Here is a 228,725-nt window from a genome sequence, read left to right on the forward strand (position 1 = left end):
CTCCGTCACCTTCAGAAAGCCCTTGGGGTCAGCCACCGGTCACCTCCAGGATGCGGTTCCAGACGGCGTCGCCGTCGGGATCGATGCCGGAGGCCTCCGCCTCCTGGCGCATGGTCTGCACTGCCGCGAAGTCACGAGGCAGCACTTTCACGAACTCTGTTGCGACGGATTCGAAGTCCGCCAGCATCCGTGTCGCGAGCGGTGAATCGGTGCGCTCGACATGCTCGACCAGCAGGCTCCGCAGCACTTCGAGATCGGCCCTGTCCAGTGCCTCCAGGCGCAGCTCTCCGCTCTCCCGGGACTGCTGGTTCACGCTGTCTGTCGACAGCGCGTGGACGTAGGCGATGCCACCGGACATTCCGGCCCCGAGGTTTCGTCCCGTCGTTCCGAGGATCACGGCGAGACCGCCGGTCATGTACTCGAGCGCGTGGTCGCCCACGCCCTCGACTACTGCTGTCGCGCCGGAGTTGCGCACCAGGAACCGCTCGCCGACGACGCCCGAGATGAACATCGAGCCGGACGTCGCCCCGTAGCCGATCACGTTGCCGGCGATGACGTTCTCATGCGGGGCGATGGTGGCAGCGCGCGGGGGGCGCACGACGACGTCGCCTCCGGAGAGGCCCTTGCCGACGTAGTCGTTCGCGTCTCCCTCCAGCCGCAGCATGATGCCGGCCGGCAGGAAGGCGCCGAGCGACTGCCCGGCGGTGCCGTGCAGGATGACGTCGATCGTCTCTCGCGCGAGTCCCTCAGCACCGAAACGGGAGGTGACCTCGTGGCCGAGCATCGTGCCGACCGCGCGTTCGGTGTTGCGGATCGGCAGTTCGATGACCACCGGCGCCCGCTCCTGCAGCGCGTCCTGCGCCATCCGGATGAGCTGCACGTCGAAGTGCTCGTCGAGCTCGTGGTCCTGAGCGCGCGCGTGGCGGCGCGGCTCGGATGCCGGGAACACGGGCCCCTCGAGGATCGGCGTCAGGTCGAGCCCGTGCGCCTTCCAGTGCTCGATGGCGGCATTCGCCTCGATGAGGTCGGCGCGGCCGATGATCTCGTCGAGGGAGCGGAAGCCGAGCTCGGCGAGCAGCTCGCGCACCTCTTCGGCGATGAACTCCATGAAATTGACGACGAACTCCGGCTTGCCGGTGAACCGCTCGCGCAGCGCAGGGTTCTGGGTCGCGACGCCGACGGGGCACGTATCGAGATGGCACACGCGCATCATGATGCAGCCGCTGACGACGAGCGGAGCCGTCGCGAACCCGAATTCCTCAGCACCCAGCAGCGCGCCGATGATGACGTCGCGGCCGGTCTTGAGCTGACCGTCGACCTGCACGACGACGCGATCGCGCATGCCGTTGAGCATGAGAGTCTGCTGCGTCTCGGCCAACCCGAGCTCCCACGGGGTGCCGGCGTGCTTGAGCGAGTTCATCGGGCTCGCGCCGGTGCCGCCGTCGTGACCGGAGACCAGGATGACGTCGCTGAGCGCCTTGGCGACACCAGCGGAGACCGCGCCGATGCCGGACTGGCTGACCAGCTTGGTGTGGATGCGGGCGTTCGGGTTCGCGCGCTTGAGGTCGAAGATGAGCTGCTTGAGGTCTTCGATCGAGTAGATGTCGTGGTGCGGCGGTGGGGAGATGAGCCCGACGCCGGCGGTCGCGTGACGCGTGCGCGCCACCCACGGGTACACCTTGGTCGGCGGCAGCTGACCGCCCTCGCCGGGCTTGGCGCCCTGCGCGAGTTTGATCTGTATGTCGTCGGATTCGGTCAGGTACAGGCTGGTGACCCCGAACCGCCCCGAGGCGACCTGCTTGATGGCACTCCGGCGCTCCGGGTCGAGGAGGCGGTCGACGTCTTCGCCGCCCTCCCCCGTGTTCGACTTGCCGCCGATGCGGTTCATCGCGATCGCCAGCGTCTCGTGCGCCTCGCGCGAGATGGAGCCGTAGCTCATCGCGCCGGTCGAGAAGCGCTTGACGATCGCGCTGACCGGCTCGACCTCGTCGATCGGCACGGGCGGGCGGATGCCGGTGCGCAGGCCGAACAGTCCGCGCAGCGTCTTGAGCTCGGCGGCCTGATCGTCGACGAGCTTGGTGTACTCGCGGAAGATGTCGTAGCGCCGTGTCCGCGTGGAGTGCTGCAGCCGGAACACCGTGTCGGGATTGAACAGGTGCGGAGACCCGTCGCGTCGCCACTGGTACTCGCCGCCGGTCCACAGCCGCTCATGGGCGCGGGCTGCGGCATCCTCGGGGTAGGCGTAGTCGTGTCGCGCCTGGTTCTCGGCGAAGACGTCCTCGATGCCCATGCCGCCGAGCTTCGTCTCGGTGCCGGTGAAGTACGCGTCGACGAACTCCTGGCTGAGGCCGATCGCCTCGAACACCTGAGCGCCCGCATAGGAGGACACGGTCGAGATGCCCATCTTCGACATGATCTTCAGCACGCCCTTGCCGAGCGCGTAGATCAGATTGCGGACGGCTTTCTCCGGAGGGATCCCGGCGATGAAGCCGGTGCGCACCAGGTGCTCGACGGTCTCCATCGCGAGGTACGGGTTGACCGCCGAGGCTCCGTAGCCGATCAGCGTCGCGACGTGGTGCACTTCGCGCACGTCGCCTGCTTCGACCAGCAGACCGACCTTCATGCGGTTCTGACGGCGGATGAGGTGGTGGTGGATCGCCGAGACCATGAGCAGCGACGGGATCGGGACGAGATCCTTGTTCGAGTCGCGGTCGGACAGGATGATGAACTCGGCGCCGCCCTCGATCGCAGCGTCCACCTCGGCGCACATCTCGGTGAGACGCTCCTGCATCGTGTGGTCGCCGGCGTCGAAGTGGTACAGGCCGCTGATCGTGACCGCGGAGCGGCCGGGCAGAGCCCTGTCGATGTAGCGGATCTTGGCGAGCTCGTCATTGTCGATAACCGGGAAGTCGACCGACACCGTGCGGGTGTGCTCCGGGCCCCAGCTGAGCAGATTGCGCTCGGGGCCGAGGGACGAGCGCAGGCTGGTGACGACCTCTTCGCGGATGGAGTCCAGCGGTGGGTTGGTGACCTGGGCGAACTGCTGGGTGAAGTAGTCGAACAGCAGCCGCGGACGCTCGCTGAGAACGGCGATCGGAGTGTCCGATCCCATGGCGCCCAGCGGCTCGGCGCCGGTCTGCCCCATCGGGGTGAGCAGCAGCCGCACCTCCTCTTCGGTGTACCCGAAGGTGCGCTGGCGGCGCGTGATGGATGCCGGCGGATGCACGATGTGCTCGCGCTCGGGAAGATCCGCCAGCCGCACAGCACCCTCATCGAGCCACTGCTGCCACGGGTGCAGAGTCGCGAGCTCGTGCTTGATCTCCTCGTCCTCGACGATCCGGCGCGCGGCCGTGTCGACGAGGAACATCTTGCCCGGCTGCAGGCGGCCGCGCCGCTTGATGCGCTCGGGCTCGAACTCCAGCACACCGGTCTCCGAGCCGATGACGACCAGGCCGTCGGTGGTCTCGGTCCATCGTCCGGGACGCAGTCCGTTGCGGTCGAGCGTCGCGCCGACGTGCGTGCCGTCGGTGAAGATGAGCGCGGCGGGGCCGTCCCACGGCTCCATCTGGTTCGAGTGGTACTCGTAGAACGCGCGCAGCTCGGGTGAGATGTCGGTCTGCTTCTCGTAAGCCTCGGGGACCATCATCATGATCGCGTGCGGCAGGCTGCGACCGGTGAGCGTCAGCAGCTCGAGCACCTCGTCGAAGGACGCCGAATCGCTCGCGCCGGGCGTGCAGATGGGCAGCAGCGGGCGTACGTCGCCGAGCAGCTCGGACTCGAGCTGCGACTGGCGTGCGCGCATCCAGTTGCGGTTGCCGCCGACGGTGTTGATCTCGCCGTTGTGCGCCAGCATGCGCAGGGGCTGCGCGAGCGGCCACGACGGGAACGTGTTGGTCGAGTAGCGGGAGTGCACGACCGCGAGCTCGGAGGCGAAGCGCTCGTCCTGGAGGTCGGGGTAGAACGGCTCGAGCTGCAGCGTGGTGACCATTCCCTTGTAGCCGAGCGTGCGGCTGGACAGCGAGACGAAGTAGGCGCCGAGCTCGTGGCCGGCGCGCTTGCGCAGACGGTAGGCGACGCGGTCGAGCGCGATCCCGGAGAGGCGGCGGTCGGACCCTGCCGGGGACCGCACGAACAACTGCTCGAACGCGGGGCGGGCCTCATCGGCGAGCTTGCCGAGGTTCTCGTTCGCGGTGGGGACGACGCGCCATCCGAGGACCTCCAGGCCCTCCTCGCGGGCGATCTTCTCGACCCCGGCCTTCTGGGTGCGGCGTTCGGTGGCCTGCAGCGGGAGGAAGGCGAGCCCGGCGGCGTACTCGCCGGCATCGGGCAGTTCGAAGTCTGTGACTTCACGCAGGAATGCGTCGGGCATCTGGGTGAGGATGCCGGCCCCGTCACCGGTGCCGGCGTCGGAGCCGATCGCACCGCGGTGCTCGAGGTTGCGCAGCGCTTGAAGCGCCAGCGCGATGATGTCGTGTCCTGCGGTTCCACGCAGGGTGGCGACCATGGCCAGGCCGCAGGCATCCTTTTCGAATGCCGGATTGTACAGCCCCTGCTTCGGGGGGTAGGCGCCGGAGGCACCGTAAGGAGGCTGGAAGTACATCGAATACCGCCCTCAGGTAATCAGGTGACACCGGGGACGTCGTCGGCCCGCTCGTTCAGTGCAATGGATTCCTCACTCGACGAGGAGGTTATCGGGAACTGTCCTCGCTCCTGGGAGCAGTGCTTGTGGCGGTGGCTCCAACGGTGACTTCGGTCGGAGGCTCGCTCACGTCGACGAAGTCATCGAGATCGTTCTGCGATTGTACCCCAGCGTCCGCATCCTCCCGGCCCCGCCCGGGCATGTACGGCGACGGCTCTGTTCCGGGGTGCCGCCGCGTCTGCACGATGAGGATCACGATGCCGACGACGACGCCGATGATCGCTGCCCATACGTTGCTGCGCAGACCCAGGATGATCTCGCTCGGGTCGATGCGGATGGACTCCCACACGATGCGTCCTGCGCTGTACCAGATCAGGTAGATCGCGAACAGCTTGCCCCACTGCAGCCGCAGGCGCTTGCCGATCCAGAGCAGGACGATCACGCCGAGTCCGTTCCAGATGACCTCGTAGAGGAACGTGGGGTGGAACAGCGTGCCCTCGGCGAGGCCGGGAGGGAACGCCACGTTGTCGGATTCGATCTCCAGTCCCCACGGCAGGTCGGTGGGAAGGCCGAACAGCTCGTGGTTGAACCAGTTGCCGAAGCGGCCCATGGCTTGTGCCAGCAGCAGGCCGGGCGCGAGTGCATCAGCGAACGTCCAGAACCGGATGCCCGTCCACCGGCACCCCAGATAGGCGCCGACGGCGCCGCCGATGAGCGCGCCGAAGATGGCGATGCCGCCCTCCCAGATCGCCCAGACCGAGCCCGGCTCGAACGGGTTCCAGGTGTTCTTCCCCTCGCCGAAGTAGAAGTTCGGGTGGGTGAGCACATGGAAGATGCGCGCGCCGATGATCGCGAGCGGCACGGCGAGGATCGCGATGTCGATCACGACCCAGGGCTCCGCTCCGCGCCTGGTGAGGCGGTGATTCGTGAGCAGGGTGGCGGCGATGATTCCCGCGATGATGCACAGCGCGTAGTAGTGGATACGCAGGTTGAAATCGAAGATCGGGATGTCGAAGTAGCTGACCTCGGGGCTCGGGATGCTGGTGAGCACGCCGTTGAGGGCGCTGTGGAACGCGAGGGACATGAGTGCGATTCTAGTTCTCGTGTGAGCGGACTGCAGACGGCGTGCCTGCAGCGAGGTTCCTGGTGACGTCGGCGAGGGCGGGAAGTCCGCCGTCGCCGAGTGCGCGCACCAGAGCGGTGCCGACGATCGCGCCGTCCGCGTAGTCGATGACGCCCGCGATCTGGTCGGCGGTGGAGATGCCGATGCCGACGCAGGCGTTCTGCGCGCCGTGTTCGCGCAGACGCGCCACGAGCGTGCGCGCGGCCTGATCGAGCGAGGCGCGCTCCCCCGTGATGCCCATCGTCGAGACGGTGTAGACGAAGCCGGTCGAGGACTTCACGACCAGCTCGAGACGTTCGTCGGTCGACGACGGTGCCGCGAGGAAGATCCGGTCGAGCCCGGTGCGCTCGCTGGCGGCGATCCACTCCGCCGCGGCATCCGGCGTGATGTCGGGGGTGATGAGACCTGCGCCACCGGCGGCGAGCAGGTCGTCGGCGTAGCGGTCGACGCCGTACTGCATCACCGGGTTCCAGTACGTCATCACGACCACGGGGACGTCGGTGGCGGCGGTGATCTCGCGCACCGCGGTGAACAGGTCGCGCATCCTGAACCCGTTCGCCAGCGCGGCCTGGGTGGCCTGCTGGATGACGAGTCCGTCCATCACAGGGTCGCTGTAGGGCGGGCCCAGCTCGATGATGTCGACGCCGTTCTCGGCGAGCGTGATGGCCGCCTTGATGCTGGTCTCAAGGTCTGGGAAGCCGACGGGGAGATAGCCGATGAAGGCTCCTCGCCCGGCATCCTTGGCCGACTCGATGGCGGCTTCGACGCGGCTCATCGGGTCTCCTCTGCGGCATCCGCGTCGTACAGCTCGAAGTAGCGGGCGGCGGTGTCCATGTCCTTGTCGCCGCGACCGGAGAGGCAAACCGCGATCACGGCGTCCTCGCCCATCGCGTTGCCGAGCCGGATCGCCCCTGCCAGCGCGTGGGCGGACTCGATCGCCGGGATGATGCCCTCCGTGCGGCTGAGCAGCCGCAGCGCCTGCATCGCCTCGTCGTCGGTGGCAGGGATGTACTCTGCGCGGCCGATGTCGGCGAGCCAGGAATGCTCGGGCCCGACGCCCGGATAATCGAGCCCGGCGGAGATCGAGTGCGACTCGATGGTCTGGCCGTCCTCATCCTGGAGCACGTAGGTCTTCGCGCCGTGCAGCACGCCGGGTCGACCGCGCTCGATGGATGCCGCGTGCTTGTCGGTGTCGACACCGTCACCGGCTGCTTCCACACCGTAGAGCTTCACCTCGGCGTCGTCGAGGAACGCATCGAACATGCCGATCGCGTTGGAGCCGCCGCCGACGCAGGCCACGACGGCGTCGGGCAGGCGTCCGATCTCGTCGAAGAGCTGCTGGCGCGCCTCTTCGCCGATGATCTTCTGGAAATCGCGCACCATGGCGGGGAACGGGTGGGGGCCCGCAGCCGTCCCGAAGATGTAGTTGGTCGTCTCGACGCTCGCCACCCAATCACGGTAGGCGTCGTTGATGGCGTCCTTGAGCGTGCGCGATCCGGTGGTCACGGGAACGACCTCGGCGCCCAGCAGACGCATGCGCGCGACGTTGAGCGCCTGGCGCTCGGTGTCGACCTCGCCCATGTAGATCGTGCAGTCCAAGCCGAACAGGGCTGCGGCGGTCGCCGTGGCGACACCGTGCTGGCCCGCGCCGGTCTCGGCGATCACGCGGGTCTTGCCGAGGCGCTTGGTCAGCAGTGCCTGTCCGAGCACGTTGTTGATCTTGTGACTGCCGGTGTGATTGAGGTCTTCGCGCTTGAGGAACACGCGCGCTCCCCCGGCGTGAGCGGCGAAACGCGGCACCTCAGTGAGGGCCGACGGGCGGCCGGCGTAGGAGGCGAGCAGCTGCGCGAGCTCAGCGCGGAACTCGGGGTCGGCGATGGCAGCCTCATAGGCGACCGTGAGCTCGTCGATCGCGGCGATGAGCGATTCGGGCATGTAGCGGCCGCCGAAGTCGCCGAAGAACGGGCCGTGCTGGTCACGCAGGCTCACAGGGATCCCCTCTGCTCATCGTCTCCTGCCGAGAGGAAGCCCTGCAGCGTGGCGACCGGGTCGCCGGTCACGAGCGCCTCGCCGATCAGCACGACGTCGGCGCCGGCTGCGCGGTAGTGCGTCACGTCGCCAGGTTCCAGGACGGCGGACTCGGCGACCTTGATGGTGCCGACGGGAATCCGGTCGACGAGGCGTCCGAACAGGTCGCGGTCCAATTCGAAGGTCGACAGGTTGCGTGCGTTGACGCCGATGAGCGAGGCGCCGAGGTCGATCGCGACCTCGAGCTCCTCCGCCGAGTGCGTCTCGACGAGCGGGGTCATGCCGAGTTCGAGGATCAGCGCATACAGCTCCTGCAGCACCTGCTGCTCGAGACCTGCGACGATTAGCAGCGCGAGATCGGCACCCGCGGCGCGGGCTTCCAGCACCTGATACGGCGTCGCGATGAAGTCCTTGCGCAGGACCGGCAACGACACGCGGGAGGTGACGGCCTCGAGGTCGGCGAGCGAGCCGCCGAAGCGGCGCTCCTCGGTGAGGACGCTGATCGCGGAGGCGCCGCCGGTCTCGTACAGCGACGCCTGGCGGGCGGGATCGGGGATCTCCGCGAGGGCGCCGCGAGAGGGGCTCGCACGCTTGACCTCCGCGATGATCTTGACGCGGGATGCGGGGGCGAGGGCCGCGAGGACGTCACGGGCCGCCGGGCGCGCCAGAGCAGCCTTCTCGACCTCGGCGAGCGGGCGCGTGAGAGCGCGACGCTCGGCGTCTTCGACTGCGCCGGCCGTGAGGTCGGCGAGCACCATCAGTGGCCCTTCGGCGTGTACTTGGGTCCGTTGACGCCGTAGCCGGCCTTGGCGAGGATCCAGCCGAGCAGCAGCCCGATCACGATGATCCCGACGGACACCCATACGAAGACGGGCTGCGCGAGGCAGAACGCGATGGTGCCGGCGAAGAAGCCGAACAGCATGACCACCACGGCGGTCCAGGCCGCAGGCGAGTGTCCGTGGCCGGGGTCGGCGATCGGGTTGGTCATGTTCTCCTCCGAGGCGGTCGTGGGTGTGTGAATCAGTCTATCGGGGTCACCGGGTCGGATCGGTCCCGCGAGACAGGTCGTCCCACGAATTGATCGCGTCGACCGGGCCGTCGTTGTCCGCGTGAGCCGCGGCATCCGTGCGGAAGCGGCGTCCGCCGCTCTTCCAGCGGTGCGCGGTCGCAAGCGCGAATACGGCCGTCACGATGAGCAGCACCCAGCCGATCAGCGCCAGCACGGGCCACGCCGAGGGCTCGATCGACGCGATCATGTCGGCGAGCGTGGTGCTGCCTGCGAGGCCCGTCGCCTGGGTGACGGTCGGTGCGACGGACGAGATCGGGGTGGCGAACAGGATCTCCGCCGTCCACCAGGTCAGCAGACCGCCGGCGAGCAGGGCAAGCGCGGCGAAGATGTACCGCAGCACCCGCCCGACGAGCGCGAGGGCTGCGCCGACCGCGAGGACGGCGAGGCTGAGCGGTGCCAGCAGCGCCATGGCGTCGGCCCCCGCTACCAGGATCGGCTCCCCTGCATCCGCTCTTGTCACGGTCAGCCACGTCTGGGTCGACGAGATGATGCCGACACCGCCGGCGAGCAGCAGCCCGATGACGCTGACGCTGCGACCGCGACGCGTGACGTTCATTCGGTGACACCGTCGACGGCGTCGAGGTCCGCGGCATCGAAGCAGGTGCGGGTACCGGTGTGGCAGGCGGGTCCGGTCTGGTCCACGCAGAGTAGGACGGCGTCGCCGTCGCAGTCCAGGCGCGCCTCCTTGATGCGCTGGATGTTGCCGGACGTGTCGCCCTTGCGCCAGTACTCCTGGCGCGAGCGCGACCAGTAGGTGACCCGACCTGTGGTGAGGGTGCGACGCAGCGCCTCGGCATCGAGCCAGGCGAGCATGAGCACCTCGCGGGTGTCCCACTGCTGCACGATGGCGGGCACGAGCCCATCGGCGTTCCAGGCGACCTGGGCGATTCGCGTCTCGAGATCACTCATCGGACCACGATCCCTTCTGCGCGCATGGCGTCCTTCACGTCTCCCACCGTGAGGGCGCCGGAGTGGAAGACGCTCGCGGCGAGCACAGCATCCGCGCCTGCCGTGATGGCCGGTGCGAAATCCGTCACCGCCCCCGCTCCGCCGGAGGCGATGACCGGGACGGACGAGACCTCGCGCATGAGCCGGACGAGCTCGAGATCGAATCCGTCGCGGGTGCCGTCCGCATCGATCGAGTTCACGAGCAGCTCCCCCGCGCCGCGCTCGATCGCCTCGCGCGCCCAGTCGACGGCATCCAGCGTCGTTGCGGTGCGGCCGCCGTGCGTGGTGACGACGAATCCGGAATGCGTGCCTGAGGCGCGCTTCACATCGAGGGAGAGCACGAGCACCTGTGCGCCGAACCGGTCGGCGATCTCGCCGATCAGGTCGGGACGCGCGATGGCTGCGGAGTTGACTCCGACCTTGTCGGCGCCGACGCCCTGCAGACGTGCGACGTCCTCGACGCTGCGCACTCCCCCGCCGACGGTGAGCGGGACGAACACGTGCTCGGCCGTGCGCTGCACGACGTCATAGGTTGTGGAGCGATCATCGACCGTGGCCGTGACGTCGAGGAACGTGATCTCGTCCGCGCCCTGCGCCGCGTAGTGGGCGGCGAGTTCGACCGGGTCGCCCATGTCGCGCAGGTTCTCGAAGTTCACGCCCTTCACGACGCGTCCTGCGGCGACGTCCAGGCACGGGATGACGCGACTGGTGAGCGTCATCAGAGCCTCGCAGCGTGGATGGCGGTGACCAGCAGGGCGCGCGCGCCGATCGAGTAAAGGTCGTCCATCACCTGGTTGATCCCCTTGCGGGGCAGCATGACGCGCACGGCGACCCACTCGGGGTCCTGCAGCGGCGAGATCGTCGGGGACTCGCGACCTGGCGCGATCGCGGCGGCCTTCTCGACGAGGTTCGCAGGCAGATCGAAGTCGAGCAGCACGTAGCGACGCGCGACGATCACGCCCCGCACGCGTCGCAGCAACCGCTCGGTGCCATCGACGTCACCGGGGCGGCTGATGAGCACGGCTTCGGATTCGATGATCACGGGGCCGAAGATCTCCAGCCCCGCCTGGCGCAGCGTGGTGCCGGTTTCGACCACGTCGGCGATCGCGTCGGCGACTCCGAGCTGCACGGCGGACTCCACAGCGCCGTCGAGGGGCACGAGCGTCGCCTCCACGCCGTTCTCGCGCAGGAACGCGTCGACGAGCCCGGGATAGGCCGATGCGATGCGGACGCCTGCGAGATCCTCGATGCTGTGGAACCGACCGGGAGGCGCGGCGAACCGGAACGTCGAGTGTGCGAAGCCGAGCGCCTCGATCTCACGGGCCTGCTGCGGGACGTCTCGGAGCAGGTCGCGGCCGGTGATGCCGACATCGAGGGCGCCGGATGCCACATAGGTGGCGATGTCGCGCGGGCGGAGGAAGAAGAACTCGACGTCGTTGGGCGCGTCGATGACGTGCAGGGTCTTGGAGTCGCGGCGGCCGGCGTATCCGGCCTCGGCGAGCATCTCGGCGGCGGTCTCGGCGAGCGAGCCCTTGTTGGGAACAGCGATGCGCAGCATGGGGAGCTTTCAGATCAGAGGGACGAGGCGGGGCGCATCAGAGATGTCGGTACACGTCCTCGAGCGTGAGCCCTTTCGCGAGCATCATGACCTGCAGGTGGTAGAGCAGCTGCGAGATCTCCTCTGCGGCCTCGGCATCCGATTCGTATTCGGCGGCCATCCAGACCTCGGCGGCCTCTTCGACGATCTTCTTGCCGATGGTGTGCACGCCGGCGTCGAGCTCGGCGACGGTGCCCGATCCCTCAGGACGGGTCTCGGCCTTGACGCTGAGCTCGGCGAACAGCTCGTCGAAAGTCTTCACGATTCAAGGCTAGCGGCTCGCGCACGGTCTCGAAGCCCGGCGATGGCCGCCTCGATGCTGTTCGCGCCGTACACCGCGGAGCCCGCGACGAATGTGTCGGCACCGGCCTCGGCGGCCTGCGCGATGGTCGCGTCGGAGATGCCGCCGTCGACCTGGAACCAGGGGTTCGAACCGCGCCTGCGCGCCTCGGCGACGAGGGCGCGCAGCTTCGACATCGTCTCGGGCATGAAGCCCTGGCCGCCGAAACCGGGCTCGACCGTCATGACCAGGATCTGATCGAACTCGTCGAGGATGTCGTACAGGCTCTCCCCCGCCGTGCCGGGTTTGATCGCGATTCCGGCGCGGGCGCCGATGTCGCGCAGCCGTCGCGCCAGCGCTGTGGGGTCGGCCGCCGCCTCGAGGTGGAACGTGACGCTGGCGGCTCCCAGCTCTGCGTAGCCGGGCGCCCAGCGGTCGGGATCGTCGATCATGAGGTGGACATCCAGCGGGATCGGGCTCGTCGCCTGGATCCGCTCGACCATCTGCGGACCGAACGTGAGGTTCGGGACGAAGTGATTGTCCATGACGTCCACGTGGGCGAAATCGGCCGTCGCGATGCGGGCCAGATCGGCCTGCATGTTCACGAAGTCGGCCGAGAGGATGCTCGGGTTGATGCGGGGCGCTTCGGGAAGGCTCATCGGTCTGCTTCCTGTGGGGTGCGTTGCAGGAGCGCGAGGAACATGGCATCGGTGCCGTGACGGTGCGGCCACAGCTGCACGCGCCCGGTGCCGTCTCCGGCGAGGTCGATCGGGCTCTCGGAGACGGATGCCATGACGGCTGCGGCGTCGAGCTCGGAGATGTCGTCGCGCGTGCGGAGCACCTCCGCGACGATGGCGGATGTCTCGGCGAGGTGCGGAGAGCAGGTGACGTAGGCGACGATCCCGCCGGGCGCGACGGCGTCGAGCGCGCCGGAAAGGAGCTCGGCCTGGAGCGCGGCGAGCTCGGCCACGTCGGAGGGCGATTTGCGCCAGCGCGCCTCCGGCCGTCGGCGCAAGGCGCCGAGGCCCGTGCACGGCGCGTCGACGAGGATGCGGTCGAAACGGCTGTGGTTGGCGGCCGTGAAGTCGCGGCCGTCCTGCTCGTGCACCGTCACCTCGCCGGGAATCGCCTTCAGCGCGTTCCGGACGAGACGAGCGCGGGTGGGGACGACCTCATTGGCTTCGAGCACGACGTCGTTCTCACGCGCGATCGCGGCGAGCAGGGCCGTCTTGCCACCTGGGCCGGCGCAGAGGTCGAGCCACTTCTCTCCCGCCGCGATGGGGCGGGCGGCCGTCAACGCGAGGGCCACGAGCTGGGAGCCCTCGTCCTGTACGCGCACTGTACCGCCGGACGCCGAGATGACGGCGTGCGGGTCGCCGCCCGGTGATCCGAAGGCGCCGGATGCATAGGGTCTGCGCGGTTCGCCCGGTTCGGCGAGACCCGGGAGTGCCACGAGCGTCACCTCGGGCGAGGCGTTGTCGGCTTCCAGCAGCTCTTCCAGCTCGTCTGCGCGGCCCTCGGCCGTCAGCGCACGGCGCAGGGCGCGGATGATCCATACCGGATGCGCGGTGCGGAGCCCCAGCCTCTCGTCGTCCGACCGGGCACCCGCCTCGATCCGCTCCTGCCACTGGCCGGGGGTGTCGCGCGAGATGCGGCGGAGCACGGCGTTGGCGAAACCGGCGGGCCCTCGTCCGACCTCGGTGGCGACGAGGTTCACGGACTCGTTGACTGCGGCGTGCGAGGCGACGCGGGTCGAGAGCAGCTGGTGGGTCGCCAGACGCAGTGCGTCGAGCACCGCAGCATCGATGTCGGAGATCTCTCGTCCGGCCGCGGACGCGATGATGGCGTCATAGGTGCCGCGACGGCGCAACGCGCCGTAGGTGAGTTCGGTGGCCAGGGCGGCATCCTGCGGGCTGAGGGATGCTTCGGCGATCGCTGACGGCAGCACGAGGTTGGCATAGGCATCCTCCTCGGTGACGGCGCGCAGCACGTCGTAGGCGACGCGCCGAGCCGGTTGCACGCGGCGAGGCTGCGGTGCGCCGCTGCTCGGGCGTCGTACCGGGCGACGCTGCGGGGCGCTCATGATCCGGCTCGCAGGGTGTCATCCGCGCGGAGCCCGCGCCACCAGTCGGCGGCGTTCATCGCCGGCTTTCCGGCCGGCTGCACCCGGGTGACCGACAGCGGCCGGGTGGCCGTGCCGATCAGTACCGCGTTCTTGGCAGCGATGATCTCCCCCGGGGCGAGCGGCTCTGCCCCTGCGGCACGTGCGGCCGCGAGAATCTTCACACGCAGGCCGCCGATCGTCGTGTGCGCACCGGGCTCGGGGGTGACGCCTCGGAACCTCGCGTAGACGGCACCCAGCGGGGTGCTCCAGTCGAGCGCACCGTCCTCGAGCGTGAGCTTGGGCGCCGTGGTCGGCGCGCCCACCTGGGGGTGCGCGACCCCCGTGCCGTCGGCGATGCTCGCGACGACGTCGGCGGTGAGGCGGGCGCCGTCCTCGGCGAGCAGCTCGAGCGCGATGTCAGCGGTGGCGTCGGCCGGGACATCCGCGGTGCGCATCGCGAAGACGTCACCGGCATCCAGCGCCGGCACGAGCTGGAAGACGCTGGCGCCGAGCTCCGCATCGCCGGCGATGAGGGCGCGCTGCACGGGAGCCGCGCCTCGCCACCGGGGCAGCAGGGAGAAGTGCAGGTTGATCCAGCCATGCTCGGGAGTCGACAGCAGCGGCTCGCGGACGAGCCCGCCGTACGCGACGATCACGCCGAGCTCGGGGCGCAGTGCGGCGACCCGGCCCGTGGCGTCCTCGTCGAGTCGTGCGGCCTTGACGATCGGAAGGCCGAGCTGTTCGGCGACCTGTGCCACCGGTGACGGCGTGAGCACGCGCTTGCGACCGAGCGGCGCGTCAGGACGGGTGATGACCGCCGCGACGTCGTGCGATGCGGCGAGCGTGCGCAGTGTCGGAATGGCGGCCGCCGGTGTGCCGGCGAAGACGAGACGCATGAAGGTGCTCCGGATGAATGACAGCTCGGGGATGGATCAAAGCTCAGGATCGAGCATATCGAGGCGCACCGCGAGCGGGATCCGATTGCTCTGGGCCCGGCCGCGGCGACGCTTCACCGCCTCGGCCACGACGGCGGCGCGCAACGTGGTCGACACGATGGCACCGGCGCCGTACTCGAAGCGCACCAGGGCGCGGACTCTGCCGTCATCGCTCTCGATGGGCACAGGACCGAGGACCGCGTCGGCGGGCAGCGGCAGCTCACGCAGCGCATCGATCGCTCGCGCGACGGATGCCGGAACACCCTCGACAAGTGCGACGCGGGTCGACGGCGGCAGATGCAGGGGCGCCCTGCTCTCCAACTCGGAGCGGGCGTAGGCGGGTTGGGTCCAGGTTGCGAGTGCCCGGCCGACCGGGCCGTCCACTCCGACCAGGTGGATAGGGTCGCCCGGTGCGGCGAGAGCGGCGGCGTTCGACCACCAGCGCAGGCACGACTCACCGATCCGCAGGTCGGGTGCCTGGAGCATCCGTGAGCCGTCCAGGAGCAGCACGGCCCGATATCCACCCTCGGCGATCGGCTCGGCGCCGCGTGTCGCGATGACCAGCGCGGGCTTCGCGGGCACGCGCTCGACGGGGTGGGCACCGTCGGCGATGATCACGCGAACACCGGGAAACGCGCGACCGAGTTCGTCGGCGGTGCGCTCACTGCCTGATGCGGCGAGGCGCAGCTTCGTGGAAGAGCACGAGGGGCAGTGCCACGCGCGCGCCGACCTGCCGCACCACCCGCAGACCGGAACCGCTCCGCGGTGGGAGGCGCCGAGCGGACCTCCGCAGTGCGCGCAGCGGGCCGGCGCGCGACAATCCGCGCACACCAGCGTCGGCGAGAAGCCCGGCCGTGCCACCTGCACCAGCACGGGTCCCTCGTCCGCAGCCTTTCGAGCGGCGGCGTACGCGCCCGAGTGCACTCGCCGGCCGGGCTGCTCCATCTCCTGTGGGCTGCTGAGCACGATTCGCGGAGTGACGCGACGCTCCGCACGGACGTCGGTCAGCCAGCCGCGCAGCACGAGACGCTCGACATCGCTCGTGCGGGTGTGCCCCGCGAAGAGCAGCGCCGAGCCTTCCTGCTCCTGACGGACGAGCATCGCGTCCCTGGTGTGCACGTAAGGGGCGAGAGGCTCACTGTAGAGCGGGTCTCCGTCGTCCCAGATGGCCACCAGACCCGCCTGCACAGGTGCGTAGACCGCCGAGCGGTTGCCGACGACGATGCACGGCGCCTCCTCGAGCGTGCGCAGGAATCCGCGGTAGCGTTCGGGGTTCGTCTGCCGCGAGTCGTGACGCACGATCGCCTCCGCCGGTACGAGCGCCTCCAGAGCGGCGAGCAGGCGATCGAGGTCGCGATGGTCGGGTACGGCGATGATCGCTGACGAGCCGGATGCCAGCACCCGCGCGGCGGCGGCGGAAAGAAGCTCCGTCCACGGCAGCACGTCTCCTCGCATGCCGGGGATCGCCTCGACAGCCCCCCGCCCGCGGGCGTTGAGGAGCTCGACGAGCCCGGAGTACTCCGTCAGCACGGCATCCGCCCGCCCGAGCACTTCGCCCGACGGCAGGGCGGCGACGGCGTCCGCCTTCCACGCCTTCTCGACGCGCACCTGGCGCTTGGGGACGACCAGACGCAGGATGTCGGATGCCGAACCTGCAGCACGATCAGCGACGCGACGAGCGAGACGGTACAGGCGCTCGGGCAGCACGGGCACGAGCGAGATGACGCTCTCCACTGTCGAGAGGGCGCGCTCGGAGTCGTCCTCCTCGGTCACCTCGACCACGTACGCGTCGATCATGCGGCCGGCGGTGCGCAGCGGCACGCGCACCCTCGCACCCACCGGGACGTCACCGAGTTCGTCCGGCAGGACGTAGTCGAACAGGCGGTCCAGCTGCGGGAGCGGAGAGTCCAGCAGCACCCGCGCGACGCGCCGGCTCAATGCCGGGCTCCGCGCGTACGCATCACAGCCCCGCGGCGCGGCGCAGCTCGTCGGCGCGCTCGGTGCGCTCCCAGGTGAAGTCCGGCAGCTCGCGGCCGAAGTGACCGTATGCGGCGGTCTGACGATAGATCGGACGCAGCAGGTCGAGCTGCTCGATGATCGCCTGCGGGCGCAGATCGAAGACCTGCCGGATGGCGTTCGTGATCACCTCGTCGGAGACGCGGCCGGTGCCGAATGTCTCGACGTACAGCCCCACGGGGCGTGCGACGCCGATCGCGTAGGCGACCTGGACTTCGAGGCGGTCGGCAAGACCTGCCGCGACCGCGTTCTTGGCGACCCAGCGCATGGCATAGGCGCCGGACCGGTCGACCTTGGACGGGTCCTTGCCGCTGAACGCTCCGCCGCCGTGCCGAGCGGCGCCGCCGTAGGTGTCGATGATGATCTTGCGGCCGGTGAGACCGGCATCGCCCTTCGGTCCGCCCGTCACGAAGGGCCCCGCGGGGTTGATGAAGTAGCGGTCGCCCGACGGCATCTCGAGTCCGGTGTTCTCCAGCACCGGGTCGATGACCAGCCGCCGCACTTGTTCTTTGAGCTCGTCCTGCGACACGTCGGGGTGGTGCTGCGTCGACAGCACGACGGCGTCGATCGTCTTGGGGGTGAAGCCCTCGTAGCCGAGCGTGACCTGCGTCTTGCCGTCGGGGCGCAGGAAGCCGAGCTCGCCGGATCGGCGAACCTCGGTCAGTCGCTCCGCAATCCGGTGGGCGGTGTGTCCGGCCATCGGCATGAGTTCGGGCGTTTCGACGGTGGCGAAGCCGAACATGATGCCCTGGTCGCCGGCGCCGAGGCCGTCCAGCGCGTCGCTGGAGCTGCCGTCGCGGTGCTCCTGTGCGAGGTCGACACCGTGGGCGATATCGCTGGACTGCTCCCCCACCGATACGCTCACGCCGCACGAGTCTCCGTCGAAGCCGGTCTCGCTCGAGGTGTAGCCGATGCCGTTCACGACCTCGCGGACGATGGTCGGGATGTCGACGTACGCCTCGGTGCGGATCTCGCCGGCGACGTGCACGAGACCGGTCGTGACCAGGGTCTCGACCGCGACGCGCGATGCGGGGTCCTTGGCGAGCAGGCCGTCGAGGATGCTGTCCGAGATCTGGTCGCAGATCTTGTCGGGGTGCCCCTCGGTGACGGATTCAGATGTGAAAAGGCGCAGTGCGTTCACCTCGGAGGCAGCCTTCACTCGACGTGGCGAAGGCGGAGCTTGTCCTCGTTGATCTCATGCAGCGCGATGGTCAGCGGCTTGTCCTCGACGGACGAGTCGACCAGCGGTCCGACGTTGTCGAACAGGTTGCCCTCGTGCAGATCTGCGTAGTAGTCGTTGATCTGGCGGGCGCGCTTGGACGCGTAGATGACCAGCTCGTACTTCGACTCGACGCGGTCGAGCAGGTTGTCGATGGGCGGGTCGATGATGCCCTTGGTGTGGTGTCCGGCCATGGTGGGACCTCCAGATCAGGCGACGGGTTCGTCGCGAAGTCGAAACGGCGGGCGCGCGAAAGCATTCAGCGCGCGGTCGCCTCAGACAATTCTACGACCTCGCGCGCCGCCGCGGCGACGTCCTCGTTCACAATGCGGTAATCGAACTCGCTCTGAGCGGCCAGTTCGACCTTGGCGGTGCGCAGGCGACGGGTGCGCTCCTCCTCGTTCTCGGTGCCGCGTCCGACCAATCGGTGCACGAGCTCGTCCCACGATGGCGGCAGTAGGAAGATCAGGGTCGCTGACGGTTCTGCGGCCCTCACCTGCCGTGCGCCCTGCAGGTCGATCTCGAGAAGGACCGTCTTGCCCTCGGCGAGAGCCGCGTCGATCGGCGCGCGCGGCGTGCCGTAGCGGGAGCGGTTGTGGACGACCGCGTACTCGAGCAGCTCGCCGTCGGCGATGAGCCGATCGAACTCGGCGTCGTCGACGAAGTAGTAGTGCACGCCGTCGACCTCGCCGGGACGCGGTGGGCGTGTCGTCGCGGATACCGATAGGTGGATCTCCGGGTGGTGCTCCCGGATGTAGCCGGCGACGGTGCCCTTGCCCACCGCCGTCGGGCCGGCGAGCACGAGGAGCCGGCTGCGTCCGGCGCGGGGCGCGGATGCCGGGAAGCGCTCGTCGAGCCAGTTCGTGAGGCTCACCCGCTGCCGCACACCCAGACCGCCGAGACGCTTGACGGGCGAGATGTCGAGGTCGAGCAGCACGCGGTCGCGCTTGCCGACGCCGATCGCGGGCAGAGCAAGGAGGAAGTCGGTGATGCGCATGGAGCCTGCCACCGATTCCGCGTCGGCGAACGCCTGTGCCGCGACGGACTGCGGGGTGACGACGCGCATGGTCAGATCGCGCTTCAGCGATGCACGGGCGCGACGCCGCTCCACGGCGCGGCGTGCGGCCGCGGCGCGATCCACTTCGGGGACGGTGCGCGTGGAGACGCTGCGCTCAGACATCGAGTGCCTTCCGATAGTGGGCGACGCGGTTGTCGATCGCCGTGACGATGCCGTCCGGGCCGGCGGAGAGGATGCTGCGGCTTTCGGAGGCGATCACCATCGACGCGGATGCCCTGAAGCGCGCATGCAGGTCGGCGGGGCCGGCGCCCTGCGCGCCGAATCCTGGAGCGAGGATGGGGGCGGGAGGGGCGAACGGCGTGAGTCCGGCGTCGGTCCAGTCGACGGTCGCCCCGATCACGAAGCCGAGGCTCCCCCACTCGCCGACCGGGGTGGCCGCGGCGTTGCGGGTGCAGACCTGCGACACGATCTCTGCCGAGACCGCCTGCTCTGCCGCGGTGCGGGCGCGCTGCAGACCTGCGGCCTCGGGATTGCTCGTCGCGGCGAGCACGAACACGCCCTTGCCGTGCCCGTGGGCACGCGCGAAGGTGCTGTCGAGAGCGCCGACGCCGAGGAACGGATTCACCGTCACTGCGTCGGCCTCCAGCGGCGAGCCGGGCGTGAGCCAGGCTTCGGCGTACGCGTCCATGGTCGTTCCGATGTCGCCGCGCTTGGCGTCGGCGATCACGATGAGGCCGGCATCCCGCGCCGCTCGCAGCACGTCTTCGAGCGCCGCGAATCCTGCGGAGCCGAAACGCTCGAAGAACGACACCTGCGGCTTCACGATGCCGACCCGACCCGAGGCGGCATCCACGGTCCGCAGGCCGAACTCGCGCACGCCGGCGGCGGAGTCCTCGAGTCCCCAGGAGCCGAGCAGCGCCGCGTGCGGGTCGATGCCGACGCAGAGCGGACCGCGTGCGGCCAGCGCCGCACGGATCCGCTCGCCGAACCGTCCGGTCACAGGGCCGCCTGACGATCGAGCGCGTACTCCTGCAGGCTTCTGACCTCGAAGCCCTCGTCGGCGGCATCCATCCCGCTGACCGCGGCGCCGAGCACCGCGATCGTCGTGAACAGCGCTTTGTCCGCCGCGACGGCGGCCGCGCGGATCTCGTAGCCGTCGGCGCGCGCCGCACCGCCGGAGGGCGTGTTCACGACGATGTCGATCCGCCCGTCGTTGATGAGGTCGACGATGTTCTCGCCTCCGCCGTCGTGCTGGGTCTCGCTGAACTTCGCGACGACCGTCACCTGGATGCCGTTGCGCGAGAGGATCTCGGCGGTGCCCTCGGTCGCGACCAGGTTGAAGCCGAGCTGCTGCAACCGGTGGGCGGGCAGGATCACCGCGCGCTTGTCGGCGTCAGCGACCGAGATGAAGACGGTGCCCGAGGTGGGCATGCCGCCGTAGGCCGCCGCCTGGCTCTTCGCGAACGCGGTCGGGAAGTCCTTGTCGATTCCCATGACCTCACCGGTCGAGCGCATCTCCGGCCCGAGTACGGAGTCGACGATCTTGCCGTCCTTGGTGCGGAATCGCTTGAAGGGCAGGACCGCCTCCTTGACGGAGACCGGCGACCCGAGCGGAACCCGTGAGCCGTCGGAGGTGGGCAGGAGGCCCTCGTCCTTGAGCTCGGCGATGGTGGTCCCGGCCATGATGCGGCTGGCGGCCTTAGCCATCGGGATGCCGAGCGCCTTGGACACGAACGGCACCGTGCGGCTGGCGCGCGGGTTGGCCTCGATGACGTAGAGCACGCCGGCGCTGATCGCGAACTGCACGTTCAGCAGTCCGCGCACACCCACGCCCTCGGCGATCGCGAGCGTCGCCTCACGGACGCGGTCGACGTCGCTGCGCCCCAGTGAGATCGGCGGGAGCGTGCAGCTCGAGTCGCCGGAGTGGATGCCGGCCTCCTCGAGGTGCTCCATCACGCCGCCGATGTACAGTTCGTGGCCGTCGTACAGCGCGTCGACGTCGAGCTCGATCGCGTCGTCGAGGAACCGGTCGACCAGCAGCGGCGTGCCGGGTCCGACGATGACCTCGCCGGCGGTGCGCACGAAGTAGTCGCGCAGGCTCGGGGTGTCGTAGACGATCTCCATGCCGCGGCCGCCGAGCACGAAGCTCGGGCGCACCAGCACCGGGTAGCCGATGTCCTCGGCGATGGTGACGGCGCCGTCCACATCGATGGCCGTTCCGTGACGCGGGGCGACGAGGTCTGCGGAGGCGAGCAGCTGCGAGAACAGCTCGCGCTCCTCGGCGATGTCGATCGCCTCGGGGCTGGTGCCGAGCACCGTGTAGCCGGCGGCCTGGATGCCCTTGGCGAGGCCCAGTGGTGTCTGCCCGCCGAGCTGGCAGACGACGCCCAGGATCGTGCCGCTGGCGGCTTCGGCGTCGAGCACCTCGAGCACGTCCTCGAGCGTGAGCGGCTCGAAGTACAGGCGGTCGCTAGTGTCGTAGTCGGTCGAGACCGTCTCGGGGTTGCAGTTGACCATCACGGTCTCGTACCCCGCGTCGGACAGCGCGAACGAGGCGTGTACGCACGAGTAGTCGAATTCGACGCCCTGTCCGATGCGGTTCGGGCCCGAACCGATGATGACCACCTTGGTGCGCTCGGACGGCGCGACCTCGGTCTCGAAGTCGTAGCTCGAGTAGTGGTACGGGGTCAGCGCCGGGAACTCGCCCGCGCAGGTGTCTACCGTCTTGTAGACCGGGCGGATACCGAGACCGTGGCGGACGCCCCGGACCTCCGCCTCCGTGGTGTCGCGCAGCTGAGCGATCTGCGCGTCGGAGAAGCCGTGCTCCTTGGCGTAGCGGATCGTTTCGGCGTCCAGCTCGCCGGCGGTGCGGACGTGCTCGGCGACCTCGTTGATCAGCACGATCTGGTCGAGGAACCAGGGGTCGATCGCGGTCGCGTCGAACGCCTGCTCGATCGTCGCGCCCTTGCGCAGCGCCTGCTGCAGCACGACGATCCGGCCGTCGGTCGGGGTCTTCGAGATCTCGAGCAGCTCTTCCATCGAGCGGGTCTCCGCGCCCCAGTGGAAGCTGGATCCACGCTTCTCGAGCGAGCGCAGGGCCTTCTGCAGCGCCGTGGCGTAGTTGCGGCCGATCGCCATGGCCTCGCCGACCGACTTCATGGTGGTGGTGAGCGTGGCATCCGCCGCCGGAAACTTCTCGAACGCGAAGCGGGGCACCTTGACGACGACGTAGTCGAGCGTGGGCTCGAAGCTCGCGGGCGTCACGCCGGTGATGTCGTTCGGGATCTCGTCCAGGCGGTAGCCGAGTGCGAGCTTGGCGGCGAGCTTCGCGATCGGGAACCCGGTCGCCTTGGACGCCAGCGCGCTCGAGCGCGAGACGCGCGGGTTCATCTCGATGACGATGATGCGTCCGGTCTCGGGGTTCACCGCGAACTGGATGTTGCAGCCGCCGGTGTCGACGCCGACGGCGCGGATGATGTCGATGCCGATGTCGCGGAGCTTCTGGTACTCGCGGTCGGTGAGCGTCAGTGCCGGAGCGACAGTGATCGAATCGCCGGTATGCACGCCGACCGGATCGACGTTCTCGATGGAGCAGACGACGACCGTGTTGTCGGCGGTGTCGCGCATGAGCTCGAGCTCGTACTCCTTCCAGCCGAGGATCGATTCCTCCAGCAGCACCTCGTTCGTCGGCGAATCGTGCAGGCCGGCGCCGCCGATCCGGCGGAGGTCCTTCTCGTCGTATGCGAAGCCCGAGCCGAGGCCGCCCATCGTGAAGCTGGGCCGGACGACCAGCGGGTAGCCGAGCTTCTCGGCGCCGGCGATGAGCTCGTCCATGGTGTGGCAGATGACGGATGCCGCGACGTCGGCGCCCGCCTCGAGGACGAGCTCCTTGAAGATCTGGCGATCCTCGCCCTTCTCGATCGCCTCGACCTTGGCGCCGATGAGCTCGACGTCGTACTTGGCGAGGATGCCCTGCTTGTCGAGCGCCATCGCGGCGTTGAGCGCCGTCTGGCCACCCAGGGTCGGGAGGATCGCGTCCGGCTTCTCCTTGGCGATGATCGTCTCGATCACCTCGGGGGTGATCGGCTCGATGTAGGTGGCGTCCGCGAAGTCGGGATCGGTCATGATCGTGGCCGGGTTGGAGTTGACGAGGATGACGCGCACGCCCTCCTCGCGCAGCACGCGGCAGGCCTGGGTTCCGGAGTAGTCGAACTCGCAGGCCTGACCGATGACGATCGGACCGGAGCCGATGACGAGGACGGAGTTGATGTCGTCGCGCTTCGGCATTACTTGGTGTCCTTCTTGTCGTTGTGCGCGATGACCAGGTCGCGGAAGCGGTCGAACAGGTAGTTGGCGTCGTGCGGGCCCGCTGCGGCCTCGGGGTGGTACTGCACGGAGAACGCCGGGATGTCGAGGGCGCGCAGGCCCTCGACCACGTTGTCGTTGAGGCCCACGTGGCTGACCTCGACCTTGCCGTAGCCGTTCGGGCTGTCGAAGGAGCCCTCCAGCGGGGCCTCGACCGCGAACCCGTGGTTGTGGGCGGTGATCTCCACCTTGCCGGTGGACTTGTCGAGCACGGGCTGGTTGATGCCGCGGTGGCCGAAGGGCAGCTTGTAGGTGCCGAGGCCAAGGGCACGCCCGAGCAGCTGATTGCCGAAGCAGATCCCGAAGAAGGGCAGCCCGTCATCGAGCACGGAGCGCAGCAGCTCGACGTGGTCTCCCGAAGCCGCCGGGTCGCCGGGGCCGTTGGAGTAGAACACGGCCACTGGGTCGATGGCGCGGATCTCGGCGATCGTGGCGGTCTGCGGCAGGACGTGCACCTCGAAGCCGCGCGCGGCGAGGTTGTCGATCGTCGCCTGCTTCACGCCGAGGTCGAGGACGGCGAGGTTGCCGATCCGCTCCCCGACGGAGGCAGTGACCGTGGCGACCTCGACGGACACCTGAGCCGAGAGGTTCTGGCCGCTCATCTCGGGCGCCTGCTGCACGAGGCGCAGCTGCTCCTCGCCGTCGAGCGCGGCATCCGCGCCGGAGAAGATGCCGCCGCGCATGGATCCGTCCGAGCGGATGCGGCGGGTGACGGCACGCGTGTCGATGCCGCTGATTCCGACGATGCCGTCGTGGACGAGGACCTCATCGAGTGAGGCGTTCGCACGCCAGTTCGACACGACGCGGGATGGGTCGCGCACGATGTAGCCGGCGACCCAGATGCGGCGGGACTCGGTGTCCTCGTCGTTCATGCCGGTGTTGCCGATGTGCGGCGCGGTCTGCAGGACGATCTGGCCCGCGTAGGACGGATCAGTGAGGGTCTCCTGGTAGCCGGACATGCCGGTGGCGAAGACGACCTCTCCAAGAGTGGTTCCCTCGGCGCCGTAGGCGCGTCCGTGGTATCGGGTGCCGTCTTCCAGCACGAGGACGGCGGCTGCCGGCATCCGGTCGTTCGATGGGTTTGAGCTTGTCAAGACGTGGCTCCTGTGTCGTGTGCGGGGATCAGCCGCTGAAGTTCGGAGATGAGGGTGTCGGGGGCACCCGCCGTAGGGCGCAGGTACGAGTCGACGATGGTGTCGGCATTCACGTTCCATGCGACGCGGACGAGGCCACCCGATTCGACGACGCGGTCGATCGTGACGGTTGCGCGGTCGACGCCGGAGAGCTTGTCCTTGGCGAGGAACACGGTCGGCGCCCCGTCGAGGCAGAGCGCTGCTCCGCGATCGGTGATGGCCAGCTCGCCGCGCGCACGGTACGCGAGTGGTGCGATCGCCAGTCGTTCGAGGGGCTGATCGTGGCGCGTGGTGGAGACGTAGAGGACCTCGTGCCTGCTGAGGACTTCGGCATGCTCCGGCACACCCAGCGGTGCGCTGTACGCCGCGTCGCGCCCCAATCGTCGTCGCCAGGCGAACAGCATCCCGAGCAGCACGAGCACGGCGACGCCAATCGTGATGGCGACGGCGATGTCCCGCGCGCTCACGAGTTCAGCTCCTCGACGACGGTTCCGGCGGCAAGGGTGACGACGCCGTTGTGGATGGTCCACTCCACGCGCCCCGGCAGCTCACGCCCCAGGTACGGGGAGTTCTCGCTGCGCCCGTGCAGGTCGGCGGTGCTGAACGTACGCGCGACGCTGGGATCGTAGAGGGTGATCTGCGCGGGGCGGCCGACCTCGAGCGGTGTGCCGTGGCCGTCGAGCATGCCGATCCGGGCGGGAGCTGCGCTCATGACGCGTGCGACGCCTGCCCAGTCGAGCAGTCCGGTCTGCACCATCGACTGGTGCACGCCGCTCAGGGCGCTCTCCAGGCCCACCATGCCGTTGGCAGCCGCCTGCCACTCGCAGGCCTTGCTCTCGACCGGATGCGGTGCGTGGTCGGTCGCGACGATGTCGATCGTGCCGTCGGCGAGGCCCTCGCGGACCGCGAGGACGTCCTCCTCGCGGCGCAGCGGCGGGTTGACCTTGTACCGGGCGTCGTAGCCGCGCACGAGCTCATCGGTCAGCAGCAGGTGGTGCGGGGTGACTTCGGCGGTCACGTCGATCCCGCGCTTCTTGGCCCAGCGGATGATGTCGACGGACCCCGCGGTGGACAGGTGGCAGACGTGCAGGCGCGAGCCGACGTGCTCGGCGAGGAGCACGTCGCGGGCGATGATCGACTCCTCGGCGACCGCCGGCCAGCCGGCGAGTCCGAGCTCCGCCGACACGACGCCCTCGTTCATCTGGGCGCCCTCGGTGAGACGTGGATCCTGCGCGTGCTGGGCGATGACGCCGCCGAACGCCTTCACGTATTCGAGAGCGCGGCGCATGATGAGGGGGTCGAACACGCAGAAGCCGTCGTCGCTGAAGACTCGGACCTTCGCGCGGGAGTTCGCCATCGCGCCGAGCTCGGCGAGGCGCTCGCCCTTCTGCCCGACGGTGACGGCGCCGATCGGCTGCACGGTGGCATAGCCGGCTGCCTCGCCGAGTGCGAGCTCCTGCTCGACGACGCCGGCCGAATCGGCGACCGGTGACGTGTTCGGCATCGCGAAGACGGCGGTGAAGCCGCCCGCCGCGGCAGCGCGCGTTCCGGTGAGGATCGTCTCGGACGCTTCGTACCCGGGTTCGCGGAGGTGCGTGTGCAGGTCCACGAGGCCCGGCAGTGCTACGAGGCCTTCGGCGTCGATCATGCGCGCGCCGCTGTGGCTGATCCCGGTGCCGATCTCGGCGATGACGCCGTCCTTCACGAGGATGTCGGCGCCGTCCGCGCCCAGCATCCGCGCACCGGTGATCACGAGGGTCTCGGTCACAGGTCTCTCCCTCGTTCGTCGTCTCGTTCTCCTGCAAGCAGCAGGTACAGCACGGCCATCCGCACGGACACCCCGTTGGCGACCTGCTCCAGCACTGTCGAGCGGGGCGAATCGGCTGCCGTGGATGAGATCTCCAGGCCGCGGTTCATGGGACCGGGGTGCATCACAATGCTATCTCCCGGGAGGGCGGCTGCGCGCACGGCGTCGAGCCCCCACGTGCGGGAATACTCCCGCTCACTCGGGAAATACGCGGCGTTCATGCGTTCGAGCTGAATGCGCAGCATCATGACGGCATCCGGACCGTCTGCGAGGGCGGCATCGAGGTCGTACATCACCCGGACCGGCCAGTGCGACATGTTCTGCGGAACCAGCGTCGGCGGGGACACCAGCGTGACCTCCGCGCCGAGCGTCGTGAGCAGCCACACGTTCGACCGCGCCACGCGGGAGTGCAGCACGTCGCCGACGATGACCACGCGGACGCCGACGAGATCGCGACCCCGGCTCTCTGCTCCGAATCGGCGCTTGCGGATGGTGAACGCGTCGAGCAGTGCCTGCGTCGGGTGCTCGTGCGTGCCGTCGCCGGCATTGACGACGCCGGCGGAGATCCAGCCGCTGGTCGCGAGCGTGCGCGGCGCACCGGATGCTGAGTGGCGGATGACGACGGCATCCGCCCCCATGGCCTGCAGGGTCTGCGCGGTGTCCTTGAGACTTTCGCCCTTCGACACGCTGGAGCCCTTCGCAGAGAAGTTGATGACGTCCGCGGAGAGTCGCTTGGCGGCGGCCTCGAACGAGATGCGCGTGCGCGTGGAGTCCTCGAAGAAGAGGTTCACCACGGTCTTGCCGCGCAGCGTCGGGAGCTTCTTGACCTCACGGGACTGGGTGTCGGACATGTCCTCGGCGACGTCGAGGATGCGCAGGGCGGCCTGGCGGTCGAGGGTCTGTGTGTCGAGGAGGTGTCTCATTCGCCGATCGTCACCTCATCGACGCCGTCGTTCTCGCTCAGGCGCACGTTGACGCGCTCGGTACGCGCGGATGGGATGTTCTTGCCCACGAAGTCGGGGCGGATCGGCAGTTCGCGGTGGCCCCGGTCGACGAGGATGGCCAGGCGCACGATGGCGGGCCTGCCGATCGACTGGATCGCGTCGAGGGCTGCGCGGATGCTGCGGCCGGAGAACAGCACGTCGTCGACGAGGACCACGGTCTTCCGCTCGATGCCGCCGGGCGGGATCTCGGTGGGCTGCGGAGAGCGGGTGGGGTGCTTGGCCAGGTCGTCCCGGAACAGGGTGACATCGAGCGATCCGGTGGGAACCGGCTGCTGGGCGATCGACTCGATCACCGTGGCCAGACGCTGGGCGAGCGCCACTCCCCTGGTCGGGATGCCGAGGAGGACGAGGCCGTCCGCGCCACGGTTCGATTCGAGGATCTCGTGCGCGATGCGGGTTAAGGCCCGCGAGATATCGGCTTGCTGCAGCACGGTGCGCGTGCTCATCCGCCGCTCCCTTCTCCGCCTCTCTGGACGGTGTTAAAGGTTGCTGATGAGTCGAGTATATCGTCCCGCCGGTTGAGGACTCCGACCCGTAGCCCGCAGAGGGAAGGGCTCAGGCGCCGAGCCGCAGCGCCTCCTCCGTCACCGGGCATCGCTCGGCGCGGATGTCGTGCCCTGTGGTGGTCAGGCACTTGCCCGTCTTGAGGTCCCACTTCCAGTCGTGCATACTGCACGTCAGGACGCCCTCTTCGTCGACCTTGCCGGTCTTCGTCAGGTCGGCGCGCAGGTGCGGGCAGCGGCGTTGGACGACCCAGTCGCCGATCTCGGCATCCTCGGTCTGGTCGGTCTGCTCGGAGTACCAGTTCTCGACGTACTCGATCCGGTCGACCGACAGGCACTTGAGGAACGTCGTCAGGAACTCGTTGAACTTGCCGCTGCGGCCCACCGAGAACTGCATCGACAGGAATATCGAGTTCGACCAGTCGATCTCCCGATCGCGGATGTTCGTCGAGACGAGGTCGGCCGGGATCGTGTACCAGTAGATGCACTCCTCGCCGGCGTACTCGCGCACCTTCGCCCGCGGGAAGTCGACGACCATGTCCAGGTCGCCGATGCGGAACCGGACGCAGCCGCCGACGCCGAGGCGGATCGTCCGCGACTTCTTCAGCAGCGGCTCCCACCAGGCTTTGATCTCGGCCAGGATCTCCTCGGCGGGAAGCACCTCGGCGCGCTCGGCTTCTTCGGCCCTGATCTCGTCCTGGCGGCTCGCGCGCTGCTCCTCGAGGTAATCCCACTTCTCGTCGAAGATGTGGTCGATCTCGGCCTGCGTGTACAGCGTCTGCTCGATCGAGACGAGCTTGCGGTCCTCCAGCGTCACGACGGTCCCTGGGACGAAGAGCTGCCCGTCGTACTGCGGCGCGAGCTCCTTCATGTGCGCGAGGAACTGCTTCTGGTCGGTGAAGATGGATTCGCCGTTGCGCCCGAATCCGTTGAAGTCGAACAGGTCGTCGCGCAGGAACATCGGCGGACCTGCCATCGGGAACACGTGCGGCGCATCGACCTTCTCGATGTAGTACATCGCGCGCTTGTTCTGCGCTTCGCGCTTGAGCCGGGCGAAGTTCTGCTTGGCGTCCAGCGGCAGGTCGTAGACCATCGGCCACCAGATCGCTCCGGAGACCTGGGTGAAGTACGCGTCGGGCTTGCCGAAGCCCAGCAGCTTCTCGAGGTCGAGCGGGTGCGAGTCGTTCTGATTCAGCACGGAGGCGGTGCCGTCGTCGACGCTCAGCGACGAGTCGCCGATGGGGCCGTCGCTCGGGGCGCGCAGCGGGGTGATCATGATCTTCAGCTCGCCGCGTTCGATGACCTGTCCGGCCGGCGCGTAGGTGATGTTCTCGTAACCGAGCGCGCGGATGTCCTGCTCGAGATCGTCGATCGGATACTCCGGCAGCAGCACCTCGATGTCACGGCGGATGTAGCGCTGCAGCAGCTTCGGGTCGAAGTGGTCGCGGTGCCGATGCGAGATGTACAGGAAGTCGGCTTCGCGCCCGAGCCTCTCCCAGTCCAGACCGCGGTTGTCGGGGAACGGGAACCAGGAGCCGAAGAACGAGGGCCCGAGAACCGGGTCGCAGATGATGTTTCCGCCGGTGGTCTCGATGAACATCCCGGCATGGCCGAGTCCGGTGATCCGCATTGCACTCCTCCAGGTGTGAACCCCTCGAGTCTAACGAGCGGCACCTGTGCGGCACGGGTGCCCGGCCGGGAGAAACCCGGATCCGCGCAGCGTCAGGCGTCGAACAGGCCGCGGATGTCCTCCGCTGTGAGCGACTGCGCGAACAGCGCCTCGTCGTCCATCACCGCGGTGAACAGTCGCGCCTTGCGCTGCTGCAGCGCCAGGACCTTCTCTTCGATGGTGCCGGACGAGATCATGCGGTAGACGAAGACCCGGTTGCGCTGTCCGATCCGGTGCGTCCGGTCGACCGCTTGCGCATCTGCGGCGGGATTCCACCACGGGTCGAGCATGAAGACGTAGTCGGCCTCGGTGAGGGTCAGCCCGAATCCGCCGGACTTCAGGCTGATGAGGAACACCGGCTGCTCCCCCGTGCGGAAGCCGTCGATGACCTCCTTGCGCCTGCGGGTCGAGCCGTCGAGGTAGGCGTACGCGATGCCCGCCTGCTCGAGTCGCTCGGCCGCGAGCTGCAGGAACGAGGTGAACTGGCTGAACACCAGGGCGCGGTGCCCCTCGGCACGAAGCTCGCTCACCCGATCGACGAGCGTGTCGAGCTTGCGCGAACCGATCTTCGCATCGTCCTCGTCGACCAGGCCGGGCGCGAGGCTCAGCATCCGCAGCATCGTCAGCGACCGGAACACGATGAATCTGTTGCGGTCGAGATCCTGCAGCAGCCCGAGCACCTTCTGCCGTTCACGCTGCAGGACGATGTCGTACAGGGCGCGGTGCGCCGGGCTGAGCTCGACGTGCAGCAGCTGCTCCTGCTTCTCGGGCAGGTCCGTGGCCACGAGTTCTTTCGTGCGCCGGAGCATGAGCGGACGGATGCGACGGCGCAGCCGCTCCAGCCTGCGCTGCCGGTACTCCCCGCCCTCCTCGTTCTCGGGGACCTTCCCCTGTTCGATCGGCTGGATGTAGTCCTGCCGGAACTTCCGCGCCGACGCGAAGAGCCCGGGAGCTGTGAGCTTCAGCAGTGCCCACAGATCACCGAGGCTGTTCTCCATCGGGGTGCCCGTGACCGCGAAAGTGACATCGGCGGGGATGGAGGCCACAGCACGGTGCAGTTTGGTCGCAGGGTTCTTCACGAACTGCGCCTCGTCGAGGACGAGCACGGCCCATCGCGCGGCGGCGTACTCCTCGGCCTCCAATCGCGCCAGCGTATACGAGGTGACCACGACGTCGGCGTCGCGCGCGGCATCCGCGATCGACCCGTCACGACGGGTGCGGGTCCCCTCGACGACGCGCACGCGAAGCGAGGGAGCGAAGCGCGCGGCCTCTTCGCTCCAGGTCGACAGCACCGACGTGGGAGCGATCACGAGGAACGGCCGCTGCTCGCCGGTCTCGCGGGCGTGCAGCATGAGCGTGAGCAGCTGGATCGTCTTGCCCAGACCCATGTCGTCGGCGAGGATGCCGCCGAGGCGGTGGCCCCACAGGAAGGCCAGCCAGTCGAACCCGGCCTTCTGATATGGGCGCAGCTCGGCCTGCAGCTCGGCCGGCAGCGGAGCCGTCGGCACGCCGTTCGCCTCCCGCAGCCCCTCCGCCGTGGCGCGCCAGCCCGTTGCAGGCACCGCCTCGTCGGCGAGATCCTCGAATTCCTCCCAGAGGTCGGTCTGGTAGCGGCTGATCCGCGGGCCGGTCTCCCATTCGGCGAGTTCCGTGGCCTCGTCGATGAGCTCGCGAAGCGAGTCCAGCGCGGGGTGCGCGAGTGAGAAGTAGCTGCCGTCGACGAGCAGCAGCTTCGTGCGGCGCATGCTGAGCGCCGTGAACAGCGGGGCGAACGGGATGCTGCGCCCGTCGATCTTGACGATGACGCCGAGGTCGAACCAGTCCGGGTCGGAGCTCTCCACGGTCGACACGGTGATCTCGGGCGCACCGCTGAGCTCCTGGTAGGTTCTGGGCTTCCCGGTCACGACCACCTGGAGGCCCTCGCTCTTGAGTGCGGGCACGATGTGCGTGGCGAATTCTGCGGCGTCGACGTCGTGGAGTGTGCCCGACGCCGCGAACCCCTCCCCTGTCACCGCCTCCCACAACGTCGCCACGTCTTGAAGGGCCTCCTGCTCAGCGCTGTCGTCGCGGACGGCATCAGCGGTCGGGGCCAGCGAGAAGCGTCCGTGATCCCGGTAGGTCCATTCGATCGCGTAGTCGATGCGGTCGCCCGGCCGATGGACGAGCACGAGCGTCGCGACCGGCATCGGCACAGGAGGAAGCTCGACCGCGCCCACCGCCCGCACCAGCGCGCGGCGGGCGAGCGCCGGGTACGCATCGCGCAGGAAGGCGCTCTCCTCCGCTGCGGGCACGGCCAGCGGCCTCCGTGCGCTGATCAGCGCGTGCACGGCGGAGCTCAGCGGCACCTCCGCGAGCGTCACCTGCGCCCTGGCACCGAGAGTTGCCACGGCGTACACGCCGGAGTGACCGATGGTCCACACCGTCTCCGCGTCGACCGGATGCCCGTCGAGCACTACATCGGCGGCCACGGACAGGCCGTCGTCCGTCCGCTCGATCGCGGCGGTGACCTCGCCGGATTCCGCGAACGCGACGGAGAAGCTCTTCTGCGCCGTGATGAGCGGAATCCCTCGCTGTGCGCCGGCCCGCAGATGCGGCCAGAGCAGTCCCGACTCGACGTGATCGAGGATCAGCCAGTCCCCCGCGGTGCCGGAGAGCAGCGAGTCGCGGGCGATGCTCAGCAGTTCGGCGAACCAGCGCAGCTGCTCCGCCGGGAACTGCGTACCGGGACGGCGCACGGCATCCCAGGACGCTGCCCCCTGGATCCACGCCCCCGTGGATTCGCTGCGCATGAGCGGGCGGATCCCGAGGAGCAGTTCGCCGCCGCCTTTGACGACGTCGCGCACAGTCGCCGTGCGCACCGGCCGGGGCGCCCACTGATGCACGCCGCGCGCTGCGCGATGACGCACCTCGACGCCGAGCGCGAGGGGCGCGGTGCTCCCCGCCGCCGGCGGGGAGTCGAGCAGCACCCGCCAGGTCGGCGCCGCCGACGCGGTCGAGGTCTGCGCGGGCGAAGCGACCGGAGACGCATCGACGTCCGCATTGCTGGTGAGGATTGCCGCGACGATGTGCTTGCATCCCAGCCGGACAGGGCAGGTGCAGGTCGTCGAGGTGATCTCAGCGGCTTCGCGACCCCGAGCGACCCGTACGACGCACCGGTAGTCGGCGTCGCCGGAGCCGCGCACATCGGCTGTGAGCATCGTGAAGTCCGCGTTCCATGCTGTGCGGATCACCATGCCGGCGCGGGCATAAGCCCGACCGCGCTCGAGGCTGCCGGCATCCGTCACCCTTCGCAGGATGGCCAGGTCTATGAGCGGAGCGGGCATACCGGCATCCTCCCCGAGACGACCGACGACGGCGATCAGCTGGCGCGGGATACCCGTGCCAGCACGCCGTGCACGAACGCACCGGAGTCGTCGGTGGAGAATTCCTTGGCGAGCTCGACGGCCTCGTCGATCGCGACCGCGGTGGGCACCTGCTCGTTGTACAGGATCTCCCATGCGCCGATGCGCAGCAGAGCGCGGTCGACGGCCGGCATCCGCTCGAGCTTCCAGTCGCGGCTGTGCGTGACGATGCTCTCGTCGATGTCATCCTGGTGATCGATGATCCCGTCGACGATCTCGCGGGCGTACAGCCAGGAGGCCTCGCGGGCCGGCTCGCTGGCCGCGCGCTTGGCTTCCGCCGCGAGCGTGACGGCGAGCTCGTCCCCGCGGACGTCCGAGGAGAAGAGGATGTCGAGTGCGCGCTTGCGCGCCTTCGTCCGGGCGCCCACGCCTTACTTCTCGCGACCGAGGTAATCGCCCGTGCGGGTGTCGACCTTGATCTTGGTGCCGGTCTCGACGAACAGGGGCACCTGCATCTCGTAGCCGGTCTCGACGGTTGCGGGCTTGGTGCCGGCCGACGAGCGGTCGCCCTGCAGGCCCGGCTCCGAATAGGTCACCTCGAGGATGACGGACGCGGGGAGCTCGATGTAGAGCGGGTTGCCGTTGTTGAGCGCGATGGTGACCTGCTGGTTCTCGAGCAGGAAGTTCTTCGCGTCGCCCACGACCGCGGGGCTCAGCGTGATCTGGTCGTAGTCGGTCGCGTCCATGAAGACGAAGCCGTCGCCGTCGTCGTACAGGTATGTGAAGTCGCGGCGGTCGACGCTCTCGATGTCGACCTTGGCGCCGGCGTTGAACGTCTTGTCGTTGGTGCGGCCCGTGACGACGTTCTTCAGCTTGGTGCGGACGAAGGCGCCTCCCTTGCCAGGCTTGACGTGCTGGAACTCCACGACGGTCCAGAGCTGTCCGTCGAGGTTCAGGACGACGCCGTTCTTGATGTCTGCGGTGGATGCCATGCGGGAGAGTTCCGTTCGTCGGGGCGGGGGCCGCGTTCTGTGGAAGCGGCCGACAGTCGATTCTACGGGATGAGCGCCGTGAGCTGTGCGATGGCCGTCGCGTACCCGTTCACGCCCTCGCCGATGACGCGCACCGCGGCGACGTCGTGGAGGTACGAGAAGCGGCGGAACTCCTCACGGGCGTTCACGTCCGAGATGTGGATCTCGGCGAACGGGAGGTTCACTCCGGTCAGTGCGTCGCGCAGCGCGACCGAGGTGTGCGTGAGGCCGCCCGGGTTGATGACGATGCCCTGGCAGTCCTCGCGTGCGGCGTGGATCGCGTCGATCAGCACGCCCTCGTGGTTGCTCTGGATGCTGCGCAGCTCGAAGCCGGCCGCCTCTGCGGCATCGCCTGCGATCCGCTCGACGTCGGCCAGTGTCGCGGTGCCGTAGACGGCCGGGTCGCGGACGCCCAGGAGGTTGAGGTTCGGCCCGTTCACGAGCAGGATGCGGCGCGTCATGCTCCGACCTCCTGGTAGGCGGCGAACAGCAGCGACTCGTCCGGGGCCCGCAGCACCGTGGGCTTGGCGATGTCGTCGAGGACGATGAACCGCAGCATCCCGCCGCGGGACTTCTTGTCGCGCTGCATGGTGGCCAGCAGCTGCGGCCACGCGCCGGCGCGGTACGTGCTGGGCAGCCCGAGCGACTCCAGGATCGAACGGTGCCGGTCGACGGCGGCGTCGGAGAGGCGCCCGGCGAGGCGGGAGAGCTCGGCGGCGTACATCATGCCGATCGAGATCGCGGCGCCGTGGCGCCAGCGGTAGCGCTCGGCGTGCTCGATGGCGTGCCCGAGCGTGTGTCCGTAGTTGAGGATCTCGCGCTGCCCGGCCTCGCGGAAGTCCTCGGAGACGACCCGGGCCTTCATGTCGATCGCGAGCTCGACGGTGCGGCGGAACTCCGCCGTCGACGAGTCGACGGCGCGGGACGGGTCGGCCTCGATAACGTCGAGGATCTCGGGCGCCCAGATGAAGCCCGCCTTGACGACCTCGGCGTACCCGGCTGTCGCCTCGTGCGCGCTGAGGCTGCTCAGCTCGTCGAGGTCCCCGATCACTGCCCTCGGTGCCCAGAACGCGCCGACGAGGTTCTTGCCCTCTGCTGTGTTGACGCCGGTCTTGCCGCCGACGGAGGCGTCGACGAGACCGAGCACCGTGGTGGGGACCTGGACGACCTGGATGCCGCGCAGCCAGGTGGCCGCGACGAATCCCGCGAGGTCGGTGACCGCTCCCCCGCCGTAGCCGATCACGGCGTCGGTTCGGGTGAAGTCGGACTGGCCCATGATCTGCCAGCAGAACGCAGCGACCTCGATGCGCTTGCCCTGCTCGGCGTCGGGCACCTCGGCCAGCAGCACCTCGCGCTGCCCGTTCGCTGTGTCGGCGAGCAGCCGGTCGCGCAGCTCGGCGGCGCGGGCCGCGAGCGTCGGCGGGTGCACGACGAGGACCTTCCTGACCGCGGGATCGAGAGCGGCCGAGGCCTGATCGAGGATGCCCCGGCCGACGGTGACGTCGTAGGAGGCCTGCCCTGTGACGCTGATCGTGGTGGTGCTCATGCCTGTTCTCTCCTCCATGCCACGATCTCCTCGGCGATGCGCTGCATCGGCCGGTGAGAGGTGTCGAAGGTCGCATCCGCGACCTCTTCGTACCAGGCGCGGCGCTGTTCGTAGATCTCGTTCCAGCGGGTGATCGGATCATCGCTGCCGGCGAGCATCGGGCGGCCCCCGCCGCTGATGCGCCTCCGGACGGTCTCCGGCGTGACGGTGAGGAAGACGACCGGATGCCGCCGCAGCAGTTCACGCGTCTGCGTGGAAGCGACCGCACCGCCACCGACCGAGACGACCCCGCCCTCGTTCAGTGCCTCTGCGACCGCGGCGGCCTCCAGCGCCCGGAAGTGCGCTTCGCCGTGCGCGACGAACAGCTCGGGGATCGGGCCGTGCTCGGCGACGATCCGCTTGTCGGTGTCGATGAAGGCGACCGAGAGCTTCTTGGCGACACGACGGCCGACGCTGGTCTTGCCCGCGCCCATCGGGCCGACGAGCACGAGCGTCAGCGGCTCAGAACTGCTCATCGTGAGCGATCAGCGCGGCCTCGGAGGCTGGTGCGGTCCGCAGTTCGGCGGGGATCGCCGCGAGGTAGCCGTCGAGATTGCGCCGCGTCTCGCGGACGCTGTCGCCGCCGAACTTCTCGAGCACCGCGCGTGCGAGCTCCACCGCGACCATGGCCTCGGCCACGACTCCCGCCGCCGGGACGGCGCACACGTCGGAGCGCTGGTGGTGCGCGCTGGCGGCCTCGCCGGTGGCGGTGTCGATCGTGCGCAGCGCGTGCGGGACCGTGGCGATCGGCTTCATCCCCGCGCGGACGCGCAGCACCGTGCCGGTGGACATGCCGCCCTCCGTGCCGCCGGCGCGATCGGAGGCGCGGGTGATGCCGTCATCCGCGATGAACAGTTCGTCGTGCGCGGCCGAGCCGCGGCGGCGGGTGGTCTCGAATCCGTCGCCGACCTCGACGCCCTTGATCGCCTGGATGCTCATGAGCGCCTGTGCGAGGCGAGCGTCGAGGCGCCGGTCCCAGTGCACGTGCGACCCCAGCCCGGGCGGGAGTCCGTAGGCGAGCACCTCGACGATGCCGCCGAGGGTGTCGCCGGCCTTGCGGGCGTCGTCGACCTCGTCGACCATGCGCGCGGAAGTGCCCGCGTCGAAGCAGCGCAGCGGATCGGCGTCGAGAGCTTCGACGTCATCGGGCGTGGGCAGCACGGCGTCCTCCGGAGCGCGGACGGGCCCGATCGACAGGGTGTGGCTCACGAGCCGGATGCCGAGCTCGCCGAGGAACGCGCGTGCGACGGCGCCGAGGGCGACGCGCGCGGCGGTCTCGCGCGCGCTCGCGCGCTCGAGGATGGGGCGGGCCTCATCGAAGTCGTACTTCTGCATGCCGACGAGATCGGCGTGGCCGGGGCGCGGGCGGGTCAGCGGCGCCGACCGGCCGCGGGACTTTTCGGTGATCTCCACCGGCTCGGGGTTCATGACCTCGACCCACTTCGGCCACTCGGTGTTGCCGATGCGCAGTGCGATCGGGCTGCCGAGCGTCTTGCCGTGCCGCACGCCGCCGGAGATCGTGAGCTCATCCTGCTCGAACTTCATCCGGGAGCCGCGGCCGTAGCCGAGCTTGCGGCGCGCCAGATCGGCCTGGATCGCCTCGGAGGAGATCGGGACGCCGGAGGGAAGACCCTCCATGACGGCGATGAGTTCGGGGCCGTGCGATTCGCCGGCGGTGAGCACGCGGAGCATTGCTCTAGTCTCCCATGAGTGCCGATCGCATTTCGTCACGCACCCGGTGCTCGTCGTCGAGCACGTGCTGCGGATCACCGTGCACGAACACGCGCACCTGCCGGATCGCCTGATGCAGCAGCATCGCCAGGCCCGATTTTACCTGTCCGCCCTGCCAGATGCCCGCCAGCGCAGACGGCCACGGAGCGTACGCCGCCTCGAACAGGGCGCCGCCGGCGTCGCTGAGAGGAGCGGCGAGCTCGTCGCCCAGCACAGTGCCGCTCGGCAGCGTGGCCACGGTGAGATCGACAGGTGCGACCGGCGCTTCGAACCCGGTCACCGAGACCGCGATGCCCAGGCGTCCTCCGAGAGAGCGGAAGAGCTCGGCGCGTTCGGGCCTGCGGGCACGGATCTCCACGTAGTCGGCGCCGCCCTCGGCGACAGCGACGAGCGCCGACGCGGCCGTCGCGCCCGCGCCCAGGATGCGGGTGCGCGACATCGTGCGGGTGCCGCTCTCGGCGAGGGCGTCGAGGATGCCGCCGACGTCGGTGTTGAAACCTGCGGGCTCCGCACCGAGCAGGAGCGTGTTGACCGCACCGGTGAGCTGCGCGTGGTGGTCGCGCGACGCGGCCGCGGCGAACGCATGCTCCTTCAGCGGCATCGTCACGGACAACCCGCGCCAGGTGTCGTCGAGTGCGGCGAACGCGCTGGCGAAGCCTGCGGCATCCACCCGTCGGCGGCCGTAATGCCAGTCCAGGCCGAGTGCGCGATAGGCCGCGGCGTGCAGTATCGGCGACCTGCTGTGTGCGATCGGGTCGCCCCAGACTTCGAGGCGGTGTCCTCTCACCGGTTCAGCATCCCTGGTCGGGATTGGCGCGGCACCAGTCGTGCCAGGTCTCGATCGCGGCCTGATGCTCCTCGTAGGTCGTCGAGAACACGGTCTCGCCGCTCTGCGGGTTGATCGTGACGAAGTAGAACCAGGGGCCGTCCACCGGGTGCATGGCGGCGTCGATCGCTGCGTCACTGGGGTTGGCGATCGGCCCGACCGGCAGTCCCTCGTGCACGTAGGTGTTCCAGGGGTTGTCGTCGAACTGCGCCTCTTCGGAGGTGCTGACGACGCCGGCGTGCAGTTCGCCGTAGCCGTACTGCGCTGTCGAGTCCATCTGGAGCATCATGCCGTCGTCGAGCCGGTTCTGGATGACGCGGGAGACCTTGCCGAAGTCGCCCTGCCGTCCTTCCCGCTCGATGATGGAGGCGATGGTGAGAATCCGCTGCTCGTCCGCGGCGGTCACGCCGGCGGCGGCCAGCGACTCGCGGGTGCGATCCACCATGCGCTGGATGACCTGGGTCGCAGTCGCCTCCGGATCGAAGGTGTACACGGCGGGGAACAGCCAGCCCTCCAGGCTGTCGGCATCCACTCCGTACGCACCGGGGTCGTCCACAGCGGCCTCGAGCTCTTCGAGCGGGATGTCGATGCTTTCGCTGATCACGGGGAGAGACGACTCGATCGTGCCGCCCTCCGAGATGCCCACGGTGTTCGCGAGCATGTTCTCGGGATCGCGCAGGACCTCCAGCGCGGCCTCCGCGGTCATCTTCTCCTGCAGGGGATACACGCCGGGGTAGAACGTCACGGCGATGTTCTCATCGACGAGGTAATCGTAGAAGACGTCCTCCGTCCTGGTCACGCCGGCCTCGTGCAGCGCGCTCGAGATCGGGCCGCCGGTGTCGCCCTCGCGGACCGTCACCATGACCTCGCCGGTCGCCATCCCCGGCTCCCAGTCCGCGGGCGGGCCCCAGCCCATCACCTCGTTGATCTTGTCGCCGTAGGTGTTCATCACCCAGAATCCGGCGCCCACCGCGCCGCCGATCAGTGCGAGGACGACGATCAGCGCGATGAGGCAGCCGGTGCGGCGCTTCTTCTTCGCCGCGCGGGTGTGCACGGCTTCTCCGTGATCGGCTTCGAACAGTTCGTCCAACGTGGGTGCGGCCGGCTTCGCGGGTTCGTCCGGGGCCGTCGCCTCCGGGGCCGGTGCGTCTGCTGACGCGGCGTCGGCCGGCGCATCCACCGGGGCATCTCGCCCGGGTGCGGACGCGGGCGCGATCTCGGCCGACGCCTTCTCGGGGACCGGCTCGGTTGCCTGCGCGCCGGACTCAGCGGCTTCGCGGCGAGCCCGACGGGAACCCGGTGCCGGTGGCGTCGAGTCGGCGGCCGGTGCCCGATGCGAGGGCTCGGGCAGCTTCGCGAAGAGCTCGTCGGACAGACTGTGCGAACTCAGCTCTGGGTTCTCACGTGCGGGCATGCTCAGGTGGGCTCCTCGGGTGTCGGCACCACGGAACCGGCCGGGCTGCCGGTGCTCTTCTCCGTGTCGATCGCGTGCTGCAGCAGAACCACTGCGGCGACCTGATCGACAATGCTACGAGAGTTCCGCTGTGTTCTGCCAGAAGATCTCAGCGCGGCATGCGCGGAGACGGTGCTCAGTCGCTCGTCCACCATGCGCACCGGAACGGAGGTGAGGCGCTGCAGGGCTGCGGCGAACTCCCTGGCATCCGATGTCGACGGGGTGTCCGCGCCCTGCATGTTGACCGGCAGGCCGACGACGAACTCAAGCGGCTCGTACTCCGTCGCGATCTCCGCGAGACGCGCGAGTGAGGCATCCGACCGCGGCACGGTCTCGACAGGCACTGCGAGCATCCCATCGGGGTCGCAACGTGCGACGCCGACGCGGGCCTTGCCCACGTCGATGCCGAGCCGCACCCCGCGGCGGAAACCGGTCACGCGGTGCGCAGGTCGGTCGTGATGGCCGCGAAAGCGGCGGAAAGCGCTGCGGCATCCGTGCCGCCGCCCTGCGCCACATCGTCGCGTCCGCCGCCGCCGCCTCCGAGCACCCCGGCTGCGCGCTTCGCGAGCACGCCGGCCTTGGCGCCGGCGGCGCGCGCGGCATCGTTCGTCGCGACGACCACGACAGGCCGCCCGCCGACGATGCCGCCGAGCGCGACCACTGCGGCCTCAGAGCCGAGCCGCTCGCGCACGCTCAGCGCGAGTCCGCGGACGTCGTCACCCGAGACGACCTCTCCCACCGATACGGCGGCGACTCGGAAGGCACCGATGCGCTCGGCGGACTCGGCGATCGCGGGGACCTGCCCCTCGCGCTCCTTCGCCTCGAACCGGGCGATGCGCTTCTCGGCGCTCTTGAGATTCGCGGCGATCTCGGCGATGCGCTCGGGGAGCTGCTCGCGCGGGGTCTTCAGCGCAGACGTCAGCTGCGACACGATCGCGCGCTCCGCGGCCAGTTCGCGGAAGGCGTCCTGACCGACGAGGGCTTCGATGCGGCGGTTGGAGGCGCCGACCGACGACTCGCCGACCACGCTGACCAGACCGATCTCGGCGCTGGTGCTGACGTGCGTGCCCGCGCACAGCTCACGCGACCAGGGCCCGCCGATGTCGACCATGCGCACGACATCGCCGTACTTCTCTCCGAACAGCGCCATGGCGCCGGCATCCTTGGCCTCATCCAGCGAGACGATGCGGGTGGTCACCTCGAGCGAGTCCTGCACGGCGCGGTTGGTGATCTCCTCGATCTCCGTGCGGGTGTCGGTCGACAGCGGCTGCGACCAGGAGAAGTCGAAGCGCATGTAGCCGGCGCGGTTCAGCGACCCCGCCTGCGTCGCACCGGCGCCGAGGGTGTCTCGGAGCGCGGCGTGCACGAGGTGGGTCGCGGAGTGCGCCTGACGGGCGGCGCGGCGGTTCGCGGCATCCACCACGGTCGTGGCGCGGTCGTCGACGGCGACCGTTCCGGTGCCGACCTGCACCGTGTGGCTGATGAGCCCCTGGACGGGCTTCTGCACGTCCAGCACCTCGAGTTCGTACCCGGGGCCGACGATCGCGCCCTTGTCGGCGACCTGGCCGCCCGACTCGGCGTACAGCGTCGTCTCGGCGAGGATGATCTCTGCGACCTGCCCCTCGGTGGCCGAGGCGGCGGGCTGCCCGTCGATGAGGATGCCGAGCACACGCGAGTCGGTCTCCAGATCGGTGTACCCCGCGAAGGAGGTCTCGCCCAGTGCACGCAGGTCGCGGTACACCGAGACGTCCGCGAGCTGACGGCGGCGGCTCTTGGCATCGGCCTTCGCACGGGTGCGCTGTTCGGTCATCAGCTCGTCGAAGGCGCTGCGGTCGACGCTCAGACCCTGCTCCTCGGCGATCTCGAGGGTGAGGTCGATCGGGAAGCCGTAGGTGTCGTGCAGGAGGAACGCCTCCGACCCGGCGAGTGTCTCCTTGCCGGCCTTCTTCGTATCGGCCAGTGACAGGTCGAGGATGGTCGATCCCTGTGCGAGCGTGCGCAGGAAGGTCTCCTCCTCGGCGACCGCGAGACCGGAGATGCGGTCCCAGTCGGTCTCGAGCACCGGGTAGGCCGACTTCATGGCGTCGCGAGAGGTCGTGAACAGCTCGGGGAAGGTCGGGGCGTCCACGCCGAGCAGGCGCATCGAGCGCACGGTCCGGCGCATCAGGCGGCGCAGGATGTAGCCGCGACCGTCGTTGGCCGGCTTGACGCCGTCGGAGAGCAGCATGAGCGATGACCGCACGTGGTCGGCGATGACGCGGAAGCGGACGTCGTCCTCGTGCGAGACGCCGTATTCGCGGCCCGAGATCTCCATCGCCCGGTCCAGCACGGGGCGCACCTGATCGGTCTCGTACATGTTCTCGACGCCCTGCTTGAACATGGCGACGCGCTCGAGGCCCATGCCGGTGTCGATGTTCTTCTTCGGCAGGGGGCCGGCGATGTCGAAGTCGACCTTGGAGCGGACGTCCGAGAGCAGCTCCTGCATGAAGACGAGGTTCCAGATCTCCGTGAACCGGTTGTCGTCGACGAGCGGACCGCCGTCCGGGCCGTATGCGGGGCCGCGGTCGATGTAGATCTCGGAGCAGGGTCCTGCGGGGCCGGGCTGGCCGGTGTGCCAGTAGTTGTCCTCCTTGCCCATCCGCTGGATGCGCTCGGCGGGGAGCCCTGCGATCTTCTGCCAGAGTGCGGCGGCCTCGTCGTCGGTGTCGTAGACGGTGACCCAGATGTCCTTCTCGGCGAATCCGAGTCCGCCGTCGGCCTCGGAGGTCGTCAGCAGCTCCCAGGCGTAGCTGATGGCGCCCTCTTTGAAGTAGTCGCCGAACGACCAGTTGCCGAGCATCTGGAAGAACGTGCCGTGGCGGGCGGTCTTGCCGACCTCTTCGATGTCGTTGGTGCGGATGCACTTCTGGAGGTCGGTCGCGCGCGGATAGGGCGCAGGCAGGAGCCCGGTCAGGTACGGCACGAACGGCACCATGCCGGCGATCGTGAACATGACCGTGGGGTCGTCGCTCACCAGGGACGCGGAGGGCACGACCGTGTGGCCGTTCTTCTCGAAGTAGTTGAGGTAGCGCTGCGCGATTTCCGCGGTTTTCATTGCGTTGGTGCTGTCCTTGTCTGAGACGTGTGAATGCTGCGCGACCGGCATCCTGCGCGGATGATCAGTTCTCGCGGGGGTCCACGAGCCGCGCTTCCTGATCGCGGTACGCATCGCCGAGGATCGCGGTGAACTCGGTGATGCGCGCGTCGACGTCGGCCAGCAGGTCGTGGCCGCGCGGGTCCTTGTTCATGAAGTGAGCGGCGATGAATCCGCCGATCACGCCGATCAGGAACCACAGAAAGGTCTTCATGTCGTCATCCTCGCGATCAGGCCGCAGAGAGCGGCCTTTCCATCGTAGGCGGAAACGGCAGGAGGCGCCGGGATCTCCCCCGACGCCTCCTGATGCGAACTCAGAGAGCTGAGATCAGCGAGCCGCGTAGTACTCGACGACGAGCTGCACTTCACAGGTCACGGGGACCTCGGCGCGCTTCGGACGACGGACCAGGCGTGACTGCAGCTTGTCGAGCTCGACCTCGAGGTAGCCGGGGACGGGAGGCAGGACCTCGGCGTGACCGCCGGCTGCTGCGACCTGGAAGGGCTCGGTGCCCTCGCTCTTGGCCTTGACGTGGATGAGCTGACCCGGCTTCACGCGGAAAGACGGGCGGTCGACGAGCTGACCGTCGACCAGGATGTGGCGGTGCACGACCATCTGGCGGGCCTGTGCGGTGGTACGGGCGAAGCCCGAACGGAGCACGAGGGCGTCCAGACGCATCTCGAGCAGCTCGACCAGGTTCTCACCGGTCAGGCCGTCGACGCGACGCGCCTCGTTGAATGCGATGCGCAGCTGCTTCTCGCGGATGCCGTACTGCTCGCGCAGACGCTGCTTCTCACGCAGACGGACGGCGTAGTCGCTGTCGGCCTTGCGCTTGGTGCGGCCGTGCTCGCCGGGAGCGTAGGGACGCTTCTCGAGGTAGCGGGCGGCCTTCGGGGTGAGTGCCACGCCGAGGGCGCGGGACAGGCGGACCTTGCGGCGGTCCTGGGACTTCGTGACCACGAAGCATTCCTTCCGATGACGTGGACGTGTCTTTCACGTCTCACGGACGTATCTCCCGCGCTCTGCCTGGATCGCGCACGCCGGGGCGCGAAGAAGGTGGGGTGTGAACGAAGAGATGCCCGAAAACTGTGTTTCGAGCCGCTCAAGTCTAACAGACCGGTCAGCCGCGGTTCCTGACCCCTGTGAAGGGTCAGCGATCGTCGAGGATGCGGCGAATGCGCTCGAGCCGCGCCGAGGTGTCGCGCTCGGCACCGAGGCTCTTGGGCGCGTAGTAGCGCTTGCCGACGAGTTCGTCCGGAAGGTACTGCTGGGGCACGATGCCGTGCTCGTTGTCGTGCGGATACCGGTAGCCCTTGCCGTGCCCGAGCCGCTTGGCGCCGGGATAGTGCGCATCGCGCAGGTGCGGCGGCACGCGTCCGAAGCTGCCGGCGCGCACATCGGCGATCGCGGCGTTGATGCCGGCATATGCGGCGTTGGACTTCGCGGTGGTCGCAAGGTACACGGTCGCCTCCGCGAGCGGGATCCGCCCCTCGGGCATGCCGATGAACGCCACGGCGTCCGCCGCGGCCGTGGCGATCACGAGCCCCTGCGGATCGGCGAGCCCGATGTCCTCGGATGCCGAGATCACCAGGCGACGCGCGATGAAGCGCGGGTCCTCCCCCGCCTCGATCATCCGGGCGAGGTAGTGCAGCGCGGCATCCGGATCGGAACCGCGGATGGACTTGATGAAGGCGCTGATCACGTCGTAGTGCTCGTCACCCTGGCGGTCATACCGCAGCAGCGCCCTGTCCACGGCCTGGGCGACGTCGTCGGCCGTGATCGACGGAGCCGAGTCGCCCTCGGCGTGCGAGACGGCGACCGCCGCCGCGGCCTCGAGTCCCGTCAGAGCGCGGCGTCCGTCGCCGGACGCGAGCCGGACAAGCGCGGCGCGCGCGGCATCCTCGATCTCGACGGTCCCGCCCAGTCCGCGCGCATCGGACACCGCCCGGTCGACGAGCAGGGCGATGTCATCGTCGGTGAGAGGCTGCAGTGTCAGCAGGAGCGACCTCGACAGCAGCGGCGAGATGACCGAGAACGAAGGGTTCTCGGTGGTCGCGGCGATCAGGATGACCCAGCCGTTCTCGACGCCGGGCAGCAGGGCGTCCTGCTGCGCCTTGGTGAACCGGTGGATCTCGTCGAGGAACAGGATCGTGGTCTGTCCATACAGGTCGCGCTGGGTGATGGCCTCCTGCATGACCTCGCGGACATCTTTGACACCCGCCGTGATCGCCGACAGTTCGACGAAGCGGCGCCCGGACGAGCGGGCGATGGCCTGCGCCAGCGTGGTCTTGCCGGTGCCCGGAGGCCCCCAGAGGATGATCGAGACCGCTCCGGGCGAGGCGGCGTCGGGATCGGCCAGCGCCACGATCGGGGATCCGGCCCGCAGCAGATGCTGCTGACCCGCGACCTCGTCCAGCGACACGGGGCGCATCCGCACGGCCAGGGGCGTCTGTCCCGAGAGCAGTGGCGCGGATGTCATGCATCCAGGCTAATGCGCACCGCCGACAACCCTCACCGGTAGGCTCGCCTGTGGCGCTGGCGGTGTGCGCCGGAGGAAGGAAGATGATGGCGGGTCGTGGATCCAAGAACGCGGTGCGTACGAAGGCTGCCACCGAGCGCGCGCGCCTGTATGCGGCACGGACGTCGTGGCACGAGGGCCGGATCAGCCGTCGCGTGCGCGACAACACGATGGCGGGGATCATCGGCGGCCTCATCGTCGTCGCCTCGATCGTGAGCCAGTCCGTGCACGCGGCCGTCACGGTGCCGGAGCCCGAGCCGACCGAGACGTCGACGCCCGGGCCGCTGGAGAATCCGTTCGCCGACCTGTTCGCCACGACTCCCGCGGAGTAGCCGACCTCACACTCGCGAGTGCGCGGCTGTGAGCGGTTCGCTCCACACTCGTAACGAACGACGCCTCTACCGGAAACGCCGGTGGGTCACGCTGGGACCGAACCAGCTCGTGTGCTCATCGATTCATCCGTGGAGGTCGCCCGTGTCCTACGTCAAGCCCGCCGAACTCGTCACCCGAATGGTCGACGCCGGCGCCTACAAACTCCAGCTGTCCACCCGTGACACCCTGATCCGCGCGTTCATGGGCGCCGCATTCCTGACCCTCGGCGCCGCGTTCGCCGTCACGGTCACGACCAACACCGGCCAGCCGCTTCTGGGAGCGCTGCTGTTCCCGGTCGGCTTCGTCATCCTCTACCTGTTCGGCTACGACCTGCTCACCGGCGTCTTCACGCTGGGGCCGCTCGCGGTGCTGGACAAGCGTCCCGGCGCCACGCTGGGAGCGATGTTCCGCAACTGGGGCCTGGTGTTCCTCGGCAACTTCGGGGGCGCGTTCTTCATCGCGATCCTGATGGCGATCTACTTCACCTACGGCTTCTCCGCCGAGCCCAGCGCCGTCGGCCAGGCGATCGGCGAGATCGGGCACGGGCGCACGGTGGGCTACGCCGACCACGGCGCGGCCGGAATGCTGACGCTGTTCATCCGCGGCGTGCTGTGCAACTGGCTGGTCTCCACGGGCGTGGTCCTGTCGATGGCGTCCGACAGCGTGGTGGGCAAGGTGCTGGCCATGTGGCTGCCGATCATGCTGTTCTTCTACATGGGCTTCGAGCACTCCATCGTGAACATGTTCCTGTTCCCGTCGGGGCTGCTGCTGGGCGCCGACTTCACGATCATGGACTACCTGATCTGGAACGAGATCCCGACCGTGATCGGCAACCTCGTCGGCGGGCTGCTCTTCGTCGCGCTTCCGCTGTACTTCACACATGGCCGTCCCACCGCGCGCCGCGTCCGCGTGCGGAAGTCCCGCGCCGGCAGGGCGGCGTCGACTGGCGCTCCTGCCTCGACGGCAGTTGATGTCGAGGCCACGGCAGACAGCGACGTGGAGCGCGAGCCGGTCAGCGTCGGCTGACCGGGCATCGCTGAGTCCCGGTGAGACCGAAGCTCACCGGGACTTTCCGTATGTCATCAGCCCGCGTGCCACGCTGTGCGGAAGCGCTCGGCCACGATGGTCGCGATCCGCTCGTCCGGAGCCAGCGGCGCGCTCACGACATCCGCACCAGCGCGAGCGACGAGTCCGGCGAAGAAGCCGGGCGCGAGCACGTGGCTGGCGGCGATCACCCGCTGTGCGCCGACCGCGCGTGCTGCGGCCACCGCGTCGCCGATCCTGGGCGTGGATGCCGAGGCGAAGCCGACGCTCACCGGGACGGGGACGCGGTCGCGCAGTCGCCCGGCCGCGACCTCGACGTCACGGACCGCGTCCGGATTACTGGAGCCTGCGGCGGCGAGCACGACGTGATCGCCCTCGTGCCAGCCGTCCGGCAGTGCACTCGAGAGCCTGTCCGCGAGCACCTCGGTGATCAGCGGGTGGGTGCCGAGAGGTGCGGTCTGCCGCGCGTTCGGGTGCGCTTGTACGGATCGAGAGATGTCGACGGCGGTGTGGTGGCCGACGGAGAGCAGGAGCGGAACCACGATCACGTCGTCCCGCCGGGATTCCGCCGCGGTGACCACGTCGATCTGCGGATGCTCGACATCGACCACGGCGTGGACGACCTTCGCCTCCGGGACGAGGGTGCGCACACTCGCGACGAGCGCCTGCACGGCCTCCCGGCCTGCCGCGTCGGCCGTGCCGTGCGAACATGCGATGAGTGCCGTCATGCGCTCTCCTCCACGGCGAGGCGATAGCCCCGCTTCACGACCGTCTGGACCACCTCGAAGCCGCGGAGGGCCTCGCGCAGTCTCGCCACGGCCATCTCCACGGCGTGGGCGTTCTGTCCAGCCCGGGGCACTGCGGCTGCGATCTCGTCGCGCGAGAGCACGCGCCCGCACACGTCGAACAGGGCGCCGAGCGCGCTCACCGCTGTGCGGGACAGCGGGATGAACTCGCCGCCGATCACGACGCCGCCGCTGCGCATCGACAGCTCACCGGCGCTGGTGACGAGCGAGGGCGCGGCACCGCCTTCGCCGAAGAACCCGATCACGCACCGGGCGAGAGATCCGAGCCGGCCGCGCTCGGCCTGAGTCGTGCGGAGCCCGGCGTCCTCGAGCGGTGATGCCGTGATCGGGCCGACGGCCGCCAGAAGCAGTCGCCCGCGCGCGGCACGCTCGCGGATCGCCGTCAGGGCGCCATGGCGCTCCGCGGAGCGGACCCATTCCGATGCACCGGGCGCGGAGGTGAAGAGCACGGCATCCGCTTCACCGGCCGCGGCCTGCGCGACCGACCGCGCCACGATCGCAGGGTCCGGCGGCGGCCCCCACCGGTACACGGTCAGGGCGACCACGTCCGCGCCGGCGGAGGACAGCAGCGTGTCCAGACCGTCGGCGCCGGACCCGTGATGCTGCACGGCGATGCGCCTGCCCTCGAGCCGCGTGGAGAGCAGGTACTCCCCCACCTCCGCCGCTGTCTCGGATTCGGCGACCCAGTCTGCGACGAAGCCGGCCTGCTGGATGGCGCCGTGCGCCTTCGGGCCTCTCGCGATGAACTGCGTGCGGCAGAGGGCCGCGGTCAGGTCCTCGGCGAGGTCGTTCTCATAGGCGGCGTCCATCCATCCCCGGAACCCCACCCCGGTCGTCACGACCACGATGTCGGGTGGATGGGCGATCAGTTCCCGGGTGCGCTGAAGGAGCTCCTCGTCGTCGGCGCCTCGGACGATGCTCAGCGCGGGCGCGCGGTACACCTTCGCGCCGCGTCGTTCGAGGGCGCTCGCGAGGTCTCCCGCGCGCCGGTCGGCGGCGACCACGATCGTGCAGCCGGCGAGAGCCATGTCCAGCGTGCGCGAACTCACCGCGCGTTCTCCTCCGATCGCAGGTCGCTGGGGATCAGCAGTCCTGCACGTGCCACCTGGCCGAACACGATCACGGCGGGATTGCGCACCCCGACCTCCGCTGCGGCACCGTCGACCTCGCCGAGCGTGCTTCTCGTCGTGCGCTGCCGCGGCGTATGACCGTTCTCCACGATCGCGACGGGGAGGTCGGCGCCGATCCCGTGTTTGCGGGCCGCCGAGACAACCTTCGGCAGAGCGGCGACGCCCATGAGCATCACCGTGGTCACATCGGGGTCCGCGAGAGCGCGAAGGGTGGTCGGCGTCACCTCGCCCCGCCCGTTCACCACGTGCAGGGCGGATGCCGTCCCGCGGTGGGTGACGGGGATCCCCGCAGCCTGCGGCACCGAGATCGCGCTCGATGCTCCCGGTGTCACCTCGACGGGGATGCCGGCGCGCTGGCAGGCGATCACCTCCTCGCCGCCGCGGCCGTACACGAAGGGATCGCCGCCCTTGAGCCGCACGACCCGTCTGCCGGCCGAGGCGTGCTCGACGAGCAGCGCGTTGATCTCCTCCTGCGGCACCGGATGATGGTGCGGGCGCTTCCCGACGTCGATCACGAGCACGTCGGGATCGAGCTCGGCCAGCACGTCGGCCGTGGGTCCGAGGCGGTCGGCGATGACGACGTCGGCTTCGGCGAGCAGCCGCCGGGCCCGCACGGTCATGAGGTCGATCGGCCCGGGCCCGCCGCCGATCAGGTCCACCCGTCCGGCCTGCGTCACCCTCCGCCGGCGCAGGGGGATGCGGCCCGATGCCATCGCGAGGGCGATGGCATCGCGGACACCTGCGGCGCGCCGGGGGTCGACCCCGACGTCGCTGGCGACTCCGACGACGACGTCGCCCGATCGCGTCTGCGCGGTCATCCGCGCGCTGCCGTGAGCGCCGTCCGACGCGTTGACGCAGAACACCCTCTGCCGGTCGCAGGCCGCGGTGACCTCGCGATCCGCCGCAGGATCTCCGGTCGCCGTGTGGACGAGCCAGGCATCGGCGACATCGTCATGCGCGAATGCGCGCTGGTGCCACTCGATGCCGTGCTCGCGCACGAGAGCGTGGGTCTCCGGCGCGAGCGCGGGGGCGACGATGCTGATCAGCGCGCCGTCCGCGACGAACCGGCCCAGACGGCGCGCCGCCACGGCGCCCCCGCCGACGAAGAGCACGCGCCGGCCGGTGAGAGAGAGTCCGAGAATCGCCGTCATGTCAGTCCTCCAGGGTGGGATGACGGGCAGGGGCCGCAGATGGGGGCAGCAGGTGCACGTCCTCGCCGCTGACGATCACCCGCCACACCGGCAGGTGCGCCTCCGGCCTGCCCTGGGACTCCAGGCACTCTCCGGTGCGGAGGTCGAACACCTGCTTGTGCATCGGCGAGGCGACGGTCGGGCTCTCGCCTCTGGTTCCGACGATGCCGCGTGAGATCACGTTGGCACCGCTGAACGGATCGAGGTTCGAGACCGCCTGGATGCTGCCGTCACACAGCAGGAACACGGCGACCTGCTCCGATCCGACGAGCGCGGCTCTGCCCCTCTCGACCTCGAGATCGTCGATCCGGCACACCCGTACGGCCGTCGTGTCGGCGGCGACGACGCTCATCGGAGCACCGCCAGGGTGGTGCCGGCGATCAGCACGCTGCCGTCCTCGCGCTCGGACGGCGACGCCGGGCGCACCTGGCCGCGCGTCGCGACATAGGCGAGCGACGGGTCTGGGGTCTGGGCCGCGTTGACGAACGACTGGAAGCGCGCGAGCTTGTCCGGGTCGCGCAGGGTCGCGGCCCACTCGTCCTCGTAGTCGTCGACGTGCCGGGCCATGGCCGTATCGAGGTCCGCGCAGACGCCGAGGCTGTCGTCCAGGATCACGGACCGGAGCCCGTCCAGGCCGCCCTCGAGGTCTTCGCACCAGGGAGCCGTGCGCTGCAGCCGGTCCGCGGTACGGATGTAGTACATGAAGAACCGGTCGATCGCCTGGATGAGGGCGTCGTCCGAGAGGTCGGATGCGAAGAGCTCGGCGTGGCGCGGCGAGAAGCCGCCGTTGCCGCCGACGTACATGTTCCAGCCGCTCTCCGTGGCTATGATCCCGACGTCCTTCGACCGCGCCTCTGCACATTCGCGCGCGCAGCCGGAGACACCGATCTTCAGCTTGTGCGGCGCGCGCAGGCCCCTGTAGCGCAGCTCGAGCCGGACGGCCATGCCCACCGAGTCCTGCACCCCGTACCGGCACCAGGTCGATCCGACGCATGACTTCACGGTGCGCAGCGACTTGCCATAGGCATGACCGGACTCGAATCCGGCATCCACCAGCCGCCGCCAGATCAGCGGCAGCTGTTCGAGGCGCGCCCCGAACATGTCGATGCGCTGACCGCCGGTGAGCTTCGTGTACAGCCCGAAGTCCTCGGCCACCCGGCCGATGACCATGAGACCAGCGGGCGTCACCTCACCGCCCGGCATCCGCGGCACCACCGAGTACGTGCCGTCCTTCTGCAGGTTCGCCATGACGTGATCGTTTGTGTCCTGCAGGGTGGCGTTCTCGCCGTCCAGCACGTGAGCGCCGACCAGGACCGACAGGATGCTGGCGAGAGCGGGCTTGCAGATGTCGCAGCCCCGTCCTCGCCCGAACCGCTCGATGACGGCGCTGAAGGTGGTGAGCTCGGAGACCCGCACCGCGTCGAAGAGCTGCCTGCGCGACATGGCGAAGTGCTCGCAGAGCGCGTTCGACACGGTCTGGCCGAGCTTGGTGAGTTCCTGCCCGACGACCTTCTTGACCATCAGGACGCAGGAGCCGCAGGTGGCGCCGGCCTTCGTGCACGCCTTGACCTCGCCGGCATCCATGCAGCCCTCGTCATGCACGGCCCCGCGGATCCGGCCGGCGGTCACGTTCGAGCACGAGCAGACGACGGCCTCGTCCGGGAGGTCGCCTCCCGGTGTCTCCACTCCCCCTGCGGGCATCAGATAGGAGACCGGATCGGCGCCGAGCCGCGCGCCGACGAGGGGACGGAGCGAGCCGTACGCGCTCGCGTCGCCCACCAGGATGCCGCCCAGCAGCGTCTGCGCGTCATCGGAGAGCACGAGCTTCTTGTAGACGCCGGCCACGGGATCGGCGTAGACGACGTCCAGGGCGCCGGCGGTTTCGGCGAACGCATCGCCGAAGCTCGCGACGTCCACGCCCGAGAGCTTGAGCTTGGCCGACTCGTCATAGCCGGCGAAGGCGGCGTCCTCGCCGAGCAGACGCGTCGCCGCGACCTCCGCCATCGCATAGCCGGGCGCGACGAGGCCGACACTGCGACCGCCGAAGCTGGCCACCTCCCCGATCGCGAGGATCGCATCGTCGCCGGTCTGACAGCGATCGTCGATGATCACGCCGCCGCGGGGATGCACCGCGAGCTGAGCCGCACGGGCGAGCTCATCGCGCGGGCGCACTCCGACGGTGAACACGACGACATCCGCTCGGTGGATGCTGCCGTCCTGGAACTCCAGCGCCGTGACGCATCCGGATGCATCGGGATCGAGACGCGTGGTGCGCGACTCGGTGCGCACGTCGATGCCGCGTGCCTCGATGAGGCGGCGCAGCATGCTGCCGCCTGCCAGATCGAGCTGCGCCGACATGAGGCGATCGGACGACTGCACCACCGTGCAGTCGACATCCAGGCTCTGGAGCGCGCCCGCGGCTTCCAGCCCTAGCAGCCCGCCGCCGATCACCGCTCCGCGCAGCGGGCGTCCGAGCTCGCCGCTACGGCGCTGCACGAACCTCCTCAGCGCCTGCACATCGTCGAGAGTGCGGTAGACGAAGCATCCAGGCAGATCCGCGCCGTCCACGGCGACGCGGGCGGCATACGACCCCGTCGCGAGCACGAGGCGGCCATACGGCACGACGCGTCCGGAGTGCGTCTTCACGGATCGGCCGGCGCGATCGATGTGCGTCACCCGGTCCCCGGCGATGAATGCGACCCGATCGTCAGCCAGGATCTCGCGTTCCAGCGTCAGTTCGGCGGGAGTGGTCCCGGAGAAGTAGGACGTCAGTCCGACCCGGTCGTACGGATCGCGGTCCTCGTCGCCGATGACTGTGACGCGCACCGCGTGATCGGCTCGGCTGAGCAGGCTGTCCACGAAGCGGTGCGCGACCATTCCCGCTCCGACCACGACGATCTCGGTGACGTTCATCCGGCCTCCTGCATATCGGCGATGACCAGACACTATGCGGGCCGTGTTTCGCGAACCCGACGATGCCTGTTACGCGCATCGAACGATCTCCTCACAAAGCGATAACGATGCTGTGAGATCTCGGAACCGTGAGGCGGCCCCCTGCGTACTAGGCTGAACGAAGTCCTTTCCCACCCTCACGCGGGCTGACCGCGCAAGGAGCACATCGTGTCCGCAGACGAGACCTCGAAGCCGACCCCGCCCGTCCCCGCGCCTCCGCGCGTGCCGATGCCGCCCCGCACGCCGGCCCCGGCTGCGGCGCCCGCCGCGCCGGTATCGCCCGTCGCCGCCGCCGATTCGGCCGACTGGGGGCGCGTCACCGACGACGGCACCGTCGAAGTGCGAGAGGGCGACGATTGGCGCGTCGTCGGCCAGTACCCCGACGGCACGCCCGAAGAAGCGCTCGCCTACTACGTGCGCAAGTTCGACGACCTGGCCTTCAAGGTGCACACGCTCGAGCAGCGTCACCAGACCGGCGGTGCGTCGGCGAGCGACCTGACCGGTCAGGCGCAGAAGCTCGTGACCGAGGTCACCGGCGCCGCCGCCGTAGGCGACCTGGCATCCCTGCACACCCGGCTCACCGCCCTCACCGAGACCCTCGCCGAGGCGCGCGAGGCCGAGGCCAAGGCCGCCAAGGAGCAGGTCGATCAGGCGATCGCCGAACGCACGGTCGTGGTCGAGAGCATCGAGGCCGTCGCCGCGCGCGACCTGAGCAAGGTGCAGTGGAAGCAGGTCACCGAGGAGGTGAACGCCCTGTTCGAGACCTGGCAGTCCCAGCAGCAGAACGGTCCGCGTCTGCCGAAGGGCATCTCGCAGCAACTCTGGAAGCGCTTCCGCGACGCACGCGCCGTCGTCGACAAGGGTCGCAGGGCGTTCTACGCCGAGCTGGATGAGACTCACAAGGCCGCCCGCGATCGCAAGAACGCACTGATCGAGCGGGCAGAGGCCCTCGCGCCGAAGGGCGTCGACGGCATCCCCGCCTATCGCGCCCTGCTCGACGATTGGAAGGCCGCCGGCCGCGCCGGTCGTAAGGCCGACGACGCCCTCTGGGCGCGCTTCAAGGCGGCCGGTGACGCGCTCTACGCGGCCCGCGCAGAGCAGTCCGCTGCCGAGGAGGCCGAGTCGGCACCGAAGATCGAGGCGCGCAAGGCGCTGCTCGAAGAGGCCAAGGCCGTCGCCGATGAATCCAACATCAAGCAGGCGCGTGCGCTGCTGACGAAGATCCAGCGGCAGTGGGATGAAGTCGGCCGGATCTTCCCGCGCGAGCAGGAGCGGGCACTCGACGACAAGCTGCGGACTATCGAGCAGGCGCTGAAGTCTCGCGAAGAGGTCGACTGGAAGCGGAACAATCCCGAGACCAAGGCACGTGCGAACGACATGAGCCAGCAGCTGCTGGATGCGATCGAGAAACTCGAGAGCGAACTCGCCGCGGCCGAGAAGTCCGGTGACAAGAAGGCCGCCAAGGAAGCCGCCGACGCCCTCGAGGCGCGTCGTGCGTGGTTGAACGCGCTCGAAGGCTGACGTTATCCACAGTCGCCCCGGCAAGGGTGGGCAAGCGGTCACACTGAGAGTGTGCATCCGTCACTGCTCTACCTCCCCGGGGCGCCGCTGTCTCTGCCCGAGCTGACCGCGGCGCGTATGGACGGCCTGCTCATCGAGGTGGGCGAAGGCTACATGCCGCCCGACCTCCCCGAGGGGCCCGCGGCGCGCATGGCTTCGCTCGCGCCCATCCTCGCTCCCGGCTACGCGGCCAGCGGCCCGACAGCGGCGTGGGTGCACGGCGTCGGCGACGCGGCGCCCCGGTGCCACCATCTGCAACGGGTGTCAGAGCGTCGCACACGCGTGCGCCCCGTCCGCGACGTCGTGCTGCATGAGCGACGGCTCGATCCCGGCGACCTCGAGGTGATCTCGGGCATACCGGTCACGACCCGCGTGCGCACGCTCTCCGACCTGGTCCTCGGCGCCGGCGACGACCCGGAATCAGAACTCTGGATGCGACGGCTCGCCGCGGCATCGCCGGAACTCGTCGACGAGGTGCGCGGGATCGTCCAGGAGCGCAGACGGATGCCGGGAAAGCGGGCCGCGCTGGCGAGGATCGCCGAGCTGGCCTCCTACGAGGACGTCACACGGTAGACGTCGTACACGGCGTCGATCCGGCGCACCGCGTTCAGAACACGGTCGAGGTGCACCGAGTCGCCCATCTCGAACACGAACCTGCTGATCGCCAGTCGCTCGTCGTTCGTGTTGACCGTCGCCGACAGGATGTTCACGTGATGCTCGCTCAGCACCCGCGTCACGTCGGAGAGCAGGCCGGAGCGATCGAGCGCCTCGACCTGGATCTGCACTCGGAACACGCTCTTGGTGGTCGGAGCCCACTCCACCTCGATGAAGCGCTGCTCCTGATCGCTGAGGGCCTTCACGTTCACGCAGTCCGAGCGGTGCACGGACACCCCGCTGCCGCGCGTCACGAACCCGACGATCGGATCGCCGGGCACCGGCGTGCAGCACTTGGCGAGTTTGACGAGGATGTCGGACGCGCCGCGTACGAGGATTCCAGAGTCGCCTGAGCGCGGCTCGTGGGTGCGCGGGCGCGAAGGCAGGTCGATCGCGCCGGTGCTGGTGTCGTTCGCGGCGACGAGCGCCGTGACCTTCTCGAGCACGGACTGCGTCGAGACGTGTCCTTCTCCGACGGCCGCGTACAGCGCCGAGACATCTTCGTAATGCAGCTGCTGGGCCACGTCGGCGAAGGAGTCCTGGCTCATCATCCGCTGAAGGGGCAGGTTCTGCCGTCGCATCGCGCGGGCGATGGACTCCTTGCCCTGCTCGATCGCCTCTTCGCGCCGCTCCTTCGTGAACCAGCCGCGGATCTTGTTCCGCGCACGAGTGCTCTTGACAAAGCTGAGCCAGTCCTGGCTGGGGCCGGCCTCCGGGTTCTTGGAGGTGAAGACCTCGACGACGTCCCCGGTGCGCACCTCCGTCTCCAGCGGAACGAGGCGGCCGTTGACCTTGGCGCCCATGGTGCGGTGCCCGATCTCGGTGTGCACGGCGTACGCGAAGTCGACGGTGGTCGCGCCGGCGGGCAAGCCGATCACCCGGCCCTTCGGGGTGAAGACGTACACCTCTTTGGCGCCGATCTCGAAGCGCAGCGAGTCGAGGAACTCGCTGGGATCGGCCGTCTCGGCCTGCCAGTCCGAGATGTGCGCGAGCCAGGTCATGTCGGTGTCGCTCGGACCGTCGATGGCCTTGCCGCCGTTCATCCGCTCCTTGTACATCCAGTGCGCCGCCACGCCGAACTCGGCCTGCTGATGCATCTCGTGCGTACGGATCTGGATTTCGACCGTGCGTCCGCTCGGCCCGATCACCGTGGTGTGCAGCGACTGGTACAGGTTGAACTTCGGGGTGGCGATGTAGTCCTTGAAGCGGCCGGGCAGCGGTGTCCAGCGGGCGTGGATCGCGCCGAGCACTGCGTAGCAGTCGCGCACGGAGTTCACGAGGACGCGGATGCCGATCAGGTCGTAGATGTCGTCGAACTCGCGGCCCCGGATAACCATCTTCTGGTAGACGGAGTAGAGCTGCTTCGGCCGGCCGCCGACCTTCCCGCGGATGCGCAGATCGTGCAGATCCTCATTGATCGACTCGATGACCTGCTTGAGGTACTTCTCGCGCTGCGGTGTGCGCTGGGCGATCAGGCTGTTGATCTCGGCGTAGATCTTCGGATGCAGGACGGCGAAGGAGAGGTCCTCGAGCTCGGACTTGATCGTCTGGATGCCGAGACGGTTCGCCAGCGGCGCGTAGATCTCCAGGGTCTCCCTGGCCTTCGGAGCGGCCTTCTCCGGTGGGACGAAACCCCAGGTGCGGGCGTTGTGCAGCCGATCGGCGAGCTTGATCAGCAGCACGCGGATGTCCTTCGACATCGCGACGATCATCTTGCGGACGGTCTCGGCCTGTGCGCTCTCGCCGTACTTGACCTTGTCGAGCTTCGTGACGCCGTCGACGAGCATCGCCACCTCGTCGCCGAACACCTCCGTCAGCTCGGAGAGCGCATAGCCGGTGTCCTCGACGGTGTCGTGCAGCAGCGCCGCCGCGATGGCACGCGGCCCGAGACCCATCTCGGCGAGGATCTGCGCGACGGCGAGCGGATGCGTGATGTACGGCTCGCCGCTGCGGCGCTTCTGCCCCTCGTGCTTCTCCTTGGCGACCTTGTAGGCGCGCTCGATTATCGCGAGGTCGCCCTTGGGATGGTTCACCCGCACCGAGCGGATGAGATTATCGAGGTCGTTGACGCGGGGTGCGCGCGAGAAGATGCGAGGCACCAGCCTTCTCAGGCTCGAACCCTGCGCCTGTGTCGTGGCCTCCGCCATCCATTCACCTCCGGGTCAGATCATCCTACGCGTCCGAAGGGGCACCGGCCCCGGACGTCGAGCGCTCTCAGGCGCCGACGCTGGCGCGCTCTCGGAGCTCGAGAACCCGTCGGTCGCGCTCGACGATCTGCGGCTCCCGCTCCCGGAACAGCGAGTACAGCGGAGCGGCGACGAAGAGCGTGGAGTACGTGGCGACGATGATGCCGACAAAGATCGACAGCGAGATGTCGGTGAGCGTCTCGGCACCCAGCCAGAACGCGCCGATGAACAGGATCGCGCCCACCGGCAGCGCCGCGACGATCGAGGTGTTGATCGAGCGCACCAGGGTCTGGTTGACGGCGAGGTTCACGGATTCGCCGAACGTGCGGGCGGAGTTCTCCCCGTCCTCCGTGGTGTTCTCGCGGATCTTGTCGAATACGACCGTGGTGTCGTAAAGCGAGTACGCGAGGATCGTCAGGAAGCCGATCACCGCCGCGGGCGAGATCTCGAACCCGGCGAGGGCGTATACGCCGACCGTGATCACGAGCACGTCGAGCAGACCGATGATCGCTGCGGCCGACATCTTCCAGGTCCGGAAGTAGATCGCGAGGATGAGGAAGGTCAGCGCGAGGAAGATCGCCAGGCCCCACAGCGACTGACGCGTGACGTTGGCGCCCCACGCCGGACCGATGAATGAAGAGGTGACCTCGGCGGGGTCGACCTCGTAGGCCTCGGCGAGGGCGTTCGCGACGGCGAGGGTCTCGTTCTGCGTCATCTGCGAGGTCTGGACGCGCACATCGGTGCCGCCGACGATCGCGACCTTCGCAGTGGAATCCGGGACGACAGACTGCACGGCATCCGTCGCCTTGGTCTGATCCGTCGACGCCGGTGCAACGACGGTGAACTGCGAGCCTCCGGTGAACTCGATGGAGAACTCCACCGGTCGGAGGAACGGCACGAGCACCGAACCAGCGACCAGTACGATCGCGATGATGAACCACAGCCGCCGCTTGGCGACGAACGGGAACGAGGTCTTCCCGGTGTAGAGGTTGTTGCCGAACTCATTCATGGAGGCCATCAGTGCTCTCCCTCGCTTCCGGCATCGGTTGATCTGTTGCCCGTGAGAGCTTCGGCGCGTTTGCGTTCGGCGATCGTCTGCCTGCGTTCCGCCTCGCCTCGGGAACGGCTGTTCTTGGCGCCACGGCCGGCCTTGGCGGGCGTGACCTCACGGTACTGCGACCGCGTGTGGTAGACCGCGCCGAGCGCGTCGGGGTCTAGCCCGGAGAGCTTGTGCCCCCCGCCGAAGAACTTCGTGCGGGCGAGGATCTGCATCACCGGGTGCGTGAAGATCACGAAGATGAACACGTCGATGATGGTCGTCAGGCCGAGCGTGAACGCGAAGCCCTTCACCGTCGAGTCGGCGAGGATGTACAGAACGACGGCGGCGAGGATGTTGATCGACTTCGAGATGTAGATCGTCCGTTTGGCGCGGCCCCAGCCATCCTCGACTGCTCCCGTGATCGACTTGCCGTCGCGCAACTCGTCGCGGATGCGCTCGAAGTAGACGATGAACGAGTCGGCCGTGAATCCGATCGACACGATCAGGCCCGCGACGCCCGCGAGCGACAGGCGGAAACCGAGGCGCCACGCGAGGATGCACACGATGATGTAGGTCAGCACGCCCATGACGGCGATCGACGCGATGATCACCGTGCCGAGCGCTCGGTAGCTGAACAGCGAGTAGATCGCCACGAGAGCGAGGCCGATGAGGCCCGCGATGAGGCCGATCTGCAGCTGCTGGGTTCCCAGCGTCGCCGAGATCGTGTCAGAGCTCTCGGTCGTGAAACTCAGTGGGAGGGCGCCGTAGCGCAACTGGTCGGCGAGGGCCTGCGCCGACTCCTGTGTGAACGAGCCCGAGATGCTGGGCTTGCCGTTGAGGATCTGCGCGTTCATCTGCGGTGCAGAGATCACGGCGCCGTCGAGCACGAAGGCGAACTGGTCGCGGGGGCTCAGCCCATCGATCTGGTTCTGGTAGAGCCGCTGGCTGATCTTGCCGAAGACCTCGGTGCCGTGCCCGTCCAGGGTCAGGTTGACGGTCCAGGCGGCGGACTGCTGGTCGCGCCCGCTGGTCGCGTCGTCGATTGAGTCGCCGGTTAGCTCGGTGGGACCGAGGATGTACTTGACCGTGCCCGTCTCGTCGCAGGTGATCAGCGGCTGATCGGCCGGAGCGCCGCCCGGATCGTTCTCGGGGTCGGTGCAGTCGTAGACGAGGAACTCGCTCTGGAGCTTCTCGGTGATCCAGGCCATGTCGCTGGCGTCGGTGGGTTCCGGGGTGGGCACGGCGTTCGCGGAGGGATCCGGCGTCGGATACGGCGTGCTGTTGCCGTCCTCACCGATGAACTCCGTCGCCGGGTCGCCCACGTACAGGACGGTCCGGAACTCGAGCTGAGCACTCGCCTCGATGCGCGCGCGAGTCTCCTCGTCGGCCACGCCGGGGATCTGGACGACGATGTTTCGTCCGCCCTCGGTGGTGATGTCGGCCTCGGCGACGCCCGACGCGTCCACGCGCTGCCGGATGATCGCGGCGGCCTGATCCAGCTGCTCCTGCGTCGGGTCCGCACCCTCCTCCGTGACGGCGCTCAGGACGATCTGCGTTCCGCCCTGCAGGTCGAGGGCGAGCTCAGGCGTCCAGGAGCTCTTCTGGAACCCGTATACGCCGAGGGCGTTGATGCCGAACAGTGCAGCCGTCACGAGGAGAAGGCCGAGAAGCACCTTCCACGCATGGCGGACAGGAGAGGATGAAGCCACGTCTATTCAGCTTTCTGCGTATCCGATCGGGACCGGTGAGGACCAGCGAGGAGCTTACTTGCCGTCGGCGTCGCGATCCAGACGGGCGCGGGTCTCCTCGGGGGTCTCCGTCGCGGTCTCCGGAGCGATCTCCTCGATCACGCTGTCGTGAGCGGGAGCGTCGATCTCGGCATCCGTGACGACGTCCTTCGGCTCGACGACGCGCAGGATCGCCTGGCTGTGCACCTCGATGACGGTGCCGGGTGCGATCTCGACGAGCGCCGGCGAGTCGAGGTCTTCAGCGTCGTAGGCGACGATCGTGCCGTAGAGGCCGCCCTGCAGCAGCACCTTCGCGCCGGGGACGGTCTTCGTCGCCTTCTCCTCCTGCTCGGCCTTCATCTGCTTCTGGCGCTTGCGCGTGTTGATGAACATGAAGACGAGAAGAACGGCGAGGAGGCCGAAGAGGATGATTTCCATCAGGCGGAGCCTTTCAAATGCGCACGCCGGAATCGGACGCGCAGCGGGTTCGGGTGAAGTCTTCAGCGATTATAGGTCATCGAACAATGCGGCACCCTCGGCATGCGGCATGCCGAGATGCCGGTAAGCCTCCGGCATCGCCACTCGGCCGCGGGGGGTGCGGCCGAGGAACCCGATCCGCACGAGGTAAGGCTCGACGACGCTCTCCACGGTCTCGGCCTCCTCGCCGACAGCCACAGCGAGGGTGCTGAGCCCGACGGGGCCGCCGCGAAAGCGCCGTACGAGGGTGTCGAGCACGGCCCTGTCGAGGCGGTCCAGCCCGATCGGATCCACGTCGTACAGCTCGAGGGCGGCGTTCACATCCTCGATGGTCGCCGAGCCGTGCTGACCGTGCACGAGCGCATAGTCGCGCACACGGCGCAGCAGCCGGTTCGCGATGCGGGGCGTCCCGCGCGAGCGCTTGGCGATCTCGTGGCGGGCGTCTGCGGGCATCATGACGTCGAGCACGCCGGATGAGCGCTCGATGACCTTCTCGAGGTCGCTGTCCTCGTAGAACTCGAGGTGCCCGGTGAAACCGAAGCGGTCGCGCAGCGGATTGGGCAGCAGGCCCGACCGCGTCGTGGCGCCCACGAGCGTGAACGGGGCGAGATCGAGAGGGATGCTGGTGGCACCGGCGCCCTTGCCGACCATGATGTCGATGCGGAAGTCCTCCATCGCGAGGTACAGCATCTCCTCCGCGGATCGCGCCATGCGGTGGATCTCGTCGATGAAGAGCACTTCGCCGGGAACGAGGCTGGACAGCAGCGCGGCGAGGTCGCCGGCGTGCTGGATGGCGGGACCGCTGGAGAGCCGGAGCGGACGCTCGCTCTCGTGCGCGACGATCATGGCCAGCGTGGTCTTGCCGAGACCGGGAGGACCAGCCAGGAGGATGTGGTCCGGCGGCCGGTGCTGGATGCGAGCGGCGTCGAGCAGCAGTTGCAGCTGGCCGCGCACCTTGGGCTGTCCGACGAACTCGCCGAGGCTGCCGGGGCGCAGCGCGCCCTCGATCGCGAGCTCCGCTTCGTCGATGGGCACCGCAGGGTTCCTGCCGTCGGCGAACTCCTCAGCCACGCGGGCCGCCCGCCTTGGCCGGACCCAACGCCGCAAGCGCCTGACGCAACAGCGCCGGCACCGAGTCGCGGTCGGATTCGCTGGCGCCGTCGGCGGTCTCGGTCGCGACCTCTCCCGCGACCTTCTCGGACCATCCCAGTCCGACGAGCGCGGCGGTGACCTGAGCGACGACGGCGTCCGCTGCGGATGCCGGTCGGCCCGCCGGTGCGGCGGCCGGAGGCTGCAGCTTGCCCGCCAGTTGGACGACGATGAGCTTCGCGGTCTTCGGCCCGATGCCGGACACCCGCCGGAACGGCGCGTCGTCATCGTCGGCGACCGCACCCGCGATCTGGTCGACGGTGAGGTGCCCGAGCACGCCGAGCGCGGACTTCGGCCCGACGCCGGTCACGCTGAGGAGCTGGGTGAAGACCTCGAGTTCGAGGGATTCGGCGAACCCGAACAGCGTGAGAGCGTCCTCGCGGACGATGAGGCTCGTGTGCAGGCGCAGCTGCTCCCCCACCCGGGCGGTGTGCGCGACGTCAGCCGGGACGAATACGAAGAAGCCGACGCCGCCGACCTCGACGACGACGTGATCGGCGCCGGTGGACAGCACCGTGCCGCGCAGGGAGGAGATCATGGCTCCAGCCTATGTCGCGGATCGTATGTATGTTCGAGCGACACGCTCGGCGTCCGCCCATGCGCGCTGCGCGGGCGTGAGCGCGCCCGCCGGATCCGCCGAAGCCGTGCCTCCCCGCCACGCATGGCACAGCGCGATCGCCAGCGCGTCGGCGGCGTCGGCGGGCTGCGGCGGTGCGTCCAGCCGCAGGATGCGGGCGATCATCGCCTGCACCTGCTTCTTGTCCGCGGATCCGTACCCGGTTACGGCCGCCTTCACCTCGCTCGGCGTGTGGGTGGCGGCCGGAAGCCCTGCCTCCGCGGCGATGAGCAGCGCGATGCCGCTGGCCTGCGCCGTCGCCATGACGGTGTGGCTGTTGTGCTGGGCGAAGACCCGCTCCACGGCGACTGCATCGGGGCGATGCTCGCCGAGCACCGAGCGGATGCCGGCCGCGACGGCGGCCAGGCGCTCGCCCACCGGCGCGTCCGGCGAGGTGCGGATCACCCCGACGTGCACGAGCGAGGCGCGGCGGGAGCGATCCACGTCGACGATCCCGACGCCGCAGCGGGTCAGGCCGGGGTCGATGCCGAGAACGCGCAGAGAAGAAGCCGCCACTCCCCCAGGCTAATCCTCGTTCTCGAGCTCGGCCTGGACCTCGGCGGTGAGGTCGAAGTTGCTGAAGACGTTCTGCACGTCCTCGCTGTCCTCGAGCGCGTCGATGAGGCGGAAGACCTTGCGGGCGGTGTCGGCGTCGATCTCGACCTTGAGGTTCGGCACGAACTCGACGTCGGCGGACTCGTACTCGATGCCGGCCTCCACGAGCGCGGAGCGCACGGCCACCAGATCAGAGGCTTCGGTGATGACCTCGAACCCCTCGGCGTGCGGCTCGATCTCCTCGGCGCCGGCTTCCAGCGCCGCCATCATCACGTCGTCCTCCGCGGCGCCCTCGGAGCTGACCACGATGACGCCCTTGCGCTCGAAGTTGTAGGCGACGCTGCCCGGGTCGGCGAGGTTGCCGCCGTTGCGGCTGAGGGCGGTGCGGACCTCTGCGGCCGCGCGGTTCTTGTTGTCGGTCAGACACTCGATCATGAGCGCCACGCCGTTCGGGCCGTAGCCTTCGTACATGATCGAGGTGTACTCGACGGCTTCCCCGCCGATTCCGGCGCCGCGCTTGATCGCGCGATCGATGTTGTCCTTGGGGACGGAGGTCTTCTTGGCCTTCAGGACCGCGTCGTAGAGAGTCGGGTTTCCGGCCAGATCAGCGCCGCCGAGCTTCGCCGCGACCTCGATGTTCTTGATGAGCTTCGCCCACGACTTCGCACGGCGCGCGTCGATGACGGCCTTCTTGTGCTTCGTGGTAGCCCATTTGGAGTGCCCGGACATATGTCTCCGCTCTTATCGCTTTTTAGCGCGGTCCATTCTACGCGGTTCCGCGCGCCCGCTTCCGACGGCCGGGTCAGCCCTCGAGGCTCGAACGCCCTGATCGCTGCCGCGCCGCCGCCACGGCAGCGGTCTCGGGCAGTGGCACCGGTGCATCCATCCCGGTGTCCGGCGACCAGAGCTCCCATGCTTCATCGAGCGGCCACGCTCCGGGGACGATGAACCCGTGGCCGGCGTGGTCTGCGATGGCGCGCACCGCGTCGGCCTGCTCGGCCGTGAACCGTCCCTGTTCGACGACCGCCGCGAGCTCATCGGCGTCCTTGAGCCAGACGTCCTCCGTCCCGGGGTTCTCGGCGCCGATCCAGACGTCCAGCACGAGGTCGCGCGAGAAGATCCCCGGCGCGGCACCGGCGATTCTCCGGTGCGGCAGCTCCAGGTTGACGTACGCGCCGGCCGGTCCGCCATCGGGCCGGCGGAAGAACCACACCGACCAGGGCCGCCCGGTGGGGGCGACGCGCAGGATGCCCGGCCCCGTCCAGGTGGACTCCGCCATGACCCACGGCGTACGGAATCTCTCGCCGAGCGGCACGTCGCGATGCCGCCTGCCATCGGCCGGCACCGGTTCGAGTCGCGCAGACCCCGACGGGATCCAGACCACCAGCCCCCTGGCATCGTCCCGCACCACCCGAGCGGCCTCGATGTACCGGCCGTAACGCCAGAGGATCTCCTGTCCAGATGTGAATCGAGGCGCGTCATCGCCGCCGGAGGGGACGGCGTCCTCGAAGCTCGGATCGAGGTGCGCTCCGTCGTGGCCGCTCGTCTCGAGCAGCGACACCGCACTCGACAGGGACATCTCGTGCGGCGACACATCCTGCCAGCGCTCCCCGCGCCGGCCGATGAGGGTGACCGTTCCGCCGCTCGCACTGACATCCGTGGATCCGATCGGCAGGCGCATGCCGTCACGCTATCGCGTCGAGAACGCCTTGTCCGTCGCCGGGCACGGTGGAAGACTTCGCTCATGGAGGATCGGGAGCGAGCTCTCGACGCCGCGCACCGGCACGCCACGGAGTTCCTGGGGAGCCTCGATGACCGGCCGGTGTGGCCGCGAGCGAGCCTGGAGGACATGGTGACGGCGTTCGGCGGGCCACTCACCGACGAAGGTCTCGACCCTGCCGCGGTGATCGACGAGATCGCTGAGCGGGCCGATCCCGGGCTCGTGGCGATTCCCGGCGGACGCTTCTTCGGGTTCGTGATCGGCGCCACGCATCCGGCGGCTCTCGCCGCCGACTGGCTGGTGTCGGCGTGGGACCAGAACTCCGGGTCGTCGCGGTTGACGCCCGCGACAGTGGCCATGGAGCGCGTCGCCGGCAAGTGGATGCTGGAGCTCTTCGGCCTGCCCTCAGCGGCCAGCGTCGGGTTCGTCACCGGCGGTCAGCTCGCGAACTTCACCTGTCTCGCGACCGCCCGCACGGCGGTCCTGGCACGGGCGGGATGGGATCTCGCCGAGCGCGGCCTGCGTTCGGCACCGCCGATCCGCTTCGTCGTCGGCGCGGACCGCCACGGGTCGGTGGACCGCGCCGCGCGCTTCCTGGGCATCGGGCGCGCGGAGCTGGTGGTCGTCGAGTCCGACGAGCAGGGCAGGATGCGCCCCGATGCCCTCGCACGAGCGCTCGAGTACGGGCGCGGGCCGCTCATCGTGTGCCTTCAGGCCGGCGAAGTGCACACCGGCTCCTTCGACGACTTCGAAGCGCTGATCCCCATCGCCCGGCGGCACGATGCGTGGGTGCACGTGGACGGCGCATTCGGGCTGTGGGCTGCGGCATCCCCGTCGTTGCGCCCGCTGACGGCGGGTGCCGAGGCAGCGGATTCCTGGGCGACCGATGCACACAAGACGCTGAATGTGCCGTACGACTGCGGAATGGCGATCGTGCGCGACCCGCAGGACTCCATCGCGGCGTTCCGCACCGGGGGCGATTATCTGATCTACTCCGGTCTCGATCCCTGGGATGTCACGCCCGAGCTTTCCCGCCGCGCGCGCGGCGTCCCCGCCTGGGCCGCCCTGCGCAGCCTCGGCAGAACCGGCATCGGGGCGCTGCTCGACGGGCTGCATGCGAATGCTGTGGCGATGGCGCGCGGGCTGTCGGCGATCGACGGGGTCGAGGTGCTGAACGACGTCGACTACACCCAGGTGATGTTCCGACTCGGCGACGATGACGCCACTCATGCGCTGGGCGAGGCGATTCTCGATGACGGCACGGCAGCTGTCACCGGCGCGCAGTGGCGCGGCCGCGCTGTGCTCCGCTGCTCGATGTCGTCATGGGCGACCACCGCCGAGGACATCGAGCTGACGATCGCCGCGATCCGCGGCCTCGTCGAGGCCTAGGCCGCGGCTGCCGCCGACGCCGTGACGAGCGTCAGGAAGTGCGCGTGGAAACGGGCATCTCCGCCGACCTCAGGGTGGAAGCTCGTGCCGAGGAGATTCCCCTGCTGCACTGCGACCACCGCACCGTCCGGCAGTGCGGCCAGCACTTCGACGCCGTCGCCGGCACGCTCGACGATCGGCGCACGGATGAACGTCGCGTGCACGGGCTCGTCGCCGAGGACCGGAACCGCGAGCTCCGCCTCGAAGGATTCGGTCTGACGCCCGAAGGCGTTGCGCCGCACGGAGATGTCCATACCGCCGAACGTCTGCTGTCCGTCGATCCCGTCGATCACCGTGTCGGCGAGGAGGATCAGCCCGGCGCACGTGCCGTACACCGGCAGCCCGCCGGCGATGGCCTCGCGCAGCGGCTGCTGCAGCCCGAACTGACGAGAGAGCTTGTCGATCACGGTCGACTCCCCGCCCGGGATCACGAGCCCCTTGACAAGGGCCAGCTCCTCGGCGCGCCGCACGCGCAGCGTGGCGGCGCCGAGTCCCTGCAGGACGTTCTCGTGCTCGCGCACGTCGCCCTGCAGGGCCAGGATGCCGACGCGCGGACTACCAGCCACGCTCGGCGAGCCGGTGCGGTGCGGGCAGGTCGGAGACGTTGATGCCGACCATCGCCTCGCCGAGCCCGCGGGATACCTCCGCGATCACCTTGGCGTCGTCGTGGAACGTGGTGGCCTTCACGATCGCGGCGGCACGCGCGGCGGGGTCACCCGACTTGAAGATGCCGGAGCCGACGAAGACGCCGTCCGCACCGAGCTGCATCATCATGGCGGCGTCCGCCGGAGTGGCCACCCCGCCCGCGACGAACAGGACGACCGGAAGCTTTCCGGTCGCAGCGATCTCGGCGACCAGTTCATACGGCGCCTGCAGCTCCTTGGCCGCGACGTACAGCTCATCCTTGGGCAGGGCGGTGAGCGCGGCGATCTCGCCGCGGATCTTGCGAATGTGCTTCATCGCCTCCGAGACGTCGCCGGTTCCGGCCTCGCCCTTCGAACGGACCATGGCCGCCCCCTCGTTGATGCGCCGCAGCGCCTCGCCGAGGTTCGTCGCGCCGCACACGAACGGCACGGTGAAGTCGTACTTGTCGATGTGGTTGACGTAGTCAGCCGGCGAGAGGACCTCGGACTCGTCGATGTAGTCCACACCGAGCTCCTGCAGCACCTGGGCTTCGACGAAGTGGCCGATGCGAGCCTTCGCCATGACTGGGATCGACACGGCGGCGATGATGCTGTCGATCATGTCGGGGTCGCTCATGCGCGACACCCCGCCCTGCGCGCGGATGTCGGCCGGGACCCGCTCCAGCGCCATGACGGCGACGGCGCCGGCATCCTCGGCGATCTTGGCCTGCTCGGCGGTGACCACATCCATGATCACACCGCCCTTGAGCATCTCGGCGAGACCGCGCTTCACGCGCGCCGATCCGGTGGTGGGCTTCTCGTCTGCGACCATCGTGAATCCTTCCGTGCATCCAAAACTGGTTTTGATCTATGCCAAAAGATAGCACTCCTCGCGCGCACCCTAGACTCGGATCTCGGGAGGCGTCATGAGCGATGAGATCACCGGCCGGACGGCCGCCGAGATCGCCGGCAGCGTGCGGGCGCTGCGCGAGCGCGGAGTACTCGCGCCCGGCGCCCTGCTCCCTCCGGTCAGAGAACTCGCCGCGCGCCTGGGCGTCAATCGCAACACCACCGTCGCCGCCTACCGGCAGCTGTCCCAGGCCGGCCTGGTCATCAGCCGCGGCCGCGCGGGCACGATGCTCGTCGAGCACGACGCCGTCGCGCAGGAGGGATACGCTGCGGACACCGTGCTGCGTGACGTCGGCACGGGCAACCCCGCCCCCGCGCTGATCCCGGATCCGTCCAGCGTCCTGGCGGGCGTCGTCGGGCGGCCGATACTGTACGGGGAGCCCGTGATCGATCCCGCCCTGGATGCCTGGGCGCGAGAATGGATCGCACCCGAGCTCCCGGCATCCGACTTCCGGATCACGATCACGAGCGGTGCGGTGGATGCCGTCGAACGCCTGCTCGCGCAGGCACTGATGCGTGACGACGCCGTGGCGCTGGAGGATCCGTGCTTCCTCGCGAGCATCCACACCGTCCGCCTCGGCGGATACCGCGCCGTCCCGGTCCCGGTCGATGGCGAGGGCATGACCGTCGACGGTCTCCGTGCCGCGCTGGATGCCGGTGTGCGCGCAGTGATCTGCACGCCTCGGGCGCAGAACCCGACCGGGGTGAGCCTCTCCCCCGCACGCGCTGCCGAGCTGCGCGCGCTGCTCGCGGAGCATCCGTACGTCCTCATCATCGAGGATGATCACTTCTCGATGCTCTCCGAGCGCCGATACGAAAGCCTCATCGGCCCAGGGCACCGCCGGTTCGCGATGCTGCGGTCGGTGTCGAAGTTCCTCGGCCCCGACATGTGCCTCGCCGTCGCCGCGACCGATCCGGAGACCGCGGAACGCCTCGCCATGCGGCTGAGCCCCGGAACCACCTGGGTGAGCCATCTGCTGCAGCGGCTGGCGCTGGGCATGCTCACCGACGACCATGCGCGGGCGACGATCCGCGCGGCCGGTGCACACTACGCGGAGCGGAACCGTGCTTTCGCCGATCGGCTGCGCGCGCACGGGATCGACGCCGAGTACGTCGACGGCATGAACCTGTGGGTGCGGCTCCCGCGGCCGGCGCGCGCCGTCTCACAGCAGCTCATGCGGCGCGGCTGGCTCGTGCGCACCGGTGACGAGTTCCTCCTTGATGACAGCGCCGCACCTTCGCACCATGTGCGGTTGACCGTGCACGACCTCGGCGATGAGGATGCCGAGCAGCTCGCCGCGGACATCGGCTCGGCCGTCGGGTGAGAAGATCGAAGGATGAAGATCCTCTCGATCCAGTCCGCCGTCGCCTATGGACACGTCGGCAACTCCGCCGCGGTGTTCCCGCTGCAGCGCATCGGCGTCGACGTGCTGCCGGTCTACACGGTGAACTTCTCGAACCACACCGGCTACGGCGCCTGGCGCGGTCCGCTCATCGACCCGAATGACGTCCGCGACGTCATCACCGGCATCGAGGAGCGCGGGGTGTTCGGACAGGTGGATGCCATCCTCTCCGGCTACCAGGGCGGCGAGGGCATCGGCGACGTGATCATCGACGCCGTCGCGCGCGTGAAGGCCGCCAATCCCGCAGCGCTGTACGCGTGCGACCCGGTCATGGGCAACGCGAAGTCCGGGTGCTTCGTGGCACCGGCGATCCCCGAGCTGCTGCGCGAGCGCGTGGTACCGGTGGCAGACATCATCACGCCGAACCAGTTCGAGCTGGGCTTCCTCACGCGCACCGAGCCGGACACGCTGGAGTCGACGCTCGCCTCGGTCGATCTCGCCATGGCCATGGGCCCGCGCACAGTGCTGGTCACCAGTGTCGAGCGCCCGGATCGGGAGGAGGGCACCATCGAGATGCTCGCCGCCGACGGTGAGGGCGCCTGGATCGTGCAGACCCCGTTCCTGCCGATGAAGGCGAATGGATCCGGCGACGTCACGGCGGCGCTGTTCACCGCGCACTACGTCGAGACCGGCAGCGCGCAGGTCGCTCTCGAGCGCACGGCATCGAGCGTGTTCGACCTGCTGAAGCTGACGCTGGAGTCGGGCGAGCGCGAGCTGCAGCTCGTCGAGGCGCAGGAGTCCTACGCCCACCCGAGGATGCAGTTCAGCGCGCGTCGGGTACGGTGATCGCGCCCGCGCGCACGTACCCTCTCTGATCCCGCGGAGATCGCGCTCAGACACGCCGCGGGTTGCCGACGCCGCGCATTCTCGTTAGCGTCGTGCCCGCATGCTCCCCTTCAACGAAGTACCCCATGCCCCTGTCTCCGAGATATCGAGGACGAGGATCCTCGCCCCTGCCGCATCGCATGGCGCAGGCATGTGGCGGGTCGCCGGAGCATCCGGCGAGCTCGATCTGAACTCCTCGTACATGTACCTGGTCTTCGCGCGAGATTTCGCGGAGACATGTCGCGTCGCGCTGGTCGATGAGGAGGTCGTCGCATTCGTGCTCGGCTACCGGCGTCCAGCGCTCCCCGATCGGCTCTTCGTCTGGCAGGTGGCGGTCGACGAGCGCCACCGCGGTGCCGGCCTCGCCGGCCGTATGCTGGACGATCTCCTCTCAGCATCCGCCAGCGCGGATCCCGCCGTCGCGTATGTCGAGACGACGATCACGGATGACAACACGGCGTCTCAGCGCCTCTTCGCGAGCTTCGCGGAGCGCTGGGACGCCCGGCTCGAGACGAGCGGACTGTTCGAGGCACAGGACTTCCCTGATCGCCACGACGCGGAGCCGCTGCATCGGATCGGCCCGTTTCCCGCGCTCGTGCGCGTCTGACGGACCGATCCAGTCTGGGAATCCTTCCCAGCCTCGGTGTCCGCGACGACGCCGAGCTGCCGCGTATGCCGGAGCGTACGCACGCCTCAGGAGGCAACATGTCCATCAGCACCACCGCATCCACAGACACCGGAATCTTCGACGCCCTGGAATCTCAGGTCAGGAGCTACTCGCGATCCTGGCCGGTCGTCTTCGACCGCGCCGTCGGCAGCACGCTCTACGACGAGGACGGCCGGGGCTACCTCGACTTCTTCGCGGGCGCCGGAGCGCTCAACTACGGCCACAACAACCCGGCGCTGAAGGAGGTGCTGATCCGCTACCTGGCCGACGATCGCATCATCCACTCGCTCGACATGTTCACCACGGCGCGGCGCGAATTCCTGCAGACGTTCTCCGACTGCATCCTCGCGCCTCGCGACCTCGACTATCGCGTGGTCTTCCCCGGGCCCGGAGGAGCAAACGCCGTGGAGGCCGCTCTCAAGCTCGCCCGCAAGGTCACCGGACGCGAGTCGGTCATCAACTTCACGAACGCGTTCCACGGGATGACGCTGGGCGCGCTCTCGGTGACGGGGAACTCCCTCAAGCGCGGGGGCGCCGGTGTGCCGCTCGTGCACGCAACGCCCATGCCGTACGACGACTACTTCAACCAGGACTATCCCGACTTCTTCTACTTCGAACGTCTGCTGACTGACAGCGGCAGCGGGCTGAATCTTCCGGCGGCCGTCATCGTGGAGACCGTCCAGGGCGAGGGCGGCATCAACGCGGCGCGTGCCGAGTGGCTGCGCGGACTGGCCGACCTGTGCCGGCGGCATCAGATCCTGCTGATCGTCGATGACGTGCAGATGGGCTGCGGACGCACCGGCGGGTTCTTCAGCTTCGAAGAGGCGGGCATCGTGCCGGACATGGTCTGCCTCTCGAAGTCGATCAGCGGTTCCGGCCTGCCGATGGCGCTGACCCTGGTGCGTCCGGACCTCGACGTCTGGGAGCCGGGCGAGCACAACGGCACGTTCCGCGGCATCGCACCCGCATTCGCCACGGCCACCGAGGCGATCCGGACCTACTGGCAGGATGATTCGCTCGAGAGGTCGACGATCCTCAAGGGGGCGCGCGTCGAGAGCCGCTTCAACGCCATCGTGTCGAAGTTCGACGAGGCCGGGATCGTGTCGAAGGGTCGTGGACTCGCACGGGGGCTGCAGTTCGCCGACGGAGAGATCGCTGACGCCGTCTGTCACGCGGCGTTCGGAAGAGGTCTGCTGATGGAGACCTCCGGGCCGAGCGGCGAGGTCATGAAGATCCTGCCCGCCCTCACGATCACCGATGTCGAGCTCGATCGCGGGCTCGACATTATCGATGCTTCGGTCGCCGAAGCGCTCACGGTCTGAGCGGCATCGCTCCAGGCTTCCGACAGTTCAGAAGAAGGGCTTCCATGCTGATTCGCACAACCGACGAGATCACCGACACCGACGCAGACATCCAGTCCGAGAACTGGCGCAGCAAACGCATCGTCCTAGCCCGCGAGGGCGTCGGATTCTCGGTGCACGAGACCACGCTGTACGCCGGGACGGAGTCCGAGTTCTGCTACCAGAACCACATCGAAGCGGTCTTCATCGTCGAAGGAGAAGGCGAGATCGAGGACATGGCGACCGGTGAGGTGCACCAGCTCGCCCCGGGCTCGCTGTACCTGCTGAACGACCACGATCGCCATCGGGTGCGTCCGCGCACTCAGATGCGGACCGTGTGCGTGTTCAATCCCCCGGTCACCGGCCGCGAGGTGCACGACGAGAACGGCGTGTACCCGCTGGTGACCGAACGCGTCGGCTGACGCCGACGCCACGACGGCCGCGAGCTCCGCGGCACTCAGAAGAAGAACAGGAGAATGACGATGACGATGGCAGGCACCGAGCAGGACCTGTACCCGACGCGCCTCAGCGAGGCGCGTGCTCCGCTCACCCGGCAGCACCCGACGGTCTGGGGCGACGCCGCCTCAGGGCCGTTCGCCCAGGAGGAGCTCGACGCGCATGAGGCGCGCGGCTACACCGTGCTCGACGACTTCCTCGATGCCGGCGAGGTGGCAGGCTACACGGCTGAGCTGGAGCGGCTCTCGGATGACCCGGAGCTCGCAGACGACCCGCGGGTCATCCGCGAGCGTGGCACCGGCGCCGTGCGCTCGATCTTCGCCGTGCCGGCGCTCAGCGATGCGGTGGATCGGCTCACCCGCGATCCGCGGCTGCTGGATCGCGCGCGCCAGCTGCTCGGCGGCGACGTCTACCTGCACCAGACGCGCATCAACTTCATGCCGGGATTCCGCGGCACCGGGTTCTACTGGCACTCGGACTTCGAGACCTGGCACGCGGAGGACGGCATGCCGATCCCGCGCGCGGTCAGCTGCTCGATCGCCCTCACCGACAACTACCCGTTCAACGGCGGGCTGATGGTGATGCCCGGGTCGCACCGGACCTACATCTCCAGCGTCGGCGAGACACCGGCCGACAACCACACCTCCTCCCTGCAGGCGCAGGAGGTCGGGGTGCCGAGCGAGGATGACATCTCGCTGCTGGCCGCGCGGCACGGGATCGACCAGTTCACCGGTGCCGCAGGCTCCGCACTCTGGTTCGACGCGAACATCATGCACGGTTCGGGGAACAACATCACGCCGTTCCCGCGCTCGAACATCTTCATGGTGTTCAACAGCGTCGACAACGCGCTGGTCGAACCCTATGCGGCGCCGGCGCCCCGGCCGGAGCACATCGCGCACCGCGAGAGCTTCGCCCCGCTGCGCTGAGCTCAGACGCCGCGCGTCAGGCCTTGGGCCAGGCGTGAGCGACGGCCTCCCGCACCTCACCGAGCAGCTGCGGGAGCGCCTTCGTCTTGGCGATGATCGGGAAGAAGTTCGCATCGGACTTCCACCGCGGCACGATGTGCTGGTGCAGGTGCGCGTCGACACCTGCACCGGCCACCGAGCCCTGGTTCATACCGAGGTTGAACCCGTCGCAGCCTGACACGTCGCGCAGCACCCGCATCCCGGTCTGGGTGAGGGCGCCGATCTCGGCGACCTCCTCGGGTGTGGCCTGGTCGTAGGTCGGGATGTGCCGATACGGACACACCAGCAGGTGCCCCGAGTTGTAGGGGAACAGGTTCAGCAGTACGTACGCCGTCTCGCCGCGGGCGACGATGAGCCGTTCGGGGTCAGGATGCTTCGGCGCCTCGCAGAACGGGCACTCCTCGCGCAGCGGCTCGGGCCCCGCCTGGATGTACGCCATCCGGTGCGGGGTCCACAGTCGCTGGAACTCGTCGGGGACGCCGGCGAGGTGCCCGGCATCCTCCACGGCCTCCCCATCCGTCACGCCAGGTCCTCCACCGTGTGCACGAGCGCGTGCGAGTCGATCGCCGCGCGGATGCGGGCGACGGCATCCGCGATCGGCACGCCGTTCTCCTGCGTGCCGTCACGGAACCGGAACGAGACGGTGCCGGCATCCCTGTCCTTCTCCCCAGCGATGAGGATCAGCGGAACCTTGCCGGTGGTGTGGGTGCGGATCTTCTTCTGCATCCGGTCATCCGACGTGTCGAGTTCGGCACGCACGCCGCTCTCACGCAGCGTCGTGACGATCTCGCCGAGGTAGTCGGCGAAGTCCTCGGCGACGGGGATGCCCACGACCTGCACGGGCGAGAGCCACACCGGGAAGTCACCGGCGTAGTGCTCGAGCAGGATCGCGAAGAAGCGCTCGATCGATCCGAACAGCGCTCGGTGGATCATGATCGGCCGCTTCTTCTGGCCGTCCTTGTCCATGAACTCGAGGTCGAAGCGCTCCGGCAGGTTCGGGTCGACCTGCACGGTGGAAAGCTGCCAGGTACGCCCGATGGCGTCGCGCGTCTTCAGGTCGATCTTCGGACCGTAGAAGGCCGCCTCGCCAGGAACCTCGGTGAGCTTGAGGCCTGACGCCACGGCGACCCGTCGCAGCGCATCAGTGGAGCTCTCCCAGAACTCGTCCGATCCGATCCACTTCGACTTCTCGTCATCCTTCATCGACAGTTCGAGCTCGAAGTCGGTGAGGCCGAAGTCGCGGAGCATCGAGAGGATGAACTCGAGGACCTTGCCGACCTCCTCTTCCAGCTGGTCGGGGGTGACGAAGAGGTGCGAGTCGTCCTGAGTGAAGCCGCGCACGCGCGTGAGGCCGTGCAGGGCACCGGAGAGCTCGTTGCGATAGACGGTGCCGTTCTCTGCCAGGCGGAGCGGCAGGTCGCGGTAGCTGCGCGCGCGCTCCTTGTAGATGAGGATGTGCATCGGGCAGTTCATCGGCTTCAGGTAGTAGTCCTGGCCCTGCTTGGTGATCTCGCCGTTCTCGTCGCGCTCCTCGTCCATCACGATGGGCGGGTACATGCCGTCCTTGTAGGTGACGAGGTGGTTAGACGTGAGGAAGAGGTCTTCCTTGGAGATGTGCGGGGTGTACACGTAGGTGTAACCGCCCTCGATGTGGCGCTTGCGCGCGTGCTGCTCCATCTCGCCGCGGACGACACCGCCGCGGGGGTGCCAGACGCTCAGCCCGGAGCCGATCTCCTCCGGGAAGGAGAACAGGTCGAGTTCCTTGCCCAGGCGCCGGTGGTCGCGCTTGGCCGCCTCCTCGAGGCGATGCTGGTAGGCGCGCAGCTCGTCCTTCGACGGCCACGCGGTTCCGTAGATGCGCTGCAGCTGCGGGTTCTTCTCGCTGCCGCGCCAGTAGGCCGCCGCGATGCGGGTGAGATCCCAGCCGTTGCCTATCATGCGGGTGTTCGGGAGGTGCGGACCGCGGCAGAGGTCCTTCCAGACCACCTCGCCGTCGCGCGTCGTGTTGTCGTAGATCGTCAGCTCCCCGGCGCCGACCTCGACGGATGCCCCTTCCGCGGCCTCTTTGCCGCCGCCCTTGAGGCCGATCAGCTCGAGTTTGAAGGGCTCGTCCGCAAGTTCGGCTCGCGCCTCGTCGTCCGTCACGGCACGGCGGACGAATCGCTGGCCCTCGCGGACGATGCGCTGCATCTCCTTCGAGATCGCCTTGATGTCCTCGGGCGTGAACGGGGTCTCAACGCTGAAGTCGTAGTAGAACCCGTCAGTGACCGGCGGGCCGATACCGAGGTTCGCCTGCGGGTTGATCCGCTGCACCGCCTGGGCGAGCACGTGGGCTGTGGAGTGGCGGAGGATCGCGAGGCCGTCCTCGCTGTCGATCGTGACCGGTTCCACCTCGTCGGTCTCGGTCACAGTCGCCGCGAGATCCTTCAGTTCGCCGTTCACGCGCATCGCGACGACGGATCGGTCAGAGAACAGGGCGAAGCCATCGCGTGCGGCGGCGTTCGACTCGTCGATTTCAGGCACAGTCACTCCATCTGGGTCGCCCTCTAGGCTACTCGCCCCACAAGGGTCGGCCGTGCGGCCTCAGGCCGCGATGAAGTCTTCGGATGCCAACACGATTCGGCGTACGCAGACGGCGGCGGCGTACGCATACGCCGCGGTGTATCGAGAATTCGGCGTTGGATGCCGGTTGAGCTCGTCCAGCAGCGCGTCGAGCGCTTCGGCTGCACCAGCGGCCTTCTCCTCCGCACGCTGATCGTCGGTGGCGGCTCCGACGATCTCGGCACACGCATGAACAGCCCGCCCCAGGGCGTGACGGATCGCAGCATCCGGGACGATGCCCTCATCGGCGACCTGCACGAGTGCGGCGGCAAGATCACGCGTGGCGTTCGCGGTGCGCTCCAGAGCCGTCATGCGACGGTCGTTGAGTTCCCTTTCTCCGCGACGGCGTCTGCCGCGCGGATTCGCCCTGCTGCTCTCGTCCGCCTGCTGCACCTCTTCTTCGACGGTGGACAGCATCGTGGGCAGGTCACTCGTGGCGTCCGTGATCCGGCGCGGGTCGATGGGATCCGCCATCACCGCCCCGGCCAGTTCCTCCAACGTCCCGCTGACGCGCTCGCGAAGAGAAGTCAGCTGTTCCGAGGCACGTCGCAGGTAGAGGGGTGGGACGACGATCAGGTTCATCGCCACCCCGACCACGACACCGAACGCCATGGTCAGCAGGTACGAGAGCGTGAACTCGTCTCCGGCGGGGCCGCCGATGAGCAGGACGAACAATCCTGCGATGGCCACCCAGTCCCTGCCTGCGCCCAGTGCGCTGATCCCGCCGAGCGCGATTCCGACGGCGATGACGGCGGCCACGGCGATCACCCCTGGCGCGCCCGTCGAAACGAGCACCAGCCCTCCGAGGCCGAGGGCGATGCCGATCGCGAGCCCCACGAGCGCCTGAAGCCCCGCGCGCACCGAACCCACGACCGTCGGGTACATGCTGACGAGCACGCCGAGCGGTGCGTAGTAGGAGTACTCGCTGTCGGCCCAGGGCACCAGAGGGGCGAGGTACCAGGCGATGGCTGCGGCGACCGCGGTCTTCGCCGCGAGGACGAGGCGGTCGCCGTTGGTCGCCTGGCGGCCCCAGTCGATCATCCGGCGCGTGTGCGATCCGCTACGGGAGATCCTCGATGTCGATCTCATCGGCGTCCGAGTCGTCCTCTTCATTCGCGCGCTCCACTGCGGCGGGGTCTTCGTCGCCGATGTTCATGTCCGGGTCGGTGCCGACGACGGTCGGTCGTTCCTCGTTCTGCTCATCCAAGGGATTCGACATGCTCTCTCCGATCGTGGTGTTCCATGCGACTGTAAGAGACCGGCTCGACATGCACGCGAGGGTGGCACACGCTGCGATAGCGGCGTATGCTCAGCCCTCGCGCGTGCCGGCTGCAAGTGCGTCCTCGAACGGGCGCGGCGCGCGCCCCGCCGGCTGAGCCGGTGCGAGCCCGGAGTCTGCCGGTGCCGGAATGCTGACGGCCACGGGCCGCCCGGGTTCGAGGATCAGCTCCTCGCCGAAGTGCCGTATTTTCAGATGGCGCTCTCCACTCAGCCGGTAGGTCGTGGTCGTAGGAGCGACCTCCACTCGCAGCGTGAGTCCCCGGATGCGGACTCCGAAGCTCATGGCTTCGATCTGCGGCGGCAGGCGCGGTCGGAACCGGAGACCGTCCTCGCTGTCGCGCAGACCTCCGAATCCTGCGGTGAGCGCCGTCCACACACCGGCCAAAGCCGCGATGTGCAGTCCCTGGTCGGTGTTGCCATGCAGGTCATCGAGGTCGAGTGTCGCCGCCTCGGCGAGGTAGTCGGATGCCAGCTGAAGATGGCCGACCTCCGCGGCGATCACCGCCTGCACCGGCGCGGACAGGGACGAGTCGCGCACCGTGAGCGCCTCGTAGTAACGGAAGGCTGCGGCTTTCTCCCGCGGCGTGAACATGTCGTGTGCGAAGTACAGTGCGAGAACGAGGTCGGCCTGTTTCACCACCTGCTTGCGGTACAGGTCGAAGTACGGAAAATGATCGTGCAGTGGATACTGCCCTGAGTCGGTCGTCTCGAAGCTCCAGCGCTCCCAGCCGGTGTAGCCGGCTGACTGGGCATGCACCTTCAGCTTCCCGTCGTACGGCAGGGTCATCGCGGTAGCTGCGTTCTCCCAATCGGCGATCTCATCGTCGGTCACTCCGAAGTCCCCGGCGACGTCGTGGTGTCGACGTGCTGCAGCTGCCGCGCCATGCAGGTTCATGCCGGCCATCACGTTGGTGTAGAGGTTGTCGTCCGCGAGCGCCGAGTATTCATCGGGTCCGGTGACGCCGTCGATGTGGAACTTCCCGACGTCGTCCCAGCGACCGAGAGAGACCCACAGCCGAGCGGTCTCGACGAGGATCTCAAGTCCAGCTTCCCGCTCGAAGGCCTCATCATCGGTCATGCGCACGTAATGGATCACGGCCCCGGCTATGTCCGCGTTGACGTGGAACGCCGCGGTGCTCGCCGGCCAGTATCCGGAGCTCTCCCTGCCGTCGACCGTCCGCCACGCGAACGCGGCTCCTTTCAGATGCAACTGCTTGGCGCGCTCGCGCGCGTATCGGAGCGTCGAATGCCGCCATCGGAGAGCTTCTTCTGCTGCGCGGGGTGAAGTCGCCGTCAGGACCGGTAGGACGAAAGCTTCGAAGTCCCAGAAAGTGTGCCCTTCGTAACCGGACCCGGTGAGCCCCTTCCCGGGCACCGAGCGGCGCTCGGCCCGCACAGACGCCTGGAAGACCTGGAACAGAGCGAACCGCACCGCCTGTTGAAGACGCGGAACACCCCGTATCTCCACATCGGCACATGCCCAGTATTCGTCCAATCGTCGGCGCTGCATCGCGACGAGCTGCAGCCACCCGACGCGCAAGCCTTCGGCGACGGCCGTCTCCGCACGATCACGGAGCGTGGAAGCCGAGAGCGAGTCGGACCACTCGTGCCCGACGACCTTCACGACCTCCACGTGCTCGCCCGGCTCGAGGGTGACCGTGATCGTCATGCGGGCAAGGTCGCCCTCGGCCTCAGTGTGCGTCACAGGCTCACTCGCTCCATGGGCGGTCACGGTGTGATCCAGGGAGACGGCGGCGAGGATTCCGCTCTCCTTCGTACGGTGCACCAACGTGGCAGCGGTTCCGAGTACAGCGGCATCGACGACTTCCCATGGCGCCGCGAGGAGCTCTTGCACCCGAGGGTCGTCGTGTGTGATCGGGAGCGGCTCGTTCGCCAGGATCTCGGAGAGGAGCGTGATCGTGACCGGCCCGTCGACTGCGCGCACCAGGTATTGGACGGCCGCGATCGGACGATGGCTGAAGGACACGATCCTGGAAGACTCGATCTGCACGCGGCGGCCGGCAGGCGATACCCACTCGACCGTTCGCGTCAGCGTGCCGTCGCGCATGTCCAGTCGTCTCGTGTGCGCAGAGACGTCACCGTGTTCGACATCGAAGGATTCGTCGTCCACGAGGAGCCGGATGATCTGTCCGTTCGCCACGTTGACGACTGCCTGGCCCTTCTCCGGGTATCCGTATCCCTCTTCGGCATACGGCATCGGATGCTCTTCGAAGACGCCGTTGAGATAACTGCCGGCAACGCCGCGCGGATCGCCTTCATCGAAGTTGCCGCGCCAGCCGATATGTCCGTTCGAAAGTCCGAACACCGACTCCTCGTGAGCGAGATGATCGAGGTTCACGCCGCTGATGCCGACCGACCAGGCATCCACCTCGAAGTGGACCCCCGTCACAGCAGCTCTCGCAGAGTCGTCACCGCGTATCCCCTAGGGCTCGATGTGCGGGTCGGGAAGATCTTCGTCGTGGAGCAGGTGGTCGGCCTGTTCGTCCTCGTCGCGCTTCTCGCGCCGCTCTTCTGCGATGACATCCTCGTGCTCGGCGTCTTTCGCGTGGTCATCTCGGGATCTGTGCGGATCGGACATGCGTCCAGCCTCACAAGCGCGGCGCGAATCTTCGCCCCCTTTGACATGGCGCGGCGGCGCTGTCAGAATCGCGGCTGTCCTTCGTCGTGCCGGAACGACGAAACCCCCGGCCGGAGCCGAGGGTTTCAGGTGGTGCGCGATACTGGGATCGAACCAGTGACCTCTTCCGTGTCAGGGAAGCGCGCTACCGCTGCGCCAATCGCGCCCGTTGGGGCTTTTCAGTTGTGCGGTGAGGTGGCGACGGGATTCGAACCCGTGTAAACGGCTTTGCAGGCCGGTGCCTAGCCGCTCGGCCACGCCACCGTGTGGATTGACCCCACGTGCCGTGAGCCTCTCAGAGGAGACTCTCTGCACTCGAGCGGATGACGAGATTCGAACTCGCGACCCTCACCTTGGCAAGGTGATGCGCTACCACTGCGCTACATCCGCATTTCGTGTTCCGGCGTCCCGGGCACTTGTAAAACATTAGCCGAAGATTCCCGACGCGCAAAACTCGACACGGATCTCGCGCGTGTCCAGCAGGAATGGTCCGGAGCGGCTCGATCGTTCCGGTAGTATCGATTCTCGACCCCAGGTCTCTGGGCGATTGGCGCAGTTGGTAGCGCGCTTCCTTCACACGGAAGAGGTCATCGGTTCGAGTCCGGTATCGCCCACCGCATCATCATCCCTCACGGCGGTTCGGGTGTCGGCATCCGCGGGTATCGTTCAGCACGTGAACGACCGCATCCTGCCAGGGCCATGCCACCTCTGCGGCGGCAGCCGTGGCACGCGCATCTCCGGCACCTGGGTGTGCGCCGACTGCGAATGGCGGTACGGCGATGTGCCGGATCCCGACCTGCCGCTCCCCCGCATCGATGTCGTCTACTACCTGCGTTTCGATCGCCGCGTGAAGATCGGCACGAGCATGCGACCGCGACAGCGGCTCGCCAGCATCCGCCACGACGAACTGCTGGCGTTCGAGCGCGGCGATCGCACGATCGAGCGCGAACGCCACCGGCAGTTCGCAGCTCTGCGCGAGGGCGGTGAGTGGTTCACCTTCAGCGCCGAACTCGAGGCACACACCTCGCTGCTCCGCTCCGCCGGCGACCCCTGGTCGCTCCACGCGCGCTGGCTGAGCGAAGCTCTGCGTGCCTGAGCGGGTAGCGTGATCGGATGATCCGGCACATCGCGCGATGGACACTGGCAATCGGGCTCACCGTCATGGGCGTCCTCCACTTCACGCAGACCAGAGGGTTCCGCGGTCTGATCCCCGCCTGGGCGACGAAGGCGACCGGGCTGGACGAAGAGAGCATCGTCATCGCGTCCGGCGCCGCCGAGCTCGCACTCGCCGCAGGACTCGTCGCACTCCCGAAGGAGCGCCGCCGTATCGGCTGGGCGACGGCTTTGTTCTTCGTCGCGGTGTTCCCCGGCAACGTGCAGCAGTGGCGCCGGCGATGGACGGCTCCGGGACTGGACACCGATACCAAGCGATTCGTCCGCCTGTTCCTGCAGCCGGTCCTGATCGCCTGGGCGCTGTGGAGCACCAGCGCGAGCGCGAGCATCCGGTCGAACCCGCGCTCCCGCTGAGACGCGACGACGCGCGCCCACCCGTGATCGACGAGAGGGCGCGCGTCTCGGCGTCCGCCTCAGGCTCGAGCGGTCCTGGTGGTCTCCGGCTGCGGCTTCGAGAACAGCACCACGATGATCACCGTGATGCCCACGACGACGTGGGGCAGCCAGACGTTCAGGGCCTCGCCGGCGAAGCCGAAGATCCAGGGCGACAGCGCGAGGAACAGGCTCGCGACGATGTCGAACACGAGGTGCACCGGCATCGGGATGAACCCGAAGGGACCCCATTCGTACTTCGTGAAGAGGCTGTAGACGATCAGCCCGATGCCGAGCACGATCGGGATCACGACGGCGGCGCCGCCGACACTGGCGAACCCGAAGATCCAAGGCGCGGCGATCAGGGCGATGCCGACCAGATAGTCGAGGACTCCGTGGACCTTGGTGGGGATGAAACGCATGATTCCTCCTTGGGTGGGACCGCGTGAAGCGGCTGTCTCAGGAGGTTCGGCGCGGTCGCCGGATCGGATGGGATGCTGTTCGCGTCGACTCTGGCCAGACACGCAGGGTTCACTGCTACGGTGAGCGAAGTCGGCATCTCGCCGGCTTCAGGGAAGACTTCTTGTCGACCAACAGGCTGCTGCCAGTCATTTCGTTCTCCGTCGCCTCCTCTGTCCGAGTTCGAGGAGACCCGATTTTGTACGCGCACCCCCTTTCCCCCGCCCTGCCTGCCGGTTCCACAGCGATCGTGTACTGCGAGGCGCAGTTCGGCGAGCAGGACGGCAAGACCGCCAACGGCCTCGTCCGCCACTCCGAGAAGTACGAGATCCTCAGCGTGATCGACAGCCGGCATGCGGGCGCCGATGCGGGATCGTTCCTGGACGGCAGCGCCAACGGCATCCCGATCCTCGCGAGCCTTCCCGAGGCGATCGCGCACGCCGGGCGGACACCGGACTATTTGATCTGCGGCGTGGCCCCGGCGGACGGGCTGCTCTCCGATGCGCAGCGCGTCGTGCTTCTCGATGGCATCGCACGCGGCATGCACATCATCAACGGCCTGCACGAGTTCCTCAACGACGATGCGGAGTTCGCGGCGGCAGCCGTCCTCGGCTCGGTCACGATCACCGACGTGCGCCGTCCGAGGGAGAAGAAGGATCTCCACCTGTTCTCCGGGCGCATCTTCGACGTGACGTGTCCGCGGATCGCCATCCTCGGCACCGACGGAGCGATCGGCAAGCGCACCACGGCGACACTTCTCGTCAAGGCGCTGAATGATCGCGGCATCCGGGCCGTCATGGTCGGCACCGGGCAGACCACGATCATCCAGGGCGGCCGCTACGGCGTCGCATTGGATGCCCTCGTGCCGCAGTTCTGCTCCGGAGAGGTCGAGAACCAGGTCGTCGCGGCGTTCGAGGGCGAGGATCCCGCCATCATCATCGTTGAGGGCCAGGGTGCACTCAGCCACCCCGCCTATCTCACCTCAGCGCACATCCTGCGCGGGAGCCGGCCAGAGGGCGTGATCGTCCAGCACGCACCAGGGCGGCAGGTGCTCGGAGACTTCCCGATGATGCCCATGCCGAGCGTCGCCGACGAGGTCGCCCTCATCGAAGCGTTCGCCGACACCAGGGTGATCGGAGTGACCGTCAACCACGAGAATCTCACCGACGAGCAGTTGGCTGAGGCGATCGACGAGATCGAACTCGAACTCGCCGTCCCGGCGACGGACCCGCTGACGCGCCCGTCCGCCGAACTCGTCGAGATGGTGCTGCAGGCGTTCCCCGCACTCTCGGCCTCCCTCGTGCCCCGGAGCGCCTGAACCCGTCAGCTGCGCGTCGCCCAGCCGTACCGACTGACGAGCGCATCGGCCACGTGGTCGTACCGCGTGCGGTCGAGGATCGCCGCCTCGCGCCGCATGCCATCGACGTGCACGCTGTACAGCTGCTCGATGTCGACCCAGGACGGGCGCCCCTGCGAGTCCCAACCTCCGCTGCCGATCGGCAGGTAATCGCGGTCCCGATCGTGCGCCTTGCTCGTCATCCGAACGGCGAACACCCGGTCCGCGGAATGGCGTCCGATCACGAGCACCGGCCGGTCCTTTCCGCGGCCGTCGTTCTCCTCGTAGGGCACCCACGTCCAGATCACCTCTCCGGAGTCCGGCGCGCCGTCCCTCTTCGGCGAGTAGTCGACGTGGAGCTCGCCGATGCCGCCAGGGTCGATCCTCACCGTCTTACTCCCCTGCGTGCGGCCCGGCTCGCCGAACTGCCCCGATGCAGCAGAACGCCCCGGCTCTTGGTGCGGAGTCCGGGGCGTTCTGGTCGTCAGTGACGCGAAGACGATGTCAGCCAGCCGACGGAGGATGCTCTTGGAGGAACTCACCCCGTCACACTACCGACCGGCATCTTCACGCGTTCATGCATCGACGAGCGCGTATCCCTCCTCGCCGTGCACGACGGAGTCGACGCCGGCGATCTCGTCCTCGTTCGTGATCCGGAAGCCGATCGTCTTCTGGATCACCCAGCCGATGATGAAGGCGACGACGAACGCGTAGATCAGCACTCCGAGGGCTGCGATCACCTGAACGGCGAGCTGGCGGGCGTCGCCGCCGACGAACAGGCCGGTCTCAGTGGCGAAGAAGCCGAGGTAGATCGTGCCGAGCAGCCCGCCGACGAGGTGGATGCCGACGACGTCGAGCGAGTCGTCGAACCCGAGGCGGAACTTCAGCTCCACGGCGAGCGCGCAGATCACACCGGCCAGGGCGCCGAGCAGCAGCGACCAGCCGGGAGTGAGGTTCGCGCAGGCCGGGGTGATAGCCACAAGACCGGCGACCGCACCCGACGCCGCACCGACGGAGGTGGGCTTGCCGTCTTTGATCTTCTCGATCAGAATCCAGCCGAGGATCGACGCGGCCGTCGCGCCCAGCGTGTTCAGCCCGATCAGGCCCACACCGCCCATGTCCTCGGCGAGCCACTCGGCGCCGGCGTTGAATCCGAACCAGCCGAACCAGAGGAGAGCTGCACCGAGCAGCGTCAGCGGCACGTTGTGCGGCTTGAGGATGCCTTTCTGGAAGCCGATGCGCTTGCCGAGGACGAGTGCCAGGGCGAGAGCGGCCGCACCGGCGTTGATGTGCACGGCGGTACCGCCGGCATAGTCGATGACGGCGATGCCGCTGTCCTCACCGAACAGCGTCGTGCCGAGGTTCATGACCCAGCCGCCGCCCCACACCCAAGCGGCGATCGGGAAGTAGCCGACGGTCGCGAAGACACCGGCGAAGATCAGCCAGCTGCCGAACTTCGCACGATCCGCGATCGCACCGGAGATCAGGGCAATGGTGATGATCGCGAACGTCGCACCGTACGCGACACCGAGCAGGGCGACGTTCGATCCCTCACCAGCGGCGAGCGAGCCGAGGCCGAAGTCCGCGAACGGGTTGCCCGCGAAGGCCGTCGGACTCTCCACCGCGCTCATCGAGAAGCCGAACAGGATCCACAGCACGGCGACGAGGCCGATCGAGCCGAAGCTCATCATCATCATGCTGACGACACTCTTGGCCTTGACGAGTCCGCCGTAGAAGAAGGCGACGCCTGGTGTCATGAGGAGCACGAGCGCCGTGGCGGTAATACCCCACGAGATGTTGCCGGGAGCATCCATAGGAAAACCTCACATCCGAAGTAATTGAGAGCTTCAGTGTGGCGAGGCCCCGTTTCCGGGATGCGCGTCCTGTGTTTCGCGTGCGTTACACCCGAGGGCGACGCGTGAACATCGTGTTACGGCGCGCTTTGCAGCTGCGCTGAATGCGTCAGTGCATTGAGGCGGGATATGGCGCGCAGGTACTTCTTGCGGTATCCGCCGCCGAGCATCTCCTCGGCGAACACCTGATCGAGGCTCACCCCGGTGGCGATGATCGGAACCTGCGCGTCGTACACGCGGTCGACGAACGCGACGAATCGCAGCGCCTCGGACTGATCGGTGAGCACGTGGACGTCGCGCAGCCCCACCAGGGAGATCCCGTCGATCAGGCGGATGTAGCGCGACGGGTGCACCTTGGCGAGGTGACGGACGACATCGCCGAACACATCATCGGATGCTGTGCCCTCCGCCGCTGCGAGCTCACGCTCGTACGCGGTCTCGTCGAGCACCACGGCCTTGCCGTCGAGGGCGCGCTGCCGGAAGTCGACGCCGTCGATGCGGATCGTCTCGAAGCTGTCCGACATCGCGTGGATCTCGCGGAGGAAGTCCTGGGCCGCGAATCGTCCCTCGCCGAGTGCGTTCGGCGGAGTGTTGGAGGTCGCTGCGAGCTTCGTCCCGGACGAGACCAGCTCCCCGAGCAGCCTCGTCATCACCATCGTGTCGCCCGGATCGTCGAGCTCGAACTCATCGATGCACAGCAGATCGGAACCGCGCAGCAGGTCGACGGTGTTCTTATAACCGAGTGCGCCCACGAGCGCGGTGTACTCGATGAACGAGCCGAAGTACTTCCGGCGGGCGGGCATGGCGTGGTAGATCGAGGCGAGCAGATGGGTCTTGCCGACGCCGAACCCGCCGTCGAGGTAGACGCCGGGCTTGACCGCGGGCTCCTTCTTCGCTCGGCTGAACAGCCCGCCGCGCTTGGCCGGCGCTCCGCGACCGGCGAACCGCTGCAGCAGCTCCTTCGCCTCCGCCTGCGAGGGGTAGGCGTCATCCGATCGATAGCTCTCGAAGGTCGCACCGTCGAACTGCGGTGGAGGAACGAGGCTCGCCAGCATCTCGGGGCCGGTGACCACGGGCTCGCGCGCGGTCAGATGCGCGACGTTCTGGCTGTTCGTGTCGGTCATGCCATTCCTGTGTCGAAGTCTTACGGATCGGGTACTGGGCGCACCGAACGGCTCTATGGTCGAAGGGGACGGCTCAACATTACGCCGTCCGCGCCAGAGCCCCTGCTCGCCTACCCACCGAGGAGTGCCACATGTCCGTCGAGTTCGACACGTCCGTCCCGAAGTTCGCCGAGTACTCCGAGCCCGGCCGCCTCGTCAGCACCGAGTGGCTCGCCGCGCACCTGGGACAGCCCGGGCTGATCGTGGTCGAGTCCGACGAGGACGTGCTGCTCTACGAGACCGGCCACATCCCCGGCGCCGTGAAGGTCGACTGGCACACCGAACTCAACGACCCGGTCGTGCGCGATTACGTCGACGGCGAGGGGTTCGCCGCGCTACTCAGCCGCAAGGGCATATCGCGCGACGACACCGTCGTCATCTACGGCGACAAGAACAACTGGTGGGCGGCGTACGCCCTGTGGGTGTTCTCGCTGTTCGGCCACGAGGACGTGCGCCTGCTCGACGGCGGACGCGACCGCTGGATCTCCGAGGGCCGCGAGATCACCACCGCCGCGCCCATTCCCACTCCGACCGACTACCCGGTCGTCCAGCGCGACGATTCCGTCCTCCGCGCCTACAAGGACGACGTCGTCGCCTTCATCGGCTCCGGCCCCCTCATCGACGTGCGCTCCGCCGAGGAGTACAGCGGTGAGCGCACGACCGCGCCCGCGTACCCCGAGGAGAGCACGCTGCGCGCCGGGCACATCCCCACCGCGCAGAGCGTGCCGTGGGCGAAGGCGGTCGCGGACGACGGCGGTTTCAGGCCGCGCGCCGAGCTCGACGCCATCTACCGCGACGGCGCCGGCATCGCCGACGGCGACGACATCGTCGCGTACTGCCGCATCGGCGAGCGATCCAGCCACACCTGGTTCGTCCTCAAGCACCTGCTCGGCTTCGACAAGGTGCGCAACTACGACGGCTCGTGGACGGAATGGGGCAGTGCCGTGCGGGTGCCGATCGTCACGGGGGCAGAGCCCGGCTCGCGCTGACCGTGGGAGAATTGCCGGGATGAGCACTACGCACGTTCCCGATACTCTCGCGGAGATCCGCGACGACTTCCTCGAGCTTCCCGAAGCCGAGCGGCTCCAGCTGCTGCTGGAGTTCTCGAACGAGCTCCCGGAGGTCTCGGACGAGGTCGCGAACCACCCCGAGATGTGCGAACGGGTGGCGGAGTGCCAGTCGCCCGTCTACATCTACGTCGAGGTGCAGGGCGACGTCGTGACGATGCACGCGACGGCGCCGCCGGAGGCTCCGACCACTCGCGGCTTCGCCAGCATCCTCGCGCAAGGCATCACCGGCCTGACCGCAGACGCGGTTCTCGCCATCCCTGATGACTACCCGCAGTCCATCGGTCTCACGCGTGCGGTGTCGCCGCTGCGCATCGCGGGCATGACCGGGATGCTGATGCGCGTGAAGCGCCAGGTGAGTCAGAAGCGCTGATCACTCGGCGGCGCTGAAGCCGTGCGCGCTCATCCAGTCGGTGATCGCGGCCGTCCAGCCGATCTGGTCGTAGTTCCAGATCTTGGTGTGCCTGGCGACAGTGAAGCGCGGCATCGTGACGAGGTCCGGCCGCGCCTCGGCCAGAGCATGCGACGCGTCGGAGGGGACGAAGCCGTCGTCGTCGCTGTGCAGCACGAGGATGGGGACCGTCAGCTCATCGGCCCTCGCCACGATGTCGAGACGATCGAACGGGATCGCGTCCTCCGAACCGCTGAGCCGTGCTGTCAGCGGCGACGACAGCGCATTCATCGCGAGTGCGGGAAGGGGATCGCGGATGCCGGATTCGTGCGCCTGGAACTTCAGCACCGTCCGCCAGTCGACGACGGGCGAATCGAGCACGACGCCGGCGATCGCCTGCCGATTGCCCGAGGATAGGGCAGTCTGAAGCGCGATCGCGCCGCCCATCGACCACCCCATCAGCAGCACGCGCATAGCGCCGTGGCGCAGGGCGTAGGCGATCGCGGCATCCACGTCGCGCCATTCCGAGGCGCCCAGCGCGTACGACCCGCCGCGGCTGCGCGGGGCCTCGCCGTCGTTGCGGTACGAGACGACGAGGTTCGGCAGCCCCATCGCGTGGAACACCGGGACCGCACGCAGGCACTCGGCTCGCGTGACACCGCGTCCGTGCACCTGGATGACCCAGGTCGAGGACTCCGCGGGGAAGAGCCAGGCGGGGCACGGGCCGGCCGGCGAGCCGATCAGCACCGGCTCCCAAGGCAGGTGCAGTTCGGTGGGCGAGGAGTAGTACCATCCGCTGAATCCCGCCGGCCGGTCGATCTTCGCTCCGGGCTCGATCTTGGTCAGCAGCTTGCGCCGCACTCGCGTTGCATCAGCGCTCAGCACCGCGCCGAGTTTCACGTAACCGTAGGTGCCGGTGGTGAACAGTCCGTAGCGGCCGGGCAGTTCGGTGTCGGGCGTCCTCGTCAGCTCGATGGTCTGCGCCCCTGTGTCGACCGCGAGGATCTCGGTGTCCGCGATCCTCGCCCTGGGCGTGACCACGCGCCGGCCGATCGAGAACACCAGCAGTGCCGCCCCGGTGAGCAGCGCGATCAACGCGGGCAGCAGCAGCGCAACGGCGTGCCTGAGACTCTTCATCGCTTCCTGACTCTAGCCTGTCACCGTGAGCGCACACCCCGACGCCGGAGCGCAGTTCGCACGCGTTGCCGACGAACTGCGTAAGACGGCGTTCAGAGCCGACATCGTGGTGCGCGAGATCCCCGCACCGCAGGGTCTCGCACCGTTCTCGGTCGCGCTCGCCGCTGATGTCCGCCCTGACGATCACGGCGACTCGATCTACGGCACAGGACGCTTCGTCCTCCTGCACGATCCCGATGAGCCGGGCGCATGGGGAGGACCCTGGCGGATCGTCGCGTTTGCGCAGGCGCCGCTGGAGCCCGAGATCGGCACCGATCCCCTGCTCGCCGACGTCACGTGGTCCTGGCTCGTGGACGCCCTCGATTCCCGCGACGCCGGCTATCACTCGGCTTCAGGTACGTCGACGAAGACCATCTCGAAGGGCTTCGGCTCACTCGCTGCGGAAGGCGATGGCGCGCAGATCGAACTACGCTCTTCTTGGACGCCGGAAGAGCCTTTCCGGCCGCACGTGGAAGCATGGGCCGAACTCGTCGGCATGCTGGCCGGTCTCCCGCCCGGCTCCGAGAACATCGCCGTGTTCGGCGCGCGAAAGGCAGGTCGTGACTGAGTACTCCGTCATCGACGATTTCCCCCGATTCGAAGAAGCATGCCGCACCCTCGCCGCGGGCACCGGTGCCGTGGCCGTCGATGTGGAGCGCGCCTCGGGGTTCCGCTACTCGCAGAGGGCCTATCTGGTCCAGGTGTTCCGACGCGATGCCGGTGTGTTCCTGTTCGACCCGCCGGCCCTCGGTGATTTCTCGCCCCTGCAGGCGGCGATCGGTGATGTCGAGTGGGTCTTCCACGCCGCCAGCCAGGATCTGCCGTCGCTGCGCGAGCTCGGGCTGGAACCGGTGACCCTGTTCGACACCGAGCTGGCCGCACGTCTGCTCGGTCATGAGCGAGTCGGGCTCGCCGCCGTCGTCGAGGACACCATCGGGGTCGCGCTGAAGAAGGAGCACTCGGCGGCCGACTGGTCGACCCGCCCGTTGCCTGCGGCGTGGCTCGATTACGCGGCCCTCGATGTCCTGCACCTCGTCGACGTGCGCGACAGGATCGCCGCCGAGCTCGAGGAGCAGGGAAAGACCGAGTTCGCGGCCCAGGAGTTCGCGGCTACGCTCGCGCAGCCGCCACGCCCGCCGCGCGAGGATCCCTGGCGGCGTCTGAGCGGCCTGCACCAGGTGAAGGGCGCTCGCAATCTCGCCGTCGCGCGTTCGCTGTGGGAGGCACGCGAGGAATACGCGCAGCAGCAGGACACCTCCCCCGGCAGGCTCGTGCCGGATCGGTCGCTCGTCGCGGCCGTGCTGGCGAATCCGCAGTCCAAACAGGCGCTGGCCGGTGTGCAGGCGTTCAACGGACGCGCGAGCCGCACCGAGCTCGACCGCTGGTGGGCGGCGATCGTCCGCGGGCGCGACAGCACGACGCTGCCTCGTGAACGGGTGCCGAGCGATGCGCTGCCGCCCGCGCGTGCGTGGTCCGATCGCAACCCCGAGGCGGACGCGCGTCTCAAGCTCGCCCGCCCCGCCGTCGAAGAGACGGCGGAGGCGCTGAACATGCCGACCGAGAATCTCCTGAAGCCGGAGTCTCTGCGCCGGATCGCCTGGGCTCCCCCGGCTCTGACGGCGGATGCCGTATCCGAAGCCCTGGCCGCGCTCGGGGCGCGTCCGTGGCAGATTGAGCAGACTGCACAGAAGATCCTGGATGCCTTTGTAGAAGCCGTGCAATCGGCCGACCCGGCCGTCGCTTCGGAATCGTAGGTTCGATCCAACCGATTCCTCTCGCCTCAGGGCGCCTCCTAGGCTGAAGCCACACCTAACTTTGGAGGCAGAGTGGCCGAGATCTCGGACGTCTACTTCGTCGATGGCATGCGCACACCCTTCGGGCGCGCCGGCGAAAAGGGCATGTACTGGAACACCCGCGCGGATGACCTCGCTGTGAAGGCGACGATCGGCCTCATGGAGCGCAACGCCACCGTTCCCGCGGACCGCATCGATGATGTCGCAATCGCCGCGACGTCGCAGACCGGTGACCAGGGGCTCACGCTCGGTCGCTCGGTCGCGATCCTCGCAGGCCTCCCCAACACCGTCCCCGGTCTCGCCGTGGAGCGCATGTGCGCCGGCGCGATGACCAGCGTGACGACCATGGCCGCGTCGATCGGCATCGGCATGTACGACTTCGCCCTCGCCGGCGGTGTCGAGCACATGGGCCACCACCCGATCGGGGGCAACGCCGACCCGAACCCGCGCTTCGTCGCAGAGAAGATGGTCGACCCCGGCGCGCTCAACATGGGCGTCACCGCCGAGCGCATCTTCGACCGGTTCCCGCACCTCACCAAGGAGCGCTCCGACCGCTTCGGCATGCTGAGCCAGCACAAGGTGCAGGCGGCCTACGACGCGGGCAAGATCCAGCCCGACCTCGTTCCGGTCGCGGTGAAGGATGCCACCGGCGCGTGGGGCCTCGCCACCGAGGACGAGGGTCGTCGCCCGCACACGACGATGGAGGACCTCGCAGGTCTCAAGACGCCGTTCCGCCCGCACGGACGCGTGACCGCAGGCACCTCGTCGCCGCTCACCGACGGCGCGACGATGTCGCTGCTCGCCGGCGGCGGCGCGGTGAAGGAGTTCGGCCTGCAGCCCAAGATGAAGCTCGTCTCGTTCGCGTTCGCGGGCGTGCAGCCCGAGATCATGGGCATCGGTCCGATCCCGTCGACCGAGAAGGCGCTGAAGAAAGCCGGGCTGAAGATCTCCGACATCGGCCTGTTCGAGCTGAACGAGGCGTTCGCGATCCAGGTGATCTCGCTGCTCGATCACTTCGGCATCGCCGACGATGACCCGCGCGTCAACCAGTGGGGCGGTGCGATCGCGGTCGGGCATCCGCTCGCGGCATCCGGTGTCCGCCTGATGATCCAGCTCGCCGCGCAGTTCGCCGAGCGCCCCGACGTCCGCTACGGCCTCACGGCCATGTGCGTGGGTCTCGGCCAGGGCGGCTCGGTCATCTGGGAGAACCCGTTCTACGACGGCAAGAAGCGGAAGTGAGTGCTGGAATGACCGACTACGAAAAGATCGACTTCTCCCCCATCGTCGACCTCGCCGGCGACGAGGTCGTCACGCACTCCACCGTGCGCGACGTCCGCCTCCCGTCCGGCAAGGTGCTCGCGCTGATCACGCTCGACAACGGGCGCGACCACACCCGGCCGAACACCCTGGGGCCGGCGACCCTCACCGAGCTCGGCGAGACGCTCGCCGAGGTCAAGACACGCGCGGCCGCCGGTGAGATCCAAGCGGTCGGCATCACCGGCAAACAGTACATCCTGGCCGCCGGCGCCGATCTGTCGGACATCACCAAACTCACCTCCAAGGACCAGGCCCGGCTCATCGCCCAGCTCGGTCACAAGGTGATCGGATCGCTGAGCGACCTCGGCGTGCCCTCCTTCGCTTTCGTGAACGGCCTCGCGCTCGGCGGCGGCCTCGAGATCGCGCTGAACTCGACGTATCGCACCGTAGATGCCTCGGCCGCCGCGATCGCGCTCCCCGAGGTGTTCCTGGGTCTGATCCCCGGCTGGGGCGGCGCCTACCTGCTGCCGAACCTGATCGGCATCGAGAACGCTCTTGAGGTCGTCATCTCGAACCCGCTGAAGCAGAACCGCGTATTGAAGCCCCAGCAGGCGTTCGATCTGGGCATCATGGACGCGATCTTCCCCGCCTCGAACTATCTGGAGAACTCGCTTGCCTGGGCGGACGGCGTTCTGACCGGCAAGGTCAAGGTCGAGCGCAAGAACGAGCCGGGCAAGATCGAGCGGCTCACCAAGTGGCCGATCGCGATCAAGATGGCACGAGGCATGCTGGAGTCGAAGATCGGCACCGTGCCGCGCTCGCCCTATCTGGCCCTCGAGCTCCTCGACAAGGCACGCGGCGGTACGAAGGCAGAGGGCTTCGCCCGCGAGGACGAGGCACTCACCGAGCTCGTCGCGGGCGATCAGTTCGCGGCATCCATGTATGCGTTCGATCTCGTGCAGAAGCGCGCCAAACGACCGGTCGGCGCACCCGACAAGGCGCTCGCGAAGAAGGTCACCAAGGTCGGCATCATCGGCGCAGGACTCATGGCCAGCCAGTTCGCGCTGCTGTTCGTGCGCAAGCTCCAGGTGCCGGTGCTGATCACCGACCTCGACCAGGCGCGCGTCGACAAGGGCGTGGCGTACATCCACGAGGAGATCGGCAAGCTCGAGCAGAAGGGCCGTCTGGATGCCGACTCCGCGAACAAGCTCCGAGCGCTCGTCACCGGCACGACCGACAAGTCGCTGTACGCGGACTGCGATTTCGTGATCGAGGCCGTGTTCGAGGAGGTCGGCGTCAAGCAGCAGGTGTTCGGGGAGATCGAGCAGATCATCGCAGAGGACGCGATCCTCGCGACGAACACCTCCTCGTTGTCCGTCGAGGAGATCGGCGCCAAGCTCGCACACCCCGAGCGCCTGGTCGGATTCCACTTCTTCAACCCGGTGGCGGTCATGCCGCTCATCGAGATCGTGAAGACCCCGGTCACGAACGAGCAGACCCTGTCGTCCGCGTTCGTGGTCGCCAAGGGCCTCGGCAAGAACGCGGTGCTCACAGCGGACGCGCCCGGTTTCGTCGTGAACCGGCTGCTGGCGAAGGTCATGGGCGAGGCTGCGCGCGCCGTGTACGAGGGCACACCTGTCGCCGACGTCGAGAGGGCGTTCGGTCCGCTCGGACTGCCGATGGGACCGTTCCAGCTCATCGACCTCGTCGGCTGGAAGGTCGCAGCTCACGTGCAGGACACGATGGTGCGGCACTTCCCCGACCGCTTCTACGCGAACGAGAACTTCCACGCTCTCGCCGAGCTGGACGCGGTCGTCGAGAAGGACAAGGGCGGTCGCGTCACGGGGTGGACCAAGGCAGCCGAGAAGGCGCTCAAGGGCAATGTCGGGAATGCTCCGGCCTCCGCCGAGACGATCCTCGCCCGCGTGCAGGACGGTCTCGCCCAGGAGATCAAGCTCATGCTCGACGAGAAGGTCGTGCCGGAAGTCGAGGACATCGACCTGTGCCTGATCCTCGGCGCCGGATGGCCGTTCATCGACGGCGGCGCCTCGCCGTACCTCGATCGCGAGGGCGCATCCGAGCGCGTCTTCGGAGCGACGTTCCACAACCCGCCGATCCGCGGCATCGGCGGCTGACCGCGCTGAGAGGGTGCGGGGATGGGGCGTTTCGCTCCGGCCCCGCACCTTTTCGCGTAACACCGGGGAAAATGATGGTGAACACCTCGCACTGACGGTGCTTGCGGTCGTGGCGCAGACGTCGAATGAGCGACAGTTGAGCCATGGACGCGTTCTTCTCCATCTTCAGCGGTTCAGGAATGTCCACGCTTGTGAAGAGCGGAACGGCGGTGCTCACGACACTGCTCGTGGTTCCGGCACTCCTCAAGCTCTTCCTGGTCACGGTGGATGAGGGCTGGGCGGCGATCCGCACGCGCAACGGCAAGCCCATCATCCGGAGGGCATCCTCCCGTGCGGTGCGCACGGGGCGCGGCACGGCAGGCGAAGTAGTGGTGCTGCAGCCCGGCACGCACGGCGCGTTCCCGATGTTCTACTGGTACAAGCTCATCGACGTGCGCGTGCGCTCGACGGATCTCCCTGCCCGGCAGCTCACCGGCGCGACGGGCCACCAGCACCTGGTGCACGCCTCATTCGAGTGGCGTCCGATCGCTACCGGCCGCGACCTGCGCGTCTTCGAGCTGGATGTCGTCAATGTCAAAGAGCGTGCGGCGAACATCGTCGGTGCGGCGCTGCGCGATGTCATCCGCACGCTCGAGGGCAACGATCTGCCGCACAACTCCGAGCTCGGCATCCGAGTTCTTCAGGAGTGCGCGGAGAAGACCCTCAGTGCGTGTGGGGTCGAGATCCTCTCGGTCATGATCACCGGCAACGCCCTCACCGACGGCCACCTGCTCTCCCAGGCCATGCGTGCGAACGACCGCGACCATGAGGCGGTCGCGGCACTGCATGCCCTGAACTGAACCCGCCAGTGGTGACTCGAATCGGTCAGGGACCGTGCTAGTTTTTGAACATGTTCGAAACCGGGGACGAGCCGCAGAGCAAGAGCGCGCACACACGCGCGAGGATCCGCGACGCCGCGATATCGTCCTTCGTCGAACACGGCTATGCCGACACGACGATGCGCCGCATCGCGGATGCCGCCGGCGTCTCGACCGGGAACGCCTACTATTACTACCCATCGAAGATGCACCTCGTGCAGGAGCTCTACATCCGGGTCCAGCAGGAGCACGCGGCACTTGCTCTCCCCCGCCTCGGCGAGACGACCGGGCTCGTCGATCGTCTGCGCATCGTCTTCGAGACGGGTCTCGCGGCGGTCGAGCCGTACCAGCGGGTGGCGCCAGGCTTCCTGTCAGCGATGATCCCGCCCGATTCGCCGATGAACCCGCTGGCTGACGAAACCGCGGCCGCGCGGGCCATGACGGTCACGCTGTTCCGCACGGCCGTCGACGGCGCCACCCATCGCCTCCCCGAAGACGTGAGCGCTCTGCTGCCGGACGCACTGTTCGTGGCGTACCTCGCACTGGTGCTCCGCTGGACCTACGACACGTCGACTGCGCACAGGCCCACGGCCCGGATGCTGGACGCCGGACTGCGGATGCTCGCCCTCGCGCTGCCGTTCGTGCGCGTTCCCGGCATCCACGCGGCCGCCAGGGAGCTGCTCGGTCTCGTGGCCGAGGTGCGATCGTGAACGGCCCCGTCGAGCCCGCGCCGATGGCCTTCGTGCGGCAGCAGCTCTGGCGCGGCGCCATCAGCGCATGGATCGTGTTCCTCGCGCTCATGCTCACCGGCGTCGCCGTGGTCACCATCTCCGCAAGCATGGCCACCCAGTCGGCGGTGGCGAGCCTGCCGATGTTGCTGGTCATCACTCTGCTCGCGGCGGCGCTGGTCGGCGGAGTGATCTCCCTCGTCATCACGCTCATCGGGGTGCCTGTCGCAGGAGCGATCTCGCGACTGCTGCAGAACGAACCGCGGGTCTACGTGCACGTCGTCGTCTACACCGCACTCGGTGCGGTCGTGTGCGTGATCGTCGCACTCATCGCCGGCGCTGTTGTGCAGGTCTCACCGCTCGGGCTCCTCACCACGCCGCTCGGGTTCGTCATCGCCGCGGCGTGCGTCGCGGCGCCGCCCATCGGGTGGTGGCACGCCTACCGCTCCTCACTGCGCCCACGTGCTTCATGACCGTGCCCTGAAGCTTCGCGTTCTCCGCGATCCTGCCTATCGCCGCCATCGGCGCCGGATTCGCCGGAGCCGCAGTGGTCCTTGGATGGTCGATGGCCGCGCGTCGGGCTCGACTCGACGACCCACGCGCACCGCGGCCCGTGCGGCACGATGTGGACGCCCACGTCGAAGACGCGCCCTGACGGTCAGCGGCGTTCGCGCAGCGGAAGGTCGATCGCGCCGGTCTCCCCCGCATTGCGGGCCACAGGGATCCGCGTGCCGAGAACTTGGGCGACGACATCCTGCGCGATCTTCGAAGCCGTGAGCCCGGCATCCGCCAGAATCTGGTCGCGCGATGCGTGGTCGATGAACTCGTCCGGAAGGCCGAGCTCGTCCACGGCGGTGTCGATACCGGCCTCGCGCAGCACCTGACGCACACGGGTGCCGATTCCGCCAACGCGGATGCCGTCCTCCAGGGTGATCACCAGGCGATGGCGGGCGGCGAGCTCGACGATCGACGGCTGCACCGGGATCGCCCAGCGCGGGTCGACGACCATGGCGCCGATGCCCTGCGCGCGCAGCCTCGCCGCGACATCCATCGCAAGCGCCGCGAACGGTCCGATCCCGACGATCAGGACGTCCTCGGACTCGCCGCGCGACAGCACGTCGACACCGTCATCCAGGCGTTCGATCGCCTCGATGTCGTCGGCGACACCGCCCTTCGGGAACCGGATCACCGTGGGGGCGTCATCCACCGCCACAGCCTCGTCGAGAGCCTCGGCGAGGCGGGCGCCGTCGCGTGGCGCGGCGATGCGGATGTGCGGCACGATCTGCAGCATCGCCAGATCCCACATCCCATGGTGGCTCGGGCCGTCGGGCCCGGTGACCCCGGCGCGATCGAGCACGAAGGTCACGCCGGCCCTGTGCAGTGCGACGTCCATGAGCACCTGGTCGAAGGCGCGTCCCATGAAGGTGGCGTAGAGCGCGACGACCGGATGCAGTCCGCCGTACGCGAGTCCCGCGGCGGAGGTGACGGCATGCTGCTCGGCGATGCCGACGTCGTATACGCGCTCAGGAAAGCGCTCAGCGAAAGGAGCGAGACCGGTCGGACGCAGCATCGCCGCGGTCATGGCGATGACCCGTGGATTCCGCTCGCCCACGCGCACCAGGGCGTCGGAGAACACGTCCGTCCAGCCTCTGGAGCTCGACCCGAGCGGCTCTCCGGTGACGGGATCGATGCGGTTGACGGCATGGAACTGATCGGCTTCGTCGTCGCGCGCGGGCTGGTACCCGCGTCCCTTCTCGGTGATCGCGTGCACGATCACGGGAGCGCCGTATGACTTCGCGAGCTCGAGCGTCTCGATGAGAGCGGGGATGTCGTGGCCGTCGACGGGCCCCAGATACTTGATGTCGAGATTCGAGTACAGCGCTTCGTTGTTCGTGAAGCGGGACAGGAACCCGTGGGTTCCGCCTCGGACGCCTCGGAACAGCGCACGCCCGACCGGCCCGAATGCGCGGAAGAACCGATCGGATCGGTGGTGCAGGTCCTTGTATGCGCCCGCCGTGCGAACCCGGTTCAGGTAGCGCGACATGCCACCGATGGTGGGCGCGTAGGAGCGTCCGTTGTCGTTGACCACGATCACGAGGTTGCGGTCGTTGTCATCGGAGATGTTGTTGAGTGCCTCCCACGTCATGCCTCCCGTGAGAGCGCCGTCGCCGACGACCGCGATGACGTGCCGGTCGTCCCGCCCCGTGGCCGTCAGGGCGCGCGAGATGCCGTCGGCCCAGCTCAGCGAGCTCGAGGCGTGCGAGGATTCCACGACGTCGTGCGCGCTCTCGCTGCGCTGGGGGTAGCCGGCGAGGCCTCCCCGCAGGCGCAGCGCGGAGAAGTCCTGACGCCCCGTGAGCAGCTTGTGCACGTACGACTGATGTCCGGTGTCGAAGACGAACGGATCGTGCGGGGATTCGAATACGCGGTGCAGCGCGATCGTGAGTTCGACCACCCCGAGGTTGGGGCCCAGGTGTCCCCCGGTCTGCGACACGTTCTCGACGAGGAACGTGCGGATCTCCTCGGCCAGTTCTGCCAGCTGCGATCGGCTGAGCCGATCGAGATCACGCGGTCCGGTGATGCCGGGAAGAATGGGCATCAGCACCTCCTGAACGTCTTCACCAGCCGCCTCCCCTGGGTTGGACGACGACCTATCGATCGTACCGCCGCCGACCGGGAATACCCCGAGCGGCTACCGCGAAGGGGCCCGGATGCCGTAGCATCCGGGCCCCTTCGTCAAGTGATCAGACCAGCGAACGCAGCACGTACTGCAGGATGCCGCCGTTGCGGTAGTAGTCGGCCTCACCGGGTGTGTCGATGCGGACGACAGCGTCGAACTCGATCTTCTGCTTGCCCTCGGGCGAGTGCTCGCTCGGCTCGGCTGTGACGCGGACGGTCTTCGGCGTGGTGCCGCTGTTGAGCTCCTCCAGACCCGTGATCGAGACGATCTCGGTGCCGTCGAGGCCCAGCGACTCCCAGCTCTCACCGGCGGGGAACTGCAGCGGAACGACGCCCATGCCGATGAGGTTCGAGCGGTGGATGCGCTCGAAGCTCTCGGTGATGACTGCCTTGACGCCCAGCAGGCTCGTACCCTTGGCCGCCCAGTCGCGCGACGAGCCGGAGCCGTACTCCTTGCCGCCGAAGACCACGAGCGGCGTGCCCTGCTCGGCGTAGTTCTGGCAGGCGTCGAAGATGTACGACTGCGGAGCACCGGCCTTCGTGAAGTCGCGCGTGAAACCGCCCTCGACCTCTGCACCGTCGTTGACGGCACGGACGAGCTGGTTCTTCAGGCGGATGTTCGCGAAGGTTCCGCGGATCATCACCTCGTGGTTTCCGCGACGCGAGCCGAAGGAGTTGAAGTCCTTCTGGCGGACGCCGTGCTCCTCGAGGTACTTCGCCGCCGGCGTGCCGATCTTGATGTTGCCGGCCGGGCTGATGTGGTCGGTGGTGACCGAGTCGCCCAGCGTCGCCATGACGCGCGCGCCCGTGATGTCCGAGACGGGGGTCAGGTCCATCGACATGCCGTCGAAGTACGGTGCCTTGCGCACGTAGGTCGAGTTGTCATCCCACTCGAAGATCGGACCTGTCGGGGTGGGCAGGCTCGTCCAGCGCTCGTCGCCGTCGAAGACGGTGGCGTACTGCTTGATGAACTGCTCACGCGAGATCGACGAGTCGATGATGTCCTGGATCTCGCCGGGTGCCGGCCAGATGTCCTTCAGGAACACGTCGTTGCCGTCCTGGTCGGATCCCAGAGCATCCGCTTCGAAGTCGAAGTGCATGGAACCGGCCAGCGCGTACGCCACCACGAGCGGCGGCGAGGCGAGGTAGTTCATCTTCACGTCGGGGCTGATGCGGCCCTCGAAGTTGCGGTTGCCCGAGAGGACGGCCGTGACGGCGAGGTCGTGCTCGTTGACGGCCGTGGAGACCTCCTCGATCAGCGGTCCGGAGTTTCCGATGCAGATCGTGCACCCGTAGCCGACCGTATAGAAGCCGAGGCCCTCGAGGTCCTTGTCGAGACCGGACTTCTCGTAGTAGTCGGTGACGACCTTCGAGCCGGGGCCGAGCGTGGTCTTGACCCACGGCTTCTGCTTCAGGCCCTTCTCGCGCGCCTTGCGGGCGAGAAGACCGGCGGCGATCATGACCGACGGGTTCGACGTGTTCGTGCACGAGGTGATCGCCGCGAGCGTGACAGCGCCGTGGTCGAGGATGTAGCTCTCGCCGTCGGGGGTCGTGACCGGAACCGGCTTGGACGAGCCGTTCACACCGCTGGAGATGTGCACAGGGCGCGTGTCGTGGTCCTCGTCACCGGGACCGGCGCCGGGGTCGGATGCCGGGAACGAGTGCTTCGACTCGAGGTCGACGAGTTCGTCCGAGGTGGACGGCGTGGCGTAGTTGACGATGTCCTGCTCGAACTGCGTCTTCGCCTCGGAGAGGAGGATGCGGTCCTGCGGACGCTTGGGGCCGGCGATCGACGGCACCACGGTGCCGAGGTCGAGCTCCATGTACTCGCTGAACACCGGCTCGCTGGCCGGGTCGTGCCACAGGCCCTGCAGCTTGGCGTACTCCTCGACGAGGGCCACGGCCTGGTCGTCGCGGCCGGTGAGGCGCAGATACTCGGTGGTGACGTCGTCGATCGGGAAGATCGCGGCCGTCGAGCCGAACTCCGGCGACATGTTGCCGATCGTGGCGCGGTTGGCGAGCGGCACGGATGCCACTCCGGCGCCGTAGAACTCGACGAATTTGCCGACGACGCCGTGCTTGCGGAGCATGTCGGTGATCGTCAGGACGACGTCGGTCGCGGTGACGCCGGCGGGGATCTCGCCGGTCAGCTTGAAGCCGACGACGCGCGGGATGAGCATCGAGACCGGCTGGCCGAGCATGGCGGCCTCTGCTTCGATGCCGCCGACGCCCCAGCCGAGGACTCCGAGACCGTTGACCATGGTGGTGTGCGAGTCGGTGCCGACGCAGGTGTCGGGGTACGCCTGGAGGACGCCGCCGTTGGTGCGGTCGTAGATGACCTTGGCCAGGTGCTCGATGTTCACCTGGTGGACGATGCCGGTTCCGGGCGGGACGACCTTGAAGTCGTTGAACGCGGTCTGGCCCCAGCGCAGGAACTGGTAGCGCTCGCCGTTGCGCTCGTACTCGATCTCGACGTTGCGCTCCAGCGCGTTCTCGGTGCCGAACAGGTCGGCGATGACGGAGTGGTCGATGACCATCTCGGCCGGCGAGAGCGGGTTGATCTTGTTCGGATCGCCGCCGAGCGCGGTGACCGCCTCGCGCATGGTCGCGAGGTCGACGATGCAGGGAACACCGGTGAAGTCCTGCATGACCACGCGGGCCGGTGAGAACTGGATCTCGGTGTTGGGCTCGGCGGCGGCATCCCACGAGCCGAGGGCCTCGATCTGCGCCTTCGTGACGTTCGCGCCGTCTTCGGTGCGGAGGAGGTTCTCGAGGAGCACCTTCAGGCTGAACGGCAGCTTGTCAAAGCCGGGAACCGTGTCGATCCTGAAGATCTCGTAGTCGGTGCTGCCGACCGTCAGGGTGCTCTTGGCACCGAAGCTGTTCACCGTGGACACGAATCCGTCTCCTTCTAATCTGATGGGAGCGACAGGCGCTTCCATCTTGCTCGCCTGGGCCGCCGGCGGCTAGCAAGGCGCACCTAACAGTGTGCGCCTCGTCCGGCCTCGGCGAAAGACCACAATTTATCTTGATATCAAGATAAATCTATCACGAGCGGGATGCCGCATCCTTCGGCGACTCGCGGGGATAGAGGGCGCGCACGACGAGCCAGGTGACGGCGATGAGCGGGGCGAACAGCGGGAGGCCCATGATCAGCTTGAGCGTTCCCAGGGCGGTGACCTGATCGGTCAGGTACAGCGGCAGCTGAACGGCCAGGCGGGCGAAGAACAGCAGGGCCCAGGCGATACCGAGCCAGCGGAAAGCGCGACGTTTGCGCTTGTCAGCCCGCCACCCCGTGGCATCCCCCATCAGGAACCCGGCGGCGATCCCGATCAGCGACCAGCCGACCAGGGCGGTGACGAGGAAGACCGTGCCGTAGACCGCGTTGGTGATCAGGCCCGGCACGAAGTTGTCCGCGCCGCGCCCCGTCCACAGCGCGAGGCCGGCTGCCGCACCGGCGGCGATCAGTCCGCCCAGCGCGGCCGCGGGCGGGGACTTCTGCACCAGGCGGACGACGGTGAACACCGCAGCCAGGCCGACCGAGACGCCGAGCGACAGGATGAGAGGATCGGGCCTCAGTGTGAACAGGATGACGAACGCGAGGCTCGGGAGGACGGATTCGAGGACGCCGCGCCATCCGCCGATCGCCGACCAGACGACCTTCTGCGTGCTGGCGTCGTCTGCCGGGTCGAGTCCCGCACGGCGGGCAGCGCCGCCCAGCGCCGCGCCGATGAGCTCCGAGGCGGATACGGAATCGCGGTCGCCGTCGGAGCGCGGTGCGTCCGGGATGCTCACGCGGAACCGGGGGTGGCGGGCATCTTCAGCGGGATCAGATCGCGCGGCGGCATCGGCGAGCCGCCGCGCACCACGACGATCGAGCGGAAGAGGTCCTCGACCTTGGCCGCTGCCTCGGGATCGGATGCCGCTGCTCCCCCGATCACGCCGCGCAGGAACCAGCGCGGCCCGTCGACGCCGACGAAGCGGGCGAGGTTCAGCGCGGAGCCCTCGGACGCGGGGCCGGGCACCTCGGCCAGGAGCTCCTTGCCGAGGGGACCTTCGCGCTCTTCGACCCTGCCGCCCTGCTGACGGACCTGATCGATGAGCTGCATCCGCGTCTCGTGCCAGAGACCCAGCGTGCGCGGTGCGGCGAACGGCTGCACCTGCAGCGACGAGTCCGCGTAGTCGAGCCCGACGGCCACGATGCGCTTCGTCTGCTCCTCGACCTCGAGGCGCAGATTGAGTCCCTCGCGAGGGAGGATCTTGATGCCGCCGAGGTCGATGTACGGGCGGATCGGGTTCGCCTCGGACTCGTCGAACGGGCCCTCCGCGGCGCGGTTCGCCGGCGCCGACTTCGACGAGGGCTGGGTGATCTCTTCAGTCATTTCGTGCTTCCTGCCTGCTCGGCGACAGGGGTCGCCGTCTGGTATCCGGTCGAGCCGAACCCGCTCGCACCGCGCGCACTGTCCGGAAGCTCGTCGACCGGGATGAAGTTCGCACGGGTCACCGGCATGATGATCAGCTGAGCGATACGGTCCCCGACGGCCACATCGTACGCGCTCGAGCTGTCCGTGTTCAGCAGGCTCACCTTGATCTCGCCGCGGTAGCCGGCGTCGACGGTTCCCGGCGAGTTGACGATCGTGATCCCGTGTTTGGCCGCCAACCCGCTACGCGGGACGACGAATGCGGCGAACCCCTCGGGCAGCGCGATCCGTACGCCGGTCGGCACCAGCGCGCGCTCGCCGGGCTCGAGCCGCACGGCCTCGGCGGCGACGAGATCCGCTCCTGCGTCGCCGGGATGGGCGTAGTGCGGCATGACAGACGCGATAATGGGAAGATCAACGGAATCGCTCACCCCACGAGGCTAGTGCAGAACCCCATGACCGACACGCGCATCCGCTATCGCGAACGACTTTCGCCGAGCCTGTGGATGCTGGTGACCGCCGCCGTCGCCGCACCGATGCTCGCGCTGACGTTCACGCCTTTCGGAGCGCTGCCGGCGCTGCTCATCGGCATCGCGGTCGCGCTGGTGCTGATCGCGGCGCTCATCGCCGGCTCTCCCGCCATCCTCGTCGAGGGAACGGTCCTGCACGCGGGTCGCGCACACATCGATGCCCGCTGGCTCGGCGAGGTGACGGAGCTGGCCGGCGAGCAAGCCCGCACTGCACGCGGCTCCGGCCTGTCGGCCCGCGGCTGGCATCTGCTGCGTGGAGGTATCGACGGCGTGGTGGTCGTGCAGAACATCGACCCCGATGACCCCGTGACGGCCTGGACGATCTCGACCCGCACGCCCGACCGTCTCGCGTCCGCCATCCGTGACGCGGAGAGCGCGGCAGCGCACGTCTGAGGGTCGCGTATGCGACCAGTGACGGGCGCGCTTACGACAATGCGCCCCTGGCCGGATGGCCGGGGCGCATGAGCGTGAGTGCGACTGCGGTCAGGCAGCGCACTCCTTGCAGATAAGACCATCTGCTCCCTCGTGGTCGAGCTGCGAGCGGTGCTTCACGAGGAAACAGCTCATGCAGGTGAACTCGTCCTGCTGCGCAGGCAGCACGACGACATCGAGCTCGAGGTCGGAGAGGTCGGCTCCCGGGAGGTCGAAGCTGGACGGGTTGTCCGAGTCCTCGTCACCGGTCGCGCCGGACAGCTTGTCCGGCACACGCTCCTTGAGGGCTTCGATCGACTCGGAGTCGTCTTCGCTCTTTCGGGGGGCGTCGTAATCGGTTGCCATGCGGTAGATCTCCACTTTCATGGTGCTAGTGGGCGGTGCGCCGTCGGGTACGCGGCGGGCATAGTTTGCACGATGGCGGCGCATTTCGCAAATGCCGCTCGCGCCACAGATCAAACTGACGGCGCGCCCAGGGTATTCCCCGGTCTGCGCGTGCACACGTGACACGATGTTCGCACACCCATCAGAGGGGCATTCGCATGGAAAACGTCACAATCGTCGGCACAGAAGACGACCTGCTGATCCTCGCCACCGGTTCCGGCGAGCGGTTCGCACTCGCCATCGACGACGTTCTGCAGCGCGAGATCCGTCGCGCCCGTCGCCGCAACGCCGATGAGTCACCTCGCGTCAACGTCAGCCCTCGTGAGATCCAGGCGCACATCCGCTCCGGCCTCTCCGCGGCCGAGACCGCAGAGATGCTCGGCATCGGCGTCGAAGATGTTGCGCGTTTCGAGGGGCCCGTGCTCGCCGAGCGCGAGCACATCGTCGGGCAGGCACTCGCGGTGCCGGTGCTCATCGGGAGCGAGGTCGAGCCCGACGCGCAGCCGACGTTCGGCGCCGCAATCCGCGCGAAGCTCGCGGATCTGAACGCCTCCGCCGAGCGCTGGGCGAGCTGGAAGGAGGACTCCGGCTGGATCGTGAAGCTGGAGTTCACCGCCGCAGAGGTCTCGCACGATGCTCGCTGGGGCTTCGATCCGCGTCACAGTGCGTTGTCGCCCCTGAACGCCGATGCCACGCAGCTGTCGCGCCAGGGCTCGCTCCCCGAAGGCCTCATCCCGCGTCTGCGCGCAGTGGAGGGCGCCCGTCAGGAATCGCCGTACAAGGATGACAGCCGCTTCGACTCCGGCGCCTTCGGCCCGCGTCTGCTCCCCGCGCAGGAGACCGCGGTCGATGAGCCGGTCCTGCCGGAGCGCTCCGACCCTGCGGCGCAGAACGCCGCCACCAACCGCGCACCCGACCAGAGCACGACCAGCCCGGAGACGGCCGATCTGCTCGAGGCGCTGCGCCGCCGCCGCGGGCAGCGCGAGAGCGCGCCGCTCGTGAGCGACTTCGACGACGCGGAGCAGTCCTCGCACGCTTCGAGCCCGATCGCGCTGTTCGACTCCCTCGGGTCCGATGACGATGACGATGACGAGCGCGACGAGAAGCCCGCACAGGAGCCGCAGGACACGTCGGGTCGTCGCCGTCGGCGCAACGCGATGCCCTCCTGGGACGAGATCGTGTTCGGCGCCCGCACCGACGACTGACCCGTCTCAGGAACCGGCGGTCCGGAAGGCTCCGCGCCGGATGTACGGGACCTGCCGCTCCTCCGGTGTCAGCGCGCCGTGCTGTCCGACCATGCCGCGCGAGCGCTGATCCTCGGCTGTGCCGTCGTAGAAGGCCCTGTTGCCACGGGATACGACCACCAGTTCTCCGATGCGCTCGGCGGCGTCGGCGGTGGTCTGCGCACCGTACAGTCCTGAGGCCAGCACCTCCGCGCGGCTGAGGACGTCGGCCTCCCGCTCACTCGCCGACCGCCACGTGTCGAGGACGGCGGTGGCGTCGGCATCCGGCTGGAGGTAGACGTGCAACATGCGCGGCTCGCCGCCGAAGTGCCGAACGCCGTCGAGGCGCGCATCATCCGCCTCGATCACGACGTGACGGTGCACCGGCACGTCGATCATGCCGTGATCCGCCGTGATGAGGACGCCGACCTGACGAGGCGGCTCGATCGATACGGCGTGGTCGATGTCCTCGAGGGCCGCGATCCACTCTGCGGAGTCGACGCCGTAATGGTGACCCGACTTGTCGACCTCCGGCAGATAGCAGTAGATCAGTGCCCCCGGGGTGTCCGCGGCGAGCTGATAGGCGATCGCGACGCGCTCGGCCGGCGACTTCGCCGCCACGAACTCGGCACCGCGCAGCGTGGCCTTCGTGAATCCGCTGCGTGCGTACTTCGCGATGCCGATCGCGTACGCGGGGTGGCCGGCGGCGACAGCACGCTCGAACACCGTGGGCTGCGGCTGCCACGCGAGCGGGTCGATCCCGTCGGACTCCCATCCGGACAGCAGATTTACAAGCCGGTCCTGCGGGCGGTCGAGCACGCGATAGCCGACAAGGCCGTGCATCCCCGGATCGACGCCCGTGAGGATCGTGGTCAGGGCGGCGGCGGTGGTGGTGGGGAACACGGAGTGGGCGATGTCCTTCTTTCCGACCCCTGCGATCAGATGCCGGGCGTGCCCGGAATGTGCGCGCAGCTGGATGGCACCGAGTCCGTCGATGACGATCACGACGACCGATCGAGCCGGCGCGAGCGTTCCCGATCCGCCCCGCAATGCGCCCAGAAGGTCATCCGCCACCCCGCTGATGGTCCGGGCTGAGGAGGGCGCGGTCGGTAGAATCAGAGACATCCGAGCCAGTCTTCCACAGGCTCAGCAACGTCCCCAGGAAGTTCATGCCCCGCACCGAATCAGCCGAGCCCGCCGAGGAGCGCATCCAGGACATCGATCTGTCCAACGAGATGCAGGGTTCGTTCCTCGAGTACGCCTACTCGGTGATCTACTCCCGCGCGCTGCCCGACGCCCGCGATGGACTCAAGCCTGTGCAGCGCCGCATCCTCTATCAGATGGCCGAGATGGGGCTGCGCCCCGAGCGCGGTCACGTCAAGAGCGCCCGCGTCGTCGGCGAGGTGATGGGAAAGCTGCACCCCCACGGCGATTCGGCGATCTACGACGCCCTGGTCCGCCTCTCCCAGGACTTCGCTCTGCGTGTCCCGCTCGTCGACGGTCACGGGAACTTCGGATCGCTGGATGACGGCCCCGCGGCATCCCGGTACACCGAGGCGCGTCTCGCGCCGGCCGCTCTGTCGCTCACGGAGAGTCTCGACGAGGACGTTGTCGACTTCATTCCGAACTACGACGGGCAGTTCCAGCAGCCCTCCGTACTGCCGGCCGCATTCCCGAATCTGCTCGTCAACGGCGCCAGCGGCATCGCCGTCGGCATGGCGACGAACATGGCGCCGCACAACCTCATCGAGGTGGTCGCCGCAGCCACGCATCTGCTCGAGAACCCGGATGCCACAGTCGAAGAGCTCATGGAGTACGTGCCAGGGCCCGACTTCCCGTCCGGCGGCATCCTGATGGGTCTCGACGGCGTCAAGGACGCCTACGCGAACGGCCGCGGCGCCCTGCGCGTGCGCGGCAAGGTCTCGGTCGGGCCGCTCGGCCCGCGCCGCACCGGCATCATCGTGACGGAGCTGCCGTACATGATCGGTCCGGAGCGGCTGATCGAGAAGATCCGCGACGCCGTGCAGGCCAAGAAGCTCCAGGGCATCAGCGACGTCAACGATCTCACCGACCGGCAGCATGGCCTGCGCGTGGCGATCGGCATCAAGACCGGGTTCGATCCCAATGCGGTGCTCGAGCAGCTGTATCGGCTGACCCCGCTGGAGGACTCCTTCAGCATCAACAACGTCGCCCTCGTCGACGGCCAGCCGCGCACGCTCGGCCTCAAGGAGATGCTGAGCGTCTATGTAGGGCACCGGCTCGAGGTCGTCACCCGCCGCAGCCGCTTCCGCCTGGCCCGGCGCGAGGAGCGACTGCACCTGGTCGAGGGACTCCTCGTCGCGATCCTCGACATCGACGAGGTCATCCAGGTCATCCGCTCGTCCGACGACTCGGAGCAGGCGCGGGGCCGCCTGCGCCAGGTGTTCGACCTGTCGGAGCTGCAGGCGGAGTACATCCTCGAGCTGCGGCTGCGCCGGCTCACGAAGTTCTCGCGCATCGAGCTCGAGGCCGAGCGCGACAAGCTGCAGGCCGAGATCGCCGAGCTGCGCGAGCTGCTCGGCAGCGAGTCGCTGTTGCGCGCGCAGGTGGCCACGGAGCTGGATGCGGCGGCAGAGGCCCACGGCACCCCGCGGCGCACCCTGCTCCTGAACGCCGCGCCGCCGAAGCCGCGCAGCACCAAGGGTCCCGTTGACCTCCAGATCGCCGACAGCCCGACGACAGTGGTCCTCTCCACCACAGGACGGGCTGTGCGCGTCGATCTCGCGGACGGACAGCTGCTTCAGGCGGCCGCGAGACGCAGCAAGCACGATGCGGTCCTGGCGTCGCTGTTGACGACGACGCGGAGTGAGATCGGCGCCGTGACGACGGCGGGACGCGTGCTGCGCTTCTCCCCCGTCGATCTGCCGTCGGTGCCCTCATCGTCCGTGCACCTGTCGGCCGGTGTGCTGCTGCGCGACTACGTCGGGCTGCCCGACAAGAGCGAGCGCGTCATCGCGTTGCTGCGCTTCGACGACGACACGCCGTTCGCGATGGGCACCCGTTCCGGGGTGGTCAAGCGCATCGTGCCGTCTGCGCTGCCCGTGCGCCCGGAGACCGAGGTCATTGGTCTGAAGACCGGCGACGCGGTGGTGGGCGGCGCATCCGCGCCGGATGCCGCCGAGCTCGTCTTCGTCACCTCCGATGCGCAGCTGCTGCACTATTCGGCATCCACCGTGCGTCCGCAGGGCGGACCCGCCGGCGGCATGGCCGGCGTCAAGGTGGGATCAGGCGCCGAGGTCATCTCTTTCTCCGTCATCACCGCTCCGGACGCCGCCGTCGTCGTGACGGTCTCCGGTGCCGACGGCACGATCGCCGGGACGGATGCCGGACGGGCCAAGGTCTCGCTGTTCGCCGAGTTCCCCGCGAAGGGACGTGCGACCGGCGGTGTCCGTGCGCACTCGTTCCTGAAGGGCGAGGACCGTCTGCGCCTGGCGTGGGTGGGGCCGGAAGGAGCTCTCGCGGTCGGCACCGATGGTGCGGCGCGGACGCTCCCGGAGGCGGGGGCGAAGCGCGATGCGTCCGGTCAGCCGCTGGATGCCGTCATCGGATCGGTCGGCACGGTCCTCGGCAGCTGAACCGGCGAGGATTCGACTCGCTGCGCTCGCTCAGCCCGTTTCGACTCGCTGCGCTCGCTCAGCGACGAAGTCGAAGCCTCCACTCCCCGACATCGGCCGTCGGCAGCGGACTCAGGCGTCGATGGACTCGCGCGACAACTGGTCGGACGACTCGACGATGAACTCGCGCCGGGGCGCGACCTCGTTGCCCATCAGCAGTTCGAAGACGCGGCCGGCAGCCTCGGCATCCTCCATCCGCACCCGACGGAGCAGGCGGCCCGATCGGTCCATCGTGGTGTTCGCCAGCTGGTCGGCATCCATCTCGCCGAGACCCTTGTACCGCTGGATCGGCTCGTGCCAGCGTTTGTTCGCCTTGCGGAGCTTCGCGAGCAGCGCATGCAGCTCCTGCTCGGAGTACGTGTAGATCGTCTCGTTCGGCTTGGAGCCCGGGTTGATGACGATCACCCGATGCAGGGGCGGAACGGCGGCGAACACGCGGCCCGCCTCGATGAGCGGACGCATGTAGCGGAAGAAGAGCGTGAGCAGCAGTGTGCGGATGTGCGCGCCGTCGACGTCGGCGTCGCTCATCAGGATGATCTTGCCATACCGCGCCTGGTCGATGTCGAACGTGCGGCCAGAGCCCGCGCCGATGACCTGGATGATCGCGGCGCACTCGGCGTTGGAGAGCATGTCGCCGATGGATGCGCGCTGCACATTGAGGATCTTGCCCCGGATCGGCAGCAGCGCCTGCACCTCGCTGTCGCGGGCGCGGCGGGCGGTACCGAGCGCCGAGTCGCCCTCGACGATGAACAGTTCGCTGCGCGAGACGTCATTCGAGCGGCAGTCCACGAGTTTCGCGGGCAATGACGACGACTCGAGCGCATTCTTGCGTCGCTGGGTCTCCTTGTGAGCACGCGCCGAGACGCGCGCCTTCATCTCTGAGACGACCTTGTCCAGCAGCTGGCTGGCCTGATTCTTGTCGTCGCGCTTGGTGGATGCGAACCGGGCGCCGAGCTCCTTGCGCAGCACCTGTGCGACGATCTGCCGCACGGCGGGGGTGCCGAGCACCTCCTTGGTCTGGCCCTCGAACTGCGGCTCAGGCACCTCGACGGTGAGCACGGCGGTGAGCCCTGCGAGCACGTCATCCTTCTCGAGCTTGTCGCCTCCCAGCTTCAGTCGCCGCGCGTTCTGCTCGACCTGGGCGCGCAGGATCTTGAGGAGTTCCTGCTCGAATCCCTGCTGGTGCGTCCCGCCCTTGGGCGTCGCGATGATGTTGACGAACGAGCGCGTGACGGAGTCGTAGCCGGTCCCCCAGCGCATGGCGAGATCGACGCGGCACTCGCGCTCGACCTCAGTCGAGGCCATGTGTCCGTCCGGCTGCAGCACGGGCACCGTCTCCTTGAAGGTGCCGGTGCCCTGGATTCGCCAGGTGTCGGTGATCGGGGCATCCATCGCCAGGTAGTCGACGAACTCGGAGATCCCGCCCTCGTAGCGGAATGACGTCTCCTTCGGCTCATGGTCCCGCTCATCACGGATGACGAGTTCGAGCCCCGGCACCAGGAATGCGGTCTGACGCGAGCGCGTCTCGAGCTCGCCGAGCTGGAACGCGGCATCCTTCGTGAAGATCTGACGGTCCGCCCAGTAGCGCACCCGGGTGCCGGAGACTCCGCGCGGCGCCTTGCCGACCACGCGCAGCTCGCTGCTCTTCTCGAACGGGGTGAACGGGGCGTCCGGGCGCTTGTCGCCGGAATCCTTGAACAGCCCCGGCTCACCGCGGTGGAACGACATCGCGTAGGTCTTGCCGCCGCGATCGACCTCGACATCGAGTCGCTCGGACAGCGCGTTGACGACGGAGGCGCCGACACCGTGCAGGCCGCCGGATGCCGCGTACGATCCGCCGCCGAACTTGCCACCGGCGTGCAGCTTCGTGAAGACGACCTCGACGCCGCTCAGCCCGGTGCGCGGTTCGACATCGACCGGGATGCCGCGACCGCGGTCGTGCACCTCGACGCTGCCGTCGGCATGAAGGATCGTCTCGATCCTGGTGCCGTTGCCGGCGACCGCCTCGTCCACAGCGTTGTCGATGATCTCCCACAGACAGTGCATGAGCCCCGGCGAACCGTTCGAGCCGATGTACATGCCGGGGCGCTTGCGGACCGCTTCGAGCCCTTCAAGCACCTGAAGATGATGGGCGGAATACTCGGCGGTCACAAGAATCAATCCTATTCGCCGGGCCGCCCCGCGGCGGGCAGACACTCCCCGGAGCATGCGCACCCGAGGGCAGTCCGTACGCGGTGAGCGAAACACGCCGCCTTCCGGGCATTACTCACATCATTGCGTGGTTGTATTGAGCACATTCCGAAACGGACGCCGATACCCGAGGAGGCACCGAGATGAACGCTACAACCGAACGTGAGACCTCCACCGTCGAGTACCGCCTGACGGCCATGGATCGCTGCGACTCCTGCGGAGCGCAGGCCTACATCGCCGCCGAGGTGAACGGCTCCGAACTTCTGTTCTGCGCGCACCACGGCCGCAAGTACGAGGAGAAGCTGCGCAGCATCGCCACGTCATGGCACGACGAGACCGCGCGCCTCGTCGACACCGTCTGACCGACGGCGCGAAAGCTTGAGTCGACGCCCGGACCGGCGGTCCGGGCGTCAGCTGTATCTGCGCTCGAGCAGTGGAGAGACCCGGGTGAGGATCTCCTCGCCGACCGTGTCGATGTGCTCTGCGAGGTCGGTCGCGCTGACCCCGTCGGGGCCGAAGACGGTGATGCTCCGCCCCGTTCGCGCGTCGTCGATTCCGGAGATCTCCGTCCAGGTGCGCTCGACCCGGACGATGCGCGCACGACCGTCGTCGATCGATGCGCCGACCAGGTTCGACGGCAGGCCGTCCAGAGCGCCGACATCGATCCGCGCGCGCCCGTCGCGCACGTCGATCACGTCTGCCCGCAGCGCCGCCGCAGGGCGGATGCCGTCGAGCTCCGGCCCGTCTGCTGAGCGGATGCCGTAGCAGAATGCGCCGATGCGGCTCAGCGTTCCACGGAGTTCCGGGCGCCACCAGGAGGCCGCAGACGCTGTGAGATGCAGTCGGCGCGGTGCGCCCCCCGCCGCACGCAGCGCGTCGACGGCTGAGAGGAACACGCGCTGGGCTGCGTCGTCCTCGGCGTCGCTCGCCTCGGCGAGATGACTCCACACGCCGGTCACGCGCAGCAGTCCGGCCTCCTCCGCTCGACGCGCTTCGGCGACGGCATCCGGCCACTGTTCCGGCCTGATGCCGTTGCGGTGAAGCCCGGTGTCGACCTTGAGGTGCACGCGGGCACGGCGCTGCAGGCGCTCGGCCTCGGCGACGACGCGACGCAGGTACTCGGGCGTGCCGACACCGAGATCGACATCGGCGAGGATCGCCTGGGCGACCTCGTCCGCAGTCGACGTCGCCCAGGCGAAGATCCGCACGTCGGGCGCGAGTGTCCGGATGCGCAGAGCGGATGCGACGTCGTAGGAGCCGAACCAGTGCACACCGGCCGATCGTGCGGCGGACACCGCCCAGTCCAGGCCGTGCGCGTAGGCGTCATCCTTCGTCACCAGCATGAACTCACCGGGAGAGATCCGCGCACTCACGGCGTCGAGGTTGCGCAGGAAGACGTCGGTCGAGATCTCAAGGCGTGCCGTCATCAGTCCTCCTCCGCCCTGCTCGCGCGCAGGCCAGCCGCGCACACCAGCTCTGCTGCGGTGAGCCCCGTCGCCGCAGACCATTCGCGCAGCGCTTCCCGCGCGGGCCCGGAGCCGCCGAAGTAGGTCACCTCGTCGCCCTCCGCCACCGGCGCACCGGTCAGTCTGTCCGCGTTTCCGAGATCGATGACGCAGACATCCATCGCGATGCGGCCCACGATCGCGTGCAGCCGGCCGTGCATCTCGACGTGCGCGCGGTTCCCGAGTGCGCGGACGATCGCCTGGGCGTACCCGCCCGTCACGAGCGCGAGCGTGGTGTCGGCCGCCGCGCGATGCGTGTATCCGTACGAGACGGCCTCGCCACGGTGCAAAGGCTTGAGGGACATGACCGTGCCCGTCAGGCGCATCACCGGCCGGGAGCCGCTCCCAGCTCCCTCCGGCAGACCGTAGAGCAGGTCGACGTCGATGTCCGGCTCGTCCGCATCGGTGGCCGCGAGGCCCTCGGCGCGCAGCATCCGCACCTGTTCGGCGCCGTCGACGCGCACCACCTGCGCCCCCGCGCGGAGAACGGCATGTGCGATAGGGAGCAGTCCGTGCCCGTAGGCGTCGCGGCGGAGATCTGCGATGGACCCTCCTGCTGCCACGGCTGCGGCAGCGGCGTCGGCCAGCGCAGAACGAGAGATCACGGCGCGGGTTGCCGTGCTGCGAGGAAGGGCCACCCGTCGAGTCTACGGGCCGTCCTCTGTGGCATCGGTGAAGACGTCCGCTCACCCGCCGCCGCCTAGAATGGTGTGTCCGCGACGAATCTGGAGAACGAATGCCTGCCAACGGCCTGGGCGTCATGCCCCGCCTGCGATACCTCGCCAACCGCGCGCGCCGGATCGATGTCGGATCGGTGTTCACACGCGCACGCGAAGTTCGCGACCAGCATGGCAAGGCCGTGCCGGTGGTGCTGGTCGACATGCTGTGGAGCGCGGCGTTCAAGAACGTGGGCTTCCAGGACTACGTCGACTTCGACTTCGCTGTGCTGAACGCCGCGGAGCGCGCCACCTACATGACGCACCCGGTGTCCAACCAGCTCTCGCAGCGGTACGACGCCGAGCCGTACCGGCACATCTTCCACGACAAACTCGAGTTCAACCGCGTCTTCGACGAATTCCTGCGTCGGGCGTGGATCGAGCTGACCGACGACAACGCCGACAAGCTCGAAGAGTTCATCCGCAGACACGGAACCATCATCGCCAAGACGCGGATGGGGCAGGCCGGCAGCGGCGTCAAGCGCTATCACGCTGCGGAGGTGACCGACTGGGCGGAGTTCCACCGGGAACTGTTCGCTCGCGGCGAGGTGGTCATCGAGCAGGTGATCACCCAGCACGCCGACCTCGCAGCCGTGTGCCCGGGCACCGTGAACACCACCCGTGTCACCGCCTTCTTCGATGGGGAGAAGACCAGCATCCTCGCCGTCGCGCAGAAGTTCGGGCGTGGTGAGGTGAGCGACCAGATGTCCTTCGGCGGCTTCTACACGATGCTCGATGAATCCGGGCACGCGCTCTCGGCCGGCTACGACTCGCACGGCCACGTGCATGCCGACCACCCCGACTCCGGGTTCCATATAGCGGATTTCCAGCTGCCGCTGTACGACGAAATGGTCGCGTTCATCGACAGGGTCGCCAGGGTCGTGCCCCAGATCCAGTACGTGGGCTGGGACGTCGTCATCGGTCCGGACGGTCCCGTCCTCGTCGAGGGCAACTGGGGTGCCGGCGTCTACGAGAACAAGCCCTCCGTCTCCGGCATCCGCACCGGGAACAAGCCCCGATACCGCGCCGCGATCGGGTTCTGAGCTCTCGAGCCGCCGCGACTCAGCGGCGGCGCAGCATGCGCATCGCCGCGCTGAGCTCCGGCACCCGGAACAGCGCGAGCAGCGCGGCGAACACGACAGCAGTGACCACCGCGATCAGCGCCGCACCCAGAGCACCCTGGAGCATGCCGCTCAGCATCCAGCTGTCGACTCCGCCGACCAGCAGGAAGACCCCCCAGCCAGCAGCCGCGGCCGGCACGGCCATCAACACGAAGCGTCCCAGGGTCAGCATCGTGCGACCGAGGCCGAACGATCCGAACTTGCGGCGGAGCATGATCGCGGCGATCACCGTCTGCACGGTGCTCGCCACGGACTGCGCGAGGGCGACCATCGCGGCGCGCTGCTCCAGCGGCGTGCTGGCCGCGACGATCAGAGTCAGCACGATGAGCAGGGCTGCCTGGATCAGCGTGTAGACGAACGGAGTGCGGGCGTCGCCATACGCGTAGAACGTACGCTGCACGATGAACAGCACCGCCAGCGGCAGCAGGCTGACGAGATATGCCAGCAGCAGCGGTGCGATGAGGACGGCTTCCGCGCCGCTGCTGCTGAAGATGCGCGCCGCGGGGATGGAGGCCACCGCGATCGCGGCCATCGCGACGATGACGAGCAGTCCCAGGATGCGGATGGACTGCCGGACGGTCTCGCGCACATCTTCGTGTTCCTCGGCGGCGACCTGCTCGCTGATCCTCGTGAAATACGGAGTGCCGATGGCGAGGACGATCGTCGAGTAGGCGACCATGAACACCAGCCAGGCGTACCCGGATGCCGCCACCGATGCGTTCTCGCCAGATGCGGGTGTGACCACCCGCGACTGGACGAGCCCGACAACCTGACCCGCGAGCGTCGTGAGGAACGTCCAGAACGCCAGCTTGCCCATGCGGCCGAGGCCCATGCCGCGCCAGCGGAAGTCCAGTCGCAGGGGGATGCCGACCCGACGCCAGAACAGTATGAGAACGACGGTCTGCGCGACGACGCCGAGGGTGGCCGTGCCGGCGAGCAGGGTGATCATCTCACCGTTCCAGCCTTCGAGGCCGGCGCGGCTCTGACCGAACAGCACCATGAACAGCGCGAATCCGGCGATCGAGACCACGTTGTTGACGATGGGAGCCCAGGCATACGGACCGAAGACGCGGCGCGCGTTGAGGATCTCCCCCAGCAGAGCGAACATGCCGTAGAAGAACAGCTGTGGGATGCACCAGTACGCGAACTGCGTCGCCAGAGCGGACTGATCGGGGCCGAAGGCCGGGGCGAAGAGGTTGATCAGCAGCGGTGCGCTGAGTGTCGCCATCAGCGTGATCGTGCCGACGATCAGCGTCCCCAGGGTCAGCAGCTTCGCGAGGAAGGCATGACCGCTGTCCTTATGCGCGGTCGCTCTGACCACCTGCGGGACGACCACTCCGGTGAGCACGCCGGCCGAGATCACCTGGTAGATGCTGTTCGGCAACTGGTTGGCCACCGCGAAGGCATCCGACGCCATTCCGACGGAGCCGATCGCGGCGACCAGCACGACCGCGCGCAGCAGTCCGGTCAGCCGGGATACCAGGGTTCCGGCAGCGATGACGGCACTGGCACGTCCGATTCCCATCGACGCCCTCCTGAGTCAGCGTCTGAGCGCGGCCACCAGGCCCGAGCGCGTCAGACGGCGCGGATGATGCCCATCGGCGTCGACTGGTGACCCTGTCCGAGCGGATTGTCCTTGAGGATGCGCACCAGACGATCGTCACCGGCGCGATCGAGCGTGGATCCGAGGATATTGCCGCCGAGGTCGTTGATGTCGACGACCGCGACGTCGGCTGTGCCGCCGATCAGCGTCTTCAGGTGGGCCGCGACGGCCCGGGGGTTCTCCGGCCCGAGCACGACTGCCTGGTTGTACGGCGGGATCGTGTGCTTGGTCGGCCCGTCGATCGCGCGCGCCTTGTCACCGGCGATGCGATAGAAATCGCCCTTGCGTCCGAACGCCTTGGTGACGGCGGCCACGGCTGCCGCGAACAGGATGCGGGCCGTTCCGCACTCGCGCAGCGCCATCTCCATCGTCTCGGGCATTCCGAGGCCGATGCCGTAGGGGGTGCGCGTGACGTACTTCGACAGGAACAGCGCGAGCTTGCGGGGCTTGATCTCGTCGAGCCGGTACGACCGGCCCTGCGTGATCGCCACGATCTTCTCCGTCACGAACAGCAGGTCTCCCGGCTGCACGGCATCCGCCGCGTACTCGGTGACCACGGCATCCAGGTCGTCGTCCGGCATGACGACGCGGGTGCGCAACGGGATGCGGGCGTAGCTCTTGCCGTCGACGCTCGTCTCGAGTGCCTTGCCCTCGTTCGCGCCGCCCTCGTTCGCCTGCATCACTCGAGGTAGTCCCGCAGCGACTGCGAGCGGCTCGGGTGACGCAGCTTCGCCATCGTCTTCGACTCGATCTGGCGGATCCGCTCGCGCGTGACGCCGAAGGTATCGCCGATCTGGTCGAGGGTCTTGGGCTGACCGTCGCCGAGGCCGAAGCGCATGCGGATCACGCCGGCCTCACGCTCGGACAGCGAGTCGAGCAGCTGTTCGAGCTGACGCTGCAGCATCGTGAAGCCGACGGCGTCCGCCGGGACCACGGCCTCGGTGTCCTCGATCAGGTCACCGAACTCGCTGTCGCCGTCCTCGCCGAGCGGAGTGTGCAGCGAGATGGGCTCGCGGCCGTACTTCTGCACCTCGACGACCTTCTCCGGCGTCATGTCGAGCTCGCGGCTGAGCTCTTCCGGAGTGGGTTCGCGACCGAGGTCCTGCAGCATCTGGCGCTGCACGCGGGCGAGCTTGTTGATCACCTCGACCATGTGCACCGGGATGCGGATGGTCCGGGCCTGGTCCGCCATGGCGCGGGTGATGGCCTGACGGATCCACCAGGTGGCATAGGTCGAGAACTTGAAGCCCTTGGTGTAGTCGAACTTCTCGACGGCGCGGATCAGACCGAGGTTGCCCTCCTGGATGAGATCCAGGAACTGCATGCCGCGGCCGGTGTAGCGCTTGGCGAGCGAGACGACGAGGCGGAGGTTCGCGCCGAGCAGGTGGCTCTTGGCGCGCTGACCGTCGCGGGCGACCCACTGCAGGTCGAGGCCCAGCTGGCCGGTCTTCTCGGCCGCGGACATCGCCGACAGCTTCTCCTCGGCGAACAGGCCCGCCTCGATGCGCATCGCGAGCTCGACCTCTTCGGCCGCGTTCAGCAGCGCGACCTTACCGATCTGCTTCAGGTAGTCCTTGACAGGGTCGGCGGTCGCACCGGTGATCTGCGTGGAATAGACCGGGACGTCATCCTCGTCCTTCGACGTGAGGACGATCGCGCCGGTCGGCAGCGGCTCGGTGAACGCCGCCTTCTTGCTGTCGTCGTCCTCGGGGTCCTCGACGACGCCATCCGGCACCGCCTCGGCGGGGGCATCGTCATCCGATGCCTTCTTCCGCTTCGCCGGTGCCTTCTTGGCCGCGGGGGCCTTCGCCGCGGGGGCCTTCTTCGCGGCAGGCTTCTTCGCCGCCGCCGGCTTCTTCGCGGCGGCAGTCTGCTCGTCCTCGACGGCCTCTGCTTCCGGCTCGGTCTTCTTGGTCGTCCGGGTGTTCTTGGTAGCGGCAGGAGTCACGTTTCGCCTTTCACGGGGCAGCGCACTCGCCCCGGGACATTTCGGACACTAGTAAGACCCTTGTCAAGTCGTCAGCGCGAACGCGGACCATTGACAACGGGTCGGATTACCAGTATCGCACACGAATCGAGACCTGGATGCATCCGTCGGCAAGACGCGTCAGGAGCGGGAGCGCTTGTCGTCGTCACCGGGCGGCCGGGTGGCGAGGTATCGCTCCAGTTCGGCGGCCAGCTCGTCGGCGCTGGGCAGATCGCGCTCATCGAAACCGCCCTCATCGAACCGGTCCGCATCATCGGGATCGCGACCGGCCATGTATGCGTCGTAGCGGTTCTCGAGAGTGTGCACCATCTGGCGCAGCTCCTCGTTCCCCTCGACCTGCTCGTTGACCTTGGTCAGGAACTCGTCACGTCCCTCCCGCAGATCATCGAGTCCGAGCATCAACCCGGTCGACCCCATGATCCGGTCCGCCGCGGCGATGACGGCCTCTGGGTTCTCGGTCTCGGCCAGATAGTGAGGAACGAGCAGCACGAAGCCCACGACGCGATCGCCGCGCTCGGCGAAACGGTACTCCAGCAGATGCCCGGCGGTGCCCGGGACCTGCGTGCGGGGGCGCCATACAGACAGGCTCGCAGTGATCTCCTTGCGGTTGCCGCTCACCGTCGTGCTGATCGGCCGCGTGTGCGGCACAGGCATCGCGATCGAGTGCACCCACGTGACACCCGACACGGCGAACTCCTCGGCGAAGTCGAGCACGGTCCGGGCGAACGCGTTCCAGGCGAAGTCCGGCTCGTAGCCGGAGAGGAGAAGGAACTGCTGCCCGAGGGTGTCGTGGGCGATCGACAGCTCGAGCCGCGCGGGGCGAAGCTCGGTCAGGTGGTCCTGTTCGAACACGAAGACCGGCCGACGCGCCCGGTAGTCGAGCAGCAGATCGTTGTCGTACACCGCCACGGGCTGCGGGTCCGAGACATCGCGAAGGTGCTCGATGAGTCCCGACACGGCGCTGCCGGCGTCAGTGAAGCCCGTGAGCAGGATGACCAGCGGCAGGCCCTGCGGGACGGCAGGAGCGTTCGCGACGCGTTCGTACAGCTCTCCGGAGACGGGCATGTGTCAATGCTACGAGCCGAGCGGGGTACGCGGCGCTCCGCGGTCTCGCTCACAGCGAACACTCCTGGGACGGCCGCGGTGTGCGATGCCTAGGATGGAGACATGTCGCTTCCTGCGCTCTCGCACACCGTTGATCCATTTCCCGGGAGCGCTGCTGACGCCGCAGTGCTCGTCATCCCTGACATCGAGGCGTTCCCCGATGCGCTGGATGCCTATCCAGGACTGAAGGACGTCCTCGCCGCCGTCGGCTTCGCCGGCGCGGCATCCTCGTTCGCCCGGGTGCACGCTCCGTCCATCACGTCGCTGCCGTTCGCGGTGGTCGGCGCGGGCACGACGGCGGATGCCGCCTCGGTCCGTGACGCTGCCGGAACCGCGCTGCGATCGCTGACGGGTTTCGCCGAGGTGGCCCTCGCGCTCGCCGGGCCGCTCGACGAGTTCGCGGCGGCGGCCGCAGAGGGCGCCGTGTACGGCGGTTACCGCTTCGAGGGCTACCGCGCCAAGCCGGGCAAGACCAGGGCCGAGGCGGTCACTGTGCACAGTGCCACTGTCTCGGCGGGGGACATCGAACGAGCCCGCGTTCTCGGAGACGCACTCGCACTCGTGAAAGACCTGGTCTCGGTCCCCGCCGAATGGCAGAGCCCGGCCGACCTCGCCAAGAGTGCGGTGGATGCCGTCGCCGACCTCGACGTGTCCGTCGACGTCCTCGACGAGACCGCGCTTGCCGAGCAGGGGTTCGGCGGCGTGCTCGGCGTCGCGCAGGGATCGGACCGCCCGCCGCGCGTGGTGCGTCTCGAGTACGCGCCGTCGGATGCCGCTAGCCACATCGCACTGGTCGGAAAGGGCATCACGTTCGACACGGGCGGTCTCTCCCTCAAGCCCGCGGCGAGCATGGTCGGCATGAAGTTCGATATGGCGGGATCCGCCACGGTTCTCGCCGCGCTGCGAGCGATCGCCGAGCTGAAGCTGCCCGTCCGCGTCACCGCGTGGATGTGCATCACGGACAACATGCCCTCCGGCAGCGCGACCCGCCCCGGCGACGTCCTCCGGATGCTGGACGGCCAGACCGTCGAGGTGCTGAACACGGATGCCGAGGGGCGCCTCGTACTCGCCGACGGGCTCGTCGCGGCCAGCCGCGAGAACCCGGACGTGATCTTCGACGTGGCCACCCTTACCGGCGCGATCCTCGTCGCCCTGGGCCACCGTCATACCGGGGTCATGGGTGACGACGCGGCCGTGGCGGAGTACCTGACCGCCGCCGAATCCGTCGACGAACTCGCCTGGCCGCTGCCGCTGCCGGAGTACATGGAGGATTCGCTCGACTCCCCCATCGCCGACATGCTCAACGCCAATATGGGCGACCGCGCCGGCGGATCGATGTTCGCGGGCCTCTTCCTGCAGCGTTTCGTCGGACGGACCGGCGATGCGGATGACGCTCCGCGCATCCCGTGGGTGCACCTCGACATCGCCGGGTCGTCGGAGAACGGCAGCTCGCCGTACGGATTCACGGACAAGGGCGCGACCGGCGCGACCGTCCGCTCACTCGTCGCGTTCGCCGAAGCACGCGCCAAGGAGGTCTGATGACCACGCACACCTTCGACCTCGTCGTGCTCGGCGGCGGCAGCGGCGGCTATGCCGCGGCCCTCCGCGCCGCCGAGCTCGGCAAGAGCGTCGCGCTGATCGAGAAGGACAAGGTCGGCGGCACGTGCCTGCATCGCGGATGCATCCCGACCAAGGCGCTGCTGCACGCCGCCGAGGTCGCGGACCATGTCCGCGACGCGGCATCCGTCGGCATCGGCGCGACGTTCGACGGCGTCGATCCGGCCGGCGTCCGCGCATATCGCGAGAACATCGTCGCGAAGAAGTACAAGGGTCTGGAGGGCCTCGTCAAGGCCCGCGGCATCACGACCGTCGCGGGTACGGGGAGACTCAACGCCGACCGCACCGTCTCCGTCGGAGACGACGTGTACAGCGGCACCGACGTCGTGCTCGCGACCGGCTCGTACAGCCGTTCGCTGCCCGGCCTCGAGATCGGCGGACGCATCCTCACCAGCGAGCAGGCGCTCGCGCTCGATGTCGTCCCTGAGCGCGTCCTCGTGCTCGGCGGCGGCGTGATCGGCGTCGAGTTCGCGAGCGTCTGGCGCTCGTTCGGCGCCGAGGTGACGATCATCGAGGCGCTGCCGCACCTGGTCCCGAACGAGGACGTCGCCCTCAGCAAGGGGCTCGAGCGGGCGTTCCGCCGTCGCGGCATCCAGTACTCGCTCGGAACCCGGTTCCAGACGGCGACGCAGGATGACGCGAGCGTCACCGTCACGCTGGAGGACGGCAAGACCTTCACCGGCGACTATCTGCTCGTCGCCGTCGGCCGCGGACCGGTCACCGCCGACCTCGGATTCGAGGATGCCGGAATCACGCTCGACCGCGGGTTCGTGACCGTGGACGAGGAGCTTCGCACCGGCGTGCCGAACGTCTGGGCGGTCGGAGACATCGTGCCCGGGCTGCAGCTCGCCCACCGCGGCTTCCTGCAGGGCATCGCCGTCGCCGAGCGGATCGCGGGCCAGTCGCCCGCGCCGGTCCCGGAGTCGCAGATCCCGAAGATCACGTACTGCAACCCCGAGGTGGCCTCAGTCGGCGTCACGGAGGAGGCCGCCGTCACCGAGCACGGCGCCGACGCGGTCGTATCCTATGAGTACAACCTCGCCGGCAACGGCAAGAGCGAGATCATCGGCACGACGGGCCTCGTCAAGGTCGTCCGGCTGAAGGACGGTCCTGTGCTGGGCGTCCACCTTCTCGGCGACCGGGTCGGCGAACTCATCACCGAGGGCCAGCTCGCCGTCGCGTGGGAGGCGCACCCCGAAGACATCGCCCCGCTCATCCACGCGCACCCCACGCAGAGCGAGGCGCTCGGCGAGGCCTTCCTGGCCCTCGCCGGAAAACCATTGCACGCCCTCTGACCACCAACCGGTGTCAGGGTCACTAAGCTGAATACGTCATAAACATTCTTGAAGGAGACTCCGTCATGAGCACATCCGTGGTCCTCCCCGCTCTCGGTGAGAGCGTCACAGAGGGTACGGTCACCCGCTGGCTGAAGCAGGTGGGAGACACCGTTCAGGCGGACGAGGGCCTGCTCGAGATCTCGACCGACAAGGTCGACACCGAGATCCCCTCCCCGGTCAGCGGCGTCATCGAGGAGATCCTCGTCGCCGAGGACGAGACCGTCGAGGTCGGTGCGCTCCTGGCGCGCATCGGCGACGGCAGCGGCGCTGCCCCCGCTTCGGATGCTCCGGCAGCCGCCGAATCCGCTCCCGAGGCGGCCCCCGCTGACGCCGCTCCCGCGCAGGAGGCGCCCGCCCAGGACGCGCCCGCCCAGGACGCGCCTGCACAGGACGCGCCAGCCGAAGCAGCAGAAGCCGAGACCGCCCCCGCCCAGGAGGCAGCCGCCGCATCCGCTCCTGCGGGCGACGCCACCGACATCCGTCTTCCCGAGCTCGGCGAGAGCGTCACCGAGGGCACCGTCACCCGCTGGCTGAAGCAGGTCGGCGACGAGGTCGCCGTGGATGAGCCACTGCTCGAGATCTCCACCGACAAGGTCGACACCGAGATCCCCTCACCGGTCGCCGGCATCCTGCAGGAGATCGTCGCCGGTGAGGACGAGACCGTCGAGGTCGGCGGCGTCCTGGCCCGCGTCGGCTCCGGTGCGGCCCCCGCCGCTGAGGCCCCGGCTTCCGCTGAAGCCCCCGCTGCCGAGGCTCCTGCCGCCGAGGCAGCGGCCGCTCCGGCACCCGCCGCCGAAGCTCCCACACCGGCCGCGCCGGCACCGGCTGCTCCGGCACCGGCCGCGGCCCCCGCCGAGGCTCCGGCCGCGGACGACAAGGGCTCGGTCTACGTCACCCCGCTCGTCCGCCGCCTGGCTTCGCAGCAGGGCGTCGACCTCTCCACCGTCACCGGTTCGGGCGTAGGAGGACGCATCCGCAAGGAAGACGTCCTCAAGGCCGCCGAGGCCAAGGGCGCGGCACCTGCTGCGGCTGCCGCGGCACCTGCGCCCGCCCCGCTCGAGGTCTCGCCGCTGCGCGGCACCACCCAGAAGATGTCGCGGCTGCGCAAGGTCGTCGCCGAGCGCGCTGTCGCTTCGATGCAGCAGACGGCACAGCTGACCACGTTCGTCGAGGTCGATGTGACTGCTCTGGCGAACTACCGCAACAGCGTGAAGGACGACTTCCAGAAGAAGACCGGCGACAAGCTGTCCTTCCTCCCGTTCTTCACGCTCGCGGCCGCCGAGGCTCTGCAGGCGTTCCCGATCATCAACGCTACGGTCGACGGCGAGAACATCGTCTACCCGGCCTCCGAGAACATCTCGATCGCCGTCGACACCGAGCGCGGCCTGCTGACTCCGGTGCTGCGTGACGCGGCGTCGAAGAACCTCGCACAGATCGCGCACGAGATCGCCGACCTCGCCGCTCGCACACGCGACAACAAGCTGAAGCCCGACGAGCTCGCCGGTGGCACTTTCACGGTGACGAACACGGGTTCGCGCGGCGCGCTGTTCGACACCCCGCTGGTGTTCCTGCCGCAGTCGGCGATCCTCGGCACAGGCACCGTCTTCAAGCGCCCCGGCGTGGTGACGGTCGACGGCGTCGACGCGATCGCGATCCGCTCGTACGCATATCTCGCGATCTCGTACGACCACCGCATCGTCGACGGTGCGGACGCCGCCCGCTTCCTCGGCGCAGTCAAGGCGCGCCTGGAGGCCGCTGACTTCGCGGGCAACCTGGGCGCCTGAGTCAGGTCAGCTACTTCGGCTGGTGCGCGACGTCGTAGATGTCGCGCACCAGCCATTTCTGTTCGCGGCGCTCGAGCACGAGCATCTGCTCCGCTGACTCGTCGGCTGCGTCGTTCGGGCTGAGCCTGACTACGGCGACATCGCCGTAGTCGTCGACGAGCGTCGCCGCGCTCGCCTTCGACCCGCGCATGGCGAGCCCCTCGGCAGGGGTGAGGAGTCCGTCTGCCAGTGCCTCGGGGCAAGCCTCGGCCGCCGCCTGGGCACAGCCCGCGATCGCATCGAGCAGCGTCGGGACCAGCAGGAGCGGGTCACCGGCCTGAGGCGGCGCTGATGACGCCGCCTCAGGCGCTGCTGAAGGCTCCCCCTCGGTCCCGGACGATTCCACTGGTTCATCCACGATGAACGGCTGGCGGCCCTTCTGCGCGGCCTGTGCGGAACCGGCATCCTCGCCGTCTGGCCACATGAATCCGACCGCGAGTACGACGGCGGCGAGCGAACCGGCGAGGATCAGCGGACGCCGGCGCGATCGACGCGGCGCGCTCTTCGCGCGTCGCCGCTCGTCGCCGGCGCTCCGGTCATGTTGACGCCTTCTCGCGAGCCGTGACCGCGCGGCGACCGCGAACTCCCATCCCGGGCGCACAGCAGCGCGCACGGCATCCAGCAGCGCCGGCCGCGCCATCGCCCTGCGCGTCGTGGTCGAACGCACCCGCTGCGCGCGACGTCCGCTCATGTCATCGGTGCGCAGCGAACGGCGTGGAGCCAGATCGGCCGCGCGCTCGGGGGCGAATACATCCAGCCGTAGCGCCCGCGGCGCCGCCAGCGCGAACAGCTGGCCCTCCCATCGGGCGTCCTCGTCGTCGTGATGGCGCCGCTCACGGAGCGCTGTCGCCATCTCCTCGAGCACGCGGATCGTGCCCCTGTCGTCAGTGTGCTCGATGATGCGCTCGACGAGCGCCGCCGTGCGCGCCCTCGCGCTGCCGCCCTCCCCGTGCACGAAGAGCGGGCGCCCATCGCCGGTGAGCCACCAGTCGCCATCTGCTTGCACGGCGTCTGCGCCGAGTTCTCTCACGCCGCGCAGCAGACTCGCCACCAGCGTGCCCAACTCCCCAGCGGCCAGCGGCGCATCCGCCGCGCGCCGACGGCCGAGAAAGGCCTCCACCCGCTGCGTGCACCAAGGCAGCAGAGCGTCGTGCCCGTCCGTCCGGCGATATACGTCGATCACTCCGCACACGTGCTCGGCACCGGAGAAGGACCAGCCGGTCCAGTCCGCCAGATCCGCGACGTCCAGACGCACGGCGACGCCCTCCTCGTAGGCGACGAGCGCGCCGGGGAACGGGCCCTCCGTGCGATCCACAGCACGGATGAGCCGGTGGGCTCCCGGCACCAGCGCGGAACGATCAGCTGCGGCATCCGTTTCGGTCATCGCCCCATCACACCGCACCCAGCGCCCCGCGGAACGCGGTACACCGCGAATGTGCACAGCTCGGCGCACATGGCAGATGTGCAGAACGAGTCAGCCTCCCGCGAACGCGGACGTGAGGGGGCGCCGGACTCGGTATCCTGGTAGGCATGGCTAAGCGTGCTCCCGAACCCGAAAAGCGTCCTGGGTTCTTCTCCCAGATCAAGTCCCTCTTCCGGTTCACACGCGAGATCTATCCCTGGCTCCCCTGGGCGCAGGTCGCCATCCTCGTCGGCGGCATCCTGCTCGGCCTCGTCATCGGCTACCTCATTCCTCCCTTCCAGATCTGGTCGCTCATCCTGTGGGGCATCACCGGACTGATGGTCGGCGTCCTGGGATCCCTGTTCCTGATGACGCGCCTGTCCACCAAGGCGATGTACCAGAAGATCGACGGCATGCCCGGCGCGACCGGTCACGTCCTCAGCACGAGCCTCGGCCGCAAGTGGCAGGCATCTGAGACGCCCGTCGGCATCAACCCCAAGACGCAGGAAGCCGTATACCGCGCTATCGGTCGCGGCGGCATCGTCGTCGTCGGCGAGGGCGCACGCGGCCGCCTCACCCGCCTCATAAACGAGGAGCGGTCCAAGGCGCAGCGCGTCGCCAACGGCGTGCCTGTGCACGTCTACTACGTGGGCCACGGCGACGACGACGTCTCGATCTCCGATCTCTCCAAGACGATCAAGAAGCTCCCCAAGGCGATCGACAAGACGACCATGGCCGCCGTCATCCGTCGTATCGACTCGGTGTCGCAGTCGGTGAGCTCACTGCCGATCCCCAAGGGCATCGACCCGACCAAGGTGCGCGCTCAGCGACCGCGCTGAGCGCCCGTCAGCTCAGCGGCTCCTTCGGGAGGCGTCGCACCTTCGCCCTGCGCCTGCGGCGTTCGGGCACCATCGAGCGCATCTCGTCGAGCTTGCCGAAACAGAGCAGACGGTCATCCGCCTCGAGCACCACATGTTTCCGCGGATTCGGGATGACGGATACGCCGCGGTGCAGCGTGAGAACGGTGATGTCCCGCTCCCACAGGCCCGACTCCCCCAGCGTCTTGCCGACGAGCTCGACAGCGCTGTGGACGCTGAGCTCCGCCACGCCGTATCCGGTCGAGACGGTCAGTCTCTGACGGACATCGATCTCGGGGAATGCGACCTGCGCCGCGATGTAGTCGATGATCGCGCCGGCGACATCGAGCTTCGTCGCCTGCTCGATGCCCTGCAGACCCGGCGAGGAGTTGACCTCCATCACCAGAGGTCCCTCCTCGCCCTCCAGCATGTCGACGCCGGCCACCCGCAACCCCATGATCTGAGCCGAGCGCACGGCTGCCTGCTCGTACTCCGGGTCGAGCTGTACGGCCTCGACGCTGCCCCCGCGGTGCACGTTCGAGCGGAACTCGTCCCCCGCCGCCACCCGCCGCATCGCCGCGACGACCCGGTCGCCGACGACGAGCGCGCGGATGTCACGTCCGCGGCTCTCGGAGACGAACCGCTGGATGAGCACGTTCTGCTTCGTCGAGTGCAGCGTCTCGATGATCGCCTCGGCGACCTTCACCTGCGGGGCGAGGATCACGCCGATGCCCTGAGTGCCCTCGAGCAGCTTGATGACGACCGGCGCGCCGCCCACGCGCTCGATCGCAGGGCGCACGTCGGCGCGGTTGCGCACGAACGCCGTAGCGGGCATCGCGATGTTGTGCCGCGACAGGATCTGGCTCGCGCGCAGTTTGTCGCGGGCGCTGGAGATGCCGTTGGCGGTGTTGGGCGTGTAGACGTCCATCTGCTCGAACTGTCGTACCACGGCCGTGCCGAAGTAGGTGATCGAGCTGCCGATCCGGGGCAGGATCGCGTCATAGTCGCTGAGCGGCTTGCCGCGGAAGTGCAGATCTGGTTCGTCGGCGGTGAGATCGATCGCGAACTTCAACGTGTTGAGGACCTTGACATCGTGTCCGCGCTGGATCGCGGCTGCGCGCAATCGCTGCGTCGAGTATGCCTGGGGTGCACGGCTGAGTACGGCGAGCTTCACGTGTTTTTCCTGCCAAGATGTATCGCGTGGTTAGGACATCTCATTCAAACACTCTTACGGGGTGGCGTGAATGGGTGAGCCTGCCCGATGCCGGCGTGGACTGGATCAAGGCGAAGATCGACACCGGTGCGCGCACATCCTCGCTGCACGCCTTCGACGTCGTCGAGTTCGACCGCGAAGGCGAAGCCTGGGTGCGGTTCCGGGTTAACCCCTGGCAGCACACCGATGCGGATGCCACGATCGTCGAGTGCCCGATCCATGATCGGCGCGAGGTCCGCAGCTCTTCGGGCCATTCGCAGGAACGTCTCGTAGTGCTCCTGGCGATCCGGCTGGTCGATCGGCTGATCGTCTCCGAGGTGACGCTGAGCAATCGTGACGAGATGGGATTCCGGATGCTGATCGGCAGGGAGGCGCTGCGTCGCGGGTTCATCATCGACCCTGCTCGGTCCTTCCTCGGCGGCCGCGCTCCCAAGGAGGCTCGCCGCCGCAATCGCGGTGCCTGACGTCAGGCCCTGATGAGGACCGTCCCGACCGCCTTGTCGTGCAGCCCGCGCTGATCCTGATCCCAGATGACCGCGGGGATGACGAGCGCCAGCAGCACGGTGCGCACGATCGGGCGCCACAGGCCCACCCAGGCGCCGTTCGCGAGCACCACGCGCATGCCGAGGATGCGGTGCCCTGGACTGCCGCCGATCGTGGGGATGAAGAGGATCTGGACCACCACGAAGATGACGAGCGTCGCGAGCGAGTCGTACCGGAAGAACGCGATCGAGATGACCACGGCGGCGGCCCAATCGATCGCGAGGGCGCCGATGCGCCGGCCGACGCGGGCGATGCTTCCCGGACCCGCGGCGGGATAGCCGAGACGCTCTCCTGGGTATGAGTTCGCGGCTTCCGTCACACATCCATCCTATCGAGGGTCTGTAACATGGCCGAAACAAAGAGGACACGGCTGAGAAACCCCTGCGCCCTACTGTTCATGCAGGCCCCAAGGCCCCGATCCGCGTCATCCAGGAGTGATACATGTTCACCGATTCATCCGAGGTGCTGAGCTACATCAAGGAGAACGACGTCAAGTTCCTTGACATCCGTTTCACCGATCTGCCCGGCGTGCAGCAGCACTTCAACATCCCGGCGTCGACCGTCGACGAGGCCTTCTTCACCGATGGCCAGCTCTTCGACGGCTCCTCGATCCGGGGCTTCGCCAGCATCCACGAATCGGACATGCAGCTCATCCCGGACGTGACCACCGCGTACGTCGACCCGTTCCGCGAGGCCAGCACGCTGGTGATGCTCTTCGACATCTACAACCCGCGCACCGGCGAGATCTACTCGAAGGACCCGCGTCAGGTCGCCAAGAAGGCGGAGAAGTATCTCGTCTCCACCGGCATCGCCGACACCGCGTTCTTCGCGCCGGAGGCCGAGTTCTACATCTTCGATGACGTGCGCTACTCCGTCAGTGCCGGTGAGAGCTTCTACAAAGTCGACTCCGAGGAAGCGGCGTGGAACACCGGTCGTGAGGAAGAGGGCGGGAACCTCGCCAACAAGACCCCGTACAAGGGCGGCTACTTCCCCGTCAGCCCGGTCGACAAGACCGCTGACCTGCGCGACGACATCACCCTGCGCCTGATCGACGCGGGCTTCCACCTGGAGCGCTCGCACCACGAGGTGGGCACGGCGGGTCAGCAGGAGATCAACTACCGCTTCGACACCATGGTGCACGCGGCCGACGACATCCTCAAGTTCAAGTACATCGTCAAGAACACCTGCGAGGAATGGGGCAAGGTCGCGACCTTCATGCCCAAGCCGCTCTATGGCGACAACGGCTCCGGCATGCACACGCACCAGTCGCTGTGGAGCGAGGGCAAGCCGCTGTTCTACGACGAGGCGGGGTACGGGCAGCTCAGCGACGTCGCACGCTGGTACATCGGCGGCATCCTGGCTCACGCGCCGGCGCTGCTCGCCTTCACCAACCCGACCCTGAACAGCTACCACCGTCTGGTCAAGGGTTTCGAGGCCCCGGTCAACCTCGTCTACTCGGCCGGCAACCGCTCCGCCGCGATCCGCATCCCGATCACGGGATCGAACCCGAAGGCCAAGCGCATCGAGTTCCGTGCCCCTGACGCCTCGGGCAACCCGTACCTCGCCTTCGCGGCACAGCTGATGGCGGGCCTGGACGGCATCAAGAACCGCATCGAGCCGCATGAGCCGGTCGACAAGGACCTCTACGAGCTTCCGCCCGAGGAGGCGAAGAACATCCCGCAGGTGCCGAACTCGCTGCTGGACTCGCTCGACGCGCTCCGGGACGACCACCAGTTCCTGCTCGAGGGCGGCGTGTTCACGCCCGAACTGATCGAGACCTGGATCTCGTACAAGATCGAGAACGAGATCCTGCCGATCGCGCAGCGTCCGCACCCGTTCGAGTACGAGCTGTACTTCGGGGTCTGACGAAACCGCATCGGATCAGCGCCGGACCTCATCTTCGAGGTCCGGCGCTTTCGTTGCCAACGCTGCCGCGTTACGGTTCAGTATGGGCTCACTCAAGTACGACCACACCGCCGACCCGATCCTCATCGAGGATGTGACGCTGGCTCATCTGAAGGTGGTCATCGCGACGAAGCTGCGCCGCCAGGAGAGCTTCATGATGACCTGGCATCCGATCGACGGCAGTCCGTCCGGGCGGATGACCGCGTGGATCCACCCCGCTGTTCCTCTCGTGTTCGCGTTCGACGAATCGGACTCGCCGCCCATCGATTCGCACCGCCTCGAAGACATGATCCACGCGACCAACGCTTCGGGCGAACTCGTGCTCGACCATCTCGTCGCTCCTGCCGGCTGAGGCCGCTCAGAGGACATTCAGGGCGCCCGCCTGAACCCGCACCTCGAATGACGACACCTGGCCGAGCTCCTCGCCGTCGACCTCGAATGCCAGAGCCTGGTCGAGTTCGACGCGCACGCGCTCTGCGGTCAGGTGCTGGGTGGACTCCGTACTCACCGCGCTCTCGCCGCGGGTGAGGATCCGGCGGATGCCGTTGTCCCACACCACCGAGCGCACGGTCTCGAGCCACTGCAGCGCACCGTCCGCGCTCACCAGCAGCAGGTCGAGCCGTCCGTCGTCCAGCTTCGCGTCCGGCAGCAGTCGCACGCCGCCCTGGACCATGCCGCAGTTTCCGATCAGCAGCGTATGCCCCTGGACCTCCTGCGGCTCGCCGTCGTCGATGGTCAGCTTCACCCCCGTCATCTCCGTGCCGGCCATCGCCCGCCCCATGGCCTCGACGTACGCGAGCCATCCGGCTCTGTCCTTCAGATCATCGTCGGTCTCGACGAGCATCTGCGCGTCGATGCCGAACCCGATCATGACGGCGAACGCACGTTCCTCGCCGTCGGTGCGCACCCAGCCGAGGTCGATCTGCCGTGACTCGCCGCCCTTGATCCGGCGGAGCGCGGCGGGAATGTTCTCCAGCGGAACGTCGAGGTTGCGAGCCAGCAGATTGCCGGTGCCCTGCGGAACGATACCCAGTACGACGCCGGTGCCCGCGAGCGCCTCTGCCACCGCACGCACCGTCCCGTCTCCGCCGACGGCGATCACGGTCGAGCATCCCGCGCCCACGGCATCCTGCGCCATCCCGCGACCCGGGTCGTCGGGAGTGGTCTCCCACCAGCGCACGTCGTCCCCCAGGTGCGAGGCCACCGCCGTGCGCAGCTTCTCCTCATCGACCTTCGAAGGATTCCAGATGAGGCCGTAGCTCGTCGCTGTCATGTGCTCAGCCTGAGCCAGCCCGGATCGATCCGCAACTCGCCGGGCGGCTCAGCCGTAGAACAGCTGCTCGAACACACGGCGCGCGCGCCTGGTGGCGCCGAGGTAGTCCTCTTCAACCGCGCTGGCGGAGCGCTCCGGGTACCCGAGCAGGCGCGCGATCGCGTCGAGCTCGCGGCGATCCGAGGGCAGGGCATCACTCGTCTGTCCGGTGCGCAGTGTGATCGCAGAGCGCAGCCGGCTGGCCAGCAGCCAGGCGTCCCGCAGCAGCTCGGCGTCCTCCGCGGTCACCAGGTCGGCCGCGACCGCGGCCTGCAGCGCGTCCAGGGTCGAGGTCGTGCGGAGTCCCGGAACCGCGTGGGCGTGCTGGAGCTGGATGAGCTGCACGAGCCACTCGACGTCGCTGAGGCCTCCCGGTCCGAGCTTGAGATGCCGGTGCGGATCGGCGCCACGGGGCAGGCGCTCCCCCTCCACACGAGCCTTGATCCGCTTGATCTCGCGGAGGGCGTGCTCGTCGACGTCCTCGGGATAGCGGACGCTGTCGGCCATCGTCATGAAACGCTCGACCAGCACTGGACTGCCAGCGACGCCTCGGGCGCGCAGGAGCGCCTGCGCCTCCCACGACACCGACCAACGTCGGTAGTACTCCGCGTAGGCTGCCAGAGTCCGCACCACGGGCCCATTGCGGCCCTCCGGGCGCAGGTCGGCATCCAGATCCAGTGGCACCTTGGCATCGGTGAGGTGCTCCCGCAGCCCGGCCACGATCTGAGAGGCCAGGCTCTGCGCGCGCTGGGGTTCGACATCGCCCGCGTCATAGACATAGAGGATGTCGGCATCAGAACCGAAGCCGAGCTCCGCGCCGCCGAACCGGCCCATCCCGATGACGGCGAACTCGAAGGAATCGTCCTCGGGCGGAACGACCTCGCGTCGCACGGCACGCAGCGCCGCCTGGATCGTCACATCCGTGATGGAGGTGAGCGCGGTGGCGAGCTCCTCGATCGTCACGACGTCCAGGACCCCGCCCATCGCGGTGCGCAGCAGCTCGCGTCGGCGCAGCGCACGCACGGCCTTCAATGCACTCGTCACGGACGCGTGCCGGGTCTGGATCGCCCTGGCCTCCTCGTCGAGCTTCTCCGGCCCGCGCGGCCGAAGACGGTCCGTGCTGTCCAGCCAGGCCACCGACTCTGGGATCCACTCAAGGAGCTCGCCGATGTAGCGCGACGACGACAGCAGCAGCGTGAGGCTCTCGGCGGCGCCGGACGAATCGCGCAGCATCCGCAGGAACCAGGAGGTGTCACCCAGGCGCTCGCTGATCCGGCGGAACGCGAGCAGGCCGTAGTCGGGGTCGCTGCCGTCGGCGAACCAGCGCACCATGATCGGCATGAGATGGCGCTGGATGGTGACCTTCCGGCTGATGCCGGACGTGAGAGCACCGATGTGACGGAGCGCACCGGCCGGGTCGCGGAAGCCGATCGCTGCGAGGCGGTCGCGCGCCTGCTCTGTGGAGAGCGTCCGCTCCTCCTCCGGCAGTGCCGCCACCGCGCTCAGCAGCGGGCGGTAGAACAGCCGGGTGTGGATGTCGCGGACTTCGCGCCGGACGCGCTCCCAGAGCTCCCAGATCGCCGGTCCCGTCTCGGCGAGCCCTGAGGCACGGGCGAGCACGCGCTGCTCCTCCGGCGTCCGTGGCATGAGGTGGGTGCGCGTGAGGTCTCTGAGCTGCACGCGGTGCTCCATCAGGCGCAGCGTGCGGTAATCGGCGGCGAAGATCGCGGCATCCGAACGCCCGATGTACCCGCCGGCGACCAGGGCGTCCAGGCTCTCGAGCGTGCCGCGGGTGCGGATCTCGGGATCGGTCAGTCCGTGCACGAGCTGGAGAAGCTGAACCGTGAACTCGATGTCGCGGATGCCGCCGACGCCGAGCTTCAGCTGGTACGGGGCGTCTTCGGGGTCGACGTGTTCGGTGACCCGCTCCCGCATGCGCTGCACGCTGTCCACGAAGTCCTCGCGTGCGGCGCTGGACCAGATCTTCGGCTGGACCGCTTCCAGATACGCCTGCCCGAGGACCTCGTCGCCGGCGATCGGCCGCGCCTTCAGCAGCGCCTGGAACTCCCAGCTCTGCGCCCAGCGTTCGTAGTACGCCAGGTGCGAGCCGAGCGATCGCACCAGAGCGCCCTGTTTGCCCTCAGGGCGGAGGTTGGCGTCCACATCCCAGAGCGGCGGCTCGACCTCGATTCCGCAGATGCCCTTGATGGTCTCCCTGGCCAGGCGCGTGGCGATGTCGATCGCGCGCCCCTCATCGAGCGCCTCCTCGTCGGAGGAACCACCCACGAAGATAACGTCGACGTCGCTGACGTAGTTGAGCTCCCGGGCTCCGGCCTTGCCCATGCCGATGATGGCGAGCTGCGTGCGCGCGACGTCGTCCGCCGGCACGACCGCTCCTACACGAGCGCGTGCGACGGCGAGCGAGGCCTCGAGTGCGGCCCCGGCGGCATCCGCCAGCGCGGCGGACACGGCGGCGATCCGGGATGCCGGCTCTGCCGTCATCAGGTCGATCGCGGCGATCTCGGCGAGGGCACGACGGTAGGCGATCCGCAGCGCGACCCAGACGGTGTCCTCACCCGAGGCCGCGATGCCGTTCGCAGCGTCCACCGCAGCCAGCATGCGCTCCCGGAGAGTGAGAGCGCTCGGAACGAGAGAACCGACCTCTGCCAGAACCGAGAGCTCCCGCGGATGCCGGTAGAAGAAGTCCGCCAGCCCGTTCGAGGCGCCGAAGACGCGCCACGCGATCGCGCGGGTCTCCTGGTGGCAGAGCACCTCGCGCAGGACGCTCGGGTCGCGACGGGCGATCCGCAGCATCCACTCGACCGCGGCATCCGGATCGGCCGCCGAGGCGCCGTCGAGCAATTCCGCACCGTCTATCGCGAGCAGGGCGGACAGGTCGTCGACGGCGTCGGCGGCTGCGCTCAGTCCGGTGAACCCGAGTCGGGCAAGTGCCGAGCGCGACAGCGCGGATTCTGACCGAACCATCCGATCAGAGCAGTTCGAGGTTGCTCTTCAGCTCGAACGGGGTGACCTGGCCGCGGTAGGCCTCCCACTCCTTGCGCTTGTTCAGCAGCACGTAGTTGAACACCTGCTCGCCGAGGGTCTCGGCGACCAGCTCGGACGACTCCATGTGCTCGAGCGCGTGATCGAGGCTCGCGGGCAGCGAGCTGTACCCGAGTGCACGGCGCTCGGCGTCGCTCAGCGACCAGACGTTGTTCTCGGCCTCCGGCGGGAGCTCATACTCCTCCTCGATGCCCTTCAGGCCCGCGGCGAGCAGCAGTGCGTACGCCAGATAGGGATTGGCCGCCGAATCCAGCGCACGGTACTCGACACGCGACGACTGGCTCTTGTTGGGCTTGTACATCGGCACACGCACCAGTGCAGAGCGGTTCGCGTGGCCCCAGGTCACGAAGCTCGGGGCCTCGTCGCCGCCCCACAGGCGCTTGTACGAGTTGACGAACTGGTTGGTGACTGCGGAGATCTCGCTCGCGTGGCGGAGAAGACCGGCGATGAAGTGGCGGCCGGTCTTCGACAGCTGGTACTTCGCGCCTTCTTCCCAGAATGCGTTCTGGTCGCCCTCGAACAGGGACATGTGCGTGTGCATACCGCTGCCCGGCTGGTCGCTCATCGGCTTGGGCATGAATGTCGCGTACACGCCCTGCTCGATCGCGACCTCCTTGACGACCGTGCGGAACGTCATCACGTTGTCCGCCGTCGTCAGGGCGTCCGCGTATCGCAGGTCGATCTCGTTCTGGCCGGGGCCGCCCTCGTGATGGCTGTATTCGACCGAGATACCCAGGTCCTCCAGCATCCGCACCGAACGGCGCCGGAAGTCGTGGGCCGTGCCGCCGGGGACGTTGTCGAAGTATCCGGCCGAGTCGACCGGCACAGGCCCCTCAGGACCGATGCCCGAGGACTTGAGCAGGTAGAACTCGATCTCGGGGTGCGTGTAGAACGTGAATCCGGCATCCGCCGCCTTCGCGAGCGTGCGCTTGAGGACGTGCCGCGGGTCGGCGACGGCGGGCTGGCGGTCCGGCGTAGTCAGATCGCAGAACATGCGCGCCGTCGGATCGATCTCGCCGCGCCACGGCAGGATCTGGAACGTCGTGGGGTCGGGCTGCGCGAGCAGATCGGACTCATAGGTGCGCGTGAGCCCCTCGATGGCGGAGCCGTCGAAGCCGATGCCCTCGGCGAACGCCCCCTCCACCTCGGCCGGCGCGATCGCGACGGATTTGAGGGTACCGATCACATCGGTGAACCAGAGGCGAACGAACTTGACCCCGCGCTCTTCGATCGTGCGCAGCACGAAGTCTCGCTGCTTGTCCATGCCCATAAGCGGCGTTACTTCCCGTCCAGGTCGGTGGCCTTGCGCCAGTCTTCGTCGATCGCTTCTTCGATCGCCCACGCATCCGAGCGCTCGCGCAGCGTCTGCAGCGCGTTGGCGGCCGCGTCGGCGGTGTCGAAGGGGCCGACACGATCGACGGCGGGCGACATGTAGCCGTACTCGACCGCACCGGACGTGGTGTTGTACCAGTACTTGCGCTCTCCGCTGGACATGTACGAATCTTCTCCTCGAGACATGGTCCGTCCCTTCGTAAGGCTTTGTCACGATACTAACGGCGACACCCGCTCTCGCTAGGCTATTGCGCATGGCAAAAGCGATCGGCGTCGACATCGGCGGCACAGGCATCAAGGCAGGAATCGTCAATCTCGAGAAGGGGACGCTCGAATCCGATCGCGTCCGCGTCGACACCCCGAAGGGCGCCTCTCCCGAGGACGTGCTGAAGGCTGTCCACGAGGTTCTCGACACGCTCGGCGTGCGCGACTCCGACCTTCCCCTCGGCGTGGCCTTTCCTGCGATCGTGAAGCGCGGCAGGACCCTGTCGGCGGCGAACGTCTCGAAGGAATGGCTCGGATTCGAAGCCGAGAAGTTCTTCGAGGACGGGCTCGGCCGTGACATCACCTTCGTCAACGATGCGGATGCCGCCGGCGTCGCCGAGGTGCGCCACGGCGCAGCCCGCGACGTCGAGGGCCTGACGATCATGGCGACGCTGGGCACCGGCATCGGCTCTGCGTTCCTGTACAACGACGTACTGCTGCCGAACACCGAGCTCGGTCACCTGCTCTACGACGGCACGACCGTCGAGGACGCCTCGATCGAGAAGTGGTGCGCGTACTCGGCGATGGAGCGCGAGAGCCTGTCGTGGGAGGACTGGTCGGCCCGGCTCCAGGTCTTCTTCTCGCACGTCGAGTTCCTCTTCAGCCCTGACCTGTTCGTCGTCGGCGGCGGTGTCTCGAAGCACCCGGAGAAGTTCATCCCGCTGCTCGACCTGAACACGCCGATCGTCCCGGCGATCCACCGCAACTCCTCGGGCATCATCGGCGCGGCGTCGCTCGCAGCCGATTGACGAGATCCGGCGTACGGGCTGCGAATGGGGCGGCCTGTACGCCGGGTTCTGTTCCGGGGCCTCTCTCGAGGGATCCCTTCGACGGCCATCTCTCTCGGCGACACGTTGCCGTGCCGCTCCAGCGGTCTACCCGAGGACTCGGCGAGCCGCGTCATCATCCTCTGTCTGACCTTGCTCCGGACGAGGTTTACCTGGCAGGCCATGTCACCATGACCCCCGGTGGTCTCTTACTCCACCCTTTCACCCTTACCCCGCGGCCCGTGGGCCGGAGGCGGTCTGCTCTCTGTGGCACTATCTCGCGGATTGCTCCGGGTGGGCGTTACCCACCGTCCTGCCCTGCGGAGCCCGGACGTTCCTCGGTGCGGTCTCCCGCAACGCGACCGTCCAGCCGCCCCATTCGCTCGTCCAGTCTACTTCTCGCCGGTGCGCACGATCCTGAGATCGAGCGGCACGTCGATCGGAAACGCGCCGAACAGGCGTCGAGTCGCGACGGCGGCCGCCTCGCGCACGGCGGATGCCGCGTCATCCGCCTGCTCGGCGGGGACGTGCAGGATCACCTCGTCGTGCAGGAAGAAGGCCAGATGCGCCTGGTCCGCGAAGGGCCCCGATGCCGTCGCCGGCGTCTCGGCGGCGGGAAGCTGCCGCAGCCGATGCCGGATCTCGGCCAGCCAGATCAGCGCCCATTCGGCGGCAGTCCCCTGCACGACGAAATTGCGGGTGAACCGCCCGCGCTCGCGCGCAGCGGATCGCGCCCGCCTCACCTCTGCGGGTGGGACGTCGGCGCCGCTCGCAGCGGCCTGCTGCTCCTGCCAGGCGGTGTCCGGTCGCGGCGAGGAGCGGCCGAGCCAGGTCGAGACCACACCGCCGTCCTCGCCGACGCGCGCGGCCTCGTCGACGCGGTGCATGGCGCGCGGGTACACCCTGCGCAGACGCGGCACGAGCCTGCCGCTGTCGCCCGTCGTGGCGCCGTACATCGCGCCCAGCACCGCGTACTTCGCCTCCTCACGCGTCGCCACCGCTCCGGAGGCGACCACTCCGGCGTACAGGTCCTGTCCGCGGGCGGCCTCGGCCATGGCCTTGTCGGATGCCATGGCGGCGAGCATCCGCGGTTCGAGCTGCGCGACGTCAGCGACGACGAGCATCCACCCCGGGTCGGCCCGGACGGCGGGGCGGAGGATGCGCGGCAGCTGCAGCGCTCCGCCGCCCGAGGACGCCCAGCGTCCGGTGACCACGCCGCCGGGGATGTACACGGGGCGAAAGCGTCCGTCGTGCACCCACTCGGACAGCCACGCCCACCCGTTCGCGCTCATCAGCCGGGAGAGCTTCTTGTACGCCAGCAGCGGGGGGATGACGGGGTGCGAGATCTCGCTGAGCTGCCATTGACTGGTCGACTCGACGTTGACGCCGACGCGGTGCAGGGCGCGCAGCAGCTTCACGTGACTGTCGAGGTGCAGTGTCGGGTCGCCGACGTGGAAGCGCACCGCATCGGCGTGCGTCGCCATGTGCGCCGGCATCCCACCGCCTGCCGGGCGCGCACCGAGCACCTCGGTGAGGATGCGGTCGTGCTCGGCGGCATCCCAGGGCAGGCCCGCGGCGCGCAGCTCCTGGGCGATCAGTCCGCCCGCCGATTCGGCGGCGCACAGCAGGGCGAGCCGGCCGGTGCGGTCCGCGGCGATCACGCCGAGTTGCGCGCGCAACTGGTCGAGGAGGTCGGTGACGGACTCTGATCCGCTCCGATCCCCTGGGGCGAACAGCGCGGGTTCGGCAATCTCGGGCTCACGGGGCAGCCAGTCGGGCGAGGGCGCGAGCGGACGCGCAACCACATCAGTGTCGCGGAGGATCGCGTGGCACAGCAGCAGGTCATGCGTGCGCGTCAGCTGTACGCCCTCGGAGAGGAGGTCAGGGTAGAACTCACGTGCGCTGCGGATCACCCAGCGGGGTCGCTCGTCGGCTTCGACGCGTCGGACCCAGTCGGCGAGCTCTGTCGCGGCGATGTCCGTGCGGTCGAGCTCTCCGCCCTCGGCATCCAGCCGGACGGCGACGGCGTCGCCGGTGCCCGTGACGGCCAGCAGGATCCGGGAATCGGCTGCCGGCCTGGCGCTCACAGCCCCGATTCGTCGGTGCGCACGAGGATCGCGCCGCACTCGGGGCACGAGACGACGGCATCGGGCGCAGCCTGACGAATCTCATTGAGATTGGTGCCGGGGAGCATCATGCGGCAGCCCTCGCAGGTTCCCCGGCGCAGCAGGCCGACTCCGATGCCGCGGGAGGCGCGGCGCGTGTACTCGGCGAGCAGGTCGGCGGGGATCTCGGCGGTCACGGCATCGCGGTCGCGGGTGAGCTGTGCGATCTCGGTGGTGGCCGCGGCGATCGATGCCTTGGCCTGCGCGGTGAGGTCGGTGCCCTCTGCGGTGGTGGTGTCGATCAGCGCCTGCTGCGTGGCGACCGCGGCCTCGGCTTCTTCGAGCCGGCCCATGACGTCGAGCTCGACGTCCTCGAGGGCGCTGATGCGCTTGGCGAGGCTCGCGAGTTCGTGCTCGAGCGCCTGCGCGTCCTTCGGGTTGGTCGCGGTCGCGAGCCGGTCGGCGTCGCGCGTACGGCGCTGCTCGGTGACCTTCACATCGGACTCGAGCCGGGTCAGCTCGGTGCGGATGTCGTCGCGGGCGCCGCTGAGCACGGTCAGCTCACGGAGCTGCTCCTGACGCTCTTTGGCCAGCTCGTTGATGCGGGCCCCCTGCGCGGGCGTCGCCCGCTGCCGCTCGGCTTGCTGCAGGCGTCGATCGAGCTCGGCGACGTCGAGAAGGATGCGCTGTTGTTCGGGGGTGGCGTTCACACGTCCAACTTACCGTCCAGGTACGTCCACATCCGGTTCTCGCGGAGGAATCTGCTCCGCTCCCGCATGGATCCCGGCGCGCCGCGCTCCCGGAAGAAGGCTTCGAACGCCACGACGCCGGCTGCGTCGAACGGTCCTCCTGCCGCGGTGTCGAGAATGTCCAGCCGGGTCCATCGGATGTCGGGATCGAGTTCCAGCTCGGCGGGTCTGGTGGTCGGATGCCAGGACCGCAGCAAGTACGCGGCATCCCCCGTCGCGAACGCCGTGAACCGGGAGCGCATGAGACGGACCGCGGTCGGTGCGGCGATGGTGCCCGAGAGCACGGGACCGCAGCACGAGTCGTAGGTGTCTCCGGATGTGCAGGGGCAGCGCATGCGTCAATCATGCCGCGTACGCTGAGAGCAGACCTGTGAAGGAGACTCCCCCATGCCCGCTCTTCCCGTGCGCACCGCCCACAACGGATTCACTCTTCCCGCGATCGGCCTCGGCACCTATCGCCTGAACGGCGAGGCGGGTGCCGCCGCGATCGCCGCGGGGATCGACGCCGGCTACCGGCTGGTCGACTCCGCATTCAACTACGAGAACGAGGGCACGGTCGGGCGTGGTGTGGCGGATGCCGCCACGGACCGTGCGGAGATCGTCGTGACGACGAAGCTCCCCGGACGCCACCACCCGTCGGACAAGGCGCGCACGAGCATCGAGGAGAGCCGGTTCCGCCTCGGACTGGATGCCACCGACCTGCACCTCATCCACTGGCCGAACCCGATCCAGGACGAGTACGTCCAGGCATGGGCCGCGCTCGTCGAGGCGCAGCAGCGCGGGACGGTGCGTCAGATCGGCGTCTCGAACTTCCTGCCCGAGCACCTGGAGCGCCTGGAGCGCGAGACCGGGGTGCGTCCTGTGGTCAACCAGATCGAGCTGCACCCGTACTTCCCGCAGACCGAACAGCTCGCGTACCACCGCGAACACGGCATCATCACCGAGGCGTGGAGCCCGATCGGTCGCGCGAGAGCGCTGCTCGAGGAGACGGTGATCGCCGAGGTCGCGGCCGCGCACGACATCTCGCCGGCGCAGGCCGTGCTCGCCTGGCACGTGGCTCGCGAGAGCGTCGCGATCCCGAAGGCGTCGTCGCTGGAGCATCAGAAGGCCAACCTCGCGGCGGCATCCGTCGTGCTCGACGACGCCGAGGTCGAGGCCATCACCGCGCTCGGCCGTGCCGACGGCCGGCTCTTCGACGCCGATCCCCGTTCGCACGAGGAGTCCTGAGCCGCGCGCTCTCGCCGCGGTGCGGTCAGATCATCGCTGTGAGAACGCCGCCGTCGGCACGCAGAGCGGCGCCGTTCGTGGCCGATGAGAGGGGACTCGCCAGGTAGAGCGCGAGGCTGGCGATCTCCTCCGGCTCGATGAATCTCTGCAGCAGAGACGTCGTGTTCTGCGCGATGATGGCGGCCTTCATCGCGTCCTCAGGAACATCCTGCGCCGCTGAGAGTGCAGCCACCGTGTGGGCGACGCCATCGGAATAGGTCGGACCGCCGAGGATCGTGTTCACTGTGACGCCTGTGCCGCGGGTGAGCTTGGCGAGGCCGTTGCTCAGCGCCAGTGTCGCGGCCTTCGTCACTCCGTAGTGCACCATGTCTGCCGGGATGTTCACACCGGACTCGGTGCCGATGAAGATGACGCGCCCCCACCCGTTCTCGAGCATGCGCGGCAGCAGATGGCGAGACAGCCGCACGCCGCTCATGACGTTGACATCGAAGTAGCGCTGCCAGTCCTCGTCGCCGATATCGCCGAACGCCGCGAGTTCGAAGAGTCCGACGTTGTTGACCAGGATGTCGACCTCGCCGAGCTCCCCGACCAGTTGCACCATCTGTCGTGGATCTGCGACATCGGCGACGATGCCCGAGACGGGAGCCTCAGGGTCCCCCGCTTTCAGATCACGGACCGCGCGGTCCACCCTGTCCTGGTCTCGCCCGTTGATGACGACGGACGCTCCTTCAGCCAGGAGTCCCCTCGCGATCGCGAATCCGATTCCCTGCGTAGCCCCGCTCACGAACGCTCGCCTGCCATCCAACTGAAGTTCCATGATTCTCCATTCACTTTCTCAATCAAGTCAAACCCTACCAATATCACTTGACTGAGAAAGTGCCGTAATCTGCAGACATGACGGATCACACTTCTCGCGCGATGCTCACGGGCGATGACCTGGAGACGTGGTCTTCGCTGGCGACGGTCCTGGAATGGCTGCCGGCCGCACTCGATACGCAGTTGCAGGCCGACTCGGAGATGACGCATTTCGAGTACGGGATCCTGTACGCCTTGGCCGATGCTCCGGAACAGACGCTCCGGATGAGCGTGCTCGCCGGCTACGCGAACAGCTCACTGTCGCGTCTATCGCGCGCGGCGGCGCGCCTGGAGAAGCGCGGATGGATGCGCCGGATGCCGGATCCGACCGACGGCAGGTACACGCTCGCGATTCTCACCCAGCCGGGCACGGCGAAGGTCGAGCAGGCCACGCCGGGTCACGTGCGCACGGTGCATCGGCTCGTCCTCGACCCGCTGACAGCGGCGCAGAAGAAGCAGCTTCGAGAGATCAGCAGGCGAATCCAGCGCTCGATCCGCGATGAGTCCGGGTGGAGTCCGACAGCGACGGAATAGTCCCGCACGGGCTCGACTTGGATCTGACATGAAAGCAATCGTCTACACGGGCAAGGGCGACTCCGCGACACTCGCGCTGACCGAGCGCGAAGCGGCGCTTCCCGGCCCCGGTGAGGTGCGGGTCCGCATCCACGTGTCCGGAGTCAATCCCACCGATTGGAAGGCGCGCGCATCCTCGGAAGCGCCGATGCCGTTCGAGGAGATCGTGCCGAATCAGGACGGTGCCGGTGTCGTGGATGCTGTCGGCGATGGTGTCGAGGGCCTGCAGGTCGGCGATCGCGTGTGGGTGCATCTCGCCGCCCACCAGCGGCCGACCGGCACGGCCCAGGAGTTCACGGTGGTGCCGCAGTCGCGCGCGGTTCGACTCCCGGACGGTGTCGGCTTCGATATCGCCGCGAGCCTCGGTGTTCCGGCGATGACGGCGCACCGCGCGCTGACCGTGCACGAGCACGGCCCGTCTAGGCTCTCCCCCGGCGCGCTCGCCGGTCGGACTGTCCTGGTGCAGGGCGGTGCGGGCGCGGTGGGTCATGCGGCGATCCAGCTGGCCGTGTGGGCGGGCGCGACGGTCATCACGACCGTGAGCACGGATGCGAAGGAACGGCTCGCCCGCGCGGCCGGCGCTCACCATGTCTTCCAATACCCCGATGATCGACTGGCCGAGCGCATCCTTGAAGTCGCTCCGTCAGGCGTCGATCAGGTCGTGGAGGTCTCGCCGGCGAGCAACGCCGCGCTCGATGTCGAAGTGCTCGCCAATCACGGATCGATCGCGTACTACGCGAACGACAAGGGCGATGCGTTCACGATCCCGATCATGCCGAGTTTCGCGAAGAACGCGCGCTGGCAGGGGCTGCTCCTGTACACGGTCGGCGAGGATGCGCTGACAGCCGCTGCCGAGGACGTCACCGCGGCGTTGGAAAACGACGCTCTTCCCGTCGGGGAGAACGCCGGGCTGCCGCTCACCTGGTTCCCGCTCGAGGAGACGGCCGCCGCACACGATGCAGTTGAGCACGGCACGATCGGGAAGGTCCTCATCCGGGTCTCGTCCGACGACTGAGCAGACGCCGGTGAGCGCTTCGTCACGGTGATGGCGGCCCGATACGGGATGCGCGCGCTGATCCGGCGAGGTGCGGGTTCCGCTGTAGAGGTGGGCCCTGCCGGGATCGAACCGACGACATCCACGGTGTAAACGTGGCGCTCTACCAGCTGAGCTAAAGGCCCTGGTGAGTCCAGTCTAGCGAGCGACCCGATGCGCGACGTAACCGCGGAACGGGACTAGGCTGAGAACAGCGCGCGTTGTGCCGAGACGACAAGACTCCCCGCGTCGCTTCCCGTTTCCTTGGCAAGACCTGCCAGCTTGACGAAAGGCTCCACGTGACCGTCCACGACCAGGATCCGTACTCCCAGGGCCCCCTCGACAGCGATCCGGACGAGACCGGCGAATGGCAGCAGTCGCTTGACGAGCTCGTCGACGCCAAGGGCCACGGACGCGGCCGCGAGATCATGCTCAGCATGCTCAAGCGCTCCAAGGAGCTGCACCTGAACGTGCCTATGGTCCCGACCACCGACTACATCAACACCATCGCCTCGGAGAACGAGCCGGAGTTCCCCGGCGACGAGGAGCTCGAGCGCCGCTACCGCCACTGGATCCGGTGGAACGCCGCGATCACGGTGCACCGCGCTCAGCGCCCCGGCATCGGCGTCGGCGGGCACATCTCGACCTACGCGTCCGCGGCGTCGCTGTACGAGGTCGGCCACAACCACTTCTTCCGAGGCCAGGATCACCCCTCCGGCGGCGACCAGATCTTCTACCAGGGCCACGCCTCCCCCGGCATGTACGCTCGTGCGTTCCTCGAAGGACGCCTGACCGAGGCGCAGCTCGACGCGTTCCGCCAGGAGAAGTCCGGCGCCCCGAACGGCATCCCGTCGTACCCGCACCCGCGCATGATGCGCGAGTTCTGGCAGTTCCCGACCGTGTCGATGGGCCTGGGCCCGATCAACGCCATCTACCAGGCGATGACGAACAAGTACCTTGCCAACCGCGGCATCAAGGACGTCGCCGACTCGCACGTCTGGGCGTTCCTCGGCGATGGTGAGATGGACGAGGTCGAATCGCGCGGCCAGCTGCAGGTCGCAGCCAACGAGGGCCTGGACAACCTCACCTTCGTGATCAACGCCAACCTGCAGCGCCTCGACGGCCCTGTGCGCGGCAACGGCAAGATCATCCAGGAGCTCGAGTCGTACTTCCGCGGTGCCGGCTGGAACGTGATCAAGGTCGTCTGGGGCCGTGAGTGGGACGACCTGCTCGCCCGCGACACCGACGGCGCACTGCTCAACCTCATGAACGTCACCCCCGACGGCGACTACCAGACCTACAAGGCTGAGAACGGCGCCTTCGTCCGCGAGAACTTCTTCGGTCGCGACGAGCGCACCGCTGCCCTGGTCAAGGACTACACCGACGACCAGATCTGGAAGCTCCGCCGCGGCGGTCACGACTACCGCAAGGTGTACGCGGCCTACAAGGCGGCCATGGAGCACAAGGGCCAGCCGACCGTCATCCTCGCCAAGACCGTCAAGGGCTACGGCCTCGGTCCGCACTTCGAGGGTCGCAACGCCACGCACCAGATGAAGAAGATGACTCTGGACGACCTGAAGCTCTTCCGCGACACCATGCAGATCCCGATCACGGACGCGCAGCTCGAGGAGAACCCGTACCAGCCGCCGTACTTCCACCCCGGAGCACAGGACGAGACCATCCAGTACATGCTGGAGCGCCGTCGCGACCTCGGCGGCTTCCTGCCCGAGCGCCGCACCAAGCACGTCGACCTCGCCCTCCCCGAGGAGAAGGACTACGCGTTCCCGAAGAAGGGCTCCGGCAACCAGGAGGTCGCCACCACGATGGCGTTCGTCCGCATGCTCAAGGACCTGCTGCGGGTGAAGGGCTTCGGCGAGCGGATCGTCCCGATCATCCCGGACGAGGCCCGCACCTTCGGCATGGACTCGTACTTCCCCTCGGCGAAGATCTACAACCCCAACGGCCAGAACTATACTGCCGTCGACCGCGAGCTGCTCCTGGCGTACAAGGAGAGCCCGCAGGGTCAGATCATGCACGTCGGTATCAACGAGGCCGGGGCGACCGCCGCCTTCACCGCCACGGCGACGTCCTACTCGACGCACGGTGAGCCGCTGATCCCGATCTACATCTTCTACTCGATGTTCGGCTACCAGCGCACCGGCGACGCCTTCTGGGCCGCCGCCGACCAGATGGCGCGTGGTTTCGTGATCGGCGCCACCGCCGGACGCACCACTCTGACAGGTGAGGGCACGCAGCACGCCGACGGCCACTCGCCGCTGCTCGCGTCGACCAACCCGGCGACCGTCAGCTACGACCCGGCATACGGCTACGAGGTCGCGCACATCGTGCAGGCCGGCATCGAGCGCATGTACGGCGGATCGCACCCCGATCCCGATGTCATGTACTACCTGACCGTCTACAACGAGCCGCTCAAGCAGCCCGCCGAGCCCGAGGACGTCGATGTCGAAGGCATCCTCAAGGGTGTGCACCGGGTCTCCGAGGGCACCGGTGACGGACCCCGCGTGCAGCTGCTCGCCTCCGGCGTCGGCGTGCCGTGGGCGATCGAGGCGCAGGAGCTGCTGGCGAAGGACTGGGGCGTCGTCGCCGACGTGTGGTCGGTGACGAGCTGGAACGAGCTGCGCCGCGACGGCCTCGCGGCCGACGAGCACAACTTCCTGCACCCCGAGGAGGAGCCGCGGCTCGCCTACCTCACGCAGAAGCTGCAGTCCGCCGAAGGCCCGTTCATCGCGACCAGCGACTACATGCACGCGGTGCAGGATCAGATCCGCCAGTGGGTTCCCGGCGACTTCTACACGCTCGGCGCCGACGGATTCGGCTTCGCCGACACCCGCGCAGCGGCACGCCGGTTCTTCAAGATCGACGGACCGTCCATGGTCGTCCGCGCCCTCCAGGGCCTGGCAGACCAGGGCAAGCTCGACCGCTCGGTGATCGCCCAGGCGATCTCGAAGTACGACCTGCACAACGTGAACGCGGGTACGAGCGGGAACGCCGGCGGCGAGAGCTGAGCCACGTGTGACCGCATCGTCTCCTGCGTCGACCGACAAGACCGCGACGCTCGCCTGGCTGCGTCGCATCTCGGGTGATCTCGCGACCGCGACGATCCAGCGACTCGAGGAGACACTGCCCTGGTACGCCGACATGCCACCGGCCCGCCGCTCTGCGGTCGGGCTGGTGGCCCAGGCCGGCATCACGTCGTTCATCCAGTGGTTCGACGATCCGACGTCCACGCCGTGGATCGCCGCGGACATCTTCGCGGCAGCCCCGCGTGAGCTGCTGCGCAGCGTCAGCCTGACCCAGACGCTGCAGCTGATTCGCGTGACCGTCGAGATCACCGAGGAGCGCATCGCCGGCAAGGGCGAGATGCTCCGCGAGGCGATCCTGCTCTACTCCCGCGACGTCGCCTTCGCCGCCGCGGACGTGTATGCGCGCGCCGCCGAGGCGCGCGGACTCTGGGATGCCCGGCTCGAGGCGCTGGTCGTGGATTCGATCCTTACCGGCGAGGCCGATGAAGAGCTGCCCAGCCGCATCGCAGCCCTCGGCTGGCACGGACACGGCGAGGTGTGCGTGCTGGTCGGCACGACTCCCCCGCAGTTCGACGTCGATCACGTCCGACGGACCGCACGGAAACTGTCCGTCGACGTGCTGATCGGCGTGCAGGGATCCCGGCTCGTGCTCGTCCTCGGCCGTGCGCGCGTACCCGGTCGCGAAGAGGAGCAGGACGACCTGGCCTTCGAGGAGATCGCTTCCCGTCTCGAGCCCTCGTTCGGCCCCGGCTACGTGGTGCTCGGACCGCCGGTGGCGGCCCTGGTGGATGCCGGGCAGAGCGCCCGCGCCGCACTCGCGGGGTTCGCGGTCGCACGCGCCTGGCGGACGGCGCCGCGCCCCGTCGAAGCCGATGACCTCCTCCCCGAGCGCGCCCTCGCCGGCGACCCCCTCGCGAAGCAGACGCTGATCGACCGGATCTATCGGCCGCTGCAGGCGCACTCGACGGACCTCGTCACGACGCTGTGGAGCTATCTCGACAACGGTCGCTCGCTGGAGGCCACCGCGCGCGAGCTGTTCGTTCACCCGAACACGGTGCGCTACCGCCTCAAGCGCGTCAGCGAGGTGATCGGCTGGGATGCCACTGGGCCCCGCGAGGCGCTGATCCTTCAGACCGCGTTGATCCTCGGGTCCATCGGGACAGCCGAGACCGTGCGTCGTCGGCCCTCCGCGCGTCGCGGTCGTTGACCCCCATCTGCTGTACGCCACACACAAGCGAATCGCGCAATCTTGTGAGGGTTCATCCACCGTCGTGGACTGATTCTTGGCAGACTGGGTAGGTGATTGTCGTCGCCTGCCCCGGACAGGGCTCACAGACCCCCGGCTTCCTCGCCCCCTGGCTCGAGCTCGACGGCGTGGCCGACAGCCTCGCCGCGTACTCCGAGGCCGCCGAGGTCGACCTCGTCCTGCACGGCACGGAATCGGATGCCGACACCATTCGCGACACGCGCATCGCCCAGCCGCTCATCGTGGCCGCATCCCTGATCGCCGCGAAGGCGCTCGTGCAGCGTGCCGGTCGCGTGCCTGATGGCGTCGCAGGTCACTCCGTCGGCGAGCTCGCCGCGATCGTCGGCTCCGGGGTCATCTCGGCCGACGAGACGATGCGCCTGGTCGGCATCCGCGGGCGCGCGATGGCGGATGCCGCAGCGCAGACTCCGACCGGCATGAGCGCCGTGATCGGCGGTGACGAGCAGGCCGTGCTCGAGCGTCTGGCCGAGCTCGAGCTGACGCCCGCGAACTACAACGGCGGAGGCCAGATCGTCACCGCCGGCGCCCTGCCGGCGCTCGCGGCGCTCGCTGAGCAGCCGGTGAAGGGCACGCGCGTCATCCCGCTGCAGGTGGCCGGCGCCTTCCACACGTCGTACATGGTCTCCGCCGTCGACGCCCTGCGCGCCGCCGTCGCCGACGTGACGCCGAGTGACCCGAACGTCACCCTCTGGACCAACCGCGACGGCTCCGTCGTGTCGTCCGGCGCTCAGGCTCTCGAGCTCATCGTCGACCAGGTGTCCTCGCCGGTGCGCTGGGACCTTTGCATGATGGCCTTCGCCGACGCCGGGATCACCGGCATGATCGAGCTCGCGCCCGCAGGCGCACTGGCAGGCCTCGCCAAGCGCGGCCTGCGCGGTACGCCCGTCGTCGCCGTCAAGACCCCCGATGACCTCGATGCAGCGGCCGAGCTGCTGAACGGAGCCGCAGCATGACCGCCACTCTCAAGCAGGCGACCGGCCCGCAGTTCACCCGCATCCTCGCGTACGGCGCCGCTCGCGGTGAGATCGCCGTTCCCAACGAGGACCTCATCGGTCCGATCGACTCGAGCGACGAATGGATCCGGCAGCGCACCGGCATCATCACCCGCACCCGCGCGGTCGAGGAGACCGATGCGATCGATCTCGCTGCGGACGCCGCCGCGGAGGCCATAGAGAAGTCCGGTGTCGCGGCATCCGACGTCGATCTCGTGATCGTCGCCACCATCAGCAATCCGAAGCAGACGCCGTCGGTCTCGGCGATCGTCGCCGACCGCGTCGGCGCGAACCCGGCCGCGGCGTACGACGTCAACGCGGCCTGCGCGGGATACGCCTACGCGATCGCGCAGGCCGACGCCCTGATCCGCGCCGGCGCCGCGCACTACGCTCTCGTCATCGGCACCGAGAAGCTCTCCGACGTCGTCGATCCGGCCGACCGCAGCATCTCCTTCCTGCTCGGCGACGGTGCCGGTGCCGCGCTCATCGGACCGAGCGAGACTCCCGGAATCGCGCCGGCCGTGTGGGGTTCGGACGGCTCGAAGGCGGATGCCGTCGGCATGAACCACACGCTCACGGAGTACCGCGATGGTGGCGGAGACATCCCGTGGCCGACGCTCCGGCAAGAGGGTCCGACCGTGTTCCGCTGGGCCGTCTGGGAGATGGCCAAGGTTGCACGGGAGGCCCTTGAGGTCGCCGGCATCGAAGCATCCGATCTCGCAGCCTTCATCCCCCACCAGGCGAACATGCGTATCATCGACGAGTTCGCCAAGCAGCTCAAGCTGCCGGAGACCACGGTGATCGCCCGCGACATCGAGACCACAGGCAACACGTCGGCGGCATCCATCCCGCTCGCGAGCCACCGGCTCATGTCCGAGCACCCCGAGCTCTCGGGCGGTCTCGCCCTGCAGATCGGCTTCGGTGCCGGACTCGTATTCGCCGCACAGGTCGTCGTCCTCCCCTGAACCACGTATGCCGTTCCCTAGACTGGGCAACGGTTCCGAACACAACCCGCAAGAAAGAGGAAATCCACATGGCTTTCACCAACGATGAGGTCCTCGCCGGCCTCGCCGAACTCGTCACCGATGAGACCGGCATCGACAGCTCCGAGGTCGCCCTCGAGAAGTCCTTCACCGACGACCTCGACATCGACTCGATCTCGATGATGACGATCGTCGTCAACGCCGAGGAGAAGTTCGGCGTCACGATCCCCGATGACGAGGTCAAGAACCTCAAGACCGTCGCCGACGCCGTCAACTTCATCGTCGCCGGTCAGGAGTAACACCTGTGGGATGCCACCCTCGCCGTCAGCGGGGCGTGGCATCCTCCTGTCCCCACAGCTAAGGAACCACACGCAATGACCAAGCGCATCGTCGTCACCGGAATCGGTGCCAGCTCCGCCATCGGCGGCACTGCCCCGGAGAACTGGACCAACCTGCTCGCGGGCATGTCCGGCGGCCGCACGCTCGAGCACGAGTGGGTGGCCGAGTACGAGCTTCCCGTGACCTTCGCCGCCGAGGCCATCGTCCGCCCGGAGACGGTGCTGGCGCGTCCTCAGGCGAAGCGGCTCGACCCCTCGTCCCAGTTCGCTATGGTCGCGGCGATGGAGGCCTGGGAGGATGCCGGATCTCCCGACGTCGACCCGGAGCGCCTCGGCGTCGACTTCGCGACCGGCATCGGCGGCGTGTGGACCCTGCTCGACGCGTGGGACACACTTCGCGAGAAGGGTCCGCGGCGCGTCATGCCCATGACCGTCCCGATGCTCATGCCGAACGCTGCGGCCGGCAACCTCTCCCTGCACTTCCAGGCGCGCGCGTTCGCGCGCACCGTGGCATCCGCGTGCGCCTCGAGCACCGAATCGCTCGTGAACGCCTACGAGCACCTCCAGGCGGGTCTCGCCGATGTCGTCATCGCCGGTGGCACCGAATCGGCGATCCACCCGATCACCGTTGCCTCCTTCGCCTCCATGCAGGCGCTCTCCCGTCGCAACGACGACCCGGCGACGGCATCCCGCCCCTATTCCGTCGATCGCGACGGCTTCGTCATGGGAGAGGGCGCCGGCGTCCTCATCCTCGAGACCGAGGAGCACGCGAAGGCGCGCGGCGCGAAGATCTATGCCGAGCTCGTCGGCGGCGGCGTGACGGCCGATTCGTACCACATCACCGCCAATGACCCCGAGGGCCGCGGCGCCGAGCGCGCCGTGCGTCTCGCGCTCGAGGTCGCAGGCCGCACTCCCGACGAGATCACGCACGTCAACGCGCACGCGACTTCGACGCCCGTGGGCGACCCGAACGAGTACATCGCTCTGCGCAACGTCATCGGCGACCGTGTGCACTCGGTCCCCGTTTCCGCCACCAAGGCGTCCACCGGGCATCTGCTCGGCGGCACCGGCGCGCTCGAGGCGATCTACACCGTGCTCGCCATCCGCGACCGCATCGCACCTCCGACCATCAACATCAGCACGCAGGATCCCGAGATCCCGCTGCTGGTGTCCGGCGATGCGCAGCAGCTGGGAGACGGACCGCAGCTCGCGATCAGCAACTCGTTCGGCTTCGGCGGTCATAACGCCGTCGCCGCGTTCGCAGACTACGAGGGCTGATGCCCGGGGCGGAGGCCGACGCGATCGAGTCGTTCTGGGACGAGGTGCGCGCCGCACATCCCGGACTGCCGTCGGCGACCCCTGAGGCGTGGGCGTTCGGCGCGACCGCCGCGCACGCGGACGGTCTGCTCGCCCTGGTTCTCGAGGGCACCAAGACCGGCACGGCATCATCCATCTGGGACTACGACGCCACGGGCGATCCGCTCCCCACGGTCGGTGAGCTGAGCATCATCCTCGACGGCACCGGCGTGCCGCGCGCGGTCATCGAGACGACCTCCCTGGAGACCGTGCCGTTCGGCGAGGTGTCAGCGGAGCATGCGCACGCGGAGGGCGAGGGCGATCGCACGCTCGCCCACTGGCGTGAGGTGCACGAGCGCTTCTGGCGCGAGCACTCCGAGAACCCGCGCGGTTTCGAGCCCGACATGCCGGTGCTGTGCGAGCGGTTCCGCCTCATCCATTCGAACTGACCGCCCAGAGTCACGAAGGCCTCGTCCCCGATCACTCGGAGCGAGGCCTTCGTCGTGCGGGGCGCGGGATTCGCGTTCTCAGGCGCCGGGATCCTCACCGGCTTCCGATACCGACGCCTCCCAGCGCCCCGAGATTGGTGTCCGCGTCAGCCGACCTTGTGGAGCCAGACCACGCTGGCGTCGTCGCTGGCGTGGCGGAACGGTTCGAGCTCCTCGTCCCAGGCGGAGCCGAGGGCGACGTCGAGTTCGCGCTGCAGTTCGAGCGCGCTGCCGGCGGCGATCTCCATCGCGTAGCGGATGCGGTCCTCGCCGATCACGATGTTCCCGGCCGCGTCGGTCTGCGCATAGTGGATGCCGAGATCAGGCGTGTGCAACCAGCGTCCGCCGTCGCTGCGGGGTGTCGGGTCCTCGGTGACCTCGAAGCGCAGGTGCTCCCAGCCGCGGATCGCCGTGGCGAGAGCTGCGCCGGTGCCGACCGGGCCATCCCAGTAGAACTCGGCGCGACGAGATCCCTCGAGCACGGGCTGGTCTGCCCAGTCGAAGTTCACCGCACGACCGATGGCGCGACCGACCGCCCATTCCAGGTGCGGGCAGAGCGCGCGAGGTGCGGAGTGGATGTACACCACTCCGCGTGCGTAAGCCGTCGCCATGATCTCTCCGTTTCATCAGGTGCGTCTTCCCCTACGACCTGTTCCACGAGAGTGGCGTGAATATGCGGTTATACGGTGATTATGGCGTAGAACCCGCCGAATCACAAGCGTGTGATTCGGCGGGTTCTGCAGGCGCGTGCTGCTTACGCCTCGCTCATGGCAAGCTTGGCCTGCTGGCCCTTCGCGGCGTAGTAAGCGGCGCGCGCGGCATCCTTGCGAGCCTGCTCGGCGTAGCCGGCCTCGAGGACGTCCTGCGGGACCTCGACGTTCGGGACGTCGTCCGTGCCGTGGTACTTCTCGATGTACGCGTCGAGCTCGGGACCGGACGTCCACGAGGTGATCAGGCAGTAGCGCGGCTCGGTGCCGTTGTGCGTGGCCGCGTGCCACAGGCGCTGCGTGTCGACGATGAGCTGCGCGCCGGCGGGCAGAGCGATGCGGTACTCGATGCTCGGGTCGGTGCGGTTCTCGCGGAGGACGAAGTAGCTGTCCTTGTCGTCGGTCAGGTTGAAGAACCCGCGGACCACCCAGCCGGTGCCGTCGGGGTTCAGGCGGTTGTTGTCGTCCTGGTGCAGGTTGTACAGGCACTCGCCGTACGGGGTCGGCTGCAGCTCGATGATGCGGCAGCGTCCGACGTTCGCGCCGGGCTCCTGCGCACGGCGCGTCAGGTTCGGCGCCTTCTCGGTCTGCTCCGGGATCCAGACGCCGTCCTTGTCGGTGCGCGGCGGCTTGTGGTTCCAGAAGCCGTTGCACTCGATTTCGCCCTTGGCGCTGGCGAGCGGCGCGAAGCGGGTGTCACCGGAGGACTTCCAGTCGACGTACTCGATGTCGAGCCATTCCTTGGGGTCGAGCTCCTGGTCGTAGCTGTCGAGGACGACGAAGCCCTTTTCCTCGAGCGCTGCGGACTTGATGTATCCCATGATCTGAGTCATGTCCTTTCATCGGGGGCCAGCACGTTTTAACAGGCCCTGATAAGGCAAGCCTAACAGCGGCACCTGACCGTGTCTGAGGACACGGCCTTGAAAATCCCGCCCGGGCTAGACTCGATGACGGCGGAGCGACTGGTGCCGCCGATGTGAGGAGCAGAAGCGAACAACATGGCAACCGCCACGAATGTCGAAGCGACCGCCGTAAACACCATCGAGTGGCTCTCCGCTCCGGGCACCGCCATCGTCGTCCCCGTCTATCAGCGTCAGTACCGCTGGGACATCGGCGGATGCGAACGACTCCTCGCCGACATCCGCGCGGTGGCCGGTGAGGACGACACGCACCGCCATTTCATCGGGTCGATCCTCTCTGCGCAGGATTCGGCCGAGACCGATCTGATCCTCATCGACGGTCAGCAGCGCATCACGACGCTCATGCTGCTGGTGGCGGCACTGCACCACGCCGTCCGGGACGCGGATGCGGAGATGGCCGCGGAGCTCGAGCGGGTGCTCGTGCGCGCCGACGATGCTTCGCGCACAAAGCTGCGTCCGCACGACGCCTGGGCGCACCTCTACGAGTCGGTCGTGCTGGATCGCCGCGACGACGTGGAGCGGGAGTCGCGCTTCGACGACAACTACGCGTTCTTCCGCAGCCAGGTGCATGCCGACGAGGCGCCGCGGATCTGGCGCGGCCTGCAGCGCCTCGAGCACGTGTCGATCACCCTCGGTGCCCAGGCGAACGCGCAGCAGATCTTCGAGAGCCTGAACTCCACGGGCGAGCCTCTTCGCGATCACGAGCTCATCCACAATTACATCCTGATGGGGCTCACGCACGCCGAGCAGCTCGACGTGGAGTCGCGCTTCTGGCTTCCGATCGAGCAGCACACCGGCGAGATGATCGGCGCGTTCTGGCGCCACTACCTCGTCATGACGACCGGTCGAGAGGTCACAGCCGACGGCGAGCATGGCGTGTACGCCGCGTTTCGGCGCTCGTTCCCCAATGTCGACGTCGCACATCTGCAATCCGATGCTGAGGTCTGGCGACACTACGCCGAGATCTACGGCATCCTGCTCGATCCGTCGCACGAGCCGGACGATGAGATCCGCGCCCAGCTGGGATACATCAACACGTTCGGCCGGGCGGCCTATCCCCTCGTGATGCGCGCCTACAGCGATCACGCGCGCGGGCTGATCTCACGCGCGGAGTTCATCGAGACGCTCGAGTGGACGCAGGCGCTGTACCTGCGCCGAGCACTTGCGGGCCTGCCCGCCGAGCGTCTGATCGCGCGGCTGTGCCGGGCGCGTGCAGAGGGCCGCGACGCGCTGATGCGCGCGTTCGCCCGCATCACGCCGTCGGACGAGCGTGTCAGCGCGGTGCTGAAGTACGTCGAGCTTCCCCATGCCGCCTATGTGCTGGGGCGCCTCGAGAGCGTCGACGACACGTCCGAGTTCGACGTCGAGCACATCGTGCCGCTCCTGCCGGGCGAAGCCTGGTCCGGCGACGGATCGCGCCGGTGGAGCGAGTACAGCGAGGACGAGCAGAATAGCCACCGCGCTCTGACCCCGACCCTCGGAAACCTCACCCTTCTCGAACAGGGCCTCACCGAGCGGGTGTTCGGGGCGGCGTTCCCCGACAAGCAGGCCGGCGCGTACGCACGCAGTGCAGTCGACGAGACGCGCGCCCTCGTGGACGTCCCAGCCTGGGGCACAGCGGCGATCACGGAGCGCACCGTGCGGCTCGCAGCATCCCTGCTGCGGATCTGGGCGCGTCCTGCGCTTCCGGAGATCGACGACGACGGCCTCACGCCCGTGCTGGATGCCGTGCGCCGTCGCGGGTGGCCGGCGGGATGGGACCGCGAGTTCGACTACGTCGAGTACCGGGGCGAGCACTGGGAGGTCAAGGACGTCCGGGCGCTGTTCAATCGCGTGTTCCGTCGCGCCTGGACCGACGACCGCGACGCGGCGCTCAGGTACAGCGCGGCGCACGGCGGGCCGATCTACTCCGAGATGGCGTGGAAGGGCCAGTGGGACGCCCTGGACGACGAGAACTTCCTCTACATGGGATGGGATTCGAACTACATGATGAACGCCCTGCAGGGCGTGCTCGAGGAGTCGGGCATCTCCGCGGAGGTCTTCGTGAAGTACTCCTACATCGGGAACGTGATGTGATGCGGCAAGATGTTCCCGTGGATCTGACCTTCGATGAGATCGCGCTGAGCTGGGACGACGATGCTCCCCTCGAGTGCGAATGCGATCACGGCGATGACGAGGCGTATGCGCCATGCGGTCGCCGGGCGAAGTGGCGCGTGACGATCGACTGCACGTGCGGCGAGGATCACCCGCGGACCGTGGAGCTGCTGTGCACCAAGTGCCTTCGCACAGCGCGCAAGGACCTCGGCGACGAGGCCATCACGGCGCGTCCGCTGTGAAGTGCGCCGAGATCTGTTCGGCGATCGCCGCCGCCCCCTTCTTCGCAACCGTCACGAGTTCGTGAATCGCCTGTGATTCCGAGACTGCGGATGTCGATGCACCGTGCTTCCGAGCCGTCTGCAGATTCGCGAGGATGTTGACCGAAGCACCAGCGATGCCGGCGGTGAGCGCTTCTGCCGCGACGGCGAGATCCGCCCTGAGCGACGGCTTTCCGATCTCGGCGAGCAGGACGAGCTCGGGCAGCAGGCGCATGCCCGCTTCACCCAGTGCCGCCGACGATCGGGCGGCCACGAGCGCCGCGTCCCGGACACGGCGGCCCCGTTCCGGATCGTCAGCGGGTATGGCGAGAGCGGCACCGAACTCGGCTGATCTGACGCCGTCCTCCTCGGCGGCTTTCAGCGCCGCCGCGCGGTGAGCGACGAGTCGCGCGGCACATTCCGTCGCGCGCACATCATCGGGGGTGTACTCGGCGACCATGCCCAGCAGAGCGGATGCCAGGCCGACCATGACTCCGCACGCCGCCCCTCCTCCCGGCGCGCCGCTCGGCTGCGCGAGTTCGGCAAGCCATGTCGAAAGCGGCGCGGACGTCGGCACGCGGGAATCGTCCATGCGGGCCACACTATCGAGCCCAGGATCTATCGGTAGGGCGGGCGGGACTTGAACCCGCGATCGTTGGGTTATGAGCCCACTGCCTTCACCAGCTTGGCCACCGCCCCTAGCGCGTCCACTCTATCCGAGCCGCACGGCGTCCTCGTGCGTGCGCAGGTGCTCGTGGTAGATCTCCGCATTGCGGACGAGGTCCGCGCGCTCCTCCTCGGTGAGCTCACGGCGGATCTTCGCCGGCACGCCTGCCACGAGCGAGCCGTCCGGGATCTCGGTGCCGCCCAGGATGACGGCACCGCCGGCGATGAGGCATCCGCGGCCGATCACGGCGCCGCTGAGGATCACGGAGCCCATTCCGATCAGCGAGCCGTCGCCGATCGTGCAGCCGTGCACGACGGCGTTGTGTCCGATCGAGACGTCCTCACCGATCACGACGCCGTGCCCGCTGTCGACGTGCACCGAGACGTTGTCCTGGACGTTGCTGCCACGACCGAGCACGATGCCGGCGGAGTCGCCGCGCAGCACAGCGTTGTACCACACGCTGGATCCTGCTTCCAGGACGACGTCTCCGACCACCCGCGCACCGTCGGCGACGAACGCGTCGTCCGCGATGCTCGGGGTCTTGTTCGCGAGGGCCAGGACGGATGCCGACGAGGAGATGCTCATGAGGTGAGACTATCCTGACTTCCCCGTCATTCCGCGGATTATCGGGGTGATAAGCCGAGCCTCAGCTTGCTTGCGGAATGTGCGAGCCTGAGTACCGTTGTATCCATCAGGCACCGAAAACGCCGTACTGGAGGAATAACCATGAGCAAGGCGCAGACCGTTTCCACCACCGCCAGCGACCCGACCGTGGCAGCTGCCGCGGCACAGTTCCTCTCCCCCGTCGTTTTGGGCCTCCAGGCCCTGACGATCAACACGAAGCAGGCGCACTGGCACGTCCGCGGCGCGAACTTCGTCGGCGTGCACGAGCTGTTCGACACGATCGTCGCTCACGCCGGTGACTTCGCGGACACCGCCGCGGAGCGCATCGTCGCTCTCGGCCTCCCGATCGACGCCCGTGTGAAGGCTGTCGCAGAGAAGGGCGCCGCATCCGCAGTTCCCGCCGGCTTCACCCAGTCGGGCGAGCTGATCCGCAACGTGATCGCCGACATCGATGCGATCCTCGTCGACACGAAGGCTGCGATCGACGGCCTCGACGAGGTAGACCTCACCAGCCAGGACGTCGCGATCGAGATCATGCGCGGGCTCGAGAAGGACCGCTGGTTCCTGCTTGCGCACGTCGCCGAGTAACCACCTCCAGCGATGGGGCACCGGGATCCGTCCCGGTGCCCCATCGCTGTGTCAACCTGGGCCACCGACACTCGCACATCGTTGCGCATGCGAACCTTCAACCTCAGGGTGAAGCAGATCAGGCGCAGTGCGTGAGACGCCCTCCGAGCAGCGTCGCCGCCACGGGCATGCTCCGGAGCGTCGTCATGGATGCCGTTCGCGGATCGGCGCCGCACAGCACCAGATCCGCCCGCTCACCGGGGCGCACCTCGCCGCGCACGCTGGCCGCCAGCGCCTCATCGAGCGTGAGCCGCTCCTCGGGATGCCAGGGATCCCGCTCATCGTCGGTGCGGTGCACGGCCGCGGCGATCGCCTGCCACGGATCCAGCGGCGCCACCGGGGCATCCGACCCCAAGCGCAGCGCGGCGCCGGCTCGCAGCAGCGACGCCATGGGGTAGCCGAGAGCCGTCTGATGGGCCCAGTAGCCGTCCACCAGGTCACGGTCGTCGAGTGCGTGCTGAGGCTGCACGCTCGCCGCGAGCCCGAGGCGGGCGATCCGCGCGATGTCCGCGTGTCTGACGAGCTGCGCGTGCTCGATCGTTCCCGTGGCCCCGGTCGCGGTCACGGCGTCGAGCGCCGAGGAGACGGCGCGGTCCCCTATCGCGTGCACCGCGACTCCGAGGCCGGCGCCGACCGCTTGCGTCAGCAGCTCGATGAGGTCCTCGGGCGACACGTTCATCACGCCGAAGTCCGTGTCATCACCGGGATACGGGTGCGAGCATGCAGCAGTCCGCGTTCCGAGTGAGCCATCGGTGATCACCTTGAGCGGTCCCATCCGCACGAGCTCACCGGCACCGGCCAGCGCCTCACCCGTCCTCAGTCCCTCGGCGATCGCCCGCGTCAGGTCCGACAGGTAGACCGCGAACTCCACCCGCTGCGACCCGAATCCGCCATCCACCCGACGCGCCCAGGACTCGGCGTTCCAGGCCATGTCGAAATCGACGATGCCGGTCACACCACGCGCAGCAGCAGCGGTCCCTGCGGCGGCCACCGCACGGTCGCCGTGCGCCGTCTCGACGGCGTTCAGCCGCTTGGAGATCTCGAACGCATCCTCTTCGCGCAGCATCCCGTCGGGCGACGAGAACCCCTCGCGCCGCAGCGCGGCCGAGTTCAGCCACACGCTGTGGACGTCTGCGTTGATCAGATACGTCGGCGCACCGCCGGTGGCGGCATCCAGCGTCTCGAGTGACGGCGCATCCGGCCAGAGCGCGTCACGGAAGCCGGTTCCGACTCGGCGGCCGTCCGGGAGTGCCGCGACGGACGACATGCGGGCCGCGGCCTCGGCCGCCGACGACACCTGACCGAGCTGCTCGCGCTCGGACGCCAGTGCCCACTGGATCGTGTGCACGTGGTTGTCCCACAGCCCGGGAACGATCCACGCGCCGTCGCCCTCGAGCACGAGTCCTGTCGTGCGCAGCGCTCCGGCCGGGGCGATGTCGATGATCCGATCACCGTCGAGATGGATGTCCACGGGCTCCGAATCCGCGAGATGCTCGCGCCCGGGCCCGGCGATGCGGACTCCTCGAACCGCCGCGACGGCGTCCCCGACAGCCGTCATGCCGTTCGTCCCGGACGAGCATTCTGCGCCCTGCGCATCTCAGCGGCGAGGGCGGGATTCGCGTACACGCCGTCGCCCTGCAGCTCGGCGATGACGTTCTCGACAGTCGCGGCATCCTTGTTCTGGCTCAGCTTCCGCTTGGCCACCACGCGCGTCGGCGTGAGCCGGAAGCCGACTGTTCCGGCAGCGAGCCGTCGCACGAATGCCTCGTCGTTCGGGCGCTCCCACATGAGGCGCGGATCCGCCATCCGGCCTTCGAAACGCTCGACCAGCCGGTCGAGTACCCGCAGATTCTCCTCATCGCTGAGGATCTCGGGCACCCCGGCGAGGTGCACCGCGATGTAGTTCCACGTCGGCACAGCCTGGGTGTCCGGGCCATACCAGCCCGGCGATACATAACCGTGCGGCCCCTGGAACACCACGAGCAGCTCGCGCTCCCCCATGCCGTGGATCAGGTCGTCCGGGCGCCCCACGTGCCCCACTATCGTGAGGTCGTCGCGGTCCTCGTCGAGCATCATCACGTAGTGCGACGCGACCTGGCCCTCGTCGGCGGCGCTGACGATCGTCGCCCACGGATTCTGCTCGATCACGCGGCGCATCTCCGCGACATCGGCCAAGGTGAAGCTGGGGTTCTGGCGCATCCCCTCAGCCTACGACGGCGCGCTCGGCGTCGGCGCGCTCAGGGCCTGCGCTGTGCCGGCCGGACGACCGGGATCGTCTCGGTCTTCCATTCCTCCCAGCCGGGTGTCCCCGCCATGAACTCATCGACCTCGTCGCGGGTGGCTCGCAGCTTGGGATCGTTCTTCAGATACTGCTTCGTCTCGCGCGCCACCAGGCCGGACAGCACCAGCAGGCCGATGAGGTTCGGGAACGCCATCAACCCGTTCATCGCATCCGAGAACGCCCACACGACGCCGAGCTGCACCGTGCAGCCGATGAAGACGACGAGCGAGAAGATGACGCGGAACGGCATGACCGCGCGCCGCCCGAGCAGGCGCTCGATATTGCGCTCGCCGTAGTACGACCATCCGAGGATCGTGGAGCCTGCGAACAGCACGAGCCCGATCGTCACGATGATGTGACCCCAGTTCCCCGGCAGACCATGCGAGAACGCCTCGGCGGTCATGAGCGCCGGACTGATCTGCTCGTTCGTCTCCGGATCGATCTGGTTCCAGGTACCGGTGGCGATGATCACCAGCCCCGTGCAACTGACGACGATGATCGTGTCGATGAAGGTCTGCGTCATGGACACCAGCCCCTGACGCACCGGATGGCTCGTCTTGGCCGCCGCCGCCGCGATCGCGGCGGATCCCATGCCCGACTCGTTCGAGAAGATTCCGCGTGCCACGCCGAACTGCACGGCGATGATGATCGCCGAACCTGCAAAGCCGCCCACGGCGCTGGTGCCGGTGAACGCTTCGGTGAAGATCTGCGCGAATGCGCCGGGAAGCTCGCCGACGTTCGCGATGAGGATGTAGATCGCCCCGAGCACGTAGAAGACGATCATGATCGGGACGAGGCCGGCCGTCACGCGACCGATCGACTTGATGCCGCCCACCAGCACGCTCAGCGCGAAGACCGTGAGGACGATGCCGGTCACCCAGGTGGGCACGTTGAAACTCGACTCGAGGTTCGTCGCGATCGAGTTGCCCTGGGTCATGTTGCCGATGCCGAAGCAGGCGATGACGGCGAAGATGGCGAACGAGAGTCCGAGGACCTTGCCGAGCGGACCCCGGATGCCGCGTTCGAGGTAGTACTGCGGACCGCCGCTCTTCTCACCGGCGGAATCCGTGGTGCGGAAGCGCACGCCGAGGAACGCCTCCGAGTACTTCGATGCCATGCCGAGCAGACCCGTGACCCACATCCAGAACAGCGCACCCGGTCCGCCGATGCCGATCGCCGTCGCGACGCCGACGATGTTGCCCGTGCCGACCGTCGCGGCCAGGGCTGTCGTCAGCGCCTGGAACTGCGAGATGTCGCCGTCGGACCCGGGGTCCTTCCGGGTGAAGAGGCCGAGGCGCAGGGCGGAGCCGAGGCGCAGGAACTGCAGGCCCCCCAGTCTGATCGTCAGATAGAGGCCGGTCCCGAGCAGGAGGGGTATGAGGAACCAGGGGCCCCAGATCCATCCGCTGAAAGTCTCAAGCGCGCTCTGCAGTCCGGTGAGGTCCATACATGCTCCTGTCTCTGCGTCGGTGCAGTCGATGGAACAACACTAGTCACGCCTGGCAGCGCGGACACCAGTACAGCTTGCGCGCACCGAGCTCTTCGAGCACGATCTCGGTGCCGCACACCCGGCACGGGAGACCTGCGCGGTGGTAGACCCAGTGGCGGTCGTCGCGGCTCGCCATCGCCGCACGGTAGTCGGCCGGGGACAGGTCGTCCATGGTCATCATCTGGCCGGTCTCGACCCCGATGGCCAGCAGCCGCACCCAGTCGTGCCACAACTGGCGCACGATGTCCTCCGGCACGGCCTTGCCCGGCGTGTGCGGATTCAGGCGCGCCCTGTACAGCATCTCGGCGCGGTACACGTTGCCGATGCCGCTGACGACGGACTGGTCCATCAGCAGCAGCGCGATCGCCGTGCCCTTCTTGCGCACGGCGTGGACGAACCGCTCCTCGTTCTCAGCCGGGTCGCCGACGAGAGGGTCGGGTCCGAGCTTCGCCACGGTGGCGAGCATCTCGTCGGGAGTCTGCAGCACGCACGCCGTGGGCCCGCGGAGGTCGGCGGCGGTGATGTCGGTCATCAGGCGCAGCCGTACCTGCCCGACTATCGGAGGGGGCCACTCGGACCCTTCGTCCTCCAGTCCCCTGGTCTGCTCCGACATGCGCACGTGCACGCGGGTGCGCCGCGGCGCGCCGATCGAGGTGAGAGAGTTCTCGCCCGCGTCGTCCAGGATCGGCGCGCCGTCGAAGCCCGCGGCATCCAGATCGGTGCCGCGCTGGTTCGTCTGTCCCATCCGGCCGTTCGCCGAGGCGATGGTCGGGTCGAGCAGGATCTCCCCCGCGAAGTCCCAGGCGCCGTAGAGCCCGAGATGCACCCGCAGCCAGAGGTCGCCCTCGGCCTCGAGGAACATCTGCTTGCCGACGGCCTTGACGCTCACGGCCTCGCGGCCGTCGAGGATCGCGGCGCCCTCCGCGAACCGGCCCTGCGGACTCGACGCACTCAGGGTCTTGCCGACGAAGTTCCGGTCGAACTGGCGGGCGATCCGATGTACGGAGTGTCCCTCAGGCATGTCAGCGTCCTCGGGCGTCTCAGGCGCGCGGGTCGGGCAGCAACGTGCCGTCGCGTTCGAAGTCCGCGATCTGCCCGATCCGGCGGACGTGCCTCTCTTCATCGGAGAACGGCGTCTCGATGAAGCGCTCGATGAAGGAGACGACCTCGTCGAACGTGTGCTGTCGTGCGCCGATGGAGATGACGTTGGCGTCGTTGTGCTCGCGGGCGAGCTCTGCGGTGGAGAGGTTCCACACGAGCGCCGCGCGGATGCCGTGCACCTTGTTCGCGGCGATCTGCTCACCGTTGCCCGATCCGCCGAAGACGATGCCGAGCGCCTCGACGCCGGTCGTCTGGTCGGCGACGACGCCCTGCGCCGCGCGGATGCAGAATGCCGGGTAGTCGTCGACGGCGTCGTACTCGACAGGGCCGTGGTCGACGACGTCGTGCCCGAGGGAGCGCAGGTGCTCCTGCAGCTGGGTCGAGAACTCCAGACCCGCATGATCTGTGGCGATGTGGATGCGCATGCTCACCATCCTAGAAGCGGCGACGGACGCGACGGTCAGGGCGCGATCCCGGCGGCTGCGGGCTTGAATCCGAGGCGGACATTCTCACAGTCTCCCGGGCGCGACACGTCGTACCAGGGACCGAGGTCGGTGACGTGCGGACGCTCGGCCGCCGGCGTCCCCTCGATGCGCTCGACGACCAGGTCGATGAGCCCCGTGACGAACGCCGGGTGGATGCCCGGGGTCGGCGTGCGCACGGCCGGGATGCCCGCCTCGGCGGCCGATTCCATCGCCTCGGTGTCGAGGTCCCACATGACCTCCATGTGGTCGCTCACGAATCCGAGCGGCACGATCACGACGGCCTTGGCGCCCGCGGCGGGAAGCTCGGCGATCACGTCGTTGACATCTGGCTCGAGCCAGGGCTGGCTGGGCGGGCCGGACCGCGACTGGAAGACGAGCTGCCACGGCACGGTCGCGCCACCCGTGACCGCGCCGAGCTTCTCCATGATGCGCTCGGCGACCGCGCGGTGCTGGGCGACGTACGCGCCGCCCTGGCCCCAGTCGACGTCGCGCGGGCCGGAGCGCTCGGCATCCGCCGTCGGGATCGAGTGCGTGGAGAACAGCACATGGATGTCGGATGCCGGGATGCCCTGCCCGAGGAACTCGGTCACCGCGGCGTCCACGCCCTCCTGAAACGGCGTGACGAAACCGGGGTGGTCGAAGAAGAGACGCACTTTGTCGGCGGTGACGCGGTCTTCGAGACCGGCCTTCGTGACGGCGCGCGCGATGTCTTCGCGGTACTGACGGTCACTGGAGTAGGAGCTGTACGCGCTCGTCGCGAGCACCAGCAGCGTCGTGTGACCGTCGTTCGACGCCGCCGTGAACGCGTCGTCGAGGTACGGCGCCCAGTTGCGGTTTCCCCAGTACACGGGCAGGTCGATGCCGCGTGCGGCGAGCTCGGCCTCGAGTGCGGCCTTGAGCTCGCGGTTCTGCTGATTGATCGGGCTCACGCCGCCGAAGTGGCGGTAGTGGTGTGCCACTTCTTCGAGACGTTCGTCGGGGATGCCGCGCCCTCCCGTCACGTTCCGCAGGAACGGGATGACGTCGTCCTGGCCCTCAGGGCCGCCGAAGCTCGCGAGAACCAGGGCGTCGTACGCCACCGGAGTCTCGATGAACTCGGCGCCGCCTGCGGCAGCGGGAGACGCGAAGGGAACGGAGGTCTGATCGGGCGCAGTCACCCCTCCATCTTTCCACCTCCCGCGCGTCGGCATCCTCGGCGTCCTGGCGTAGGCTGTCATGGTTGCCGTCGGCGCCAGCAGCGTCGACCCGAGGCGATACCCCCCGAACCCCTGGGAGAAACAGCTGTGCCTGGAGAGAACCTCACCCGAATCGAAGCGCAGGAGCGCCGCGAGCTCATCGACACCCAGTCCTACGAGATCTCGCTCGACCTGACCAAGGGCGCCGAGGTGTTCGGCTCCCGCAGCGTGGTGCGATTCACCGCGAAGCCCGGCAGCTTCACCTTCATCGACCTCATCGCCCGCGACGTGCGCGAGATCTCGCTCAACGGAGAGCAGCTCGACCCCGTCGAGGTCTTCGCGGATTCGCGCATCGCGCTGACGAACCTGCAGGAGGAGAACGTCCTCGTCGTCGACGCGGACTGCCTGTACACGAACACCGGCGAGGGACTGCACCGCTTCGTGGACCCGGTCGACGGTGAGGTCTACCTCTACTCGCAGTTCGAGGTCCCCGACTCGCGCCGTGTCTTCGCGGTGTTCGAGCAGCCCGACCTCAAGGCGACGTTCCAGTTCACCGTCACCGCGCCCGAGGCGTGGAAGGTCATCTCGAACTCCCCCACACCCGAGCCCATCAACCACGACGAGAGCAGCACCGCGACGTGGGGCTTCGAGCCCACCCCGCGTATCTCGTCGTACATCACGGCCCTCATCGCCGGCCCGTACGAATCGACGTTCTCGGAGCTGACCAGTGCCGACGGCCGGGTCATCCCGCTGGGCGTCTACGGACGCCGGAGCCTGTGGGAGCACCTCGACGCCGACTACATCTTCGACAAGACCCGTGAGGGCTTCGCCTACTACGAGGAGAAGTTCGGCGTCCCGTACCCGTTCGCGAAGTACGACCAGCTGTTCGTGCCGGAGTTCAACGCCGGTGCAATGGAGAACGCCGGCGCGGTGACGTTCACCGAGACGTACGTCTTCCGCAGCAAGGTGACGGATGCCGTCAAGGAGCGCCGCGTCGTCACCATCCTTCACGAACTCGCGCACATGTGGTTCGGCGACCTCGTCACCATGAAGTGGTGGAACGACCTGTGGCTGAACGAGTCGTTCGCCGAATGGGCGTCGACCATCGCGACCGCGGAGGCGACCGAGTGGAGCGAGGCGTGGACGACGTTCAACGCCATGGAGAAGACCTGGGCGTACCGTCAGGACCAACTGCCCTCCACCCACCCCATCACGGCCGAGATCAACGACCTCGAAGACGTTCAGGTGAACTTCGACGGCATCACCTACGCCAAGGGCGGATCGGTGCTCAAGCAGCTCGCCGCCTGGGTGGGCATCGACGCCTTCTTCGCGGGCGTCGGCCAGTACTTCCAGAAGCACGCGTGGGGCAATACGGAGCTGAGCGACCTGCTCACCGAGCTCGAGGCCACCAGCGGCCGTGAGCTCGGCACCTGGTCGAAGAAGTGGCTCGAGACGGCAGGAGTCAACACCCTGTCCCCGGTCATCGCCGAGGACGCGGACGGCGTCATCTCGCGCTTCGCGATCACCCAGACCGCGCCGGCCGACTACCCGACCATCCGCCCGCACCGCCTCGGCATCGGCTTCTACAACCTCGACGGCGGCGCGCTCACCCGCACGCACTACGTCGAGATCGACGTGGACGGCGACCGCACCGAGGTTCCCGAGCTGCAGGGGCACAAGCGCCCCGACCTCGTGCTGCTCAACGACAACGACCTCGCCTACGCGAAGATCCGCCTCGACGAGCGCTCGCTCGAGACCGCCATCGCCCACCTGGCCGAGGTCTCGGACCCGCTGGCGCGGTCCCTCATCTGGGGTGCGGCCTGGGATCAGACCCGCGACGCCGAGAGCACGGCATCCGATTACATCGATCTCGTGCTCGGCAACATCGGCCGCGAGACCGAGTCGACCACCGTCCGCACCACGCTGGCGCAGCTGCGCACCGCCGCGAACCTCTACGTGGCGCCGGCAGACCGCGACACGGCACGTCTCAAGGTCGCCGACGGCCTCTGGGATCTCGCGCAGAACGCCGCGGCGGGCAGTGACAGCCAGCTGCAGTTCGTCACCGCGTTCGCGGCGTCGCTGGTGAACCACGAGCACGCCGGCATCGTCGGTCGTCTGCGCTCCGGAGAGGAAGCACTCCCCGGTCTCGAGATCGACACCGACCTGTCCTGGCAGCTGCTGGTCGGCCTGGCGTCGATCGGCGCCACCGACGCCGCCTCCATCGACGCCGCACTCTCCGCGGACAACACGTCCAAGGGTGCGGAGTTCGCAGCGCAGGCCCGGGCCGCACTGCCGACGGTCGAGGACAAGCGCGTCGCATGGGCATCGCTGGTCGACAACGCCGACCTGCCGAACACCATCGTGCGCTCGGCGGCCCTCGGCTTCGTGCACGCGAACAGCACCGCGGTGCTCGGCGAGTTCGTGCAGAGTTACTTCGACATGCTCGTCCCGGTGTGGGAGTCGCGCACGTACCAGATCGCGAACTACCTGATCGTCGGCCTCTACCCCACCACGCTGGCCGACGTCCAGCTGCGTGATGCGACGCGCGCCTGGCTGTCCGCCAACGCGGACGCCGCGCCCGCGCTTCGCCGTCTGGTCAGCGAGGGACTCGCCGACGTCGAGCGTGCCCTGAGCGCTCAGGCCACGGATGCCGAGGAGCCCGAACCGGTCGCCTGATTCAGCGTTCTGCGATACCCGCTCGCTAGAATCGGGAGGTGCTGAACCTCCCGATTGAGACCACCCCGGAGCCGTCGGCGTTCCAGCTCTGGCTGCTCGACGTGTGGAACGGCACGCTCGCCTGGCTCATCGCAGCGGGCGAGAATGTGATCCACGTCGTCCTGATCGTCGTCATCTGCGTGGTCATCGCCATCGTGCTGCGGCTGCTGATCCGGCGCATCGTGCACCGCATCGTGGACCGGGCGAAGTCCAAGGCGAACGTCGACGACACGCAGGCTCTCGAGCGCTCTCCGCTCGCGGACATGCGCCTCGTCCAGCGCACGCGCACGCTCGGCACGATCCTGCAGAACATCGTCAACGTCGCAGTCGCCGTCGTCGCTCTCGTGCTGATCACTAACCGCCTCGCACCCGACCTGGTGGGCTCGCTCACGCTGCTGACCGCCGCGGTCGGCGCCGGGCTCGGCTTCGGCGCGCAGAACATCGTCAAGGACGTGCTCAACGGACTGTTCATCGTCGCCGAGGACCAGATCGGCATCGGAGACATGGTCGACATGGGGCTCGCGAGCGGGGTCGTCGAGTACGTCGCGGTGCGCATCACGCACGTGCGCGACGTGAACGGCACGCTCTGGTACGTCCGCAACGGCGAGGTCACCCGGATCGGGAACATGTCGCAGGGCTGGGCGCGCGCGATCGTGGACATCGGCGTGCCCGCGGACGCCGATGTGCCGGAGGTCGAGGCCGCTCTGCTCGAAGCCGCCGCGGGCCTCGCCAAGGACGCGAAGTGGCGCACCCGCATCATCGAGCGCCCCGAGGTGTGGGGCCTGGAGTCAGTGACCGGTGAGGCGCTCGTCATCCGCGTCGTCATGAAGACCCGTGCGACGGCGATGGACGACGTCGCACGCGAGCTGCGCATGCGCCTGAAGGATGCCGTCCAGAGCCTCGATCTCGCGGTGCCGTCGCTCGAATCCGTCATCCCCGAGGGCATCGCCGGCGCGCGGCGTGTGCGCGGAGCGAATCCGCCGAGGACGCGGCCCAACGCCGTCACCGGGGTGCCGCCCGCGGCGCGCGGCGTCTGGCGCAGGAAGAACCCGAAGCAGCACCCCGAACCTCCGGAGGCGACCGAATGACGTTCTACGACGAGGTCGGCGGCCAGGCGACGTTCGAGCGGATCGTCGGGGTCTTCTACCGCGAGGTCGCCCTCGATCCGGTGCTCAAGCCGATGTATCCCGAGGAGGATCTCGGACCGGCCGCCGATCGGCTGACGATGTTCCTGGTGCAGTACTGGGGCGGGCCCACGACCTACGGAGAGCGGCGAGGGCATCCAAGACTGCGCATGCGCCACATGCCGTTCCGCGTCGATCCCGACTCGCGCGACCGCTGGTTGCGCTGCATGCGGACCGCGCTCGACGAGGCGGAGCTGTCTCCGCTGCACGACGCGACGCTCTGGGACTACCTCGAGCGCGCCGCATATGCCATGGTGAATACGCTGCCGTCCGCCGCCTCCTCGCCGGGAGCGCGCCCGACGCTCGACGCCCGCAGCACCAGTCAGGATTCAACGGAGACCGCATGACGACCACGCCCCTGTCCGCAGATGTTCTGGTGATCGGATGGGGGCTGGCAGGGCTCGTGGCAGCGTCCGAGGCCGCACGGCAGGGGCGCCGCGTGATCATCGTCGACCAGGAGCCGCGATCGAACCTCGGCGGCCAGGCCTGGTGGTCTTTCGGCGGGCTGTTCTTCGTCGACTCGCCGGAGCAGCGGCGCATGGGCGTCAAGGACTCGCTGGAGCTCGCGAGGCAGGACTGGTTCGGAACCGCCGGCTTCGACAGGGACGAGGACGAATGGCCCAAAGCCTGGGCGGAGGCCTACCTGCAGTTCGCCGCCGGTGAGAAGCGCGCCTGGCTGCGCGAGCGCGGCGTCGGATTCTTTCCCGTCGTCGGATGGGCCGAACGCGGAGGCTACGGCGCATTGGGACCCGGCAACTCGGTGCCGAGGTTCCACATCACGTGGGGCACGGGACCGGGGATCGTCGCTCCGTTCGAGGAGGCCGTGCATCGTGCGGAGGATGCCGGCACTCTCACGATCCTTCCGCGTCACCGCGTGACCGATTTGACGCTCTCGAACGGCGCCGTGGTCGGCGCGCGCGGCGATGTGCTCGCCGACAGCCCGGCCGAGCGCGGTGTCGCCTCCTCGCGCGACGTGGTCGGGGCGTTCGAGATCTCGGCCGGTGCGACGATCGTGTCCTCGGGCGGCATCGGCGGCAACCACGACCTCGTCCGGGCGGCCTGGCCCGACCGGCTCGGGACGCCGCCTGACCGGATGCTGTCCGGTGTGCCGGCGTACGTCGACGGCTCGATGCAGATCGTGTCGCAGGTCGCCGGGGCGCACCTCATCGGCGGCGACCGGATGTGGCACTATGTCGAGGGGATCCAGAACTGGGACCCGGTCTGGCCCATGCACGGCATCCGCATCCTCCCCGGCCCGTCATCGCTGTGGCTGGACGCGACGGGCAGGCGGCTTCCCGTGCCGCTGTTCCCCGGCTTCGACACGCTGGGGACGCTGGCACACCTGCGCAGGACTGGCCACGACCACTCCTGGTTCATCACCTCGCGGCAGATCGTCGAGAAGGAGTTCGCGCTGTCCGGCAGCGAGCAGAACCCCGATCTGACCGGCAAAGATGTCCCGCTGCTGCTGAAGTCCCGGCTGGCGAAGGGCCCGACCGGTCCCGTGCAGTCCTTTCTCGACGAGGGCGCGGACTTCATCGTCGAGGACGACCTGGATTCGCTGCTCGCGCAGATGGCCAGGCACGACGGCGGCGACCTGCTCGACCTGGAGCATGTGCGTCGTGAGGTCGTCGCCCGCGACCTCGAGATGGAGAACGACTTCACCAAGGACGCCCAGATCGGGATGCTGCGTTCCATGCGCGCGTACCGCGGAGACAAGCTCATCCGCACCGCGGCGCCTCACCGGCTACAGGATCCGTCCGCCGGCCCCATGATCGCCGTCAAGCTGCACGTGATCACCCGCAAGTCGCTGGGAGGCATCAAGACCGACCTGGACGGGCGAGCGCTGGGCGCCGACGGAGCGGTCATCACAGGCCTGTTCGCGGCGGGCGAGGCGAGCGGCTTCGGTGGCGGCGGCGTGCACGGCTACCGCGCTCTGGAGGGCACGTTCCTCGGCGGATGCCTGTTCTCCGGACGGCAGGCGGGGCGCGCAGCGGCGCGCTGAGCGGCTACTCGCTACCCGGACCGGCCGAGGATCCGGTCGAGCGCACGGCGGTGAGCCCGGAGGCCACCGGGCCACGCGCGAGCACGTGACCGCGGCGGAAGCCCAGCCGGGTCCAGCGGCCGGATACCGTGATCGGCACCCGCTCCTCGCCGGAGATGAAGCCGAACGCGTGTGCGGCGAAGGCGATGCCGCGCGGCAGACCCCGAAGGTCCTCGTCCGGCTCGCCCCAGATCGCGGCGCGCAGCGCGCGGACCGCCTCCTCGCCGGAGCCCGGAGTGGCGCCGCGGGCAACCGCGGAGATTCCCCACTGCGCGCGCTGAGCGATGGTCGCGGTATCCAGCTCTCCTGCCGTCGTCCAGCCGGCACGGGGCGGCGCAATGCCCGCCCAGGCGGGCGAGCGTGCGGTCTCGGGAAGCCGCAGCATCCGCTCGTCGTCGTCGCGAGACAGCTCGTCGACGACGAGGTCGCACTGCAGCTCGGGGTCGGCATGCACGATGCGCATGGCGAGGATCGTCGGAGTCTGATCGAACAGGCCCTGAGGCGCGAGCGCCGCGGCTGTCAGGGCCAGCACGCCGTCGGCGGCCTGCAGCCGGACGCCGTCGTCCGAGATCTGACCGGCCCGGCCCAGGAAGGTGAGCACGTCGCTCGCGGTGTCGGAATCGGCGAGAACGAGGCGAGGCTGCACGCGTTCTAAACTACCAAGGACGAGGTCTGAGATCCCCGGGGCTCGATACGAACCAGCAGTGAGGAGCGCCATGAGCGCAGATGCACAGGCATCCATCGACGATCTGCTCGATGTGCTGGACCTCGACGAGAGTCAGGCGAGAACCACCGAGGACATCTTCACCGGCCGGTCGCACGCGATGCCCACCGGTCGCATCTACGGAGGACAGGTGCTCGGGCAGTCGCTCCTCGCGGCCGAGCGCACGATGCCGCCGGATCGCGCGGCGCACTCCATGCACGGGTACTTCCTGCGCCCCGGCGACTCGTCCCAGGGAATCACGATCGCCGTGGATCGCATCCATGACGGCCGGTCTTTCTCCACACGTCGCGCGCAGGCCTACCAGAACGGTGTCCCGATCTTCTCGATGATCGCGTCGTTCCAGGACGAGGCTCCCGGCGTCGAGCATGCGGAGCCTATGCCCGCCGGCGTCCCCGCTCCCGAGGAGCTGACACCCGACGAGGTGCTTCTGGAGGGCGCCGATCCAGGCCTGCTGCGCATGCTCGCTCGGCGACCGGTGGACATCCGTCACGTCGAAGCGCCCCTCTACCTCTCGGCGGACGGCGAACCCGCACCGCATCAGGCGGTCTGGATGCGGTTGCGCGCGCCGATGCCGGACGACCAGCGCCTGCACAGGGCCGCGCTGGCGTACCTGAGCGACATGACCATCCAGGAGTCGATTCTGCGGGCGCACGGCATCCAGTGGGCGACGCCCGGACTCAAGGTCGCGAGCCTCGATCACGCGATGTGGTGGCATCGGCCTGCGCGGGTCGACGAATGGATGCTGTTCGCGCAGAAGTCGCCCAACGCCCGCGGCGGCCGGGGTCTGGCGACCGGGCGCATCTACACACGCGACGGCGTGCTCGCCGCCAGCGTGTCGCAGGAGATCATGATCCGGGTACCGGACGCGCGCTGAGCTACCTGCGGTGCGCGTAGGTGATCGGGTTGCCGATGTAGGGCGCCCAGACCTGCCGCATCTCGTCGTCGATCCTCGTCGGTCGTCCGGTCTCGGCATCCACCAGCACCACGACGGCTGTCGAGCGCGCGTAGAGGACGCGCTCGTGGTTCGAGGGATCGTTGTACACCTCGTAGCAGACATCGATGCTCGAGCCGCCGAGCTTGCCGAACCACATCTGCACCTCCAGCGGACGCCGCTGGTAGGGCACTGGCGCGAAGTACTCGATCTCCTGACGGGCGATCAGCGTCAGCACGCCCTGATCGATGCCGGATGCCAGCACCGCCGTGTCCGGGGCGTCCTCCCCCGGCCCTGCCTTCCAGAAGGCGCGCACGCGCGCCTCCTCGAGCAGTTTGAGCATCGAGGTGTTGTTGACGTGGTTGAACGCGTCCAGATCTCCCCATCGCAGGTGGATGGGGAGATGCAGACGCCGGCCCGATTCGGGCGTGGGATCAGTCACGCGTCAGCTTGCGGTGCGTGGAGCGGTGGGGGTTCGCGGCGTCGGGGCCGAGGCGCTCGATCTTGTTCTTCTCGTACGCCTCGAAGTTGCCCTCGAACCAGTGCCACTGCGCGGGGTTCTCGTCGGTTCCCTCGTAGGCGAGGATGTGGGTCGCGATGCGGTCTAGGAACCACCGGTCGTGGGTGATGACCACGGCGCAGCCGGGGAACTCGAGCAGCGCGTTCTCGAGAGAGCTCAGGGTCTCGATGTCGAGGTCGTTGGTGGGCTCGTCGAGGAGCAGCAGGTTGCCGCCCTCCTTGAGCGTCAGCGCGAGGTTCAACCGGTTGCGCTCGCCACCGGAGAGGATGCCGGCCTTCTTCTGCTGGTCCGGTCCCTTGAAGCCGAACTTCGACACGTAGGCGCGCGAGGGGATCTCCGTCTTGCCGACCGTGATGAAGTCCAGGCCGTCCGACACGACCTCCCAGAGGTTCTTGTCGGGGTCGATGTTCGCGCGGGACTGGTCGACGTAACTGATCTTGACCGTCTCGCCGATCTTGAGGTCTCCGCCGTCGAGGGGTTCGAGACCGACGATCGTCTTGAACAAGGTCGTCTTCCCGACGCCGTTCGCGCCGATGATGCCGACGATGCCGTTCGGCGGAAGGCTGAAGCTCAGTCCGTCGATGAGCACGCGGTCTCCGAAGCCCTTCTTGAGCTTCTTGGCCTCGATCACGACGCTGCCCAGCCGCGGGCCCGCGGGGATCTGGATCTCCTCGAAGTCGAGCTTCCTGGTGCGCTCCGCCTCGGCAGCCATCTCCTCGTAGCGGGCCAGACGTGCCTTCGACTTGGTCTGACGGCCCTTGGCGCTGGAGCGCACCCACTCGAGCTCGTCCTTGAGCCGCTTGGCGAGCTTGGCGTCCTTCTTGCCCTGGACGTCGAGACGCTCGGCCTTCTTCTCCAGGTAGGTGGAGTAGTTGCCCTCATAGCCGATCAGGCGGCCACGGTCGACCTCGGCGATCCACTGCGCGACATTGTCGAGGAAGTACCGGTCGTGGGTGATGGCGATGACCGCGCCCTTGTAGGCCTGAAGATGCTGCTCGAGCCACAGCACGCTCTCGGCGTCGAGGTGGTTGGTGGGCTCGTCCAGCAGCAGGAGGTCGGGCTTCTGGAGCAGGAGCTTGGCGAGGGCGACGCGGCGCTTCTCACCACCGGAGAGCGGTGCGATGGAGGCGTCGCCCGGCGGGGTGCGCAGCGCGTCCATGGCCTGCTCGAGCTGCGAGTCGAGGTCCCAGCCGTCCGCGGCGTCGATCTCCTCCTGCAGAACGCCCATCTCGGCGAGCAGGGTGTCGAAGTCGGCATCCGGGTCGGCCATCTGCGCCGAGATCTCGTTGAAGCGGTCGAGCTTCGCCTTGATCGCGACGCCCTCCTGGATGTTCTCCAGCACAGTCTTGGACTCGTCGAGCTCGGGCTCCTGCATGAGGATGCCGACGCTGAAGCCCGGGGTGAGCTTCGCCTCGCCGTTCGACGGCTGGTCGAGACCGGCCATGATCTTGAGGATCGTCGACTTGCCGGCACCGTTCGGGCCGACCATGCCGATCTTCGCTCCAGGGAGGAACGACATCGTCACGTCATCGAGGATGAGCTTGTCGCCCACCGCCTTGCGCGCACGAACCATCGAGTAGATGTACTCAGCCACCGGAAACCGCTCCTTATGTAGGCGTCGAAGATCGACACTCCAGCCTACCGGCTGCGCATCACCAGTCGATCGGGCGCGTGTCGCCGACCAGGCAGCGCCCCTCTGCGAGCTGGTCCATCACCACCGTCAGCGGCTCTCCCGTCGACGGGCCGACCTGGCCTACCAAGCACGCGTCGTCGCCCCACCGGACCGAGAACTGCATGCTCTCGACGGCGTTCCCGACGGTCGTGAGGTCCTGCGTGACCTGCATGTCGCCCTTGTCGAATCCTGCGGCTACGAACGCATCGATGTACGCCCGGCCGGACGAACTCCCCGATTCCTCCCATACCTTGGCGGTGACGGCGTCGAACAGCGGCAGGTTGTCCTCTGCTGTTCCGTCGGGGTGCAGCACCGGACCGTCGGGCGTCGGGCTCGGTGCCGGAGACGCGGTCTCGGATGCTGCCGGCGCGGGCGTCGGCGACGGCCCGGTTTCCGGGGTGCACGCCGCCAGGCCCAATGCTCCGGTCAACATCAACGCAACGGTGACGAACGTTCGGGTGGTGGAGAGTCGACGAGGCACGCCCCGATCCTACGGGCGTGCCTCGTCGTCCGCTGGCGCCGAGCTCAGACGAGCGACGGTGCGGCGGCCCTCCGCGGGGTCAGTCACCCGTTCTCCAGGCATCTCCTGCCAGAGCAGGCTCGGGCAACGACGCAGAAGCGGACGCGCCGGAGAACGGAGCGTCGTCGACGTCCGCTTCGGGACCCTGGTGCGGTTCGGCGTCGACATCGACGGGCGCCTGCGATGGTGTCGCCGTACGGGCCTTCGCGAACGCGCTCGCGCCCCAGCGCAGGTCGTGACCGATAGCGTCGGCGTCGATGTCGGCGCTCAGGCCCTTCTTGCCGCCGCTCTCCCACTCGCGCAGCTTGAGGCGCCCGGTGACGATCACGCCGTCGCCGGAATGCAAAGACGCCTTCGCGTGCTCGGCCAGCTGACGGAATGCCGAGACGTTGTACCAGTTGGTGCCGGTCTCGATCCAGGTCTGGGTCTTCTGGTCGAAGCGCCGCTGCGGACTCGCGACCCGGAAGTTCACCACCGGGACTCCGGTCGTCGTCTCGCTGCGGTTCGGATCGCCGCCGACGCGGCCGAGGATCGTGACGGTGTCGTTCATTTCAATCTCCTTGGGTGTGCCGGGGCGGGCCCGGGTGATCCCAGAGTGCTCCGCATGAACGACACGGGTGGCCTGGGAAACCGCGTCCGGTGGAGAACTCGCCCCATGCCCGGGTCAGTGGAGGAAAAGAGGCTTGAAATGCCCCTAAGCGAATGTCCGTGGTCGGCCATACCTTCGAATCGAAAGGAGAATCCGATGTCAGAAGCACACCTCGCCCCCATGCCCGAAGTCCCCTATGCGGCGCCCCGCCTCGTCTCGAAGCGCGAGCGGTTGGTGCGCGCATCGGATCACCTGTGGCGCGTGCAGGACGCGGCGGGTCGCATCCTCGGGCACCTTCGGATCGTCGCCGATCCGCTCGGCCTGCGCTACTGCGCTGAGCGCCTTCACGTGGCTACGGGCACGTTTCGCCTCGTCGGCAGCTTCTGGCAACCCGACGACGCCGTCCAGGCGTTGCGGAACGGATGAAGTGCCCCCGGCAGGATTCGAACCTGCGACCGACGGATTAGAAGGCCGTTGCTCTTCCTCTGAGCTACGGAGGCGTGTGCTTCTACGGTAGCAGGGGCGATGTCGGTGCTCTCACTAGAATGAACGCATGGTATCTGCGTCCGAGAACGACCGCCTCGTCTGGATCGACTGCGAGATGACGGGGCTCGACCTCTCGGTCGACGAGCTCGTCGAGATCGCCGTCGTCATCACGGATTTCGAGCTGCGCCCCCTCGATCCCGGGTTCCAGGTCGTCATCAAGCCGAGCGATGCCGCGCTTGCGAACATGAACGCATTCGTCACCGACATGCACACGTCGTCGGGCCTCATCGAGGAGATTCCCCTCGGCGTCTCCCTGGCAGATGCCGAGGCGCAGACGCTCGCCTACATCAAGCAGTTCGTCCCGCTCGAGCGCAAGGCTCCGCTCGCCGGCAACACGATCGGCACCGACCGGATGTTCCTCGCCAAGCACATGCCGCAGATCGATCAGTGGCTGCACTACCGCAATGTCGACGTCTCCAGCATCAAGGAGCTCTCCCGCCGCTGGTACCCCCGCGTCTTCTTCCAGGCGCCGGCGAAGAACGGCGGGCATCGCGCCCTCGCCGACATCCTCGAGTCGATCCGCGAACTGCGGTACTACCGCCAGGCGGTGTTCGTCGCAGAGCCCGGCCCGTCGAGCGACGAGGCCCGTGCGATCGCTGAGCGCACGGTGTCATCGTTCACCGCTGACGTGTAATAGACTTGTCGGGTTGCCCGCTCAAGCGGGCACATGGTGGCTATAGCTCAGCTGGTAGAGCACCGCGTTGTGGTCGCGGGGGTCGCGGGTTCAAGCCCCGTTAGCCACCCGAAGTGAGTGAGGTCAAGGACGCTTGTGTCCGTGTGCCGAGCGAACGAGGGTAGAAGCGCCGAAGGCGCGACACCCGAAGTGAGTGAGATCGAAGGCCCTGGTCCCAGACCGGGGCCTTCGTCGTCTCCGCAGCGCCCTAGAATCGACTGGTGTCGCTGACCGTCTGGCTCTCTCTGCTCACGGCATCCATCGTCATCAGTTTGACTCCCGGGGCCGGCGCCATCAACACGATGTCCAACGCGCTTGCACACGGTTGGCGACGATCCGTGTGGGGCGTGATCGGCCAGCAGCTCGCACTAATCGCGCACGTCATCATCGTCGCCGCCGGCGTCGGACTGCTCGTGTCCCGCTCGCCGGTGCTGTTCGACATCGTCCGCTACGCCGGTGCCGCATATCTGGCCTTCCTCGGCATCCGGATGATCCTCGCGCGCGTGCCGGAGCCGGCGGCATCCGACGGCATCGCTCCGCCTCGTGAAGGCCGGTTCTCGATGATCCGCCGCGGCTTCTGGGTGAACGTCCTCAACCCCAAGGCGATCGTGTTCTTCCTCGCCTTCGTGCCGCAGTTCATCCGCCTCGACGAACCCGCTCTCCCCCAGTACCTGATTCTGATCGGAACCGTGATCGCGGTCGACGTCGTCGTGATGTGGGGGTTCTTCGCGGCGGCCGCTCGTCCGTTCCGCGCGCTCACCCGCACCCGCCGCGGCGTCCGCACCCTCAACGTCATCTTCGGCGCGCTGTTCCTGCTCGTCGCGGGCCTGCTGCTGTTCGTCCACTAGCCGCACAGGAGCCGTAGGCTGGACCGTGATGGAGATGGATGCCGCAGCCTTCGAGAAGCTCGTCATCGACGAACTCGACCGGCTCCCCGACGAGATGGTCGAGGGCCTCGAGAACGTCGTCTTCGTCGTGGAGGACCGACCGGAGGATGGCACGCTCGACCTGCTCGGGCTCTACGACGGCCTCGCCCTCACCGAGCGCGGGCAGTACGGCATGGGCGAGCTGCCCGACCGGATCATCGTGTACCGCGAGCCGCACCTCGACCACGCCGACGACGAGGACGAGCTTCGCGACGAGGTGCACACCACGCTCGTCCACGAGATCGCACACTTCTTCGGGCTGGACGACCGGCAGCTGCACGAACTGGGGTGGGCATGAGCTCCCCGGTCTCGACGCCCGATCTGGACGAGGTCACCGACCTGCAGGCCGCACCGCTCGAACCGTGGCAGGTGGTGGTCTGGAATGACCCGGTGAATCTGATGAGCTACGTCGTCCGCGTCTTCCGCACCTACTTCGGGTACTCGACCGAACACGCGACGACGCTGATGCTCGCCGTGCACCACGACGGCCACGCGATAGTCGCCACCGGCCCGCGCGAGACGATGGAAGTGCACGCGCAGGCGATGCACGACTACGGCCTGTGGGCCACTGTTCGGAAGGCACCGCAATGAGCGTGAGCGAGATCCGTCTTTCCCTCGCCCCCATCGAGGGTCTGCACCTCGCGGGGCTCGTCGATCAGCTGACCGACGTCATCGCAGCCGCCGACGATCTGCCCGACCCCGGCGTCGCACGACTCACTCCGGACCCCTACCCGGAGGATGCGGAGGCCTCAGCGGAGTTCACGACAGCAACCCGCGATGACCTGCTCGATCGGCGCACGGCCGATGCTGCCGTCGTCCGCCGTGCGCTGGACGCGTTCGTCGACGACGAGATAGCGGACGACGACGAGTCGGAGGACGATGAGCCGGACCACATCGACGTCGTGATCCGGCGCGGCGAACTCGACTCGTGGCTGCGCACGCTCACGGCACTGCGCCTGGTGATCGCGACCAGGCTCGGCATCACGGATGACGATGAGGAACGCGATCCTGACGACCCGCGGTTCGGCGTCTTCGACTGGCTGGCGTTCCGCCTCGACGGGCTCATCGCGATCGCCGACGGTCTGGACGACGTGCCCGAAGACGACTGATCAGGGCAGCGTGACGCTCAGGGTCGCCAGTTCCTGCGGCCCGTGCCGCTGGATGTGATGATCTTCCTGCGCAGCCCAGCGGTCCCAGTGCGGACGGAACGCCTCGCCGTCGCGTTCCAGCGCTCTGCGCTTTCGCGAGGCCGTCGGCGAATCGACCCACACGCGCACGTCGGCGAGCCGAGCCGAGGCCGGGTTGATCGCTCCGCATCCTTCGAGGATCACTCCGAGCGCCGGCGTCACGGCGTGCGCCTCGGCCTCGACCTCGAGCTCCCAGTCCCAGCGCCGCCAGGTGCTCAGAAGCCCTCGCGCGTGCGGGCGCAGAATGTCATGGAGTGCCCGTTCGGCGCCGGCGTCCAGGCCGTCCCAGCCCGGATACAGCGAGTCGAGCGGGATCAGCTGCGGCCGTCCGGCGATCGGCCAGTTCGCCGCGATCATTCGCGACAACGTCGTCTTGCCTGCGCCGGCACGCCCGTCGAACAGCACGACCGGGTTGGACGCCTCGACCGCCCGGATCGCCTCGATGACGTCGGCGGCACCGCGTGCGAGCGCCTGCGCGAACGGGTCGTTACTTCTTGAGTGCACGGATCACGCGCGAGAGCGCCCGTCCCGCGACCCAGACGAACGGAACGGCGACCGCGAGCAACGCGACGATGTTGGGCTCGAACCGGAGTCCCTCTTCACGACGGACGTATACGCCGAGCGGAATGGACACGCCCCCGCCGCCTCCGCCGCCGTTCTCGTCCTGATCCGCGCCGCCGCCGAAACCGGCCCAGGTCAGCGCGACCGGAGTGATGCTGACTCCGTCCACATCCTGCGGCTCGCCATAGGCGGCCTTCACGCCGAAGGAGGCGATCTGCTTTCCGAGGTCCAGTGCGATGTTCGGCATGTGTCCACGGTACTCGACGAACGCGCGCGCCGGGAGATCAGTCGACCCCGTGATCCTTCGGGTGTCGTGCGGCACCGCGCCCGTCACCGCGGCCGACGTGCCTGGCGCGCGTGATCGTGGCATTGCCGAAGCGCGCCCTGGCATCGTCGAGAGCTCCCTCGACTTTGCGCCAGTGCTCGTCGTCGTCCCACAACGCGAAGGCCGAGCTGCCGGCGGGACGGAGCTTCTCGGCCCGCACGCCGACCAGGCGCACCGGATCCTTCCGGTCGATCGACTCGTACAGGCCCTGCGCCGCTTCGCCGATCCGCTGCCCGACGGATGTCGGCTCAGCGAGGGTCTGCGAACGGCTCAGCGTCGTGAAATCGTCGAAGCGGATTTTGATCGCGACGGTGCCGCACTCCCACCCGGCGCGGCGCAGACGCACTGCCACTCGGTCGGCGAGGCGCAGAAGCTCGGCGCGCAGGAAATCGCGGTCCGTGATGTCGACGTCGAACGTCTCCTCATGTCCCACGCTCTTCTCGACCCGCTCGGTCTCGACGGCGCGGGCATCCTCACCACGCGCGAGCTGAGCGATGCGCATACCGAGAGCAGGGCCGACGGCGCGGTCGAGCATCTCCTGCGGCGAATCCCGGATGTCGCCGATGGTGCGGATGCCGCGCGCTTCGAGCGCTTCGGATGCTTTAGGCCCCACTCCCCACATCGCACGCACCGAGCGCGGCGCGAGGAAGTCGAGGGTGTCGGCGGCGGTGACGATCAGCAGTCCGTCGGGTTTGGAGAGCGTCGATGCCATCTTCGCGACGTGCTTCGTGGCGGCCACCCCCACGCTGCACGTGATGCCGACCTCTGCCTGCACCCGCCTCCGCACCAGGCGGGCGATCTCACCAGGGCTCCCCCACAGTCTCCGGACGCCCTGCACATCGAGGAACGCCTCGTCCACCGACAGCGGTTCGACCATCGGGGTGATCGACTCGAACACCGCCATGACCTCTTTGGACACCGCCTGATACCGATCGAAGTGCGGCATGACGATCTTCGCAGTGGGGCACAGACGCATCGCCTGTCCTACCGGCATCGCAGCCCGCACCCCGTAGCGCCGCGCCTCATACGACGCGCTGGACACCACAGACCGGCCATCCGGCGCGCCGATGATCAGCGGCAGGCCACGCAGGGACGGATCGTCCATCACCTCGACGGCTGCGTAGAACGCATCCATGTCCACATGCAGGATGCGCGTACCCGTGTCATCCGCACCGTCGGGTGAGACGATGCGGCCACGTCCGTCACCTCGCCCCATGATTTCATTCTCGCCCAGGTCACCGACATCCGCCCGACAGTCCGAGGGTCGAAACGACGAATGTCGGACCGATCACGCGAATCGGTCCGACATTCGTGCTCGCGGCCCCCGAAGTGTCGGGGCGGGCGGCTACTGGGCCGCCCGCTCCAGAATCAGTTCACGCACGCGCGCAGCGTCTGCCTGGCCCTTCATGGCTTTCATGACGGCGCCGATGATCGCGCCGGCCGCCTGCACCTTGCCGTCCTTGATCTTCGCCATCACGTCGGGCTGCGCAGCCAGCGCTTCGTCGATCGCCACGATGAGCGCACCGTCGTCCGAAACGACCGCGAGACCGCGGGCGTCCACGATCTGCTGAGGCGTGCCCTCGCCGGCGATGACGCCCTCGAGCACCTGACGGCCGAGCTTGTCAGTGAGCGTGCCCTCGTCGACGAGCCTCTGCAGGGCGGCGACGTTCTCGGGGGTGATCAGCTCGACGGCATCCTTGCCCTGCGCGTTCGCGAGGCGTGAGATCTCGCCGGTCCACCACTTGCGTGCAGCGGCAGGCGTCGCCCCTGCGGCGATCGTCGCCTCGACCGCATCGACGAGGTCGCTGTTGCGCACGTCCTGGTACTCGAGGTCGGTGAATCCCCACTCCGCCTTCAGACGGCGGCGACGGGCTACGGGCTGCTCAGGCAGCGCCGCACGCAGCTCCTCGATCAGCTCCTCGGCGGGCTGCACCGGCAGCAGGTCCGGCTCCGGGAAGTAACGGTAGTCATCGGCATCCGACTTGGGGCGACCGGGTGAGGTCGTGCCGGTGTCCTCATGCCAGTGACGCGTCTCCTGGATGATCCTCCCGCCGTCGGCGAGGATCTGCGCCTGACGCTGGATCTCGTACCGCACTGCGCGCTCGACCGAACGCATCGAGTTGACGTTCTTCGTCTCCGTGCGGATGCCGAGAGGTGCCGGCTCCTCGCCCTCGGCGACCCGAGGGCGCAGCGAGACGTTCGCGTCGCAGCGCAGGTTGCCGCGCTCGAGCCGCGCCTCCGAGATGCCGAGGCTGCGCACGATGTCGCGGATCGTCGAGACGTACGCCTTGGCGACCTCGGGTGCGCGGTGGTCGGTGCCGAAGATCGTCTTGGTCACGATCTCGACGAGCGGGACGCCGGCCCGGTTGTAATCCACGAGCGAGTACTCGGCGCCCTGGATGCGACCTGTCGCGCCACCCATGTGGGTGAGTTTGCCGGCATCCTCCTCCATGTGCGCGCGCTCGATCGGCACGGTCACGAGCGTGCCGTCCTCGAGCTCGACGACCACGGAGCCCTCGTACGCGATCGGTTCGTCGTACTGCGAGATCTGGTAGTTCTTGCCGAGGTCCGGGTAGAAGTAGTTCTTGCGCGCGAAGCGGCTGGACTCGGCAATCGAGCAGTTCAGCGCAAGACCGAGGCTGATCGACGATCGGATCGCCGTCTCGTTCACGGTCGGCATGGCCCCGGGCAGTCCCAGGTCGACCGGTGCGATGAGCGTGTTGGGCTCGGCTGCGTGATATTTCTCGTTCGCCGGGTTGGGCGCGTCCGAGAACATCTTGGTTTTGGTGTTGAGCTCGACGTGCACCTCGAAGCCGAGCACGGGCTCGTACAGCTCAAGAGCCTTGTCGAAATCCATCAGCTTTGCCGCGGCCATCAGCGGTTCCCTCCTGCGAGCTGCGGTGCGCGGGTGAGCAACGGGGCTCCCCACGAGTCGACGAGCGCGGTCTCAAGGGCCGCCCCGACGCGGTACAGGCGGGCATCCTCGCGTGCCGGCGCGAGGAACTGGATGCCGACCGGCAGACCGTCGTCATCGGCCAGGCCGGACGGGATCGAGATGCCGGGGACGCCGGCCAGGTTCGCCGGGATCGTCGTGACGTCATTCAGGTACATCTGCAGCGGGTCGTCGATCCGCTCGCCGATCTTGAACGCGGTCGTGGGCGCCGAGGGCGTCGCGATGACGTCGACCTGCTCGAACGCGCGGTCGAAGTCCTGCTGGATGAGTGTGCGGACCTTCTGCGCGCTGCCGTAGTACGCGTCGTAGTAGCCGGCCGAAAGTGCGTACGTGCCGAGGATGATGCGGCGCTTCACCTCGTCGCCGAAGCCGGCGTCGCGCGTCGCAGACATCACGTCCTCGACGGTCGGGTTGCCGGCCGGCGTGACGCGCAGACCGAAGCGCACCGAGTCGAACTTCGCCAGGTTGCTGGATGCCTCGGCGGGCAGGATCAGGTAGTACGCGGCCACGCCGTACTCGAAGTGCGGCGTGGAGATCTCGACGATCTCGGCTCCGTTCGCCTCGAGCAGGTCGAGAGAGGCGCGGAAGGACGCCGCAACACCGGGTTGAAAGCCGGAGTCGGGGAGCTCCTTGATGATGCCGACCCTGAGTCCCTTCAGCACGTCTCCGCTGGCGCCCTCACGGGCGGCATCCGCGAAGGACGGCCATGCGTCGGTGAGCGAGGTGGAGTCCTTGGGATCGTGGCCGGCGATCACATCGTGCAGGAGCCCCGAGTCGAGCACCGTGCGTGTGACAGGGCCGACCTGGTCGAGGCTGGATGCCAGAGCGATCGAGCCGTAGCGGCTGACGCCGCCGTAGGTCGGCTTCACACCGACCGTGCCGGTGACGTGTGCGGGCTGCCGGATCGACCCACCGGTGTCCGAGCCGAGCGCGAGCGGCGCTTCGTATGCGGCGACTGCTGCGGCCGAGCCACCGCCGGAGCCGCCGGGGATGCGGTCGAGGTCCCACGGGTTTCGGGTCGGGCCGTACGCCGAGTGCTCGGTCGACGATCCCATCGCGAACTCGTCCATGTTGGTCTTGCCCAGCGGCACGAGGCCGGCTGCGCGGGACCGCGCCACCACCGTCGCGTCGTAGGGCGACATGTAGCCCTCGAGGATCTTGGATCCGCTCGTGGTCGGCTGGTCGGTGGTGACCAGGACGTCCTTGATCGCGAGCGGGACGCCGGCGAGCGGGTGCAGCTGTTCGCCTGCGGCACGGGCGGTGTCGATCGCGTCGGCAGTCGAAAGCGCGCCGTCGTGCACGTGCAGGAAGGCGTGTACGTCGCCGTCGACGGCGGCGATGCGGTCGAGGTGGGCTTGGGTGGCCTCGCGGCTGGAGACCTCGCCGGCGGAGAGCCGATCAGCGAGCTCGGCGGCGGTCAGTCGGATGATGTCGCTCACTGCTCCTCCCCCAGGATGGCAGTGACGCGGAAGCGGCCGTCCGCGGCATCCGGCGCGTTCTGCAGCACCTGCTCGTGCGTGAGCGTCTCGCCGACCTCGTCGGGGCGGAAGACGTTCGAGAGCGGGATCGGGTGGCTCGTGGCGGGGACGTCCGGCGTCGCGACCTGCGAGACCTTCGCGATGTTGTCGACGATGGCGTCGAGCTGGCCCGTGAGCAGCGTCACCTCGTCGTCGTTCAGCTGGATGCGCGCGAGCACGCCGAGATGGCGCACAAGATCAGGGGTGATTTCAGACACCCGTCCAGTCTAGTTGCCGCTCTGCGGACGACCCGCCGACGATCGCAATAGGCTGGCACCATGACGACGTACGATCCCCCTCGTCCCTGGATCACCAGCTACGCAGACGGGGTTCCGGAGGACCTCCCTCCCGTCAGCGGCTCGCTCATCGACATCGTCGCGGCATCCGCGCGTGACTTCCCGGATGCTCCGGCGCTGGAGTTCTTCGGCCGCGAGACGACGTACGCGCAGATGCAGGCTGCCATCGACCGGGCGGCAGCCGGGCTGCACGCCCTCGGCGTCCGCGCCGGCGACCCGGTGGCGATCGTGCTGCCGAACTGCCCGCAGCACATCATCGCGTTCTACGCAGTACTGCGCCTCGGCGCCGTCGTGGTCGAGCACAATCCGCTGTACACGCCACGCGAACTGCGCAAGCAGTTCGAAGACCACGGCGCCAAGCACGCCGTCGTGTGGAGCAAGGTCGTGAAGACCGTGCAGGAATTCCCCCGCGACCTCTCGGTGACCTCGCTGATCTCCGTCGATGTCTCCCGAGCCATGCCGTTCATGACCCGGTTCGCCCTGCGCCTCCCCGTCGCGAAGGCGCGGGAATCGCGCGCGGCGCTCACCGAGAAGGTGCGTGGGACGATCGACTGGGAGCAGCTCGTCCGCGGCGAGCCGCTGCCGTCGTCGCATCCGAAACCCGCGACCGACGACCTCGCAATCATCCAGTACACGTCCGGCACCACCGGCACGCCGAAGGGCGCCTCGCTCAGCCATCGCAACCTGCTCGCGAACGCGGCGCAGGCGCAGGCATGGGTCCCGACCATCCAGCGGGGCAAGGGCTGCGTCGTGTACGCGGTGCTGCCGATGTTCCACGCCTACGGGCTCACGCTGTGCCTGACGTTCGCGATGTCGATGGGCGCACGGCTCGTGCTGTTCCCCAAGTTCGATCCCGACCTGGTGCTCGATGTCGTCAAGAAGCACCCGCCGACGTTCCTTCCGCTCGTCCCGCCGATCGCCGAGCGGCTGCTGGCCGCGGCGAAGGCGAAGGGCATCTCGCTCGCCGGCACCGAGGTCGCGATCTCTGGCGCCATGGCGCTGCCGCATGAACTGGTCGTGCCGTTCGAGGAGGCCAGCGGCGGGTTCCTCGTCGAGGGATACGGCCTCAGCGAGTGCTCCCCCGTGCTGATGGCGAACCCGGTCGCTGCGAACCGCGTCGCCGGAACCGTCGGCCTCCCCCTCCCCGGCACGGAGTGCCGCGTCGTCGACCCCGAGGAGCCCACGCAGGACGTCGAGCCCGGAGCCCCCGGCGAACTCGTCGTGCGCGGACCGCAGGTCTTCTCCGGCTACTACGGCAAGCCGGAGGCGACCGAGGACGTGTTCGTCGACGGCTGGTACCGCACCGGCGACATCGTCACGATCGACAACGTCGGCTTCGTGCGGATCGTCGACCGCATCAAGGAACTGATCATCACCGGCGGGTTCAATGTCTCCCCTACCGAGGTCGAGAGCGCCCTGCGCCAGCATCCGTCCATCGACGACGTCGCGGTCGTGGGCCTGCCCAGCGGACACTCCGGCGAGGAGGTCGTCGCCGCGGTCGTGCTGGACACCGGTGCCGAACTCGACGAGGAGGCGATCCGCTCGTTCGCACGAGAGATCCTCACGCCGTACAAGGTGCCGCGGCGGCTGTTCGTCGTGGACGAGCTGCCGAAGTCGCTGATCGGCAAGGTGCTGCGTCGCCAGGTCAAGGAGCGGATCCTCGCGCTCACCAGCAGCGACTGAGAGCGCGTTCTCACAGACAACGGGACGCCGTGGGCGCTACCTTTAGGTAGTGACCCCTGAAGACGCACCCCTCAACGAGCCCGCCGACGAGTCCCCCGCCCTGCCCGGATTCGAGGAGCTCGGCATCACCGGGCCCGTCCTGAAGGCGATCCGCGACCTCGGCTACGAGACGCCGTCTCCGATCCAGGCGGCGACGATCCCGACGCTGCTCGGCGGCCGTGACGTCGTCGGCATGGCGCAGACCGGAACCGGTAAGACCGCGGCGTTCGCACTGCCCGTCCTCGAGCGTCTCGATGTGTCGCAGAAGACTCCGCAGGCACTCGTCCTGGCCCCCACCCGTGAGCTCGCACTCCAGGTGTGCGAGGCGTTCGAGTCGTACGCGACCAAGATGAAGGGCGTCCACGTGCTGCCGGTCTACGGCGGCCAGGGCTACGGTGTGCAGCTGTCTGCGCTTCGCCGCGGCGTGCACGTGATCGTCGGCACGCCGGGGCGCATCATGGACCACCTCGCCAAGGGCACGCTCGACCTCTCCGAGTTGAAGTATCTCGTCCTCGACGAGGCCGACGAGATGCTGAAGATGGGCTTCGCCGAGGACGTCGAGCAGATCCTCGCGCAGACGCCCGAGGAGAAGCAGGTCGCGCTGTTCTCGGCGACCATGCCCGCGCAGATCCGCCGACTCGCGCAGAAGTACCTGCGCGACGCGGAGGAGATCACGGTCAAGTCGAAGACCGCGACCAACACGAACATCACCCAGCGCTACCTCGTAGTCTCGTACCAGCAGAAGGTCGACGCCCTCACCCGCATCCTCGAGGTCGAGAACTTCGACGGCATGATCGTGTTCGTCCGCACGAAGAACGAGACCGAGACACTCGCCGAGAAGCTGCGCGCTCGGGGATACTCCGCCGCCGCCATCAACGGCGACGTGCCGCAGGTGCAGCGCGAGCGGAGCGTCAACCAGCTCAAGGACGGCAAGCTCGACATCCTCGTCGCCACCGACGTCGCCGCACGCGGCCTGGACGTGGAGCGCATCAGTCACGTCGTGAACTTCGACATCCCCACCGACACCGAGTCGTACGTGCACCGCATCGGCCGCACCGGCCGTGCCGGCCGCACCGGCGACGCGATCAGCTTCATCACGCCGCGTGAGCGCTACCTGCTCAAGAGCATCGAGAAGGCCACGCGTCAGGCGCCGACCCAGATGCAGCTGCCGACCACGGAAGATGTGAACACCACGCGTCTCGCGCGGTTCGACGACGCCATCACGGCCGCCCTCGCCGAGACCGCGCGCATCGAGGCGTTCCGCGACATCGTCGCCCACTACGTGCGCAACAACGATGTGCCCGAGTCGGATGTCGCGGCGGCGCTGGCCGTCGTCGCGCAGGGCGCCACGCCGCTTCTGCTCGACCCTGAGAACGACCCGCTCACCACGGCCGTCGAGCGTGACAACCGTCCGCGCCGCGACGATCGGGAGCGCCCGGCCCGCGAGCCTCGTGAGCGTCGCGGTCGCGGTGACTACGCCCCGTACCGCATCGAGATCGGCCGGCGCCACCGCGTCGAGCCGCGTCAGATCGTCGGCGCCCTGGCCAACGAGGGCGGTCTGGGACGTGACGACTTCGGTGCGATCAACATCAAGCCGGACTTCTCGATCGTCGAGCTGCCCGCGAACATGGACCCGTCCGTGCTCGAGAAACTGCGCGACACCCGCATCTCCGGTCGCATGATCGAGATCAAGCCCGACCGCGGTCCGCGCGGCGGTGGAGCGCGCGGCACCGGCGGCGGCTACGAGCGTCGAGACCGTCCTGCCCGCGACGACAAGCCGTTCCGCAAGCCGCGCCACAAGGGCTGACTCTGTACTCGCGTCCTCGGGAGGTGACATGGCGGCTGCCAGTGTGATCGTGCGGGGGCGCGTGCAGGGTGTGGGATTCCGCTGGTTCACGCAGGAGGCCGCGCAGGAGCACGGCGTCACCGGCTGGGTGCGCAATCGCCGGGACGGCACGGTCGAAGCCGAGCTGCACGGAGCGGATGCCGACGTACGGGCGGTCCTCGACGCGATGGCGCAAGGCCCGAACGGCGCGCACGTCGACGAGGTCGCCGTGACCGACGCGCCCGTCGCTGAACCATCCACGTTCGAGATCCGCGGCACCGCGTAGCCGAAACAGGTCCTCCCCGGCTGAGACGGGCCGTGGCACGCCCTGTTTCGCAGGGCAGAGCGTGTTTCGCGGGCCTCAGTCGAGCGCGCCGGGCCCCTGCGTGACGAGGAGGTGGAACTGGGCGGCATCCAGAATACGGATGCCGAGTTCCTCCGCCTTGCCGAGCTTCGAGCCCGCGCCGGGACCGGCCGCGACGAAGTCCGTCTTCTTCGAGACGCTCGAGGCGGCCTTGCCACCGGCCTGGATGATGGCTTCCTGTGCGCCCTCGCGCGTGTAACCCTCGAGCGAGCCCGTCGCGACCACCGTGAGCCCCTCGAGCACTCCGCCCGCGGCGACTCCCGCGCCGGGACCGGGGTGCCCTGGAGTGGCCCAGCGGACGCCCGCGGCTGCCCACTGCTCGACGATGTCGACGTGCCAGTCGATCTCGAACCAGTCGCGCAGCGAGTCGGCGATGATGCCGCCGACTCCCTCGACCGCGGCGAGTTCCTCGCGCGACGCCGCGCGGATCGCGTCGAGCGACCCGAACCACTGCGCGAGAGCCCGGGCGGCGACGGGGCCGACGTGACGGATGTTCAGCGCCACCAGCAGCCGCCACAGATCCTTGGTTTTGGCCTTCTCGAGTTCGGCGAGCAGCGTCTGCGCCTGAGATGACGGCTGCGGACCCTCGATCCCCTGCTTCTTCTCGGCCGCCGTCGGGTTGCGGCGGAACGGCGAACGTGTCTTGACGATGCCGTCCTCGTCCTCCTTGGGGAGCCCGGTCTCGGCATCCTTCACCACGACCTGGATCGGCACGATCTGCTCGAGGGTCAGGGTGAAGAGCCCCGCTTCGGTGTCGAGCGGCGGCGTCGCCGGCACGCTCGGCTGCGTGAGCGCCGCCGCCGTCACCTCGCCGAGGGCCTCGATGTCGAGAGCGCCGCGCGATCCGATGTGCTCGACGCGGCCGCGCACCTGTGCGGGGCAGGAGCGCGCGTTCGGACAGCGCAGGTCGATGTCACCCTCCTTCATCGCGCGCAAGGGCGTGCCGCACTCGGGGCACTTCTCAGGCATGACGAACTCGCGTTCTGATCCATCGCGCCGCTCGACGACCGGGCCGAGCACTTCGGGGATGACGTCTCCCGCCTTGCGCAGCACGACCGTGTCGCCGATGAGCACGCCCTTGGCCTTGACGACGTCCTTGTTGTGGAGCGTCGCCTGGCGTACGACCGAACCCGCGACGTGCGCGGGCGCCATCACCGCGAACGGCGTCGCCCGCCCGGTGCGGCCGACCGACACCACGATGTCGAGGAGCGTGGTCTGCACCTCCTCCGGCGGATACTTGTAGGCGATCGCCCAGCGCGGTGCGCGACTGGTCTGACCGAGTTCGTCGTGCAGCGCGAGTTCGTCGATCTTCACGACGATGCCGTCGAGCTCGTGCTCGATGTCGTGCCGGTGCTCACCGAAGTGCGTCACGAAGTCGGTGACCTCGTCGACCGACCGGCACACCCTCGAGTGCGGGCTCGTCGGCAGCCCCCACGAGGAGAGCAGCTCGTACACCTCGCTCTGCGCGGCGACCGGCGGGTTCGGCCAGGCTCCGATGCCGTGCACGTACAGTGACAGCGATTCGATCCGCAGCAGCCCCGCTTCGAGTTCGAGGCCGTCTTTCTTGTCGATCTGCTGCCGGAGTCCGCCACTGGCCGCATTGCGCGGGTTCGCGAAAGCGGGGAAGCGCCGCGCAGCCGCACTGCGGGCCTTCTCCTCCTCGAACGGGCGTTTGGCGCCGCCCCTGGCCTCCCAGCGGTTCAGCGCGTCGGCGTACGCCCGCTCGCGGAAGTCTGCCTGGGCGGCGTTCAACCTCTCGAACGCCGCGACGGGGATGAACACCTCGCCACGCACCTCGACGATCGCCGGGTGTCCTTCGCCGCTGAGCCGCTCAGGGATGTCGGTCAGACGCAGCGCATTCTCGGTCACGATCTCGCCGACGCATCCGTCGCCGCGCGTCGCCGCCGAGGTGAGCGCGCCGTTCTCGTACCGCAGGTTGATCGCCAGACCGTCGATCTTCAGCTCGGTGAGCCAGGCGACATCGCGCCCCGCCGCGGCCTTCGTCTTCGCCGCCCAGTCGCGCAGTTCGTCGACAGAGAAGACGTTGTCGAGGCTCAGCATCCGCTCGGCGTGCTCGATCGTCGCGAGCCCGGTCGCCTGCGCGGCGCCCACCATCTGCGTCGGCGAGTCCTGCCCCTGCAGTTCCGGATGCAGGCGCTCGAGCTCCTCGAGCCGGTGCATCCAGCCGTCGTAGGTTGCGTCGTCGACGAGCGAGGTGTCGCGACCGTAGTACGCGTCCTTGGCTTCGAGGATGCGCGTCGTCAGCTCTTCGGCCTCGGCGCGGGCGTCTTCCAGCGAGATGTTCTCCGGCATCCGATCAGTCTACGAGCGGGGGCGGACATCGCCGTGGATGCTCGTGGACGGTTTCGACTCAACTGCGGTTCGCTCAGCCCGTTTCGTCTGCGCGCTTCGCGCTCCGCTCAACGACCCGCGGGAAGAGTCCGCTCAACGGTCCGCAGGGAAGATCCGGCCACGGGTGTGGTCACTGGGGAACGGGAACGGCGGAGACCGTCTTGTCGATCGTGAACTGCCCCAGCACCCGGGTGCCGACGTAGAGCACGGCGGTCTGACCCGGCGCGACGCCGTCCAGCGGCACATCCGGAACGACCGCGACGCCATCCGACGACACCGTCGCGTGCGCAGGAACCGGATCGGAGTGCGCACGGATCTGCACCTCGCAGTCGAACGACGACTGGGCGGGCGCGGCGCCCGCCCACGAGTGGCGCTGCCCCGAGATCTCGCCGATCGCCAGCGCCTCCTTGGGCCCCACCACGACCGTGTTCGACACCGGACGCACCTCGAGCACGAACCGAGGCTTGCCGTCCGGTGCCGGCACTCCGAGCTTGAGCCCGCGACGCTGCCCGACGGTGAACGCATGAGCACCGTCGTGCGAGCCGATGACGTTGCCGCCCCGATCCAGGATCTCGCCCTGCTCCGCCCCGACCTTCTCGGCCAGCCAGCCACGGGTGTCGCCGTCGGGGATGAAGCAGATGTCGTGGCTGTCGGGCTTCTGCGCGACGCTCAGTCCGCGCTCGGCGGCCTCCGCGCGCACAAGCGCCTTCGACGGCGTCTCGCCCAGCGGGAAGTAGGTGTGCGCGAGCTGCTCGGTCGTGAGCACGCCCAGCACGTAGGACTGATCCTTGGCGTTGTCCGATGCGCGGTGCAGCTCGAGCCCGCCCTCGCCGTCGACGAGCGTGGCGTAGTGACCGGTGCACACCGCGTCGAAGCCGAGCTCGATCGCCCGCTCGAGCAGAGCGGCGAACTTGATCTTCTCGTTGCAGCGCATGCAGGGGTTCGGCGTGCGCCCGGCCTGATACTCGGCGATGAAGTCGTCGATCACGTCGTCGCGGAAGCGCTCCGAGAAGTCCCACACGTAGAACGGGATGCCGAGCATGTCCGCCGCGCGACGGGCGTCCATGGCGTCCTCGATCGTGCAGCAGCCGCGGCTTCCGGTGCGCAGCGTTCCGCCCGCCCGCGAGAGCGCGAGGTGCACACCGGTGACGTCGTGGCCCGCCTCCACGGCACGTGCGGCCGCGACGGCGGAATCGACGCCCCCGCTCATGGCCGCAAGAATCCGCATGGGTCCAGTCTACGAGCCGTGCGCTGTGCGGGCACCGGATGCTCTGGCATAGGCATCCGCGATCACGCCCAGCACGGCATCCACATCATCGCCGGTGGAGGTCCGCCCGAGCGTGAACCGCAGCACGCTGCGCGCGTCCTGCTCAGTGCCGCCCATCGCCGTCACGACGTGCGACGGCTCGGCGACGCCGGCCTGGCAGGCAGATCCGGTGGATGCCGCCACCCCGGCCACGTCGAGCATGAAAAGCAGGCTCTCCCCGACTGCGCCGGGGAACAGGAAGTGCGCGTTTCCCGGCAGCCGGTCGACGGGATCGCCGAGTAGCCGCGCGGAGGGCACAGCGGAGCGGATGCCGTCGACGAGCCGGTCGCGCAGGATGCGCAGCCGCGCGCTCTCGGCTTCGCGCTCGGCCCCAGCCGCCACCAGAGCGGCCGCGAACGCCGCCGCTCCCGGCACATCCTGGGTGCCAGCGCGCAGACCGCGCTGCTGCGCCCCGCCGTGCAGCAGCGGAGAAAGCTTCGCCGTGCGCGCGACGACGAGCGCGCCCACCCCGACCGGGGAGCCGATCTTGTGCCCCGCGACGCTCATGGCGACCAGGCCCGCTCCTGCCGCGGCATCCCCGCGCAGTTCGCGGAACGACAGCGGCAGATGACCGACCGCCGCCACGGCATCCAGATGCAGCGGCACCCCGGCGCCGGCGGCCGCCGCGGACAGCGCGCCGGCGTCGTTGACGGTGCCGACCTCGTTGTTCGCGACCAGTGCAGTGGCGAAGGCTGCGCCGGGCAGCGCAGCCTGGAAGGCCTCGGCCTCGATGCGTCCGGTCGCGGACAGTGCCACCGCACGCACGTCCGCCCCCTCCGAGGCGAGCGCCGCGACGGTGTCCATGGTGGCGTGGTGCTCGCCGTCCGGAAGGACGACGGCATCGGCATCCGCCGGGCGCGATGCCCACAGGCCGTGCAGTGCAGTGTTGATCGACTCGGTGCCGCCGGAGGTCAACACGATCTCGATCGGATCGCTCCCGAGCACCGCGGCGATGCGCTCGCGGGAGTCCTCGAGCAGCCGTCGGGCGTCCTGACCGGCGCCGTGCGTGGATGAGGCGTTGCCGACGACGTCGGACGCCGCCAGCCACGCCTCGCGCGCCTCAGGACGCAGCGGGGTCGTGGCCGCGTGATCGAGATAGAACCGCATCCCTCAATGCTCGCTCATTTTCGCGCTCTACGCTGTACCCATGCCCACCTTCACCGCGCCAGGCGGCGCTGCCCTCGATGGCCTCGGCGTACGACTGCACGACGGCGTGGCGACCCTGCGCGTGTGGTCGCGGAACGCCTCCTCCGTCGAGCTCGTGGTGTTCGACGAGACCGACCTGGACTGGGTCACCGACGAGGCCGACCTGGAGCGCGGAGCCGATGGCGTCTGGGAGGTGACGACGCCCCTGCTGCAGCCGGGCACGCGGTACGCGCTGCGCGTCGGCGGCCCGCACGGGCCCGGCAACACGTTCAACCCCGAGACCCTCCTGCTCGACCCTTACGCCCGAGGCCTCGCGCAGGGCGACGGCTATGAGGACTGGAGATCCGTCGTCATCGAGGACGGCTTCGACTGGGGCGGCGCTGAGAAGCCGCAGGTGCCGCTGGATCGCACGATCATCTACGAAGCGCACCTGAAGGGCGTCACCAAGCGGCATCCCGACGTGCCGCCCGCCCTGCACGGCACCTACGCCGGGCTCGCGCACCCCGCGATGATCGAGCACTTCCGGTCGCTCGGCGTCACAGCGATCGAGCTGCTCCCCGTGCACGCCTTCGCATCCGAGCCGCGGCTCCTCGAACGCGGGCTGACGAACTACTGGGGCTACAACACCCTCAACTTCTTCACCCCGCACAACGCATACGCCACCGAGGACGCCCGCAAGCAGGGTCCGGAGGCCGTGCTCGCGGAGTTCAAGGGAATGGTCAAGCTGCTGCATGAGGCCGGGCTCGAGGTCATCCTCGACGTCGTCTACAACCACACCTCCGAGGAGGGCATCGGCGGCCCGCGCTCGAGCCTGCGCGGCATCGACAACGCCAGCTACTACCGTCAGCAGCCGGACGGCGCATACATCGACACCACCGGAGTGGGCAACACGCTGAACACGGCGATGGATGCCGGGGCACGACTGGTCCTCGATTCGCTGAGGTACTGGGCGCAGGAGATGCAGATCGACGGCTTCCGCTTCGATCTGGCGGCCGCGCTCGGCCGCGACGCGTCCCACGAGTACTCCCGCGAGCACCCGTTGCTCACCGCCATCCGCGACGATCCTGCTCTGAAGGGCGTCAAGCTCATCGCCGAGCCATGGGACGTCGGCTTGGGCGGGTGGCAGACGGGCAACTTCCCGGACGGCTGGCACGAGTGGAACGATCGCTACCGGGATCGGGTCCGCAACTTCTGGCTCAGCGACATCGACTACGCACGACGTGCATCGGCTCCGGTCGGCATCGGCGGCTTCGCCACGCGCCTGGCCGGCTCCTCGAACACGTTCAGCAAGGAGCGCGGCCCACTCGCCAGCATCAACTTCGTCACGGCGCACGACGGCTTCACCCTGCACGACCTCGTCTCGTACGACGTCAAGCACAACGAGGCCAACGGCGAGGACAACCGCGACGGCGCCGATACCAACCGCGCGTTCAACCACGGCGTCGAAGGGCCGACGCACGACCCCGCGATCAACGCGGCGCGCCGGAAAGCGATGCGGAATCTGCTCGGCACCGTTCTGCTCTCCGCCGGCATCCCGATGCTCACGGCAGGCGATGAGACGGGGCGCACGCAACGCGGCAACAACAACGCCTACGCCCACGACTCGGCCCTGACCTGGCTCAGCTGGGAGCTCGAACCGTGGCAGGAGGATCTGCGCGCCCACGTGTCCACTCTCACGCGCCTGCGCAGGGAGAACGCGGCGCTGCGTCCGAGCCGGTATGCACGGCGCGACGTGCACACCCCGAACGCCTCGGTCATGGACTGGTACAACCAGCACGGCGAGACGATGGACGAGTCGCACTGGACCGACCCCGGCAACCGCACACTGCAGTACGTCGCGGCATCCACGCCCGTCGATGAGCGGATCAACCGCATCCTGCTCGTCGTGCACGGCACCGAGTCCCCCATCGACGTCACGCTCCCGACCTCGATCGACGGGGCGACGAAGTTCGTCTCGCTCTGGTCGAGCGCTGACGAGCAGCCCCGCGTGGGGACCGAGGGATACGCGCCCGGCGACGTCCTGCCGACGCCCGGCACGTCGATGCGGTTGTTCCGCATCGAGTAGCCGCGCGGCACACGCCGCCGGTGGGTTCTGTGCGACACTGCGGCAGGGTACATTCAGGGTGTGGCAGCACGTTCCGGCAGTCTTCCCGCGGCGCTTCGAAGCCCCGCACAGATTCCCCTGCGGCCACTGGCCGGATCCGCGGCATCCGACACGAGAACCGGGCGCATCCCGCTCGCGGATCCGAGGCCGTCGGTGCCGGGCGGTTTTCCGGCCAAGGCGTTCGCCGGCGAGGTGGTGCCGTTCAGCGTCGTCGCGTTCCGAGAGGGGCATGACCGCATCGGTGCGCAGATTCGTCTCACAGGCCCCGATGGGACGACGTCACTGCACAGGCTGAGCGCGCTCGACGACGGCAGCGACCGCTGGCGTGCCGATATCGCACTGGACGCGCAGGGCTCCTGGCACTACCGCTTCGAGGCGTTCGCAGATGACTTCGCGACCTGGGCGCATGCGGCGTCGGTCAAGATCGCCGCCGGCGTCGATGTGCCGGTCGTGGCAGCCCTCGGCCGCGACCTGCTCGCCCGCGCCGCCGCCGACACGCGCCGTCCCGCGAAGGAGCGCGCAGCTCTGACGGCGCTGACGACGAGACTCGACGAGGCGGATGCCGCCACCGCCCTGGCCGTCGCGACGGATACCGAGCTCGCCGCGCTGTTCGCCGACCGGCCTCTGATGTCTCTGTCGGCCGAGACCGCCACGCAGACGATCGTGGTCGAGCGCGTGACCGCTGGCGTCGGAGCCTGGTACGAGTTCTTCCCGCGCTCCGAGGGCGCCAAACGCAACAAGGACGGCACGATCGCGAGCGGCACGTTCCGCACCGCGGCGAAGCAGCTCGGCCGCGTCGCGGACATGGGCTTCGACGTGCTCTACCTTCCACCCATCCACCCGATCGGGCGCACACATCGCAAGGGCCCGAACAACACCCTGAACGCGGGCCCTGCCGATCCAGGTTCGCCGTGGGCCATCGGCGCCGCCGAAGGCGGGCACGACGCCGTGCATCCGGATCTCGGTTCGCTCGCCGATTTCCGGGCCTTCGTCCGCCAGGCGCGGAAGGCCGGCATCGAGGTCGCCCTGGATCTCGCGCTGCAGGCGTCCCCGGATCATCCGTGGGTCGCCGCACATCCGGAGTGGTTCACCACGCTTCCCGACGGCACCATCGCCTACGCCGAGAATCCGCCGAAGAAGTACCAGGACATCTATCCGCTGAACTTCGACGGCGACCCGGCAGGGCTGCGCGAAGAGGTGCTCCGGGTCGTGACCCACTGGATCGCACAGGGAGTGAGGATCTTCCGGGTCGACAATCCGCACACCAAGCCGCTGCAGTTCTGGGAGTGGCTGATCGCGAAGGTCACGGCCGCCGACCCCGACGTGGTCTTCCTCGCCGAGGCGTTCACCCGGCCGGCTCCCCTGCGCGGCCTCGCTGCTGCCGGGTTCCAGCAGAGCTACACCTACTTCGCCTGGCGGAACACGAAGCGCGAGCTGGAGGAGTTCCTCACCGGTCTCGCCACCGAGACCGCCGACTACCTGCGCCCGAACCTGTTCGTCAACACGCCGGACATCCTCACCGAGTACCTGCAGTTCGGCGGACGCGCCGCCTACAAGGTGCGCGCGGCGATCGCGGCGACCTCGGCGCCGACCTACGGCGTGTACGCGGGATACGAGCTGTTCGAGAACGTGGCGCGGCCGGGCTCCGAGGAGAACATCGACAACGAGAAGTACGAGTACAAGCTCCGCGACTTCGCGGCTGCCGAGACGGCCGGCGACTCGCTCGCACCGTACCTGCGCCGCCTCAACGAGATCCGCCGCGCGCACCCCGCACTGGGTCAGTTGCGCAATCTGTCGGTGCACTGGAGCGACGACGACAGCATCCTGGTGTATTCGAAGCACCTGGACGGAGCGTTCACGCCCGACGGCGTGCCCGACACCGTCATCGTGGTGGCGAACGTCGACCCGCACTCGGTGCGCGAGACCACGGTGCACCTGGACACCCGGGTGTGGGGGGTCGAGCCCGGCGCACTGTTCGAGGTCGAGGATCTCCTCAGCGGCGAGACCTGGACCTGGTCGGATCACGACTACGTCCGCCTGGATGCGTTCACCGAACCCGTGCACATCCTCCATGTGAAGGCGCGATCATGAGCACTCCGCAAAAGGCCGCCATCCCCGCCGAGTGGGCGGCCGTGGCCTCCGGCTCCCACCACGCTCCCCACGAGGTTCTCGGCCCGCACCCGACGACGGATGCCGCCGGCCGCACCAGCACGACGATCCGCGCCCGCCGTCCTCTCGCCGAGAGCGTCGCCGCGGTCCTCGAGGACGGCACGCGCGTCTCCCTGGAGCATGTCGCGAACGGCATCTGGCAGGGGAAGCACTCCGGGGCGCCGGTGTCGTATCGCATCGCCACGGTATACGACGGCGGGCCCGAGCAGTTCAACGGCGATCCCTACCGCCACCTGCCGACCGTCGGCGAGCTCGACCTGCACCTGATCGGCGAGGGCAGGCACGAGCGCCTGTGGGAGGCGCTGGGCGCAGGCGCCCACCTGATCGACGGCGAGATCGGGGTCGCGTTCGCAGTATGGGCGCCGAACGCGAGGGCGGTCCGGGTCGTCGGCGACCACAACGGCTGGAACGGCGAAGGCCACGCCATGCGCTCGATGGGATCGAGCGGCGTATGGGAGCTGTTCATCCCCGGGGTCTCTCCCGGCACCGTCTACAAGTACGAGATCCTGACGCCCGACGGTCGCTGGATCGTCAAAGCCGACCCCATGGCGCAGCGCACGCAGGTGCCGCCGGAGACCGCCTCTGTCGTCCCGTTCTCGGCGTACAGCTGGAAGGACGGCGCGTGGATGACACGGCGCGCGGCGACTCATGCGGTCGCGCAGCCGATGAGCATCTATGAAGTGCACCTCGGCTCCTGGCGCGGCGGGCTCGGCTACCGCGACGTCGCCGACCCGCTGATCGCCCACGTGATCGAGACCGGCTTCACGCATGTCGAGTTCATGCCGCTCGCGGAGCATCCGTTCGGCGGTTCGTGGGGGTACCAGGTGAGCGGCTACTACGCCCCCACCGCCCGGTTCGGCACTCCGGACGACCTGCGCTACCTGATCGACCGGCTGCACCAGGCCGGCATCGGCGTGATCCTCGACTGGGTCCCCGGCCATTTTCCCAAGGACGAGTTCGCGCTCGCCCGCTTCGACGGACGACCCCTGTACGAACATCCCGATCCGCGACGGGGCGAGCATCAGGACTGGGGCACGCTGATCTTCGACTACGGCCGCCCCGAGGTGCGCGGGTTCCTCGTCGCGAACGCCCTGTACTGGTTCGAGGAGTTCCACGTCGACGGCCTCAGGGTGGATGCCGTCGCCTCGATGCTCTATCTGGACTACTCCCGCCGCGAGGGCGAGTGGGAGCCGAACGTCCACGGCGGGCGAGAGAACCTCGAGGCGATCCGGTTCCTGCAGGAGGTGAACGCCACCGCGTACCGTACCCACCCCGGCGTCGTGATGATCGCCGAGGAGTCCACCAGCTTTCCCGGCGTGACCGCGCGCACCGACCAGGCAGGGCTCGGTTTCGGCTTCAAGTGGAACATGGGGTGGATGAACGACTCGCTGCAGTACATCTCGCGCGACCCGATGTACCGCGCACACCACGAGGGAGAGATCACATTCTCGTTCGTGTACGCGTTCGGCGAGAACTACCTGCTTCCGATCAGCCATGACGAGGTCGTGCACGGCAAGGGCAGCCTGCTGTCGAAGATGCCGGGCGATCATGCGCACAAGCTCGCGAACGTGCGCGCGTACCTCGCATACATGTGGGGGCACCCCGGCAAGAACCTGCTGTTCATGGGCCAGGAGTTCGGGCAGATCGCGGAGTGGTCGGAGAGCCGACCGCTGGACTGGTGGCTGCTCGACCAGCCCTCGCATGCTCAGCTGCAGCGGTTCGTCGGCGCGATGAACGGCGTGTACCGCAGTACGGCACCGCTCTGGGAGCGTGACGGCGACAGCACGCGCTTCCGGCGCCTGGGTGCACCGCAGTGGGATCCGAACGTGATCGCCTTCGAGCGGCGAGACCTGCACGGCGGGCGCGTCATCGTCATCAGCAACTTCGCCGGCGTGGAACGCGCGAACCTCGAGCTCGATCTCCCGGTGGCCGGCGTCTGGGAGGAGATCCTCAACACCGACGCCGTGGAGTACGGCGGCACCGGCATCGGCAATTACGGCCGCGTGGCCGCCCACGCCTCAGAGGATCAACGCATCCCGAGAACGAAGGTCACGCTGCCGCCACTGGCGACTCTGTGGCTTCGGCACCGCTCGGGCACGAAGGCTTAGAAGAGCAGCGACGACAGCCGGTTGCGGGCCGACGCGACGCGCGGGTCGTCCGCTCCGACCAGGCCGAACAGTTCGACGAGGCGCTCTCGCACGGGTGTGCGCTCTTCGGAGGGCAGCACCGCGAACAGGTCGAGCAGACGCCCGAAGGCGTCGTCGACGTGGCCGCCGGAGATGTCGAGGTCTGCCACCGCGAACTGCGCGTGCACATCGTGCGGGCTCGCTGCCGCGGCGGCACGCGACTCCTGCAGGTCAAGCCCCTGCACCCGGTCGAGCAGGCGCACCTGGCCGAGTCCGGCTCGGGCGTCCTCGTCGCGCGGGTTCTCCGCGAGAGCCTTCTCGTACGCCGTGATCGCCGTGGCGTAGTCCCCCTTCTCGATCGCGGCGAAGGCCTCGGCGTGCAGCGGCGGAAGCGGCTTCTCCTGCTCCTGCTCGCCCTCGGCCGCGGGCTCCTGCTCGCCGCCGGCCGTGCCGGTCACACCGTTCTGCGCCGCGACCTGGAGCAATTGGTCGATGACCTGGCGCACTTGCTCCTCCGGGACAGCGCCGGTGAACATCGGCACCGGCTGGCCGGCGATCAGCGCCACCACCATCGGGATCGACTGCGCGCGGAAGCTCTGCGCCAGCTGCGGGTTCGCGTCGACATCGACCTTCGCGAGGACGACGCGTCCTCCCAGCTCACCTACGACCTTCTCGAGGATCGGGCTCAGCTGCTTGCACGGACCGCACCATTCCGCCCACAGGTCGACGACGATCGGCACGGTGCGCGAGAGTTCCAGGATCTGGCCGAACGTGGCATCTGTCACGTCGACCACGAAGCCGCCCTGACCGGGGGCATCGCCACCGACCGGCGCCTGGGCGGCATCTGACGGCGCGGCCGGGCGGTTGCGCAGGGTTGACAGGTCCACAGCGCCGCGGAGGGCTGCTGCCGAGATATCGCTCACTTGATCACTTCCACATCGAGAATGTCCTGATGCACGGCGAGCAGGCGCACCTGCTCGGTGGAGCCCTGGCTGGGCACGGAGAAGAACAGCTGCAGGCCGTAGGTCGTCCTGACGCCCTTCGAAGCCTCTTCGGCGCCGGTGAGCGTCTTCGCCTCTTCATTCTCGCCGAACCTGATCACGGCTTCGCTCGTGGTCGGCGTGATCTTCTCGCTGTCGACGAGGGACACCGCGACGATCGCACCGCTGTCCAGGGTCGCGAGTGCGACGGGGGGCTCGTCGCTCGGAGCGATGTCGAATGCGGCTTTGGAAGTCTCCGCGGCGCCGTTGTCGGCCAGGCCCTTGGTGACCGCCTTGCGGCTCTCGGTGATGGAGTCCGCCAGCGCGATCGTCACCGGGTCGAACAGCGAACGATACTCGCTCTTCTCCCCCGCGTCGACCACATCGGCGAAGGCTGTGGCGAGCTCGTCCGGAGAGAGCGCCAGGAATGCGGAGGCGTTATCGGTGATGAGGCTCGTGCCGAGCCATGCCGGCGCAAGCTGGGGCACCTCGGTGGATGCCTGCATCTCGGCGACGTTCGTGACCTTGTAGTTCGACCAAGGGTCAGCCTGGGTCATGGTGAGAATGACGGGCGGAACCGTGTCGTCGCTCTTGCTCTTGCTGAGCACCAGGACCGTGCGAGGCCAGGTGTCTGTGGCCTGCGGCAGCAGGACCTCGATGGCCTCGGTCGGAATCGCCGCCGGCATGGGACGGTCCTTGAGAGTGGCGCGCAACTCGTAGTCGGTGGAGCGTGCGCTGAGTGCGGTGCCGTCGAGTCGCGTGGCGGCGAGGTCGATATCCATCTCCGTGTCGGCTTCTTCGAGAGTCTTCGCGATGTCCTGAAGAATGCGGGATGCCTGCGCCTCGGTGACAGCTGGCGGCTTCTGGTTCTCGGGGGTGAGCACCGTCTGCGTCGGAGAGGGTGTCGGCGATGCTTCGCCGAGTTGCGGCCAGGAGTCGCTGGAGCAGCCCGCGAACATGAGCCCTGCCACACCCAGCGCCGGGAGCACGAGGAGGCGTCGCCGCCGTCCGATGGCCCGACGCTCGCTCTTCTCGGGTTTGGCGTCCGCCTGCGACTCGGGCTTCTCGGCCGGTCCTGCGGCCTGCGGCTCGAGCGCCTCGCGAACCGGCGCGGGCTCGACGGACAGGTCGATCGGCTCCGTCGCGGGCATCGGACCCGGGCCCTTGCGACGCGGACCGCGCCCGCGGCGCTGGTGACGGATCGCGAGCACGTACATGACAAGACCGAACAGCAGCACGGCGCCGCCGGCGGCGATCAGCGGCCCGACCAGCGGCGTCGAGGTGTCCAGCGGCCACGACACGACGATGTCGTCGGGTGCGGCCTCGGTGCCGTCCTTCGCGATGAGCACGCTCATGTCGTCGGGCAGCTGCATGTCCGTGATCAACTGATCCTGCTCGCTGAACGAGTCCAGCCAGAGGTCCGAACCCGCCGGGTTGCGACCCGTCTCTTCTGCGGTGCCGGTCTCGCCGTCCTCCGGCGCGACCTCAGGCTCGACGACGGTGCTCGTCGGGGAACCGCCGTCGAGGTCGATCGAGGTGTAGGTGGCATCCGAGAGCCATGCCTCGAGATCGGCCGTGCGACCGTAGGCGGCGAAGATGTCGCCGTCTCCGCGGATCAGCAGGGTCTGCTGTCCGGGGTTCTCGCGCAGCACGGCGCCGTCCACCAGCAGATACGGGGTCGGCTCCTCGACGTTGAGTTCCACCTGCTGGGCAGATGGGCCCATGAAGATGGTTCGCTGAGCGATGCCCGCCCCGATGAGAAGCGTGGCCAGGACGAAGGCCACGACGGCCCACACGAAACGCACGAAAAGTCTCCTTACGTGACCCGGACGCGTCATCCAGGTCTCCGCTCGACGTTTCAGACTAGCGAAACAGGCTGAGTGTTGACTATCAGGGGCCTTTCCCCTCGCCTTTCCGGCAGGTCGGCGAATCACGCCGCCATGCGCCGACTACCCTGAGATCATTCTTCCGGAGGAGAGCCGATGAAGCTGCACAATCCGTTCCGCACCGCGCTGGTCGCCACGCTCGGCGTGGGACTCGGCATCCTGCTGATCGGCAGCATCGAGTCGCTGTCGACTGTGCTGCTCTACGTCGGCACGGCGCTGTTCCTCAGCCTCGGGCTGGATCCCGTCATCTCGTTCCTCGAGCGTCGAAGGCTGCCACGCTGGCTGGCTGTCCTGGTGTCGATCCTCGCGGTGCTGGGTGTCTTCTCCGGAATCGTGCTGATGGTGCTCCCCATCCTCATCGATCAGATCAGCCAGCTGGTGCGGCAGATCACGGTCTTCTTGCAGAGCACACGACTCGATGACGTCAAGGACTGGCTGATCGCCACATTCCCCGGGCTTCAGCGCAGCTTCGTCGACGACCTGTTCACCAATGCCACGGACTGGCTCACCGAGAACTGGACGACGATCACCGAGAGCGTCGTCACCGTCGGCACCGCGATCGTGACCGGCCTGTTCGGCGCATTCATCGTGCTGATCCTCACGATCTACCTGACGGCGTCGACGCCATCGCTGAAGCGCGCTGTGTACCAGTTGGTGCCGGCATCCAAGCGGCCCCGCTTCATCGACCTGTCCGAGCAGATCACCGACTCGGTCGGATACTACGTCATGGGCCAGGTCACCCTCGGTGTGATCAACGGCATCCTCAGCGCGATCTACCTCAACATCATCGGCGCGCCCTTTGCGGCCGTGCTGGCCGTCATCGCGTTCTTCTTCTCACTGATCCCACTGGTCGGAACCCTCACCGGTTCGACGATCATCGTGCTCGTCTGCCTCATCCCGGGGCTCGGCTCCCCCGGGATGGCGATCGCTGCGGCGATCTACTACCTGATCTACATGCAGATAGAGGCATACGTCATCTCGCCGCGCATCATGAGCCGTGCGGTGTCCGTGCCCGGTGCCGTGGTCGTGGTGGCCGCCCTGGCCGGCGGATCACTGCTCGGGCTGCTCGGCGCGCTGATCGCGATCCCGGTGGCCGCCAGCATCCTGATCATCTACCGGCAGGTGCTCATCCCCCGAATGAATGAAAGGTGAGCGAAAGCCGCGGATCGAACCGATCAGACCGGCGATTCCTTCGGCAGCGGCAGTGGGCCGCATATCTGCGCGCTCACGCCACCTTCCAGCAGTGCGTGTGCCAGTGCCGGCGAGCCGCGAGGTCGGCGGCATCACCGAGAACGCCGTCAGCGCGCCAGACCACCTGATGCGCGGTGCCGGGTGCGATCACACCACCGCAGCCGGGGCACGTGTACTCCTTGAGCGATTGCCGCGCTGATACCGGCTGCACAGTCCATTCGCGGCCCTGCCGGGTTTCGCTGCGCTTCCAGCCCGCGAGCAGGCGCTCGAACGAGTCGTCAGTGTCCGGGCGCTCCTGACGCCTGCGATTCGAGCGTGGCATGGCTGCGCATTACCACCAGTGGTTGCTGGTCCAGAATGCGTGGGCAGCAGCCCAACTGCCGTAGCGCCCGGTCGCGTAGCCGTTCGCCCACCGCAGGTTGTCGACGGGGTCGTATCCGTTGCCGGGCACCTTGCTGCAGGGCAGCGCCTGAACGAGACCGCACGCGCCGGACGAGCTGTTCGTCGCGTTCGGGTTCCAGCCGCTCTCCCGGGACACGATGTAGTCGACGTAGCCCCAGTCACCCGATGCGATGCCGGCCGCCGCCATCCACTCGGCGGGCGCACCGCCGCCGGTGTAGAACGGCGTGGCAGCCACTGGCTCGGAGGGTCCCGACGTGCTCGACGCGGGCTCCGGCTCGGGCGGCGGTGTGGGTTTCGGCGTGACGTACACCTCGAAGCTGCTGCGGTCCACCGGAGAGATCGTCGCACCGCTGACGCTGACGGTCAGATCCTGGGTGTCGTCGACGGCGAGCGAGAACGATGTCTCGACATCGGCCTCCGGCTGTTCGGCAAGAGCCATGCCGGTGGGTGCCACGATGGCAGCCGCCAGGGCGACGACGCCGAACGCGGCCAGGCCGCCGGCGAGACCGCGCCGCGTCCAGTGTCTCTTCGCGGGCGCGGATCTCGGGGCTGCGGACCTCACCGGCGCGACGGCGTCGCTGCTGGGGTCGATCTCAGAACCGGAAGTCACAATAGCGTCAGTCTAGCCAGTCTCACCTGGGTTCACCATGAGAGCTCTCAGCGCACCGCGAGGATCACGTCGATCGTCGCATCCAGGATCGCGTCGACCTGCTCCTCGCGGTAGCCGTGTCGCTGCATGCGGAACGCCGCAGAACGCAGCTGCTCGACAGTGAGCTCATCCCCGTCGCGCAGGTACCGGACGATGCGTGCTGCAACGTGATCGACTTCGTCCACGCGATACCCGAACCCGAGAAGGCCGCTGCGGGCGAACTTGTGCCGGCGACCGCGGGCGAGGTGGTCCAGGATCACCTGCGCCTCGGCTCGCACCTTGACGACCCACGCCTCCGCGCCCTGTTCGCGTACGATCTGATCGCGCTCGCGTGCGGCGAAGGCGTCTTCGATGCGACCGAGCGCGGCATCCACGTCACCGACGACGTAGCCCTCCTTCACCAGCGGGAAAGAGGCCACCCGCACATCGGCGGCGCTGAGATCGTCGAGGCCGAGCTCGAACGTCTCCCTCGCGGATGCGAGGAAGGTGTCTACCGCGACGCGATGATACCCGCGCTCACGGCCTGTCGTGACCCGGAAGGCGGGCCTGGCGTTCTCGGTCACATCGTCCACCGTAGTCGAGGTCATGTCAGCGTCGCCCATGGCGAGAGCAGGAAGTAAAGGCTGAGCGCGGGGATCGTCGAGGGCAGGATGCTGTCGAGCCGGTCGAGCAGCCCGCCATGGCCCGGCAGCCAGGAGCTCATGTCCTTGATGCCGATGTCGCGCTTGATCATCGACTCTCCGAGGTCACCCAGCGTGGCCGACAGCAGGATCGCGATGCCGAAGAGCACACCGGCCCACCACGGCATCTGCAGCAGGAAGAGCGCGAGGAGCACACCGGCGGCGATCGCGGCGACGACCGCGCCGGCGAAACCCTCCCAGGTCTTCTTCGGGCTGATGCGCGGCGCCATCGGGTGCTTGCCGAACGCGAGACCGGCCGCGTACGCCCCGGTGTCGGAAGCCACGGCAACGGCGACGAACCCGAGGACCCACCACTGTCCGCCGTCCTGCCGCAGCAGGAGCAGCGCGACGCTGGTGAGGAAGGGCACGTAGATCTGGACGAAGCCGCCGACGACGGCATCCGTCAGAACGTCCCCGTACGTGCGACCGTCCTTCGCCGCCATCTGGGCGACCAGGCGCCACACGATCACGAACGCGACTGCGAACAGCAGCGTCACCCAGCTGAGCCAGGCCGGCGCGAAGTATCCGGCCACTACGAGGAGGACGCCGGCGGCCACCTGCGGCACGATGTCGATGCGGCGACCGGCGCTGCGCAGCGCGCGGGTCAGTTCGAAGATGCCGAGTATCGCGATCGCCAGAGCGATCGGGATGAACAGTTCTTTGATGAACAGCAGCGAGCCCAGCAGCACCGCGCCGAACGCCAGGCCGACCAGGATCGCCAGGATCAGATCGCGACCTGTGCGCGCCTTGATCCGCTCGTTGGCCTGGTCCAGATGCTCGCGCGCCTGGTGCACGTGCGTCTCGAACTCACCGCGCGCCTGGCGCAGCTGCTCGCGCATGACGGCCGCAGGATCCGCTGCGGCCACAGGCTCATGCCGAGCGGGCGCCTCGCCGTCCGGGGTCGCCGCTTCGCGGGCTTCGCGCCGCGTCAGCGGCTGCCCTTCGTCGGCGTCTCCGATCGACTCGTCCATGCCTGATCAGACCTCGAGGAGCTCGGCCTCTTTGCGCTTGAGCGCGTCGTCGATGAGATCGACGTGCTGGCGGGTGAGAGCGTCCAGCTCCTTCTCACCGCGAGCGATCTCGTCTTCGCCGACGTCGCTCTTGAGCGCGTCCAGCTCGTCCTTCGACTTGCGACGGATGCCGCGCAGGTGGACCTTCGCATCCTCGCCCTTGGTGCGCACGAGCTTCACGTACTCCTTACGGCGCTCCTGCGTCAGCTCCGGCATCGTCACGCGAACGATGTTGCCGTCGTTGGTCGGATTCGCGCCGAGGTTCGGCATGTCGCGGATGGCCTGCTCGATGGCCTTGAGCGCAGACTTGTCGTACGGGGTGATGACGAGCGAGCGCGCCTCGGGGTTCGCCAGTGAGGCGAGCTGCGCGAGCGGCGTCGGCGACCCGTAGTAGTCGACCATCACCTTCTGGAACATCTGCGGGTTGGCGCGCCCCGTGCGAACGGTGGCGAAGTCCTCCTTGGCGGCCTCGACGGCGCGAGTCATGCGGGAGGTGGTTTCAGCGAGGACGTCCGCGATCACGGTGGCTCCTATCGTCAGGGGGTTCTTGCAATTCTATCCGGGTGCACGGTGCGTGCCCTGGCAGGTGCGTCAGGCTGTGACGAGCGTGCCGATCCGCTCTCCGAGCAGAGCACGGGTGACATTGCCAGCCGGCTCCATGCCGAACACGCGCATGTCCATGCTGTTGTCCATGCAGAGGCTGAACGCGGTCGAGTCGACGACCTTCAGGCCGCGCTGCAGCGCGTCGAGGTAGGTGACCTTCTCGATGCGGGTCGCCGATGCATCCTTGTTCGGGTCGGCGGTATAGATCCCGTCGACACCGTTCTTGGCCACGAGCACCTCCTGTGCGCCGATCTCGAGGGCGCGCTGCGCGGCTACCGTGTCGGTCGAGAAGTACGGGAGTCCTGCGCCGGCGCCGAAGATGACGACGCGGCCCTTCTCCATGTGACGCTCGGCGCGCAGCGGGATGTACGGCTCCGCGACCTGCGTCATCGAGATGGCGGACTGCACGCGGGTGGGCGCACCGGCCTGCTCGAGGAAGTCCTGGAGTGCGAGGGCGTTCATCACGGTGCCGAGCATCCCCATGTAGTCGGCGCGCCCGCGATCCATACCGCGCTGGCTGAGCTCGGCGCCGCGGAAGAAGTTGCCTCCGCCGACGACGATGGCGATCTCGACCTCGGCGACCGCCGCGGCGATGTCGCGGGCGATCTGGCTGACCACGTCGGGATTCACCCCGAGCTGGCCACCGCCGAATGCCTCCCCGGAGAGTTTGAGAAGGACGCGACGGCGTCCGGTGCGTTCAGTCATGGGTGGATGTCCTCTCGTCCCGATTCAAGATACTGCCTTGTGGGCATGAAGAAGGGGTTCGGATCCGTGCGGATCCGAACCCCTTCGGCGACTTACGCTCCGACCTTGAAGCGCGCGAAGTCCGTCACGGTGATACCGGCGTCCTTCGCCACCTGGGCGACGGAGAGCTTGTTGTCCTTGGCGTAGTCCTGCTCGAGCAGTGCGACCTGCTTGACGAACGCCGACACGCGGCCTTCGACGATCTTCGGCAGCGCGGCCTCCGGCTTGCCCTCGTTGCGGGAGATCTCGGTGACGATCTCGCGCTCCTTCTCGATGGCGTCGGCCGGAACGTCCTCGCGTCGGAGGTACGACGGGTTGGCGAACGAGATGTGCTGTGCGATGCTGCGAGCGGTCACGGCGTCGTCACCCGAGTAGGCGACCACGACGCCGATCTGCGGAGGCAGATCCTTGCTCGTGCGGTGCATGTACACCTCGACGGCGTCACCGGTGACGGTGCGGACCTGACGCAGCTCGATCTTCTCGCCGATGATGGCAGCCTCGTCGGAGATCAGCTCTCCGACGGTCTGGCTGCCCGCAGACGCCGCGAGGGCATCCTCGATCGAGTTCGCCTTTGCGGCGGCCACGGCGTCGACGACCTTGTCCGCGAGAGCGATGAAGCGGTCGTTCTTCGCCACGAAGTCGGTCTCGCAAGCGAGCTCGATCAGCGTGACGCCGCCGTCCTGCTCACGCGAGACGACGAGGCCTTCGCTGGTGGAACGATCAGCGCGCTTGGCGTTGCCCTTCGCACCCTTCAGACGAAGGATCTCGACCGCCTTCTCGCGGTCTCCCTCGGCCTCTTCGAGCGCCTTCTTCGTGTCGACCATTCCGGTGCCGAGCTGCTCACGCAGCGCCTTGATGTCGGCGATGGTGAAGTTGGCCATGTGTGGTGGCTCCTTGCTTCGTTATGTGTGTGTACGCGGAATTACTTGGCGTCGGCGGCCTCGGCCGGAGCCTCGGTCGCTGCTTCCGGAGCCTCGTCTGCGGCGGGAGCCTCAGCTTCGGCGGTCTCAGCCGGAGCCTCAGCCTCAGCGGCTTCGGTGGCCGGAGCCTCGGCGGTCTCCTCGGCCGGAGCCTCGAGAAGCTCCTTCTCCCACTCGGCCAGCGGCTCGGCGTCGCCCGACTCGGGGTTGTGCTTCTGCTGCAGGCCCTCGGCCGCGGCGTCGGCGATGATGCGGGTCAGCAGCGAGACGGAGCGGATCGCGTCGTCGTTGCCGGGGATCGGGTACTGGAAGTCGTCCGGGTCCGCGTTGGTGTCGAGGATGCCGATCACGGGGATGCCGAGCTTCTTGGCCTCGTCGATCGCGAGGTGCTCGCGCTTGGCGTCGACGACCCACAGAGCCGAAGGCGTCTTGGTGAGGTTGCGGATGCCGCCCAGCGACTTGTGCAGCTTGTCGAGCTCGCGCTTCTTGAGCAGCAGCTCCTTCTTCGTGAAGCCCGAGGCGGCCGGGTTCTCGTAGTCGAGCTCCTCGAGCTCCTTCATACGTGCCAGACGCTTCGCGATGGTCTGGAAGTTGGTGAGGAGGCCGCCAAGCCAGCGCTGGTTCACGTAGGGCTGGCCGACGCGCGTGGCCTGCTCGGCGAGGATCTCCTGCGCCTGCTTCTTGGTGCCGACGAAGAGGATCGTGCCGCCGCGGGCGACCGTCTCCTTGACGAAGTCGTAAGCCGAGTCGATGTAACCCAGCGACTGCTGAAGGTCGATGATGTGGATGCCGCTGCGCTCGGTGAGGATGAAGCGCTTGACCTTCGGGTTCCACCGGCGCGTCTGGTGTCCGAAGTGCACGCCGCTGTCGAGCAGCTGGCGGATGGTGACCACAGCCATGGTCTTCTCCTTGTTCTGGCGCTCTCGCGCCGTTGAGGTTGTTCTCGCCGATCAGCAGATCAGCAATCCTGGTGCCCGGCGCACACCCACCCGCTCTTGCGAACGGGACCTATGGGAGTGGATGCCACGACAGGAGTCGCTTTGGGCACGCGTAGTCACCCCGGAATCGAGGTGCGACCTCAAGTGTACAGGATCGCGGGCCGCGCACTGCGCCTGCACATGCGCGGATTGACGCGGATTCTCCACGGTTCGCGCACCTGTCGCACCACCCACCCTGGGGCCTGGGCGAACATGGCGGCATGCCGTTCACGAGTGTGAGGAGAATTGGCCTGCGTGCGATTCTGCGCGGCGGCCTGCTCATGATGCTGCTGGTGGTGCAGCCCGCTGCGTCGGCGATGCTGGCGGAGCGCGACGACTGGCCATGGCCTGTGGCGGGACCGCACGACGTCGTCGAGCCCTTCCGCGCGCCCGCGCACGACTACGGCCCCGGTCATCGCGGCATCGACATCGCTGCGGACGCGGGCACCGTCGTGCACGCCCCGGCTGACGGGGTCGTCGCGTTCCGCGGCGTCGTCGTGGATCGCCCGCTGCTCACGATCGACCATGGCGACGGCGTCGTGACGACCTTCGAACCGCTGGAGTCCGACCTCTCCGTCGGGGCCGTCGTGCATGCGGGAGACGTCATCGGCACGGTGGCGACCGGCGGTCACGCCACCGTCGGCACCCTGCACGTCGGCGTCCGCGTGAACGGGGTCTATGTGAACCCGATGCTGATGTTCGGCGATGTGCCGCGCGCGATCCTGCTCCCCTGCTGCGACGCGGTCACGCTCGGGGGTGGGCCAGCCGGTAGGTCGCCGTGAGCCGCTCGGAAGACACATGCGTGTAGATCTGGGTCGTCCCGAGGCTCGCGTGCCCGAGGATCTCCTGCACCGCACGAAGGTCGGCACCGCCGTCGAGCAGATGGGTGGCGGCGGAGTGGCGCAGTGCGTGCGGCCCGACGGCATCCGATCCGATGATCGGCCCGAGCGCATCGGCGACGAGCGAATACACGGCGCGCGGTCCCATGCGTCCGCCACGGGCACCGAGGAACACGGCGGGCGTGGGGCTCGTCGCCCGCGCCAGTAGCACAGGGCGACCCCTTGTGAGGTAGGCGCCGACCGCTGCCCCGGCCGGTCGGCCGAACGGGACCACGCGCTCCTTCGATCCCTTGCCCAGCACGCGCGCGGTGCACCGGTCGAGGTCGAGGTCGTCGATGTCCAGGCTGCAGAGCTCGGAGACGCGCATGCCTGATCCGTAGAGCAGCTCGAGGATGGCATGGTCGCGCAGTGCCGCAGGGTCGCCGTCCGCGGCGATGCGGGCTCTGTCGTCGAGAAGCTCCCGCATGCCGTCCTTCGATGCCACCGCAGGCAGGGTGCGTCCGCGCTTGGGAGCGATCAGCCGGAGTGCGGGGTCGAGGCCGATGAGCTCCTCATCCTTCGCCCACGCGAAGAAGGATCGTGCGGCCGCGGCACGGCGGGCCAGCGTCGATCGTGCGTCGCCCCGCTGCGTGGCACGCCACAGCCAGTCGCGCAGCGCTTCGAGATCCACGCCCCGCAACGGCACATCGCCGACGGACGCCGACAGGTCGCGGAGATCGGCGCGATACGCCCGAACGGTCGCCGGCGACAGCCGGCGCACCTGCTCGAGGTGCGCCGCGAAGGCGTCCGCCGCGACCGTGAGATCCACGTCACCAGCATGCCGTGCGGAGGCGGAGCGAACCGGATGCCCCGCCGACGTGCAGATGCCCCGGCCAGTGCGGCCGGGGCATCTGCTGGGGTCGGTGCGCTCGAACTCAGTTCGACGCGGCGCTGGCGACCGAGGCGGCGCTGGGTGCGGACGCGGGGCTCGCGATCGACGCGGCGCTGGCTGCGGAGGCCGGCGCGGGAGCGGGGGCGGGTGCCGGAGCCGGGGCGGATGCCGCACTCGCGACGCTCTGCACGGACGCGGCGGACTGCACGGAGGCCGCTGAGCGAACGGTGGGGGCGGACTGCACGGTTGCGGCGGACGGGGTGCTCACGACCGTCACGGACGAGTTCGTCTCGCGCATCTGCACGGTGCTGCCGCTGAGCACTCCGCCGCGGTCGGTGATGGCACCGCCGGGGACGACCGTGCCGTCTGTCGTCCTCAGGTCCATCGTCCCGGCAGCTGCCGCGGCGCCTCCCGCGACGACGCCGATTCCGGCGAGTCCGGTGATTCCGTAGACGATCCACTTCTTGCTGAACATGTCATCTCCTGTCTGTGCGCCGGTGTTCCGGCTTCGATGTCTATATCCATCGTCGTCACGTTCGCTAAGGCTCATCGAAACCGACGATGAGAGCGTTCTTAGCCCGCTCCGGCCGATGGCTCCCTGCCGCCGATGATCGCGTGCGACGCATCGGCGAGGCCGATCGCGTGATCGTGATCCCCGCGCTCCTCCGCCGCGATGAGATGGCCCGCGAGGTGGGTCAGGGTCAGGCCGCGCACGCGGTCGTCCGCGCCCCAGGTGTCTGCGGCGAGATCCGCGAGCGCCCACACGCGAGCACGGACGCTGTAGTCGGTGAGAAGTGCGCTCGCGATCGCGTGCGAGAGGAAGGCCGCGGAGTCCTCCGCCGCATCTCCGAGCGCGAGCGTGTCGACGTCGATCAGTCCGCTGATGCGCCGATCCTCGAGGAACAGCTGTCCGAAGTGCAGGTCACCGTGGATCACGGTCGGCGATGCGGGCCCGGGGCCCGCGTCGAGCAGCCTCCGGGCCGCGGTCAGGATCTCGCTCGCCCGAGGCCCCGCGTGCGATTCGTACCACTCCAGCCGTGCGGCGGTGCCGGCGCCGCGATGGTCCCAGTCGGCCCGCGCCAGCGCCGAACGCAGCACGCCGACCTCGTCGAGCAGCTGCTGAGGATCCCATTCGACATCCTGGGCGGGCACTCCGGCGGCATCCGCCATCACGATGAGACCCTCGCCGGACCATCCGTGCACGGCGGGTACCGGCAGCCCGGCCGCGGCCACCGCGGTTCCGGCCCGGACGATGCGCTCCACCCGCGAGGGACGCACCACCTTCAGCCAGACGGGGCCAGCGGACGCCTGAATCCGCAGGACGGCGCGCCGCCCGGGTCGGTACGCGACGAGTTCGGGGACGGCATCGGTGACGATGCCCAGACGCGCGAGCAGGGTCTGCGCGGCATGGTGGAAGGCGACCGGTGCGAGCCCGGGGAGGTGCGGATCGGAGGGATGCTGCCAGATCCGCACCGTCGGCTCGCCCTCGTCCGCGCGGGCGACCAGTCCGGTCTCGGCGGGGACGGGCAGGCCCGAGGTGTCGACGTAGTAGAGCAGCGGTTCGCCGGCGTCCACCTGCGCTCCCGTCACCGATCCCCCGCCCAGCGGCTCGCGCGAGTGGAACGCGATGGCGTCGACGTCGAGGTCGAGAGCGGATGCCAGCATCCGCATGTCTTCGTCCGGTTCACGCATGCTTCGATTCCAGCACGCCGGAGCCGGTCACCGGATGAGATCTCTCTTAGGTAAGCGCCCGCCCCTCCACCGCGTCGGGATACTGGAATTGTGACCTCATCCGATGCAGCCCCTGCACGCCGACGCCGGTTGGCGATCTCGGTGCGCACGCGCATCGTCGCCGCCATCACCGCGGTCGCCGCGATCGGACTGCTCGCCGTGGGCCTGTCGGTGTACTTCGTCGAGCGCCAGCGGATTCTCGAGCAGGTCGACGCCCGACTGCACGACAATCTCGAATCGGCCCGCTTCATCGTCGGCGAAGGCGCCGATGGCGGCAGCTGGGACTCCTCGTCGACAGCGCTTGCGGCGGTGGTCCAGAGGATGAGCCCGGACGACAACACCGGAGCCATGGGCATGGTGGACGGCGTCATCACGACGGTGCCGGGCATCCAGCTCGATCTCGATCTGCAGGACGAGGCCGCCTTCGCACGCCACGCGGACGAGCTGCTCAGCGGCGAGGCACCGGTCATCGCGACGTACGCGGAGGACGGTTCGACGTGGCGGTACCTCGCGGCGCCGATCGTCGTCGAGGGTTCTCCGGAGCCCGCCGAGGTGGTGTTCGTGCTCGTCTACGACCTCGATGCCGAGCTCGCCGAGATCAACGACTCGGCCGTGATGTTCCTGTGGGCGTCGGCGATCACGCTGCTCGTGATCGCCGCCACCGGATCCATCGTCGCCACACGCCTGCTGCGCCCGCTGCGTCAGATGCGCGAGACGGCGGAGCGGATCACCGCACAGTCCCTGGACGAGCGGCTTCCCGTCGAGGGGAACGACGACGTCGCGGAGCTGTCGGAGACGATGAACGACATGCTCGACCGGATCGACGACGCGCTGGAGTCGCAGCGGCAGCTGCTGAGCGACGTCGGACACGAACTCAAGACACCGATCACGATCGTGCGAGGTCATCTCGAGGTCATGGATCCAGCCGACGCGGACGATGCGCGCCAGACCCGGGAACTCGCCGTCGACGAACTCGAACGCATGGGGCGCCTCGTGCAGGATCTCGCCTCGGCGGCTGCTCTGCACGGTCCGAGCCCTGTGCAGCTCCGGCACGTCGATGCCGCCGATCTCGTCAGGCAGATCGCGCGCAAGGCGCAGGGAATCGAGGGCGCCGAGGTGGAGGTCGGCCCCGTTGCCCAGAGCGCGGCCCTGCTGGATGCGGCGCGCATCACGCAGGCGATGCTCCAGCTCGCGCAGAATGCGGTCACGCACGGCGGTGGCCGGCTCGAGATCGGGAGCCGCCTCACCGCGGAGAGCCTCGAGCTGTGGGTCCGCGACTTCGGCTCCGGCGTTCCCGAGGACGTCAAGCCGCTCGTCTTCGACCGATTCCATCGCGGCGCCGACACCTCCGCACGCAACGGCAGCGGGCTCGGCCTCCACATCGTGCAGGTGATCGCCAGGGCGCACCACGGATCTGTCCGCGTCGAGGACGCGGATGGTGGCGGTGCTCTCTTCGTTCTCCGCGTGCCCGCCGCGCCGGCGCAGCCGCCGCTGCACGACATCTCTGATGATCTGGTGATCCCGACGCGGCCACCGCTGCCGCAGGTGCCGGATGCGGATGCATCCACCGACGCATCGACCACCCCAGGAGGTCGGTGACCATGGCATCGATCCTGATCGCAGACGACGAACCGCGCATCTCGGGGTTCATCGACAAGGGGCTGCGGGCGGCCGGCTTCGCGACGCGCGTCGCCGCCACCGGGCCGGATGCGCTCGACCTCGCGCAGACCGACGAGTTCGACCTGCTGGTGCTCGACGTGAATCTGCCGGGCTTCGACGGATTCGAGGTGCTGGAGCGGCTGCGCGGATCCGGATCGAAGCTGCCGGTGATCATGCTGACCGCGCGGGTCGAACTGCACGACACGATCGCCGGTCTCGAGGGCGGCGCGGACGACTACCTGGGCAAGCCGTTCCGGTTCGACGAGCTGCTGGCCCGCATCCGGCTCCGGATGCGCAGGGAGGAGCAGATCGCGGTCAGCGATCTCTCGCACGGCGATCTGCACCTCGACATCCGCTCGCGCAGGGCACGCGTCGGCGCACACGCCGTCGAACTGTCGGCACGCGAGTTCGCTCTGGCCGAGGAGCTCATCCGTCATGCCGGTCAGGTGCTGAGCCGGGAACAGCTCCTCAGCCGGGTGTGGGGCTACGACTTCGATCCCGGGTCGAACGTCGCCGACGTGTACATCGGCTACCTGCGGCAGAAGATCGGCGCCGACCGCATCGAGACGGTCAGGGGCGTCGGCTACCGCCTGACCTGATTTCGGCTCATCCTCACAGCGGCGCACGGCGCCAGCCCGTCTCGATCTGCTCGACCCGTCCCTCGAGGCTCAGGGTTCCCAGCAGCGCTCTCGTGCGCTCGACCGAGAGGCCGGCGCTGCGCGCGAGTTCGGCGGGCGGATGCGGTGTCCTGCTGCTCATCGCGTCGAGGAGGCGCGTCTGGTCGGGGTCGGATCTCGGTTCCGCACCAGGGTGATCGGCGTCGACACCCATCAGTTCGCGCACCTCTGCCGCATTCGTCACGCACTGAGCGTCGTACTCGCGCATCAGTCGGTGGCATCCCGCCGATGCGGCGGAGGTGACCGGCCCTGGCACGGCGCCGAGCGGGCGACCGAGGGATGACGCATGAGCTGCCGTATTGAGCGAACCGCTGCGCCACCCGGCCTCGACGACGACCGTGGCGGCGCCGAGAGCCGCGATGAGCCTGTTGCGCGACAGGAACCTGAACTTGGTCGGTGCTGCACCGCACGGCAGTTCGCTGACGAGAGCTCCGGATGATCTGATGCGCTCGAACAGCTGCAGGTGGCCGGCCGGGTACGCACGATCCACCCCGCCGGCGAGGAAGGCGACTGTTCCGCCACCCGCGCCGAGCGCGGCCCTGTGCGCGGACCCGTCGATGCCGTATGCACCGCCCGAGACGACCACGTTGCCGGTCGCGGCGAGGTCGCCCGCCAGTTCGGCGGCCACCGCATCGCCGTACGCCGTCGCGGCCCTGGCGCCGACGATCGACACCCGGCTGGGCGCGGCCAGGTGCGCAGGATCTCCACGCACCCACAGCACGGCGGGTGCGTGATCGCCGAGGTCGTCGAGAGCGCCGGGCCATTCGGCGTCCCCCGGCAGCATCAGCCGCGCCCCGACCTCCGCGGCACCGCGCAGCGCGTCACCGATCGCGCGTGGCTGCGCCCTGGGGAGCCAGCGACGACGTCCGTCCTGGATCGTCTTCTCGGCCAGCCCGAAGCTCTCGTCCGACAGCCCGAACCGGAGCGCCTCGACAGCGCCCAGCTGCGAGATCAGCGCACCGGCGACGCCGTCGCCCGGCTCGGCCAGCACGCTCCACGCGACGCGTGCGAGCGTCGTCGCCGGATCGTGGCCGGGCCGAGCCGCCGCCGCTGCCTTCCGGATCCCGCCGTCGCCCAGCAGTGCATCGATCATGCGATCAGTCCTCTCTTCAGGAACAGCGCGCGGCCCAATTCTTCGGCGCCGGGCGTCTCCTCCCCGGCGAGGTCGGCCATGGTCCATGCCAGGCGCAGCACCCGGTCGTACCCGCGCAGAGTGAGCTGCCCGCGCTCGAGTGCGCGGTCCAGCGGGGCGCGGATCTCGCGCGGAAGCCGCCGCTCCCCCTGACGCAGCCACGCACCGGCGACCTCGGCGTTGAGCGTCCATGGCGTGCCCGCCCAGCGTTTCGCTGCCCGTGCGCGCGCCGCCGCGACCTGCGCCGCGGCATCCGCGCTCGTCACGGCTGCACGCTCAGCCGACGTCGCCCTGGACGCCGCCACACGCGCCACCTGCAGGTCGATGTCGATACGATCGCGCAGCGGACCGGACAGTCGCGCGGAGTACCGGCGGATGGCCATCGGCGGGCAGATGCACTCCGCGCCACGCACGCCGTAGTTGCCGCACGGACATGGATTCGTCGCCAGGACGAGTTGGAACCGGGCGGGGAAACGCGCGCGGAATCCGGCGCGATCGATCTCGATGGACCCGGACTCCAGCGGCTGACGCAGGGCGTCGAGCGCCACGCGGGAGAACTCGGCGGCTTCATCCAGGAACAGGATGCCGCGGTGCGCGCGCACGATCGCGCCGGGCCGCACGGCCCGCGACCCTCCTCCGACCAGTGCGGCGACGGAAGCGCTGTGGTGCGGCGCCTCGAACGGCGGCACATCGTCGAGCACGTTGATGACGGCGCCGGACAGCGACCGGACCGCGGCGACCTCGAGCGCCTCGTCCTCGGTCAGCGCGGGCAGTATTCCGGGGAGCCGCCGCGCGAGCATCGTCTTTCCCGCGCCGGGAGGGCCGCTCATCAGCATGTGGTGCCCGCCGGCGGCAGCGGCGATCAGCGCCTCGACGGCCTCCTCCTGTCCGACGACGTCCGCGAGGTCGAGCATCTCAGGCGCCGCCGCGGACGGTGCCTCGGCGATCACGGGTTCGACGTCGACGACGGGGACGTCCGCGCCGTGCCACATCGCGACCTCTGCCAGGGTCGTCGCCGCGCGCACCTGCATCCCAGGAACGAGTCGCGCCTCTGCCTCGTTCGCGTGCGGCACGATCACCCGTTCGAACCCTGCGCGCGACGCGGCGAAGACCGCGGGCAGGACACCGGGCACCGGTCTAACTCGCCCGTCCAGCCCGAGCTCGCCGATGTGCACGGTGCGGGCGATGGACGCGGCATCCAGCACTCCCCCGGTCGCCACCGCCGAGATCGCGATGCCCAGATCGAACCCACTGCCGTGCTTGGGCAGGCTGGCAGGCGACAGGTTCACGGTGAGGCGGCGCCTGGTGAGCTCCAGCGCGGCATTCGTCACGGCGTTGTGCACCCGTTGCGCAGCTTCGCCCAGTGCTTTGTCCGGAAGGCCGACGATCTTGAACCCCGGCGTCTGATTCGACACATCCGCTTCGATCTCGACGAGGTGGCCGTCCACGCCGGTGAGTGCGACCGCCCACGTGCGGGCGGTCCTCATCGCAGGTCCACCAGGTGCTCGATCGTCGCTTCGGCCGGGTCGGCGCCGATGATGCCGATCACCTCGATGCGCAGCATCCGGCCCGCCGCGAGCTCGGCATGCGTCTTGCACCATGCGTACGCGAGCCGCCAGAGCCGCTCGCGCTTGCGCTCGTCGACCGCCTCGAAGGGGTGACCGAACGCGATCGAGCGCCTGGTCTTCACCTCGACGATGCAGAGGTTGCCGTCACGCTCAGCGACGATGTCGATCTCGCCCTGGGTGCACCGCCAGTTGCGATCCAGGATCCGGTACCCGCGCTCCGTCAGATGACGCGCGGCGCGATCCTCACCGTCCCGACCGAATTCGTCTTTCGCTGCCATGCCGACAGCCTGCACTCGGACCGCTGGCTGTCAGCCCCGGGAAACCACGACCTGTGCACAGGGCTCCGGCAGGGGCGAACTGTGGAGAGAAGTCACTTGCCGTCGAGCGAGAGTTCCTCGGGAAGCTCGAACTCGCGACGCTGCAGCTCCTCGACGTTGACGTCCTTGAACGTGAGCACGCGCACCGCCTTGACGAACCGGTCCGCGCGGTAGATGTCCCACACCCAGACGTCCGCCATCGAGATCTCGAAGTAGAAGTCGTGCTCGGTGTCGCGCCTCACGACGTTCACCTCGTTGGCGAGGTAGAACCGGCGCTCGGTCTCGACGACGTACTGGAACTGCCCGACGACGTCGCGGTACTCGCGGAACAGCGCGAGTTCGAGTTCGCGGTCGTAGTCGTCGAATGCCTCTTCATCCATGATGAGTCCATCCTATGAGTTCAGAAGAGGGTGGGCGCATCCGCGATCGCCCACGATGCGCGGTGGAACGGCGACAGTCCGGCGTCACGGATCGCGACGCGGTGCTCAGCGCTCGCGTATCCCTTGTTCCGATCCCACTGATACAGCGGATGCGCGCAGTGCAGCTCGCCCATGTGGGCGTCCCTGGTCACCTTCGCGATGACGGACGCCGCAGACACCGAAGCGCAGTCGCGGTCGCCCTTGATGACCGAGCGCACCTCCAACGGCGCGGGATGCGCGCGGGAGACGTAGTCGTGGTTGCCGTCCAGGATGACCAGCGCCCCGTCGAGCAGGGCACCCTGCGCGACGACGCCGTCGATCGCGCGCGACGCCGCGAGCCCCAGCGCCCGCATGATCCCGACCTCGTCGATCTCCGCCGCACTCGCCCAGCCGACGGCGGACGCCTGCACCCAGGCCGCCGCGCGAGCGGCGACGTCCGGCCGACGCTTCTCGGTCACGAGCTTCGAGTCGCGCAACCCCTCCGGGACGCGTCTGCGCGCACCGGCGGCATCCATCACTGCAGCGCCGACAGCGACAGGGCCGGCGAGAGCGCCGCGACCGACCTCATCGAGCGAGATGATCAGGTCGTATTCGGCGAGGAGCTTGCGCTCTAGCGTGAGCCGGGGAGCGGTGACGATCATCAGTCCGGCTCCGGGACGCCGTTGAACACGTCGTGGTGGCCGTCGATCGTGCCGATGCGCGGCAACGGCCACGTCGTCAGGAACGCCTTGCCGACGACATTGTCGAGCGGCACGAAGCCGCCACTTGGCAGATCCTGATGCGCGCGGGCATCCTGCGAGCGGTCGCGATTGTCGCCGAGGACCCAGATGGACTCCTCCGGCACGGTGACGTCGAAGGGCTCATTGGACGCTGCCGTGTCGCCCTCGGGGAGGCTGAGGTACGACAACTCGTCGATCGGGGCGTCGTTGATGGTGATCTGTCCTAGCGAGTTGCAGCACACCACATGGTCGCCGGGAAGGCCGATCAGGCGCTTGACGAGGTGATCCTCGCTGTCGGACGACGACAACCCGATGAGCGTCAGCAGTCCGTCGAACCACTCGAGAACAACGGGCCCGCGCGGCTCTTTCGCCTGCACGGGGAGCCATCCGCCCGGATCAGCGAACACGACGACGTCACCGCGCTCGTAGCCCGTCCAGCGGGGGGTGAGCTCGTCGACGAGGATGCGGTCGTTCACCAGCAGCGTCTTCTCCATCGACGCTGATGGGATGTAGAACGAGCGGACCACGAAGCTCTTCACCAGGAAGGACACCAGCGCCGCGATGACGATGATCACCAGGACGTCGCGCAGGAAGACCCAGAATCCGCGCCTCCGCTTCTGGGGGACGTCCGGGGCGGATTCAGTCGTCATCGCATTCCTTCACACAGGTCTTCGCACCGCGCAGTGACGGCCCTTCAAGGTTCGCACACTCCGGATGAAACGAAGCACCCCGGGACGCTGTGTCCCGGGGTGCTTCGTTGGAGAACGCGATCAGTTGTCGCGCTTCTCCTTGATCTTGGCCTTCTTGCCGCGCAGGTTGCGGAGGTAGTAGAGCTTCGCGCGACGCACGTCACCGCGGGTGACGACCTCGATGTGGTCGATCACCGGGGAGTGCACCGGGAAGGTGCGCTCGACGCCCACCTGGAAGCTGATCTTGCGGACCGTGAAGGTCTCGCGCACACCGTCGCCCTGGCGACCGAGCACGACGCCCTGGAAGACCTGGATGCGGGAGCGGGTGCCCTCGGTGATGTTGACGTGCACCTTGACGGTGTCACCGGGGCGGAAGTCGGGAATGTCGGAACGGAGCGAAGCCGCGTCGACGGCGTCCAGGATCTGCATGATCGTCTCTCTCTGCACTCGCCACAGGTCGGATGCATGGAATGGAAGGAATACGTGAAGTGTGTGCCGCACGGCGCATGATGCGAACGCGGACTCCCCTGAGGCAGAGTCGGTCACGGCACAAAGAACTATTCTGCCATGGATCCGGCATCCGGCCAAAACCGCTCAGCTGCCGGCGTCGGGCTTCTCCCTGATGATGAACACATCCGCGTCGGCGGGCGAACGCCGCGACGGCTCGGGCTCCGCATCCCTGGGCGTTGTCCCGAGGAACCGGATGCCGGGACCCGCCGTGCGGGCCTCGCCCCACAGCTGCCACAGCATCAGCCAGAACAGCGCGAGTGCGACGGCGATCGCACCAATGAGCAGGAGCGGGAACCACGCTTCCGGATAGCATCCGACAGCGATCGTGAGCGCGTGCCAGACGCCGAAGCCGAGCACATCCCACCACGACGCCGTACGGGTCTCCCTGGCGGACGGCCGCGCCCGCTGGAGGAGTGTCAGCACGAGCTGCCCGACGAACACGGAGGGGATCGCGATGAACAGCACCCACAGGAACGCCCAGCCGCCAGCATTGAAGATGCCCCAGCCGATCATCAGCCACAGCGGCAGCACGACCGCCGCCGGGAACATCCAGCGATAGAACGCGCGCCGCAACCACATACTCCGATCGTAGGCGTCGCCGCGCGGTTCAGCTCGGGTGTTCGCTGTGAGCGGGCGCCTGTTCCGATCAGGGAGAATGGTGGAGACGAGAGGAACACCATGATCGAACTGCGCACCCCGGCCGAGATCGAAGAGATGCGAGCTGCGGGACGTTTCGTCGCCGAGACCCTGGCGACGCTGCGCGAAGAGACGAAGGTGGGCACCAATCTGCTCACGATCGACCGCAAGGCTCACGATCTGATCCGCAAGGGCGGCGCGGAGTCCTGCTACATCGACTACGCCCCCTCGTTCGGCAACGGCCCGTTCGGCAAGGTCATCTGCACGTCGATCAACGACGCCGTGCTGCACGGACTCCCCCACGACTACACGCTGCGCGACGGCGACCTCGTCTCGCTGGACTTCGCGGTCGCCGTAGACGGCTGGGTCGCGGACTCGGCGGTCTCCTTCGTGGTCGGCACGCCTCGGGACGAGGATCTCCGGCTGATCGACACGACCGAGCGCGCTCTGGATGCCGCGATCGCCGCGGCGACCGTCGGCAACCGCATCGGCGACATCTCGGCGGCTGTCGCCCAGGTCGCCCACGGTGAGGGCTACTCGATCAACACCGACTTCGGCGGCCACGGCGTGGGTCGCACGATGCACGGCGACCCGCACGTCGCGAACGATGGTCGCGCCGGGCGCGGCTTCCCGCTGCGCGACGGCCTGGTCCTCGCGCTGGAGCCCTGGTTCCTCGCCACCACCGACGAGCTGCGCACCGACGAGGACGGCTGGACGCTGCGCAGTGCCGACGGCTCGCGCGGCGCGCACTCCGAGCACACGGTGGCGATCACCGCGGACGGCCCGATCGTCCTGACCGACCGCAGCTTCCTCGGCGTCAAGTAGACGCGCGCCGCCCCTCGCCCTCTCCCTCGCCCTCTCCCCCGCGAGAATTGCCTTGCCGCGCGACAATCGTGCTGGCACGGCAGTTCTCATCGGGCAGGTCAATTCTCGATCAAGTGGCGCGCTCCCACGCCGCGCGCGGGCCGGGGACGACGCGGAAGAGAGGGTGCGGGTCGGGCGCCGCGACGTCCTGCCAGCGGGCGAGGACCTCGGGGCTGCGGGTGGCGAGCTTGGCTTTCAAGTGCATCCACTCCAGCGTCAGTTGCCCGTTCGTGACATCGATCAGCGGCACGGCCGCCGACGGGCGTCGGATGCGAGTGCGATCGAAGCGATACCTGCGTGCATCGGCTTCGGCGGCGACGCCCTCGAGGTACGCGCCCACAGACGCGACCGGATCCTCCTGCGCCTGAAAGCGCTCGAGTTGCGGATGCCGCGTGTACCCGCGCGTCTCGCCGCAGAGAACTTTCTGCGCGAGCAGCGTCTCCCGCCAGCAGGCGACGAGCGCCTGCCGATCGAGGTAGCGCGGATGCACCGACCAGAGCCTCATCCGCCGGAACCGACCGCGCGGTACACGAAGACGTCGGTGATCATCGGCAGGGTGAACGTGTCGCGGCCGACGGTCGCCGGATCGGTGTCGAGGATGCTGTCGAGCCGGGCGACCATGTCGGTGCGGGTGTCTTCGTCAGCGGCAAGGAAGCTGCTGACCGTGAGCCAGCGGCGGATGTAGTCGGCACGGCTGATCTGCTCCGACCAGGAGGTCTCGGTGCGATGGTCGAAGGCGAACCCCGGCAGCTCGTCAGCAGCGGAGGCCGTCGTCGAATCGGCATCCTCAGTGACAGCCGGGTGCGCCACGCGGTGGCACGCGCGATCCCATGCGCACGTCGGATCGGAGTGGTTCCAGAGCAGCCCGAGCACGCCGCCCGGCACGAGCACACGCCTGATCTCGGCGCACGCGGCATCCCGGTCGAACCAGTGGAACGCCTGCGCCACCGTGACGGCATCCACCGCCCCGTCCGGCAGCGGGATGCTCTCCGCGCCGCCGGCCAGCGCCTCGACGGTCGGCAGCTTCACACGAAGCACCTCGAGCATCGTCGCGGATGGCTCGACGGCGGTCACGCGCTCGGCGCGATCCAGCAGCAGCGCGGTGAACTTGCCGGTCCCCGCGCCCAGATCGAGCACGGCATCCACGCCCTCCGGCAGGATCACATCAGCCGCGGCATCCGGGAACCCCGGCCGGTACCGGTCGTACTCCTCGCCGATGCCTTCGAACGCCTTCGCCAGCTCCTGGTCCACCATCCCTCGACGCTACCGCGCCACGAGCCGGCGCTACGCGAGCTCGATGAGGTCCTGGTACTCCTGGTTCCAGATGTCCTCGACACCGTCGGGCAGGATCAGCACGCGCTCGGGGTTCAGCGACTGCACCGCGCCGGGGTCGTGCGAGACCAGCACCACAGCTCCCTCGTAGTGCGCGAGCGCGTCGAGGATCTCCTCGCGCGACGCGGGGTCGAGGTTGTTGGTGGGCTCGTCGAGCAGCAGGAGGTTAGCCGACGACACCACCAGCGTCGCGAGCGACAGGCGGGTCTTCTCACCGCCCGAGAGGACGCCCGCGGGCTTGAGCACGTCGTCGCCCGTGAACAGAAACGATCCGAGCACGCGGCGCGCCTCGGTCTCGGTGATGTGCGGTGCCGCGGAGACCATGTTCTGCAGCACCGATCGATCGACGTCGAGGTTCTCGTGCTCCTGCGCGTAGTAGCCGACCTTGAGCCCGTGACCCGGCTCGAGCTGGCCGGTGTCGGGCTGGTCGACGCCGGCGAGCATGCGCAGCAGTGTCGTCTTTCCGGCACCGTTCAGGCCGAGCACGACCACCTTGGATCCGCGGTCGATCGCGAGGTCGACGTCGGTGAAGATCTCCAGCGACCCGTACGACTTCGACAGGCCGGAGGCCATCAGCGGCGTCTTGCCGCACGGCGCCGGCTTCGGGAACCGCAGCTTGGCGACCCGGTCGACCTCGCGCACGTCGTCCAGTCCCGCCAGCAGTTTCTCGGCACGGGCGACCATCTGGTGCGCGGCCGCGGCCTTCGACGCCTTCGCCCCGAAGCGGGCGGCCTGCTGCTGCAGCGAGGTCGCCTTCTTCTCGGCGTTCGCACGCTCCTTCTTGCGCCGTTCTTCGTCGGCTACCCGTTGACGCAGGTAGTTCTTCCAGTTCATGTTGTAGATGTCGATGTTCTGCCGGTTCGCGTCCAGGTAGAACACTCGGTTCACGGTCTCGCCGACGATCTCGACGTCGTGGCTGATCACGATCAGCCCGCCCTTGTAGTTCTTCAGGAACTCGCGCAGCCAGATGACGCTGTCGGCATCGAGGTGGTTGGTCGGCTCATCGAGGATCATCGTCTCCGCATCCGAGAACAGGATGCGGGCCAGCTCGATGCGACGGCGCTGACCACCGGAGAGGCTCTTCAGCGGCTGGTCGAGGATGCGATCGGGCAGTGAGAGGTTGTTGGCGATGGATGCCGCCTCCGCCTCGGCCGCGTAGCCTCCGAGTGATTCGAACCTCTCGGTGAAGTTCGCGAACTTCCGCATCGCCTTGTCGGCGATGGCGGCGTCGGTGGATGCCATGTCCTCGGCGGCCTTCGCCATGCCGAGCTGAATCGATCCCAGTCCTCGGGCATCCAGGATGCGGGTGCGTGCGAGCATCTCGGGGTCGCCTGAGCGAGGATCCTGCGGCAGGTATCCGAGCTCGCCGGACTTCGTCACCTTGCCGCCAGACGGCAGCAGGTCACCGGCGAGCACCTTGGTGAGGGTGGTCTTGCCGGCGCCGTTGCGTCCGACCAGGCCGATCTTGTCGCCGTCGGCGACGCGGAACGACACGTTCTCCATCAGGAGGCGGGCGCCCACGCGAATCTCGAGGTCGTGCACGGCAAGCACAGCGGAAGTCCGTTTCGTCAGGGGTTTGCGGCCGAACGGCCAGCCTCCCAGTATAGGTCGCCCGGCGATGCGTCTTCCCCGGGAAGACCCCTCTGAGGTATGACGCGGTCGATACCGCAGAGTGATGTGCCGGCATCCGCCTCGTACGTAGGTTCTCCTCGTGGACATCATCAACGAGCTCATCCTGCAGGCCGCCGCTTCTCCGTGGCTGTACCTCGTCATGTTCGCGACGGCCGTGATCGATGGCTTCTTCCCGCCGATCCCCAGCGAGACCGTCCTGGTCGCGGCGGCGGCGGTCGCGGCATCCACAGGCGGCACGAACCTGTGGTTGCTGTGCGCGCTCGCGGCGATCGGCGCGATGATCGGCGACAACATCGCCTACGCGATCGGCCGCTCCGTCGGCACGACCCGCTTCGCGTGGATGCGACGTCCCCGCGTCGCCGCGGCTTTCGCACGTGCCCAGAGCACACTCACCCGCAGCGGCGCGCCCCTCATCCTCGGCGCCCGCTACATCCCCGTCGGCCGGGTCGTGGTGAACATGTCCGCCGGAGCGCTCGGCTACCCGTGGCGCCGGTTCCTGCCGCTGAGCGCGCTCGCCGGCATCACCTGGGCGCTGTACAGCGCCGGCATCGGCATCCTCGCCGGCCACTGGCTCGAGGACCAGCCGCTGCTCAGCGCCGTCCTCGGCGTCGCGTTCGCCCTCGTCATCGGCCTGATCATCGATCGCGTGACGGCGTTCCGGCGCCGCCGCCGCGCACTGGCGGACGACGCCGTCATCGTTGTGCCCGCGGATGCCGTTCGCGAGGCCAGCCCGGCCGAGGTGGCAGGATGACTCCCATGAGGGCGAAGAAGGAGCGGAAAGAACGCAGGAAGAAGCCCTCCCGCCGTCTCCGGCTGTGGCCCCGCGACCGCACGACCGCGCTCGTGGTGATCCTCGCCGCCATCGCCGTCGTCCTGTACTCGGTGCTCGTACCCATTCACGCGGCAGCGTACGGCTCCCCGGTCGCCGTGACCATGACACTCGGACTCGCGGCGGTGGGCGCTCCCCTGGTGTCGGTGCGGTATCCGAACCTCGCGATCATCCTGTTCACGGCATCCAGCGTGCTCATCCCGCTCATGGTGGCGCGCGATGCGGCGGTCGGCGCGCCGTGGCCGTGGTCGGTGCCCATGCTGATCGCCTTCGCCGTCGTGGTGGCCGCGATCACCTTCCGGCACGGCTGGCGCCCCGGGCTGATCCAGCTCGTGCTGGGCACGGCCGCAGGAGTGACGGCCGCCGTCATGCTGCCGTCCGTCCCCAGCGGCAACTCCCTCATCGTGACGACCTCGATCGTCAGCGGTGTCTACCTCGTCGCGGTCCTGCTCGCCGGACGCCTACGTCTGGGCGAGGAGCTCACCCGCGAACGCGCGCACACCGCGAAGGAGCAGTCCCGGCGCGAGCTCGTGGAAGAGCGCACCCGCATCGCACGCGAGCTGCACGATGTGGTGGCGCACAGCATGTCGCTCATCCAGGTGCAGGCGTCCACCGCGCGGTATCGCGTCCCCGACCTCGCGTCCGAGGCCGCGTCCGAGTTCGACGACATCGCCGCGTCCGCGCGCGGCGCCCTCACCGAGATGCGGCGCATCCTCGGCGTGCTGCGCACCGAGGACCAGACCGCCGAGCTCGCGCCGCAGCGCGGGATCGACGATGTTCCGGCGCTCGTCGAGACCATCCGTCGCGCCGGTGCCGCGGTGTCGCTGAGCCAGGCGGTCAGCGACGAGGTGTCGGCGGCGACGCAGCTCGCCACGTACCGGATCACACAGGAGGCGCTGAGCAACGCCGTCCGGCACGCCCCCGGGTCGCCGATCTCGGTATCGTTGATGGCGGATGACACGGACGTGACCGTCACGATCCGCAACGAGTACGACGGCGAACCGGCCGGCAGTCCCGGTGGCCATGGGTTACGGGGCATGACAGAGCGCGCGACACTGCTGGGTGGCACCGTGACCGCTGGCCCGGATGCCGCGGGCTTCTGGATCGTGACGGCGCGGATGCCGCGGCATCCGATCACGCCGGCCACGGAAGGACCGCAGTGACGATAGAAGTCCTCATCGCCGATGACCAGGCGATGGTGCGCGCGGGCTTCGCGGCGCTCCTGGATGCCCACGAGGGCATCACCGTGACAGGGCAGGCGGCCGACGGACTGGAGGCGGTCTCGCTCGCCGCGCGACTCGACCCGGACGTGATCCTGATGGACGTGCGGATGCCGCAGCTCGACGGCATCGAGGCCACTCGCCGCATCCTGGGCCCCTCGTACCCCGCTGCCAAGGTGCCGCGCATCCTCATGCTCACCACGTTCGACATCGACGACTACGTGTACGACGCGCTCCAGGCGGGTGCGAGCGGCTTCCTTCTCAAGGACGCCCTTCCCGACGAACTCGTGCACGCCGTGCGCGTGATCGCCGCGGGAGACGCGCTGCTGTCGCCGAGCGTCACACGCCGCCTGATCGCGCAGTTCGCCGCGCAGAAGCCGCGCGCCACGGCATCCGCGCATCTGCTCGCCGATCTCACCGACCGCGAGCGAGAGGTGCTGGTCCTCATCGGGCAGGGCCGCTCGAACGGCGAGATCGCGAGTGCGCTGTTCATCGCGGAACAGACCGTGAAGACGCACGTCGGCAAGGTGCTCGCGAAGGTCGGCGCGCGCGACCGCGTGCAGGCCGTGATCTTCGCGTACGACACCGGCCTCGTCGAACCCGCCTGACCCCGCACTGCCGCACCCTACGACGGTACGGGTCGCGACGGCACCGCGGGGTGATGTGCCCGCTGACGCCGCGTCCGTAACCTCCTCGGACACCCACCGAGGAGGAAACCATGGCCATCGCCGAACTGCGGCCCGTCAGCATCCCGTCTCGCGAGTCCCGGCCGGCCCGGGACACCGGGATCGATCTCGTCCGCGCGCTCTGTGTGCTCGGCGTCGTCGTCCTGCACGCGATGATGGTGGGCGTCACGGTGACGGATGCCGGTCCCCTGTTCGCCAACGCGAGCGAGGGCTCCTGGTGGATCACGCCGCTGAGCTGGATGCTGCAGGTGATGCCGCTGTTCTTCGTGGTCGGCGGCTTCGCCGGGTACACCTCCTACGTGCGGGCACGTCAGCGCGGTGGAACGCCGGCGGCGTTCGTGGCGGGCCGGATCCACCGCCTCCTGTTGCCGGCCGTGTGCACGATCGCCGTGGTCGGCATCGCGCTCACCGCCCTGCTGCTGCACGGCGTCCCCGAGGAGCTGGTCGGCATCGCCGGTTACCGGTTCGGCCAGCCGCTGTGGTTCCTGGGCGTGTTCCTGCTCTGCCAGGTACTGCTCCCGGCCCTCGCCGCCGCGCACGAGCGGGCGCCGGGCCGCACGATCGCGCTGCTCGTCGCGGCGGCGGTCGTGGTGGACGCCGTGCGCATCGGGACAGGCGCGGATGCCGTCGGCATCCTGAATCTCGCGTTCGTGTGGCTCGCGCTGCAGCAGCTGGGCTTCTTCCTCGCCGACGGACGCATCGGCGCGCTCACCCGCCGCACGCGGGCGATCATCGGCCTCGCCGCTGTCGCGGGCCTGCTGCTCAGCGTCGCCTCGGGCGTGCACTCCCCCGACCTCATCGCGAACCTCAACCCGCCGACCACCGCGCTGCTGTTCGTCGGCGTCGCCCACACGATGCTGATGTCGTTGATGCGCGAGCGGCTGAATCGCTGGAGTCTCCGACCGTTCGGCATGCGCCTGCGCGGATTCGTGACGCCCAGGGCGATGACGATCTACCTGTGGCACATGCCCGTCCTGCTCGCCATGGCGGGCGCATCCGCCGTCTTCGCGATCGTCACCGGCATCGCGTTGCCCGAGCCCAGCAGCCCTGCCTGGTGGCTGACCCGGCCGCTGTGGCTGGCCGTCGCCTTCGCCCTGACCGGCGGCGTCGTGATGGTCTTCGCCCGGATCGAGGCGCGCTCCGCGCCCAGCCACACGGACGCGACCCCGCGTCTCGTGGGCGCCTCGGTGATCGGCATCGGCGCCGTCGTCGGTCTTCTCGTGCTCGGCGCCACCCCGATCACCGCGGCGATCACGGTGCTGCTGATGATCGCGGCCCTGCGGCTGGCGCGCACCCGGCGTCCGGCGAAGCTCGAGGCCGCGGCTGCTCAGCCGGGCTCTGCGCCGTGGCCGAGCCGGAGTCCCGGCAGCATCGCGAGCAGCATCACGCCGATCGCGAAGGCGAACACGAGCGGAAACGCCTCCGCACCGCCGCCCAGGGTCGCAACGCCCAGCCCTGCCAGGGCGACCGCGACCGCTGAGCCGGTGGCATCCGAGATCGACAGCGCCGACGAGTTGAACCCGGCGTTGCCCGGTGCCGAGTACGCCAGCGTCAGGACCGTGAGCCGCGGGTACAGCAGACCCATGCCGCCGCCGGCGAAGCCCCAGCCGATCACGATGATGACGGGGCTCGCGCCGGTGAGCGCCGTGATGAGCACGCTGACGAGCGCGAAGAGGATGAGTGCGAGGCTGACGAGCGCGATGCGCCGGTTGCCCAGCTTCTCGCCGTACCTCCCCTGGAGGGCGGATCCTCCTGCCCACGCGAAGGCCGCGAGCATCAGCGCGATTCCCGCCCATGTCGGGGTGAAGCCGAACTCCGCCATGAGCAGGTAGGGGATGTACGCCTCGGCG

215 protein-coding genes, 8 tRNA genes, 1 other RNA gene and 2 pseudogenes (2 of these 226 only partly in view) are annotated in these 228,725 nt (G+C 68.5%); 77 read left to right on the forward strand and 149 right to left on the reverse strand.

The annotated features are described in order from the left end of the window. The 41 genes and pseudogenes from IM776_RS07915 to IM776_RS08115 form a co-directional block, all read right to left on the reverse strand. On the reverse strand, positions 1–36 hold the 5' end (the start) of the coding sequence (locus tag IM776_RS07915; protein WP_194422424.1) for a glutamate synthase subunit beta. 1,431 nt of this gene lie to the left of the window's left edge; only the first 36 of its 1,467 coding nucleotides appear in the window; its start codon is at positions 34–36; its stop codon lies off the left edge, out of view. Next, positions 29–4,600 (reverse strand): glutamate synthase large subunit, encoded by a 4,572-nt coding sequence (gene gltB, locus IM776_RS07920; RefSeq protein WP_194422425.1) that lies wholly within the window; start codon positions 4,598–4,600, stop codon positions 29–31. Before gltB ends, IM776_RS07915 begins: the two co-directional genes overlap by 8 nt. 88 nt (positions 4,601–4,688) lie before the next feature. Continuing rightward, positions 4,689–5,723, reverse strand: coding sequence for a prolipoprotein diacylglyceryl transferase (lgt, locus tag IM776_RS07925; protein WP_194419555.1), 1,035 nt, complete (start codon positions 5,721–5,723; stop codon positions 4,689–4,691). 10 nt (positions 5,724–5,733) lie between these two features. Then, positions 5,734–6,537: a tryptophan synthase subunit alpha gene (gene trpA, locus IM776_RS07930; RefSeq protein ID WP_194419556.1), complete on the reverse strand. Its 804-nt coding sequence runs from the start codon at positions 6,535–6,537 to the stop codon at positions 5,734–5,736. Beyond that, on the reverse strand, positions 6,534–7,751 hold the full coding sequence (trpB, locus tag IM776_RS07935; RefSeq protein WP_194419557.1) for a tryptophan synthase subunit beta: 1,218 nt from the start codon (positions 7,749–7,751) through the stop codon (positions 6,534–6,536). Before trpB ends, trpA begins: the two co-directional genes overlap by 4 nt. After that, a complete protein-coding gene (trpC, locus tag IM776_RS07940; RefSeq protein WP_194422557.1) occupies positions 7,748–8,545 on the reverse strand; it encodes an indole-3-glycerol phosphate synthase TrpC in 798 nt (265 codons plus the stop codon). The genes trpB and trpC overlap by 4 nt, the downstream gene beginning before the upstream one ends. A 2-nt stretch (positions 8,546–8,547) precedes the next feature. Next, positions 8,548–8,778: an HGxxPAAW family protein gene (locus IM776_RS07945; protein WP_194419558.1), complete on the reverse strand. Its 231-nt coding sequence runs from the start codon at positions 8,776–8,778 to the stop codon at positions 8,548–8,550. Positions 8,779–8,824: 46 nt separating this feature from the next. Next, complete coding sequence (locus IM776_RS07950; protein WP_194419559.1) at positions 8,825–9,415, reverse strand: Trp biosynthesis-associated membrane protein; 591 nt, start codon at positions 9,413–9,415, stop codon at positions 8,825–8,827. Continuing rightward, entirely contained in the window at positions 9,412–9,768 is a 357-nt protein-coding gene (gene hisI / locus IM776_RS07955; protein ID WP_194419560.1) for a phosphoribosyl-AMP cyclohydrolase, read from the reverse strand. Before hisI ends, IM776_RS07950 begins: the two co-directional genes overlap by 4 nt. After that, positions 9,765–10,526, reverse strand: a complete 762-nt coding sequence (gene hisF / locus IM776_RS07960; protein ID WP_194419561.1) for an imidazole glycerol phosphate synthase subunit HisF — start codon at positions 10,524–10,526, stop codon at positions 9,765–9,767. Before hisF ends, hisI begins: the two co-directional genes overlap by 4 nt. Next, on the reverse strand, positions 10,526–11,365 hold the full coding sequence (hisG, locus tag IM776_RS07965) for an ATP phosphoribosyltransferase (RefSeq protein WP_194419562.1): 840 nt from the start codon (positions 11,363–11,365) through the stop codon (positions 10,526–10,528). The genes hisF and hisG overlap by 1 nt, the downstream gene beginning before the upstream one ends. Before the next feature lie 37 nt (positions 11,366–11,402). Beyond that, the gene (locus tag IM776_RS07970) at positions 11,403–11,666 is read right to left on the reverse strand and encodes a phosphoribosyl-ATP diphosphatase (RefSeq protein ID WP_194419563.1); all 264 of its coding nucleotides are present in this window, start codon (positions 11,664–11,666) and stop codon (positions 11,403–11,405) included. Further along, positions 11,663–12,343: a ribulose-phosphate 3-epimerase gene (rpe, locus tag IM776_RS07975; protein ID WP_194419564.1), complete on the reverse strand. Its 681-nt coding sequence runs from the start codon at positions 12,341–12,343 to the stop codon at positions 11,663–11,665. The genes IM776_RS07970 and rpe overlap by 4 nt, the downstream gene beginning before the upstream one ends. Further along, positions 12,340–13,704, reverse strand: a complete 1,365-nt coding sequence (locus IM776_RS07980) for an RsmB/NOP family class I SAM-dependent RNA methyltransferase (protein ID WP_228479675.1) — start codon at positions 13,702–13,704, stop codon at positions 12,340–12,342. The genes rpe and IM776_RS07980 overlap by 4 nt, the downstream gene beginning before the upstream one ends. 59 nt (positions 13,705–13,763) lie before the next feature. Continuing rightward, entirely contained in the window at positions 13,764–14,684 is a 921-nt protein-coding gene (fmt, locus tag IM776_RS07985) for a methionyl-tRNA formyltransferase (protein ID WP_194419566.1), read from the reverse strand. A gap of 36 nt (positions 14,685–14,720) precedes the next feature. Further along, positions 14,721–16,661, reverse strand: coding sequence for a primosomal protein N' family DNA-binding protein (locus IM776_RS07990; protein ID WP_194419567.1), 1,941 nt, complete (start codon positions 16,659–16,661; stop codon positions 14,721–14,723). Between the two features lie 22 nt (positions 16,662–16,683). Continuing rightward, positions 16,684–17,880 carry a methionine adenosyltransferase gene (metK, locus tag IM776_RS07995; RefSeq protein WP_194419568.1) on the reverse strand — a complete coding sequence of 399 codons (1,197 nt, stop codon included), beginning with the start codon at positions 17,878–17,880 and terminating at the stop codon, positions 16,684–16,686. Positions 17,881–17,894: 14 nt separating this feature from the next. Continuing rightward, positions 17,895–18,152, reverse strand: coding sequence for a DNA-directed RNA polymerase subunit omega (gene rpoZ, locus IM776_RS08000; RefSeq protein WP_144796134.1), 258 nt, complete (start codon positions 18,150–18,152; stop codon positions 17,895–17,897). Between the two features lie 65 nt (positions 18,153–18,217). Beyond that, the gene (gmk, locus tag IM776_RS08005) at positions 18,218–19,138 is read right to left on the reverse strand and encodes a guanylate kinase (RefSeq protein WP_194419569.1); all 921 of its coding nucleotides are present in this window, start codon (positions 19,136–19,138) and stop codon (positions 18,218–18,220) included. After that, on the reverse strand, positions 19,131–19,976 hold the full coding sequence (gene pyrF, locus IM776_RS08010) for an orotidine-5'-phosphate decarboxylase (protein WP_194419570.1): 846 nt from the start codon (positions 19,974–19,976) through the stop codon (positions 19,131–19,133). The genes gmk and pyrF overlap by 8 nt, the downstream gene beginning before the upstream one ends. Then, positions 19,973–23,263: a carbamoyl-phosphate synthase large subunit gene (gene carB / locus IM776_RS08015; protein ID WP_194419571.1), complete on the reverse strand. Its 3,291-nt coding sequence runs from the start codon at positions 23,261–23,263 to the stop codon at positions 19,973–19,975. The genes pyrF and carB overlap by 4 nt, the downstream gene beginning before the upstream one ends. Continuing rightward, on the reverse strand, positions 23,263–24,405 hold the full coding sequence (gene carA, locus IM776_RS08020) for a glutamine-hydrolyzing carbamoyl-phosphate synthase small subunit (RefSeq protein WP_194422558.1): 1,143 nt from the start codon (positions 24,403–24,405) through the stop codon (positions 23,263–23,265). The genes carB and carA overlap by 1 nt, the downstream gene beginning before the upstream one ends. Positions 24,406–24,431: 26 nt before the next feature. Then, positions 24,432–24,941, reverse strand: a complete 510-nt coding sequence (locus IM776_RS08025; RefSeq protein ID WP_194419572.1) for a PH-like domain-containing protein — start codon at positions 24,939–24,941, stop codon at positions 24,432–24,434. Beyond that, entirely contained in the window at positions 24,938–26,242 is a 1,305-nt protein-coding gene (locus IM776_RS08030) for a dihydroorotase (RefSeq protein ID WP_194419573.1), read from the reverse strand. Before IM776_RS08030 ends, IM776_RS08025 begins: the two co-directional genes overlap by 4 nt. Continuing rightward, positions 26,239–27,204, reverse strand: coding sequence for an aspartate carbamoyltransferase catalytic subunit (locus tag IM776_RS08035; protein WP_194419574.1), 966 nt, complete (start codon positions 27,202–27,204; stop codon positions 26,239–26,241). Before IM776_RS08035 ends, IM776_RS08030 begins: the two co-directional genes overlap by 4 nt. Beyond that, positions 27,201–27,734 (reverse strand): annotated as a pseudogene (pyrR, locus tag IM776_RS08040) (bifunctional pyr operon transcriptional regulator/uracil phosphoribosyltransferase PyrR); the annotation flags it as partial. The pseudogene pyrR and the gene IM776_RS08035, both read right to left, overlap by 4 nt. A gap of 106 nt (positions 27,735–27,840) precedes the next feature. After that, the gene (locus IM776_RS08045; RefSeq protein ID WP_194419576.1) at positions 27,841–29,418 is read right to left on the reverse strand and encodes a Rieske 2Fe-2S domain-containing protein; all 1,578 of its coding nucleotides are present in this window, start codon (positions 29,416–29,418) and stop codon (positions 27,841–27,843) included. Between the two features lie 92 nt (positions 29,419–29,510). After that, a complete protein-coding gene (locus tag IM776_RS08050) occupies positions 29,511–32,780 on the reverse strand; it encodes a DEAD/DEAH box helicase (RefSeq protein WP_194419577.1) in 3,270 nt (1,089 codons plus the stop codon). A gap of 35 nt (positions 32,781–32,815) precedes the next feature. Beyond that, a complete protein-coding gene (gene nusB / locus IM776_RS08055) occupies positions 32,816–33,226 on the reverse strand; it encodes a transcription antitermination factor NusB (RefSeq protein WP_194419578.1) in 411 nt (136 codons plus the stop codon). 3 nt (positions 33,227–33,229) lie between these two features. Next, positions 33,230–33,790, reverse strand: coding sequence for an elongation factor P (gene efp, locus IM776_RS08060; protein WP_194419579.1), 561 nt, complete (start codon positions 33,788–33,790; stop codon positions 33,230–33,232). A gap of 62 nt (positions 33,791–33,852) precedes the next feature. After that, positions 33,853–34,290 carry a type II 3-dehydroquinate dehydratase gene (locus tag IM776_RS08065; RefSeq protein WP_194419580.1) on the reverse strand — a complete coding sequence of 146 codons (438 nt, stop codon included), beginning with the start codon at positions 34,288–34,290 and terminating at the stop codon, positions 33,853–33,855. Continuing rightward, the gene (gene aroB / locus IM776_RS08070) at positions 34,287–35,375 is read right to left on the reverse strand and encodes a 3-dehydroquinate synthase (RefSeq protein WP_194419581.1); all 1,089 of its coding nucleotides are present in this window, start codon (positions 35,373–35,375) and stop codon (positions 34,287–34,289) included. Before aroB ends, IM776_RS08065 begins: the two co-directional genes overlap by 4 nt. Then, on the reverse strand, positions 35,372–35,890 hold the full coding sequence (locus tag IM776_RS08075) for a shikimate kinase (RefSeq protein WP_194419582.1): 519 nt from the start codon (positions 35,888–35,890) through the stop codon (positions 35,372–35,374). The genes aroB and IM776_RS08075 overlap by 4 nt, the downstream gene beginning before the upstream one ends. Continuing rightward, on the reverse strand, positions 35,877–37,106 hold the full coding sequence (gene aroC, locus IM776_RS08080; RefSeq protein ID WP_194419583.1) for a chorismate synthase: 1,230 nt from the start codon (positions 37,104–37,106) through the stop codon (positions 35,877–35,879). Before aroC ends, IM776_RS08075 begins: the two co-directional genes overlap by 14 nt. Before the next feature lie 4 nt (positions 37,107–37,110). Next, entirely contained in the window at positions 37,111–37,932 is an 822-nt protein-coding gene (locus IM776_RS08085) for a shikimate dehydrogenase (RefSeq protein WP_194419584.1), read from the reverse strand. Positions 37,933–37,936: 4 nt separating this feature from the next. Continuing rightward, positions 37,937–39,385, reverse strand: a complete 1,449-nt coding sequence (gene mltG / locus IM776_RS08090) for an endolytic transglycosylase MltG (protein WP_194419585.1) — start codon at positions 39,383–39,385, stop codon at positions 37,937–37,939. Positions 39,386–39,387: 2 nt separating this feature from the next. Continuing rightward, complete coding sequence (ruvX, locus tag IM776_RS08095; protein ID WP_194419586.1) at positions 39,388–39,861, reverse strand: Holliday junction resolvase RuvX; 474 nt, start codon at positions 39,859–39,861, stop codon at positions 39,388–39,390. Beyond that, positions 39,858–42,518: an alanine--tRNA ligase gene (gene alaS / locus IM776_RS08100; protein WP_194419587.1), complete on the reverse strand. Its 2,661-nt coding sequence runs from the start codon at positions 42,516–42,518 to the stop codon at positions 39,858–39,860. Before alaS ends, ruvX begins: the two co-directional genes overlap by 4 nt. Before the next feature lie 64 nt (positions 42,519–42,582). Then, positions 42,583–42,771: a hypothetical protein gene (locus IM776_RS08105; RefSeq protein ID WP_194419588.1), complete on the reverse strand. Its 189-nt coding sequence runs from the start codon at positions 42,769–42,771 to the stop codon at positions 42,583–42,585. 114 nt (positions 42,772–42,885) lie between these two features. Then, a complete protein-coding gene (gene rpsD / locus IM776_RS08110; protein WP_194419589.1) occupies positions 42,886–43,515 on the reverse strand; it encodes a 30S ribosomal protein S4 in 630 nt (209 codons plus the stop codon). Between the two features lie 190 nt (positions 43,516–43,705). After that, complete coding sequence (locus IM776_RS08115; RefSeq protein WP_194419590.1) at positions 43,706–45,034, reverse strand: replication-associated recombination protein A; 1,329 nt, start codon at positions 45,032–45,034, stop codon at positions 43,706–43,708. Positions 45,035–45,117: 83 nt separating this feature from the next. On the opposite strand from IM776_RS08115, the gene IM776_RS08120 reads away from it, so the two are divergent. Continuing rightward, entirely contained in the window at positions 45,118–45,405 is a 288-nt protein-coding gene (locus tag IM776_RS08120) for a hypothetical protein (RefSeq protein WP_228479676.1), read from the forward strand. A gap of 142 nt (positions 45,406–45,547) precedes the next feature. Beyond that, positions 45,548–46,471, forward strand: coding sequence for a formate/nitrite transporter family protein (locus IM776_RS08125; protein WP_194419591.1), 924 nt, complete (start codon positions 45,548–45,550; stop codon positions 46,469–46,471). A 56-nt stretch (positions 46,472–46,527) separates the two neighbouring features. Here the strand turns inward: IM776_RS08125 and IM776_RS08130 are convergent, their stop codons facing one another. From IM776_RS08130 to nirB, 5 genes are read right to left on the reverse strand one after another with little or no spacing between them, the layout of a single operon-like run. Then, positions 46,528–47,217, reverse strand: coding sequence for a sirohydrochlorin chelatase (locus tag IM776_RS08130; protein WP_194419592.1), 690 nt, complete (start codon positions 47,215–47,217; stop codon positions 46,528–46,530). Further along, positions 47,214–48,323 (reverse strand): uroporphyrinogen-III synthase, encoded by a 1,110-nt coding sequence (locus tag IM776_RS08135; RefSeq protein WP_194422560.1) that lies wholly within the window; start codon positions 48,321–48,323, stop codon positions 47,214–47,216. The genes IM776_RS08130 and IM776_RS08135 overlap by 4 nt, the downstream gene beginning before the upstream one ends. A gap of 17 nt (positions 48,324–48,340) precedes the next feature. Beyond that, positions 48,341–49,576 carry a uroporphyrinogen-III C-methyltransferase gene (gene cobA / locus IM776_RS08140; protein ID WP_194419593.1) on the reverse strand — a complete coding sequence of 412 codons (1,236 nt, stop codon included), beginning with the start codon at positions 49,574–49,576 and terminating at the stop codon, positions 48,341–48,343. A 1-nt stretch (position 49,577) separates the two neighbouring features. Next, positions 49,578–49,967 carry a nitrite reductase small subunit NirD gene (gene nirD / locus IM776_RS08145; protein WP_194419594.1) on the reverse strand — a complete coding sequence of 130 codons (390 nt, stop codon included), beginning with the start codon at positions 49,965–49,967 and terminating at the stop codon, positions 49,578–49,580. Next, the gene (gene nirB / locus IM776_RS08150) at positions 49,964–52,528 is read right to left on the reverse strand and encodes a nitrite reductase large subunit NirB (protein WP_194419595.1); all 2,565 of its coding nucleotides are present in this window, start codon (positions 52,526–52,528) and stop codon (positions 49,964–49,966) included. The genes nirD and nirB overlap by 4 nt, the downstream gene beginning before the upstream one ends. Positions 52,529–52,735: 207 nt before the next feature. Here nirB and IM776_RS08155 point away from each other — a divergent pair, with 207 nt between their 5' ends. Continuing rightward, the gene (locus tag IM776_RS08155) at positions 52,736–54,088 is read left to right on the forward strand and encodes a DUF349 domain-containing protein (protein ID WP_228479677.1); all 1,353 of its coding nucleotides are present in this window, start codon (positions 52,736–52,738) and stop codon (positions 54,086–54,088) included. Positions 54,089–54,139: 51 nt separating this feature from the next. After that, positions 54,140–54,700, forward strand: coding sequence for a hypothetical protein (locus IM776_RS08160; RefSeq protein WP_194419596.1), 561 nt, complete (start codon positions 54,140–54,142; stop codon positions 54,698–54,700). Here the strand turns inward: IM776_RS08160 and IM776_RS08165 are convergent. The 9 genes from IM776_RS08165 to IM776_RS08205 all read right to left on the reverse strand — a co-directional run bounded on the left by IM776_RS08165 (position 54,679) and on the right by IM776_RS08205 (position 64,211). Then, on the reverse strand, positions 54,679–56,928 hold the full coding sequence (locus IM776_RS08165; RefSeq protein WP_194419597.1) for a RelA/SpoT family protein: 2,250 nt from the start codon (positions 56,926–56,928) through the stop codon (positions 54,679–54,681). The two genes, IM776_RS08160 and IM776_RS08165, sit on opposite strands and share 22 nt — an antisense overlap. A 67-nt stretch (positions 56,929–56,995) precedes the next feature. Beyond that, a complete protein-coding gene (gene secF / locus IM776_RS08170) occupies positions 56,996–57,985 on the reverse strand; it encodes a protein translocase subunit SecF (protein WP_194419598.1) in 990 nt (329 codons plus the stop codon). After that, entirely contained in the window at positions 57,985–59,715 is a 1,731-nt protein-coding gene (gene secD, locus IM776_RS08175) for a protein translocase subunit SecD (RefSeq protein WP_194419599.1), read from the reverse strand. Before secD ends, secF begins: the two co-directional genes overlap by 1 nt. 54 nt (positions 59,716–59,769) lie before the next feature. Next, the gene (locus tag IM776_RS08180; protein ID WP_194419600.1) at positions 59,770–60,171 is read right to left on the reverse strand and encodes a preprotein translocase subunit YajC; all 402 of its coding nucleotides are present in this window, start codon (positions 60,169–60,171) and stop codon (positions 59,770–59,772) included. 69 nt (positions 60,172–60,240) lie between these two features. Continuing rightward, a complete protein-coding gene (gene ruvB / locus IM776_RS08185; RefSeq protein WP_228479678.1) occupies positions 60,241–61,281 on the reverse strand; it encodes a Holliday junction branch migration DNA helicase RuvB in 1,041 nt (346 codons plus the stop codon). Beyond that, entirely contained in the window at positions 61,274–61,897 is a 624-nt protein-coding gene (gene ruvA / locus IM776_RS08190; protein ID WP_194419601.1) for a Holliday junction branch migration protein RuvA, read from the reverse strand. The genes ruvB and ruvA overlap by 8 nt, the downstream gene beginning before the upstream one ends. A 9-nt stretch (positions 61,898–61,906) precedes the next feature. Continuing rightward, on the reverse strand, positions 61,907–62,491 hold the full coding sequence (gene ruvC / locus IM776_RS08195) for a crossover junction endodeoxyribonuclease RuvC (RefSeq protein ID WP_194419602.1): 585 nt from the start codon (positions 62,489–62,491) through the stop codon (positions 61,907–61,909). 9 nt (positions 62,492–62,500) lie between these two features. Then, a complete protein-coding gene (locus IM776_RS08200; protein WP_194419603.1) occupies positions 62,501–63,259 on the reverse strand; it encodes a YebC/PmpR family DNA-binding transcriptional regulator in 759 nt (252 codons plus the stop codon). Positions 63,260–63,332: 73 nt separating this feature from the next. Further along, entirely contained in the window at positions 63,333–64,211 is an 879-nt protein-coding gene (locus IM776_RS08205) for a ribonuclease FAU-1 family protein (protein ID WP_194419604.1), read from the reverse strand. Positions 64,212–64,274: 63 nt separating this feature from the next. Here IM776_RS08205 and IM776_RS08210 point away from each other — a divergent pair, with 63 nt between their 5' ends. Then, positions 64,275–65,639: a pyridoxal phosphate-dependent decarboxylase family protein gene (locus tag IM776_RS08210; RefSeq protein WP_194419605.1), complete on the forward strand. Its 1,365-nt coding sequence runs from the start codon at positions 64,275–64,277 to the stop codon at positions 65,637–65,639. On the opposite strand, the gene pdxT is transcribed toward IM776_RS08210, so the two are convergent. Beyond that, positions 65,636–66,244, reverse strand: coding sequence for a pyridoxal 5'-phosphate synthase glutaminase subunit PdxT (pdxT, locus tag IM776_RS08215; RefSeq protein ID WP_194419606.1), 609 nt, complete (start codon positions 66,242–66,244; stop codon positions 65,636–65,638). The two genes, IM776_RS08210 and pdxT, sit on opposite strands and share 4 nt — an antisense overlap. After that, positions 66,234–67,133 carry a pyridoxal 5'-phosphate synthase lyase subunit PdxS gene (pdxS, locus tag IM776_RS08220; protein WP_194419607.1) on the reverse strand — a complete coding sequence of 300 codons (900 nt, stop codon included), beginning with the start codon at positions 67,131–67,133 and terminating at the stop codon, positions 66,234–66,236. The genes pdxT and pdxS overlap by 11 nt, the downstream gene beginning before the upstream one ends. Before the next feature lie 94 nt (positions 67,134–67,227). On the opposite strand from pdxS, the gene IM776_RS08225 reads away from it, so the two are divergent. From IM776_RS08225 to thpD, 6 genes are all read left to right on the forward strand, one after another. Further along, complete coding sequence (locus IM776_RS08225; protein WP_194419608.1) at positions 67,228–68,535, forward strand: aminotransferase class I/II-fold pyridoxal phosphate-dependent enzyme; 1,308 nt, start codon at positions 67,228–67,230, stop codon at positions 68,533–68,535. A 12-nt stretch (positions 68,536–68,547) separates the two neighbouring features. Then, on the forward strand, positions 68,548–69,399 hold the full coding sequence (gene pdxY / locus IM776_RS08230) for a pyridoxal kinase PdxY (protein ID WP_194419609.1): 852 nt from the start codon (positions 68,548–68,550) through the stop codon (positions 69,397–69,399). A gap of 157 nt (positions 69,400–69,556) precedes the next feature. After that, on the forward strand, positions 69,557–70,045 hold the full coding sequence (ectA, locus tag IM776_RS08235; RefSeq protein WP_422730946.1) for a diaminobutyrate acetyltransferase: 489 nt from the start codon (positions 69,557–69,559) through the stop codon (positions 70,043–70,045). A 98-nt stretch (positions 70,046–70,143) separates the two neighbouring features. Continuing rightward, positions 70,144–71,427 (forward strand): diaminobutyrate--2-oxoglutarate transaminase, encoded by a 1,284-nt coding sequence (gene ectB / locus IM776_RS08240; protein ID WP_194419611.1) that lies wholly within the window; start codon positions 70,144–70,146, stop codon positions 71,425–71,427. A 44-nt stretch (positions 71,428–71,471) separates the two neighbouring features. Then, the gene (locus IM776_RS08245) at positions 71,472–71,867 is read left to right on the forward strand and encodes an ectoine synthase (protein WP_194419612.1); all 396 of its coding nucleotides are present in this window, start codon (positions 71,472–71,474) and stop codon (positions 71,865–71,867) included. Positions 71,868–71,927: 60 nt separating this feature from the next. Continuing rightward, complete coding sequence (gene thpD / locus IM776_RS08250) at positions 71,928–72,827, forward strand: ectoine hydroxylase (RefSeq protein ID WP_194419613.1); 900 nt, start codon at positions 71,928–71,930, stop codon at positions 72,825–72,827. Positions 72,828–72,843: 16 nt separating this feature from the next. Here the strand turns inward: thpD and IM776_RS08255 are convergent, their stop codons facing one another. From IM776_RS08255 to IM776_RS08295, 9 genes are all read right to left on the reverse strand, one after another. Beyond that, a complete protein-coding gene (locus IM776_RS08255) occupies positions 72,844–73,389 on the reverse strand; it encodes an HIT family protein (protein ID WP_194419614.1) in 546 nt (181 codons plus the stop codon). After that, positions 73,386–75,314, reverse strand: a complete 1,929-nt coding sequence (gene thrS, locus IM776_RS08260) for a threonine--tRNA ligase (RefSeq protein ID WP_194422563.1) — start codon at positions 75,312–75,314, stop codon at positions 73,386–73,388. Before thrS ends, IM776_RS08255 begins: the two co-directional genes overlap by 4 nt. Positions 75,315–75,449: 135 nt before the next feature. Continuing rightward, entirely contained in the window at positions 75,450–76,508 is a 1,059-nt protein-coding gene (locus tag IM776_RS08265; protein ID WP_194419615.1) for an FUSC family protein, read from the reverse strand. A gap of 19 nt (positions 76,509–76,527) precedes the next feature. Then, complete coding sequence (locus tag IM776_RS08270; RefSeq protein ID WP_194419616.1) at positions 76,528–76,686, reverse strand: hypothetical protein; 159 nt, start codon at positions 76,684–76,686, stop codon at positions 76,528–76,530. 90 nt (positions 76,687–76,776) lie between these two features. Beyond that, positions 76,777–79,158: a glycoside hydrolase family 65 protein gene (locus tag IM776_RS08275; RefSeq protein WP_194419617.1), complete on the reverse strand. Its 2,382-nt coding sequence runs from the start codon at positions 79,156–79,158 to the stop codon at positions 76,777–76,779. Between the two features lie 33 nt (positions 79,159–79,191). After that, complete coding sequence (locus IM776_RS08280) at positions 79,192–79,347, reverse strand: hypothetical protein (RefSeq protein WP_194419618.1); 156 nt, start codon at positions 79,345–79,347, stop codon at positions 79,192–79,194. 130 nt (positions 79,348–79,477) lie between these two features. Next, a tRNA-Val gene (locus IM776_RS08285) sits at positions 79,478–79,552 on the reverse strand. A 27-nt stretch (positions 79,553–79,579) separates the two neighbouring features. Then, positions 79,580–79,650 (reverse strand) — tRNA-Cys (locus IM776_RS08290). 54 nt (positions 79,651–79,704) lie between these two features. Beyond that, positions 79,705–79,776: transfer RNA gene (locus tag IM776_RS08295), tRNA-Gly, on the reverse strand. 151 nt (positions 79,777–79,927) lie between these two features. On the opposite strand from IM776_RS08295, the gene IM776_RS08300 reads away from it, so the two are divergent. From IM776_RS08300 to IM776_RS08310, 3 genes are all read left to right on the forward strand, one after another. Continuing rightward, positions 79,928–80,000, forward strand: a tRNA-Val gene (locus tag IM776_RS08300). 59 nt (positions 80,001–80,059) lie between these two features. Next, positions 80,060–80,482, forward strand: coding sequence for a GIY-YIG nuclease family protein (locus tag IM776_RS08305; RefSeq protein ID WP_194419619.1), 423 nt, complete (start codon positions 80,060–80,062; stop codon positions 80,480–80,482). Positions 80,483–80,499: 17 nt separating this feature from the next. Further along, complete coding sequence (locus IM776_RS08310) at positions 80,500–80,913, forward strand: DoxX family protein (protein ID WP_194419620.1); 414 nt, start codon at positions 80,500–80,502, stop codon at positions 80,911–80,913. 59 nt (positions 80,914–80,972) lie between these two features. On the opposite strand, the gene IM776_RS08315 is transcribed toward IM776_RS08310, so the two are convergent. Then, the gene (locus tag IM776_RS08315; protein ID WP_194419621.1) at positions 80,973–81,353 is read right to left on the reverse strand and encodes an SPW repeat domain-containing protein; all 381 of its coding nucleotides are present in this window, start codon (positions 81,351–81,353) and stop codon (positions 80,973–80,975) included. Positions 81,354–81,589: 236 nt separating this feature from the next. On the opposite strand from IM776_RS08315, the gene IM776_RS08320 reads away from it, so the two are divergent. Further along, positions 81,590–82,708: an N-acetyltransferase DgcN family protein gene (locus IM776_RS08320; RefSeq protein ID WP_228479679.1), complete on the forward strand. Its 1,119-nt coding sequence runs from the start codon at positions 81,590–81,592 to the stop codon at positions 82,706–82,708. Positions 82,709–82,713: 5 nt separating this feature from the next. On the opposite strand, the gene IM776_RS08325 is transcribed toward IM776_RS08320, so the two are convergent. The 3 genes from IM776_RS08325 to zapE all read right to left on the reverse strand — a co-directional run bounded on the left by IM776_RS08325 (position 82,714) and on the right by zapE (position 85,703). Continuing rightward, a complete protein-coding gene (locus tag IM776_RS08325; protein ID WP_194419622.1) occupies positions 82,714–83,268 on the reverse strand; it encodes a type II toxin-antitoxin system PemK/MazF family toxin in 555 nt (184 codons plus the stop codon). Positions 83,269–83,301: 33 nt separating this feature from the next. After that, positions 83,302–84,540: an ammonium transporter gene (locus IM776_RS08330; protein ID WP_194419623.1), complete on the reverse strand. Its 1,239-nt coding sequence runs from the start codon at positions 84,538–84,540 to the stop codon at positions 83,302–83,304. A gap of 116 nt (positions 84,541–84,656) precedes the next feature. After that, a complete protein-coding gene (gene zapE, locus IM776_RS08335) occupies positions 84,657–85,703 on the reverse strand; it encodes a cell division protein ZapE (protein WP_194419624.1) in 1,047 nt (348 codons plus the stop codon). A 131-nt stretch (positions 85,704–85,834) separates the two neighbouring features. Between zapE and IM776_RS08340 the strand changes: the two genes are divergently transcribed. Both IM776_RS08340 and IM776_RS08345 read left to right on the forward strand, forming a co-directional pair. Then, on the forward strand, positions 85,835–86,731 hold the full coding sequence (locus IM776_RS08340) for a sulfurtransferase (RefSeq protein ID WP_194419625.1): 897 nt from the start codon (positions 85,835–85,837) through the stop codon (positions 86,729–86,731). A 19-nt stretch (positions 86,732–86,750) separates the two neighbouring features. Continuing rightward, positions 86,751–87,182: a SufE family protein gene (locus tag IM776_RS08345; protein ID WP_194419626.1), complete on the forward strand. Its 432-nt coding sequence runs from the start codon at positions 86,751–86,753 to the stop codon at positions 87,180–87,182. On the opposite strand, the gene IM776_RS08350 is transcribed toward IM776_RS08345, so the two are convergent. Next, complete coding sequence (locus IM776_RS08350) at positions 87,183–88,337, reverse strand: alpha/beta hydrolase family protein (protein WP_194419627.1); 1,155 nt, start codon at positions 88,335–88,337, stop codon at positions 87,183–87,185. A gap of 25 nt (positions 88,338–88,362) precedes the next feature. On the opposite strand from IM776_RS08350, the gene IM776_RS08355 reads away from it, so the two are divergent. From IM776_RS08355 to IM776_RS08385, 7 genes are all read left to right on the forward strand, one after another. Continuing rightward, the gene (locus IM776_RS08355; RefSeq protein WP_194419628.1) at positions 88,363–88,944 is read left to right on the forward strand and encodes a DUF3000 domain-containing protein; all 582 of its coding nucleotides are present in this window, start codon (positions 88,363–88,365) and stop codon (positions 88,942–88,944) included. Beyond that, on the forward strand, positions 88,937–90,130 hold the full coding sequence (locus IM776_RS08360; RefSeq protein ID WP_194419629.1) for a ribonuclease D: 1,194 nt from the start codon (positions 88,937–88,939) through the stop codon (positions 90,128–90,130). The genes IM776_RS08355 and IM776_RS08360 overlap by 8 nt, the downstream gene beginning before the upstream one ends. Before the next feature lie 72 nt (positions 90,131–90,202). Next, the gene (locus IM776_RS08365) at positions 90,203–91,408 is read left to right on the forward strand and encodes a thiolase family protein (RefSeq protein WP_194419630.1); all 1,206 of its coding nucleotides are present in this window, start codon (positions 90,203–90,205) and stop codon (positions 91,406–91,408) included. Positions 91,409–91,416: 8 nt separating this feature from the next. Then, positions 91,417–93,561 carry a 3-hydroxyacyl-CoA dehydrogenase NAD-binding domain-containing protein gene (locus IM776_RS08370; RefSeq protein WP_194419631.1) on the forward strand — a complete coding sequence of 715 codons (2,145 nt, stop codon included), beginning with the start codon at positions 91,417–91,419 and terminating at the stop codon, positions 93,559–93,561. A 143-nt stretch (positions 93,562–93,704) separates the two neighbouring features. Continuing rightward, positions 93,705–94,400 carry an SPFH domain-containing protein gene (locus IM776_RS08375; protein ID WP_194419632.1) on the forward strand — a complete coding sequence of 232 codons (696 nt, stop codon included), beginning with the start codon at positions 93,705–93,707 and terminating at the stop codon, positions 94,398–94,400. 50 nt (positions 94,401–94,450) lie between these two features. Further along, positions 94,451–95,128: a TetR/AcrR family transcriptional regulator gene (locus IM776_RS08380; protein ID WP_194419633.1), complete on the forward strand. Its 678-nt coding sequence runs from the start codon at positions 94,451–94,453 to the stop codon at positions 95,126–95,128. Next, positions 95,125–95,619 carry a hypothetical protein gene (locus tag IM776_RS08385; protein WP_194419634.1) on the forward strand — a complete coding sequence of 165 codons (495 nt, stop codon included), beginning with the start codon at positions 95,125–95,127 and terminating at the stop codon, positions 95,617–95,619. Before IM776_RS08380 ends, IM776_RS08385 begins: the two co-directional genes overlap by 4 nt. 185 nt (positions 95,620–95,804) lie before the next feature. Here the strand turns inward: IM776_RS08385 and dxs are convergent, their stop codons facing one another. The 5 genes from dxs to dut all read right to left on the reverse strand — a co-directional run bounded on the left by dxs (position 95,805) and on the right by dut (position 102,677). Continuing rightward, positions 95,805–97,745 (reverse strand): 1-deoxy-D-xylulose-5-phosphate synthase, encoded by a 1,941-nt coding sequence (gene dxs / locus IM776_RS08390; protein WP_194419635.1) that lies wholly within the window; start codon positions 97,743–97,745, stop codon positions 95,805–95,807. A gap of 145 nt (positions 97,746–97,890) precedes the next feature. Then, positions 97,891–100,722, reverse strand: coding sequence for an aconitate hydratase (locus tag IM776_RS08395; RefSeq protein WP_323740925.1), 2,832 nt, complete (start codon positions 100,720–100,722; stop codon positions 97,891–97,893). 151 nt (positions 100,723–100,873) lie between these two features. After that, positions 100,874–101,620 carry a DUF3159 domain-containing protein gene (locus IM776_RS08400; protein ID WP_194419637.1) on the reverse strand — a complete coding sequence of 249 codons (747 nt, stop codon included), beginning with the start codon at positions 101,618–101,620 and terminating at the stop codon, positions 100,874–100,876. Continuing rightward, complete coding sequence (locus IM776_RS08405; protein WP_194419638.1) at positions 101,617–102,207, reverse strand: DUF3710 domain-containing protein; 591 nt, start codon at positions 102,205–102,207, stop codon at positions 101,617–101,619. The genes IM776_RS08400 and IM776_RS08405 overlap by 4 nt, the downstream gene beginning before the upstream one ends. Beyond that, positions 102,204–102,677: a dUTP diphosphatase gene (gene dut / locus IM776_RS08410; RefSeq protein ID WP_194419639.1), complete on the reverse strand. Its 474-nt coding sequence runs from the start codon at positions 102,675–102,677 to the stop codon at positions 102,204–102,206. Before dut ends, IM776_RS08405 begins: the two co-directional genes overlap by 4 nt. 24 nt (positions 102,678–102,701) lie before the next feature. Here dut and IM776_RS08415 point away from each other — a divergent pair, with 24 nt between their 5' ends. Further along, the gene (locus IM776_RS08415) at positions 102,702–103,169 is read left to right on the forward strand and encodes a DUF3093 domain-containing protein (RefSeq protein WP_194419640.1); all 468 of its coding nucleotides are present in this window, start codon (positions 102,702–102,704) and stop codon (positions 103,167–103,169) included. Positions 103,170–103,259: 90 nt separating this feature from the next. On the opposite strand, the gene IM776_RS08420 is transcribed toward IM776_RS08415, so the two are convergent. Next, entirely contained in the window at positions 103,260–103,553 is a 294-nt protein-coding gene (locus IM776_RS08420) for a DUF4193 domain-containing protein (protein WP_194419641.1), read from the reverse strand. A 197-nt stretch (positions 103,554–103,750) separates the two neighbouring features. On the opposite strand from IM776_RS08420, the gene sepH reads away from it, so the two are divergent. Continuing rightward, complete coding sequence (gene sepH / locus IM776_RS08425) at positions 103,751–104,797, forward strand: septation protein SepH (RefSeq protein WP_194419642.1); 1,047 nt, start codon at positions 103,751–103,753, stop codon at positions 104,795–104,797. Positions 104,798–104,803: 6 nt separating this feature from the next. On the opposite strand, the gene IM776_RS08430 is transcribed toward sepH, so the two are convergent. Further along, entirely contained in the window at positions 104,804–105,889 is a 1,086-nt protein-coding gene (locus IM776_RS08430; protein WP_194419643.1) for an alkaline phosphatase family protein, read from the reverse strand. 95 nt (positions 105,890–105,984) lie between these two features. Here IM776_RS08430 and IM776_RS08435 point away from each other — a divergent pair, with 95 nt between their 5' ends. Next, positions 105,985–108,429 (forward strand): DNA gyrase/topoisomerase IV subunit A, encoded by a 2,445-nt coding sequence (locus IM776_RS08435; RefSeq protein WP_194419644.1) that lies wholly within the window; start codon positions 105,985–105,987, stop codon positions 108,427–108,429. 111 nt (positions 108,430–108,540) lie between these two features. Here IM776_RS08435 and IM776_RS08440 read toward each other — a convergent pair whose 3' ends face one another. Then, entirely contained in the window at positions 108,541–110,619 is a 2,079-nt protein-coding gene (locus IM776_RS08440) for a DNA gyrase/topoisomerase IV subunit B (RefSeq protein ID WP_194419645.1), read from the reverse strand. A gap of 182 nt (positions 110,620–110,801) precedes the next feature. On the opposite strand from IM776_RS08440, the gene IM776_RS08445 reads away from it, so the two are divergent. Continuing rightward, positions 110,802–111,020: a DUF7455 domain-containing protein gene (locus IM776_RS08445; protein ID WP_194419646.1), complete on the forward strand. Its 219-nt coding sequence runs from the start codon at positions 110,802–110,804 to the stop codon at positions 111,018–111,020. Positions 111,021–111,068: 48 nt separating this feature from the next. Here the strand turns inward: IM776_RS08445 and IM776_RS08450 are convergent, their stop codons facing one another. Both IM776_RS08450 and IM776_RS08455 read right to left on the reverse strand, forming a co-directional pair. Further along, the gene (locus IM776_RS08450; RefSeq protein ID WP_194419647.1) at positions 111,069–112,085 is read right to left on the reverse strand and encodes an alanine racemase; all 1,017 of its coding nucleotides are present in this window, start codon (positions 112,083–112,085) and stop codon (positions 111,069–111,071) included. After that, entirely contained in the window at positions 112,085–112,801 is a 717-nt protein-coding gene (locus IM776_RS08455) for an alanine racemase C-terminal domain-containing protein (RefSeq protein WP_228479680.1), read from the reverse strand. The genes IM776_RS08450 and IM776_RS08455 overlap by 1 nt, the downstream gene beginning before the upstream one ends. Positions 112,802–112,899: 98 nt before the next feature. On the opposite strand from IM776_RS08455, the gene IM776_RS08460 reads away from it, so the two are divergent. Then, the gene (locus tag IM776_RS08460; RefSeq protein WP_194419648.1) at positions 112,900–113,922 is read left to right on the forward strand and encodes a sugar-transfer associated ATP-grasp domain-containing protein; all 1,023 of its coding nucleotides are present in this window, start codon (positions 112,900–112,902) and stop codon (positions 113,920–113,922) included. A gap of 19 nt (positions 113,923–113,941) precedes the next feature. On the opposite strand, the gene murJ is transcribed toward IM776_RS08460, so the two are convergent. From murJ to IM776_RS08480, 4 genes are all read right to left on the reverse strand, one after another. Further along, complete coding sequence (gene murJ / locus IM776_RS08465) at positions 113,942–115,525, reverse strand: murein biosynthesis integral membrane protein MurJ (protein ID WP_194419649.1); 1,584 nt, start codon at positions 115,523–115,525, stop codon at positions 113,942–113,944. A 50-nt stretch (positions 115,526–115,575) separates the two neighbouring features. Beyond that, a complete protein-coding gene (locus IM776_RS08470; RefSeq protein WP_194422566.1) occupies positions 115,576–116,283 on the reverse strand; it encodes a coenzyme F420-0:L-glutamate ligase in 708 nt (235 codons plus the stop codon). Further along, a complete protein-coding gene (locus IM776_RS08475) occupies positions 116,283–117,551 on the reverse strand; it encodes an RNA polymerase sigma factor (RefSeq protein WP_194419650.1) in 1,269 nt (422 codons plus the stop codon). The genes IM776_RS08470 and IM776_RS08475 overlap by 1 nt, the downstream gene beginning before the upstream one ends. Before the next feature lie 159 nt (positions 117,552–117,710). After that, positions 117,711–118,655, reverse strand: a complete 945-nt coding sequence (locus tag IM776_RS08480) for a proteasome assembly chaperone family protein (protein ID WP_194419651.1) — start codon at positions 118,653–118,655, stop codon at positions 117,711–117,713. A gap of 102 nt (positions 118,656–118,757) precedes the next feature. Here IM776_RS08480 and IM776_RS08485 point away from each other — a divergent pair, with 102 nt between their 5' ends. The 3 genes from IM776_RS08485 to sucB all read left to right on the forward strand — a co-directional run bounded on the left by IM776_RS08485 (position 118,758) and on the right by sucB (position 123,432). Further along, positions 118,758–120,233 carry a leucyl aminopeptidase gene (locus IM776_RS08485; RefSeq protein WP_194419652.1) on the forward strand — a complete coding sequence of 492 codons (1,476 nt, stop codon included), beginning with the start codon at positions 118,758–118,760 and terminating at the stop codon, positions 120,231–120,233. After that, positions 120,233–121,606: a dihydrolipoyl dehydrogenase gene (lpdA, locus tag IM776_RS08490; protein ID WP_194419653.1), complete on the forward strand. Its 1,374-nt coding sequence runs from the start codon at positions 120,233–120,235 to the stop codon at positions 121,604–121,606. Before IM776_RS08485 ends, lpdA begins: the two co-directional genes overlap by 1 nt. A gap of 65 nt (positions 121,607–121,671) precedes the next feature. Next, complete coding sequence (sucB, locus tag IM776_RS08495) at positions 121,672–123,432, forward strand: 2-oxoglutarate dehydrogenase, E2 component, dihydrolipoamide succinyltransferase (protein ID WP_194419654.1); 1,761 nt, start codon at positions 121,672–121,674, stop codon at positions 123,430–123,432. Between the two features lie 10 nt (positions 123,433–123,442). On the opposite strand, the gene IM776_RS08500 is transcribed toward sucB, so the two are convergent. Further along, a complete protein-coding gene (locus IM776_RS08500) occupies positions 123,443–124,855 on the reverse strand; it encodes a hypothetical protein (protein WP_194419655.1) in 1,413 nt (470 codons plus the stop codon). Between the two features lie 146 nt (positions 124,856–125,001). Here IM776_RS08500 and IM776_RS08505 point away from each other — a divergent pair, with 146 nt between their 5' ends. Next, a complete protein-coding gene (locus IM776_RS08505; protein WP_194419656.1) occupies positions 125,002–125,712 on the forward strand; it encodes a DUF4191 domain-containing protein in 711 nt (236 codons plus the stop codon). A 7-nt stretch (positions 125,713–125,719) separates the two neighbouring features. On the opposite strand, the gene IM776_RS08510 is transcribed toward IM776_RS08505, so the two are convergent. Further along, positions 125,720–126,904, reverse strand: coding sequence for a RimK family alpha-L-glutamate ligase (locus IM776_RS08510; RefSeq protein ID WP_194419657.1), 1,185 nt, complete (start codon positions 126,902–126,904; stop codon positions 125,720–125,722). Between the two features lie 17 nt (positions 126,905–126,921). Between IM776_RS08510 and IM776_RS08515 the strand changes: the two genes are divergently transcribed. Then, positions 126,922–127,407, forward strand: coding sequence for an ATP-dependent zinc protease family protein (locus tag IM776_RS08515; RefSeq protein ID WP_194419658.1), 486 nt, complete (start codon positions 126,922–126,924; stop codon positions 127,405–127,407). 2 nt (positions 127,408–127,409) lie between these two features. Here IM776_RS08515 and IM776_RS08520 read toward each other — a convergent pair whose 3' ends face one another. Next, entirely contained in the window at positions 127,410–127,805 is a 396-nt protein-coding gene (locus tag IM776_RS08520) for an RDD family protein (protein WP_194419659.1), read from the reverse strand. Between the two features lie 122 nt (positions 127,806–127,927). Here IM776_RS08520 and glnA point away from each other — a divergent pair, with 122 nt between their 5' ends. Continuing rightward, a complete protein-coding gene (gene glnA, locus IM776_RS08525) occupies positions 127,928–129,352 on the forward strand; it encodes a type I glutamate--ammonia ligase (RefSeq protein ID WP_194419660.1) in 1,425 nt (474 codons plus the stop codon). 82 nt (positions 129,353–129,434) lie between these two features. Beyond that, positions 129,435–129,743, forward strand: coding sequence for a DUF7882 family protein (locus IM776_RS08530; RefSeq protein ID WP_194419661.1), 309 nt, complete (start codon positions 129,435–129,437; stop codon positions 129,741–129,743). 6 nt (positions 129,744–129,749) lie between these two features. Here IM776_RS08530 and IM776_RS08535 read toward each other — a convergent pair whose 3' ends face one another. The 4 genes from IM776_RS08535 to IM776_RS08550 are packed head-to-tail and all read right to left on the reverse strand — an operon-like array spanning position 129,750 to position 135,260. Further along, positions 129,750–130,664, reverse strand: a complete 915-nt coding sequence (locus tag IM776_RS08535; protein WP_194419662.1) for a diacylglycerol/lipid kinase family protein — start codon at positions 130,662–130,664, stop codon at positions 129,750–129,752. A 48-nt stretch (positions 130,665–130,712) separates the two neighbouring features. After that, positions 130,713–133,688, reverse strand: coding sequence for a bifunctional [glutamine synthetase] adenylyltransferase/[glutamine synthetase]-adenylyl-L-tyrosine phosphorylase (locus IM776_RS08540; protein ID WP_194419663.1), 2,976 nt, complete (start codon positions 133,686–133,688; stop codon positions 130,713–130,715). 4 nt (positions 133,689–133,692) lie between these two features. Next, positions 133,693–135,030, reverse strand: coding sequence for a glutamine synthetase family protein (locus tag IM776_RS08545; protein WP_194419664.1), 1,338 nt, complete (start codon positions 135,028–135,030; stop codon positions 133,693–133,695). A gap of 14 nt (positions 135,031–135,044) precedes the next feature. After that, positions 135,045–135,260 (reverse strand): SPOR domain-containing protein, encoded by a 216-nt coding sequence (locus IM776_RS08550; RefSeq protein ID WP_194419665.1) that lies wholly within the window; start codon positions 135,258–135,260, stop codon positions 135,045–135,047. 92 nt (positions 135,261–135,352) lie between these two features. Here IM776_RS08550 and ppgK point away from each other — a divergent pair, with 92 nt between their 5' ends. Then, positions 135,353–136,111 carry a polyphosphate--glucose phosphotransferase gene (ppgK, locus tag IM776_RS08555; RefSeq protein ID WP_194419666.1) on the forward strand — a complete coding sequence of 253 codons (759 nt, stop codon included), beginning with the start codon at positions 135,353–135,355 and terminating at the stop codon, positions 136,109–136,111. Between the two features lie 21 nt (positions 136,112–136,132). Here ppgK and rnpB read toward each other — a convergent pair. The 4 genes from rnpB to IM776_RS08575 form a co-directional block, all read right to left on the reverse strand. After that, positions 136,133–136,507, reverse strand: an RNA gene (rnpB, locus tag IM776_RS08560) — RNase P RNA component class A. A 14-nt stretch (positions 136,508–136,521) separates the two neighbouring features. Next, positions 136,522–138,216 (reverse strand): bifunctional 3'-5' exonuclease/DNA polymerase, encoded by a 1,695-nt coding sequence (locus IM776_RS08565; protein WP_228479681.1) that lies wholly within the window; start codon positions 138,214–138,216, stop codon positions 136,522–136,524. Next, positions 138,213–138,944, reverse strand: coding sequence for a zinc ribbon domain-containing protein (locus IM776_RS08570; protein WP_194419667.1), 732 nt, complete (start codon positions 138,942–138,944; stop codon positions 138,213–138,215). Before IM776_RS08570 ends, IM776_RS08565 begins: the two co-directional genes overlap by 4 nt. Beyond that, positions 138,941–139,318 (reverse strand): YchJ family protein, encoded by a 378-nt coding sequence (locus IM776_RS08575; RefSeq protein ID WP_194419668.1) that lies wholly within the window; start codon positions 139,316–139,318, stop codon positions 138,941–138,943. Before IM776_RS08575 ends, IM776_RS08570 begins: the two co-directional genes overlap by 4 nt. A gap of 52 nt (positions 139,319–139,370) precedes the next feature. On the opposite strand from IM776_RS08575, the gene IM776_RS08580 reads away from it, so the two are divergent. Beyond that, complete coding sequence (locus IM776_RS08580) at positions 139,371–140,210, forward strand: aldo/keto reductase (RefSeq protein ID WP_194419669.1); 840 nt, start codon at positions 139,371–139,373, stop codon at positions 140,208–140,210. Positions 140,211–140,235: 25 nt separating this feature from the next. Here the strand turns inward: IM776_RS08580 and IM776_RS08585 are convergent, their stop codons facing one another. Continuing rightward, entirely contained in the window at positions 140,236–140,994 is a 759-nt protein-coding gene (locus tag IM776_RS08585) for an SDR family NAD(P)-dependent oxidoreductase (protein ID WP_267237925.1), read from the reverse strand. A 110-nt stretch (positions 140,995–141,104) separates the two neighbouring features. Here IM776_RS08585 and IM776_RS08590 point away from each other — a divergent pair, with 110 nt between their 5' ends. Beyond that, positions 141,105–141,599 (forward strand): MarR family winged helix-turn-helix transcriptional regulator, encoded by a 495-nt coding sequence (locus tag IM776_RS08590; protein WP_194419671.1) that lies wholly within the window; start codon positions 141,105–141,107, stop codon positions 141,597–141,599. A 28-nt stretch (positions 141,600–141,627) separates the two neighbouring features. Further along, a complete protein-coding gene (locus IM776_RS08595) occupies positions 141,628–142,653 on the forward strand; it encodes an NADPH:quinone reductase (RefSeq protein WP_194419672.1) in 1,026 nt (341 codons plus the stop codon). A gap of 91 nt (positions 142,654–142,744) precedes the next feature. On the opposite strand, the gene IM776_RS08600 is transcribed toward IM776_RS08595, so the two are convergent. Then, a tRNA-Val gene (locus IM776_RS08600) sits at positions 142,745–142,817 on the reverse strand. A gap of 153 nt (positions 142,818–142,970) precedes the next feature. On the opposite strand from IM776_RS08600, the gene aceE reads away from it, so the two are divergent. The 7 genes from aceE (at position 142,971) to IM776_RS08635 (ending at position 151,040) form a co-directional block, all read left to right on the forward strand. After that, positions 142,971–145,697: a pyruvate dehydrogenase (acetyl-transferring), homodimeric type gene (aceE, locus tag IM776_RS08605; protein WP_194419673.1), complete on the forward strand. Its 2,727-nt coding sequence runs from the start codon at positions 142,971–142,973 to the stop codon at positions 145,695–145,697. A 7-nt stretch (positions 145,698–145,704) separates the two neighbouring features. Further along, positions 145,705–146,922, forward strand: coding sequence for a PucR family transcriptional regulator (locus tag IM776_RS08610; protein WP_194419674.1), 1,218 nt, complete (start codon positions 145,705–145,707; stop codon positions 146,920–146,922). Between the two features lie 92 nt (positions 146,923–147,014). Next, positions 147,015–147,935, forward strand: a complete 921-nt coding sequence (locus IM776_RS08615) for an ACP S-malonyltransferase (protein ID WP_194419675.1) — start codon at positions 147,015–147,017, stop codon at positions 147,933–147,935. Next, a complete protein-coding gene (locus IM776_RS08620) occupies positions 147,932–148,939 on the forward strand; it encodes a beta-ketoacyl-ACP synthase III (protein ID WP_194419676.1) in 1,008 nt (335 codons plus the stop codon). The genes IM776_RS08615 and IM776_RS08620 overlap by 4 nt, the downstream gene beginning before the upstream one ends. 68 nt (positions 148,940–149,007) lie before the next feature. Continuing rightward, positions 149,008–149,256, forward strand: a complete 249-nt coding sequence (locus IM776_RS08625) for an acyl carrier protein (RefSeq protein ID WP_147038765.1) — start codon at positions 149,008–149,010, stop codon at positions 149,254–149,256. 75 nt (positions 149,257–149,331) lie between these two features. Further along, positions 149,332–150,573 carry a beta-ketoacyl-[acyl-carrier-protein] synthase family protein gene (locus tag IM776_RS08630; protein ID WP_194419677.1) on the forward strand — a complete coding sequence of 414 codons (1,242 nt, stop codon included), beginning with the start codon at positions 149,332–149,334 and terminating at the stop codon, positions 150,571–150,573. Next, positions 150,573–151,040, forward strand: coding sequence for an ASCH domain-containing protein (locus IM776_RS08635; RefSeq protein WP_194419678.1), 468 nt, complete (start codon positions 150,573–150,575; stop codon positions 151,038–151,040). Before IM776_RS08630 ends, IM776_RS08635 begins: the two co-directional genes overlap by 1 nt. Positions 151,041–151,186: 146 nt before the next feature. Here the strand turns inward: IM776_RS08635 and IM776_RS08640 are convergent, their stop codons facing one another. Both IM776_RS08640 and IM776_RS08645 read right to left on the reverse strand, forming a co-directional pair. After that, positions 151,187–151,690, reverse strand: coding sequence for a DUF3145 domain-containing protein (locus IM776_RS08640; protein ID WP_194419679.1), 504 nt, complete (start codon positions 151,688–151,690; stop codon positions 151,187–151,189). A gap of 143 nt (positions 151,691–151,833) precedes the next feature. Continuing rightward, on the reverse strand, positions 151,834–152,607 hold the full coding sequence (locus IM776_RS08645; RefSeq protein ID WP_194422568.1) for a hypothetical protein: 774 nt from the start codon (positions 152,605–152,607) through the stop codon (positions 151,834–151,836). Positions 152,608–152,784: 177 nt separating this feature from the next. Here IM776_RS08645 and IM776_RS08650 point away from each other — a divergent pair, with 177 nt between their 5' ends. Further along, positions 152,785–154,782 (forward strand): DUF262 domain-containing protein, encoded by a 1,998-nt coding sequence (locus IM776_RS08650; protein ID WP_194419680.1) that lies wholly within the window; start codon positions 152,785–152,787, stop codon positions 154,780–154,782. 17 nt (positions 154,783–154,799) lie between these two features. Further along, positions 154,800–155,042: a hypothetical protein gene (locus IM776_RS08655; protein WP_194419681.1), complete on the forward strand. Its 243-nt coding sequence runs from the start codon at positions 154,800–154,802 to the stop codon at positions 155,040–155,042. On the opposite strand, the gene IM776_RS08660 is transcribed toward IM776_RS08655, so the two are convergent. From IM776_RS08660 to IM776_RS08670, 3 genes are all read right to left on the reverse strand, one after another. Next, positions 155,023–155,652, reverse strand: coding sequence for a cyclodeaminase/cyclohydrolase family protein (locus IM776_RS08660; RefSeq protein WP_194419682.1), 630 nt, complete (start codon positions 155,650–155,652; stop codon positions 155,023–155,025). The two genes, IM776_RS08655 and IM776_RS08660, sit on opposite strands and share 20 nt — an antisense overlap. Before the next feature lie 33 nt (positions 155,653–155,685). After that, a tRNA-Ile gene (locus IM776_RS08665) sits at positions 155,686–155,759 on the reverse strand. Between the two features lie 13 nt (positions 155,760–155,772). Next, positions 155,773–156,312: a gamma carbonic anhydrase family protein gene (locus IM776_RS08670; RefSeq protein WP_194419683.1), complete on the reverse strand. Its 540-nt coding sequence runs from the start codon at positions 156,310–156,312 to the stop codon at positions 155,773–155,775. A 141-nt stretch (positions 156,313–156,453) separates the two neighbouring features. On the opposite strand from IM776_RS08670, the gene IM776_RS08675 reads away from it, so the two are divergent. Continuing rightward, positions 156,454–156,939, forward strand: a complete 486-nt coding sequence (locus IM776_RS08675; RefSeq protein WP_194419684.1) for a Dps family protein — start codon at positions 156,454–156,456, stop codon at positions 156,937–156,939. 118 nt (positions 156,940–157,057) lie between these two features. On the opposite strand, the gene IM776_RS08680 is transcribed toward IM776_RS08675, so the two are convergent. The 6 genes from IM776_RS08680 to IM776_RS08705 are packed head-to-tail and all read right to left on the reverse strand — an operon-like array spanning position 157,058 to position 163,524. Next, a complete protein-coding gene (locus tag IM776_RS08680) occupies positions 157,058–158,536 on the reverse strand; it encodes an amidohydrolase (RefSeq protein ID WP_194419685.1) in 1,479 nt (492 codons plus the stop codon). Continuing rightward, entirely contained in the window at positions 158,533–159,177 is a 645-nt protein-coding gene (locus tag IM776_RS08685) for an FMN-binding negative transcriptional regulator (RefSeq protein WP_194419686.1), read from the reverse strand. Before IM776_RS08685 ends, IM776_RS08680 begins: the two co-directional genes overlap by 4 nt. A gap of 38 nt (positions 159,178–159,215) precedes the next feature. Continuing rightward, positions 159,216–160,706 carry an alanine/glycine:cation symporter family protein gene (locus IM776_RS08690; protein WP_194419687.1) on the reverse strand — a complete coding sequence of 497 codons (1,491 nt, stop codon included), beginning with the start codon at positions 160,704–160,706 and terminating at the stop codon, positions 159,216–159,218. A gap of 46 nt (positions 160,707–160,752) precedes the next feature. Continuing rightward, on the reverse strand, positions 160,753–161,769 hold the full coding sequence (locus IM776_RS08695) for an Fpg/Nei family DNA glycosylase (protein WP_194419688.1): 1,017 nt from the start codon (positions 161,767–161,769) through the stop codon (positions 160,753–160,755). Positions 161,770–161,788: 19 nt separating this feature from the next. Further along, the gene (locus IM776_RS08700; protein WP_194419689.1) at positions 161,789–162,274 is read right to left on the reverse strand and encodes a ribose-5-phosphate isomerase; all 486 of its coding nucleotides are present in this window, start codon (positions 162,272–162,274) and stop codon (positions 161,789–161,791) included. Between the two features lie 35 nt (positions 162,275–162,309). Further along, positions 162,310–163,524, reverse strand: a complete 1,215-nt coding sequence (locus tag IM776_RS08705) for a ferrochelatase (RefSeq protein WP_194422569.1) — start codon at positions 163,522–163,524, stop codon at positions 162,310–162,312. 93 nt (positions 163,525–163,617) lie between these two features. On the opposite strand from IM776_RS08705, the gene pepN reads away from it, so the two are divergent. From pepN to IM776_RS08725, 4 genes are read left to right on the forward strand one after another with little or no spacing between them, the layout of a single operon-like run. Beyond that, the gene (gene pepN / locus IM776_RS08710; RefSeq protein ID WP_194419690.1) at positions 163,618–166,185 is read left to right on the forward strand and encodes an aminopeptidase N; all 2,568 of its coding nucleotides are present in this window, start codon (positions 163,618–163,620) and stop codon (positions 166,183–166,185) included. Between the two features lie 38 nt (positions 166,186–166,223). After that, a complete protein-coding gene (locus tag IM776_RS08715) occupies positions 166,224–167,312 on the forward strand; it encodes a mechanosensitive ion channel family protein (protein WP_422730905.1) in 1,089 nt (362 codons plus the stop codon). After that, positions 167,309–167,755, forward strand: a complete 447-nt coding sequence (locus IM776_RS08720; protein ID WP_194419691.1) for a globin — start codon at positions 167,309–167,311, stop codon at positions 167,753–167,755. The genes IM776_RS08715 and IM776_RS08720 overlap by 4 nt, the downstream gene beginning before the upstream one ends. Next, on the forward strand, positions 167,752–169,410 hold the full coding sequence (locus IM776_RS08725) for an FAD-binding dehydrogenase (RefSeq protein ID WP_194419692.1): 1,659 nt from the start codon (positions 167,752–167,754) through the stop codon (positions 169,408–169,410). The genes IM776_RS08720 and IM776_RS08725 overlap by 4 nt, the downstream gene beginning before the upstream one ends. Positions 169,411–169,414: 4 nt before the next feature. Here the strand turns inward: IM776_RS08725 and IM776_RS08730 are convergent, their stop codons facing one another. After that, positions 169,415–170,095: a DUF8185 domain-containing protein gene (locus IM776_RS08730; RefSeq protein ID WP_194419693.1), complete on the reverse strand. Its 681-nt coding sequence runs from the start codon at positions 170,093–170,095 to the stop codon at positions 169,415–169,417. 70 nt (positions 170,096–170,165) lie between these two features. Between IM776_RS08730 and IM776_RS08735 the strand changes: the two genes are divergently transcribed. Then, a complete protein-coding gene (locus tag IM776_RS08735; protein ID WP_194419694.1) occupies positions 170,166–171,047 on the forward strand; it encodes an acyl-CoA thioesterase in 882 nt (293 codons plus the stop codon). A 1-nt stretch (position 171,048) separates the two neighbouring features. Here IM776_RS08735 and IM776_RS08740 read toward each other — a convergent pair whose 3' ends face one another. From IM776_RS08740 to IM776_RS08755, 4 genes are all read right to left on the reverse strand, one after another. After that, positions 171,049–171,546: an acyl-CoA thioesterase gene (locus tag IM776_RS08740; RefSeq protein ID WP_194419695.1), complete on the reverse strand. Its 498-nt coding sequence runs from the start codon at positions 171,544–171,546 to the stop codon at positions 171,049–171,051. Continuing rightward, positions 171,539–173,218, reverse strand: coding sequence for an energy-dependent translational throttle protein EttA (gene ettA, locus IM776_RS08745; RefSeq protein WP_194419696.1), 1,680 nt, complete (start codon positions 173,216–173,218; stop codon positions 171,539–171,541). The genes IM776_RS08740 and ettA overlap by 8 nt, the downstream gene beginning before the upstream one ends. Before the next feature lie 58 nt (positions 173,219–173,276). Next, positions 173,277–173,777, reverse strand: a complete 501-nt coding sequence (locus IM776_RS08750) for a DUF6993 domain-containing protein (RefSeq protein ID WP_228479684.1) — start codon at positions 173,775–173,777, stop codon at positions 173,277–173,279. 79 nt (positions 173,778–173,856) lie between these two features. Beyond that, complete coding sequence (locus IM776_RS08755; protein WP_194419697.1) at positions 173,857–174,366, reverse strand: single-stranded DNA-binding protein; 510 nt, start codon at positions 174,364–174,366, stop codon at positions 173,857–173,859. Between the two features lie 195 nt (positions 174,367–174,561). Between IM776_RS08755 and IM776_RS08760 the strand changes: the two genes are divergently transcribed. Next, positions 174,562–174,831, forward strand: coding sequence for a hypothetical protein (locus tag IM776_RS08760; RefSeq protein WP_194419698.1), 270 nt, complete (start codon positions 174,562–174,564; stop codon positions 174,829–174,831). A gap of 2 nt (positions 174,832–174,833) precedes the next feature. Here IM776_RS08760 and IM776_RS08765 read toward each other — a convergent pair. Next, a tRNA-Arg gene (locus IM776_RS08765) sits at positions 174,834–174,905 on the reverse strand. 53 nt (positions 174,906–174,958) lie between these two features. On the opposite strand from IM776_RS08765, the gene orn reads away from it, so the two are divergent. From orn to IM776_RS08795, 6 genes are all read left to right on the forward strand, one after another. Further along, positions 174,959–175,585 (forward strand): oligoribonuclease, encoded by a 627-nt coding sequence (gene orn / locus IM776_RS08770; RefSeq protein WP_194419699.1) that lies wholly within the window; start codon positions 174,959–174,961, stop codon positions 175,583–175,585. A 36-nt stretch (positions 175,586–175,621) separates the two neighbouring features. Then, positions 175,622–175,694, forward strand: a tRNA-His gene (locus IM776_RS08775). A 151-nt stretch (positions 175,695–175,845) separates the two neighbouring features. Then, the gene (locus IM776_RS08780) at positions 175,846–176,472 is read left to right on the forward strand and encodes a LysE family transporter (protein WP_194419700.1); all 627 of its coding nucleotides are present in this window, start codon (positions 175,846–175,848) and stop codon (positions 176,470–176,472) included. Positions 176,473–176,500: 28 nt separating this feature from the next. Further along, positions 176,501–176,848: a metallopeptidase family protein gene (locus IM776_RS08785; protein WP_194422572.1), complete on the forward strand. Its 348-nt coding sequence runs from the start codon at positions 176,501–176,503 to the stop codon at positions 176,846–176,848. Then, positions 176,845–177,141: an ATP-dependent Clp protease adapter ClpS gene (gene clpS / locus IM776_RS08790; protein ID WP_194419701.1), complete on the forward strand. Its 297-nt coding sequence runs from the start codon at positions 176,845–176,847 to the stop codon at positions 177,139–177,141. The genes IM776_RS08785 and clpS overlap by 4 nt, the downstream gene beginning before the upstream one ends. After that, the gene (locus IM776_RS08795; RefSeq protein ID WP_194419702.1) at positions 177,138–177,659 is read left to right on the forward strand and encodes a DUF2017 family protein; all 522 of its coding nucleotides are present in this window, start codon (positions 177,138–177,140) and stop codon (positions 177,657–177,659) included. Before clpS ends, IM776_RS08795 begins: the two co-directional genes overlap by 4 nt. On the opposite strand, the gene IM776_RS08800 is transcribed toward IM776_RS08795, so the two are convergent. The 6 genes from IM776_RS08800 to gatC form a co-directional block, all read right to left on the reverse strand. After that, positions 177,660–178,241 (reverse strand): nucleoside/nucleotide kinase family protein, encoded by a 582-nt coding sequence (locus IM776_RS08800; protein WP_194419703.1) that lies wholly within the window; start codon positions 178,239–178,241, stop codon positions 177,660–177,662. Then, positions 178,225–178,545, reverse strand: coding sequence for a hypothetical protein (locus IM776_RS08805; RefSeq protein ID WP_194419704.1), 321 nt, complete (start codon positions 178,543–178,545; stop codon positions 178,225–178,227). Before IM776_RS08805 ends, IM776_RS08800 begins: the two co-directional genes overlap by 17 nt. 37 nt (positions 178,546–178,582) lie before the next feature. Continuing rightward, positions 178,583–179,839, reverse strand: a complete 1,257-nt coding sequence (gene dinB / locus IM776_RS08810; protein ID WP_194419705.1) for a DNA polymerase IV — start codon at positions 179,837–179,839, stop codon at positions 178,583–178,585. Positions 179,840–179,968: 129 nt separating this feature from the next. Next, complete coding sequence (gene gatB, locus IM776_RS08815; protein ID WP_194419706.1) at positions 179,969–181,498, reverse strand: Asp-tRNA(Asn)/Glu-tRNA(Gln) amidotransferase subunit GatB; 1,530 nt, start codon at positions 181,496–181,498, stop codon at positions 179,969–179,971. Next, positions 181,498–183,015: an Asp-tRNA(Asn)/Glu-tRNA(Gln) amidotransferase subunit GatA gene (gene gatA / locus IM776_RS08820; RefSeq protein WP_194419707.1), complete on the reverse strand. Its 1,518-nt coding sequence runs from the start codon at positions 183,013–183,015 to the stop codon at positions 181,498–181,500. Before gatA ends, gatB begins: the two co-directional genes overlap by 1 nt. Beyond that, positions 183,012–183,311 carry an Asp-tRNA(Asn)/Glu-tRNA(Gln) amidotransferase subunit GatC gene (gene gatC, locus IM776_RS08825; protein ID WP_194419708.1) on the reverse strand — a complete coding sequence of 100 codons (300 nt, stop codon included), beginning with the start codon at positions 183,309–183,311 and terminating at the stop codon, positions 183,012–183,014. The genes gatA and gatC overlap by 4 nt, the downstream gene beginning before the upstream one ends. Positions 183,312–183,371: 60 nt before the next feature. Here gatC and IM776_RS08830 point away from each other — a divergent pair, with 60 nt between their 5' ends. The 3 genes from IM776_RS08830 to IM776_RS08840 are packed head-to-tail and all read left to right on the forward strand — an operon-like array spanning position 183,372 to position 187,222. After that, a complete protein-coding gene (locus IM776_RS08830; RefSeq protein WP_194419709.1) occupies positions 183,372–185,072 on the forward strand; it encodes a long-chain-fatty-acid--CoA ligase in 1,701 nt (566 codons plus the stop codon). A 49-nt stretch (positions 185,073–185,121) separates the two neighbouring features. Then, entirely contained in the window at positions 185,122–186,918 is a 1,797-nt protein-coding gene (locus IM776_RS08835) for a DEAD/DEAH box helicase (protein ID WP_228479685.1), read from the forward strand. 28 nt (positions 186,919–186,946) lie between these two features. Further along, positions 186,947–187,222: an acylphosphatase gene (locus IM776_RS08840; RefSeq protein WP_194419710.1), complete on the forward strand. Its 276-nt coding sequence runs from the start codon at positions 186,947–186,949 to the stop codon at positions 187,220–187,222. Positions 187,223–187,297: 75 nt separating this feature from the next. Here the strand turns inward: IM776_RS08840 and ligA are convergent, their stop codons facing one another. The 3 genes from ligA to IM776_RS08855 form a co-directional block, all read right to left on the reverse strand. Continuing rightward, positions 187,298–189,613, reverse strand: a complete 2,316-nt coding sequence (ligA, locus tag IM776_RS08845) for an NAD-dependent DNA ligase LigA (RefSeq protein WP_194419711.1) — start codon at positions 189,611–189,613, stop codon at positions 187,298–187,300. 169 nt (positions 189,614–189,782) lie between these two features. Beyond that, positions 189,783–190,880, reverse strand: coding sequence for a tRNA 2-thiouridine(34) synthase MnmA (gene mnmA / locus IM776_RS08850; protein WP_194419712.1), 1,098 nt, complete (start codon positions 190,878–190,880; stop codon positions 189,783–189,785). A 9-nt stretch (positions 190,881–190,889) separates the two neighbouring features. Then, positions 190,890–192,065: a cysteine desulfurase family protein gene (locus tag IM776_RS08855; protein ID WP_194419713.1), complete on the reverse strand. Its 1,176-nt coding sequence runs from the start codon at positions 192,063–192,065 to the stop codon at positions 190,890–190,892. Positions 192,066–192,105: 40 nt separating this feature from the next. Here IM776_RS08855 and glgX point away from each other — a divergent pair, with 40 nt between their 5' ends. From glgX to glgB, 3 genes are read left to right on the forward strand one after another with little or no spacing between them, the layout of a single operon-like run. After that, positions 192,106–194,169 (forward strand): glycogen debranching protein GlgX, encoded by a 2,064-nt coding sequence (glgX, locus tag IM776_RS08860; protein WP_194419714.1) that lies wholly within the window; start codon positions 192,106–192,108, stop codon positions 194,167–194,169. 60 nt (positions 194,170–194,229) lie between these two features. Then, positions 194,230–196,299 (forward strand): alpha-1,4-glucan--maltose-1-phosphate maltosyltransferase, encoded by a 2,070-nt coding sequence (locus IM776_RS08865; protein WP_194419715.1) that lies wholly within the window; start codon positions 194,230–194,232, stop codon positions 196,297–196,299. Continuing rightward, the gene (gene glgB / locus IM776_RS08870; protein ID WP_194419716.1) at positions 196,296–198,485 is read left to right on the forward strand and encodes a 1,4-alpha-glucan branching protein GlgB; all 2,190 of its coding nucleotides are present in this window, start codon (positions 196,296–196,298) and stop codon (positions 198,483–198,485) included. The genes IM776_RS08865 and glgB overlap by 4 nt, the downstream gene beginning before the upstream one ends. Here glgB and IM776_RS08875 read toward each other — a convergent pair. Continuing rightward, positions 198,482–199,426, reverse strand: coding sequence for a tetratricopeptide repeat protein (locus IM776_RS08875; RefSeq protein ID WP_194419717.1), 945 nt, complete (start codon positions 199,424–199,426; stop codon positions 198,482–198,484). The genes glgB and IM776_RS08875 overlap by 4 nt on opposite strands. After that, positions 199,423–201,288 (reverse strand): DUF8094 domain-containing protein, encoded by a 1,866-nt coding sequence (locus IM776_RS08880; RefSeq protein ID WP_194419718.1) that lies wholly within the window; start codon positions 201,286–201,288, stop codon positions 199,423–199,425. Before IM776_RS08880 ends, IM776_RS08875 begins: the two co-directional genes overlap by 4 nt. Before the next feature lie 177 nt (positions 201,289–201,465). Here IM776_RS08880 and IM776_RS08885 point away from each other — a divergent pair, with 177 nt between their 5' ends. Then, positions 201,466–202,521, forward strand: a complete 1,056-nt coding sequence (locus IM776_RS08885) for an AI-2E family transporter (RefSeq protein WP_194419719.1) — start codon at positions 201,466–201,468, stop codon at positions 202,519–202,521. Between the two features lie 73 nt (positions 202,522–202,594). Here IM776_RS08885 and IM776_RS08890 read toward each other — a convergent pair whose 3' ends face one another. The 8 genes from IM776_RS08890 to rpsB form a co-directional block, all read right to left on the reverse strand. Next, positions 202,595–202,882 carry a hypothetical protein gene (locus tag IM776_RS08890; RefSeq protein WP_194419720.1) on the reverse strand — a complete coding sequence of 96 codons (288 nt, stop codon included), beginning with the start codon at positions 202,880–202,882 and terminating at the stop codon, positions 202,595–202,597. A 9-nt stretch (positions 202,883–202,891) separates the two neighbouring features. Continuing rightward, on the reverse strand, positions 202,892–203,572 hold the full coding sequence (locus tag IM776_RS08895) for an aggregation-promoting factor C-terminal-like domain-containing protein (protein WP_228479686.1): 681 nt from the start codon (positions 203,570–203,572) through the stop codon (positions 202,892–202,894). A gap of 47 nt (positions 203,573–203,619) precedes the next feature. Further along, on the reverse strand, positions 203,620–204,198 hold the full coding sequence (locus tag IM776_RS08900; RefSeq protein WP_194419721.1) for a DivIVA domain-containing protein: 579 nt from the start codon (positions 204,196–204,198) through the stop codon (positions 203,620–203,622). Then, positions 204,195–205,262, reverse strand: a complete 1,068-nt coding sequence (locus IM776_RS08905; RefSeq protein WP_194419722.1) for a phosphatidate cytidylyltransferase — start codon at positions 205,260–205,262, stop codon at positions 204,195–204,197. The genes IM776_RS08900 and IM776_RS08905 overlap by 4 nt, the downstream gene beginning before the upstream one ends. A 6-nt stretch (positions 205,263–205,268) precedes the next feature. Then, positions 205,269–205,823 carry a ribosome recycling factor gene (frr, locus tag IM776_RS08910; protein ID WP_194419723.1) on the reverse strand — a complete coding sequence of 185 codons (555 nt, stop codon included), beginning with the start codon at positions 205,821–205,823 and terminating at the stop codon, positions 205,269–205,271. A 69-nt stretch (positions 205,824–205,892) separates the two neighbouring features. Beyond that, on the reverse strand, positions 205,893–206,609 hold the full coding sequence (gene pyrH / locus IM776_RS08915) for a UMP kinase (protein ID WP_194419724.1): 717 nt from the start codon (positions 206,607–206,609) through the stop codon (positions 205,893–205,895). Positions 206,610–206,701: 92 nt separating this feature from the next. Further along, positions 206,702–207,529 (reverse strand): translation elongation factor Ts, encoded by an 828-nt coding sequence (gene tsf / locus IM776_RS08920; protein WP_194419725.1) that lies wholly within the window; start codon positions 207,527–207,529, stop codon positions 206,702–206,704. 41 nt (positions 207,530–207,570) lie between these two features. Next, positions 207,571–208,467 (reverse strand): 30S ribosomal protein S2, encoded by an 897-nt coding sequence (gene rpsB / locus IM776_RS08925; RefSeq protein WP_194419727.1) that lies wholly within the window; start codon positions 208,465–208,467, stop codon positions 207,571–207,573. A gap of 299 nt (positions 208,468–208,766) precedes the next feature. Here rpsB and IM776_RS08930 point away from each other — a divergent pair, with 299 nt between their 5' ends. After that, positions 208,767–209,327, forward strand: a complete 561-nt coding sequence (locus IM776_RS08930; protein ID WP_228479687.1) for a murein hydrolase activator EnvC family protein — start codon at positions 208,767–208,769, stop codon at positions 209,325–209,327. On the opposite strand, the gene IM776_RS08935 is transcribed toward IM776_RS08930, so the two are convergent. From IM776_RS08935 to IM776_RS08945, 3 genes are all read right to left on the reverse strand, one after another. Beyond that, positions 209,290–210,192 carry a tyrosine-type recombinase/integrase gene (locus tag IM776_RS08935; RefSeq protein ID WP_194419728.1) on the reverse strand — a complete coding sequence of 301 codons (903 nt, stop codon included), beginning with the start codon at positions 210,190–210,192 and terminating at the stop codon, positions 209,290–209,292. The genes IM776_RS08930 and IM776_RS08935 overlap by 38 nt on opposite strands. A gap of 106 nt (positions 210,193–210,298) precedes the next feature. After that, positions 210,299–210,730: a hypothetical protein gene (locus IM776_RS08940; protein WP_194419730.1), complete on the reverse strand. Its 432-nt coding sequence runs from the start codon at positions 210,728–210,730 to the stop codon at positions 210,299–210,301. A gap of 98 nt (positions 210,731–210,828) precedes the next feature. Beyond that, positions 210,829–211,947: a phosphotransferase family protein gene (locus IM776_RS08945; protein ID WP_194419732.1), complete on the reverse strand. Its 1,119-nt coding sequence runs from the start codon at positions 211,945–211,947 to the stop codon at positions 210,829–210,831. 90 nt (positions 211,948–212,037) lie between these two features. On the opposite strand from IM776_RS08945, the gene IM776_RS08950 reads away from it, so the two are divergent. Both IM776_RS08950 and IM776_RS08955 read left to right on the forward strand, forming a co-directional pair. Continuing rightward, positions 212,038–213,585 (forward strand): sensor histidine kinase, encoded by a 1,548-nt coding sequence (locus tag IM776_RS08950; RefSeq protein ID WP_194419733.1) that lies wholly within the window; start codon positions 212,038–212,040, stop codon positions 213,583–213,585. 2 nt (positions 213,586–213,587) lie between these two features. Further along, positions 213,588–214,244, forward strand: coding sequence for a response regulator transcription factor (locus IM776_RS08955; RefSeq protein WP_194422576.1), 657 nt, complete (start codon positions 213,588–213,590; stop codon positions 214,242–214,244). 13 nt (positions 214,245–214,257) lie between these two features. Here IM776_RS08955 and dprA read toward each other — a convergent pair whose 3' ends face one another. The 8 genes from dprA to IM776_RS08995 form a co-directional block, all read right to left on the reverse strand. After that, positions 214,258–215,415: a DNA-processing protein DprA gene (gene dprA / locus IM776_RS08960; RefSeq protein ID WP_194419735.1), complete on the reverse strand. Its 1,158-nt coding sequence runs from the start codon at positions 215,413–215,415 to the stop codon at positions 214,258–214,260. After that, complete coding sequence (locus tag IM776_RS08965) at positions 215,412–216,941, reverse strand: YifB family Mg chelatase-like AAA ATPase (RefSeq protein ID WP_194419736.1); 1,530 nt, start codon at positions 216,939–216,941, stop codon at positions 215,412–215,414. Before IM776_RS08965 ends, dprA begins: the two co-directional genes overlap by 4 nt. Continuing rightward, a complete protein-coding gene (locus IM776_RS08970; protein ID WP_194419737.1) occupies positions 216,938–217,300 on the reverse strand; it encodes a YraN family protein in 363 nt (120 codons plus the stop codon). Before IM776_RS08970 ends, IM776_RS08965 begins: the two co-directional genes overlap by 4 nt. Positions 217,301–217,392: 92 nt before the next feature. After that, positions 217,393–217,719, reverse strand: coding sequence for a DUF2469 family protein (locus IM776_RS08975; protein WP_194419738.1), 327 nt, complete (start codon positions 217,717–217,719; stop codon positions 217,393–217,395). A gap of 20 nt (positions 217,720–217,739) precedes the next feature. Then, entirely contained in the window at positions 217,740–218,399 is a 660-nt protein-coding gene (locus tag IM776_RS08980) for a ribonuclease HII (protein WP_194419740.1), read from the reverse strand. Beyond that, complete coding sequence (gene lepB, locus IM776_RS08985; RefSeq protein WP_194419741.1) at positions 218,399–219,127, reverse strand: signal peptidase I; 729 nt, start codon at positions 219,125–219,127, stop codon at positions 218,399–218,401. The genes IM776_RS08980 and lepB overlap by 1 nt, the downstream gene beginning before the upstream one ends. 120 nt (positions 219,128–219,247) lie before the next feature. Next, entirely contained in the window at positions 219,248–219,595 is a 348-nt protein-coding gene (gene rplS / locus IM776_RS08990) for a 50S ribosomal protein L19 (RefSeq protein WP_194419743.1), read from the reverse strand. A 165-nt stretch (positions 219,596–219,760) separates the two neighbouring features. After that, positions 219,761–220,255: an MFS transporter permease gene (locus IM776_RS08995; RefSeq protein ID WP_194419744.1), complete on the reverse strand. Its 495-nt coding sequence runs from the start codon at positions 220,253–220,255 to the stop codon at positions 219,761–219,763. A gap of 99 nt (positions 220,256–220,354) precedes the next feature. Here IM776_RS08995 and map point away from each other — a divergent pair, with 99 nt between their 5' ends. Then, a complete protein-coding gene (gene map / locus IM776_RS09000) occupies positions 220,355–221,137 on the forward strand; it encodes a type I methionyl aminopeptidase (protein WP_194419745.1) in 783 nt (260 codons plus the stop codon). A 109-nt stretch (positions 221,138–221,246) separates the two neighbouring features. Here the strand turns inward: map and IM776_RS09005 are convergent, their stop codons facing one another. From IM776_RS09005 to IM776_RS09015, 3 genes are read right to left on the reverse strand one after another with little or no spacing between them, the layout of a single operon-like run. Continuing rightward, positions 221,247–221,681, reverse strand: a complete 435-nt coding sequence (locus IM776_RS09005; RefSeq protein ID WP_194419746.1) for a pyrimidine dimer DNA glycosylase/endonuclease V — start codon at positions 221,679–221,681, stop codon at positions 221,247–221,249. Further along, positions 221,678–222,430 (reverse strand): class I SAM-dependent methyltransferase, encoded by a 753-nt coding sequence (locus IM776_RS09010; protein ID WP_194419747.1) that lies wholly within the window; start codon positions 222,428–222,430, stop codon positions 221,678–221,680. The genes IM776_RS09005 and IM776_RS09010 overlap by 4 nt, the downstream gene beginning before the upstream one ends. Positions 222,431–222,460: 30 nt before the next feature. Continuing rightward, positions 222,461–224,059, reverse strand: coding sequence for an ABC-F family ATP-binding cassette domain-containing protein (locus tag IM776_RS09015; RefSeq protein WP_194419748.1), 1,599 nt, complete (start codon positions 224,057–224,059; stop codon positions 222,461–222,463). A 160-nt stretch (positions 224,060–224,219) separates the two neighbouring features. On the opposite strand from IM776_RS09015, the gene IM776_RS09020 reads away from it, so the two are divergent. The 4 genes and pseudogenes from IM776_RS09020 to IM776_RS09035 all read left to right on the forward strand — a co-directional run. Then, positions 224,220–224,891 carry a DedA family protein gene (locus IM776_RS09020; protein ID WP_194419749.1) on the forward strand — a complete coding sequence of 224 codons (672 nt, stop codon included), beginning with the start codon at positions 224,220–224,222 and terminating at the stop codon, positions 224,889–224,891. 5 nt (positions 224,892–224,896) lie between these two features. After that, positions 224,897–226,132 carry a sensor histidine kinase gene (locus tag IM776_RS09025; protein WP_194419750.1) on the forward strand — a complete coding sequence of 412 codons (1,236 nt, stop codon included), beginning with the start codon at positions 224,897–224,899 and terminating at the stop codon, positions 226,130–226,132. Beyond that, positions 226,129–226,797 carry a response regulator gene (locus tag IM776_RS09030; RefSeq protein ID WP_194419751.1) on the forward strand — a complete coding sequence of 223 codons (669 nt, stop codon included), beginning with the start codon at positions 226,129–226,131 and terminating at the stop codon, positions 226,795–226,797. Before IM776_RS09025 ends, IM776_RS09030 begins: the two co-directional genes overlap by 4 nt. A gap of 110 nt (positions 226,798–226,907) precedes the next feature. After that, positions 226,908–227,981: pseudogene (locus tag IM776_RS09035) on the forward strand (acyltransferase family protein); the annotation flags it as partial. Between the two features lie 221 nt (positions 227,982–228,202). Here the strand turns inward: IM776_RS09035 and IM776_RS09040 are convergent. Then, on the reverse strand, positions 228,203–228,725 hold the 3' end of the coding sequence (locus tag IM776_RS09040; protein ID WP_194419753.1) for an MFS transporter. The gene runs 839 nt beyond the window's last position; the window shows 523 of its 1,362 coding nt (coding positions 840–1,362); its start codon lies off the right edge, out of view; its stop codon occupies positions 228,203–228,205.

The organism is Microbacterium abyssi, from assembly GCF_015277895.1.
In the GTDB taxonomy this organism is placed as follows: domain Bacteria; phylum Actinomycetota; class Actinomycetes; order Actinomycetales; family Microbacteriaceae; genus Microbacterium; species Microbacterium abyssi.

What these genes read in the sequence shown, in the direction of transcription:
- carA (WP_194422558.1), bottom strand. Translation starts at nt 24,405, where the DNA reads ATGCCGGCAGCCGCCGTCCTCGTGCTGGAAGACGGCACCCGATACCAC.
- IM776_RS08205 (WP_194419604.1), bottom strand. Translation starts at nt 64,211, where the DNA reads ATGCGCCTGCCGATCGGATCCACGGATGTCAGTGCGAGCGGCGGAACG.
- IM776_RS08760 (WP_194419698.1), top strand. Translation starts at nt 174,562, where the DNA reads ATGTCAGAAGCACACCTCGCCCCCATGCCCGAAGTCCCCTATGCGGCG.
- thpD (WP_194419613.1), top strand. Translation starts at nt 71,928, where the DNA reads ATGACGATGGCAGGCACCGAGCAGGACCTGTACCCGACGCGCCTCAGC.
- dxs (WP_194419635.1), bottom strand. Translation starts at nt 97,745, where the DNA reads ATGCCCATTCTTCCCGGCATCACCGGACCGCGTGATCTCGATCGGCTC.
- IM776_RS08970 (WP_194419737.1), bottom strand. Translation starts at nt 217,300, where the DNA reads ATGGCAGCGAAAGACGAATTCGGTCGGGACGGTGAGGATCGCGCCGCG.
- IM776_RS08805 (WP_194419704.1), bottom strand. Translation starts at nt 178,545, where the DNA reads ATGCCGAACATCGCACTGGACCTCGGAAAGCAGATCGCCTCCTTCGGC.
- IM776_RS08680 (WP_194419685.1), bottom strand. Translation starts at nt 158,536, where the DNA reads ATGACGGCTGTCGGGGACGCCGTCGCGGCGGTTCGAGGAGTCCGCATC.
- IM776_RS07945 (WP_194419558.1), bottom strand. Translation starts at nt 8,778, where the DNA reads ATGACCAACCCGATCGCCGACCCCGGCCACGGACACTCGCCTGCGGCC.
- IM776_RS08445 (WP_194419646.1), top strand. Translation starts at nt 110,802, where the DNA reads ATGAACGCTACAACCGAACGTGAGACCTCCACCGTCGAGTACCGCCTG.
- IM776_RS08330 (WP_194419623.1), bottom strand. Translation starts at nt 84,540, where the DNA reads ATGGATGCTCCCGGCAACATCTCGTGGGGTATTACCGCCACGGCGCTC.
- cobA (WP_194419593.1), bottom strand. Translation starts at nt 49,576, where the DNA reads ATGACGGCGATTCTCGGACTCTCTCTCACCGGCCGGCGCGTGCTCTTC.
- IM776_RS08580 (WP_194419669.1), top strand. Translation starts at nt 139,371, where the DNA reads ATGCCCGCTCTTCCCGTGCGCACCGCCCACAACGGATTCACTCTTCCC.
- IM776_RS08130 (WP_194419592.1), bottom strand. Translation starts at nt 47,217, where the DNA reads ATGACGGCACTCATCGCATGTTCGCACGGCACGGCCGACGCGGCAGGC.
- IM776_RS08200 (WP_194419603.1), bottom strand. Translation starts at nt 63,259, where the DNA reads ATGTCCGGGCACTCCAAATGGGCTACCACGAAGCACAAGAAGGCCGTC.
- rplS (WP_194419743.1), bottom strand. Translation starts at nt 219,595, where the DNA reads ATGCAGATCCTGGACGCCGTCGACGCGGCTTCGCTCCGTTCCGACATT.
- IM776_RS08630 (WP_194419677.1), top strand. Translation starts at nt 149,332, where the DNA reads ATGACCAAGCGCATCGTCGTCACCGGAATCGGTGCCAGCTCCGCCATC.
- IM776_RS08500 (WP_194419655.1), bottom strand. Translation starts at nt 124,855, where the DNA reads ATGACCGAAACGGATGCCGCAGCTGATCGTTCCGCGCTGGTGCCGGGA.
- IM776_RS08595 (WP_194419672.1), top strand. Translation starts at nt 141,628, where the DNA reads ATGAAAGCAATCGTCTACACGGGCAAGGGCGACTCCGCGACACTCGCG.
- efp (WP_194419579.1), bottom strand. Translation starts at nt 33,790, where the DNA reads ATGGCATCCACCGCAGACATCAAGAACGGCGTCGTCCTGAACCTCGAC.
- IM776_RS08180 (WP_194419600.1), bottom strand. Translation starts at nt 60,171, where the DNA reads ATGGAAATCATCCTCTTCGGCCTCCTCGCCGTTCTTCTCGTCTTCATG.
- glgB (WP_194419716.1), top strand. Translation starts at nt 196,296, where the DNA reads ATGAGCACTCCGCAAAAGGCCGCCATCCCCGCCGAGTGGGCGGCCGTG.
- IM776_RS08065 (WP_194419580.1), bottom strand. Translation starts at nt 34,290, where the DNA reads ATGACGCGCCGCATCCTGCTCGTGAACGGGCCGAACCTCAACCTCCTG.
- IM776_RS08345 (WP_194419626.1), top strand. Translation starts at nt 86,751, where the DNA reads ATGAGCACTACGCACGTTCCCGATACTCTCGCGGAGATCCGCGACGAC.
- IM776_RS08315 (WP_194419621.1), bottom strand. Translation starts at nt 81,353, where the DNA reads ATGCGTTTCATCCCCACCAAGGTCCACGGAGTCCTCGACTATCTGGTC.
- IM776_RS08380 (WP_194419633.1), top strand. Translation starts at nt 94,451, where the DNA reads ATGTTCGAAACCGGGGACGAGCCGCAGAGCAAGAGCGCGCACACACGC.
- aroB (WP_194419581.1), bottom strand. Translation starts at nt 35,375, where the DNA reads ATGAGCACCACCACGATCAGCGTCACAGGGCAGGCCTCCTACGACGTC.
- IM776_RS08855 (WP_194419713.1), bottom strand. Translation starts at nt 192,065, where the DNA reads ATGCGGTTCTATCTCGATCACGCGGCCACGACCCCGCTGCGTCCTGAG.
- IM776_RS08890 (WP_194419720.1), bottom strand. Translation starts at nt 202,882, where the DNA reads ATGCCACGCTCGAATCGCAGGCGTCAGGAGCGCCCGGACACTGACGAC.
- mnmA (WP_194419712.1), bottom strand. Translation starts at nt 190,880, where the DNA reads ATGCGGATTCTTGCGGCCATGAGCGGGGGCGTCGATTCCGCCGTCGCG.
- IM776_RS08795 (WP_194419702.1), top strand. Translation starts at nt 177,138, where the DNA reads ATGAGCGTGAGCGAGATCCGTCTTTCCCTCGCCCCCATCGAGGGTCTG.
- pdxS (WP_194419607.1), bottom strand. Translation starts at nt 67,133, where the DNA reads ATGGTCGCAGACGAGAAGCCCACCACCGGATCGGCGCGCGTGAAGCGC.
- IM776_RS08375 (WP_194419632.1), top strand. Translation starts at nt 93,705, where the DNA reads ATGGACGCGTTCTTCTCCATCTTCAGCGGTTCAGGAATGTCCACGCTT.
- IM776_RS08690 (WP_194419687.1), bottom strand. Translation starts at nt 160,706, where the DNA reads ATGGACCTCACCGGACTGCAGAGCGCGCTTGAGACTTTCAGCGGATGG.
- rpoZ (WP_144796134.1), bottom strand. Translation starts at nt 18,152, where the DNA reads ATGGCCGGACACCACACCAAGGGCATCATCGACCCGCCCATCGACAAC.
- IM776_RS08675 (WP_194419684.1), top strand. Translation starts at nt 156,454, where the DNA reads ATGAGCAAGGCGCAGACCGTTTCCACCACCGCCAGCGACCCGACCGTG.
- IM776_RS08965 (WP_194419736.1), bottom strand. Translation starts at nt 216,941, where the DNA reads ATGAGGACCGCCCGCACGTGGGCGGTCGCACTCACCGGCGTGGACGGC.
- IM776_RS08645 (WP_194422568.1), bottom strand. Translation starts at nt 152,607, where the DNA reads ATGGGATACATCAAGTCCGCAGCGCTCGAGGAAAAGGGCTTCGTCGTC.
- glgX (WP_194419714.1), top strand. Translation starts at nt 192,106, where the DNA reads ATGCCCACCTTCACCGCGCCAGGCGGCGCTGCCCTCGATGGCCTCGGC.
- IM776_RS08135 (WP_194422560.1), bottom strand. Translation starts at nt 48,323, where the DNA reads ATGGCTCTCGCCGGCTGCACGATCGTGGTCGCCGCCGACCGGCGCGCG.
- rpe (WP_194419564.1), bottom strand. Translation starts at nt 12,343, where the DNA reads ATGAGCCTTCCCGAAGCGCCCCGCATCAACCCGAGCATCCTCTCGGCC.
- dinB (WP_194419705.1), bottom strand. Translation starts at nt 179,839, where the DNA reads ATGGGGCGAGGTGACGGACGTGGCCGCATCGTCTCACCCGACGGTGCG.
- IM776_RS09005 (WP_194419746.1), bottom strand. Translation starts at nt 221,681, where the DNA reads ATGAGGCTCTGGTCGGTGCATCCGCGCTACCTCGATCGGCAGGCGCTC.
- IM776_RS08975 (WP_194419738.1), bottom strand. Translation starts at nt 217,719, where the DNA reads ATGGATGAAGAGGCATTCGACGACTACGACCGCGAACTCGAACTCGCG.
- thrS (WP_194422563.1), bottom strand. Translation starts at nt 75,314, where the DNA reads ATGCGCGTGAACGGCGAACTGAAGGATCTCGCGGCGACTGTGACCGAG.
- IM776_RS08540 (WP_194419663.1), bottom strand. Translation starts at nt 133,688, where the DNA reads ATGGTTCGGTCAGAATCCGCGCTGTCGCGCTCGGCACTTGCCCGACTC.
- IM776_RS08885 (WP_194419719.1), top strand. Translation starts at nt 201,466, where the DNA reads ATGAAGCTGCACAATCCGTTCCGCACCGCGCTGGTCGCCACGCTCGGC.
- IM776_RS08635 (WP_194419678.1), top strand. Translation starts at nt 150,573, where the DNA reads ATGCCCGGGGCGGAGGCCGACGCGATCGAGTCGTTCTGGGACGAGGTG.
- IM776_RS08840 (WP_194419710.1), top strand. Translation starts at nt 186,947, where the DNA reads ATGGCGGCTGCCAGTGTGATCGTGCGGGGGCGCGTGCAGGGTGTGGGA.
- sucB (WP_194419654.1), top strand. Translation starts at nt 121,672, where the DNA reads ATGAGCACATCCGTGGTCCTCCCCGCTCTCGGTGAGAGCGTCACAGAG.
- IM776_RS08545 (WP_194419664.1), bottom strand. Translation starts at nt 135,030, where the DNA reads ATGGACAAGCAGCGAGACTTCGTGCTGCGCACGATCGAAGAGCGCGGG.
- IM776_RS08720 (WP_194419691.1), top strand. Translation starts at nt 167,309, where the DNA reads ATGACGTTCTACGACGAGGTCGGCGGCCAGGCGACGTTCGAGCGGATC.
- map (WP_194419745.1), top strand. Translation starts at nt 220,355, where the DNA reads ATGATCGAACTGCGCACCCCGGCCGAGATCGAAGAGATGCGAGCTGCG.
- IM776_RS07950 (WP_194419559.1), bottom strand. Translation starts at nt 9,415, where the DNA reads ATGAACGTCACGCGTCGCGGTCGCAGCGTCAGCGTCATCGGGCTGCTG.
- IM776_RS08310 (WP_194419620.1), top strand. Translation starts at nt 80,500, where the DNA reads ATGATCCGGCACATCGCGCGATGGACACTGGCAATCGGGCTCACCGTC.
- IM776_RS08955 (WP_194422576.1), top strand. Translation starts at nt 213,588, where the DNA reads ATGGCATCGATCCTGATCGCAGACGACGAACCGCGCATCTCGGGGTTC.
- IM776_RS08245 (WP_194419612.1), top strand. Translation starts at nt 71,472, where the DNA reads ATGCTGATTCGCACAACCGACGAGATCACCGACACCGACGCAGACATC.
- carB (WP_194419571.1), bottom strand. Translation starts at nt 23,263, where the DNA reads ATGCCGAAGCGCGACGACATCAACTCCGTCCTCGTCATCGGCTCCGGT.
- lepB (WP_194419741.1), bottom strand. Translation starts at nt 219,127, where the DNA reads ATGACGACTGAATCCGCCCCGGACGTCCCCCAGAAGCGGAGGCGCGGA.
- sepH (WP_194419642.1), top strand. Translation starts at nt 103,751, where the DNA reads ATGGAAAACGTCACAATCGTCGGCACAGAAGACGACCTGCTGATCCTC.
- IM776_RS08725 (WP_194419692.1), top strand. Translation starts at nt 167,752, where the DNA reads ATGACGACCACGCCCCTGTCCGCAGATGTTCTGGTGATCGGATGGGGG.
- pyrH (WP_194419724.1), bottom strand. Translation starts at nt 206,609, where the DNA reads ATGACTGAACGCACCGGACGCCGTCGCGTCCTTCTCAAACTCTCCGGG.
- IM776_RS08340 (WP_194419625.1), top strand. Translation starts at nt 85,835, where the DNA reads ATGTCCGTCGAGTTCGACACGTCCGTCCCGAAGTTCGCCGAGTACTCC.
- trpA (WP_194419556.1), bottom strand. Translation starts at nt 6,537, where the DNA reads ATGAGCCGCGTCGAAGCCGCCATCGAGTCGGCCAAGGATGCCGGGCGA.
- IM776_RS08550 (WP_194419665.1), bottom strand. Translation starts at nt 135,260, where the DNA reads ATGTCCAGCGGAGAGCGCAAGTACTGGTACAACACCACGTCCGGTGCG.
- IM776_RS08535 (WP_194419662.1), bottom strand. Translation starts at nt 130,664, where the DNA reads ATGACAGCGACGAGCTACGGCCTCATCTGGAATCCTTCGAAGGTCGAT.
- IM776_RS09010 (WP_194419747.1), bottom strand. Translation starts at nt 222,430, where the DNA reads ATGGTGGACCAGGAGCTGGCGAAGGCGTTCGAAGGCATCGGCGAGGAG.
- IM776_RS08435 (WP_194419644.1), top strand. Translation starts at nt 105,985, where the DNA reads ATGCCCCGCACCGAATCAGCCGAGCCCGCCGAGGAGCGCATCCAGGAC.
- hisI (WP_194419560.1), bottom strand. Translation starts at nt 9,768, where the DNA reads ATGAGTGATCTCGAGACGCGAATCGCCCAGGTCGCCTGGAACGCCGAT.
- IM776_RS08515 (WP_194419658.1), top strand. Translation starts at nt 126,922, where the DNA reads ATGTATCGCGTGGTTAGGACATCTCATTCAAACACTCTTACGGGGTGG.
- aroC (WP_194419583.1), bottom strand. Translation starts at nt 37,106, where the DNA reads ATGCTCCGCGTGCTCACCGCCGGCGAATCGCACGGCCCCGAACTCATC.
- IM776_RS08930 (WP_228479687.1), top strand. Translation starts at nt 208,767, where the DNA reads ATGCCGTTCACGAGTGTGAGGAGAATTGGCCTGCGTGCGATTCTGCGC.
- clpS (WP_194419701.1), top strand. Translation starts at nt 176,845, where the DNA reads ATGAGCTCCCCGGTCTCGACGCCCGATCTGGACGAGGTCACCGACCTG.
- secF (WP_194419598.1), bottom strand. Translation starts at nt 57,985, where the DNA reads ATGGCCTCCATGAATGAGTTCGGCAACAACCTCTACACCGGGAAGACC.
- gmk (WP_194419569.1), bottom strand. Translation starts at nt 19,138, where the DNA reads ATGTCTGAGCGCAGCGTCTCCACGCGCACCGTCCCCGAAGTGGATCGC.
- IM776_RS08945 (WP_194419732.1), bottom strand. Translation starts at nt 211,947, where the DNA reads ATGCGTGAACCGGACGAAGACATGCGGATGCTGGCATCCGCTCTCGAC.
- IM776_RS08035 (WP_194419574.1), bottom strand. Translation starts at nt 27,204, where the DNA reads ATGAGACACCTCCTCGACACACAGACCCTCGACCGCCAGGCCGCCCTG.
- IM776_RS08940 (WP_194419730.1), bottom strand. Translation starts at nt 210,730, where the DNA reads ATGTTCAGCAAGAAGTGGATCGTCTACGGAATCACCGGACTCGCCGGA.
- IM776_RS08590 (WP_194419671.1), top strand. Translation starts at nt 141,105, where the DNA reads ATGACGGATCACACTTCTCGCGCGATGCTCACGGGCGATGACCTGGAG.
- IM776_RS08265 (WP_194419615.1), bottom strand. Translation starts at nt 76,508, where the DNA reads ATGATCGACTGGGGCCGCCAGGCGACCAACGGCGACCGCCTCGTCCTC.
- IM776_RS08505 (WP_194419656.1), top strand. Translation starts at nt 125,002, where the DNA reads ATGGCTAAGCGTGCTCCCGAACCCGAAAAGCGTCCTGGGTTCTTCTCC.
- orn (WP_194419699.1), top strand. Translation starts at nt 174,959, where the DNA reads ATGGTATCTGCGTCCGAGAACGACCGCCTCGTCTGGATCGACTGCGAG.
- IM776_RS08280 (WP_194419618.1), bottom strand. Translation starts at nt 79,347, where the DNA reads ATGTCCGATCCGCACAGATCCCGAGATGACCACGCGAAAGACGCCGAG.
- IM776_RS08685 (WP_194419686.1), bottom strand. Translation starts at nt 159,177, where the DNA reads ATGCGCCAGAACCCCAGCTTCACCTTGGCCGATGTCGCGGAGATGCGC.
- IM776_RS08995 (WP_194419744.1), bottom strand. Translation starts at nt 220,255, where the DNA reads ATGTGGTTGCGGCGCGCGTTCTATCGCTGGATGTTCCCGGCGGCGGTC.
- tsf (WP_194419725.1), bottom strand. Translation starts at nt 207,529, where the DNA reads ATGGCCAACTTCACCATCGCCGACATCAAGGCGCTGCGTGAGCAGCTC.
- IM776_RS08370 (WP_194419631.1), top strand. Translation starts at nt 91,417, where the DNA reads ATGACCGACTACGAAAAGATCGACTTCTCCCCCATCGTCGACCTCGCC.
- IM776_RS08450 (WP_194419647.1), bottom strand. Translation starts at nt 112,085, where the DNA reads ATGACGGCACGCCTTGAGATCTCGACCGACGTCTTCCTGCGCAACCTC.
- IM776_RS08670 (WP_194419683.1), bottom strand. Translation starts at nt 156,312, where the DNA reads ATGAGCATCTCCTCGTCGGCATCCGTCCTGGCCCTCGCGAACAAGACC.
- fmt (WP_194419566.1), bottom strand. Translation starts at nt 14,684, where the DNA reads ATGCGTCTCGTCTTCGCCGGCACACCGGCGGCCGCCATTCCGACACTG.
- IM776_RS09025 (WP_194419750.1), top strand. Translation starts at nt 224,897, where the DNA reads ATGAGGGCGAAGAAGGAGCGGAAAGAACGCAGGAAGAAGCCCTCCCGC.
- IM776_RS08165 (WP_194419597.1), bottom strand. Translation starts at nt 56,928, where the DNA reads ATGGCGGAGGCCACGACACAGGCGCAGGGTTCGAGCCTGAGAAGGCTG.
- IM776_RS08755 (WP_194419697.1), bottom strand. Translation starts at nt 174,366, where the DNA reads ATGAACGACACCGTCACGATCCTCGGCCGCGTCGGCGGCGATCCGAAC.
- IM776_RS08470 (WP_194422566.1), bottom strand. Translation starts at nt 116,283, where the DNA reads ATGCAGGCGAACGAGGGCGGCGCGAACGAGGGCAAGGCACTCGAGACG.
- lgt (WP_194419555.1), bottom strand. Translation starts at nt 5,723, where the DNA reads ATGTCCCTCGCGTTCCACAGCGCCCTCAACGGCGTGCTCACCAGCATC.
- mltG (WP_194419585.1), bottom strand. Translation starts at nt 39,385, where the DNA reads ATGCCCGCACGTGAGAACCCAGAGCTGAGTTCGCACAGTCTGTCCGAC.
- IM776_RS08105 (WP_194419588.1), bottom strand. Translation starts at nt 42,771, where the DNA reads ATGAAGACCTTTCTGTGGTTCCTGATCGGCGTGATCGGCGGATTCATC.
- alaS (WP_194419587.1), bottom strand. Translation starts at nt 42,518, where the DNA reads ATGAAAACCGCGGAAATCGCGCAGCGCTACCTCAACTACTTCGAGAAG.
- IM776_RS08530 (WP_194419661.1), top strand. Translation starts at nt 129,435, where the DNA reads ATGGGCTCACTCAAGTACGACCACACCGCCGACCCGATCCTCATCGAG.
- IM776_RS08350 (WP_194419627.1), bottom strand. Translation starts at nt 88,337, where the DNA reads ATGAAGAGTCTCAGGCACGCCGTTGCGCTGCTGCTGCCCGCGTTGATC.
- ectB (WP_194419611.1), top strand. Translation starts at nt 70,144, where the DNA reads ATGTCCATCAGCACCACCGCATCCACAGACACCGGAATCTTCGACGCC.
- hisF (WP_194419561.1), bottom strand. Translation starts at nt 10,526, where the DNA reads ATGACGCTCACCAGTCGCGTCATCCCGTGCCTGGACGTCGCCGCAGGA.
- IM776_RS08735 (WP_194419694.1), top strand. Translation starts at nt 170,166, where the DNA reads ATGAGCGCAGATGCACAGGCATCCATCGACGATCTGCTCGATGTGCTG.
- IM776_RS08415 (WP_194419640.1), top strand. Translation starts at nt 102,702, where the DNA reads ATGACCGACACGCGCATCCGCTATCGCGAACGACTTTCGCCGAGCCTG.
- hisG (WP_194419562.1), bottom strand. Translation starts at nt 11,365, where the DNA reads ATGCTGCGCATCGCTGTTCCCAACAAGGGCTCGCTCGCCGAGACCGCC.
- IM776_RS08980 (WP_194419740.1), bottom strand. Translation starts at nt 218,399, where the DNA reads ATGATCGTCACCGCTCCCCGGCTCACGCTAGAGCGCAAGCTCCTCGCC.
- IM776_RS08480 (WP_194419651.1), bottom strand. Translation starts at nt 118,655, where the DNA reads ATGCCCGTCTCCGGAGAGCTGTACGAACGCGTCGCGAACGCTCCTGCC.
- IM776_RS08650 (WP_194419680.1), top strand. Translation starts at nt 152,785, where the DNA reads ATGGCAACCGCCACGAATGTCGAAGCGACCGCCGTAAACACCATCGAG.
- IM776_RS08705 (WP_194422569.1), bottom strand. Translation starts at nt 163,524, where the DNA reads ATGCCGACGCGCGGGAGGTGGAAAGATGGAGGGGTGACTGCGCCCGAT.
- IM776_RS08620 (WP_194419676.1), top strand. Translation starts at nt 147,932, where the DNA reads ATGACCGCCACTCTCAAGCAGGCGACCGGCCCGCAGTTCACCCGCATC.
- ruvA (WP_194419601.1), bottom strand. Translation starts at nt 61,897, where the DNA reads ATGATCTCCTCCCTGCGCGGCACGGTGCTGTCCACCGGCGCCGATCAC.
- glnA (WP_194419660.1), top strand. Translation starts at nt 127,928, where the DNA reads ATGTTCACCGATTCATCCGAGGTGCTGAGCTACATCAAGGAGAACGAC.
- pdxY (WP_194419609.1), top strand. Translation starts at nt 68,548, where the DNA reads ATGAAGATCCTCTCGATCCAGTCCGCCGTCGCCTATGGACACGTCGGC.
- IM776_RS08120 (WP_228479676.1), top strand. Translation starts at nt 45,118, where the DNA reads ATGATGGCGGGTCGTGGATCCAAGAACGCGGTGCGTACGAAGGCTGCC.
- gltB (WP_194422425.1), bottom strand. Translation starts at nt 4,600, where the DNA reads ATGTACTTCCAGCCTCCTTACGGTGCCTCCGGCGCCTACCCCCCGAAG.
- IM776_RS08050 (WP_194419577.1), bottom strand. Translation starts at nt 32,780, where the DNA reads ATGCCCGCTCCGCTCATAGACCTGGCCATCCTGCGAAGGGTGACGGAT.
- IM776_RS08045 (WP_194419576.1), bottom strand. Translation starts at nt 29,418, where the DNA reads ATGCGGATCACCGGACTCGGCCATGCCGGGATGTTCATCGAGACCACC.
- IM776_RS08210 (WP_194419605.1), top strand. Translation starts at nt 64,275, where the DNA reads ATGGAGGATCGGGAGCGAGCTCTCGACGCCGCGCACCGGCACGCCACG.
- IM776_RS08640 (WP_194419679.1), bottom strand. Translation starts at nt 151,690, where the DNA reads ATGGCGACGGCTTACGCACGCGGAGTGGTGTACATCCACTCCGCACCT.
- zapE (WP_194419624.1), bottom strand. Translation starts at nt 85,703, where the DNA reads ATGACCGACACGAACAGCCAGAACGTCGCGCATCTGACCGCGCGCGAG.
- IM776_RS08625 (WP_147038765.1), top strand. Translation starts at nt 149,008, where the DNA reads ATGGCTTTCACCAACGATGAGGTCCTCGCCGGCCTCGCCGAACTCGTC.
- IM776_RS08785 (WP_194422572.1), top strand. Translation starts at nt 176,501, where the DNA reads ATGGAGATGGATGCCGCAGCCTTCGAGAAGCTCGTCATCGACGAACTC.
- IM776_RS08485 (WP_194419652.1), top strand. Translation starts at nt 118,758, where the DNA reads ATGTCGCTTCCTGCGCTCTCGCACACCGTTGATCCATTTCCCGGGAGC.
- IM776_RS08075 (WP_194419582.1), bottom strand. Translation starts at nt 35,890, where the DNA reads ATGAGCAGTTCTGAGCCGCTGACGCTCGTGCTCGTCGGCCCGATGGGC.
- IM776_RS08900 (WP_194419721.1), bottom strand. Translation starts at nt 204,198, where the DNA reads ATGACCTCGACTACGGTGGACGATGTGACCGAGAACGCCAGGCCCGCC.
- lpdA (WP_194419653.1), top strand. Translation starts at nt 120,233, where the DNA reads ATGACCACGCACACCTTCGACCTCGTCGTGCTCGGCGGCGGCAGCGGC.
- ligA (WP_194419711.1), bottom strand. Translation starts at nt 189,613, where the DNA reads ATGCCGGAGAACATCTCGCTGGAAGACGCCCGCGCCGAGGCCGAAGAG.
- nirD (WP_194419594.1), bottom strand. Translation starts at nt 49,967, where the DNA reads ATGAGCGTCGTCGCCGCCGACACGACGGCCGTACGGGTGTGCCGGATC.
- nirB (WP_194419595.1), bottom strand. Translation starts at nt 52,528, where the DNA reads ATGAACGTCACCGAGATCGTCGTGGTCGGAGCGGGAATGGTCGCGCAC.
- IM776_RS08905 (WP_194419722.1), bottom strand. Translation starts at nt 205,262, where the DNA reads ATGGACGAGTCGATCGGAGACGCCGACGAAGGGCAGCCGCTGACGCGG.
- IM776_RS08270 (WP_194419616.1), bottom strand. Translation starts at nt 76,686, where the DNA reads ATGTCGAATCCCTTGGATGAGCAGAACGAGGAACGACCGACCGTCGTC.
- IM776_RS08225 (WP_194419608.1), top strand. Translation starts at nt 67,228, where the DNA reads ATGAGCGATGAGATCACCGGCCGGACGGCCGCCGAGATCGCCGGCAGC.
- gatB (WP_194419706.1), bottom strand. Translation starts at nt 181,498, where the DNA reads ATGGCCGCGGCAAAGCTGATGGATTTCGACAAGGCTCTTGAGCTGTAC.
- murJ (WP_194419649.1), bottom strand. Translation starts at nt 115,525, where the DNA reads ATGGGAATCGGACGTGCCAGTGCCGTCATCGCTGCCGGAACCCTGGTA.
- IM776_RS08460 (WP_194419648.1), top strand. Translation starts at nt 112,900, where the DNA reads ATGCCTGCCAACGGCCTGGGCGTCATGCCCCGCCTGCGATACCTCGCC.
- IM776_RS08420 (WP_194419641.1), bottom strand. Translation starts at nt 103,553, where the DNA reads ATGGCAACCGATTACGACGCCCCCCGAAAGAGCGAAGACGACTCCGAG.
- IM776_RS08830 (WP_194419709.1), top strand. Translation starts at nt 183,372, where the DNA reads ATGACGACGTACGATCCCCCTCGTCCCTGGATCACCAGCTACGCAGAC.
- IM776_RS08575 (WP_194419668.1), bottom strand. Translation starts at nt 139,318, where the DNA reads ATGCGCTGCCCCTGCACATCCGGAGACACCTACGACTCGTGCTGCGGT.
- ppgK (WP_194419666.1), top strand. Translation starts at nt 135,353, where the DNA reads ATGGCAAAAGCGATCGGCGTCGACATCGGCGGCACAGGCATCAAGGCA.
- IM776_RS08700 (WP_194419689.1), bottom strand. Translation starts at nt 162,274, where the DNA reads ATGCGCATCCACATCGCCACAGATCATGCGGGTCTGGAGTTCTCGACC.
- IM776_RS08115 (WP_194419590.1), bottom strand. Translation starts at nt 45,034, where the DNA reads ATGACATCCGCGCCACTGCTCTCGGGACAGACGCCCCTGGCCGTGCGG.
- IM776_RS08405 (WP_194419638.1), bottom strand. Translation starts at nt 102,207, where the DNA reads ATGACTGAAGAGATCACCCAGCCCTCGTCGAAGTCGGCGCCGGCGAAC.
- rpsB (WP_194419727.1), bottom strand. Translation starts at nt 208,467, where the DNA reads ATGGCTGTGGTCACCATCCGCCAGCTGCTCGACAGCGGCGTGCACTTC.
- IM776_RS08660 (WP_194419682.1), bottom strand. Translation starts at nt 155,652, where the DNA reads ATGGACGATTCCCGCGTGCCGACGTCCGCGCCGCTTTCGACATGGCTT.
- dprA (WP_194419735.1), bottom strand. Translation starts at nt 215,415, where the DNA reads ATGATCGATGCACTGCTGGGCGACGGCGGGATCCGGAAGGCAGCGGCG.
- IM776_RS08695 (WP_194419688.1), bottom strand. Translation starts at nt 161,769, where the DNA reads ATGCCTGAGGGACACTCCGTACATCGGATCGCCCGCCAGTTCGACCGG.